The 173,850-nt window shown below is 62.5% G+C and carries 165 protein-coding genes and 1 pseudogene; 116 read left to right on the top strand and 50 right to left on the bottom strand.

Going from position 1 to position 173,850, the window contains the following annotated elements:
- Positions 1–112, top strand: a pseudogene (locus tag H6X51_RS20465) (IS110 family transposase); the annotation flags it as partial.
- A gap of 188 nt (positions 113–300) precedes the next feature.
- Positions 301–1,482, top strand: coding sequence for a Bcr/CflA family multidrug efflux MFS transporter (locus H6X51_RS06195; RefSeq protein WP_185266646.1), 1,182 nt, complete (start codon positions 301–303; stop codon positions 1,480–1,482).
- Positions 1,483–1,539: 57 nt separating this feature from the next.
- Here H6X51_RS06195 and fabB read toward each other — a convergent pair whose 3' ends face one another.
- The 6 genes from fabB to H6X51_RS06165 all read right to left on the bottom strand — a co-directional run bounded on the left by fabB (position 1,540) and on the right by H6X51_RS06165 (position 10,399).
- The gene (gene fabB, locus H6X51_RS06190; protein ID WP_185266645.1) at positions 1,540–2,757 is read right to left on the bottom strand and encodes a beta-ketoacyl-ACP synthase I; all 1,218 of its coding nucleotides are present in this window, start codon (positions 2,755–2,757) and stop codon (positions 1,540–1,542) included.
- A gap of 11 nt (positions 2,758–2,768) precedes the next feature.
- The gene (gene fabA / locus H6X51_RS06185; RefSeq protein ID WP_185266644.1) at positions 2,769–3,284 is read right to left on the bottom strand and encodes a 3-hydroxyacyl-[acyl-carrier-protein] dehydratase FabA; all 516 of its coding nucleotides are present in this window, start codon (positions 3,282–3,284) and stop codon (positions 2,769–2,771) included.
- Positions 3,285–3,671: 387 nt separating this feature from the next.
- Positions 3,672–5,240, bottom strand: coding sequence for a class I adenylate-forming enzyme family protein (locus H6X51_RS06180; RefSeq protein WP_185266643.1), 1,569 nt, complete (start codon positions 5,238–5,240; stop codon positions 3,672–3,674).
- A 125-nt stretch (positions 5,241–5,365) separates the two neighbouring features.
- On the bottom strand, positions 5,366–7,267 hold the full coding sequence (locus H6X51_RS06175; protein WP_185266642.1) for an ATP-binding protein: 1,902 nt from the start codon (positions 7,265–7,267) through the stop codon (positions 5,366–5,368).
- Positions 7,264–8,151, bottom strand: a complete 888-nt coding sequence (locus H6X51_RS06170) for a hypothetical protein (protein WP_185266641.1) — start codon at positions 8,149–8,151, stop codon at positions 7,264–7,266. The genes H6X51_RS06175 and H6X51_RS06170 overlap by 4 nt, the downstream gene beginning before the upstream one ends.
- Positions 8,152–8,212: 61 nt before the next feature.
- A complete protein-coding gene (locus H6X51_RS06165) occupies positions 8,213–10,399 on the bottom strand; it encodes a TonB-dependent receptor plug domain-containing protein (protein WP_185266640.1) in 2,187 nt (728 codons plus the stop codon).
- Positions 10,400–10,525: 126 nt separating this feature from the next.
- Between H6X51_RS06165 and H6X51_RS06160 the strand changes: the two genes are divergently transcribed.
- From H6X51_RS06160 to H6X51_RS06135, 6 genes are all read left to right on the top strand, one after another.
- On the top strand, positions 10,526–11,584 hold the full coding sequence (locus H6X51_RS06160; protein ID WP_185266639.1) for an NAD(P)H-dependent glycerol-3-phosphate dehydrogenase: 1,059 nt from the start codon (positions 10,526–10,528) through the stop codon (positions 11,582–11,584).
- Positions 11,581–12,138, top strand: a complete 558-nt coding sequence (locus tag H6X51_RS06155) for a DUF4389 domain-containing protein (RefSeq protein ID WP_185266638.1) — start codon at positions 11,581–11,583, stop codon at positions 12,136–12,138. Before H6X51_RS06160 ends, H6X51_RS06155 begins: the two co-directional genes overlap by 4 nt.
- Positions 12,135–12,608 carry a phosphohistidine phosphatase SixA gene (gene sixA, locus H6X51_RS06150; RefSeq protein ID WP_185266637.1) on the top strand — a complete coding sequence of 158 codons (474 nt, stop codon included), beginning with the start codon at positions 12,135–12,137 and terminating at the stop codon, positions 12,606–12,608. Before H6X51_RS06155 ends, sixA begins: the two co-directional genes overlap by 4 nt.
- Before the next feature lie 25 nt (positions 12,609–12,633).
- Entirely contained in the window at positions 12,634–14,301 is a 1,668-nt protein-coding gene (locus H6X51_RS06145; RefSeq protein ID WP_185266636.1) for an AMP-binding protein, read from the top strand.
- Positions 14,302–14,401: 100 nt separating this feature from the next.
- The gene (locus H6X51_RS06140) at positions 14,402–15,262 is read left to right on the top strand and encodes an alpha/beta fold hydrolase (RefSeq protein WP_185266635.1); all 861 of its coding nucleotides are present in this window, start codon (positions 14,402–14,404) and stop codon (positions 15,260–15,262) included.
- A gap of 111 nt (positions 15,263–15,373) precedes the next feature.
- Positions 15,374–16,207 (top strand): DUF4892 domain-containing protein, encoded by an 834-nt coding sequence (locus H6X51_RS06135; RefSeq protein ID WP_185266634.1) that lies wholly within the window; start codon positions 15,374–15,376, stop codon positions 16,205–16,207.
- Positions 16,208–16,385: 178 nt separating this feature from the next.
- On the opposite strand, the gene H6X51_RS06130 is transcribed toward H6X51_RS06135, so the two are convergent.
- On the bottom strand, positions 16,386–18,827 hold the full coding sequence (locus H6X51_RS06130) for a penicillin acylase family protein (RefSeq protein WP_185266633.1): 2,442 nt from the start codon (positions 18,825–18,827) through the stop codon (positions 16,386–16,388).
- A gap of 94 nt (positions 18,828–18,921) precedes the next feature.
- Here H6X51_RS06130 and H6X51_RS06125 point away from each other — a divergent pair, with 94 nt between their 5' ends.
- From H6X51_RS06125 to H6X51_RS06110, 4 genes are all read left to right on the top strand, one after another.
- Entirely contained in the window at positions 18,922–19,932 is a 1,011-nt protein-coding gene (locus H6X51_RS06125) for a patatin-like phospholipase family protein (protein WP_185266632.1), read from the top strand.
- Between the two features lie 60 nt (positions 19,933–19,992).
- A complete protein-coding gene (gene selD, locus H6X51_RS06120; RefSeq protein WP_185266631.1) occupies positions 19,993–21,030 on the top strand; it encodes a selenide, water dikinase SelD in 1,038 nt (345 codons plus the stop codon).
- Complete coding sequence (gene mnmH, locus H6X51_RS06115) at positions 21,030–22,130, top strand: tRNA 2-selenouridine(34) synthase MnmH (RefSeq protein ID WP_185266630.1); 1,101 nt, start codon at positions 21,030–21,032, stop codon at positions 22,128–22,130. Before selD ends, mnmH begins: the two co-directional genes overlap by 1 nt.
- Before the next feature lie 112 nt (positions 22,131–22,242).
- On the top strand, positions 22,243–23,004 hold the full coding sequence (locus tag H6X51_RS06110; protein ID WP_185266629.1) for an SDR family oxidoreductase: 762 nt from the start codon (positions 22,243–22,245) through the stop codon (positions 23,002–23,004).
- A gap of 104 nt (positions 23,005–23,108) precedes the next feature.
- Here the strand turns inward: H6X51_RS06110 and H6X51_RS06105 are convergent, their stop codons facing one another.
- The 3 genes from H6X51_RS06105 to H6X51_RS06095 all read right to left on the bottom strand — a co-directional run bounded on the left by H6X51_RS06105 (position 23,109) and on the right by H6X51_RS06095 (position 25,353).
- Positions 23,109–23,681: a Smr/MutS family protein gene (locus H6X51_RS06105; protein ID WP_185266628.1), complete on the bottom strand. Its 573-nt coding sequence runs from the start codon at positions 23,679–23,681 to the stop codon at positions 23,109–23,111.
- 72 nt (positions 23,682–23,753) lie between these two features.
- A complete protein-coding gene (locus tag H6X51_RS06100; RefSeq protein WP_185266627.1) occupies positions 23,754–24,530 on the bottom strand; it encodes a hypothetical protein in 777 nt (258 codons plus the stop codon).
- 55 nt (positions 24,531–24,585) lie between these two features.
- Entirely contained in the window at positions 24,586–25,353 is a 768-nt protein-coding gene (locus H6X51_RS06095; RefSeq protein ID WP_185266626.1) for a sulfite exporter TauE/SafE family protein, read from the bottom strand.
- 162 nt (positions 25,354–25,515) lie between these two features.
- On the opposite strand from H6X51_RS06095, the gene aroC reads away from it, so the two are divergent.
- From aroC to H6X51_RS06075, 4 genes are read left to right on the top strand one after another with little or no spacing between them, the layout of a single operon-like run.
- Complete coding sequence (aroC, locus tag H6X51_RS06090; protein WP_185266625.1) at positions 25,516–26,607, top strand: chorismate synthase; 1,092 nt, start codon at positions 25,516–25,518, stop codon at positions 26,605–26,607.
- Positions 26,608–26,664: 57 nt separating this feature from the next.
- Entirely contained in the window at positions 26,665–27,828 is a 1,164-nt protein-coding gene (locus H6X51_RS06085; RefSeq protein WP_185266624.1) for an MFS transporter, read from the top strand.
- Positions 27,829–27,862: 34 nt separating this feature from the next.
- A complete protein-coding gene (locus tag H6X51_RS06080; protein WP_185266658.1) occupies positions 27,863–28,048 on the top strand; it encodes a hypothetical protein in 186 nt (61 codons plus the stop codon).
- A complete protein-coding gene (locus tag H6X51_RS06075) occupies positions 28,045–28,809 on the top strand; it encodes an SDR family oxidoreductase (RefSeq protein WP_185266623.1) in 765 nt (254 codons plus the stop codon). The genes H6X51_RS06080 and H6X51_RS06075 overlap by 4 nt, the downstream gene beginning before the upstream one ends.
- A 52-nt stretch (positions 28,810–28,861) precedes the next feature.
- Here H6X51_RS06075 and H6X51_RS06070 read toward each other — a convergent pair whose 3' ends face one another.
- The gene (locus H6X51_RS06070; RefSeq protein WP_185266622.1) at positions 28,862–29,635 is read right to left on the bottom strand and encodes a ferredoxin--NADP reductase; all 774 of its coding nucleotides are present in this window, start codon (positions 29,633–29,635) and stop codon (positions 28,862–28,864) included.
- A 104-nt stretch (positions 29,636–29,739) separates the two neighbouring features.
- On the opposite strand from H6X51_RS06070, the gene H6X51_RS06065 reads away from it, so the two are divergent.
- From H6X51_RS06065 to H6X51_RS06050, 4 genes are all read left to right on the top strand, one after another.
- Positions 29,740–30,651, top strand: coding sequence for a LysR family transcriptional regulator (locus H6X51_RS06065; protein WP_185266621.1), 912 nt, complete (start codon positions 29,740–29,742; stop codon positions 30,649–30,651).
- A gap of 201 nt (positions 30,652–30,852) precedes the next feature.
- A complete protein-coding gene (locus tag H6X51_RS06060; protein WP_185266620.1) occupies positions 30,853–32,832 on the top strand; it encodes a TolB family protein in 1,980 nt (659 codons plus the stop codon).
- A gap of 108 nt (positions 32,833–32,940) precedes the next feature.
- On the top strand, positions 32,941–34,059 hold the full coding sequence (locus tag H6X51_RS06055; protein WP_328795626.1) for a phosphotransferase family protein: 1,119 nt from the start codon (positions 32,941–32,943) through the stop codon (positions 34,057–34,059).
- Between the two features lie 246 nt (positions 34,060–34,305).
- Positions 34,306–34,902 carry a TetR/AcrR family transcriptional regulator gene (locus tag H6X51_RS06050; protein ID WP_185266618.1) on the top strand — a complete coding sequence of 199 codons (597 nt, stop codon included), beginning with the start codon at positions 34,306–34,308 and terminating at the stop codon, positions 34,900–34,902.
- An 82-nt stretch (positions 34,903–34,984) separates the two neighbouring features.
- On the opposite strand, the gene H6X51_RS06045 is transcribed toward H6X51_RS06050, so the two are convergent.
- Both H6X51_RS06045 and H6X51_RS06040 read right to left on the bottom strand, forming a co-directional pair.
- Complete coding sequence (locus H6X51_RS06045) at positions 34,985–35,524, bottom strand: glycine zipper 2TM domain-containing protein (protein WP_185266617.1); 540 nt, start codon at positions 35,522–35,524, stop codon at positions 34,985–34,987.
- A gap of 86 nt (positions 35,525–35,610) precedes the next feature.
- Positions 35,611–36,507 (bottom strand): LysR family transcriptional regulator, encoded by an 897-nt coding sequence (locus H6X51_RS06040; protein ID WP_185266616.1) that lies wholly within the window; start codon positions 36,505–36,507, stop codon positions 35,611–35,613.
- Positions 36,508–36,655: 148 nt separating this feature from the next.
- On the opposite strand from H6X51_RS06040, the gene leuC reads away from it, so the two are divergent.
- From leuC to H6X51_RS05960, 16 genes are all read left to right on the top strand, one after another.
- Positions 36,656–38,089, top strand: coding sequence for a 3-isopropylmalate dehydratase large subunit (gene leuC, locus H6X51_RS06035; protein WP_185266615.1), 1,434 nt, complete (start codon positions 36,656–36,658; stop codon positions 38,087–38,089).
- The gene (gene leuD / locus H6X51_RS06030) at positions 38,086–38,733 is read left to right on the top strand and encodes a 3-isopropylmalate dehydratase small subunit (RefSeq protein ID WP_185266614.1); all 648 of its coding nucleotides are present in this window, start codon (positions 38,086–38,088) and stop codon (positions 38,731–38,733) included. Before leuC ends, leuD begins: the two co-directional genes overlap by 4 nt.
- 74 nt (positions 38,734–38,807) lie before the next feature.
- On the top strand, positions 38,808–39,890 hold the full coding sequence (leuB, locus tag H6X51_RS06025) for a 3-isopropylmalate dehydrogenase (RefSeq protein ID WP_185266613.1): 1,083 nt from the start codon (positions 38,808–38,810) through the stop codon (positions 39,888–39,890).
- Between the two features lie 78 nt (positions 39,891–39,968).
- The gene (gene asd / locus H6X51_RS06020) at positions 39,969–41,081 is read left to right on the top strand and encodes an aspartate-semialdehyde dehydrogenase (protein WP_185266612.1); all 1,113 of its coding nucleotides are present in this window, start codon (positions 39,969–39,971) and stop codon (positions 41,079–41,081) included.
- A gap of 91 nt (positions 41,082–41,172) precedes the next feature.
- Positions 41,173–42,192, top strand: a complete 1,020-nt coding sequence (locus H6X51_RS06015) for an aspartate-semialdehyde dehydrogenase (RefSeq protein ID WP_185266611.1) — start codon at positions 41,173–41,175, stop codon at positions 42,190–42,192.
- Positions 42,193–42,356: 164 nt separating this feature from the next.
- The gene (locus H6X51_RS06010; protein ID WP_185266610.1) at positions 42,357–45,113 is read left to right on the top strand and encodes a FimV family protein; all 2,757 of its coding nucleotides are present in this window, start codon (positions 42,357–42,359) and stop codon (positions 45,111–45,113) included.
- Positions 45,114–45,116: 3 nt separating this feature from the next.
- Entirely contained in the window at positions 45,117–45,971 is an 855-nt protein-coding gene (gene truA, locus H6X51_RS06005) for a tRNA pseudouridine(38-40) synthase TruA (protein ID WP_185266609.1), read from the top strand.
- Positions 45,972–46,027: 56 nt separating this feature from the next.
- A complete protein-coding gene (locus H6X51_RS06000) occupies positions 46,028–46,648 on the top strand; it encodes a phosphoribosylanthranilate isomerase (RefSeq protein ID WP_185266608.1) in 621 nt (206 codons plus the stop codon).
- Complete coding sequence (trpB, locus tag H6X51_RS05995; RefSeq protein WP_185266607.1) at positions 46,641–47,858, top strand: tryptophan synthase subunit beta; 1,218 nt, start codon at positions 46,641–46,643, stop codon at positions 47,856–47,858. The genes H6X51_RS06000 and trpB overlap by 8 nt, the downstream gene beginning before the upstream one ends.
- Before the next feature lie 10 nt (positions 47,859–47,868).
- Positions 47,869–48,672 (top strand): tryptophan synthase subunit alpha, encoded by an 804-nt coding sequence (trpA, locus tag H6X51_RS05990; protein ID WP_185266606.1) that lies wholly within the window; start codon positions 47,869–47,871, stop codon positions 48,670–48,672.
- A gap of 46 nt (positions 48,673–48,718) precedes the next feature.
- Entirely contained in the window at positions 48,719–49,645 is a 927-nt protein-coding gene (gene accD / locus H6X51_RS05985; RefSeq protein ID WP_185266605.1) for an acetyl-CoA carboxylase, carboxyltransferase subunit beta, read from the top strand.
- Positions 49,645–50,925, top strand: a complete 1,281-nt coding sequence (folC, locus tag H6X51_RS05980; protein ID WP_185266604.1) for a bifunctional tetrahydrofolate synthase/dihydrofolate synthase — start codon at positions 49,645–49,647, stop codon at positions 50,923–50,925. The genes accD and folC overlap by 1 nt, the downstream gene beginning before the upstream one ends.
- Positions 50,922–51,515 carry an SPOR domain-containing protein gene (locus tag H6X51_RS05975; RefSeq protein ID WP_185266603.1) on the top strand — a complete coding sequence of 198 codons (594 nt, stop codon included), beginning with the start codon at positions 50,922–50,924 and terminating at the stop codon, positions 51,513–51,515. Before folC ends, H6X51_RS05975 begins: the two co-directional genes overlap by 4 nt.
- Positions 51,516–51,609: 94 nt before the next feature.
- Positions 51,610–52,092 carry a CvpA family protein gene (locus H6X51_RS05970; protein WP_185266602.1) on the top strand — a complete coding sequence of 161 codons (483 nt, stop codon included), beginning with the start codon at positions 51,610–51,612 and terminating at the stop codon, positions 52,090–52,092.
- Between the two features lie 59 nt (positions 52,093–52,151).
- The gene (purF, locus tag H6X51_RS05965; RefSeq protein WP_185266601.1) at positions 52,152–53,657 is read left to right on the top strand and encodes an amidophosphoribosyltransferase; all 1,506 of its coding nucleotides are present in this window, start codon (positions 52,152–52,154) and stop codon (positions 53,655–53,657) included.
- 19 nt (positions 53,658–53,676) lie between these two features.
- Positions 53,677–54,894, top strand: a complete 1,218-nt coding sequence (locus tag H6X51_RS05960; RefSeq protein WP_185266600.1) for an O-succinylhomoserine sulfhydrylase — start codon at positions 53,677–53,679, stop codon at positions 54,892–54,894.
- Between the two features lie 15 nt (positions 54,895–54,909).
- On the opposite strand, the gene H6X51_RS05955 is transcribed toward H6X51_RS05960, so the two are convergent.
- Entirely contained in the window at positions 54,910–55,881 is a 972-nt protein-coding gene (locus tag H6X51_RS05955) for a sensor domain-containing diguanylate cyclase (protein WP_185266599.1), read from the bottom strand.
- Between the two features lie 26 nt (positions 55,882–55,907).
- Positions 55,908–56,909: a response regulator gene (locus H6X51_RS05950; RefSeq protein WP_328795625.1), complete on the bottom strand. Its 1,002-nt coding sequence runs from the start codon at positions 56,907–56,909 to the stop codon at positions 55,908–55,910.
- Positions 56,910–57,154: 245 nt separating this feature from the next.
- On the opposite strand from H6X51_RS05950, the gene H6X51_RS05945 reads away from it, so the two are divergent.
- Positions 57,155–57,439, top strand: a complete 285-nt coding sequence (locus H6X51_RS05945) for a ComEA family DNA-binding protein (RefSeq protein WP_185266598.1) — start codon at positions 57,155–57,157, stop codon at positions 57,437–57,439.
- 58 nt (positions 57,440–57,497) lie between these two features.
- Here the strand turns inward: H6X51_RS05945 and H6X51_RS05940 are convergent, their stop codons facing one another.
- Positions 57,498–58,934, bottom strand: coding sequence for a methyl-accepting chemotaxis protein (locus H6X51_RS05940; protein ID WP_185266597.1), 1,437 nt, complete (start codon positions 58,932–58,934; stop codon positions 57,498–57,500).
- Between the two features lie 226 nt (positions 58,935–59,160).
- On the opposite strand from H6X51_RS05940, the gene rnd reads away from it, so the two are divergent.
- Complete coding sequence (gene rnd / locus H6X51_RS05935) at positions 59,161–60,315, top strand: ribonuclease D (protein ID WP_185266596.1); 1,155 nt, start codon at positions 59,161–59,163, stop codon at positions 60,313–60,315.
- Entirely contained in the window at positions 60,312–60,605 is a 294-nt protein-coding gene (locus H6X51_RS05930) for a YcgL domain-containing protein (protein WP_185266595.1), read from the top strand. The genes rnd and H6X51_RS05930 overlap by 4 nt, the downstream gene beginning before the upstream one ends.
- 36 nt (positions 60,606–60,641) lie before the next feature.
- Here H6X51_RS05930 and H6X51_RS05925 read toward each other — a convergent pair whose 3' ends face one another.
- Complete coding sequence (locus tag H6X51_RS05925) at positions 60,642–61,043, bottom strand: NINE protein (RefSeq protein WP_185266594.1); 402 nt, start codon at positions 61,041–61,043, stop codon at positions 60,642–60,644.
- A 67-nt stretch (positions 61,044–61,110) separates the two neighbouring features.
- Here H6X51_RS05925 and H6X51_RS05920 point away from each other — a divergent pair, with 67 nt between their 5' ends.
- From H6X51_RS05920 to H6X51_RS05905, 4 genes are all read left to right on the top strand, one after another.
- Positions 61,111–62,469: a YcjX family protein gene (locus H6X51_RS05920; protein ID WP_185266593.1), complete on the top strand. Its 1,359-nt coding sequence runs from the start codon at positions 61,111–61,113 to the stop codon at positions 62,467–62,469.
- Positions 62,466–63,494 carry a TIGR01620 family protein gene (locus tag H6X51_RS05915; RefSeq protein ID WP_185266592.1) on the top strand — a complete coding sequence of 343 codons (1,029 nt, stop codon included), beginning with the start codon at positions 62,466–62,468 and terminating at the stop codon, positions 63,492–63,494. The genes H6X51_RS05920 and H6X51_RS05915 overlap by 4 nt, the downstream gene beginning before the upstream one ends.
- The gene (locus H6X51_RS05910; protein WP_185266591.1) at positions 63,481–64,236 is read left to right on the top strand and encodes a hypothetical protein; all 756 of its coding nucleotides are present in this window, start codon (positions 63,481–63,483) and stop codon (positions 64,234–64,236) included. The genes H6X51_RS05915 and H6X51_RS05910 overlap by 14 nt, the downstream gene beginning before the upstream one ends.
- 192 nt (positions 64,237–64,428) lie before the next feature.
- Positions 64,429–65,223, top strand: a complete 795-nt coding sequence (locus tag H6X51_RS05905; protein WP_185266590.1) for an acyl-CoA thioesterase — start codon at positions 64,429–64,431, stop codon at positions 65,221–65,223.
- Positions 65,224–65,244: 21 nt separating this feature from the next.
- Here H6X51_RS05905 and cmoB read toward each other — a convergent pair whose 3' ends face one another.
- Positions 65,245–66,216 carry a tRNA 5-methoxyuridine(34)/uridine 5-oxyacetic acid(34) synthase CmoB gene (gene cmoB, locus H6X51_RS05900; protein WP_185266589.1) on the bottom strand — a complete coding sequence of 324 codons (972 nt, stop codon included), beginning with the start codon at positions 66,214–66,216 and terminating at the stop codon, positions 65,245–65,247.
- On the bottom strand, positions 66,213–66,953 hold the full coding sequence (cmoA, locus tag H6X51_RS05895) for a carboxy-S-adenosyl-L-methionine synthase CmoA (RefSeq protein ID WP_185266588.1): 741 nt from the start codon (positions 66,951–66,953) through the stop codon (positions 66,213–66,215). Before cmoA ends, cmoB begins: the two co-directional genes overlap by 4 nt.
- Before the next feature lie 289 nt (positions 66,954–67,242).
- Between cmoA and H6X51_RS05890 the strand changes: the two genes are divergently transcribed.
- Positions 67,243–69,084 carry a type IV pilus assembly protein FimV gene (locus H6X51_RS05890; protein WP_185266587.1) on the top strand — a complete coding sequence of 614 codons (1,842 nt, stop codon included), beginning with the start codon at positions 67,243–67,245 and terminating at the stop codon, positions 69,082–69,084.
- A gap of 51 nt (positions 69,085–69,135) precedes the next feature.
- Here the strand turns inward: H6X51_RS05890 and lon are convergent, their stop codons facing one another.
- Entirely contained in the window at positions 69,136–71,535 is a 2,400-nt protein-coding gene (gene lon / locus H6X51_RS05885) for an endopeptidase La (RefSeq protein ID WP_185266586.1), read from the bottom strand.
- Positions 71,536–71,611: 76 nt separating this feature from the next.
- Positions 71,612–73,621 carry a S9 family peptidase gene (locus H6X51_RS05880; RefSeq protein ID WP_185266585.1) on the bottom strand — a complete coding sequence of 670 codons (2,010 nt, stop codon included), beginning with the start codon at positions 73,619–73,621 and terminating at the stop codon, positions 71,612–71,614.
- A gap of 66 nt (positions 73,622–73,687) precedes the next feature.
- Here H6X51_RS05880 and H6X51_RS05875 point away from each other — a divergent pair, with 66 nt between their 5' ends.
- The gene (locus H6X51_RS05875) at positions 73,688–74,053 is read left to right on the top strand and encodes a hypothetical protein (RefSeq protein ID WP_185266584.1); all 366 of its coding nucleotides are present in this window, start codon (positions 73,688–73,690) and stop codon (positions 74,051–74,053) included.
- 6 nt (positions 74,054–74,059) lie between these two features.
- Here the strand turns inward: H6X51_RS05875 and H6X51_RS20310 are convergent, their stop codons facing one another.
- The 4 genes from H6X51_RS20310 to cysK all read right to left on the bottom strand — a co-directional run bounded on the left by H6X51_RS20310 (position 74,060) and on the right by cysK (position 78,115).
- Positions 74,060–74,638, bottom strand: coding sequence for a TetR/AcrR family transcriptional regulator (locus H6X51_RS20310; protein ID WP_185266583.1), 579 nt, complete (start codon positions 74,636–74,638; stop codon positions 74,060–74,062).
- A 192-nt stretch (positions 74,639–74,830) separates the two neighbouring features.
- A complete protein-coding gene (locus tag H6X51_RS05865; protein WP_036989629.1) occupies positions 74,831–75,037 on the bottom strand; it encodes a cold-shock protein in 207 nt (68 codons plus the stop codon).
- A gap of 272 nt (positions 75,038–75,309) precedes the next feature.
- Positions 75,310–77,037, bottom strand: a complete 1,728-nt coding sequence (gene aceK, locus H6X51_RS05860; protein ID WP_185266582.1) for a bifunctional isocitrate dehydrogenase kinase/phosphatase — start codon at positions 77,035–77,037, stop codon at positions 75,310–75,312.
- A 103-nt stretch (positions 77,038–77,140) separates the two neighbouring features.
- Positions 77,141–78,115 carry a cysteine synthase A gene (cysK, locus tag H6X51_RS05855; RefSeq protein ID WP_185266581.1) on the bottom strand — a complete coding sequence of 325 codons (975 nt, stop codon included), beginning with the start codon at positions 78,113–78,115 and terminating at the stop codon, positions 77,141–77,143.
- Positions 78,116–78,216: 101 nt separating this feature from the next.
- On the opposite strand from cysK, the gene H6X51_RS05850 reads away from it, so the two are divergent.
- From H6X51_RS05850 to H6X51_RS05820, 7 genes are all read left to right on the top strand, one after another.
- On the top strand, positions 78,217–79,287 hold the full coding sequence (locus tag H6X51_RS05850; RefSeq protein ID WP_407925949.1) for a DUF748 domain-containing protein: 1,071 nt from the start codon (positions 78,217–78,219) through the stop codon (positions 79,285–79,287).
- Positions 79,288–79,411: 124 nt separating this feature from the next.
- A complete protein-coding gene (locus H6X51_RS05845; RefSeq protein WP_185266579.1) occupies positions 79,412–80,257 on the top strand; it encodes an AAA family ATPase in 846 nt (281 codons plus the stop codon).
- Positions 80,258–80,326: 69 nt separating this feature from the next.
- Entirely contained in the window at positions 80,327–81,505 is a 1,179-nt protein-coding gene (locus H6X51_RS05840; RefSeq protein ID WP_185266578.1) for a vWA domain-containing protein, read from the top strand.
- A 424-nt stretch (positions 81,506–81,929) separates the two neighbouring features.
- Positions 81,930–82,148: a DUF1653 domain-containing protein gene (locus tag H6X51_RS05835; protein WP_185266577.1), complete on the top strand. Its 219-nt coding sequence runs from the start codon at positions 81,930–81,932 to the stop codon at positions 82,146–82,148.
- A gap of 97 nt (positions 82,149–82,245) precedes the next feature.
- Positions 82,246–84,861: a type I DNA topoisomerase gene (gene topA, locus H6X51_RS05830; RefSeq protein ID WP_185266576.1), complete on the top strand. Its 2,616-nt coding sequence runs from the start codon at positions 82,246–82,248 to the stop codon at positions 84,859–84,861.
- Between the two features lie 11 nt (positions 84,862–84,872).
- Positions 84,873–85,376 (top strand): DUF6586 family protein, encoded by a 504-nt coding sequence (locus H6X51_RS05825; protein ID WP_185266575.1) that lies wholly within the window; start codon positions 84,873–84,875, stop codon positions 85,374–85,376.
- A gap of 61 nt (positions 85,377–85,437) precedes the next feature.
- Positions 85,438–85,677, top strand: coding sequence for a hypothetical protein (locus tag H6X51_RS05820; RefSeq protein WP_185266574.1), 240 nt, complete (start codon positions 85,438–85,440; stop codon positions 85,675–85,677).
- A gap of 35 nt (positions 85,678–85,712) precedes the next feature.
- On the opposite strand, the gene sulA is transcribed toward H6X51_RS05820, so the two are convergent.
- Together sulA and lexA are read right to left on the bottom strand one after the other, a co-directional pair.
- Positions 85,713–86,210: an SOS-induced cell division inhibitor SulA gene (sulA, locus tag H6X51_RS05815; protein WP_185266573.1), complete on the bottom strand. Its 498-nt coding sequence runs from the start codon at positions 86,208–86,210 to the stop codon at positions 85,713–85,715.
- Positions 86,211–86,221: 11 nt separating this feature from the next.
- Positions 86,222–86,827, bottom strand: coding sequence for a transcriptional repressor LexA (lexA, locus tag H6X51_RS05810; protein WP_185266572.1), 606 nt, complete (start codon positions 86,825–86,827; stop codon positions 86,222–86,224).
- A gap of 174 nt (positions 86,828–87,001) precedes the next feature.
- On the opposite strand from lexA, the gene H6X51_RS05805 reads away from it, so the two are divergent.
- The 3 genes from H6X51_RS05805 to nagZ all read left to right on the top strand — a co-directional run bounded on the left by H6X51_RS05805 (position 87,002) and on the right by nagZ (position 89,271).
- Complete coding sequence (locus tag H6X51_RS05805) at positions 87,002–87,682, top strand: TetR/AcrR family transcriptional regulator (protein ID WP_185266571.1); 681 nt, start codon at positions 87,002–87,004, stop codon at positions 87,680–87,682.
- Positions 87,683–87,762: 80 nt separating this feature from the next.
- Positions 87,763–88,245, top strand: coding sequence for a L,D-transpeptidase (locus H6X51_RS05800; protein WP_185266570.1), 483 nt, complete (start codon positions 87,763–87,765; stop codon positions 88,243–88,245).
- 39 nt (positions 88,246–88,284) lie between these two features.
- Entirely contained in the window at positions 88,285–89,271 is a 987-nt protein-coding gene (gene nagZ, locus H6X51_RS05795) for a beta-N-acetylhexosaminidase (RefSeq protein WP_185266656.1), read from the top strand.
- A gap of 236 nt (positions 89,272–89,507) precedes the next feature.
- Here the strand turns inward: nagZ and mfd are convergent, their stop codons facing one another.
- Positions 89,508–92,993: a transcription-repair coupling factor gene (mfd, locus tag H6X51_RS05790; protein ID WP_185266569.1), complete on the bottom strand. Its 3,486-nt coding sequence runs from the start codon at positions 92,991–92,993 to the stop codon at positions 89,508–89,510.
- A 225-nt stretch (positions 92,994–93,218) separates the two neighbouring features.
- Here mfd and H6X51_RS05785 point away from each other — a divergent pair, with 225 nt between their 5' ends.
- The 12 genes from H6X51_RS05785 (at position 93,219) to sthA (ending at position 104,636) form a co-directional block, all read left to right on the top strand.
- Positions 93,219–94,199: a TerC family protein gene (locus H6X51_RS05785; protein WP_185266568.1), complete on the top strand. Its 981-nt coding sequence runs from the start codon at positions 93,219–93,221 to the stop codon at positions 94,197–94,199.
- A gap of 122 nt (positions 94,200–94,321) precedes the next feature.
- Positions 94,322–95,761, top strand: a complete 1,440-nt coding sequence (locus H6X51_RS05780; protein WP_185266567.1) for a glyceraldehyde-3-phosphate dehydrogenase — start codon at positions 94,322–94,324, stop codon at positions 95,759–95,761.
- A 3-nt stretch (positions 95,762–95,764) separates the two neighbouring features.
- The gene (locus tag H6X51_RS05775) at positions 95,765–95,947 is read left to right on the top strand and encodes a hypothetical protein (RefSeq protein ID WP_185266566.1); all 183 of its coding nucleotides are present in this window, start codon (positions 95,765–95,767) and stop codon (positions 95,945–95,947) included.
- A gap of 127 nt (positions 95,948–96,074) precedes the next feature.
- Complete coding sequence (locus H6X51_RS05770; protein ID WP_185266565.1) at positions 96,075–97,412, top strand: Na(+)-translocating NADH-quinone reductase subunit A; 1,338 nt, start codon at positions 96,075–96,077, stop codon at positions 97,410–97,412.
- Positions 97,413–97,415: 3 nt separating this feature from the next.
- On the top strand, positions 97,416–98,627 hold the full coding sequence (locus H6X51_RS05765; RefSeq protein WP_185266564.1) for an NADH:ubiquinone reductase (Na(+)-transporting) subunit B: 1,212 nt from the start codon (positions 97,416–97,418) through the stop codon (positions 98,625–98,627).
- Positions 98,620–99,411 carry a Na(+)-translocating NADH-quinone reductase subunit C gene (locus H6X51_RS05760; RefSeq protein ID WP_185266563.1) on the top strand — a complete coding sequence of 264 codons (792 nt, stop codon included), beginning with the start codon at positions 98,620–98,622 and terminating at the stop codon, positions 99,409–99,411. Before H6X51_RS05765 ends, H6X51_RS05760 begins: the two co-directional genes overlap by 8 nt.
- Positions 99,408–100,082, top strand: a complete 675-nt coding sequence (locus tag H6X51_RS05755) for an NADH:ubiquinone reductase (Na(+)-transporting) subunit D (RefSeq protein WP_185266562.1) — start codon at positions 99,408–99,410, stop codon at positions 100,080–100,082. Before H6X51_RS05760 ends, H6X51_RS05755 begins: the two co-directional genes overlap by 4 nt.
- A complete protein-coding gene (nqrE, locus tag H6X51_RS05750) occupies positions 100,082–100,690 on the top strand; it encodes an NADH:ubiquinone reductase (Na(+)-transporting) subunit E (RefSeq protein WP_185266561.1) in 609 nt (202 codons plus the stop codon). The genes H6X51_RS05755 and nqrE overlap by 1 nt, the downstream gene beginning before the upstream one ends.
- Before the next feature lie 10 nt (positions 100,691–100,700).
- Complete coding sequence (gene nqrF, locus H6X51_RS05745; RefSeq protein ID WP_185266560.1) at positions 100,701–101,927, top strand: NADH:ubiquinone reductase (Na(+)-transporting) subunit F; 1,227 nt, start codon at positions 100,701–100,703, stop codon at positions 101,925–101,927.
- A gap of 1 nt (position 101,928) precedes the next feature.
- On the top strand, positions 101,929–102,951 hold the full coding sequence (locus H6X51_RS05740) for an FAD:protein FMN transferase (protein WP_185266559.1): 1,023 nt from the start codon (positions 101,929–101,931) through the stop codon (positions 102,949–102,951).
- A 3-nt stretch (positions 102,952–102,954) separates the two neighbouring features.
- Positions 102,955–103,188: a (Na+)-NQR maturation NqrM gene (nqrM, locus tag H6X51_RS05735; RefSeq protein ID WP_185266558.1), complete on the top strand. Its 234-nt coding sequence runs from the start codon at positions 102,955–102,957 to the stop codon at positions 103,186–103,188.
- A gap of 50 nt (positions 103,189–103,238) precedes the next feature.
- Positions 103,239–104,636: a Si-specific NAD(P)(+) transhydrogenase gene (sthA, locus tag H6X51_RS05730; protein ID WP_185266557.1), complete on the top strand. Its 1,398-nt coding sequence runs from the start codon at positions 103,239–103,241 to the stop codon at positions 104,634–104,636.
- A 21-nt stretch (positions 104,637–104,657) separates the two neighbouring features.
- On the opposite strand, the gene H6X51_RS05725 is transcribed toward sthA, so the two are convergent.
- From H6X51_RS05725 to H6X51_RS05715, 3 genes are read right to left on the bottom strand one after another with little or no spacing between them, the layout of a single operon-like run.
- Complete coding sequence (locus H6X51_RS05725) at positions 104,658–105,398, bottom strand: glycerophosphodiester phosphodiesterase (protein ID WP_185266556.1); 741 nt, start codon at positions 105,396–105,398, stop codon at positions 104,658–104,660.
- A gap of 9 nt (positions 105,399–105,407) precedes the next feature.
- Positions 105,408–105,701 (bottom strand): phosphodiesterase, encoded by a 294-nt coding sequence (locus tag H6X51_RS05720; RefSeq protein ID WP_185266555.1) that lies wholly within the window; start codon positions 105,699–105,701, stop codon positions 105,408–105,410.
- Positions 105,698–106,282, bottom strand: coding sequence for a PilZ domain-containing protein (locus H6X51_RS05715; protein WP_185266554.1), 585 nt, complete (start codon positions 106,280–106,282; stop codon positions 105,698–105,700). Before H6X51_RS05715 ends, H6X51_RS05720 begins: the two co-directional genes overlap by 4 nt.
- A 94-nt stretch (positions 106,283–106,376) precedes the next feature.
- Between H6X51_RS05715 and H6X51_RS05710 the strand changes: the two genes are divergently transcribed.
- Both H6X51_RS05710 and lolD read left to right on the top strand, forming a co-directional pair.
- Complete coding sequence (locus tag H6X51_RS05710; RefSeq protein WP_185266553.1) at positions 106,377–107,621, top strand: lipoprotein-releasing ABC transporter permease subunit; 1,245 nt, start codon at positions 106,377–106,379, stop codon at positions 107,619–107,621.
- Positions 107,614–108,300, top strand: a complete 687-nt coding sequence (lolD, locus tag H6X51_RS05705) for a lipoprotein-releasing ABC transporter ATP-binding protein LolD (RefSeq protein WP_185266552.1) — start codon at positions 107,614–107,616, stop codon at positions 108,298–108,300. The genes H6X51_RS05710 and lolD overlap by 8 nt, the downstream gene beginning before the upstream one ends.
- Positions 108,301–108,578: 278 nt before the next feature.
- Here the strand turns inward: lolD and H6X51_RS05700 are convergent, their stop codons facing one another.
- Positions 108,579–109,103 carry a DUF2062 domain-containing protein gene (locus tag H6X51_RS05700; protein WP_185266551.1) on the bottom strand — a complete coding sequence of 175 codons (525 nt, stop codon included), beginning with the start codon at positions 109,101–109,103 and terminating at the stop codon, positions 108,579–108,581.
- 100 nt (positions 109,104–109,203) lie between these two features.
- On the opposite strand from H6X51_RS05700, the gene H6X51_RS05695 reads away from it, so the two are divergent.
- The 7 genes from H6X51_RS05695 to murB are packed head-to-tail and all read left to right on the top strand — an operon-like array spanning position 109,204 to position 115,654.
- A complete protein-coding gene (locus tag H6X51_RS05695) occupies positions 109,204–111,501 on the top strand; it encodes a DNA internalization-related competence protein ComEC/Rec2 (protein ID WP_185266550.1) in 2,298 nt (765 codons plus the stop codon).
- A 27-nt stretch (positions 111,502–111,528) separates the two neighbouring features.
- The gene (locus H6X51_RS05690; protein WP_185266549.1) at positions 111,529–112,203 is read left to right on the top strand and encodes a MotA/TolQ/ExbB proton channel family protein; all 675 of its coding nucleotides are present in this window, start codon (positions 111,529–111,531) and stop codon (positions 112,201–112,203) included.
- 3 nt (positions 112,204–112,206) lie between these two features.
- Positions 112,207–112,638 (top strand): ExbD/TolR family protein, encoded by a 432-nt coding sequence (locus H6X51_RS05685; protein WP_185266548.1) that lies wholly within the window; start codon positions 112,207–112,209, stop codon positions 112,636–112,638.
- Positions 112,635–113,666 carry a tetraacyldisaccharide 4'-kinase gene (lpxK, locus tag H6X51_RS05680; protein WP_185266547.1) on the top strand — a complete coding sequence of 344 codons (1,032 nt, stop codon included), beginning with the start codon at positions 112,635–112,637 and terminating at the stop codon, positions 113,664–113,666. The genes H6X51_RS05685 and lpxK overlap by 4 nt, the downstream gene beginning before the upstream one ends.
- 13 nt (positions 113,667–113,679) lie before the next feature.
- Positions 113,680–113,865: a Trm112 family protein gene (locus H6X51_RS05675; protein WP_185266546.1), complete on the top strand. Its 186-nt coding sequence runs from the start codon at positions 113,680–113,682 to the stop codon at positions 113,863–113,865.
- Positions 113,866–113,867: 2 nt separating this feature from the next.
- On the top strand, positions 113,868–114,629 hold the full coding sequence (gene kdsB / locus H6X51_RS05670) for a 3-deoxy-manno-octulosonate cytidylyltransferase (RefSeq protein ID WP_185266545.1): 762 nt from the start codon (positions 113,868–113,870) through the stop codon (positions 114,627–114,629).
- Positions 114,629–115,654, top strand: coding sequence for a UDP-N-acetylmuramate dehydrogenase (murB, locus tag H6X51_RS05665; RefSeq protein ID WP_185266544.1), 1,026 nt, complete (start codon positions 114,629–114,631; stop codon positions 115,652–115,654). Before kdsB ends, murB begins: the two co-directional genes overlap by 1 nt.
- Before the next feature lie 88 nt (positions 115,655–115,742).
- On the opposite strand, the gene rne is transcribed toward murB, so the two are convergent.
- Entirely contained in the window at positions 115,743–118,979 is a 3,237-nt protein-coding gene (gene rne, locus H6X51_RS05660; RefSeq protein ID WP_185266543.1) for a ribonuclease E, read from the bottom strand.
- 539 nt (positions 118,980–119,518) lie between these two features.
- Between rne and rluC the strand changes: the two genes are divergently transcribed.
- From rluC to H6X51_RS05645, 3 genes are read left to right on the top strand one after another with little or no spacing between them, the layout of a single operon-like run.
- Complete coding sequence (rluC, locus tag H6X51_RS05655; protein ID WP_185266542.1) at positions 119,519–120,493, top strand: 23S rRNA pseudouridine(955/2504/2580) synthase RluC; 975 nt, start codon at positions 119,519–119,521, stop codon at positions 120,491–120,493.
- On the top strand, positions 120,480–121,172 hold the full coding sequence (locus tag H6X51_RS05650) for an HAD-IA family hydrolase (RefSeq protein ID WP_407925948.1): 693 nt from the start codon (positions 120,480–120,482) through the stop codon (positions 121,170–121,172). The genes rluC and H6X51_RS05650 overlap by 14 nt, the downstream gene beginning before the upstream one ends.
- On the top strand, positions 121,173–122,174 hold the full coding sequence (locus H6X51_RS05645; RefSeq protein ID WP_407925947.1) for a S49 family peptidase: 1,002 nt from the start codon (positions 121,173–121,175) through the stop codon (positions 122,172–122,174).
- Here the strand turns inward: H6X51_RS05645 and H6X51_RS05640 are convergent.
- Positions 122,166–122,744 (bottom strand): Maf family protein, encoded by a 579-nt coding sequence (locus H6X51_RS05640; protein ID WP_185266540.1) that lies wholly within the window; start codon positions 122,742–122,744, stop codon positions 122,166–122,168. The two genes, H6X51_RS05645 and H6X51_RS05640, sit on opposite strands and share 9 nt — an antisense overlap.
- 261 nt (positions 122,745–123,005) lie before the next feature.
- On the opposite strand from H6X51_RS05640, the gene H6X51_RS05635 reads away from it, so the two are divergent.
- The 13 genes from H6X51_RS05635 to H6X51_RS05575 all read left to right on the top strand — a co-directional run bounded on the left by H6X51_RS05635 (position 123,006) and on the right by H6X51_RS05575 (position 132,953).
- Entirely contained in the window at positions 123,006–123,392 is a 387-nt protein-coding gene (locus tag H6X51_RS05635) for a YceD family protein (RefSeq protein ID WP_185266539.1), read from the top strand.
- An 18-nt stretch (positions 123,393–123,410) separates the two neighbouring features.
- Entirely contained in the window at positions 123,411–123,593 is a 183-nt protein-coding gene (rpmF, locus tag H6X51_RS05630; RefSeq protein ID WP_090538598.1) for a 50S ribosomal protein L32, read from the top strand.
- Between the two features lie 3 nt (positions 123,594–123,596).
- Positions 123,597–124,619 carry a phosphate acyltransferase PlsX gene (plsX, locus tag H6X51_RS05625; protein ID WP_268898595.1) on the top strand — a complete coding sequence of 341 codons (1,023 nt, stop codon included), beginning with the start codon at positions 123,597–123,599 and terminating at the stop codon, positions 124,617–124,619.
- Between the two features lie 61 nt (positions 124,620–124,680).
- The gene (gene fabD, locus H6X51_RS05620; protein WP_185266538.1) at positions 124,681–125,619 is read left to right on the top strand and encodes an ACP S-malonyltransferase; all 939 of its coding nucleotides are present in this window, start codon (positions 124,681–124,683) and stop codon (positions 125,617–125,619) included.
- A 10-nt stretch (positions 125,620–125,629) separates the two neighbouring features.
- Positions 125,630–126,373, top strand: a complete 744-nt coding sequence (gene fabG / locus H6X51_RS05615; RefSeq protein WP_185266537.1) for a 3-oxoacyl-ACP reductase FabG — start codon at positions 125,630–125,632, stop codon at positions 126,371–126,373.
- A 179-nt stretch (positions 126,374–126,552) separates the two neighbouring features.
- Positions 126,553–126,789: an acyl carrier protein gene (gene acpP, locus H6X51_RS05610; protein WP_044499790.1), complete on the top strand. Its 237-nt coding sequence runs from the start codon at positions 126,553–126,555 to the stop codon at positions 126,787–126,789.
- Positions 126,790–127,006: 217 nt separating this feature from the next.
- Positions 127,007–128,245 carry a beta-ketoacyl-ACP synthase II gene (fabF, locus tag H6X51_RS05605; protein WP_185266536.1) on the top strand — a complete coding sequence of 413 codons (1,239 nt, stop codon included), beginning with the start codon at positions 127,007–127,009 and terminating at the stop codon, positions 128,243–128,245.
- An 11-nt stretch (positions 128,246–128,256) separates the two neighbouring features.
- Complete coding sequence (gene pabC / locus H6X51_RS05600) at positions 128,257–129,087, top strand: aminodeoxychorismate lyase (RefSeq protein ID WP_185266535.1); 831 nt, start codon at positions 128,257–128,259, stop codon at positions 129,085–129,087.
- 8 nt (positions 129,088–129,095) lie between these two features.
- Positions 129,096–130,163, top strand: coding sequence for an endolytic transglycosylase MltG (gene mltG, locus H6X51_RS05595; RefSeq protein ID WP_328795627.1), 1,068 nt, complete (start codon positions 129,096–129,098; stop codon positions 130,161–130,163).
- The gene (gene tmk / locus H6X51_RS05590; RefSeq protein ID WP_185266533.1) at positions 130,160–130,792 is read left to right on the top strand and encodes a dTMP kinase; all 633 of its coding nucleotides are present in this window, start codon (positions 130,160–130,162) and stop codon (positions 130,790–130,792) included. The genes mltG and tmk overlap by 4 nt, the downstream gene beginning before the upstream one ends.
- On the top strand, positions 130,785–131,780 hold the full coding sequence (locus tag H6X51_RS05585) for a DNA polymerase III subunit delta' (RefSeq protein WP_185266532.1): 996 nt from the start codon (positions 130,785–130,787) through the stop codon (positions 131,778–131,780). Before tmk ends, H6X51_RS05585 begins: the two co-directional genes overlap by 8 nt.
- A gap of 34 nt (positions 131,781–131,814) precedes the next feature.
- Positions 131,815–132,171: a PilZ domain-containing protein gene (locus H6X51_RS05580; RefSeq protein ID WP_185266531.1), complete on the top strand. Its 357-nt coding sequence runs from the start codon at positions 131,815–131,817 to the stop codon at positions 132,169–132,171.
- A 2-nt stretch (positions 132,172–132,173) separates the two neighbouring features.
- A complete protein-coding gene (locus H6X51_RS05575; protein ID WP_185266530.1) occupies positions 132,174–132,953 on the top strand; it encodes a TatD family hydrolase in 780 nt (259 codons plus the stop codon).
- Positions 132,954–132,956: 3 nt separating this feature from the next.
- On the opposite strand, the gene wrbA is transcribed toward H6X51_RS05575, so the two are convergent.
- The 3 genes from wrbA to H6X51_RS05560 all read right to left on the bottom strand — a co-directional run bounded on the left by wrbA (position 132,957) and on the right by H6X51_RS05560 (position 135,838).
- Positions 132,957–133,556, bottom strand: a complete 600-nt coding sequence (wrbA, locus tag H6X51_RS05570; protein ID WP_185266529.1) for an NAD(P)H:quinone oxidoreductase — start codon at positions 133,554–133,556, stop codon at positions 132,957–132,959.
- Between the two features lie 76 nt (positions 133,557–133,632).
- Positions 133,633–134,334: a pirin family protein gene (locus H6X51_RS05565; protein ID WP_185266528.1), complete on the bottom strand. Its 702-nt coding sequence runs from the start codon at positions 134,332–134,334 to the stop codon at positions 133,633–133,635.
- A gap of 346 nt (positions 134,335–134,680) precedes the next feature.
- On the bottom strand, positions 134,681–135,838 hold the full coding sequence (locus H6X51_RS05560) for an aminotransferase class V-fold PLP-dependent enzyme (protein WP_235991250.1): 1,158 nt from the start codon (positions 135,836–135,838) through the stop codon (positions 134,681–134,683).
- Positions 135,839–136,010: 172 nt separating this feature from the next.
- Between H6X51_RS05560 and H6X51_RS05555 the strand changes: the two genes are divergently transcribed.
- Together H6X51_RS05555 and H6X51_RS05550 are read left to right on the top strand one after the other, a co-directional pair.
- On the top strand, positions 136,011–136,649 hold the full coding sequence (locus H6X51_RS05555; RefSeq protein ID WP_185266527.1) for a TetR/AcrR family transcriptional regulator: 639 nt from the start codon (positions 136,011–136,013) through the stop codon (positions 136,647–136,649).
- A 149-nt stretch (positions 136,650–136,798) separates the two neighbouring features.
- Positions 136,799–137,734 carry an amidohydrolase family protein gene (locus H6X51_RS05550; RefSeq protein WP_185266652.1) on the top strand — a complete coding sequence of 312 codons (936 nt, stop codon included), beginning with the start codon at positions 136,799–136,801 and terminating at the stop codon, positions 137,732–137,734.
- Positions 137,735–137,782: 48 nt separating this feature from the next.
- Here H6X51_RS05550 and H6X51_RS05545 read toward each other — a convergent pair whose 3' ends face one another.
- A complete protein-coding gene (locus H6X51_RS05545) occupies positions 137,783–139,489 on the bottom strand; it encodes a carboxylesterase/lipase family protein (protein ID WP_185266526.1) in 1,707 nt (568 codons plus the stop codon).
- Positions 139,490–139,679: 190 nt separating this feature from the next.
- Here H6X51_RS05545 and H6X51_RS05540 point away from each other — a divergent pair, with 190 nt between their 5' ends.
- From H6X51_RS05540 to H6X51_RS05490, 11 genes are all read left to right on the top strand, one after another.
- Positions 139,680–140,579: a radical SAM protein gene (locus tag H6X51_RS05540; RefSeq protein WP_185266525.1), complete on the top strand. Its 900-nt coding sequence runs from the start codon at positions 139,680–139,682 to the stop codon at positions 140,577–140,579.
- Positions 140,576–141,187: a DUF4823 domain-containing protein gene (locus H6X51_RS05535; protein WP_235991248.1), complete on the top strand. Its 612-nt coding sequence runs from the start codon at positions 140,576–140,578 to the stop codon at positions 141,185–141,187. Before H6X51_RS05540 ends, H6X51_RS05535 begins: the two co-directional genes overlap by 4 nt.
- A gap of 14 nt (positions 141,188–141,201) precedes the next feature.
- The gene (locus H6X51_RS05530) at positions 141,202–141,792 is read left to right on the top strand and encodes a DUF1285 domain-containing protein (RefSeq protein ID WP_185266524.1); all 591 of its coding nucleotides are present in this window, start codon (positions 141,202–141,204) and stop codon (positions 141,790–141,792) included.
- 184 nt (positions 141,793–141,976) lie between these two features.
- Positions 141,977–144,130: an adenosylcobalamin-dependent ribonucleoside-diphosphate reductase gene (locus tag H6X51_RS05525; RefSeq protein ID WP_185266523.1), complete on the top strand. Its 2,154-nt coding sequence runs from the start codon at positions 141,977–141,979 to the stop codon at positions 144,128–144,130.
- 62 nt (positions 144,131–144,192) lie between these two features.
- A complete protein-coding gene (locus H6X51_RS05520; RefSeq protein WP_185266522.1) occupies positions 144,193–144,888 on the top strand; it encodes a TSCPD domain-containing protein in 696 nt (231 codons plus the stop codon).
- A gap of 419 nt (positions 144,889–145,307) precedes the next feature.
- Positions 145,308–145,802 (top strand): hypothetical protein, encoded by a 495-nt coding sequence (locus H6X51_RS05515; protein ID WP_185266521.1) that lies wholly within the window; start codon positions 145,308–145,310, stop codon positions 145,800–145,802.
- Positions 145,803–145,804: 2 nt separating this feature from the next.
- Complete coding sequence (locus H6X51_RS05510; RefSeq protein ID WP_221627243.1) at positions 145,805–146,371, top strand: adhesin; 567 nt, start codon at positions 145,805–145,807, stop codon at positions 146,369–146,371.
- A gap of 39 nt (positions 146,372–146,410) precedes the next feature.
- Entirely contained in the window at positions 146,411–147,211 is an 801-nt protein-coding gene (locus H6X51_RS05505) for a hypothetical protein (RefSeq protein ID WP_185266520.1), read from the top strand.
- A 53-nt stretch (positions 147,212–147,264) separates the two neighbouring features.
- Positions 147,265–147,963 (top strand): C39 family peptidase, encoded by a 699-nt coding sequence (locus H6X51_RS05500; RefSeq protein ID WP_407925946.1) that lies wholly within the window; start codon positions 147,265–147,267, stop codon positions 147,961–147,963.
- Positions 147,964–147,990: 27 nt separating this feature from the next.
- A complete protein-coding gene (locus H6X51_RS05495) occupies positions 147,991–148,728 on the top strand; it encodes a hypothetical protein (protein WP_185266519.1) in 738 nt (245 codons plus the stop codon).
- Between the two features lie 32 nt (positions 148,729–148,760).
- Positions 148,761–150,014 carry a hypothetical protein gene (locus tag H6X51_RS05490; protein ID WP_185266518.1) on the top strand — a complete coding sequence of 418 codons (1,254 nt, stop codon included), beginning with the start codon at positions 148,761–148,763 and terminating at the stop codon, positions 150,012–150,014.
- Between the two features lie 32 nt (positions 150,015–150,046).
- Here H6X51_RS05490 and H6X51_RS05485 read toward each other — a convergent pair whose 3' ends face one another.
- Positions 150,047–151,378: a sigma-54 dependent transcriptional regulator gene (locus H6X51_RS05485; protein ID WP_185266517.1), complete on the bottom strand. Its 1,332-nt coding sequence runs from the start codon at positions 151,376–151,378 to the stop codon at positions 150,047–150,049.
- Positions 151,379–151,557: 179 nt separating this feature from the next.
- On the opposite strand from H6X51_RS05485, the gene rmuC reads away from it, so the two are divergent.
- The gene (gene rmuC / locus H6X51_RS05480) at positions 151,558–153,126 is read left to right on the top strand and encodes a DNA recombination protein RmuC (RefSeq protein WP_185266516.1); all 1,569 of its coding nucleotides are present in this window, start codon (positions 151,558–151,560) and stop codon (positions 153,124–153,126) included.
- A 41-nt stretch (positions 153,127–153,167) separates the two neighbouring features.
- Here the strand turns inward: rmuC and rnk are convergent, their stop codons facing one another.
- Positions 153,168–153,575 (bottom strand): nucleoside diphosphate kinase regulator, encoded by a 408-nt coding sequence (gene rnk / locus H6X51_RS05475; protein WP_185266515.1) that lies wholly within the window; start codon positions 153,573–153,575, stop codon positions 153,168–153,170.
- Between the two features lie 220 nt (positions 153,576–153,795).
- Between rnk and H6X51_RS05470 the strand changes: the two genes are divergently transcribed.
- The 5 genes from H6X51_RS05470 (at position 153,796) to H6X51_RS05450 (ending at position 159,650) form a co-directional block, all read left to right on the top strand.
- Positions 153,796–155,148 carry a TAXI family TRAP transporter solute-binding subunit gene (locus H6X51_RS05470; protein WP_185266514.1) on the top strand — a complete coding sequence of 451 codons (1,353 nt, stop codon included), beginning with the start codon at positions 153,796–153,798 and terminating at the stop codon, positions 155,146–155,148.
- 74 nt (positions 155,149–155,222) lie between these two features.
- Positions 155,223–156,140: an AAA family ATPase gene (locus tag H6X51_RS05465; protein WP_185266513.1), complete on the top strand. Its 918-nt coding sequence runs from the start codon at positions 155,223–155,225 to the stop codon at positions 156,138–156,140.
- A 29-nt stretch (positions 156,141–156,169) separates the two neighbouring features.
- Positions 156,170–157,099 (top strand): DUF58 domain-containing protein, encoded by a 930-nt coding sequence (locus H6X51_RS05460; RefSeq protein ID WP_185266648.1) that lies wholly within the window; start codon positions 156,170–156,172, stop codon positions 157,097–157,099.
- A complete protein-coding gene (locus H6X51_RS05455) occupies positions 157,096–159,138 on the top strand; it encodes a transglutaminase TgpA family protein (protein WP_185266512.1) in 2,043 nt (680 codons plus the stop codon). The genes H6X51_RS05460 and H6X51_RS05455 overlap by 4 nt, the downstream gene beginning before the upstream one ends.
- A 44-nt stretch (positions 159,139–159,182) precedes the next feature.
- The gene (locus H6X51_RS05450) at positions 159,183–159,650 is read left to right on the top strand and encodes a DUF3429 domain-containing protein (RefSeq protein WP_185266511.1); all 468 of its coding nucleotides are present in this window, start codon (positions 159,183–159,185) and stop codon (positions 159,648–159,650) included.
- 9 nt (positions 159,651–159,659) lie between these two features.
- On the opposite strand, the gene H6X51_RS05445 is transcribed toward H6X51_RS05450, so the two are convergent.
- Complete coding sequence (locus H6X51_RS05445) at positions 159,660–160,001, bottom strand: zinc ribbon domain-containing protein YjdM (RefSeq protein WP_185266510.1); 342 nt, start codon at positions 159,999–160,001, stop codon at positions 159,660–159,662.
- A 530-nt stretch (positions 160,002–160,531) separates the two neighbouring features.
- On the opposite strand from H6X51_RS05445, the gene H6X51_RS05440 reads away from it, so the two are divergent.
- The gene (locus H6X51_RS05440; protein WP_185266509.1) at positions 160,532–162,199 is read left to right on the top strand and encodes a sodium:solute symporter family protein; all 1,668 of its coding nucleotides are present in this window, start codon (positions 160,532–160,534) and stop codon (positions 162,197–162,199) included.
- A 64-nt stretch (positions 162,200–162,263) separates the two neighbouring features.
- Positions 162,264–162,395, top strand: a complete 132-nt coding sequence (locus H6X51_RS19920) for a putative transporter small subunit (RefSeq protein ID WP_221627242.1) — start codon at positions 162,264–162,266, stop codon at positions 162,393–162,395.
- A 6-nt stretch (positions 162,396–162,401) separates the two neighbouring features.
- Here H6X51_RS19920 and H6X51_RS05435 read toward each other — a convergent pair whose 3' ends face one another.
- The 4 genes from H6X51_RS05435 to H6X51_RS05420 all read right to left on the bottom strand — a co-directional run bounded on the left by H6X51_RS05435 (position 162,402) and on the right by H6X51_RS05420 (position 168,061).
- Positions 162,402–164,594, bottom strand: coding sequence for an FUSC family protein (locus H6X51_RS05435; RefSeq protein WP_221627241.1), 2,193 nt, complete (start codon positions 164,592–164,594; stop codon positions 162,402–162,404).
- 91 nt (positions 164,595–164,685) lie between these two features.
- Entirely contained in the window at positions 164,686–166,626 is a 1,941-nt protein-coding gene (locus H6X51_RS05430) for an FUSC family protein (protein ID WP_185266507.1), read from the bottom strand.
- On the bottom strand, positions 166,623–167,075 hold the full coding sequence (locus H6X51_RS05425; protein WP_185266506.1) for a MarR family winged helix-turn-helix transcriptional regulator: 453 nt from the start codon (positions 167,073–167,075) through the stop codon (positions 166,623–166,625). The genes H6X51_RS05430 and H6X51_RS05425 overlap by 4 nt, the downstream gene beginning before the upstream one ends.
- 77 nt (positions 167,076–167,152) lie before the next feature.
- The gene (locus tag H6X51_RS05420; RefSeq protein ID WP_185266505.1) at positions 167,153–168,061 is read right to left on the bottom strand and encodes a mechanosensitive ion channel domain-containing protein; all 909 of its coding nucleotides are present in this window, start codon (positions 168,059–168,061) and stop codon (positions 167,153–167,155) included.
- Between the two features lie 374 nt (positions 168,062–168,435).
- Between H6X51_RS05420 and H6X51_RS05415 the strand changes: the two genes are divergently transcribed.
- The gene (locus H6X51_RS05415; RefSeq protein ID WP_185266504.1) at positions 168,436–169,344 is read left to right on the top strand and encodes an alpha/beta hydrolase family protein; all 909 of its coding nucleotides are present in this window, start codon (positions 168,436–168,438) and stop codon (positions 169,342–169,344) included.
- A gap of 90 nt (positions 169,345–169,434) precedes the next feature.
- On the opposite strand, the gene H6X51_RS05410 is transcribed toward H6X51_RS05415, so the two are convergent.
- The 3 genes from H6X51_RS05410 to H6X51_RS05400 form a co-directional block, all read right to left on the bottom strand.
- A complete protein-coding gene (locus tag H6X51_RS05410) occupies positions 169,435–170,154 on the bottom strand; it encodes an extensin-like domain-containing protein (protein WP_235991247.1) in 720 nt (239 codons plus the stop codon).
- 54 nt (positions 170,155–170,208) lie between these two features.
- Entirely contained in the window at positions 170,209–170,412 is a 204-nt protein-coding gene (locus H6X51_RS05405; protein ID WP_185266503.1) for a DUF3185 family protein, read from the bottom strand.
- A gap of 128 nt (positions 170,413–170,540) precedes the next feature.
- On the bottom strand, positions 170,541–171,104 hold the full coding sequence (locus tag H6X51_RS05400; RefSeq protein ID WP_185266502.1) for a sugar O-acetyltransferase: 564 nt from the start codon (positions 171,102–171,104) through the stop codon (positions 170,541–170,543).
- Between the two features lie 147 nt (positions 171,105–171,251).
- On the opposite strand from H6X51_RS05400, the gene H6X51_RS05395 reads away from it, so the two are divergent.
- Both H6X51_RS05395 and H6X51_RS05390 read left to right on the top strand, forming a co-directional pair.
- Positions 171,252–171,533 carry a hypothetical protein gene (locus tag H6X51_RS05395; protein WP_185266501.1) on the top strand — a complete coding sequence of 94 codons (282 nt, stop codon included), beginning with the start codon at positions 171,252–171,254 and terminating at the stop codon, positions 171,531–171,533.
- Positions 171,534–171,568: 35 nt separating this feature from the next.
- Positions 171,569–172,456: an AEC family transporter gene (locus H6X51_RS05390; protein ID WP_185266500.1), complete on the top strand. Its 888-nt coding sequence runs from the start codon at positions 171,569–171,571 to the stop codon at positions 172,454–172,456.
- 58 nt (positions 172,457–172,514) lie between these two features.
- Here H6X51_RS05390 and H6X51_RS05385 read toward each other — a convergent pair whose 3' ends face one another.
- Both H6X51_RS05385 and H6X51_RS05380 read right to left on the bottom strand, forming a co-directional pair.
- Complete coding sequence (locus tag H6X51_RS05385) at positions 172,515–173,009, bottom strand: PaaI family thioesterase (protein ID WP_185266499.1); 495 nt, start codon at positions 173,007–173,009, stop codon at positions 172,515–172,517.
- A 92-nt stretch (positions 173,010–173,101) separates the two neighbouring features.
- Positions 173,102–173,452 carry a thioredoxin family protein gene (locus H6X51_RS05380; RefSeq protein WP_221627245.1) on the bottom strand — a complete coding sequence of 117 codons (351 nt, stop codon included), beginning with the start codon at positions 173,450–173,452 and terminating at the stop codon, positions 173,102–173,104.
- Positions 173,453–173,850 lie beyond the last annotated feature (398 nt).

Here is a 173,850-nt window from a genome sequence, read left to right as displayed (position 1 = left end):
ACAGGGGCTGAAACCGGTTCAAGCGCTGGTTAAACTGGCGCGCAAGCTGGCACGTATTGCCTTTGCGCTGATGCAGAACCAGACAACCTACCAGCCAAAAACAGCAGAATAAGGGGTTGCCTGGAACCATAGAATCTCCCACAGCTCCGGCCTGCCAACCCTGGCATCCAGGTCGGGTATTGACAGCTCCCGAATACCAGCTATTGCGTCCCGGCTATTTTTTTGTTGCGGCGGAATCTGGCATGATGACCGATTCCGCCGGGCTCTCCTGCCGTCCGGCTTCGGCTTCGTGGATGCTACATGACCCTTCGTTTACTGCTCATCCTGGGTGGTCTGAGTGCTTTTGGTCCTTTGGCCATCGATCTCTATCTGCCTGCCTTTCCCGCCATTGCGCAGAGCTTCGCTACCGATACCGAGCATGTCCAGCTGAGCCTGTCGGCCTACTTCATCGGGCTGGCACTGGGGCAGCTGTTCTATGGTCCGGTGGCCGATCGTTTCGGACGGCGCAAGCCGCTGCTGTTCGGCATCGGCCTGTTCACCCTGGCCTCGGTGGCCTGCGCCCTGGCGCCGACCCTGGAGTGGCTGATCGCCGCGCGTTTCGCCCAGGCACTCGGCGGCTGCGCCGGCATGGTGGTCAACCGCGCCATCGTCCGTGATATGTGCACGCCGATCGAGGCGGCCAGGGCCTTCTCGCAATTGATGCTGGTGATGGGCGTGGCGCCGATCCTGGCGCCGCTGGCCGGTGGCTGGCTGATGCTATTGGGCGGTTGGGAGCTGATCTTCACCTTCCTCGCGGTATTCGCCGGCGCCTTTGGCTTCCTGGTGTTCTTCCGCCTGCCCGAGACGCTTCCTGTGGATGGGCCGCGCAGCCAGCTGTCGAGTGCGCTGGGGCGTTATGGCCGGTTGCTGAAGGAGCCGGAGTTCATGTTCCATGCACTGACCGGCGGCGTCGCCATGGCCGGCATGTTCGCCTATATCGCCGGCTCACCCTTCGTATTCATCGAGTTGTATGGCGTGCCGGTGGAACATTACGGCTGGTTCTTCGGCATGAACTCGGCGGGCTTCGTGCTGGCAGCGCAGCTCAACGGTCGGCTGCTGCGCCGTCGTACGCCGCTCAAGCTGCTCAAGAGCACCACCTTGCTGTTCATGTGCAGCACCGTGGCGCTGTCGCTGGTGGCGCTGGCCCAGCCGGCATCGCTGTGGCCGTTGCTGGTGCCGCTGTTCATCTGCATGGCGGTGCTGGCTCTGGTGCTGCCGAACTCGTCGGCCTGCGCCATGGCCGGGCATGGTCACCAGGCGGGGGTGGCCTCGGCGTTGATGGGCACCCTGCAGTTCGCCATCGCTGGGGTGGTCTCGGCCATGGTCGGGGTGCTGCATGATGGTACGGCGTTGCCGATGACCGGCATGATCACGCTGTGCGGTGTGGTATCGGCGAGCATGGCCTTGCTGGCGCGGCGGGTGTCGCAGGGCAAGCTGGCTTGAGGCAGAGGGAAGGGAAGTGACAGGCGGCGGGCAGAGCAGATCTGCCCGCCGTCAGTCTCAGGCGCCGGACCAGCGCTTGAGGATCAGAGTGGCGTTGGTGCCACCGAAGCCGAAGCTGTTGGACATCATCAGGTCGACCGCCTGGTCCAGGCGCTCGCGCAGGATCGGCAGATCGGCTGCGTTCTCGTCCAGCTCCTCAATGTTGGCCGAGGCGGCGAGGAAGTTGTCACGCATCATCAGCAGGCAGTAGATCGCTTCCTGGACCCCGGCAGCGCCCAGCGAGTGGCCGGACAGGCTCTTGGTCGAGCTGATCTTGGGTGCCTTGTCGCCGAACACTTCACGGATCGCCTTGAGCTCGGCGACATCGCCCACCGGCGTGGAGGTGCCGTGGGTGTTGAGGTAGTCGATGCTGCCTTCGACGGTGGCCAGGGCCTGCTGCATGCAGCGCACGGCGCCTTCGCCGCTCGGTGCGACCATGTCGTAGCCATCCGAGGTGGCGCCGTAACCGACCACTTCGGCGTAGATCTTCGCGCCACGGGCCAAAGCGTGCTCCAGCTCCTCGACCACTACCATGCCACCACCGCCGGCGATGACGAAGCCGTCACGCTTGGCGTCGTAGGCGCGCGAGGCCTTTTCCGGCGTGTCGTTGTACTGGGTGGACAGTGCGCCCATGGCGTCGAACAGCATGGACTGGCTCCAGTGCTCCTCTTCACCACCGCCGGCGAAGATCACGTCCTGCTTGCCCATCTGGATCTGTTCCATGGCGCTGCCGATGCAGTGGGCACTGGTGGCGCAGGCGGAGGAGATCGAGTAGTTGATGCCCTTGATCTTGAACGGCGTGGCCAGACAGGCGGAAACGGTGCTGCCCATGGTGCGCGGCACGCGGTACGGCCCGATCTTCTTCACGCCTTTCTCGCGCAGGATGTCGATCGACTCCATCTGGTTCAGCGTGGAGGCGCCACCGCTGCCGGCGATCAGGCCGGTGCGCGGGTTGCTGATCTGCTCTTCGCTCAGGCCCGAGTCGGCAATCGCCTGTTGCATGGACAGGTAGGCGAATGCTGCGGCATCGCCCATGAAACGCTTGACCTTGCGGTCGATAGCGGCGTCCAGATCGATCCTGACGCTGCCGGAGACCTGGCTGCGCAGGCCCATTTCTGCATATTCGGGGTTGTGGGTAATGCCCGACTTGCCTTCTTTCAGGCTGGCGGCCACGCTTTCCAGGTCCTGGCCGAGGCAGGAGACAATGCCCATACCGGTAATCACGACGCGACGCATAGTGATGATCCTCAGAAGCTATCAGTAGATGTGAACAGACCTACCCGCAGGCCTTCGGCGGTGTAGATCTCGCGGCCGTCAACCGCCATGGTGCCGTCGGCGATGCCCAGGGTCAGGGCGCGGTTGATGGTGCGTTTGATATGTATGGTATAGGTGACTTTCTTCGCGGTCGGCAAGACCTGGCCGAAAAACTTCACTTCGCCGGAGCCCAGTGCGCGCCCGCGCCCCTGATAGCCCAGCCAGCCGAGATGGAAACCGACCAGTTGCCACATGGCGTCTAGGCCCAGGCAACCGGGCATCACCGGGTCACCTTCGAAGTGACAGGCGAAGAACCACAGGTCGGGATGGATATCCAGTTCGGCAACGATTTCGCCCTTGCCGAAGCGGCCGCCCGTTTCGCTGATGTGGGTGATGCGGTCGATCATCAGCATGTTGGGGGCGGGCAACTGTGCGTTACCGGGGCCGAACAACTCGCCACGACTGCATTGAAGCAGTTCTTCCCGGCTATACGCATTTTGTTTTGACATTAGAAGCTCCTGCTCTTCCCCGTTCGGTGGGGCGCTATTGTATCGGCATGGCGGGGGTTGATGAACGATGTATCCGCCAGCGTAAGCTCAGACTGACCTGGGGCGGTGAAAGTCACACCCGGACAGATGAGGCGTTGAGGATACCCGCGATGCTGTTCCAGAACAAAACTTCCGCGTGAATTTTTGCTTCGCGGTTGCTGGTAGTCCGCTTCGCGCCGGGGCGGCGCTCCCACGCCATCGGGTTGTCGAGCGCCTCGGGCCGCGATCGGGCCGGGGCACGCTGGCCGGGGCACGCTGGCCGGGTCGCGCTCGACTCGACGACGCAGTGGCTCGGAGGCCGCAGGTGTAGCGCCCGAACGCGGACCGGGGCGCTACACCCCCGCAGCCTCAGTCCAGTACGCCGAACTGCTGCTGGAACTGGTCACGCAATTCACGCTTGAGGACCTTGCCGATGGCGCTGCGCGGCAGTTCGTCAGTGAGAATGACGCGGTTCAGCCGCTGGGTCTTGCCGACCTGCCCATTGAACCATTGCAAGATGTTTTCGGCAGAGGTGGCGGCGCCGGGTTTGAGGACCGCGTAACCGACCGGGGTCTCCCCCCAACTGGTGGACTGCACGCCGATGACGGTGACCTCCAGCAGGTCGGGATGCTTGCGCAGCACTTCCTCCAGATCGCTGGGATAGATGTTGAAGCCGCCGCTGATGATCATGTCCTTGCGCCGGTCCATCAGCGTGAGGAAGCCATCCTGGTCGAAGCGGCCGACGTCACCGGTACGGATGAAGCGTTTACCGGTGTGGTCATACCACTCGGCTTTGGCGGTCTTTTCCGGCTTGTTCAGGTAGCCGGTCATCATGGCTACCGAATGACCGACCACCTCGCCGATCTCGCCGGTCGGCAACTCGTTGCCATCCTCGTCGATCACCCGCATGTCATGACCGTCCAGCGGGCGGCCCACGGTGTTCAGCTTGTCGGCGAACTCGTGGGCGATCAGCATGCAGGAACCACCCCCTTCGGTCATGCCGTAGAACTCCATCAGGCCGCCGGGCCAGCGCGCCAGGATGTCGGCCTTCAGCTCGCCATGGAAGGGCGCACTGGTGCTGAATTTCATCCTGAAGCAAGACAGGTCGTACTGGTCGAAGTCGGCACGGGCCATGATCCGCTGGTACTGCACCGGCACCAGCATGGTGTGGGTGGCGTGGTGTTGCTGGGCCAGTTCCAGGTACCTCTTGGCGTCGAACTTGCTCATCAGCACCAGGGTACCGCCCAGGCCGATGGTCGGCAGGAAGGACACCAGCGTGGTGTTGGAATACAGCGGAGTGGACATCAGGGTGACGCAGTCGGGGCCGTAGCCGAACGCCAGGCCCCGTTGAATGTGCGACCAGCGCATCAGGTGGTCATGCACTATGCCTTTCGGCTCGCCGGTGGTACCCGAGGAATAGATGACGTTGAACAGGGTGTCCGGTGTCAGCGCGACCGGCGCGGGCTGGGCGTCGGCCAGCCATTGGCTGAAGCCGGCTTGCGGGCGGCTGTCATCCAGGCTCAGCAATGGTACCGGGATCTGCCCGGCGACTGCCTGCAGTGCCTGGTCCACCGCCTGATCGACGAAGAACAGCCTGGCGGCGGAATCCTTCAGCATGGTCAGCAGGCTGTCAGGCGTGGAGGAGGGCGCCAGCGGCGCGACCACCATGCCGGCGCGCAGGGCGGCGAGGAACAGGATGGCATAGGGAATCGAGTTGGCAGCGCAGATGGCAATGGCGTCGCCGGGTTGCAGGCCATCGCGCTGCAGCGCCGCGGCAGCCCGGTTGACCTGGACCTCCAGTTCGGCATAGCTGAGCTGGCGATCATCCTGAATCAGCGCCGGGTGCTCGGCCCGATGCCGGGCATGCAATGCCAGCAGCTCCGGCAGGGTGGTGAAGGGTGATTCGAGTGTTATCGGATAACTGGCTGTAACGCTCATTCCTGATGCGCCCCTGAGAATGATGATGGTGCCCCAGTGTGGCTGTTTTGATGTTGTGAATCCATGCCCGGGGCATTGCGGAATAATGGCCGATCAACCTGGTTGATGCCACGGGGCGCTGTCGCTCAGGCCCAACGCTCGAGCAACTGCTGCAATGCCTTGCGGGTTACCGGCTTGGCGAGAAAGCCCTGCATGCCGGCTGCCTCGCTCTGCTGCCGGTCTTCCTGGGAAGCGCTGGCGGTCAGGGCGATGCAGGGGTGTGGGGCGACGCGGGTGTCGGCGCAGTGGCGGGTATACCAGCGGTACACGGTGAAGCCGTCGATGTCCGGCAGCTGGATATCCATGAAGATGATAGAGAAGGCTTGCTGTGGGTCCTTCAGCAATTGCAGTGCCTGGTGCCCGTCCTCGGCCACCACCACCGATTGCGCCAGGCTGCGCAGCATGCCTTCCATGACCATCTGGTTGACCGGGTTGTCCTCCACCAGCAAGACCGGCAATGAGCCCGGGCGGATCATCGTCGGGGTGGCGAGTGGTACCTGGCTGGCGCTCTGCTCGGCCGGCTCCAGGGGAATGCTCAGGGTGAAGCAGGAGCCGGCGCCGGGTTCGCTGCTGGCGCGCAGGTCACCACCCATCCGGCGGGCGAAGTGACGGGCAATCGCCAGGCCCAGGCCGGTGCCGCCGAAGCGCCGCGAGGTGCTGCTGTCGCCCTGCTGGAAGGCATTGAACATGTGCTCCAGATGGGCGCTGTCGATGCCGATGCCGCTGTCGATTACCTGGCAGACCAGTTGCAGCAGGCCGCTGGCATCCGCATGCCAGTGTACGCGCAGGCGGATGCTGCCCTGCTCGGTGAACTTCAGTGCATTGCCCAGCAGGTTGACCAGGATCTGCCGCAGCCGGGTGGGGTCGCCCAGTACCAGGGGGGTGGATGGTTCGCCGTGCTGCTCGACGATCAGCTGCAGGCCCTTCTGTGCCGCGGCGTAATCGAAGGCGATGGCGGTGCGGCTGATCAGCGAGGCCAGGTCGAAGCGGATATGTTCCAGCTCCAGGGCGCCGCGCTCGACGCGGGACAGATCGAGGATATCGTTGATCACCTTGAGCAGGTGGTCGGTGGATTCGCTGGCGATGCGCGCGTATTCCTGCTGCTCTTCGCTCAGGTCGGTGGTTTCCAGCAATTGCAGCATGCCCATGACGCCGTTCATCGGGGTACGCAATTCATGGCTCATCATCGCCAGGAAATCGGACTTGGCCCGGCTGGCCTGCTCGGCCTGTTCGCGCGCGGCGATCAGCGCGGCCATGGCCTCGCGCTGTTGCGCCTCGGCCTGTTGCAGGGTGGCGGCCAGGTGATTGATGTTGTTCATCAATTCGCCGATCTGGCTGTCCTCATTGACCTGCAGCCGGGTTTGCAGGCGACCGTCCTGCAGCGCCTGTACCGCCTGGCTCATCTGCACCAGCGGAGTGGCCAGCGCCCGGGCCAGACGGGAGGACAGCAGCAGGGCGGCGAGCAACACCAGGGCGCCGAGTTGCAGGCTGCGCCACATGATGCTGCGCTGGCGCTCGACGAATGCCTGGAAACTGAGGCCGACTTCGACCACGCCGACCTTCTCCGTGGTGCCGTTGAGGTTGTCATCGGTGTTGAGCAGGAACAGGTCATAGTGCAGCGGCACGCGCTGGCGCAGGATCTCGGCGTTGAACATGTGCAGGTGGGTAGTCGGCGCCCGACTGGAGCGTTGCATGGCCAGCGATCTGCCATCGCGGTCGAATACCTCAATGCGCTGCACGTGGGGGATGTTCAGCGAGCTGGTGATCAGACTGTCGAGCAGCGCGCGGTTACCGGTGATCACCGCATACTCGGTGGCCGGCGCCAACTGGTCGGCGATCAGCTGGCCGGTGGTCTGCATTTCCTGGTCCAATGCCTCCAGGCGCACATGGGTGAAATAGGCGAGCAGCATGACGCCGAGCAGGGTGGCTGGCAGCAGCGCGATCATGATCAGCCGGCGATGGATGCTGCCGCGTTGCACGATATTCATGGTGATGCTTGTTCCTCTGCATGGATCCGCTGTCGCAGTTCGGCATCCCGTGGTGGTGGCAGGCCGAGCGAGCGTGCCACCTGCGGGTTGCTCAATACCGAGAAATGCGTGGGATAGCGCACCGCGCCGGGGCGCCAGTCATCCTGCAGGATTTCCTCGAGGCTGTCAGCCATGTCCTGCGCCGAACTGTAGGTGGTGCTCAGGCTGCCAGCAGCGATGAAGGGTGCCGAGGGGCCGATCAGTACGCGGTTGCGGTTATAGGCACTGAGCAGCAGCGGCTTGAGGTTGGCGGCGTTGTAGACCTGTGGATCGTCCAGCCCGATCAGCACCTCGCTGTCATCCAGCAGGCTGGTCAGGTGCCGCAGCAGATCCTGCTGGTCGGCGACCGAGCGCGCCTGCAGCTTCAGCTTCCGGCGCTGAGCCGCGGTCTGCCACAGGGATCGTTGCCACTGCTGTTGATCGCTGTGCAGCAGCCCGACGCTGTGCAGGCGGGGGATCAGCAGCTGCGCCAGTATCAGCTGGCGCTCGGGCTTGGCACTGGCCAGCAGGACCTGCACGAAGGGCGGGTGTCCGGCATGGTATTGCGGCGTCAACTGGTCGAGGGTGATGAAGGTGGCGATGGTCGGCACCGTGCTCGCCTGCTGCAGGCGCCACTCCAGCGCCTCCAGCCCCATGGTGATGACCAGGGTCGCGGCGCCGGGCTCGGGCTGTTCGCCGAGCAGCCGGACCAGCAGGGTATCCGCTGGCCGGCGCTGCTGCAGGGCGTCGACGAAGGCCAGGGTCAGCTGGGTTTCGCGCGGCTTGATCACCAGCACGATATCCGCCCAGGCGCAGCTGCTCAGCAGCCACAGCAGGGCGATGGCGCTCAGGCGCAGCGGTTGCATGGCCTGGCCCGGTTCATGAAGGGTGGCAGCATGGTGACATTCCTTGTCAGCTCGATTGGCTTCAGAAGTTTAACTCAGCGCTGAGGTAAAGGTGACTACGGCTGTCATGTAAATTTTCCGGCCAGGTCAGGGGCTCGTCGTCCAGTCGGTACTGCCAGGTCAGGGCCAGGGCCAGGCTGTTGTCCGGGCCCAGCCGCAGGCGCTTTTCGATACGGGTATCCAGGCGCTCGAAGCGATGCTCGTTCAACTGGTCGGCGCCGTAGTACATCAGGCTGGTACTGATCTCGCCCGGCCACAGGCGGAGCCAGGCGGCGCTACCCGAGTGGCGGGCGGTGAGGCGCTGGTCGTACTTGCTGGTGGCGTCGAAATCGATGCGCGCATGGGTCAGGCGCAGGCGGTCGGTGGCGCTCAGTTGCCAGTCCAGCTCGGTTTCCACGCCCTTGAAGCGAATCTGCGAGGCGTTGTTCGGCTGGAAGTTGTCGACCTTCAGCGGCTGGCTGTTCATGCCGGTGATGCGCTCATGGAAGGCGCGGACATCCAGGCGTATGCCGAGTTGATGGAAGTGGCCGTTATAGCCGATTTCCCGGGAACGCATGCGCTCCTGCTGCAGGTCGCCGGGGCCCTGTGCCCAGGCGTAGTGGGTCAGCGGGCCGGTCAGTGGCCCGCTGACGTTGCGCAGCCGGTAGCGCCAGTTGGCATGGTTCTCGTACATGTCAGGCGAACGTACTGCCTCGGCATACACCAGGCGCAGGCTGTGCTGTGGGGCCAGGAACAGGTGGCCGGCCAGGCGCGGCGAGAAGGAGTCGCCGACCAGCTTTTCATGCTCGTACATGCCACCGGCCTGGAACAGCCAGCGTTCATGGGGGCGGTATTCCAGATTGCCGAACAGCTGGCTGACGTGGTTGTCGAGGGTGCCGGAGAAGTAGCTGTCGGAGCTGACCCGATCATAGCGGTAGCTGGCGCCGCTGAGCAGGCGCAGTTGCGGTGTCAGGCGCAGCGCGTCCTGGATCTCGATGTGATAGCGGTTTTCCCGGATATTCTCGTTGATGTCCCCGCATACCGGTTGGGAGTCCCGGTGCTGGGCTACCAGGTCGCGTACCTGGTGCGCCAGTTCCTGCATGCGTGGGGTGTAGGTCTGGCCTTCCAGGCCCATGTAGGTATGGATGTAGTCATCCATGCCCAGCGCCGGTGCCGGTAGCTCCAGATAGCTCCTGACCCGGCGTGCGGCCAGCTGGCTCAGCGCATTGAGCTGGCGCAGGGCGGGGGTGAAGGCCACCGGCGAATCGCAGATGCGCCAGTCGCGCAGGCGTTCGGTGTGCTGGGCATAGGCCTGCACCTGAACCTGGTGTTCGGCGTCGAGATCCAGCTTCCACAGCCCCAGGGTGGAGAAGTCCCGCCCGCGGATATCCGCATCGGGGGCATGGGCGGTGATCGCCTGGTCCAGCGGTGAATTGCCCTTGCGGTGGTTGAAGTAGGTGCCGAATTCATAATAGCTCTGGCGGCTGGCTTCGCTGGCGGCCAGTTGCCAGTCCAGGCTCTGCCGGGGAGACAGTTGCCAGGCGTGGCGCAGATTGAAACGGCTGGCCCGCAGGCTGTCACGGTAGTCGCTGCCGCTGTCGTCGTGATCGAAGCCGTCGTCCTGCTGGCCGGACAGGCTCAGGCGCCAGCCGTGCAGCAAGGAGCCGCCGCTATGGCTGGCGTACCAGTCACGCACCCCGCGATCGCCCCCGGTGTATTTCAGCGTGGTGCCGTGCTCTGCCAGCGGCAGCCGAGTGACGATATTGACCACGCCCATCAGCGCATTGGCGCCGTAGGCGGCGGTATTCGGGCCGCGGAACACTACTATGTGGTCGATATCCTCGATCGCCAGTGCCAATTCGGCCCAGTCCACCGTAGCCAGGCCGGGCCGGTAGACCGAGCGGCCATCGACCAGCACCTGCAGGCGCCGGGCCTCGGTGACGTTGGTGCCGTGGTAGTTGACGTTGATCTGGTTGCCGCGCCGGTAGCCTATATGCATGCCGGGCACCAGGCGCAGCAGCTCGGGAATGCTGCGCGCACCGCTGGCACGGATCAGTTGCCGATCCAGTACGGTCATGCTGCCGGGTACCTCGGCGGGCGGCTGTTTCAGCCGCGTAGCGGTCAGCACCACCGGCAGTTCGAGCGGGTCGAGGCTGGCGGCGAGGACGCTGGCAGGGTACAGGCAGAGCGCTGCCAGTACGGCAGCGGAGCGCGGCGGGAGCATCGGCATGTGCGGTCAAAATCCATTTTGGGTTGTGCGCATGGTAACGGTGATACCCGGTTTTTTCATCACCGCTTCGCTGTTATTGTTCGCGGACATATACTGACGGCTGTTCATTTGTTTCAAGGAATCTGCATGACCGACCTCAAGGTCCCCGTTACCGTCCTCGGTGGCGGCAGTTTTGGCACCACCCTGGCCAACCTGCTGGCGGCCAATGGTGTGCCCGCCACGCTGTGGCTGCGCAATGAGCAGCAGGCCGCCGACATGCGCCGCCAGGGAGAGAATACCCGCTATCTGCCGGGCATCCGGCTTGACCCGCGACTGACCATCACCAGCGATCTGGCCGCTGCGCTGCAGCAGGCGGAACTGGTATTTCTGGCCATTCCCAGTGGCGCCTTTCGCAGCGTGCTGCAGCAGATCGGTCCGGGCCTGGCCGGCAAGGGCGTGATCAGCACCACCAAGGGCATCGAGCAGCCGGGCTTCCTGATGATGAGCCAGATCGTCGAGCAGGAAGTCCCCGAAGCGCGGGTGGCGGTATTGTCCGGCCCCAACCTGGCCCGCGAGATGGCCGCCGGCGCGCTCACCGCCACCGTGGTCGCCAGCGACGACGAGACCCTCAGCGCCCAGGTGCAGGCAGTGCTCGGTTGCCAGAGCCTGCGCGTGTATGCCAGCAAGGACCGCTACGGCGTCGAGCTGGGCGGTGCGCTGAAGAATGTCTATGCCATCATCTCCGGCATGGCCGCCGCCATGGGCGTGGGCGAGAACACCAAGAGCATGCTGATCACCCGCGCGCTGGCGGAAATGACCCGGTTCGCCGTGCACATGGGGGCCAATCCGCTGACCTTCCTCGGCCTGGCCGGGGTGGGTGATCTGATCGTCACCTGTACCTCGCCGATGTCACGCAACTTCCAGGTCGGCCACGCGCTGGGCAAGGGCATGACGCTGGAGCAGAGCGTGGCCCGGCTGGGGCAGGTGGCCGAGGGGGTGAACACACTCAAGGTCCTGCGCCAGAAGTCCCTGGAGGAGGGCGTGTACATGCCGCTGGTGGCCGGGTTGCATGCGATCATCTTCGAGCAGCAGCCCTTGACCGAGGTCATCGGCAAACTGATGAGTGCCGAACAGAAGCATGATGTGGAGTTTTCCGCCTTCATGTCCTGTACCGCTTTGAACAAGGAAAATGGGGAGCAGCAATGAACACATTCAAAGACAACATCACCAGCGCCGACTTCTGGCTGCGGCTGCTCTACACCCTGCTGTTCGCCCTGGCCTGGCAGGTGGTCGAGTTCCTGCTGGCGGTGATCCTGGTGCTGCAGATCGGTTTTCGCCTGTTCACCGGCGAGCCGCATGCGCGGCTGGCCGGGTTGGGCAACAGCCTGTCGCAGTACGCCTGGCAGATGGGACGCTATGTCAGTGGCGCCAGCGAAGTGAAGCCCTGGCCGTTCATCGAATGGCCCGCCGAGGATGCCGAATGGCAACCGAAGCCGGCTGAAGGCCCGGTTACCGTCGAGCCGCACACGGCCGCGCCAGTGCCGCCGGTCACACCGGTAGCGCCGGCGACCTCGGCGCCGGTGGTCGATCCGGCCGCCGCACCGCTGGTGGCTGATGCGCCGGCCCCGGCGGTTGAGCCTGAACCACCGGTTGCGCCACAGCCGGCAGACGAGCCGCAACCCGAACCGCCGATAGTGTTGCCGGCGGAGACCGATGATCCGGATGCCACGGCTGGCGATGGCAGCAGGTTGAAGCCATGAAAGTCTGGGTTCTGCGCCATGGCCAGGCCGAACCCAGCGCCGCCAGCGACCCGCAGCGGCGCCTGACCGAGACCGGCAGGCAGGAGGCGCTGCAGATGGCCCGGCGGCTCGCCGGCCAGCCGCTGGATATCATCCTGGCCAGCCCCTACGTGCGAGCCCAGCAGACCGCGGAGCTGGTGCGCCAGCAGCTGGGCATGCGCCGCAGTATTACCACGGTGGACTGGCTGACCCCCGACGATGATCCGCTGGAGGCGCTGGATCGTCTGGCCGAGCGCTCCGAGGGCAATATCCTGCTGGTCAGCCACCAGCCGCTGGTCGGCCAGCTGATCAGCCTGGCGGTGGATGGTCACCGCCAGCAGCACTACCCCATGCCCACCGCCGGACTGGCCTGCCTGGAAATGTCCATGCCGGCCGCCGGGGTGGCGCAGTTGCTCAGCCTGAGCAATCCGGCCAGCGCGTCGGGCACATAATAATAACGATCACGCGGAGTGAGGCATGGACAATCCGACAGGGGCGGCGGTCGTGCCGGTGCTGGAGGCGTTCTTCCGGCATGAACGGCAGCATCCGGACAGGATCTGGTTGATCCAGCCGCTGGCCGACGGCAGCACGCTGGAACTCAGCTGGCGGCAGGCGGCGGACCAGGCCCGGCGTTTTGCCGGGTGGCTGGTGCAGCAGAACCTGCCTGAGCGCAGCCAGGTAGCGATCATCTCGAAGAACTGCGCCCACTGGATCATCGCCGACCTGGCGATCTGGATGGCCGGGCACGTATCGGTGCCGCTGCCGCCAACCCTGCCGGCCGACGCCCTGCGGCAGATGCTCGAACACTCCGAATCGCGGGTAGTGGTGGTCGGCAAGCTGGACGACTGGCAGCAGCTGCGTCCGGGGCTGCCACCGGGGGTGCCCTGGGTCGGTTTGCCGCTGGCCGAGACCGACGAGCAACTGCTCGACTGGCAATCGGTGCAGGGCAGCGCCCCGTTGCAGCAGGCGCGGGCCTGCGACCCGGCGCAGATGGCCACCATCATGTACAGTGCCGGTGCCACTGGCCTGCCCAAGGGCTGCATGCTGAGCTTCGCCAGCATGTATTTCGCGGCGAACAGCTTCCTGCGGCTGTTCCTGACCACCGACCAGGACCGGGTTCTGTCATGGCTGCCGCTGTCCCATGTGGCCGAGCGCCAGTTCATCGAGATGCAGTCGCTGCTGTCGGGCATGACCCTGTATTTCGTCCACAGCCGCGCCACCTTCATCGACGATCTGCGCCGTGCCCGGCCGACGCTGTTCCTCGGTACGCCCTCGACCTGGCAGCAGATCCGCAAGGGAGTGATGCGTCGTACCCAGCAGCGGGTGCTGGACACCGCGCTGAAGATCCCCCTGCTGGGCAAGCGCCTGGCGAGCGGCATGCTCGAGCAACTGGGGCTGGACCAGGTGCGTTTTGCCGTGGCCAGCTGCGATGTGATGCCGGGCGAGCTGATGGACTGGTATCACCGCATCGGTGTGCGGCTGTTCGAGATCTACGGCCTGACCGAGAATTGCGGCTATTCGCATGTCGGCCGTCCGGGTCGCCTGCGCCCGGGCTGGTGCGGCCTGCCCAACCCTGGGGTCGAGTGCCGGCTGGACCCGGACCAGCAACTGCTGGTGCGCAGCCAGGCGACCATGCTCGGCTATTTCCGGGATCCGCAGAAGACCGCGCGCAAGCTCGACGAGCAGGGCTTTCTGCATACCGGTGATCGTGGCGAGATCGATCAGGAAGGCCTGCTCCGGCTCAGTGGCCGGATCAGCGATCTGTTCCATAACGCCGACGGGCGACTGATCGTGCCGCAGCCGATCGAACACCGGTTGCTGGCGCATGCCCTGGTCGAGCATGCCTGTGTGCTGGGTGAAGGGTTGGCCCAGCCGCTGGCATTGCTGGCGTTGACCGAGGAGGCCCGCGTGCTGCCCCGGCATGAGCTGGAGAAGGAGCTGGAGGTGCTGCTGCAGCAGGTCAACAGTCAGCTGCAGCGCTGGGAGCAGCTGGGCTGCCTGGTAGCGAGCAGCGATGCCTGGACCCTGGACGATGGCAGCCTCACAGCCACCATGCAGCTGCGCCGAGGTGTAATCCGGGCGCGCTACCAGGACCGTCTCGGCGACTGGTCGGTAAGGGGCACCAGCATCGTCTGGCAGGACTGAGATTGTTATATCCGTCCATTCATGGCGCGCCAGCAGCTTGTCGCCGGTCCGTGGCCTTCCTTACAGTCAACGCCTCATCCATATGCAACAGCGAAACAGCATGCGCAACAGTCATGAAATACGTTTCACCCTGCCGTCGATCGAGATCGCCGGCAAGGTCTGGGGAGAGCCTGGCGGCTTGCCGGTCATCGGCCTGCATGGCTGGCTGGATAACGCGGCGACCTTCGATCTGATCGGACCGCAGCTGAGCAATGTTCATCTGGTGGCGCTGGACCTGCCCGGTCATGGCCTGTCCGATCACCTGCCGGCCGGTGGCTACAGCCTCTGGCAGCAGGCGGCGACCGTGCTGCAGGTGGCCAACGACCTGGGCTGGAAGCGTTTCGCCCTGCTCGGTCATTCGATGGGTGGAATCATCAGTTGCATCCTTTCCGGCACATTGCCGCAGCGGCTGATCGGTGCGGCAATGATCGATGGCCTGCTGCCGGTCACCGGCGAAGCGCAGGACGCGCCACGGCAGATGGCGCGTTTCTTCGAAGCCAGCCAGGCGCTGGCCGGCAAGCGCAAGCCGGTCTATGACAGTGCGGCCAAGGCGGTCAGCGCCAGGGTGCTGGGCGGTACCTCGAGCATCTCACGCGATGCGGCGGCCATGCTGGTCGAGCGCGGGTTGATGCCGGAGCAGGGTGGCTGGACCTGGCGTACCGACCCGCAACTGATGCTGCCCTCGCCGGTGCGCCTGACCTTCGAACACGCCATCGCCTTCGCCGAGGCGATCAGTACGCCGACCTGCCTGGTGCTGGCCAGCCAGGGTGTGATGGCCAGGCATCCGCAGCTGCTGGAGCGGATCGACCGCTTCGGGCACATCCAGACCCACCGGGTGGAAGGGGGCCATCACCTGCATCTGGAGGAGCCGGCGCCAATCGTTGCAACAATTATCGACAGCTTTTTCCAAACCCTTGCTTGACCCAGCGCGGCGGCTGGGCAAGGCTGGGGCTATATCCGGATGAGCCGGAGTCTGCCTACAGTCAGAGGTCCTGCCGAACCAGCGCCGGCGGGCTGTCGTTAAGGAGTATCGATGGATTTGCACAAGAACCGCCTGAACCTGCTGCGTCCCGCCCTGCTGGCGCTGGGGTTGCTTGCCGCCCCGCTGGCCAGTGCCGCGGCCAACCTGGCCATAGAGCCATTCCCACGGGCCGAGGTGGCCCGAGAGCAGGTACAGCAGGATGCGGAACACAGCGTGGTGATCGGCAATATCCGGCGCATCAACAACCAGGTGCGCGCCGAGCGTGAAGTGCAGGCGGTGGGGGAGCTGGTGCGCATCTCCTGGCGTATTCCCGAGGGGCATGGTGCCAGGGAGGCGATGGCGCATGCGGTGAATCAGTTGCAGCAGCATCCGCACACCACGCTGTTCTTCTGTGAAGGCCGCGAATGTGGCAGCAGCAGCCTGTGGGCCAACCAGGTGTTGGGCTATTCACGGCTCTACGGCCCGGAAGAGAACCAGCTGTACCTGGCCCTGCGGCTGGATGACCAGCCGCAACGCTTCATCAGCCTGTACGCGATCACCCGTGGCAATCAGCGGGTCTACCTGCATCTGGATCAACTGACCCCGGCGCAACCGGTGACTGAGGTGCTGTATCCGACACCGGCGACGCTGGGCAAGATCCTGCATGCCGAAGGCGAGCTGTTGCTACCGGCGGTGGTACCGGAGGATAGCGAGGACGCTACCAGCAACGCCTGGATCGACCTGACCGCGCGTATGCTACGCTCGGACAACCGCCTGCGCATCCAGGTCGATGGCGCCCAGGCGCCGGCCTTCGTGCAGCAACTGCAGGAGCGCGGTATCGCCCAGCAGCGCCTGGAGATCGGTGAGCCGCTGCCGGAGACGGGTGTGCGGCTGGAAAAGCGCTGAGCAGTATTATCGCCAGGTTATCCGCACCGCCGCCATCGCCCCGAGGCGGGGCTCCTACAGGTGGGCTGTGTGTTTGTGGTAGGAGCGGCGCCCCGCCGCGATAGCGTCATCGCCCCGGGGTGGGGCTTTCATCGGGAGTGGGATCGGGCGCTACGCCTGCAGGAAGTCAGCTTATAACTTACCTGCGCCGCCCCGGTCGCAGGGTCAACTGGTCGGGCAGGGCGCGGATGCCCAGCCAGTCGAACAGCTGGGCGCGGTAGTTGCCCTGGGCGAACAGCTGCGCCTGGTCGTCATAGTGCGGATCGAAGGGGTTGCCGGACTGGCCCAGCGGGTTGATACCCAGGGTCATGGCCGGGTCGGCCAGGTCCACCAGGCGCCGGGTCGAGGGGCCGGCGATCACTTCATAGCGCGGGCCTCCACGGTTGAACACCATGTTGTTCAGGCTGCCGTTGGTGCCGGTGATCGCGACCTTGGCGCTGTTCAGGCGCCAGGCGAAGGGAATCCTGTCCGCCAGCGGGTGCTTGTGCTGCAGGCTGGCGAGTTTCTGCCAGGTCCAGTTCTCCGGGTCGGCACCCAGTTCATCGCTCAGTGCCTCTATGCTGTGAATCCAGGCCTGCTCGATGGCCGACTGGCGGCCATCCATGATCGGTTGCTGGCGGTTGTCCCACCATGGTGAGGCGGGCTTCCAGAACAGGCTGTCGAGGGTCTTGCGGGCCATGAAGGTGTCGCGGAAGTGCGTATAGTGATCGCCCAGCTCGTCGGCGAACAGCGTCTGCATCAGGTTGTCCTCCCAGCGCTGGAACAGTGCCGCCCCGGTACTGTCGGGAGTGAAGCGGCCATCCCACTCGGCGAGAATCTGCCGGGCGCGCTCGGCTGATGAGCGCAGGGTCTCGGGCAGTAGGGCACTGTCGAACAGCGGCAGCGCATCCTGGACCATCGACACCGCGCGGGGGCGGTGGCTGTCCAGCTGCATGGCCTTGAAGATCGAGAAGTCGAAGTTGTCCCTGCCGGCCAGCAGCGTGGCGAGCTGCTCGGCGCGTTCGCCGGGGGCGTAGTAGCCGGGCAGGGTACGGCGCGGGCTGTCACCGGGATAGGGGTTGTTGGTGCTGTAGATATAACCTTCACGCGGATTGATCAGCCGGGGGTTGGAGGCGAAGGGCTGGTAGCCGAGGAAGTCATCGCGGCGGTTGCTGCCATCGAGCAGGGTGAAGCTGTTGTTGCTGTTGGGCCAGCGCTTGAGCCGGCCGGTGGCCCACATGGCGATGTTGTCATCCACATCCGCGTAGATGACGTTCAGGCCCGGCGACCAGTGCAGCGCGGCGGCGGCCTCGAACTCGGCCATGCTGGTGGCCCTGGCGTAGCGGTAGAAGGCCTCGGTGGAGTCGCTACCGGGGGTAAGGAAGGTCCAGAACAGGCTGACCGGCTGGGTCGGCGGGGTATCCGCGTCGGTGGCGGCGGTGACCAGGTGATCATTGATGATCGGCCCGTGGCGCGAGCTGCGCAGGCGGATCAGGCGATCCTCCTGGTTGCGTACCTTGATCACTTCCTCGTGTATGGTCAGGTTCTGCCAGCGATCACCGACCCGTACCTGGTTCGGGTTGTCAGGGTTCGGCCGTTCGCGGTAGAAGTCGATTTCATCGTTCATCAGCATGGTCAGGCCCCAGGCGTGATGCGCGGTATGGCCCAGCAGCGGAAACGGCAACCCGGCGAGAAAATGTCCGTAGACCTCGTGTTCGGGAGTGCGGATATGCGCCTCGTACCATACTGCCGGCACGGAGAAACCGATATGCGGGTCGTTGGCCAGCAACGGGCGACCGCTGGCGCTCAGTGCGCCCTTGACCACCCAGGCGTTGCTGCCGTGGAACTGCCCGGCGGGCAGCTGTGCCTGTATCTCGGTGAGTTGCTCCAGCAGGGGTTGCAGCAGGCTCACGCTGGTCGGTGGTGCGTTGATGCTGCGTGGCGAGGCGTCCGGTGCGCCAGGCACCAGGTCCTGGGCATGGCGTTCACCCAGCGTGCCGCGCACATGGTCGACCAGGGCGTCGGTGCGGAACGCCTCGGCGAAGGAATAGGCCATGTAGCCCATCACGTGGGCGATATCTTCCAGTGCGAAATAGTCCGGCCGGGTCAGCAGCAGGCGGTACTCCACCGGGGTGCGGCCCTGGTCGATGTACTGGTTGATGCCGTCCTGATAGGCTTTGATCAGCTGCACATGCGGCTGCTGCGCATTCTCCTCCAGGTAGGTCGCATACTGCCTGGCGTAACGGCTGATGCCCAGGGTGCGAAAGAACTTGTCGGTGGCATAGCTTTCCTGGCCGAACAGTTCGGATAACCGGCCACCGCCGATACGTCGCACGATATCCATCTGGAACAGTCGGTCCTGGGCATGCAGGTAGCCGAGCGCACGGTAGGCATCCGCATCGTTCTGCGCGTCGATATGCGGCACGCCCCAGGCATCGAAGTACACTGCCACTTCCTGCTGCAGGCCATTCAGGCGCAGAGTGCCGCTGCGCTGGGCTTCGGCGCTATGCAGCAGCCAATGGCCGAGGGCGGCCAGGGCAACGGCGATGATGAGCAGGGCAGCGAGAATTTTCAGGCGAAAGAGGGTGCGACGCTGGATCACGGTTGGCCTTGTAGCAGAGAATGGTGATTGAACCGGGGCATCATGCTGAGAGAGCGGTCCGGCGTCAATCGGCATTCAATACGGAGAGGTGAAAATGACGCAAAGCGTGGCGCTGGTGCTGGGTAGCGGCGGAGCCAGGGGCTATGCCCACATCGGTGTGATCGAGGAAATCGAACGGCGTGGCTATTCCATCGAATGCATCGCCGGTTGCTCGATGGGCGCGGTGGTCGGCGGGATCTATGCCGCCGGGGGACTGCAGGCGTATCGCGACTGGGTATCGGGGCTGGCCTATCTGGATGTACTGCGCCTGCTGGATTTCGGTTTCGGCAATCTGGGCGCGATTCGCGGCGAGCGCATCTTCGGCCGTATCCGCGAGATTCTCGGTGAGGTGAATATCGAGGACCTGCGCATTCCCTTCACCGCCGTGGCCACCGACCTGACCAACCAGCAGGAGGTCTGGTTCCAGCAGGGCAGCCTGCATGAGGCGATGCGGGCCTCGGCGGCGATTCCCAGTCTGTTCTCGCCGGTGCGCCAGGGCAGTCGGGTGCTGGTCGACGGTGGGCTGCTCAACCCCTTGCCGATCATTCCGGTGGTGTCGGCGCATTGTGACCTGATCATGGCGGTCAATCTCAATGCCAACCACAGCAACGGCTATGTGTTGCCGGTGATCCCGCGACCGGCGCCGATCCGTCATCAATTGGAGCAATGGATGGAATCGTTGCGACTGCGCAACCTGCTCAGCTGGCATGACTCAGAAGAGGAAGAAGAGGGCGATAAGCAGCGCAAGCTGGATTACATGACCGAAGAACTGTCACCGGCCGAGGCGGCCGCAAATCGCCAGGAGGACGAGGAGCAGCCGGTGAGCACGGATATCCAGGTTGGCCCAGCGAGCATGCTGGAACTGGTCAACCTGTCCTTCGAGACCATGCAGGCGTCATTGACCAAGTACAAGATCGCCGGTTATCCGCCGGATGTGGTGTTCGATGTACCCAAGCGCCTGTGCCGGTTCTTCGAATTCCAGCGCGCGCCTGAGCTGATCGAGCTGGGGCGCATGGTGGCCAGCGATACCCTCGATCGGTTCGAGGGGCGTCGTCGGCATCACTGACCAGCGCAGGGCGTATCGGCCTGTTAGAATGCCGGGCTGAGTTTCAACCCGGAGACAGACATGGCCGATGCAGTGCGTTTGACCGAATACAGCCACGGTGCAGGCTGCGGTTGCAAGATTTCCCCCAAGGTGCTGGACCAGATCCTCGCCAGCAGCCAGCCGATGCCCGAGTATCCGCAGTTGTGGGTCGGCAATGGCAGTCGCGACGATGCGGCGGTATTCGGCCTGGATGACGAGCGCGGCATCGTCAGTACCACCGACTTCTTCATGCCGATTGTCGATGACGCCTACGATTTCGGGCGCATCGCTGCGACCAATGCCATCAGCGATATCTACGCCATGGGTGGTACACCATTGATGGCCATCGCCATTCTCGGCTGGCCGGTGAATGTGCTGCCGGCATCGGTGGCTGCCGAGGTCATGGCCGGTGCCCGTGCGGTCTGTGCCGAGGCCGGCATGCCGCTGGCCGGTGGTCACTCGATCGATGCGCCGGAGCCGATCTTCGGCCTGGCGGTGACCGGCCAGGTCATGCGCCGCCAGCTCAAGCGCAATGATACCGCGCGCCCCGGGGCGCGCCTGTACCTGACCAAGCCGCTGGGCATCGGCATCCTCACCACTGCGGAAAAGCACAAGAAGCTGCGCCCCGAGGACGCCGGCGTGGCGCGTGACCTGATGTGCCAGCTCAACCGTATCGGTGCACGCTTCGCGCAGTTGGAGGCGGTGCAGGCGATGACCGATGTCACCGGCTTCGGCCTGCTCGGCCACCTGGCGGAAATGGCTGAGGGATCGGGTGTGCTGGCGCGCATACAGGAGGCGGCGGTACCGCGCCTGGCGGGTGTCGAGCACTACCTGGACGCCGGTTGCGTGCCGGGAGGTACCGGTCGCAATTTTGCCAGCTATGGCCACAAGCTGGCCGAGATGCCGGCGCAGTGGCGCGACCTGTTGTGCGACCCGCAGACCAGCGGTGGCCTGCTGGTGGCGGTCGATCCGGTCGGTGAGCAGCAGTTCCTCGCCATCGCCGCCGAGCAGGGCCTGCAGCTGCAGCCGATCGGTGAGTTGCTGGAGCATCGCGGCGGTGCCTGGGTCGAGGTGCGCTGATGCGGGCGGACACCGACGACTACCGCAGTCTGTTCCTGAGCGATGTGCCGATGATGGATGCGCGCGCGCCGATCGAGTTCGCCAAGGGGGCCTTCCCGCACAGCATCAACCTGCCGCTGATGGATGACGAGGAGCGGCGTCGGGTCGGCACCTGTTACAAGCAGCACGGCCAGGCCGCAGCCATCGCCCTCGGCCACCGGCTGGTCAGCGGTGCGTTGAAGGAGGCGCGCATCGAAGCCTGGAAGGCCTTCGCCGAGGCCAATCCGCAGGGTTATCTGTACTGCTTCCGCGGTGGCCTGCGTTCGCAACTGGTGCAGCAGTGGCTGGCCGAGGCCGGCGTCCGGTATCCGCGGGTGATCGGCGGCTACAAGGCCATGCGCCGTTTTCTCATCGATAGCCTGGATGAGGCGGTGCGTGACTGCCCGCTGATACTGGTGGCCGGGATGACCGGGACCGGCAAGACCGAGGTCATCAACGCCCTGGACAACGGCGTGGACCTGGAGGGTTGGGCCCATCACCGGGGCTCCAGCTTCGGCCGCCATGCCACGCCGCAGCCCGCCCAGATCGACTTCGAGAACCGTCTGGCGATAGATGTGCTCAGGCGGCGTGCCCGCGGAGCGAGCCAACTGGTGCTGGAGGATGAAGGGCGTATGGTCGGCAGTTGCTCGGTTCCCCTGGAAATGTACAACGCGATGCGCACTGCGCCGCTGGTCTGGCTGGAAGACCCACTGGACAACCGGGTCACGCGCATCCTCGGCGACTATGTGATCGATATGCGCGAGGAGTTCGCTGCACTCCATCCGGATGACCCGCAGGCAGCCTTCACTGCCTTCTCGGAGTACCTGCTCGGCAGCCTGCAGCGTATCTACAAGCGCCTTGGCGGCGAGCGTCATCAGGAACTACACGGACTGATGAGCGAGGCCCTGGATATCCAGCAGCGCACCGGTGAGGTGACGGCGCACCGCGCCTGGATCGAGGGATTGCTGACCCACTACTACGATCCGATGTATGCCTATCAGCGCCAGAGCAAGGAAGCGCGGGTGGTGTTCAGCGGCGACCAGCAGGCGGTCATCGACTGGCTGCGGCATAAGCGAATGTAATGATGTGTGAATAACGGCCCTGACTATGCTGGAGTCATGGCTGCAGCGCTTGCTAGGCTCCGGGCTTTCGAGGCGGAATGGACCGCCTCTGTCCAGGTGAAGGAGAGCAGGCATGGCCAATGATTTTTCCGGCAAGGTGGTGCTGGTGACCGGCGCGGCAGCAGGGATCGGCGAAGCGACGGCGCAGGCTTTCGCGGCGGCGGGCGCCCGCCTGATTGTCTCCGATGTGGATGCCGACCGTGGCGAGGCGGTCGCCAGCGCCATACGGGCTGCGGGTGGCGATGCGCTGTTCCTCGCCTGCGATGTGGCCGATAGCGCCCAGGTCAAGGCGCTGATCGAGCGGATCGAGGCCGAGCATGGCCGTCTGGACTGTGCCTTCAACAATGCCGGTATCGATATCGAGCAGGGCAGGTTGGCTGACGGTGACGAAGAGGTGTTCGATCGCATCATGGATGTCAACGTCAAGGGCGTATGGCAATGCATGCGGTTCGAGATCCCGCTGATGCTGAAGAATGGTGGGGGCGCCATCGTCAACACCGCCTCGGTCGCAGCGCTGGGTGCGGCGCCGAACATGAGCATCTACAGTGCCAGCAAGCATGCCGTGCTCGGGCTGACCCGTTCGGCGGCGGTGGGTTACGGCAAGCAGGGCGTGCGTATCAACGCAGTCTGCCCCGGTGTCATCGATACTGATATGTTCCGCCGCGCCGTGGCGGGTGATCCGCGCAAGGCCGCCAGCGCTGTCGCCATCCACCCGGTAGGGCGGGTCGGGATGGTCGAGGAAGTCGCCGCTGCGGTGCTGTACCTGTGCTCGGAGGCTGCATCCTTCACCACCGGAGTTGCCCTGCCGGTCGATGGCGGCAAGACCGCGTACTGACACTGCATATACCCGGGTTGTCGCGCACCTGCGCGACGACAGGGTTGAGTGGGTGCGACCTTGCCGGCGTAGCGCAGGCGCGCTACCCCCCCTGGGGAGAGGCCTTAGTCGTCCCGGCCTTCGAGCATGTCCCGGCGCAGCAGTACATAGACCGAGCCAGTACCGCCGTGGCGCGGCAGGCAGGAGGTGAAGCCCAGTACCTTGGGGTGCTGGCGCAACCAGGTGTTGACGTGGCTCTTGAGAATCGGTGTGCGCCCGTCCTTGCGCTGCGCCTTGCCATGGGTGACACGCACGCAACGCACCTCGATGCGCGTCGCCTCGGCGATGAACTCCCATAGCAGTTCGCGGGCCTTGTCCACGCTCATGCCGTGCAGGTCGATGCTGCCGTCGAAGGCGATCTGCCCGGCCTTCAACTTGCGCAGCTGGCCTTCCTGCACGCCATTGGCGGCCCAGGCCAGTTCTTCCTCGGGCAGCACGTCGATGACGAACTGATCGGACAGGCCATCGACCCGCAGCTGGTTCTGGGTTTGCGTCGCACGCTGGCGCCGGGCCTGCAACTGCGCGCGGTCGCTGCGCGGTTTGCCGGTATCGGCGCGGTCATGGGTGATCGGCTTGGCACCCTTGGTTGCCTGGCGGAACAGTTCCAGGTCGTCCGGGTCGTTGCTGTCCTGGGTCATGGCTGGATGTTGAGTGTGGTGGAACAGGCGGGCAGTTTACCAGCACTGGCGGTTAATCCCCAGCGAACTGGCTCAGCGCAGCACCACCCAGAGCAGCATCAGCGCCTGGAAGATCGAGAATACGATCAGGCAGCCGATGGCGAAGCGGTGACCTATGTCGTTACGCTTGTATTCATCCAGTGTGGCCTGCAGGGTGGTCAGTTGCGCCAGCTGCTGGCGATTCAGGGTTTCCTGGTCGCGCAACTGGTGCAGGATCTCGCCGACATGCAAGCGCTGCACCCGCTCGGTGTTCCAACTGGCGATCAGGTTGCTGACCCGGTTGGCCTGGGCCTTGCCCTCGCTGCGGGCGTCGTCGTTGTAGCTGAGGTGGAAGCCGGCGCGCTTGAGCAGGCGCTCGCGTATCTGCCGGGCTTCCTCGCTGGGTACTTCGCTGGCATGCAGCATGACCGGAGTCACTGAGTAGTCGGCACAGTGGCGCTGTGCCCAGTCGATCAACTGGGCCAGCATGAAGCCGGCCACGCCGCGCTGGGGCGGAAAGATCCGTAGTCCCTGCAGCGGGCCGAAGCGTATGCGCTGATGCTTGTGGTCGACCAGCAACTCCATGACGTTGGTGTCCGGCGGGACGCTTTCATCCTCGATCCGCAACTGCAGGCGCAGCAGCTCCAGGCTGGCCACCCGCTCATGGGTGACGGCGATCTGCGCCAGGCGTTCGCCATGCAGCATCAGCCGGCCCTTGTATACCGGCTTGAGCTGAATCCAGTAGAGTTCCGATGGCCGCGCATGGGCGAACGGGTCCCGCGGCGGCGGGGCCTGTTCTGGTGCTGCGCTGTGAGGTTGCTCTTCGCTCATCGGGTGGTCCTTGCTGAATACCCCGTTATCGGCCGCTTGCCGCCGTTCTTGAATATTACCAGCTTTGCAGCGCCTGCCAGATCAGGCGTAGAGCAAGAACTGTCAGCAGGGCATTGAATATCAGGGTGAAGCGGCTGTCGCTCATGCGCCTGAGCAGCCGCAGACCCAGCCAGGTGCCGACAGCACCGGCGGCGATCATCAGCAGCATCAGGCCCAGCCAGTCGGCGAAGACGAAGCCCGCAGCGCCATATACGATCGCCTTGGGCGCATGCTGCAGGCACATGGCGCTGGCGAAGGTGGCCACCGTGGAGAAGCGCTCGCCCCGTTGCTGCTGCTTGACGAAGGCTGCTACCAGCGGCCCGGTGGCACCGACGAACAGGCTGACGAAGGTGGTGGCCGTGGCGGCCAGCAGGGTGCCGGTCGGGCCGGTGGCGAGACGCGGGATCGGCGGGCCCCAGCACAGCAGCAGGATGAAGGCGGCAATGCTCAGCTGCACCAGCGACAGCGGCAGGTCGACCAGAAACAGGCTGCCGAGCCAGGCGCCGAGCAGGGCCCCGGGGGCGAACCAGGCGATCAGGCGCAGGTTGATATGGCGCAGGGTCATGGCCGCGCGGCCGGCATTGGAGCCCAGCTGGACCATGCCGTGCACCGGAATGATGGCTGCCGGCGGCATGACGATGGCCATGATCGCCAGCAACAGCACGCCGCCGCCGATGCCCAGCGAGGCGGTAACCGCTGAGGTCAGCGCGGATGCTGCCACCAGCGCCGCGGCGGTCAGCGGTGGCAGGGCGGCGGGCAGCAGAAGATCCAGTAGTGCCTGCATTGCTGTGCTCCTTGGGGTGTGTCGGCATTTCCTGTCGCGGCATTCTAAAGTAATGGACGGTGTCTGGCTCGCGCCATGGCCGCAGTGGGCCGGGGTGCTGTCACCGGTGCCGGTCGGGCGTTATACTGCTGGCTTTCCCGTAACTGACATTGGATGGCACGCATGGCCGGAAATACCCTTGGCACCCTGTTTACCGTCACCACCGCCGGCGAGAGCCATGGTCCGGCCCTGGTCGCCATCGTCGATGGGTGCCCGCCCGGGCTGGAACTGTCCGCCGCCGATCTGCAGCTCGATCTGGACCGGCGCAAGCCCGGCACCAGCCGGCACACCACCCAGCGCCAGGAGCCGGACGAGGTGGAGATTCTCTCCGGGGTGTTCGAGGGGCGCACCACCGGTTGCCCGATCGGCCTGCTGATCCGCAATACCGACCAGAAGTCCAAGGACTACTCGGCGATCAAGGACCTGTTCCGCCCGGCGCATGCCGACTACAGCTACCACCACAAGTACGGCATCCGCGACTACCGCGGTGGCGGACGTTCCTCGGCCCGGGAAACCGCCATGCGCGTGGCCGCCGGGGCGATCGCCCGCAAGTACCTGGCCAGCCAGGGCATCAGTGTGCGCGGCTACATGAGCCAGTTGGGGCCGATCGAGATTCCCTTCAGGAACTGGGAGGCGGTCGGCCAGAACGCCTTCTTCAGCCCTGACCCGGACAAGGTGCCGGAGCTGGAGGCCTATATGGACCAGCTGCGTCGCGATCAGGATTCGGTAGGCGCGAAGATCACCGTGGTCGCCGAGGGTGTGCCGCCGGGGCTGGGCGAGCCGATCTTCGATCGCCTGGACGCCGAGCTCGCCTATGCGCTGATGAGCATCAACGCGGTCAAGGGGGTGGAGATCGGCGACGGTTTCGCCGCGGTCGGCCAGCGCGGTACCGAGCACCGGGACGAGCTGACCCCCGAGGGTTTCCTGAGCAACCATGCCGGCGGCGTACTGGGTGGTATTTCCTCCGGCCAGCCGATCATCGCGCACCTGGCGCTGAAACCGACCTCCAGCATCACCACGCCGGGCCGTTCCATCGATGTCGATGGCAATCCGGTCGAGGTGGTGACCAAGGGGCGGCACGATCCCTGTGTCGGTATCCGCGCCACGCCGATTGCCGAGGCCATGATGGCGCTGGTACTGATGGACCACCTGCTGCGCCATCGCGCACAGAATGCCGAGGTACATGTCACCACTCCGGTGCTGGGACAGCTGTGAGCTCCAGGCTTCAGGCTGCATGAGAGGTGACTGCTTGCAGCTGGCAGCTTGCGGCTAATGGCTAGGCTGCCTTACTGGCGCCTGTCGGGCTTCTATTTCTGTTATTTCGCGCTGCTCGGCGGGGTAGCGCCGTTCCTGTCGCTGTATTTCCATCACCTGGGCTTTTCCGCGGCACGGATCGGCGAGCTGGTGGCCATTCCCATGCTGATGCGTTGCCTGGCGCCCAACCTCTGGGGCTGGCTGGGCGACCGCAGTGGGCAGCGGCTGTTGATCGAGCGGCTCGGGGCCTTGCTCACCGCGCTGACCTTCAGCGCCATTCTCTGGCGCCAGGATTATCTGTGGCTGGCCGTGATCATGGCCCTGCACAGCTTCTTCTGGCATGCCGTGCTGCCGCAGTTCGAAACCATCACCCTGGGGCACCTGGGCGCGCAGTCTGCGCGCTACAGCCAGATCCGCCTGTGGGGCTCGGTGGGCTTCATCGTCACCGTGGTGGTGCTGGGGCTGTTGCTGGACAGCTATAGCCCGGACATCTACCCGCAGGTCATGCTCGCCATCATGCTGGGGATCTTCTGTTGCAGTCTGTTGGTGCCGCCGGCGCCGCTGGCCGCCTCGCGCCCCGGGCTGGTGCCCAGCGTCGGCTTCCTCGACCAGTTGCGGCGCCCCGGGGTGCCGGTGTTCTTCCTCTGCGTGGCCTTGATGCAGCTGTCCCACGGCCCGTACTACACCTTCCTGACCCTGCATCTGGAGGCATTGGGCTACGGGCGGGGGCTGATCGGCGCGATGTGGGCGCTGGGCGTGGTGGCGGAGATCATTCTGTTCATGCTGATGAGTCGCCTGCTGCAGCGCTTCTCACTCAAGCAGTTGCTGATCGCCAGCTTCCTGCTGGCGGCGGTGCGCTGGTTGTTGCTGGGGTTGCAGGCGGACAACCTGGCATGGCTGACGCTGGCCCAGCTGATGCATGCGGCGACCTTCGGCTGCTTCCATGTGGTGGCGGTGCATTTCGTCCAGCGCAGTTTCGGTGAACGCCAACAGGGGCAGGGCCAGGCGTTATATGCCACCCTGGCCGGTTGTGGCGGTGCCCTGGGCGCCCTGTACTCCGGCTACAGCTGGAATTCCCTGGGTGCCGGCTGGACCTTTGCCCTGGCCAGTCTGGCGGCGGCGCTGGCCGCGCTGCTGCTGTGGTGGTGGATGCAGGAGCCCGCGGCGGAACCGGCGCATTGATGGTCTATAGTGGGGGAGCAGCGGAGGTGAGTGGATGAACAGCAATTTCATTATCGTGATGGCCGGCATTGCGTTGCTGCTGCTGGCCTTGAGTGCGATCAGCAGCATCGCCCAGAGTGGTGCAGCCCGCGGCGCCAAGGCCCGCTGGATGGTCCTGGTGGTATTGCTACCACTGCTCGGCTGGGCCATCTGGCTGGGCAAGGGGCCGAAGCGCGCATGAACGAACCGCATGAACTACGAGTGGCGCTGGTGACCGGCGCGGCGCGCGGCATAGGCAAGGGCATCGCCGCCAGCCTGCTGCGCGCCGGCTGGTCGGTGGTGCTGGGGGATGTGGACGAAGCCGAGGGTCTGCTTGCCGCGGAGGAGCTGGCACGCCTGGGCACGGTCGAGTTCGTGCCGCTGGATGTGGCCGATGAGGCCAGTGTGCAGGCGGCGCTGGAGCAGATCGAGGGCGACTTCGGGCGGCTCGATGGCGTAGTGAACAATGCTGGGCTGGCCGATCCGGACAACGGTCCGCTGGAGCAGTTGAGCCTGGAGGCCTGGAACCGCCGGCTGGCAGTGAACCTGACCGGGGCCTTCCTGGTGTCCCGGCAATGCATCGGCCTGCTGCGCGACAGCGGCGGGGCCATCGTCAACATCGCCTCGACCCGGGCGCTGCAATCGGAACCGCATACCGAGGCCTATGCCGCGAGCAAGGGCGGCCTAGTGGCGCTGACCCATGCCATGGCGGTCAGCCTGGGGCCGGAGGTCCGGGTCAATGCGGTGAGCCCCGGCTGGATCGATACCCGCTCCGAAGCATTGCAGGCCAGCGACCCGCTGAGTCAGGTCGATCACGAGCAGCACGCCGTGGGCCGGGTAGGGCAACCGGAGGATATCGGTGAGCTGGTGGCATTCCTGCTGAGTCCGGCGGCAGCCTTCATCACCGGCCAGAACCTGATCGCCGATGGTGGCATGAGCCGGCAGATGATCTATCGGGAATAGTGGGGAAAGCGGGTCGGCAACTACTGTTACCGACCCGGGAGGCGGGGGAGCCTTATTTCTCGACGAAGGCGCGCTCGATGGCGTAGTGCGCCTGGATACCCTGGCGCGATTCCTCGAAACCCCAATCATCCAGGATGGCGGTCAGGTCCTTGAGCATGGCCGGGCTGCCACACAGCATGAAGCGATCGTCTTCCAGGTTCGGCTTGGGCAGGCCGATATCCTCGAACAGCTTGCCGCTGGTCATCAGGTCGGACAGGCGGCCCTCGTTGCGGTAGGGCTCGCGGGTCACGGTCGGGTAGTAGATCAGTTGCTCGCGCACCTGCTCGCCGAAGTACTCGTGGTTCGGCAGGTCCTCGGTGATCAGCTTCTGGTAGGCCAGTTCACGTACCCAGCGGCAGCCGTGGGTGAGGATGACCTTGTCGAAGCGTTCGTAGGTTTCCGGGTCCTGGATGATGCTGATGAAGGGCGCCAGGCCGGTACCGGTGCTGAGCAGGTACAGGTTGCGGCCGGACAGCACGTTGTCCAATACCAGGGTGCCGGTGGGCTTGCTGCTGACGATGATGTTGTCGCCTTCCTTGATGTGCTGCAGGCGCGAGGTCAGCGGGCCATCCGGCACCTTGATGCTGTAGAACTCCATGGTGTCTTCGTAGTTCGGACTGGCGATACTGTAGGCGCGCATCAGCGGGCGACCTTCGACTTCCAGGCCGATCATGATGAAATGACCGTTCTTGAAGCGCAGACCCGGGTCGCGGGTGGTCTTGAAGCTGAACAGGGTGTCGGTCCAGTGATGGACGCTGAGAACACGCTCGGTGTTGAATTTGGACATCTATTCCCTCCAGTCGGGATCCTCGAAATTGCGGCTATTCTACTGCTTGGCTAATCTACCGGTTAAGTGATTTATTTTTATTTGTATATCCGGGAAAACCGATAATGAAATATACCCTGCGTCAGCTTGAAGTGTTTCTCGCCGCTGCCTTCCATGAGAACCTGACCCGCGCCGCAGAGAGCCTGGCGATGTCGCAGTCGGCGGTGAGCAGTGCCCTGCGCGATCTGGAGGGGCAGTTCAACGTGCAACTGTTCGACCGGGTCGGCAAGCGCCTGCAGCTCAACGAGCTGGGCAGGAACATTCGACCCAAGGCCCAGGCCCTGCTGGAGCAGGCCCGTGGCCTGGAAGCGGCATTGGCGGGGCACGAGGAAGCCGGCCATCTGCGGGTCGGGGCGACCATGAGCGTGGGCAACTATATTGCCGTCGGCATCATGACCCGCTACATGCTGGAGCAGCCCGGCGCACGGGTCGAGCTGGAGGTGGCCAATACATCGAGCATCGTGCGCAAGCTGGCCAACTTCGAACTGGACCTGGGGCTGGTCGAAGGCGAGACCCGCCATCCCGACCTGAAGATGCTGTATTGGCGGGATGATGAGCTGGTGGTGTTCTGCGCGCCGGATCACGAGCTGGCGGGCAAGCCCTGGCTGACCGATGAGGACCTGGTGCAGGCGGAGTGGATAGTGCGCGAACAGGGCTCGGGCACCCGGCAGAATTTCGAGTGGGCGCTGCACGGCCTGTTACCGCAGCTCAACATCAAGCTGGAATTGCAGCATACCGAGGCGATCAAGCGCGCGGTGGAGGCCGGCCTGGGGGTTGGCTGCCTGTCGGCGATCACCCTGGGCGATGCCTTCCGCCGCGGGACCCTGGTACCGCTGCCGGTTCCGCACCGCGACTTCACGCGCGGGCTGTACTTCGTGCGGCATCGCAACAAGTTCATCAGCGCGGGAATGCGTCGGTGGTTGGAGTTGTGTCGGGAAGAGGATACGGTCGGCTCCGATGATAGAGGTGTTTCCTAAGGGTAGGTATTCCTACAGACGATAAGCGTCGAAACGCTGTGCCTCTGCTATCTGCGCAGTGTACGCCAGGGTAGCGGTAACCACGACCGTATTGTTCATAGGGTTTGCGCACGCAATTTATATTGCGGGTGCCATAATAATGGTTTATTGTGGGCGCCGTAATAACTCTTATATGTTTTGAATAATGATCAGGAGAAAGTTATGCGCACCCCTATTCTCAAGTCGGCAGCATCCACCGCACTGCTGTGTTCTCTGCTTGGCCTGTCTGGCTGTCTGAGCAGTGGTGGTTCCGGTTCCAAGTCCGGTAATGATGAGGTCGATCCGGATGCCCCCTTTGCGTTTCAGCCTATTCTCCTGGAGAAGATGGACTTGCCTCCAGGTTTTGGCCCGGCGGGAAATGCCGTTTTTCTTCCGGATGGTGAGCATGTGGTAGCTCAAGCGATGCAAGGGAGCACCCCCCATCTGATTCTTGGTAACGTCGAAACTGGCGAGACCGAATGTGTGACCTGTACTGCCACTGCGGAAGGTGAGGTGTTCCAAGGGGTAGGGTTAGTAAACCCTTTTCCCGACGGCAAACGGTTGCTATTTGGCCTGACTAACAGGGTATTTGAATGCGCTCCCAGCTTGATTGATTGCCAGGCATATAAAATTCTCCCATATGAGCTTCCCTTTCCTGACAACGCGCCTGTGCCGTACATAGGCGCACAGATGAAACTCGCTCCAGATGGTGAGCATGTAGGCTATTCCAATGTAACTATTGATGGCCTTCTGGAAATGGTGGTCGGCAAGCTGGTTCGTCAAGACGATAAATATATTGTTGAGGACCTTCGTGTAATCAATCCTCCGGGACCTTTTTCGTTAGATGATCCCAGTATCGAAAGATGGTCGGAGGGTGCTGCACTGTATGAGTTGAAAACCTTTACCCGAGGCGGGGCAGCAGCAGTCTACGTTCAGGCCGGTGGAGCCAATGCGTTCAATCCAGATATCTGGGAGGTTGATCTGAAAACGGGGGAGCGTACCCGTTTGACAGCTCATCCGGACTGGGATGAAGACATGGCCATGACGCCGGATGGCGAGCTGCTCAATGTCTGGAGTAGTCGAGGCTACGATGTATACACATGGGCCGGTGGCTTGTTTCCCTTCCGCAGCTTTATCGATGCGGCTGCAGCGGTTTCAATGACTTCCAGGCTGACCAACTCCCCCGGTAACCTGTACTGTGCCGGGCCGCAGTGGCTACTGCCTGCAACAGGTGACGAGGGGGGCAGTTTATCTGGACAGCCAATCATCAACCTGAAGTATGACGATGCTCGGGTAACAGTGAATGTGCTTGGGGCGCCCACATGGAGTCGTGATAGCAATAGGCTTGCTCTCACAGTGGTTGGTCCCGGTGGTGGCGTCTACGGAGGCGAGGCACCGTCTTTCCTGTTGTTTGCTCATCTGCCTGCCAAAGAGGCTGGCGAGCCCTTGCCCGTAGTCGAAACCGTCGTTGGAGACTGGGCTCCCAGGCCTGGAGAGTACAAGTCATCATTCAGTTATAGCGGTACGGTTACGCTGGATGGCCCTGGTGGTGGGACAGTGACTGTCACTTATAGCCCTTCTGGTATAGGTGGACCCCTACAAGGAAAGTGGACGCAAGTTTATGAAAATTACTCAGAAGATGGTGAGTCTTTCATAAACGGAGCAATGAGTGTGGATCACCGAAAGCCATTTTTTGGTGAGCTGCAATATGTCGCTGATTTGACCATGACGGGCAAGAACACTGGCTATCTGAATCTGGATGTTACCGTCAGTAATCCGGGAGATGATACCCGAGTCTCGGTTGGCAGTTCCGTAGTCAACTATAACGGCACCACCGTTACCGGTTTGCCTATTTGGATGGACGATGACAGTGGTTACTGTCCTGAGCAGCAAACGCCCACCTTGCCCCAGCTGGATGCGCAGTTGAAGTCGCTTGGCGGTGGCGAGTATGAGGTCAAGGTAACTGCCAGTATTGGCAGAATGGGGCAGGATCAGACTGAAGTTTCCACCTCGCCTGTACGGCATGCTCTCATCTCCGGTAGTGGTGTTGAGGTGTATACCGATGGGTATGGGGTGGCCAGATTCAAGGCTGCTGCAGGAACTCAGCTTGATGTAACCGCCGGCGATACGCTTGCGCCGACAAAGGTAAGCATTGGAGGGTAGGGCATAGCTTGGCTATCCGGGCAATGCAGAGCCCACTGCATCGCCCGGGCACTTTTTTGTTCTCCTGGATGGCACTTGATTCAAGGATGTCTTCAAGCCGCCTGTTGTATGTTAAGGCTAGAAGTTATGCATGTTAAGAGTAATAACCTTGCGGAAGAATATTTCCATGTGACCCATGAAAGGAGTGCTCAGCCTCCTGCTGAGTGGCGTTTAAATCTCCCTCTTATTGACTCATTGATAAAGACTGCTAGATCCTGTGTCAAAGGGAGACCTTGTGTCAGGCAATTGCTGGGTGGGGTCTCTCGCTTGACCTACTTGATAAGCTACCCATCCGAACATGATTTTGTCGTAAAGATTTCTTTGGATCAGCCCCAGGCACATGGGGATCATGGCTTGCGTCGTGAGTACGTTGTTCTAGAGCAACTACAGTCACTGCTGCAGTGCTCCCCGACGCCTGTTGCCTATCATGACAGCAGCTGCGAGCCAGCATTGCTGATTATGGAGCGCTGCCCTGGCCAGTCTCTTCTTGATGAGGCGCAAAATGTGTTGCCGCTTGATGCAGCCGGTGCGCGCTCACTCAGCAAACAATTTATTGACCAGTTGATAGCGCTGCATGGCCTGGATCCTGCGCCGTTCCTTGCCAAGGGTATTGGGCGTCCGAATAGTTATCTGATGCGGCAGTTGGAGTACTGGGAAAAGCAGTATGAAAGCGCTGAAGTCAAAGAGGCAGCTTCCTGGAATGAAGTCCTGCAGTGGCTTGCCGATAACATACCCCAGACTACAGAGTCGCCTACGATAGTACATAACGATTTCAGACTGGATAATCTCCTGGTACATAGTGATCGTCCTGCGGAGATCACCGCCATACTGGATTGGGAGATGGCGACGGTGGGTGACCCCTTACTTGATCTGGGGGTGATGCTGGCGTACTGGATTGAGCAACGGGATCCCGCCAAGTGGCAGAATGTCCGGTGGCAGCCCAGCCATCTTCCAGGGATGTTGAGTAGACAGGACATTGTTGAACGCTATGCGCAAGGTAGCGGGAGATGTACGAAAAGTGTGGTGTTTTATTATGTGCTGGGCCTCTTCAGAAAGGCTTGCATAACTAGAAACCTGTACTTGCGAAGAGAGGCTCCTGGCGAGGCGGAAACGCGCCGATTCATTTTTCTGAATGGGATACTGAGAGAGATGGCTGAGCTCTCTATATCCCGGGGGAGCATATGGTGATTTGTTGTATTTTGATCAGATAGCGAGCAGGTCTGGATTTTTGCAATCAGTTGCATGCTTCGTGATGATCTGGGCTGCTGGATTCAGACTTGCTGGTAGGCCCATAATAAACGGCATTGCTTTTAGACTACGCGGATACAATGCTGAGATGAGAGCTATCTCCTGCGCGCTGGGGTGGCCAGAGATGGTGCTGGAGTGGATGGAGGCTTGTGTTGGCGAGCCTCAATATGAACCAGGGGAGGATAGATGGACAAGAAGAGCGCTGCGACGCGTAGACTCTCGCCAGAGGCCAGGAAAGCGCAAATTCTGAAGACCGCCAGGCGCATCCTTTCGCAATCAGGACTGAACGGGTTTTCACTGGAGGCTGTGGCGCGGGAAGCAGGAGTAGCCGCTACGTTGCCTCGCTACTATTTTGGCAGCACAGATGATTTGCTGAGAGCGGCTACTCAAGACATCATGGGTGAGGTGGAGAAGGTACTTCTGGGAAATGGCTCAAAAGAGCCCATGCGCAATCGTTTTTCTTCTTATCTGCAGATAATGAAAGACGCCCCTTGGGGGCATGAGGTCTGGATGCGTGCCTCCGAGCTGCATGCTGACCTGGATTCACTGGTTCAGTCGAGTCGTAGGCATATGGTGGAGTCCATGTATGGGCGGCCCTGGAGTGAGCTTGACCTGTTGGAGCGCTTGGATGGTCGGGGGCGCATCGGCTATATCGAAGCTGTGGTTTCTCAGTGGATTGAGCAAGGAATGGGAGATGTTGAACTGGTTGCGGACATTCTGACGGGCGCAGCACACCTATTAGACAAGAGGCGCGATCAAACCGCTGGCCCGGCAGACAGATAATCAGTATCTCTGTAGGGCTGTTCTATATTGATCTGCTGCCCTGCGGAAGAGGAGGGCAGCATAAGCTTTCAATATCGCCATTTCAGTTGGTAGCACTCAATACCAGTTCACCATCCTGCAGCGGAATTTTCTCCCCGGGGTGGCGATCCATCCTGACGCTGCCGGTACGCTCGCCGATGCTGTAGTCCACCTGGTAACCGACGACCTTCTCCTTGCTGTCGTACACGGTTTCACAGCGCTGTTCGGTGGTGGTGTAGGTATTGTTCTGCTGCATGCGTTCCTGGGTCTTGTTACCGGCATAGCCGCCAGCGGCCGCACCGGCTACCGTGGCGATCTTCTTGCCCGAGCCGCCGCCGACCTGGTTGCCCAGCACACCGCCAATCACCGCGCCAGCCACGCTGCCGAGCACCTGGTGCTGGTCCTGCACCGGTTTCTGGCGGGTCACGGCAACCTGCTGACATACTTCACGGGGAATGCGCTCGTTTTCCTTGAGCTCGACAACGTTGAGCACCTCGGCATGGGTCGGTGTCTTGTCGGACAGTGCATTGTATCCGGCAATGGCTCCGCCGGCAGTGGCCACGACGGCGCCGATGACGATACCTGACAACATTGACTTGTTCATGGTGATTCCCTGACTTCCTGATGACGATTGATCTGCTGCGGCGACCCGCAAGTGGTAATGCTGAGACCACGCCCCGGCGGGCAAGTTCAGTCTTTCATTGCCCTGGCCTGGCTGGCTGCCTCGTCCTGCAGCAGCGCGATCAGCGCCTGGCCGGCATTGGACAGGGTGCGCCCGCTGTGGTGGATGCAGCCCAGTTCGCGCACCAGTCGGGTATGCGGAATGTCCAGCACGCGCACCTGCGCATCGACCATGGTCCGTGGCAACACGCTCCAGGCCAGGCCGATGGACACCAGCATCTTGATGGTCTCCATATAGTTGGTGCTCATGCTCACCTGCGGGGTGACGCGGTGCTGCTCGAACAGCTGATTGACCACCCGGTGGGTGAAGGTGGTGGTCCCGGGAAACACTGCCGGATAGGCCGCCAGCCGCTGCAGGGGCACGCGGGGCATGCCGGCCAGCGGATGTTCCGGGGCGACCACGAACTCCAGCGGATCATCCCAGATATGCGTGGCCACGATCGGTGGTTGCACATCGGGTGCCAGGGTGATCACCGCCAGTTCGATCTCGCCGTGCAGCACCTTCTCATAGGCCACCTCGGAGTCGAGGAACTCGATATCCAGCACCACGCCGGGGTAGGCCTTGGTGAAGCGGCGCAGTATCGGCGGCAGGCGGTGCAGGCCGATATGATGACTGGTTGCCAGGCGCAGGCGTCCCTGGATGGTGGCCGACAGATTGCCGAGTGCCCGGCGGGTATCGTTCAGGGCGTTGATGATGAGTTCGGCGCGAGGCTTGAGCGCACGTCCCGCCTCGGTCAGGTCGACGTGCTTGCCGATGCGGTCGAACAGGCGCACATTGAGCTGTTGTTCCAGTGTGGCGATGCGCTTGCTCACCGCCGGCTGGGTCAGATGCAGCTGTTCCGCGGCGCGGGAGAAGGAACCGGTGGCCGCCACGGCGAGAAAGGCATCGAGATTGGCTGTATCCATGATGGATTCCTGTTGGTTATCCAATGCATGAATATAATGAATTTGTTTTATTGCTGGCCAGCTCTTACCATCGAGTCGTGATCAAAAGAAGCTGCCCACCGGCATGGCGCCGGGATGGATGGCCAATAGCCCGATTCAGGAGACAAGCATGTCCGCCAAGACGCTCTACGACAAGCTCTGGGATAGTCATCTCGTCAAGCAACGGGACGATGGTTCGGCCCTGTTGTATATCGACCGTCATCTGTTGCATGAAGTGACCTCGCCGCAGGCCTTCGAAGGTCTGCGCCTGGCTGGCCGCCAGCCCTGGCGCATCGACGCCAACCTGGCTACGCCGGACCACAACGTGCCGACCGATAACCGCGCCGCAGGCGTCGCGGGTATTGAGGACCAGGTCTCGAAGCTGCAGGTCACTACGTTGGATGACAACTGTCGCGACTTCGGCATCCTGGAATTCAAGATGACCGACCGGCGCCAGGGTATCGTGCATGTGGTCGGGCCGGAGCAGGGCGCGACCCTGCCGGGCATGACCATCGTCTGCGGTGACTCGCACACCGCTACCCATGGCGCTTTCGGTGCATTGGCCCATGGCATCGGCACCTCCGAGGTCGAACACGTACTGGCGACCCAGTGCCTGGTGGCCAAGAAGATGAAGAACATGCTGGTCAAGGTCGAGGGTGAACTCGGGTTTGGCGTCACCGCCAAGGACATAGTGCTGGCGGTGATCGGCAAGATCGGTACGGCCGGCGGCAATGGCCATGCCATCGAGTTTGCCGGTTCGGCGATTCGCAGTCTGTCGATGGAAGGGCGCATGACCGTCTGCAACATGGCCATCGAGGCCGGTGCCCGCGTCGGCCTGGTGGCCTGCGACGAGAAGACCATCGCCTACGTCAAGGACCGCCCCTACGCGCCCAAGGGCGAGGACTGGGACAAGGCCGTTGCCGCCTGGCAGGATCTGGTCTCCGATGCCGATGCCCGGTTCGATACCGTGGTCGAACTGGATGCCGCGCAGATCAAGCCGCAAGTGTCCTGGGGAACCTCGCCGGAAATGGTGGCGGCGGTGGATGCCAACGTACCTGATCCGCAGCAGCAGGCCGACGCGGTCAAGCGCAGTGGTTACCAGCGTGCCTTGCAATACATGGGCCTCGAAGCCAACCAGCCGATCACCTCGATTGCCCTGGACCGGGTATTCATCGGTTCCTGCACCAACTCGCGGATCGAAGACCTGCGCGCTGCGGCAGCCGTGGCCAAGGGCCGCAAGGTTGCCTCCACTATCAAGCAGGCGATGGTGGTACCGGGTTCCGGGCTGGTCAAGGAGCAGGCCGAGCGCGAAGGGCTGGACCTGATCTTCAAGGCAGCCGGTTTCGAATGGCGCGACCCGGGTTGCTCCATGTGCCTGGCGATGAACCCGGATCGGCTGCAGCCGGGCGAGCATTGTGCCTCGACCTCCAACCGCAACTTCGAGGGGCGGCAGGGCAATGGCGGGCGTACCCACCTGGTCAGCCCGGCCATGGCGGCGGCGGCGGCGATCGCCGGTCATTTCGTGGATGTACGTGAGATGCTTGCAGAGGAGGCGACAGCATGAAGGCCTTTACCAAACACACCGGCCTGGTAGCACCGCTGGATCGGGCCAATGTGGATACCGATCAGATCATTCCCAAGCAGTTCCTCAAGTCGATCAAGCGTACCGGCTTTGGCCCGAACCTGTTCGATGAATGGCGCTACCTGGATGAGGGTTATCCCGGCCAGGACAACAGCAATCGTCCGCTGAACCCCGACTTCGTGCTCAACCAGCCGCGTTACCAGGGTGCCAGCGTGCTGCTGGCGCGGGAGAACTTCGGTTGTGGTTCCAGCCGTGAACACGCGCCCTGGGCCTTGGATGAGTACGGTTTCCGTGCCGTGCTGGCACCGAGCTTTGCGGATATTTTCTTCAATAACAGCTTCAAGAATGGTTTGTTACCTATTGTTTTGGTTGAAGAAGATATCGATGAGCTGTTCAAGCAGGCTGAAGCGCAGGAAGGTTACCAGTTGACCGTCGACCTTCAGGCGCAGACCGTTACCCGTCCCGATGGCAAGAGCTATGGCTTCGAGATCGACGAGTTCCGCAAGCACTGCCTGCTCAACGGCCTCGACGATATCGGCCTGACCCTGCAGGACGCCGACGCGGTTCGTGCGTTCGAGGAAAAGCACCGCCAGGCCCAGCCGTGGCTGTTTGACGCCATCAAATAAACCAGCTGTCAGCGGCAAGCTATCAGCAGGCTTTGATGTTGCTTGCGCTTGAGGCTTTTTTCACAGGAAAAGACATGAGCAAGAAAATTCTGGTTCTCCCGGGCGATGGAATCGGTCCGGAAATCGTTGCCGAGGCAGTCAAGGTGCTGGAGTTGGCCAGCGACAAGTATGATCTGGGTGTCGAGTTGAGCTACGACGACCTGGGTGGTGCAGCCTATGATCGTTACGGCACGCCGCTGGCCGACGAGACCCTGGAGCGGGCGCGTCAGGTCGATGCCATCCTGCTCGGCGCGGTGGGTGGTCCCAAGTGGGACACCATCGACCCGGCGCTGCGGCCCGAGCGCGGTCTGCTGAAGATCCGCTCGCAGCTGGGGCTGTTCGGCAACCTGCGTCCGGCACTGCTGTATCCGCAACTGGCCGAGGCCTCCACGCTCAAGCCCGAGGTGGTGTCCGGGCTGGATATCCTCATCGTCCGTGAGCTGACCGGTGGCATCTACTTCGGCCAGCCGCGTGAGCGCCGTGTGCTGGACAATGGCGAGCGCCAGGCCTACGACACGCTGCCCTACAGCGAGAGCGAGATTCGCCGCATCGCCACCGTCGGTTTCGACATGGCCCGCCTGCGCGGCAAGAAGCTGTGCTCGGTGGACAAGGCCAACGTGCTGGCTTCCAGCCAGTTGTGGCGGGAAGTGGTGGAAGAGGTGGCCAGGGACTATCCGGACGTCGAGCTGTCGCATATGTACGTCGACAATGCCGCCATGCAGCTGGTGCGGGCGCCCAAGCAGTTCGACGTGATCGTCACCGACAACATGTTCGGCGATATCCTGTCAGACCAGGCCTCCATGCTTACCGGCTCCATCGGCATGCTGCCGTCGGCTTCGCTGAACGAGCAGAACAAGGGTATGTACGAGCCCTGCCATGGCAGTGCGCCGGACATCGCGGGGCAGGGCATCGCCAACCCGCTGGCGACCATCCTGTCGGTCTCCATGATGCTGCGCTACAGCTTCGCCGAGGCTACTGCGGCTGATGCCATCGAGCAGGCCGTCAGTCAGGTGCTGGATCAGGGCCTGCGCACCGGTGATATCATGGCTGCAGGTTGCCGTCAGGTCAGCACCCGGGAAATGGGTGACGCCGTGGTAGCGGCACTGAAAAACCTGTAATCTGTCGTATTGCTTATTTGTACCCGGCGCTGCCGGGTACATTTGTCGAGAATTTTCACCCCATGGGGGTCTGCAGTTATGAAACAAGTTGGTTTGATCGGCTGGCGGGGCATGGTGGGTTCGGTGCTCATGCAACGTATGCGTGAAGAGAATGACTTTGCTTCCATTGATCCGGTTTTCTTCACCACCTCCAACGTGGGTGGCACCGGTCCCGATATCGGCAAGGATATTCCCGCGCTGAAGGATGCTTACGACCTTGAAGCCCTCAAGCCGATGGATGTCATCATTACCTGCCAGGGCGGCGACTACACCCATGAGGTCTATCCCAAGCTGCGTGCCGAAGGCTGGAAAGGCTACTGGATCGACGCCGCCTCGGCGCTGCGCATGGAAGATGAAGCGGTCATCGTGCTGGACCCGGTCAACCGCCGGAATATCGACCAGGCGGTGCGTGATGGCATCAAGACCTTCGTCGGTGGCAACTGCACCGTCAGCCTGATGCTGATGGGGCTCGGTGGGCTGTTCGAGAACGGCCTGGTCGAATGGATGACCGCCATGACCTACCAGGCGGCCAGTGGCGCCGGTGCGCAGAACATGCGCGAGCTGATCACCCAGATGGGCAGCATTCACGGCGCGGTGGCCGATCAGTTGGCCGATCCGGCCAGTGCCATCCTGGATATCGATCGCCAGGTGGCGGCGACCCTGCGTGACGACGGCTTCCCGGCCGAGAACTTCGGCGTGCCGCTGGCTGGCAGCCTGATCCCGTGGATCGACAAGCAACTGCCCAATGGCCAGAGCCGCGAAGAGTGGAAGGCCCAGGCCGAGACCAACAAGATCATCGGTCGCAGCGGTCGTCCGATCCCGGTCGATGGTATCTGCGTGCGGATCGGCGCGATGCGCTGCCACAGCCAGGCGCTGACCATCAAGCTGAACAAGGATGTCCCGCTGGCGGATATCGAGGCCATGCTGGACGCGCACAATCCCTGGTCCAAGGTAGTGCCGAACGAGAAGGAAGCCAGTGTCCGTGACCTGACTCCGACCGCCGTGACCGGAACCCTGAAGGTGCCGGTGGGGCGCCTGCGCAAGCTCAACATGGGCTCGCAGTACCTGTCGGCCTTCACCGTCGGCGACCAGCTGTTGTGGGGCGCGGCTGAGCCGCTGCGCCGCATGCTGCGGATCCTGCTCGAGGGTTGAGTCGTTTCGGCTGGTGAGGTAATGGGGCATCCCTGCCTGGCGGGGATGCCCCTTGTTTTTTGTGGATTCGGATTCGATTGGAAAATGCCCTATGAGCAAGACCCGTGATGTAGCGTTGGTGGGAGTGAGTGGCCTGGCAGGGGAAACACTGCTCAATGTGCTGGATGAGCAGGAGTTCGCCTTCGGGCAGATCCATCTGCTGGATACCGAGGAGCGTGCCGGTGGGCGGCCGATGCTCAAGGGGCAGAGCCAGCGGGTGGAAGTGCTGGAACGCTTCGACTTTTCCCGGGTCGCCCTGGTGCTGTTCGCCGATGCGCAGCTGGCTGCCGCCTGGGCGCAGCCCGCCGTGGATGCCGGTTGCCTGGTGGTGGATGCCTGTGGCGCGTTCCGGCATGAGGCGGATGTACCGCTGGTGGTCGCCGAGGTCAATCCGCAGGCGCTGGATGGTGTGGGCGTACGCGGCATCGTCGCCTGTCCCGATGCCCAGGTGGTACAGACCCTGGTCGCCTTGCAGCCGCTGATCGGCGAGGCCGGCCTGCAGTCGGTGACGGTGGCGACCTACCAATCGATGTCGACCCAGGGTAATGATGAAGTCGAGGGCCTGGCGCTGCAGACCGGCCGCCTGCTCAATGGCCAGCCGGCGGAGAAGGGTACGTTCGACAAGCAGGCGGCGTTCAACCTGATTCCGCGTATCGGTGAGGCCGATGAGGATGGCAGCAGTACGGTGGAGCGGCAGCTTGCCGACGATGTCCGCCGTATCCTCGAATTGCCGCAATTACCGGTATCGGCTACCTGCGTGCTGGTGCCGACCTTTTTCGGCAGCGCCCAGGTGATGCAGATTCGTACCCGTGATCCACTGACGGCCAAGCGTGCCGCGACCCTGCTGCGCAAGGCCTCCGGCGTCAAGCTGCTCGACAAGCCCGCCGCCGGCGGCTATCCGACGCCGGTCAGCGATGCTACCGGCAGCGACCAGGTCTGGGTGGGGCGCTTGCGCCAGGATTCTTTCGATCCGCTCAGTATCAGCATGTGGGTGGTGTCTGATAATCTTCGAAAAGGTGTCGCACTTAACAGTCTGGCTGTCGCTGAGTTATTGATAAAAGACCATTTGTAATCGATACTTGCTGCTGATTTGTAACAGGCAGTTCAGGTATTGGCCGGGTAAGCATTGATTTTGCGCCCGACCGATTTCAGGTTGCCGGTTGCCGGGCTCAGGCCGGTAGTGCGGTGATGGGGTTCATGGACGCGTGTAAACGATAAAAGCAAAGGATCTTCGCTATGGTTCGCAAACTGGTTTTGGCTGTCGCCGCAGCTAGTGCCCTGATGTCATCCAATATGGTCCAGGCGCTGGGGGTTGGGGAAATCAACCTGCGGTCGGCGCTGAATCAGCCGCTGGATGCCGAAATTGAGCTGCTGCAGGTCCGCGATCTGACCAGTAGTGAAATTCGTTCGGTACTGGCCTCGGCCGATGATTTCGGCAGGGCTGGCATCGACCGCTCGTTCTTTCTGACCGACCTGACCTTCACTCCCATGGTCAGGCCGGACGGCAAGGCCTTCATCAAGGTCACCTCCAGTCGCCCGGTCAAGGAACCCTACCTGAATTTCCTGATGGAAGTGCGCTGGCCTTCGGGCCGGGTACTGCGCGAGTTCACGCTGTTGCTGGACCCGCCGCTGTACCAGCCGACCCCAATCACCGCCAGCGCCGCGGCAGCGCCACCGGCCTCGACCACCTCAGGTACCTTGAACCGACCCACCGCTTCGGCACCTGCGCCGGCGCCGTCTGCCAGCGCGCCGGTTCAGCGCGCCGCGCCAGCAGCCCCGGCGGCCGCCGCGAGGGATGGACAATGGCAAACCAATCGCGCCGATACCCTGTGGGGTATCGCGCTGCAGACCCGGCCGCAGGGTGCCAGCGTGCACCAGACCATGCTGGCCATTCAGGACCTGAACCCCAATGCTTTCATCGGCAACAATATCAATAACCTCAAGGCCGGCCAGACCCTGACCCTGCCGACTGCCGAGCAGGCCGCCGTGCGCAGCCGTGCCGAGGCGGTAGCGCAGGTCGGCAGCCAGACGGCTGCCTGGCAGAACCGCCAGCCAGCCGCCGAGCCGGCACCGCGGCAGCTGGATGCGCGGGAGCGCAGCGTTGCCGGTGATGCCCCTGCGCAAACCCGCAACGGCGATTCCCTGCGCCTGGTGGCTGGCACGGACGAGGCCAGTGACAACAATACCGACGCTGCCGATGGTCAGAATGGCGGCCTGCGCGATGCGCTGGATCGGACCAAGGAGCAACTGGATTCAGCCGAGCGCGAGAAGGCCGAGCTGAATGAGCGCATGGCGGATATCCAGGGCCAGCTGGAGACGCTGCAACGCCTGCTGGAGCTGAAGGATGCCCAGCTGGCGGCGCTGCAGCAGGAGTTGAGCGGCAATAATGACGAGCTGCCCGATATCCTGCCGGTGCCGGAGGAGAAACCGGCGGCCGACGAGACCATCGCGCTGGACCTGCTGGAGCAGCCGCTGGAAACCGACGGCCTGCCGGGCGAGGATGTTGCGGCCGGGTCCGACGCGGAGAGGGACGAAGGGAATGAAGACGCTGCCGACAACGACGAACAGCTTGCCGTAGTGCCTGCCGTCGCGCCGGCCAGCGAGGTACCGCCGCCTTCCTCGAATGGCGGTCCGGCACCGGTGGAGCCGACGCCGGCCGCGCCGGCTGTCGTGCAGCCTGCTGAGAGCAGCTCGCCTGAGGCATTGCTGCAGCGCTTCATGCAGAACCAGAGCCTGTTGCTGGGTACCGGGGCGGTAGCACTGCTGGTGCTGTTGCTGATCCTGATGGCCATCGCGCGACGCAATGCCCGCCGCGAAGCTGAAGTGATGGACAATTTCATGGCCCAGCCGGTGGCTGATACGGCTGCCGATGAAAGCGATGACTTCAACGTGGCGCTGCAACAGGATGGTATGGATATCGACCGCGATCCGCTGACCGAGGCCGATGCGTTGATCGCCTATGGCAAGCTGGATGAGGCGGCCGAGGTGTTGCGCTCGGCTATCGAGCTGGAGCCGCAGCGTACCGATCTGCGCCTGAAAATGATGGAGATCGAGGCGCTGCGGGAAAACCCGCAAGGCTATGCCGAGCAGGCGCAGGCGCTGCGCAGCCTTGGTGTTGACGGCGCTGCGGTGGAAATGATGCATGCCCGCTATCCATTGATGGCCGCCGGCCTGATGACCGGTGCCGCCTTGCTGGATATCGGTGAGGCTGCCGAGGACGCCGAGGAAGATGAATTGGAAGAGCTGTCCGACGCCGATGTCGTCGCTGACAGCATGGAGCAGCCGGTGCTGCCGGATACCGAGATCGAGGAGTTCGATTTCAACGACTTCGGCCTGGAGGAGGAAACCGCGGCTTCCCTGGCTGACAATGGCAATGTCGAAGACGAACTGGGCTTCGATCTGGATTTCGACCTGGACGAGGAGCTGCCTGCACCTGCTGCGGAGCTTCTGGAAGAGACTTTCGATATGCCAGAGCCAGAGCCAGAGCCAGAGCCGGAATCGCCGGCGCTGGCCGAGGCATCGACCGATGACTTCGACCTGGCCCTGGATGACGAGTTGCAGGCGGACAACCTGCTTGCCGAGTTCGAGGCGATGGGTCTGGCGGATGCCGAAGAGCAGGGTGCCGCCAACGATGCCGCGGTCGAGACGCTGGCAGGGGATGACAGCTTCACCCTGACCGATGATGACCTGGCCGGTTTCGAGGCGCAGCTGCAATCGGCCATGCAGGCCGAGCAGGGCGTCGAGCAGGAGGATGCCGTGCCTGCCGGCTTTGCCACCACCGCCAATGAGGACCAGATGAGCGCCGATGGCCTGGATGAAGATTTCGACTTCCTGTCCGATACCGATGAATGTGCCACCAAGCTCGACCTGGCCCGCGCCTACATCGATATGGGCGACGAGGAGGGCGCGCGTGATATCCTTGCCGAAGTGGTCGAGGAAGGGAGTCAACAACAGCAGCAGGACGCTCGCGAAATGATGGAGCAACTTGGCTGATACATGAGTAGTACGAATGAAGATGCGGCCGCCCCCGGGGCGGCCGCTGTTGTTTCACGGGTGGCTGCCTGCCTCGAATACAGCGGCACGGCCTATCGCGGCTGGCAACGCCAGCAGCCAGGGGTGCGCAGCATCCAGGAAGAGGTGGAGAAGGCGCTGTCGCGGGTGGCTAATCATCCTGTCCAGCTGTTCTGTGCCGGGCGTACGGACGCCGGAGTGCACGCCGCCTGCCAGATCATTCATTTCGACAGCACGGCCCGGCGTTCGCCGGACAACTGGTTCCATGGGGCCAATGCCAATCTGCCGCACGACATCAGTCTGGTCTGGGCCAAGCCGGTGGGCATGGACTTTCATGCGCGCTTTTCAGCAATGGCCCGGCGCTATCGTTATGTGATCTACAACGATCCGGTGCGTCCGGCCCAGCTCAATCGCGAGGTGACCTGGAACTACCGGCCACTGGATGTGGAACGCATGCAGGAGGCGGCACAGGTACTGGTCGGGGAGCATGACTTCACCTCCTACCGGGCCACGGCCTGCCAGGCCAAGTCGCCGGTCAAGACCATTCACCATCTCAGGTTGATCCGTTTCGGCAAGTTCATCGTGCTGGATATCCGAGCCAATGCCTTCCTGCATCACATGGTGCGCAATATCGCCGGCGTGCTGATGCAGATCGGTTGTGGCGAGCGGCCGATCGAGTGGGCGGGGGAGATATTGCATGCGCGTAATCGCCACACCGGTGGCTTGACCGCGCCGGCGTTCGGCCTGTACCTGGTGGATGTGACCTACGCCGATCACTTCGAGTTGCCGCAGCGCTACATGGGGCCGCATTTTCTCGCGCCGCTCAATGAGCTGGACTGACGCCGCGCAGCCCGATCTGCTACTATCGTCTGCTTTGATTATTCAAGGTATCCAGCTTGTCCATGGCGCGCGTCAAAATCTGTGGCATCACCCGCATCGAGGATGCACTGGCGGCTGCGCGTGCCGGGGCTGATGCTATCGGCCTGGTGTTCCATGCCGCCAGCCCACGGGCGGTGAGCATCGAGCAGGCCAGGGCCATTGTGCAGGCGTTGCCGCCTTTCGTTACCAGCGTCGGGTTGTTCGTGGATGCCAGCGAAGAGCGCATCCGCCAAGTGCTGGAGCAGGTGCCGCTGGACATGCTGCAATTCCATGGCGATGAGCCGGATGCCTTCTGCCAGCGGTTCGCACGCCCCTATCTGAAAGCCGTGCGAGTGCGTGCCGGGGACGACCTGGACGTGCTGGCAAGCCGCTGGCCGGGTGCTCAGGGCATCCTGCTGGACAGCTACAAGCCCGGCGTGCCGGGTGGTACCGGAGAGACTTTCGACTGGTCCATGATTCCTGCCCAACGCAGCTGGACGCTGATTCTGGCCGGTGGCCTGCAGGCGGACAATGTCCGCCAGGCCATCGACCTCACGGCGCCCTGGGCGGTGGACGTCAGTGGTGGTGTCGAGGCCGCCAGGGGGATCAAGGATATCGCCAAAATCAACGCTTTTATTCAAGAGGTGAAGCGTGTCTGATTCAAATTCCATTGATTACACCAGCGTGCCCGATCAGCACGGTCACTTCGGTCCCTACGGTGGCCGCTTCGTCTCCGAGACGCTGATGGATGCACTCGATGAGCTGGAGGCGTTGTACAACAAGCTGTCCGGGGAGCCGGAATTCCAGGCCGAGTTCGATCGCGACCTGGCGCACTATGTCGGTCGCCCCTCGCCGCTGTACTTTGCCGAGCGCCTGAGCGCCAGGATCGGTGGTGCGCAGATCTGGCTCAAGCGCGAGGACCTGAATCACACTGGTGCGCACAAGGTCAACAACACCATCGGCCAGGCGCTGCTGGCCAAGCACATGGGCAAGCCGCGGGTCATCGCCGAGACTGGTGCCGGCCAGCACGGTGTGGCCACGGCTACGGTGGCTGCACGTCTGGGCCTGAAGTGCCAGGTGTACATGGGCGCCGAGGACGTCAAGCGCCAGGCGCTGAACGTCTATCGCATGAAGCTGCTCGGTGCCGAGGTGATTCCGGTGACCTCAGGCTCGAAGACCCTCAAGGATGCGATGAACGAGGCGATGCGCGACTGGGTGACCAATATCGACGACACCTTCTACATCATCGGTACCGTGGCTGGCCCGCACCCGTACCCGCAGCTGGTGCGTGACTTCCAGTGCGTGATCGGCCGCGAGGCCCGGGAACAGTGCCTGGCGCAGGCCGGTCGCCTGCCCGATGCACTGGTGGCCTGTGTCGGCGGTGGTTCCAATGCCATCGGCCTGTTCCATCCGTTCCTGGAGGACCAGGATGTTGCCATGTATGGTGTCGAGGCCGGTGGTGACGGTGTGGAGACCGGGCGTCACGCGGCGCCGCTGGCTGCCGGCCAGCCGGGCGTGCTGCATGGCAATCGCACCTATCTGATGGCCGACGAGAATGGCCAGATCATCGAGACCCACTCGGTGTCCGCCGGCCTGGATTACCCCGGTGTCGGGCCGGAGCACAGCTGGCTGAAGGATATCGGTCGGGTCAACTATGTGGATGCTACCGATACCGAAGCCCTGGCGGCGTTCCGTGAGCTGACCCGTATCGAAGGCATCATGCCGGCGCTGGAGTCCAGCCATGCGGTGGCCTATGCGATGAAGCTGGCGGCGACCATGCGTCCGGACCAGATCATCGTGGTGAACCTGTCCGGTCGTGGTGACAAGGACATCCATACCGTCGCCGGCATCGATGGCATCAGCATTTAAAGGATCAGACATGAGCCGAATTGAACAATGTTTCGCCGCGCTGCGTGCCGAAGGCCGCAAGGCATTGATTCCCTATGTCACCGCCGGTGACCCGAGCCCGGAGATGATGCTGCCGTTGATGCACGAGCTGGTCGAGGCCGGTGTCGATGTGATCGAGCTGGGTGTGCCGTTTTCCGATCCGATGGCCGACGGCCCGGTGATCCAGCTGGCGATGGAACGGGCCCTGGCGCACAACGTCAGCCTGCGCGATGTGCTGGATATGGTGCGCGCGTTCCGCACCACCAACCAGACCACCCCGGTGGTGCTGATGGGCTATCTGAACCCGATCGAGAAGATGGGCTACGAGGTATTCGCCGAGCAGGCGGCGCAGGCCGGTGTCGACGGCGTGCTGACCGTGGACCTGCCGCCGGAAGAGGCCGAGCAGGTGGCTCCGCTGTTCCGCCGGCACGGCCTTGACTGCATCTTCCTGCTGGCACCGACCACTACCCTGGAGCGTGCGCGCAGAATCTGTGAGCATGCCAGTGGCTATGTCTACTATGTTTCATTGAAAGGTGTGACCGGATCGGCTGCTCTGAACGTCACCGAGGTAGCAGAAAAACTGGAACAGCTGCGCAGCGTCACCGATCTGCCGATCGGTGTCGGTTTCGGGATTCGTGATGGCGCCTCTGCCGCTGCGATTGCCGGCGTGGCCGATGGAGTGGTGGTCGGCTCCGTGCTGGTCAACCAGATTGCCGCCAATGTCGGTGATCTCGAACAGGCCCGTGCCGGCATCACCGCGGTCATTCGCGATATGCGGGCAGCCATGGATCGCTGAGCGATCGGACATATTGGTCAAAGCAGACAACAGATAAGGATTGGCAATGAGCAACTGGCTGGTGGATAAACTGATTCCTTCCATCGTGCGTTCCGAGGCGCAGAAGAGCAGTGTACCCGAAGGATTGTGGCGCAAGTGCCCCTCCTGCGACGCGGTGCTGTACCGTCCCGAGTTGGAAAAAAATCTGGATGTCTGCCCCAAATGCAGCCATCACCTGCGCATCAATGCGCGCCGTCGCCTGGACATCTTCCTGGACGCCGATGGCCGCAGCGAGATCGCCGCTGAACTGGAGCCGGTCGACAAGCTCAAGTTCCGCGACACCAAGAAATACAAGGATCGCCTGACTGCGGCACAGAAGGAAACCGGTGAGAAGGATGCGCTGGTAGTGATGCAGGGCTATCTCAAGGGTATGCCGCTGGTGGCCAGTGCCTTCGAGTTCAACTTCATGGGCGGCTCCATGGGCAGTGTGGTGGGTGCGCGCTTCGTGCGCGGCGCCGAAGTTGCCCTGCGCGAGCGCATTCCCTATGTGTGCTTTCCCGCGTCCGGTGGTGCACGCATGCAGGAAGCGCTGTTCTCGCTGATGCAGATGGCCAAGACCAGTGCGGTGCTGGCACGCCTGAAGGAAGAGGGCATCCCTTTCATCTCGGTGATGACCGATCCGGTATACGGTGGTGTCTCGGCCAGTCTGGCGATGCTGGGTGATCTCAACGTGGCCGAGCCCAATGCGCTGATCGGTTTCGCCGGCCCGCGGGTGATCGAGCAGACCGTGCGTGAGAAGCTGCCGGCCGGTTTCCAGCGCAGTGAGTTCCTGCTGGAGCACGGCGCCCTGGACATGATCATTCCGCGCGCGGAAATGCGTGACCGTCTGGCCTCTATCCTGGCCATGCTGACCAGCCAGCCGTCGCCGGTTGTCAGCGACATGGGTGACCTGGATGTGCCGGGCGCAGCCGAGGAACTGGCTGGCCAGCCCTGATGCGTGACCTGGACCTGGCCGCCTGGTTGCGGCTGCTCGAAGGGCTGCATCCGGCGGAAATCGACATGGGCCTGGGGCGGGTCGCCGAAGTGGCTTCGCGCCTGGCCATCACCACGCCCGCGCCGCTGGTTTTCACCGTCACCGGAACCAATGGCAAGGGTTCGACCTGCGCCGCCCTGGACAGCCTGCTGCGCCAGTCCGGGCGGCGCAGCGGCTGTTACTCTTCACCGCACCTGGTGCACTACAACGAACGCGTCACCATCGATGGCCAGCCGGTCAGCGATGCTGACCTGTGCCAGGCGTTCGCCGCCATAGATCAGGCCCGGGCGGAGATTTCCCTGACCTACTTCGAGTTCGGTACGCTGGCCGCCTTATGGCTGTTCCAGCGTGCCGGACTGGATGCGGTGGTGCTGGAGGTTGGGCTGGGTGGACGCCTGGACGCGGTGAATATCGTCGACGCCGATGTGGCGGTGGTCACCAGCATTGGCCTGGACCACAGCGATTACCTGGGTGATTCACGCGACTCGGTGGGCTACGAGAAGGCTGGCATCCTGCGCCACGGGCGCCCGCTGGTATGCTCGGAAACCGATCTGCCACCACGCTTTGTCGGGCAGGTACGGCGGCTCGAGGTCGGCATGCTGCAGCGCGGCCGGGACTATGCTTGGCAACCGGCTGCACAGGGCGCATGGCGATTGTTCGGCAACGATGGTCGCCAGCGTCGGGACATCGAGTTGCCGCCGGTGCGTTTGCCGCGGGACAACCTGTGTTCGGCGCTGCAGGCATTCTGGGCAGCTGGCCTGGACATGCCCGATGATCAGATCCGCACTGCCCTGGTGGCCGCGTTCGTGCCGGGGCGCCTGGACCAGCGGCTGGTGCAGTGGAAGGGGCAGGCGCGCAGGCTGCTGCTGGATGTCGGGCACAATCCGCAGGCGGCAGCCTTTCTGGCCGCGCACCTGCAGGCCGAGCCGGGTCGCCGGCATGCGGTATTCGGCCTGCTGTCGGACAAGGATCTGCCGGGTATCGTGCAGCCGCTGCAGGGCCATTTCCAGTCCTGGGCGGTAGCACCGCTGCCGAGCCCGCGCAGCCGCGATGCCGAGTCCCTTGCCCGGGAGCTGGGCGCCGCTGGTGAGCAGGCCCGTGCCTGCAGCTCCATAGGTGAGGCTATCGCTCAGCAGCTGGATGATACTCCCGGTGACGCGGAAATCGTTATTTTCGGGTCGTTTTTCTGTGTCTCTGAGGCCATACTCTGGCTGAATGCTCAAACCAGCGGAGACAAATGATGGACGAAGGCCTCAAGCAGCGCATCATTGGTGCCTTGGTGCTGGTGGTGGCGGCGGTGATATTCCTGCCGATGCTGCTATCCGGACAGGACGAGACCGTACAGGTCGAAGTGGAGGTGCCCGCCATGCCGGTGCCGTCCGAGGGTGAGATTGTCGCGGCGCTGCCGCCGACGCTTCCCGAGCCGGCAGTGGTGCCGGAGATTCCGCCGCCCGCGGTGGAGGACGATGTGCCCCCGGCCGTGGTCAGCGCACCCGTTGCGCCACCGGCCAGCGAGCCTGTCACCAGGCCGCCGGCAGCCGAGCCGGCACCGACGACCAGCGAGCCGGCGCCCGCGACCGGCGGCTGGGTGATCCAACTGGCCAGCTTCTCCAGTACCGAGAATGCCGAGAGCTTCCGCAAGACTCTGGCAGACCAGGGCTACAACGCCTATACACGCTCGGCGCAGTCGGGCGGCAAGACCATAGTGCGCGTCTATGTCGGCCCCCTGGCCAACCGCGATGGCGCTACCCGGGTGCGTGACGAGCTGGAACGGCGGCACAAGAGCAAGGGGCTGGTGGTGGCCCATGACGACAGTACCGGGGCGCGTTGAGCTATACGGCATGGATGCCATTAGCGCAGATTGCCTGTTTCGATGTGGTACTTGCCTCTGGTAGAATACGCTTTTCGTTATTGGGTGCCTGACCGTGACACTAGCCGGCGTTGACTGGGCGATAATCGCTGTAATTGCCGTCTCCGCTCTGATCAGTCTGACCCGGGGCTTTGTCAAGGAAGCGCTGTCGCTGCTGACCTGGGTTATCGCCGGGCTGGTGGCCTGGCTGTTCGGTGGCGCGCTGGCGGATCTGCTGGTCGACTACATCGACACACCATCCATTCGTGTCATTACGGCTTGCGCCATTCTGTTTGTGCTGACCCTGATTCTCGGTGGTCTGATCAACTATCTGATCGGGCAACTGGTCCTGGTGACCGGGCTGACCGGTACCGACCGTTTTCTGGGTATGGTTTTCGGTGCGGCGCGTGGTGCGCTGCTGGTGGTCGTGGCCGTCGGCCTGCTGAGCCTGGCTCCGGTGGAGGCAGACACCTGGTGGCGCGAATCGACGCTTATTCCTCATTTTCTCCTTGTGGCGGATTGGTCAAAGAATCTCATTCTCGGGCTCTTCGGTCGCTGATGCCGGTGCGTTCCACCGCTGCCGGTGTTTTCCATTTCAACGAAAGAAGGTGATTAGCCATGTGTGGCATTGTTGGCATAGTAGGCAAGTCGAACGTCAATCAGGCGCTCTATGATGCCTTGACCGTCCTGCAGCATCGCGGCCAGGACGCCGCCGGCATCGTGACCTGCGATAATGACCGTCTGTTTCTGCGCAAGGACAATGGCCTGGTGCGGGATGTCTTTCATCAGCGCCATATGCAGCGGCTGGTTGGCAACATGGGCCTGGGCCACGTTCGCTACCCGACCGCCGGCTCGTCGACCTCGGCCGAAGCACAGCCCTTCTATGTGAACTCGCCCTACGGCATCACTCTTGCGCACAACGGCAACCTGACCAATGTCGAGCAACTGTCCAAGGAGATCTACGAGTCGGACCTGCGTCACATCAACACCAACTCCGATTCGGAAGTGCTGCTCAACGTATTCGCCCATGAGCTGGCCGGCGAAGGCAAGCTCAAGCCAACCGAGGAAGACATCTTCAAGGCCGTACGCGCGGTGCACAAGCGCTGCCGTGGCGGCTATGCGGCACTGGCCATGGTCACCGGCCATGGCATCGTCGGTTTCCGCGATCCCAACGGCATCCGCCCGATCGTCTATGGCAAGCGTGACACCGAGAGTGGCGTCGAGTACATGATCGCCTCGGAAAGCGTCGCGCTGGACGTGCTGGGGTTCGAGACCATCCGCGACCTGGCCCCCGGCGAAGCGGTGTTCATCACCGTGGACGGCGAACTCTTCACCCGCCAGTGCGCCGACAATCCCAAGTACGCACCATGCATTTTCGAGCACGTCTACCTGGCGCGCCCGGATTCCATGATTGATGGCATCCTGGTGTACAAGGCGCGCCTGCGCATGGGCGAGAAGCTGGCGGAGAAGATCCTGCGTGAGCGCCCCGAGCATGGCATCGACGTGGTCATTCCGATTCCGGATACCAGCCGTACCTCGGCGGTCGAGCTGGCCAACCGACTGGGCGTGAAGTTCCGCGAGGGCTTCGTCAAGAATCGCTACATCGGCCGTACCTTCATCATGCCCGGCCAGGCCGCACGCAAGAAGTCGGTGCGCCAGAAGCTCAATGCCATCGAACTGGAGTTCCGCGGCAAGAACGTGCTGCTGGTAGATGACTCGATCGTGCGCGGCACCACCTGCCGGCAGATCATCCAGATGGCCCGCGAGGCCGGAGCGAAGAATGTCTATTTCTGCTCGGCGGCGCCAGCGGTTCGCTACCCCAACGTCTATGGCATCGACATGCCCTCGGCCCACGAGTTGATCGCGCATAACCGCAGCACCGATGAGGTGGCCGAGCTGATCGGTGCCGACTGGCTGATCTACCAGGATCTGGATGACCTGGTCGAGGCGGTACGCGAGGGCAACCCGGCGATCTCCGAATTCGACTGCTCGGTCTTCGACGGCGAGTACGTGACCGGTGATATCAACGAGGCGTACCTGGGCCGGATCGAGCAATCGCGCAACGACGCAGCCAAGGCGCTGACCAATGTCGACAACGCGGTCATCGGCCTGCACAACAACTGATTGGCCCGGGGAGGCGCACATGACATCCGAATGGCAAGCGGGGCGGCTGGACAGCGATCTGGACGAGGCGGGATTCGATACCCTGGCGGTACGTGCCGGCCAGCAGCGCGGACCTGAGGGCGAGCACGGCGAAGCGCTGTTCCTCACCTCCAGCTACGTATTCCGCAGTGCCGGCGATGCCGCCGCCTGCTTTGCTGGCGAGCGCGCCGGCAATGTCTATTCCCGCTATATGAACCCGACCGTGCGTACCTTCGAGCAGCGTATTGCTGCCCTGGAGAATGCCGAGCAGGCGGTGGCCACGGCGTCCGGCATGGCGGCCATCCTGGCCACGGTGATGAGCCTGTGCAGCGCCGGGGATCACATCCTGGTATCGCGCAGCGTATTCGGCGCTACGGTCAGCCTGTTCGACAAGTACTTCCAGCGCTTCGGGGTCGAGGTGGACTATGTCACCCTGGCCGACCTGGAGCAGTGGCGAGCGGCCTGCAAGCCGAACACCCGGCTGTTCTTCGTCGAGTCGCCTTCCAACCCGCTGGCCGAACTGGTGGATATCCGCGGCCTGGCCGCTGTGGCCCGGGAGCAGGGCGCGCTGCTGGCGGTGGATAACTGTTTCTGTACCCCGGCGCTGCAGAAGCCGCTGGACCTGGGAGCGGATATCGTCATCCACTCGGCCACCAAGTACATCGACGGCCAGGGCCGTTGCCTGGGTGGGGTGGTGGCTGGCCGCAAGGAACACATGCAGGAGGTGGTTGGCTTCCTGCGTACCGCCGGGCCGAGTCTGAGTCCATTCAACGCCTGGGTATTCCTCAAGGGGCTGGAGACGTTGCGCCTGCGCATGGCGGCGCACTGTGCGGCAGCGCTGCAATTGGCCGAATGGCTGGAACAGCAGCCGCAGGTCGAGCGGGTCTACTACGCCGGCTTGCCCAGCCACCCGCAGCACGAGCTGGCGAAGGCGCAGCAGTCGGCCTTTGGTGCGGTGGTCAGTTTCGAGGTGGCTGGTGGTCGTGAGGCAGCATGGCGTTTCATCGATGCCACCCGCCTGCTCTCCATCACCGCCAACCTGGGTGACGCCAAGAGCACCATCACGCACCCGGCCAGTACCACCCATGGCCGCCTGAGCGCGGAAACCCGAGAAGCGGCGGGCATTCGCGAAGGGCTGATTCGCCTGGCGGTCGGTCTGGAGGAGGTCGCCGACCTGCGTGCCGATCTGCAGCGCGGACTGGATGCCGCTCGCGGCTGAGTAGGCCCTGGGGAGCTAGCTGATTCGCTCCCCGGCTTCACTCAGCGTGATGCGGTTGCGGCCTCCGGCCTTGGCTTGATACAGGGCGCGGTCGGCTTCCTCGATCAGCATGGGATAGCCCGGCATATCTGCTCGCAGGCAGGCCACGCCGACACTGATGGTGCACGACAGCGTCTGCCCCTCATGGTCGATCCTCAACCGCTCGATACCACTGCGCAGGCGCTCGGCGAACTGGCCGGCGCCCTGCAGGCCGGTATCGGGCAGCAGCACGACGAACTCCTCACCGCCGTAGCGGCCTGCATAATCGGTTTCACGGGCCATCTGCCGGGTTATTTCGGCGACGCGGCGGATGACCTCATCACCGGCCCGGTGACCGTGGGTGTCGTTCAGGCACTTGAAATGATCGATATCGAACATCACCAGGCTGGCCGGACTGCTGTAACGGGTATGCCGGGCGAATTCGTGTTCCAGGCAGCTTTCCCAGTGACGCCGGTTGAGCAGGCCGGTCAGGCCGTCGCGCAGTGCCAGCTCCTGCAACTGGGTATTGGCCGTTTCCAGTTGCAGCTTGTTGATCGCCACGTTGGTCACATCGTAGATGATCAGGCAGACGTGGTCGGAGCTGGAACTGACCGTGCGCAGGGGCAGGATGGTGACATTCTGGTACATCTCGTCGGCCTGCCCGGTGATCGGCTGATAACTCTGGAAGCGCACCAGCCAGGGGCGCTGTTCCCAGATGGTGAAGGCCCGGGTACCGAGCAGCAGGGCGGTCTCGACCTTGTGGGTGAACCAGGTGCGGTCGATCTCCGGGAACAGCTCGAGCAGTGATTGTTGGGCGACCTGGCTGGCGGGCTTGCCGGAGTGATTCTCCATGAAGCTGTTCCAGACCTGGACCCGATAGTCCCGGTCCAGTACCACCACACCGACATCAATGCTCTGGACCACATCCAGCAGCCAGTGCAGTTCGCTGATATCAAACAGGTTGGACATGGTGGCTCATCGTCTCGCGCAGGGTGTCAGTTGATCAGCAGCTCGATCCGCTGCTGCAGCTTGGGCACCGAATCCTCGGTGAACAGCAGCATCAGGTCGAACTGGATGTCGTGGTTTTCCAGGGCATAGCTGATCTCCACCGCCAGGGTCCGCTTCCAGCGCGGGCGATTGAGGCGGATCAGCTCATCGATCGTGCAGTGCTGCCCGAGTACCAGTGGATGCCCCTGGGACAATTGCATGTCCAGCTGTTCGGACAAGCCATTGAGGCAGGCACCGATGATGATGGTCGCCAGGTCCAGCTGCAGCTCCAGGCGCGAACTGCTGTCCAGTCGATTGTTCAGCAGGCTGGCCACATCGCTGATTTCGGAGTCGTGGAAGATCAGCAGGGCTTCCCCGGCGATGCCACTGCCGATATAACCCTGGCAGATTGCCGAAACACGCTGGTTGCCCTGGGCATCGGCCAGTGCCATCTGCAACTCGCCGACTTCGAGGATATTGACGTTGGGTATCGGCAGGCGAATGAACACATCCAGCACCCGCCCCAGCAGCTCGGCGGCGCGGCCCATGGCAATGTTCGCCACTTCGCGGAGCGCATCGCGGAAGTTGACCGACGGCAGCTTGTGCGGCGGTGACAGGGCACCCGTGGAGGCCGGCGGCCGCATCCGGTTCAGGCCGAGCAGGGCGGCTTCCAGCTTCTGCGGGTCCACCGGTTTCTTGATGAAACTGTGCGCACCCAGGGCCTTGGCCCGGCGTATGGCTTCTTCCTGGACGTCGCCGGAGACCACGATGACATCGGCCTGGAGGCCTTCTTCGCGCAGGCGTGCGAGCAGGCCGAAGCCGTCCAGTTCAGGCATGGTCAGATCAAGCAGGACTATCTGGCCACGGCCAGCGCGAATCGCCTCCAGCCCGGCCAGGCCGTTGTCGGCCTGGCTGATCTGGAATGGCCAGTGGGCGGGCAGGCAGCGAATCAGCTGCTTGCGAGCCATGTTCGAGTCGTCGCATACCAGCAGCGGTATGGCATCCTCCACAGACTATCCTCTTGGTATCCCTGCCTGAAGGCATAATGACACCAGGTGAGGCAATATGCCACCTTGATTGGATGACAGTTGCCCTGATTGTGAGACATTTTTCACATATCCGACATTCTCGGCTTTCGTTGCCTTGAGCTTGTCGCTAGCTTGAACATCGCCGCAGGGAAGCGCGTTGTCAGTCGATTTGGTTGAGGTTTTCTCCCTTGATGTGCGGTGCATCCAATTCAACGAGGAGAGAAACCATGAAAACCATCATTGCTGCTGTAGTGCTCAGTCTGTCCGCCTGGCTCGCCATGCCGGTGTTTGCCGAGACGACCGCCGAGCCCCTGGTCACAGTGAATATCAATGACGCCAGCGCCGCGGAAATCGCCGAAACGCTGAAGGGCATCGGGTTGGCCAAGGCCGAGGCAATCGTCGCCTGGCGACAGGACAACGGTTCGTTCGAGTCGGTCGAGCAACTGCAGGTGGTCAAGGGGATAGGCCCGGCGACCATTGAAAGAAACCGCGAGCGTATCATCCTGGAGTAAACATCCTGGGGGGGTAGCGCCCCTGCGCTACGCCTGCGATACCTGCAGCCCCCTCATTTCATGTCTTCAGACGACCGACGGCCGCATTGAGCTGGTGTGCCAGTGCGGCAAGCTGCTCGCTGGTGGTAGCGCTCTGCACTGTCTGCATCACGGTTTGTTCAGTGACGTCACGGATCTGAATGACACTCTGGGTGATGGCTTCGGCGGCCACACTCTGCTGTTCCACCGCTGAGGCAATCTCGCTGTTGCCATTGCTGATCTGACTGACCGAGGTAGTGATGTCGGTCAGCGAATGCCCCGCCTGTTCCACCTGCTCGACCGATTCATGGGTCAGCCGCGCGCTGTCCTGCATGTCCGCCACCGCATCATGGGTGCCGCCCTGCAGCGCCTCGATCATGCGCTGGATCTCATCGGTGGAGTTCTGCACCCGCTGTGCCAGCGCGCGCACCTCATCGGCGACCACGGCGAAGCCGCGACCCGATTCGCCGGCCCGCGCCGCCTCGATGGCAGCATTGAGCGCCAGCAGGTTGGTCTGCTCGGCGATGTCGCGGATCACCCGGACCACACCGCTGATTTCCTGGCTGTGGCCTTCCAGTGTCTGCATATGCCGCGTGCAGCGTTCGATGCTGGCGGCCAGACCGGTAATGGTCTGGCTGACGCGTACCACCTGATCGCGACCTTCGCGGGCCAGGGCATCCGCCTGGCTCGACTGATCGCGGGTCACTGCGGTGTTACCGGCGATGTCCTGAACCGTGGCGCTCATCTCGTTGACCGCAGCAGCGACCATATCGGTCTCGCCCTGCTGGGTCACCATACCGTCCTTGACCCCGCTCATCAGCCGGGCCATTTCATCGGTACCCTGTTCCAGCTGGCTGGCGGCCAGGCGCACGGTGCCCACCACCTCCTGCTGGGCACTCTGCATGGCATTGAACGCCTGGGCCATGGCACCGACTTCGTCACGGGAGCCCACCTTGGCGCGCAGGGTCAGGTCACCGGTCTCCTGGACGGTGAGCATGACATCGCGCAGGGCGCGGATATTGCGGGTGATGAAGGAAATCAACAATTGGGAAACGGCCAGCACGCCGAGCATCAGCACCAGCACCACCAGCGCATACAGCGGGGCCCGCTCAAGCAGCAAGGCCAGGTACTGCTGTCGTTCCACCGCCAGTAAGCGGGGCTGGCCTTCACTCTGCAGCGACCAGGCACCGGTCAGCTCGTCGGCAGCGGCAATACCCAGTTCGCTTGCCGGAATCCAACGTGCAGAGCCGGTTGCCTGGCTGCCGGCGGAGGTCGAGGTCAGCCAGCGTAGCCCGGACGGAGCAGCACTGGTGGAGGAGAGCTGGATCATGTCCCGCGCCAGGTCCTGGCGTACCAGATGGATACGGTCCTGCTCCACCCAGAGAGCGACCAATACCAGCAATATGGTGCTGACAAAGGTGACGCTGTTGACAGCCCAGAACTTGTACTTGAGCTGCAGATGCTGAAAAAACTCCATGTGGGCTCCTAGTGTCGCGACCGTGCAGATTATATGTCCTCTGGCTCTGTATCGGTTGACAGCCGTCAATCTTGACCCTGTTTGATGAAATACCTGTGGCGCTGTGCCATGCCGATAAAAAACGGCGGTCGTGCACATTGGGCGAAAGTTGCAGCCCGCGGCACAAAGCTGCTCGGTTATACTTCGCCTTGGGGGCTGCCAGGCCCAGTTAAGGAACCGATATTTTATGACGCCAACCGAGGCTCAACCTCTCATCATCGATCAGAACTCCGTTCTGGCGGACTGTTGTCGCCAATGGCTGCAGTTACCCTTCGTTGCGGTGGACACCGAGTTCGTCCGTACCGAAACCTTCTTTCCCATCGCCGGTCTGATCCAGGTCGGTGATGGTGAGCGCGCCTTCCTGATCGATCCGCTGACCATCACCGACTGGTCGCCGCTGGTGGCGCTGCTGCAGAGCCCGGACGTGGTCAAGGTGCTGCACGCCTGCAGCGAGGATCTGGAAGTGTTCCAGCACCTGTGTGGCGCATTGCCGGCGCCACTGTTCGATACGCAACTGGCGGCTGCCTACCTGGGTATGGATTTCTCCATGTCCTATTCACGGCTGGTGAACGATCTGCTGGGTATCGAGTTGCCCAAGGAGGAGACCCGTTCCGACTGGTTGCAACGCCCGCTCAGTACCCGGCAATTGCAATATGCCGCCGATGATACCGTGCATCTGGCGCAGATCTACCAACTGCTGGCACCGCGCATTGCCGCGGCAGGCAAGACCGAATGGCTGCTGGAGGACACCGCCGAGCTGGTAGCCTCGGCCCATGTGATGGTGGAGCCGGAGCAGGCCTATCGCCGGGTCAAGCAGGCCTGGCGGCTCAAGCCGGCCGAACTGGCCATCCTGCAGGTGCTGTGTGAGTGGCGCGAGCGTGCGGCACGGCAGCGGGATGTGGCGCGCAATCGCCTGGTGCGCGAAGCCACCCTGTGCCCGCTGGCGCAGCGTCAGCCCGACTCGCTGCAGACCCTGGCGCGCCTGGATGACATGCACCCGCGCACCGTGCGCCAGGATGGCCAGGCGATACTCGACCTGATCCGCCAGGGCCAGGCGGTACCGCCGGCGCAGTGGCCGCAGCCAATGCCGGAACCGCTGCCGGCCGACGCCAACCGATTGCTCAAGACCCTGCGCAAGGTCGGGCAGCGGCACGCCGAGCGCCTGGGCATGGCCAGCGAACTCATGCTGCGCAAGAAGGTGCTCGAAGCCATGGTCCGCACCGGCTATCCCTGCGGCCCCTACCGCCTGCCGGAGGAGCTGACCGGCTGGCGGCGCGAACTGATGGGTGAGGAACTGCTGGCGCTGGCCAACCAGTTCTCCAGCAAGGAGGTCTCCGCATGAAGGTGTTGTGCTCGATCTACCGCAGCCCACGCAAGCCGGGCATGTATCTGTACGTACCGCGGGAAAAGGGCGTCAGCGACGTGCCGGAAGCATTGCTGAAACTCTTCGGCAAGCCCGAACATGCCATGGACATGGTGCTGACCGAGCAGCGCAAGCTGGCCAGGGAGGACATCCTGCAGGTGCTGGACAACCTGAAGAACCAGGGTTACCACCTGCAGATGCCACCACAACAGGAAGACTGGATCGTGCATCTGCCGGATGAGCTGTTGACGCGCAACGATCCGGTTTGATGTACGGGGGTTACCGTGGGGCGCTGCAGCCCCCGGTTACCAGGCCTTCTCCATGTTCTTCACCGAGATCTGCTCGTTGAGCGTCCAGTAGTCGTACAGCACGCCGAGCAGGAACAGCCCGCCGGTGAAGAAGTAGATGATCGCGGTGATCCACTTGCCCATGTACAGGCGGTGAGCGCCGAATATGCCGAGGAAGGTCAGCAGGATCCAGGTCAGGTTGAAGTTGATCCGTCCGCTGCGAAAGCGCTGGTCGGCCTGCCTGTCCATGGACGGGATCAGGAACAGGTCGACGATCCAGCCGATGAAGAACAGGCCGAGGGTGAAGAAGTACAGGGTGCCGGTCCAGGGCTTGCCGTAATAGAAGCGATGGGCGCCCATGAAGCCAAAAATCCACAGCAGGTAGCCTATCGCCTTGCTGTGTGTGTCTGCGTATGCCATTGGATATCCTCTGTCCCGGTTGTGCAATACTGCCCATAGACCATGAATGACCTCAGGAGTGCCCTGCATGGCAGGAATTAAAAACCCGCAGTGGTTCGCCCAACTGCGGCAGCAGGCGGTGAGCCTGGGTACCCAGCAGCTACGGGTCGGGGTAACCGGGCTCAGCCGGGCGGGCAAGACCACCTTCATCACCGGCTTGATCAATCAGCTCGAGAACCATCAACGCGGCCTGTTGGCGCGACGGGCGCCCTTCGACCGGCTGGAGGCGGTGCGCTGGCAGCGTGACGGTGTCGAGCAGCCGTTCGCCTATCTGCAGGCGCTGGAGGCGCTGGCGGGGGAGCCGGCGCGCTGGCCGGACTCCACCCGGGATCTGTCGCGGGTGGTCATTGATCTGCGCTTTCGCCAGACCGGTCTGCTGAAACGGGTTCAGCAGAGCCGCTCGCTGCGCATCGAAATACTCGACTACCCGGGCGAATGGCTGCTCGACCTGCCATTGCTGGAGCTGGATTACGGCCAATGGTGCGAACAGATGCGCGCCTGGCTGGATGCCGAGCCGCGGCGCAGCATTGCCGGGCCGCTGCGCGACGAACTGGCGTCGATCGACCCGCTGGCGCCGCAGGATGCGCAGCAACTGCAGCGCCTGACGGCCGCCTGGACCGAATTCCTGCAGCGCAGCCGCCATGAGGCGGGGCTGTCGCGCAACCAGCCCGGGCGCTTCCTGTTGCCTGGCAGTGGGATTGCCGCCGAGATGCTGTTGTTCGTACCACTGCTGGCGGCCAACCGCCACACCAAGGGTGAGGCGGGCAGTTGGTGGAGTCAGTGCGAGGCGCGCTTTCGCTATTACCGGGACTACGTGGCCAAGGGCTTCTACGATGAGCACTTCAGCCGCTTGGACCGGCAGATACTACTGGTCGACATGCTGGCGCCGATGGATGCCGGGCAGGCCGCGCTGGCGGACCTGAAGGCGGCGCTGGAGTCAGTGCTGCAGAGCTTCCGGCATGGCCGCAACACATTGTTGAGCCGCTTCTGGCAACCGCGCATCAGCCGCCTGGCGGTCTGCGCCACCAAGGTCGACCAGGTGGCGCCGGCCCAGCAGCGGGCGGTGCAGCAGTGTCTCGAGGACCTGCTGACCGACAGCCTGTCCGAGGTACGTCATGGCGGCGTCCAGGTCCGGGGGTTTCCGCTATCTGCGGTACGGGCGACGCGGCAGGAGGGTGACGCGCTGGTTGCCGGATTGCAGGGGCAGAGTGGTTGGGTGCGCTACCAACCAGGCGGCATACCCGAGCACCTGCCGCTGGACCTGCAGGTCAGCGGCCCGGAGCTGCTGGACCTGCGCCCGCCGGCCGGGCTGCATCGTAACGAGCCGTTCCCGCATTACCGTATGGACGAGCTGATCGGCTGGATGGTGGAGGGCCATGCGCTATGAGTGAGCAGCACAAGACACGCATCCTGGAAACCCTGAGCGAGTCGCCGGGCGAGGACGAACTGCAGCGTACCCGCATCCTCGGCCAGGCCACGCTCAGCGGCCGTGAGCAGGCTGTGACCGCCGAGCTGCCCGAGCCAGGGCTGCTCAATGCACCGCCGCGCAGCCGCTGGCCGAGCCGCCTGGGCAAGCTGCTGCTGGCAGTGGTGCTCGGCACAGCAGCATATGAGTGGGGGCAGTGGACGCTGGCGGCCTGGAACTGGCAGCCGGTGGCCGGGACCCTGGCCGGTCTGCTCGGGCTGGCGCTGGCCGGTACCGGGCTCAAGGCCTGGGTGGATATCCGCCGGCAGCGTGCGCGTCTGACCGATCTTGAGCAACTGCGACTGGAGATGCAGGCGGCGCTGGCCGATCCGCGTGAGCGTCTGGCGGTGGATTGGCTGGAGCGACTGCAGGCGCTGTATCAGGACACTCCGCTGGCGGCGCGACTGCATGCCGCCTGTGCCGATCTGGATGTATCACATAGCGCCGAGGAGGTCAGCCGGCGGCTGAACCTGTTGTTCTATCAGCCGCTGGATTTGCAGGCACGGCGTCTGTTGCAGCGCGACGCGGTAGGCACCGGCCTGCTGGTGGCGACCAGCCCCTGGGTAAGCGTCGACCTGCTGCTGGTGGTGTGGCGCAATATCCGCATGATGCAGCGTATCGCCGTATGCTATGGATTGCCGATCAGCCAGTTGAGCAGTTGGCGGCTGGCCCGGCATGTGTTGCGCAATATCGCCCTGGCCGGAGGAACGGAAATGGCCATAGGCGCACTCAGCGACAGTCTGTTGTCCGGGGTACTGGAGAAACTGGCGGCGCGGGTCGGGCAGGGGGTGGGCGTAGGGCTGTACAGTGCGCGCCTCGGGCATTTCACCCTGGACCTGTGCCGCGCGGTGCCGCTTGCCAACCGGGAGGTGCTGGCGGAGGACAATCGCGGCATCATCCAGGGCATCAGGGAACGCTTGGGTGGGGTAGCGGATGGCCGGGTATAAATCGCGCCGGCGCTGGCAGCTGGAGCGCTGGTTCAACGGACGCAAGGACAAGCTGCAGGAGCACTGGCTGGCGCTGCGCGAGCAATTGCTGCCGGCCGGTTGGGCGGCGCGCTGCCAGCGTACAGGGCAACTGGCCGAGGGCAATGCCAGCCGCTGGCAGCCACAGCCTGGCTCCAGCACCGCAGAACTGGTCCTGCTGCTGCAGGATTTACCGCTGCAGCAACGCCAGTTGCTTGGCAGCCTGCTGGACGCTCCAGCGGCAGGAGCGTTGACTCTGGCCGAGGCGGTGGAGCGCCAGCAACTGGATTGGCGCCAGCGTCTGGACCCGCTGCACAGCCACCACGAATACGCTGCCCAGCTGGAAATCCTCGCCCGGTTGCTGGAGTTGCAACCGGCTGCCCGCAGCGCCTATCTGGACAACGAGCGCAAGATCTTTCCGGCTATCGATGCGCTGTTGTTCGAGTCTCTGCCGATGCGCCTGCGTACCGACATGGCCAACCTGCATGCGCCGGGCGCTGGTGCCTGCCTGCTCTGGTGGCAGCAACGGTTGCTGGCTCGTGCGGGTGTTCCGGGCTTCGACCTGGCCGGCTTGGGCGAGGATGACTGGCCGGATATCCCTCCGGGCTGGTTTGCCCTGGGCTGGATCTGCGGCCTGCGCCGTAATGCTGTTCGCATGACACCGCCACCTTTCTCCTCACCGTCATCCTTCGCGCAGGCGAAGGATCCAGGATGTGCCGGTTGACTCGGAGTGGTCGGTGGATCCTTCGCCTGCGCGAAGGATGACGAGGTCAGAGCGATCCCGTATTGTTTCAGGCGCCGGGACCGGACGGAGGTGGCATGACCAACTATTCATCGCCATGATGCGTTGGCGCCGGGGTTGTCTGGCCCGGTGGATACCATATGATGGCAACATCCTGATTTACGAGACAATTCCATGACTTTTGCTGACCTTCTCGCTGCCCTTGCCGATTCTGCTGACAACAGCATTACCCTGCCCGCCGACTGGGCTCAGGGGCGCGCCGGCTACGGTGGCCTGGTGGCGGCCCTGGTATATGAGGGAATGCGGGCCAAGGCCGGGCCGGAGCGTCCGGTACGCTCGTTGGCGATCACCTTCGTCGGGCCGGTGGCAACCGAGCTGGAAATGCAGGTCGAGGCCCGGGTGCTGCGCCAGGGCAAGGCGGTGACCCAGATGCTGGGCATGGCCACGCAGAACGGTGAGGTGATGTGCGTGGTGCAGGGCAGTTTTGGCGCTGCGCGTGAATCCGTGGTGGCGGTGGATGCCGAACCGGCACCGGTGATCAAGGCGCCCGAGGAGTGCACCCAGGTCCCCTATATCGAAGGGCTGTTCCCGATCTTCCTGCAGCATTTCGAAACCCGCTGGGGTATCGGTGACTTACCCTTCAGCAACAGCCGTAAACGGGAAATGGGTGGCTGGATGCGCTTCGCCGGGGATGAGGGCGAGATCCATGAGGGACATATCCTGGGATTGGTGGACGTCTGGCCGCCGGCGATCCTGCCGCACCTGCAGCGGCGGGCGCCGGCCAGTTCGCTGACCTGGACCATCGAGTTCATCCAGCCGCAGCCCGTGGTGGCCAATACTGGCTGGCTGAAATACCGCGCCGAGGTCGAGTACGCCCGCGACGGCTACGGCCATACCTCGGCGATGATCTGGAACCAGGACGATCAGTTGCTGGCCATCAGTCGGCAGACCGTCACCGTATTCGGCTGAGCCCCCGCAACTTTCCGTGACTCAGGGGCGCGTCGCCAGCAGGGTGGCGCGCAGCGGCGCCGGATAACCTTCACAGGTCAGCGCCGGATTGTCCGCATCGAGAAACTCCGGCAGGGACTGGAAACGCATCCATTCGGTACTGCGTTGTTCCTGCACGCTGGTGCGGTTCAGATCGACACAGCGTACATCAGCATAGCCGCAGCGCCGCAGGAAGCGCTCGAGCATGGCCACCGAGGGCAGGAACCAGACGTTGCGCATCTGTGCATAACGGTCCTCGGGGATCAGGCATTGTTGCTCATCACCCTCGATCACCAGGGTCTCCAGCACCAGTTGGCCGCCGGGGCGCAGGCAGGCCTTCAGCTGCAGCAGGTGGTCCAGTGGTGCGCGGCGGTGGTACAGCACGCCCATGGAAAACACGCAATCAAAGCCGGCGCTGGGTTCGGGCAGGTCCTCCAGGGTAAAGGGCAACTGCCATACCGGCGCCTCTGGCAAATAGCGACGGATGGCTTCGAACTGGGTCAGGAACAGCAGGTTCGGGTCCACGCCGATGACCAGCTGGGCGCCGTCCTGCCACATGCGCCACATGTGATAGCCGTTGCCGCAACCCACATCCAGTATCCGCTTGCCGGCGAGGTCGAGGTGCGGTGCGACCCGCTGCCACTTCCAGTCGGAACGCCACTCGGTATCGATATGCACGCCGAACAGCTCGAACGGTCCCTTGCGCCAGGGATGCAGGCCCTGCAGTGCCGCCAGCAGCTGCTGCTGTTGCTGGCTGTCCAGCTCGTCGGGCTGGCCGATACGCACGCCAGCGTGCAGGTCGATCAAGCCGGGCCGGCAATCGGGCAGTTGTTCCAGGCAGGCCTGCCAGCGGGGCAGGTCGCCATGCCGGCGGGCCTGCTCGAGGCGCTGCTGCAGCGCGAGCGGCAGGTCATCCAGCCAGTGCTCCAGGGGGGTGCCGTTCAGGGTCTGATAGAGAGGGGTATAGTCGATCACGCGTGGGCCATTATCGAGCCGAAGTTGAAGCACTGGAACCAGTTGTAGGCCTGGCTGAAGCCGGCGGCCTGCAGGCGTTCGAGGTGTGCCTGGGGCGTATCCAGCAGCATGATGTTCTCGATGGCGCTGCGCTTCTGGGCGATTTCCAGGTCGCTGTAGCCATTGGCGCGCTTGAAGGCCCAATGCACCTGCTCCAGATGATGTTGCACGGCCGGCTCGGTGAAACGGAACTTTTCCGAGAGGATCAGCACGCCGCCGGGCAGTAGCGCCTGACGGATGCTGCTCAGCAGTTTCAGTCGACGCTCCGGGGCAATGAATTGCAGGGTGAAGTTCATCACCACCACCGAGCAGGGTTGCAGCTCCAGTTCGAGGATATCGCCATGCACGACACTGGCCGGCACCAGCTCCTCGATCATCGAATCCTGAGCGCTGAGATACTCCTGGCAGCGTTGGGTCATGGCCTCGGCATTGTCCACCGCGATGATCCGGCAACCTTCGCTGCGCAGATGCCGGCGCATGGACTGGGTCGCTGCGCCCAGTGAGCAGCCCAGATCGTAGATCAGCGTATTCGGCTGGGCATACTGGGCAGCGATCACGCCGATGTTCTCCACGATGGTCGGGTAGCCCGGAATCGAACGCTTGATCATGTCGGGAAACACCCGCGCCACGTTGTGATCGAAAACGAAGTCGCTTACCTGCGGCAGCGGTGCTGCGAACAGCTTGTCTACATCGGTCATGGGAGGTCCGGCTGAGTCGGCAAAGTCGTCATTTTACATCAATGCAGTGGGTTTTAGGGTCAGCCGCGTTCGCCTGGTGGGGCTACCGCTTGTCAATAAAATGACCTTATTTCCATTTTTCCAGGAAGTTCGTGATTTCTTTGACGATAATATGCCGGGTCGGTATTCGCATTGCCGAATGTGGTGGCATAATAATGGCTTGATGCAGGCTGTCCTGCGCTCAAGCCCGCAGTCATCAACCAATACAAGGAAGGCTGAAATGGACGTCCATCGGCAGATAATCGCGGGAATGACTTCTCTTGCAGTCCTCTATGCAGGCGTCAGTCATGCGCTGGGGCTCGGCGAGTTGCAGCTGGAGTCGGCGCTGCACCAGCCGCTCAGGGCGACCATCAGTCTGAACGGGGCGCAAGGGCTGCAGCCCGGCGACGTGCGTATCTCCCTGGCGGATGCCGAGGCGTTTTCCCGGGTCGGTATCGAGCGTCCTCATTTTCTCACTGACCTGCGCTTCACGCCGGTGATGCTTGGTCAGCAACTGGCGGTGCGGGTGGAATCCAACCGGCCGGTCAACGAGCCTTACCTCAACTTCCTGGTCCAGCTGCATCGCCCCGGCGGTCTGTTGCTGCGTGAGTACACACTGCTGCTGGACCCGCCCCTGTACCAGCCGACACCGATCATGGAGGCGACGGTCCTGCCGCAGCCGGTGGCGGTGCCCGTGGTGGCCACGCCTGCGCCGTCGCCGCGCGTCCAGCCAAGCCTGCCGGCGTTGCAGCCGCAGGTGGGAGCCGGTCAGTACCAGACCGCCAGCGGCGACAGCCTGTGGTCGATCGCCTCGGCAACCCGACCTGACGAGTCGGTAGCGGTGCGCACGCAGATGCTGGCCATCCGCGCGCTCAATCCGGATGCCTTCGTCGATGGCGATATGGATCGCCTGCGTACCGGCCGGACGCTGATCCTGCCTACCGTAGAGCAGGTCGGTGGCTCACCCGCCAGCGTTGCCGGCAGCACTCCCGTGGCCCCCGTCAGTACTGGCCGCGAGGTACTGCCGGCTGTCGCCGCGCCGTTACCGGCTCACGCGGGGCAATCCGATCGCCTGCGCATCGAGGAGCCTGCCTTGCAGGCCGCGGCACTGGAAAACGAGGAACTGAAGAACCGCCTGGGCGTGCTGGAGTCGCGTTTCAACGTCTTGCTGGCGGAGCTGGATACCCGCGACCGGCAGATCGCCAGCCTGCAGGCGGAGCTGGATGTCATGCGCCGGGCGCGGGATGCCCAGCTTGCTGCCGTACCGGCCGTGGTGCAGGCGGATGAAGCTACTCGTTTCTCCAGCGCCTCGGCGCAGGCGGGCGTGCTGCTGCCGGATGCCGACGGCCCGGCAGTACCGGGTGCCGTCGAGGCGCAGCAGCCATCGGCGGAGCTGGCACCGCCCGCCGTCGAGCCGCAGCCGTCCATCATGAACTGGTGGCCGGCCCTGCTGGCCCTGCTGGTACTCATTGCCGGGACCATCATCCTGCGGCTGCGCCGCGGCCCGGAGCCCGAGCCGGTGGTAGCGCTCCGCAGCCCGACGCCCGAACCGGTGGCCATGCCCGGCAGCAAGACCGCGGACCCGCTGGAAGGCGTCGAGCTGTACATCACCTATGGCCGGCTGGTCGAGGCGCGGGACCTGCTGGACAAGGCGATCAATGCCGAGCCGCAGCGTGTCGACCTGCGCCAGCGCCAACTGGCAGTGCTGGCTGAGCTGGGAGATGCCACAGCCTTCGCTGAGCAGGAAGCGCTGGTGCTGGAAATGGGCGGCGACCGGGCTCGCGTCGATCAGTTGAAGGCGCGCTTCCCGCAGATGGAACAGCAGCGTCCCCGGCAGTCGGGCCCGGTCGAGCCGCTGCAGGAAGCGCCAGCGGCGCTGCTGGACGAGAGTGCCGATAGCGTTGCGCTGGACCTGGACAGTTTCGAGCTGGATGCGGACTGGGACTTGATCGATCAGCTGGATGTCGATAATCCCAAGCCCCAGGTGGCGGAACAGGTGGCGCTGTCGGAGCCGTTCGAAAGCAACCTCAAGGACTTCCCCGAGGTCGGGGAGCTGGACGAAGGCTTTGCCGATCATTTCGCACCGGCATCGAACCCCGGCAGCAACAGCTGACAGGCGGCAGGGTAGTGCAGCAAGGGCGGCCCGCGGGCCGCCCTTGTGCATTCAGGTGAATAGCACCTTGGCCACGTCAGCGTAGCGCGCGGCAAAGTGGATGGTCATGCCCTGCTTCAGATAGTCTGGCAACTCCTCGTAGTCGCCACGGTTGGCCTCCGGCAGGATCAACTCGAAGATCGACTGACGCCGGGCGGCAATCACCTTCTCGCGGATGCCACCCACCGGCAGGACCTGGCCGGTCAGGGTGATCTCGCCGGTCATTGCCACGTCCTGTTTCGGTGCCTGGTTGCGCGCCAGCGACAGCAGCGCGCTGGCCATGGTCACGCCGGCGCTGGGACCGTCCTTGGGCGTGGCCCCCTCGGGCACGTGCATGTGTACGAAGGCCTCGTCGAAGAACGTCGGATCGGCCTTGAACTCCTTGAGGTGGGCGCAGATGTAGCTGTAGGCGATCTCCGCCGACTCCTTCATCACCTCGCCGAGCTTGCCGGTGAGCTTGAAGCCGCGATTGAGGGTATGCACCCGGTTGACCTCGATCGGCAGGGTCGCCCCACCCATCGATGTCCAGGCCAGGCCGGTGATCACGCCGACACCCTTGAGCGTCTTCTCGGTGCGGAACGCCGGTGTGCCGAGCAGCTCGCGCAGGTTCTCCGGCTTGATACTCAGCTTCTGGTCCGGCTCCTGCAGCAGTTTCATCACCGACTTGCGTACCAGCTTGGCCAGTTGCTTCTCCAGGTTGCGCACTCCGGCCTCGCGGGCATAGCCCTCGATCACCTGGCGCAGGGCGCGGTCGGTGATGCGCAGCTGGCTCTTGCGCAGGCCGGCGCGTTCGAGTTGACGCGGCCATAGATGGTGCTTGGCGATGGCGAGCTTTTCCTCGGCGATATAGCCGGACAGACGGATCACGTCCATGCGGTCGAGCAGCGGGCCGGGAATGCTGTCCAGAGTGTTGGCGGTACAGATGAACAGGACCTTGGACAGATCCAGGCGCAGGTCCAGGTAGTGATCGAGGAACTGGCTGTTCTGCTCCGGGTCCAGGGTTTCCAGCAGGGCCGACGCCGGATCGCCCTGGTGACTGCTGCCGAGCTTGTCGATCTCGTCGAGCATGATCACCGGGTTCATCACCTTGACCTCCTTGAAGGCCTGGACGAACTTGCCCGGCATGGCGCCGATATAGGTGCGGCGGTGGCCCTTGATCTCGGCCTCGTCGCGCATACCGCCAACGCTGAAGCGGAAGAACGGGCGGCCCAGGCTCTCGGCGATGGAGTGGCCGATACTGGTCTTGCCCACGCCCGGCGGGCCGACCAGCAGGATGATCGAACCGCCGACCGAGCCCTTGAAGGTACCCAGGGCGAGGAACTCCAGGATGCGCTGCTTGACGTCATCCAGGCCGTCGTGATCGCGGTCGAGAATACGCCGGGCACGCTGAATGTCGAGCTTGTCGTCATGGGTCAGGCCCCAGGGCATCGCCGTGGCCCAGTCCAGGTAATTGCGGGTGACGGCATACTCGGGCGAGCCGGTCTCGAGAATCGACAGTTTGTTCAGCTCTTCCTCGATCTTGTTCTGCGCCGCCTCGGGCAGTTGCTTGCCCTCCAGGCGTTCGCGGAACTGTTCGATATCGGCGGTGCGATCGTCCTTGGACAGGCCCAGCTCCTTCTGGATGACCTTCAGCTGCTCCTTGAGGAAGAACTTGCGCTGTTGTTCGCTGATGGTGCGATTGACTTCGGCGCTGATCTCACCCTGCAGGCGGGCCACGTCGATCTCCTGCTTGAGCAACACCAGCACCTTCTGCATGCGTCGCAACACCGGGATGGTGTCCAGCACATCCTGCAGTTCGCTGCCCTTGGCGGAAGTCAGGGCGGCGGCGAAATCCGACAGCGGGGAAGGCTGGTTCGGGTTGAAGCGGTTCAGGTAGTTCTTCAGTTCCTCGCTGTACAGCGGGTTGAGGGGCAGCAGCTCCTTGATCGAATTGATCAGTGCCATGGCGTAGGCGCGCACCTCGTCCCGCTCATCGGCGGGGGAGTCGGGATACTCGACCTCCACCAGGTACGGTGGCTTGCGGCTCAGCCAGTGGGTGATGCGGACCCGGGTCAGCCCCTGGGCGATGAACTGGATCTTGCCGTCTTCCTTCACCGCCTGGTGGATCTTCACCGCGCAGCCGGTCTTGGGCAGCTGTGCCGGGTCCAGTTCGCCGCTGGCCGGCAAGGGGGTATCCACCCAGAACAGCGACAGGGCGTGATGCGGGGTATTGGCGACCCGCTCGATGGTTTCCGACCATGGTTGCTCGTTGACCACCACCGGCATGACCTGGGCGGGGAAGAACGGGCGGTTGTTGATCGGCAGAAGGTACAGCTTGTCCGGCAGCCGCTGGCTGGGAAGCACCAGTCCGGTTCCCGGTTGGCCGTCCCGGTCCTGTTCGATGTAGTCCGGCACGGCGTCGTGATCAGTCATGAAGCACCCTTAGTGTGAACTGTAGTCTCTACCAAGGTGGTGCCTGTTGGCGGTTATTTCAATGGGCACCCCATGGCTAGTGTTTGCCGATGACCGCCAGCAGGAAGCTGTACTCCTCGGCCAGCTCCTTCATCGACTGGTAGCGACCGCTGGCGCCGCCGTGCCCGGCGCTCATCTGGGTGCGCAACAGCAGGGGGCGGTCATCGGTCTTGCTATGGCGCAACTTGGCGACCCACTTGGCCGCTTCCCAGTACTGCACACGCATGTCATGGTAGCCACTGGTCACGAACATCGCCGGGTAGGCCTGCTCGCGCACCTGCTCGTAGGGCGCATAGCTGCGGATGCGTTCGGCCACCTCCGGCTCGTTCGGGTCGCCCCATTCCTCGTACTCGCCGATGGTCAGCGGCAGCGACGGGTTGTTCATGGTGTTCCATACATCGACGAAGGGCACGTCGGCCACCGCGGCGGCGAACAGTTCGGGTCGCTGGTTGATGACGTTGCCGATCAGCAGGCCACCGGCACTGCCGCCGGCAATCACCAGTCTGGTGCTGTCGGTATACTGGTTGTCGATCAGGTGTTCGGCGCAGCTGATGAAGTCATCGAAGGTATTGGTCTTGTGCTGCAGCTTGCCCTGCTGGTACCAGGCCTCGCCCATGTCCGCGCCGCCGCGCACATGGGCAATGGCGAATACCCAGCCACGGTCGAGCAGTGACAGCCGGGCATGGGAGAACCAGGGGTCCATGCTGGCGCCGTAGGCGCCGTAGCCATACAGGTAGAGCGGGGCGGGAGCGGCCAGGGCTGTCGTTCGTCCGACCAGGCTGATGGGGATGCGTGTGCCATCCGCTGCGGTGGCCCACTCGCGGCGCACTTCGTAGTCCTCGGGGTCGAAGTGGCCCTCGACCGGGGTCTGCTTGAGGATGGTCTGGGTGCCGCTGGCCAACTGCAGCGCACGCACCTGGGCCGGGCGATTGAGCGACTCGTAGCGCAGGCGGATCGATTCGCTGGTGTATTCCTCACCGCCTTGCACATGCAGGCTGTAGACCGCATCGGGCATGCTCACCTGGTAAGCCTCGCCATCGAGCGGGTGCACTTCCAGGCGGGTCAGGCCTGCATCGCGGTAGTGCAGCAGCAGACCATGCTGCTGCACGCTGAAATGTTCCAGGGTGCGCTGCGGGTCGACATCGATCAGGAGTTCCCAGTGCGGCCGCAGTGGGTGGCAGGGATCGGTGCGGTACAGGGCAAAGTTCTCGCCACGGTCGTTGCTGCGGATCAGCAGGCCGTGTGGACCGTGATCGACATGATATTCATGGCCGTTGCAGCGGCGGCTGAGCAGTTGCCAGTCCGCCGCCGGCTGGTCGGCCGGAACCACGCGCACCTCGCTGGTGTTCTTGCTGTCGCTGGCCAGGATCAGCCACTGTTCCGAACTGCTGCGGTAGGCATGCAGATAGAAACGCTGGTCGGCCTCGTGGTAGACACGTACCGGTGGCGTGCCCAGCTGCAGGCGCCAGAGCGTGGCCGGGCGCGAGGCTTCGTCCATGCTGATGGCGAACAGGGTGACGCTGTCATTGGCCCAGACCAGGCTGCCGTCGGCCTGGTCCAGCGGCAATTCGCTGATATTGCCGCTGGCCAGGTGCTTGAGGTACAGGCAGTACACTTCGTCACCCTGGCGGTCGAGACTGTAGGCCAGCCATTGATGGTCCGGGCTGACCGCGAAGTCGCCGAGCTGCAGGAAGCCGTCGCCGGCCAGCTCGTTCATGTCCAGCAGCAGTTCTTCGTGTGCGGTGTCGGTTTCCAGGCTGCCGTCCTGCGGACGTGGGCAGCGATAGGAGCGTGGATACTCGGCACCGGCTTCGGTGCGCTGATAATAGAGCCAGGCTCCCCATACCGCGGGCAGCGACAGGTCTGTCTCGCGTATGCGTCCGCGAATTTCCTCGAACAGGCGTGCCCGCTGGTCATTGTGCGTGCTCAGCCATTGCTCGGTATGGCTGTTCTCGGCATTCAGATGACTGATCACTTCGTCGCGGTCGCGCTGCTCCAGCCAGGCATAGGGGTCAGGCGTCGCATCACGGCGAGTTGATAGGGGCATGGCTGTAGGACTCCCGGGACAAAAAAGTTATTATAGCCGCTCGTTCATTGGCAACCGGTTAACAGCATGTTCAACGAGGCGGAATACCAGACAGTGTGGATGATCTACCTTGCCGCTGCGGCCTGTTGCTGGTTGGTCTGGACACAGTTGACCCGCTGGATCGGATGGTGGTTCATTCGCGAGCCGCTGTGGCTGGTGATGGCGGTGATCCTGTTCACCCCGGCGCGGATCGATCCGCTGGAGCCCTGGCTGGCGCCGGCGGCAATCGGCTGGGCCCTGGATACGTTGCTGGACACCGGGGACAACGGTGCCAAGCTGCTCGGTGAGCTGACACTGGTGATGGCGTTGACCGCCCTGGCCTATATCGGTTTTGCCTGCCTGCGCCTGGGCTGGCGGCACTGGCGGAGCAGCCGCAGCGGCTCCGCGACCTGAGCGTTTCTACTCTTCGTTCTTCTGCTCGTACATGATGCGCGCCAGGCGCATGATCTGCTCCTGGAACTCGGTCCGCTGGCTGTCGGTCATCGGGCAGATGCCGACCTGCTCGAACAGGCGGTAGCCACGCACCGAAAAGAACAGCACGGCGGCCTGGGCCAGACCCAGCGGTGATTTCTCGAGAATGTCGAACAGCCCCTGGACGTCGTCCGAGGTGGTCTGCAGCAGTGCCGGGTTGCTCGCCGCGGCGGCGAAGATCGCCGAGTCGAGGTTCTTCTCCTCGGTGGATTCGCTCATGTTGCTCAGCAGCAGGGCCTTGAGTTCGCGCATGGGCTCATCGGGCAGAACACTCTCATAGGCACCCCAGCGTACCCGGAAGCGTTCCAGGCGGTGTTCGATCATCGCCGTCAGCAGGGCTTCACGGTCGGGGAACAGGGTGCTCAGGGTGGCCTCATCGACGCCGGTGCGTTCGCTGAGCGTGGCGAAGGTCAGCTGTGAGGCGCCGAGTTCGCTGACGATGGCTTCCGCGGCGCGGAACAGGCTCAAGTGAAGTGAATTGGTCTGTTTCTGGTTGGTGCTGTCCACTGCGAGAACCTCTTGATCTGGACGTCTGGATAGAGGTTGCGAACAGAATGGCTTGGGAATAGGTCTGTCGCCCTCGGGTCATTGCAGCATAGGGTACGATGTCGGGGCGGTGCAGGCGAGTGATTTTTGGTTGGGGCAGGGCATAAACAAGAAAACCCGGCCAAGGCCGGGTTTTCTGTTCAGAAATCGGGATTAGCCGATGATCTGAATGTTCGCAGCTTGCTTGCCCTTAGGACCAGTAGTGATGTCGAAAGACACCTTCTGGTTCTCGGCAAGGGATTTGAAGCCCTGAACCTTGATCTCGGAGAAGTGGGCGAACAGATCGTCACCGCCGCCGTCCGGAGTAATGAAGCCGAAGCCTTTGGTGTCGTTGAACCACTTAACTGTACCAGTTGCCATTTCAGATAATTCCTATCAAATTGAAATACTTGAGCAATGCTCAATTAAAGCGTGGGAATCAAAGATTGCGAGAATGACAAACTTACGTACTGAAAGTGCGCTTGCAGCCTACTACTCTATCTCTTGAAAACCTACGCGCCCACTTTGCCCCGGAAGATCGACCAAGTCAAGTTATTACTTTTATCGACGTCGGCACAAAACGAACGAAATTCAGTATACGTCAGTTTGCGGAAATAGCACGCCTTTCGTCGGATAAATTTGCAGTACCGTTTTCAGCCCTCGACCGCCTTGTCCTGCAGGCGATGATAGGGGTAGACATCGATCACCTTGCCGTCGCGAATCTGCTGTTGCAGGCCTTTCCAGTAATCGGCATCGAACAGCTCGCCATGCATCCGGGCGAACATTCTGCGCTGGCCTATATCGGCGAACAGGAACACCGGAAATTCCTCGGGGAACACGTCGTTCGGGCCGACCGAATACCAGGGTTCGGAAGCCATCTCCTGTTCCGGATACATGGGCTCGGGGATATGGCGGAAGTTGACTTCGGTCAGGTAGCTGATCTCGTCGTAGTCATAGAACACCACCCGGCCATGACGGGTAACCCCGAAGTTCTTCAGCAGCATGTCGCCGGGGAAGATGTTGGCTGCCGCCAGTTGCTTGATCGCCAGGCCGTAGTCCATCAATGCCTCGCGGGTCTGCGACTCGCTGGCGGTCTCAAGGTAGATGTTCAACGGGGTCATGCGCCGCTCGGTCCAGCATTGACGAATCAGTACGGTGTCGCCCTGCAGCTCGACCATGGATGGTGCGACCTCGAGCAGTTCCTGCAGGCATTCGGGCTCGAAGCTGTCGCGGGCGAAGCGGAAATCGGCAAAATCCTGGGTATCGGCCATGCGCCCGACGCGGTCGTGGCGTTTTACCAGTCGGTATTTCTCGATCACCGTTGCCCGGTTGACGTGCTTGGATGGTGAGAATTTGTCCTTGATGATCTTGAACACGGTATTGAACCCCGGCAGGGTGAATACCGTCATGACCATGCCGCGCACCCCGGCGGCCATGACGAACCTGTCCTCGGGGTTGCGTGCCATATAATCGATCAGGGCGCGGTAGAACTCGGACTTGCCCTGCTTGTAGAAGCCCAGGGCGGTGTAGAGTTCGGCAATCTGCTTGCTGGGCAGCAGGCGCTTGAGAAAGCCGATCATCTCCGCCGGTACGGCAACATCGACCATGAAGTAGGAGCGGGTGAAGGAAAAGATGATGGACACTTCCGACTCATCGATGATCAGCGTGTCGACACTGATACCTTCATTGTCCTTGTGCACCAGGGCCAGTACGAAGGGCCACTGCTCGCCCTGGCTCAGCACCCGGCCTACCAGGTAGGCACCCTTGTTGCGATAGAACACCGGCTGGATCAGTTCCACGGTCAGGCCGTGATCCAGTTGTGCCCAGTCTGGCAACCCCTGTCGCAGACAGTCGACAATCAACTGGCAGTCGCGCTCGAAATCTGCCCAGGGTACGTCGAAGGCGTATTCATCGAGGATCTGCCGGGCCAGGCTGGTCAGGCAGCCACCGGAAATGAAGCCGCGGGTCAGCTGCACCCGCGAAGGCTTGCGTACCGGTGGGCGTGTACTGTGCACGAACATGGTGCGATCACTGATCTGATCGTGCCGATGCATCTTGAAGAACACCGAGTTGAACCAGGTTTCCGCCAGTTCGTCGTCAAAACGGTCTTCGATCAGTTCTATATATGCATGCTTGATCGCGGGCCAACGGTCGGCGTCGAGAATATCACTGCAGCGCGGGTCGGCTGAGAGCCTGGTCTTGGTTTCGTAGACGCGCTCGTCATACAGGTTGATGCGGGCGGTGGAGGCTTCCTGTATTTCGGTCCACTGGGCCTGTTCGAACCGGGCGCGACCGCCCTGGGTCAGATCCCGGAATGTCGTACGGTAGTCTTCAAAGGCATCCAGCAGGCATCGGGCAACGTGCGCGGCAGTATCGGGCATGGGGGCAACCTGTAGCGTATCGGGTGTGCTCAGGATAGCCAGTCAGAGAGAATGACGGAAGTGCCAGTACCGACCATGCGGGACGGTACTGGCGGTTGGGTCCTCAGGGAACCAGCTCCTGCTCGGTGAACAGGTCGCTGAACAGCATGCTGGACAGGTAGCGCTCGCCGGAGTCGGGCAGGATCACGACGATGGTGCGGTTCTGCATTTCCGGCTCCTCGGCGATGCGCACCGCGGCGGCCATGGCGGCGCCGGAGGAGATGCCGCAGAGGATGCCTTCCTCGCGCATGATGCGCAGTGCCATGTCCTTGGCTTCCTCATCGGTGGTCTGCTCCACCCGGTCGACCAGGCTCAGGTCCAGGTTGCCGGGGATGAAGCCGGCGCCGATACCCTGGATCTTGTGCGGCGCCGGTTTCAGTTCCTCGCCAGCCAGCGCCTGGGAAATCACCGGCGACAACACCGGCTCCACTGCCACCACGGTGATTGGCTTGCCACAGGTGTGCTTGATGTAGCGCGACACCCCGGTCAGGGTACCGCCGGTACCAACGCCCGAAACCAGCACATCCACGCTGCCATCGGTGTCGTTCCAGATTTCCGGGCCTGTGGTCTTCTCGTGGATCTCCGGGTTGGCCGGGTTCTCGAACTGCTGCAGCAGTATGTGCGTGTCGGGAGCGCTCTGGGTGATCTCCTGGGCTTTCTCGATCGCGCCTTTCATACCCTTGGCCGGCTCGGTCAGCACCAGCTCGGCGCCCAGCGCCTTGAGTACCTTGCGCCGCTCCAGGCTCATGGAGGCGGGCATGGTCAGAATTAGCCGGTAACCACGGGCGGCGGCGACGAATGCCAGGCCGATGCCGGTATTGCCGGAGGTCGGCTCCACTATGGTCATGCCTTCCTTCAGCAGGCCCCGGGATTCGGCGTTCCAGATCATGCTGGCACCGATGCGGCACTTGACCGAGTGCGAGGGGTTGCGTCCTTCGACCTTGGCCAGGATGGTGACTCCCTGCGGCCCGAGGCGGTTGATCCGGACCAGCGGCGTATTGCCAATGGACTGCGAATAATCTGCGAAAACATGACTCATTGTTGGCTCCTTGTAATCTGCCTGCGGGGAACCAGCCTATGCCCGGCGCAGGGGGGCGTCAATCGGTGGAACTACCACGCAGCGGGTCAGTCCTTTTAAATATGAACAAGACGATGCGACTTTCCCTGCTGGTGGCAGCGGTATTGGCTCTGCTGCTGATCATACTGCACCTGATGCTGCCCTGGTTGGTGCGCGAGTACCTCAACGACAAGCTCGCCGACATGGGCGACTACCGTGGCCATATAGAAGACGTGGACATGACCTGGTGGAATGGCGCCTACCGGATCAACGGCCTGGAGATCACCAAGACCGACGGGGAAGTCCAGGTGCCTTTTCTCAGCGTACCGAGCATGGACATCGCCATCCGCATGCGCGCGCTATGGAAGGAAGGCGTGTTGATCGGTGTGGTCGATATCCACCAGCCGGAGCTCAATTTCGTCGACGGCAATACCCGGGAACAGAAGCAGACCGGTGAAGGCGTGGACTGGCGTGCGCAGCTGGAGGACATGGTGCCGGTGCGCCTGAACCAGGTGAACATCCACCAGGGCACGGTATCCTTTCGCAACTTCTCCAGCGATCCCCCGGTCAACATCAGTGCCAGCGCCATCGAGATGACCATACGCAACCTGACCAACGCGCCGGACGCCCAGGGCCAGCGCAGCGCCAGCATGAACGGCACCGCGGACTTTCTCGGCCATGCGCCGATCGAGGCCAATGCCCACTTCGACCCGTTGGGCCGGGTGGATGATGCCGACCTGCAGTTCCGCATGCTTGGCCTGGACCTGACGCGCATCAACGACTTCGCCTCGGCCTACGGCAAGTTCGATTTCCGAGCGGGGGCAGGGGACCTGACCCTGGAGCTGGAAGTGCGCGAGCGGCAACTGGATGGCTATATCAAGCCGCTACTGCGTGACGTGGACGTGTTCGACCTGGATCAGGATATCCGCAACGAGGACAAGGGATTCTTCCGCGGCTTGTGGGAGGCGATCGTACATGGTGGTCAGGAAGTGCTGCAGAACCAGCGCAAGGACCAGTTCGCCACCCGTATAGAACTCTCCGGCAGTCTGGACAATGCGGAAATGAGCGCTTTCCAGGCTTTCATCGCGATCCTGCGCAATGCCTTTGTCGAGGCATTCACGCCCCGCTTCGAGCGTGCACTGGAAGAAGAGTGAATTTGCCATTCACTGACTGAATCTTGCCCATGCGTTTACACCCATTCGGGGCGCAAGCTATAGTCCGGGGCTGTCCATTGGTTTGAATACCCGGCCGGTCCGGGTCTGGCTCAAGGAATTCCCCATGAAGTTCGAAGGTACCCAGTCGTACGTCGCCACAGACGACCTCAAGCTTGCGGTAAACGCCGCCATTACCCTGGAGCGCCCCCTGCTGATCAAGGGCGAGCCGGGCACCGGCAAGACCATGCTGGCCGAGCAGCTGGCCGAGTCCATGGGCGCCAAGCTCATCACCTGGCATATCAAGTCCACCACCAAGGCCCATCAGGGGCTGTACGAATATGATGCGGTCAGCCGCCTGCGCGACTCCCAGCTGGGCGTGGACAAGGTGCACGACGTGCGCAACTACATCAAGAAGGGCAAGCTGTGGGAGGCGTTCGAGTCCGAGGAACGCGCCATCCTGCTGATCGATGAGATCGACAAGGCCGACATCGAGTTCCCCAACGATCTGCTGCAGGAGCTCGACAAGATGGAGTTCTACGTCTACGAGACCAATGAGACCATCAAGGCCAGGCAGCGCCCGATCATCATCATCACCTCCAACAACGAGAAGGAACTGCCCGACGCCTTCCTGCGCCGTTGCTTCTTCCACTACATTGCCTTCCCCGATCGCGAGACCATGCAGCGTATCGTCGATGTGCATTACCCGGGCATCAAGAAGGAATTGCTGAGCGAGGCGATGGACATTTTCTTTGACGTGCGCAAGGTGCCTGGCCTGAAGAAGAAGCCATCCACTTCCGAACTGGTCGACTGGCTGAAACTGCTGATGGCCGACGACATCCCCGAAGCGGTATTGCGTGATCGCGACCCAACCAAGGCGATTCCGCCGCTGTATGGCGCGCTGGTGAAGAACGAGCAGGATGTGCAGTTGCTGGAGCGCCTGGCGTTCATGACTCGGCGGCAGAATCGCTGAACCCGCTCCCCCTCTCCCCAGCCCTCTCCCGCAAGGGGAGAGGGAGCATCAGAGTTCCGAGAGGCAATAATGTTACTCAATCTATTCAATGAGATGCGCGCGGCCAAGGTGCCGGTGTCGGTGCGTGAGCTGCTGGATCTGATCAATGCGCTGAAGAACCATGTGGTATTCGCCGACATGGACGAGTTCTATTACCTGGCGCGTACGGTGATGGTCAAGGACGAGCGTCATTTCGACAAGTTCGATCGCGCCTTCAGCGCCTATTTCAATGGTCTGCAGGATCTCAACGAGCTGCTCGAGGCGCTGATTCCCGAGGATTGGCTGCGCAAGGAGTTCGAGCGCCTGCTGACCGACGAGGAGCGCGAGCAGATCAAGTCGCTCGGCGGGCTGGACAAGCTGATCGAGGAGTTCAAGAAGCGCCTTGAGGAACAGAAGGAACGGCATGCCGGTGGCAATAAATGGATCGGCACCGGCGGCACCAGTCCCTTCGGCTCCGGCGGCTACAACCCGATGGGCATTCGCGTCGGTGATGCCGGCAAACGCCAGGGGCGGGCGGCCAAGGTCTGGGAGCAGCGCGAGTACAAGAACCTGGATGACCAGGTGGAACTGGGCACGCGCAACATCAAGGTAGCGCTGCGCCGCCTGCGCAAGTTCGCCCGCACCGGTGCTGCCGAGGAGCTGGATATCGACGGTACCATCGATCACACTGCACGTGATGGCGGGCTGCTGAACATCCAGATGCGCCCGGAGCGGCGCAACGCGGTGAAGCTGCTGCTGTTGTTCGATATCGGCGGTTCGATGGATGCGCACATCAAGGTTTGCGAGGAACTGTTCTCGGCCTGCCGTACCGAGTTCAAGCACCTGGAGTACTTCTACTTCCACAACTGCCTCTACGAGTCGGTATGGAAGGACAACATGCGCCGTACCAACGAGCGCATCCCGACCATGGACCTGCTGCACAAGTACGGTGCGGACTATAAGGTGGTGATCGTCGGCGACGCGGCCATGGCGCCCTACGAGATCACCCAGCCCGGCGGTAGCGTGGAGCACTGGAACGAAGAAGCCGGTCACGTCTGGATCACCCGCCTGCGGGAGAAATTCCCCAAGATGATCTGGATCAACCCATACCCGAAGGACGCCTGGGGCTACACCACCTCGACGCGGATCATCCAGGATCTGATGGAAGATCATATGTATCCGTTGACGCTGGAAGGGTTGGAGCAGGGGATGCGGTATCTGAGCAAGTAGGTTGTTGGGTAGTGTCGACTTTCTGAGGGGCCAGCGCTGCTGTTGGCTTGTTGCTGATGGTCTGAGTGGCCGCATTTGCCGGTCGGGCCATGCAGACACGCCGCAAGTACGTCCATGTAGGCTCGCGGTTGTCATCCATGACAACCGACGGTCTGCCTGCCCCGACCGGCAAGCGCTGCTGGGTACGTCGGTGTGGCGGAGGGGCAACCTGTGATATGCACAGACTCTTTGGCGGAGTTTGGCGGCTGGCTCTGGTGGACCGTTTGATGGCAGGGATGCCATCAACGAGCCTACAGGGACGTACTTGCGGCGTGTCCACCAGAGCCAGCCGACAAGCTCCGACCTTGCACTGAACCTGCAGCCACCAGCCATCAGCTATCAACATGCCACCATGAATAACACCAGCATCAGCAGAGAAAACCCTATGCCACTGAAACCCGGCCGCTATCGCCACTATAAAGGCAAGGACTACCAGGTCATTGATATTGCACGCCATTCTGAAACCGGAGAGCGCCTGGTGGTCTATCGTACCCTGTACGGCGAGTACGACCTCTGGGTGCGTCCGCTGGAAATGTTCACCGGGAATGTGGAGGTGGAGGGCAAAACACATCCGCGCTTTACCTTTATCAGCGAAGACGTGTAGGCTCTGGCCCTCCGGACTGCCCGCCACTTCGAGCAGCAGCCGAGCCCCTTTGCCCACAGGGCAAACTGGATTTTTTGATTGAGGAATACCTTTACCCATGGGAAAAGCACTGGTCATTGTGGAGTCACCAGCCAAGGCCAAGACAATCAACAAGTATCTTGGCAATGACTTCGTGGTGAAGTCGAGTATCGGACACATCCGCGATCTGCCCACCAGCGGCAGCAGCAAGACCGAGAGTAAACCCAAGGGGCGCAAGGCCGCATCGGCGCCGGAAGTGGATAAGCAGACCAAGGCCAGGATACAACTGGTCAACCGTATGGGCGTCGATCCGGAGAACGGCTGGAAGGCGCACTACGAGATCCTGCCCGGCAAGGAAAAGGTCATCGACGAACTGCGTCGCCTGGCCCGGGAAGCCGACACCATCTACCTGGCAACGGACTTGGACCGCGAAGGGGAGGCCATTGCCTGGCACCTGCGCGAATCCATCGGTGGCGACGACAGCCGCTATCGTCGGGTGGTGTTCAACGAAATCACCAAGAAAGCCATCCAGGACGCCTTCTCCGAGCCGGGCGAGCTGGACATGAACCGGGTCAACGCCCAGCAGGCCCGCCGCTTCCTGGACCGGGTGGTGGGCTACATGGTCTCGCCGCTGCTGTGGCAGAAGATCGCCCGTGGATTGTCCGCCGGTCGTGTGCAGTCGGTGGCGGTCAAGCTGATCGTGGATCGCGAGCGCGAGATCCGTGCCTTCATTCCCGAAGAGTTCTGGGAAGTGCACGCCAACCTGACCACGCCCAAAAGCGAAGCGGTGCGCTTCGAAGTGGTCAAGGAAAACGGCGAGACCTTCCGTCCGCTGAACAAGCAGCAGACCGACCAGGCGCTGGCCAAACTGCAGGGCGCGACCTACCAGGTGGTCAAGCGTGATGCCCGGCCGACCAGCACCAAGCCCGGTGCCCCCTTCATCACCTCCACGCTGCAGCAGGCAGCGAGCACGCGCCTGGGCTTCAGCGTGAAGAAGACCATGATGATGGCCCAGCGCTTGTACGAAGCGGGCTACATCACCTACATGCGGACCGACTCGACCAACCTGTCGGCCGATGCCGTGAGCATGGCCCGCGGCTACATCGAGAAGAACTTCGGTAGCCAGTACCTGCCTGATTCGCCGAATGTCTACGGCAGCAAGGCCAATGCCCAGGAGGCGCACGAAGCCATTCGCCCCTCGGATGTGAAGCTCAAGGCCACTGAACTCAAGGGTATGGAGCGCGATGCCGAGCGCCTGTACGAGCTGATCTGGCGTCAGTTCGTGGCCTGCCAGATGCCGCCGGCGCGCTACCTGTCCACCACCATCAGCGTACAGGCGGGTGACTTCGAGCTGCGCGCCCGTGGTCGCATCCTGCAGTTTGATGGTTACACCAAGGTGCTGCCGCCGCTGGGCAAGGGTGGTGAGGACGAGGTGCTGCCCGACATGCAGGTCGAGCAGATTCTCGACCTGGTCAAGCTCGACCCGAAACAGCATTTCACCAAGCCGCCGGCGCGTTATTCCGAAGCCAGCCTGGTCAAGGAGCTGGAAAAGCGCGGCATTGGCCGGCCGTCGACCTACGCTTCGATCATCTCCACCATCCAGGAGCGCGGCTATGTCGCCCTGAACAATCGGCGCTTCTATGCCGAGAAGATGGGCGACATCGTTACCGAGCGGCTCAACGAAAGCTTTCCCAACCTGATGGACTACAGCTTCACCGCGCGCATGGAAGAGTCGCTGGATGACGTGGCCCAGGGAGAGACCCTCTGGAAGGAGGTGCTGGACAAGTTCTATGCCGATTTCAGGAAGAAGCTCGAGGCTGCCGGGGCAACGGCGGAGGGGCAGGGTATGCGCGCCAATCAACCGACCCTGACGGATATCCCCTGTGTCGAATGCGGTCGTCCGATGATGATCCGCACCGCCTCCACCGGGGTGTTCCTGGGTTGCTCGGGTTATGCGCTGCCACCGAAGGAGCGCTGCAAGGCCACGGTGAACCTGGTGCCCGGTAACGAGGTGGCGGCAGATGACGAAGAGGGCGAGTCCCGCATATTGCGGGCCAAGCGTCGCTGCCCGATCTGCTCGACGGCCATGGACAGCTATCTGGTCGACGAGCGTCGCAAGCTGCATGTGTGTGGTAACAACCCCGATTGCAGTGGCTTCGAAGTGGAAGAGGGGCAGTTCAAGATCAAGGGCTATGATGGTCCGGTGATCGAATGCGACAAGTGTGGCAGCGAGATGCAACTCAAGACCGGTCGCTTCGGCAAGTACTTCGGTTGCACCAACAGTGCCTGCAAGAATACCCGCAAGCTGCTGCGAAGCGGCGAGGCGGCGCCGCCGAAGATGGACCCGGTACTGATGCCGGAGTTGCGCTGCGAAAAGGTCGATGACGTCTACGTGCTGCGTGATGGTGCCTCGGGCCTGTTCCTTGCCGCCAGCCAGTTCCCGAAGAACCGCGAGACCCGAGCGCCGCTGGTCAAGGAACTGTTGCCCCACGCCGAGGCGATCGATCCCAAGTACCATTTCCTGCTGAGTGCGCCGGTGGCTGATCCTGACGGTAATCCGACGGTGGTACGCTATAGCCGCAAGAGCAAGGAGCAGTACGTGCAGAGCGAGATCGACGGCAAGCCCAGCGGCTGGCGTGCTTTCCATGACGGCAAGAACTGGGTGGTGGACGACGGGCGCAAGGGCAAGCGCTGAGCGGAGGCGATATGGCGAATGAAGTGTACACCCGCACCAATCAGGCGCTGTCATTTGCCCGCCTGGCCCTGGCTTCCTGGGAGGCTGCGGCTGGTGACTCGGGGATGGGCGCGCTCACCCAGGCGCGCTATCACCGGGAGCACGTGATATTCCATGCCTACCGTACCGTTCTTGCGTTGATTCACGAGGTGGCCGAAGGTTATCGCTGGCCGCTGCTGGATGTGCGCAGCGTCGAGCAGGTGCTCGACAGTGACGTTGCCGAGCGTTTCCCCGGGCCGGAGCTGGGCGAGCTGGTGCAATTGGCGGCGAATCCGCAGAGCTGGCTGGCCGGGCTGCTGCGGGCCTGGCAGCAATTGCTGGCGCCCGCTGCCGGTGCCGCATCAGTGGCTGGCAGCGAGCTGATCGCCACTACCGCGGTCAGCGCGGCGCAGTGGGAGATCGACGAGGCGCAGACGGCACTGGACGCACTGGCTGCGCAGGTAGAGCGTTATCGTCAGGCGATGCAGGAGTGGTGAAGGTCGGGTTTGACGTGGTTGCTGTGGTACACTACGCGGCTTGACTGACAGGAGACGCCACATGCCTTCACCCTTTCTCGAGATCATTGAGCTTGCCGATGGCACGGTTGCCTTGCGCCGTCCGGATGAGCAGGGCAAGCCGCTGTTGACCATCGAGTTCTCCGAGGAAGCCAGGGATTTTCTGCAGGGCAACTATGTCGAGGTGGCCAAGGCCATGATCGGTGCCGGCATGCAGATGGCCGGGCAGATCATGGAAGAAGACCCCGATCTGGAGCTGGATCAGCAGCGCGTGCTGCACTGATGCAGTCGGGCGTTCGCCCGACTGTTCCGCTTTGTTCAACTGTTGCTTGCATTCCCCATGCGAACGTTCAAGCTGGCGCAATGCCCGGCCTGTGCTGCCCTGTCCAGCTGTTGGCTGGTACGCGAAGAGGAGGGCAGCCAACTGACCACGGTGTGGCTGTAACCCAGCTCGAGTATTTCGCAGCAGAGTTTCAGTGCATCCATGCCGTGCTTGGGGCGGATGATGAGTATGCGCTGGGGGTCCAGGCCGGAGGCACGCAGCCACTTCTGGCTGACCGGCAGCGGCGGATCGATCAGGCTCAGCCAGCCGGGTGTATTGGCCTGGCTCAGGTCCCGCAACACCGGTGCCAGCCACTGCAGGCATTGCCGAGGTGCGCCGTTCAGGCTGATTTCACTGAATCCGACATGCTCGTCCGGCATCGACTCCGGCACACTGGCCGAGGCCAGTCGCCGCATGCCCAGACGGGAAGACATCAGGGCCTGATGCAACAGGTCGGGTTGCACCGCTGAACCTTCGTTTCGCGCATACTGCATGGCGTACTCCTTCAGTGGCGTATCACGCCAACGCTCAAGCCTTCGATAATCAGTTCCTGCTCGCCCAGATCGATTTCGATGGGGGCGAACTCGGGGTTTTCGGCGATCAGCGATACCTTGCGTCCCTGTTTGTGGAAACGCTTGACGGTGACCTCGTCGTCGATCCGGGCCACCACCACCTGGCCATTGCGGGCTTCGCTGGTGCGATGCACGGCCAGCAGGTCGCCATCGAGAATGCCGATATCCTTCATGCTCATGCCGCGTACGCGCAGCAGGTAGTCGGCACGAGGGCTGAAGAACGCCGGATCGATCTTGCAGTGATTCTCGATGTTCTCCAGTGCCAGGATGGGCGCGCCGGCGGCGACCTGGCCGATCACCGGCAGGCTGTCATCGGGCGTGTCCTCGTCTGCCGGCAGGCGAATGCCGCGTGAGGCGCCGGGAATCATCTCGATGGCTCCCTTGCGCGCCAGGGCCTTGAGATGGTCCTCGGCGGCATTGGGCGAACGGAAACCCAGCTCCCTGGCGATATCCACGCGGGTAGGCGGATAGCCATTGCTGCTCATGTATTCCCTGATGAAGGAAAGTACCTGCTGTTGCCGTGCCGTGAGTTTCTGCATTCTTGTCTGCCTGTGTTTTTATACAGTGACTGTGATTATATACAGCTTGTGCCCAAGGGCAAGCCCGGCGCTGCATATTTGCAGCGCAGCCGGAGTGTGGTAAAACGTCGGAGTTGACAGCAAGTCTGTTTGAAACGTATGTTTCAAACATGTGTTTTTCTCCTGGAGTGGTCTGTGGCACAGTCTGAAACAGTTGAGCGCATTCTGGATGCTGCAGAGCAGTTATTTGCCGAAAAGGGTTTCGCTGAAACTTCGCTGCGGCTGATTACCAGCAAGGCGGGCGTCAACCTGGCGGCGGTGAATTATCACTTCGGTTCGAAGAAGTCGCTGATCCAGGCGGTATTCACCCGCTTTCTCAATCCCTTCGTCAGCAGCCTGGAGCAGGAGCTGGAGCGCAACGAACAGGCCGGCAATCCCGAGCAGACGCTGGAGCAATTGCTGGAGATGCTGGTGCGCCTGGTGCTGGCGGTCAAACCGCGCAGTGGTAATGACCTTTCCACCTTCATGCGTTTGCTCGGGCTGGCGTTCAGCCAGAGCCAGGGGCACCTGCGCAAATACCTCGCCGAGGTCTATGGCAAGGTATTCAAGCGCTACATGGAACTGGTGCTGCGCAGCTCGCCCGAGCTGCCGCCGGACGTGTTGTTCTGGCGGGTGCACTTCATGCTCGGCAGCGCGGCGTTCACCCTGTCGAGCATGAAGGCATTGAAGGCCATCGCCGAAGCCGAGCACGGTGAGCGCGCCGGTACCGAGGAGGTGCTGCGGCAGATGGTGCCCTTCCTGGCAGCCGGCATGCGCGCCGGCACCCTCGCCGTGGATACCGACAGGCATGCCCAGGAAGCCCTGCAGGTACTGTAGCAGGCGGTGATTGCATCTTGCCGGGACTTACCTCCGGTCCCGGTATCCGCTATCGTGTGGCCTTTGCGGCGGAGACGAGCATGCAGCTGGATCTGATCCACATTTCCCTTGAGCGGCAACAGCTTACCGGTTTCAGTGCCGGTCGGCCGGTGCGCACCTGGCCGATTTCCACCGCGAAGAACGGTCCCGGCGAGCTGAACGGCAGTGGCTGCACTCCCCGTGGACGCCATCGGGTACGCGCGCGTATCGGCGATGGTCAGCCGCTGGCAGCGGTATTCATCGGCCGGCGCCCGACCGGTGAATTGTGGACGCCTGAGCTGGCTGCGGCCAACCCCCAGCGGGACTGGATTCTGACCCGCATCCTGTGGCTCTGTGGTGAGCAGCCCGGGATCAATCGTGGTGGCGATCGCGATTCGCAGCGCCGCTATATCTATCTGCATGGTACCGGCGACGATCAGCCGATGGGTATTCCCCTGTCCCACGGCTGTATCCGTCTGCGCAATGCCGACATGCTGGCCCTCTTTGACATGACCCCGGCCGGTTGCGCCGTGGTCATCGAGTAATCTGACGCAGGAGCATATTCTTTGACCCAAGGCACATTGATGCTGGATCTGGCGGGTACCTGGTTGACCCCGGAAGACCGCCAGTTGTTGAGGCAACCCGAAGTCGGCGGCATCATCCTGTTCGCCCGCAATACCGAATCTCCGGCCCAGGTGCGTGAGCTGATACGCAGTATCCGTGCGTTGCGCCCGGAAATGCTGATCGCCATCGACCAGGAGGGCGGTCGCGTACAGCGCCTGCGTCGAGAGGTGCTGCGTCTACCCGCGCTGGGCCGGATTGCCGGCTGTGGCGCCAAAAATGTCATTGCAGTTGCCGAAGCGGCCGCCTGGCTGATGGCCACGGAGATGCTCGCCTGCGGTATCGATATCAGCTTCGCGCCGGTGCTGGACCTGGATCATGGCCGCAGCCAGGTGATCGGTGATCGCTCCCTGGGCGCCGATCCGCAGCAGGTGGCGCTTCTGGGTCGGGCCTATATCGAGGGTCTGCACCAGGCTGGCATGGCCGCCACCGGCAAGCACTTTCCCGGCCACGGCTGGGCCGAGGCGGACTCGCACACCGACCTGCCCGTGGACGAGCGCAGCGAGGCGAGCATCCGTGATACCGACCTGAAACCCTTCGCCGCACTGGCGCCACTGCTGGACGGCATCATGCCGGCGCATGTGGTCTATCCTGCGGTGGACAGTCTGCCGGCAGGCTTCTCGCAGCGCTGGTTGCAGGACATCCTGCGCGCGGAGCTGGGCTTCGACGGCGCCATCTTCAGTGACGACCTGACCATGGCTGGAGCCCACGCCGTGGGCGATATCACCCGCCGGGTGGATGCGGCGCTGGCCTCGGGCTGCGACATGCTGCTGGTGTGCAACGACCGCGCAGCGGCCGAGCAGGCATTGCAGCATGTTCAGCACATCGGCATGCAGCCATCGCTACGGGCGCAGCGCCTGCTCGCGCGGCGCGTGGTGGGTACCGACTACAAGGCTCAGCCGCGCTGGCGGCAGTCGGTCGAGGTGCTGCAGGGCGCGGGGCTTCTGTAACGGGAAGGGCAAGGGGGCTGGGTCTTTTGTTGGTTCCTGCGAGGAACCGGTTGGCCGGCAGGGCTGTGCCGACACGCCGTGAATACATCCCTGTAGGCTCGCTGCCGCCATCCCTGGCGGCAGACGGTCGGCCCAGCCCTGCCGGCCAACCGGTTCTGAAGGCTTCAAGGCTGCTGATGGTTTTAAAACCTCAGCGGCACTAATGCTTGCGCAAAGGACACTCGGAGCCTGCAGTTTTATGGACGCCTTCCTTTGCCATTGGGAGCAGCCGGCACCTGCTGCAGCCGTTCGATCAGCGCCTCGACCGTATTCAGGCGCAAGCCGTGGGTGCCCATCGGCGCACTGAAACGCAATATGCTGCCGCCCTCCAGGCGATAGCGCTGCGGGCTGTCCTGGATCAACCTGATCAGCACCAGCGGGTCGATGCTGGTATCGGCGGCGAACTCGATCTTTCCGTGTTCCGGGCCGGTGTCGATCTTGCTGATGCCCAAAGGCGCGCAGCGCAGTTTCAACGAGGTCACCCGGAACAAGTTCTTCACTGGCTCCGGCAGCAGGCCGAAGCGGTCGATCATCTCCACCTGCAGGTCCTTCAGCTCCTCATCATCCCTGGCATTGGCAATGCGCTTGTACAGCGTCAGGCGTGCATGCACGTCCTGCAGGTAATCATCGGGAATCAGCGCCGGCAGGCGCAGGTTGATATCCGGACCGCCACTCAGCGGGTTCTCCAGTTCCGGCTCCTTGCCCTGCTGGATGGCCTTGATCGCCCGTTCCAGCATCTCCATGTACAGGCTGAAGCCGACCGCCTGGATCTGGCCGCTCTGGCCCTCGCCGAGCAACTCGCCGGCGCCGCGGATTTCCAGGTCGTGGGTGGCCAGGGTGAAGCCGGCCCCCAGGTCCTGAGCGGCGGCGATCGCCTCCAGGCGCTTTTCCGCATCGCCGGTCAGCTTGCGTCCGGCCGGGGTCAGCAGATAGGCGTAGGCCTGGTGGTGGCTGCGACCGACCCGGCCGCGCAACTGGTGCAGCTGGGCCAGGCCGAATTTGTCGGCGCGCTCGATGATGATGGTGTTGGCGCTGGGCACGTCGATACCGGTCTCGATGATGGTCGAGGTCACCAGGATATTGAAGCGGCGATGATAGAAATCGCGCATCACCTGTTCCAGCGCCCGTTCGGGCATCTGGCCGTGGCTGATGCCGATGCGCGCCTCGGGCACCAGCTCGGCCAGGTCGGCGGCGCACTTCTCGATGGTTTCCACCTCGTTGTGCAGGAAGTACACTTGGCCGCCACGCAGCAGCTCGCGCAGGATCGCCTCCTTGATCACCGCCGGCTGCTGCTGCATGACGAAGGTCTTCACCGACAGCCGACGCGCCGGTGGCGTGGCGATGATCGACAGGTCGCGCATGCCGGTCATGGCCATGTTCAGCGTCCGTGGAATCGGCGTGGCGGTCAGGTTGAGGATGTCGACCTCGCTGCGCAGTGCCTTGAGGCGTTCCTTCTGGCGGACCCCGAAGCGGTGTTCCTCGTCGATGATCACCAGGCCGAGGTCCTGGAACTGCACATCGCCCTGCAGCAGCTTGTGGGTGCCGATCATGATGTCGACCTTGCCCTCGGCCAGCTCCTGGGTCGCGGACTTGATTTCCTTGGCCGACTTGAAGCGCGACATTACCTCGACCTTCACCGGCCAATCGGCAAAGCGGTCCTTGAAGCTGTTGTAGTGCTGCTGGGCGAGCAGGGTGGTGGGTACCAGCACCGCAACCTGCTTGCCGCTATGCACCGCGACGAAGGCGGCGCGCATGGCTACCTCGGTCTTGCCGAAACCGACGTCGCCGCAAACCAGACGGTCCATCGGTTGCGCGCTGGTCATGTCCTTGAGCACCGCATCGATGGCCGCCTGCTGGTCGGCGGTCTCCTCGAACGGGAAGGCCTCGGCGAAGGTCTGGTAGTCCTGGTCCGGGTCGTTGAAGCTGTAGCCCTTGCGTGCCGCGCGGCGGGCGTAGACGTCGAGCAGTTCCGCGGCGACGTCGCGGACCTTTTCCGCGGCCTTGCGCCGGGCCTTCTGCCACTGCTCCGAGCCGAGCCGGTGCAGCGGTGCATGGTCGTCATCGGCGCCGGAGTAGCGGGCGATCATGTGCAGGTTGGCGACCGGCACGTACAGCGTGGCCTGCTCGGCGTACTCGAGCTTGAGAAACTCCGCCTGCTGGCCTTCCACGCTCAGGTTGACCAGTCCGTGATAGCGACCCACACCATGCTCGATATGCACCACCGGCGCACCTTCGCGCAGCTCGGTCAGGTTGCGGATGATGGTGTCGCCCAGGTCCGTGGTCTTGCCGCGCCGGCGGCGCTGCATCACGCGCTGGCCGAACAGCTGGCTTTCGGCGATCAGGGCGATGGCCGGGTCGTTGCTCAGCAGGCCCTGGTCCACCGGGGCGATGGTGATGGCGCAGCGGGTGTCGCTGTCGACGAAGGCGTTCCAGCTGTCCACCGGTTCGGGCTTCAGTGGTACCCGGGCCAGCAGCTCCAGTAGGGACTCGCGGCGCCCGGCGGTCTCGGCGACGAACAGGGTGCGGCCCTGGAAACCATCGAGGAAGTGTTCCAGCTGCTGCAGCGGGCGTTCCTGTTTGTTGTCCAGCGGCAGTTCCGGCGGTGGGCTGCAATCGTAGTTGATCACGCCGGCAGCGGCGGGCAGGGGGGTATCGTGACAGATTACCCGCGGATAGCGCTTGATCAGCGAGAAGCATTCCTCAACCGGCAGAAACAGCTCGGCCGGTGACAGCAGCGGCCGGGTCGGGTCGATGCCGTGCTCCTCGAAACGGTTGCGTACGTCGTTCCAGAACTGACTGGCGCTGTCCTCGATGCCGGGCAGGCTGAACAGCTGGGTGTTGTCCGGCAGGTAGTCGAACAGGGTACCGAGTTCCTCGAAGAACAGCGGCAGGTAATACTCGATGCCCGGTGGTACCAGCCCATCGCTGAGATCCTGGTAGATCGGGCAGCGCCGGTGATCGACCTCGAAGCGCTCGCGAAAGCGGGCACGGAAGCCGGTCAGGGCGCTCTTGTCCAGCGGCAGCTCGCGTGCCGGCAGCAGGTGGATGTTGTCGACCTTGTCGATCGAGCGCTGGGTTTCCGGGTCGAAGGTGCGCAGGGTTTCGATCTCTTCATCGAACAGGTCGATGCGATAAGGCAGGCGCGAACCGGTGGGGAACAGGTCGAGCAGGGCGCCGCGCACCGCATAGTCGCCATGTTCGTATACGGTATCGACGCAGCGATAGCCGGCTGCGTCCAGGTTCTGCCGCATGCGGTCGATATCCAGCCGCTGGCCGACCTCCAGCATCAATACCGAGCCACCGAGAAAGGAGCGTGGCGGGATGCGGTGCAGCAGGGTGATCATCGGCACCACGAGAATGCCATGCTCGACCTGGGGCAGGCGAAACAGCGTCTGCAGACGCTGGGAGATGATGTCCTGGTGTGGCGAGAAGCGGTCGTAGGGCAGGGTCTCCCAGTCCGGGAAGCTGGTTACCGGCAGCTGCGGGGCAAAAAACCGCAGCTCCTGCTCCAGTTGGTCGGCCATGGCCGTGTCGCGGGTGATGACCAGGCTCAGGCCAGGATGCTGCAGCGCCGCTTCGGCGATGGCCAGGGCGCGGGCCGCCGCCGGCAGGTTGCCCCAGGCGGTCTTGTTGCCAAGGCCTTTGTGCTGCGGTGCGGTGAACAGAATGGAAGTATCGGACATGCGGTTGGGCTTATCTTGTGGCGCAAAACGCACAGTTTAACCCTTAGCAGGGGGCCGTGTTGTGATTGCCGATGTTTTTATCGGACCTTGCGGGGGTTGCGCTTGTCAGAGTATCGAGGCAGCTATATCATGATTGCCGCGTGACGCCGGGCCCCTCTGGCGGTGGTTGGTCCCACCGTGATGTCGGAGTCATAAGTTGATTCTTAACTTTGACCGGAGGGCCCCATGGAGCCGCTGATCTCTTTTTTGACCACCCCCTTTCTCGGAACCGCCGCCTGGCAGTGGTTCGCCTTCCTGACCATCGTTCTCGCCATTCTCGCCTTCGACCTGGGTGTGCTGCACCGCAAGGATCATGAAATCGAGGTGCGCGAGAGTCTGCTGTTGTACAGCGGTTATTTCACCGTGGGTATCCTGTTCGGTGTCTGGGTCTGGTTCGACAGAGGGTCGGCCAGTGCGCTGGAGTTCTATACCGGCTTCCTGATCGAGCAGTCGTTGTCGATGGACAACGTGTTCGTCATGGCGATGATTCTCAGCTTCTTCGGCATTCCCCGGCTGTATCAGCACCGGGTGCTGTTCTGGGGCATTCTCGGGGTGATAGTGCTGCGGGCGATCATGATCGGCCTGGGAGCGGCGCTGGTGCAGGAGTTCGAGTGGATTCTCTATCTGTTCGGGGTGTTCCTGCTGTTCTCCGGGGTCAAGATGTTCCTCAGCAAGGGTGAGGAGGAGCACAAGGATCTGTCGCAGAATCGCATGGTCGGCTTTATCCGTCGGCATTTCCGTGTGACCGATGATCTGCATGGCTCGCATTTCTTCGTCCGCCTGCCGGACAAGACCGGCAAGGTGGTGCTGTTCGCCACGCCGCTGTTCCTGGCCCTGGTGCTGATCGAACTGGCCGACCTGGTGTTCGCCGTGGATAGCGTGCCGGCGATCTTCGCCATCACTCAGGACCCGTTCATTGTTTATACATCAAACATTTTCGCCATCCTCGGGCTGCGTTCGCTGTATTTTGCCCTGGCCGCGCTGATGCATCGCTTCGTCTACCTGAAGTACGCCCTGTCGCTGGTGCTGATCTTCATCGGTTGCAAGATCCTGGCGCACGGTCTGGGTATCCATATCCATGCTGGCATTTCGCTGGGAGTGACCTTCGGTCTGCTGGCCGGTGGCGTGCTGCTGTCCTTGTACAGTACGCGCAAATCCGCCGCCTGACGCGGGGCTGACGGAGTCCGGGTCTGTGGCCGGACTCCGTTAGCCATCGGATGATTGCCTACCAGGGCCACTCGCCGCATAATAACGGCCCTCTTAGTTCCCAAGACCTGGAAGGAAAAACTGTGACTCAAGCCCAATACGAGCAATGTCTGGATAACTGGACCGATCGCGAAGCGACTGCCGAAGCGATGATCCCGTTGATTGGACGTCTGTACCGTGAACACAATGTGGTCACCTCCATCTATGGCCGTGGTCTGGTCAATCGCTCCGTCATCAGCCTGCTCAAATCCCACCGCTTTGCCCGCCAGATCGATGACAACGAGTTGTCGGTGCACGATACCTATCCGGTAATCAAGGCTCTGGTCGATCTGGACCTGGGGCCGGCGTCGATCGACCTGGCGCGTCTGGTGGTCAAGTTCCAGAAGGAAGGCGGGAACGATCTCGATGCCTTCCTGCGCAGGGAGCTGGCCAGCGTCATCGGCCACAAGGGCGAGAAGCGTCAGGGGCGCGATGTGGTGCTCTACGGCTTCGGCCGTATCGGTCGTCTGCTGGCGCGCATCCTGGTCGAGAAGGCCGGCGCCGGTGATGGTCTGCGCCTGCGTGCGGTGGTGGTCCGCAAGGGGGCTGAGAACGACCTGTCCAAGCGCGCCAGCCTGCTGCGCCGCGATTCGGTTCATGGTTCCTTCCAGGGCACCATCACCATCGACGAGGAAAACAACACGCTGACCGCCAACGGCAACCAGATCCAGTTCATCTATGCCAGCGATCCGACCAGCGTCGACTACACCGCCTACGGTATCCAGGACGCCATCCTGGTGGACAACACCGGCGTCTGGCGTGACGAAGCCGGCCTGTCCCAGCACCTGAAGTGCCCGGGTGTGAGCCAGGTGGTGCTGACCGCGCCGGGCAAGGGCAACCTGAAGAATATCGTGCATGGCATCAACCATGCGTGGATCACCCCGGAAGACAAGATCGTCTCGGCTGCCTCCTGTACCACCAACGCCATCGTGCCGGTGCTCAAGGCGATCAATGACAAGTTCGGCATCCTCAATGGTCACGTGGAGACGGTGCATTCCTACACCAACGACCAGAACCTGATCGACAACTTCCACAAGGGCAATCGTCGTGGCCGCAGTGCTGCGCTGAATATGGTCATCACCGAGACCGGGGCAGCCAAAGCGGTAGCCAAGGCGCTGCCGGAGCTGGCCGGCAAGCTGAGCGGTAATGCGATTCGCGTGCCCACGCCGAACGTCTCCATGGCGATTCTGAACCTGAATCTGGAGAAGTCGACCAATCGCGAGGAAGTGAACGACTACCTGCGCCACATGGCGTTGCACTCCGAGCTGCACAAGCAGATCGACTTCACCAACAGCCAGGAAGTGGTGTCGACCGATTTCGTCGGTTCGCGTCACGCTGGCGTGGTGGATGCCGAGGCGACCATCTGCAACGACAATCGGGTCATCCTCTACGTCTGGTATGACAACGAGTTCGGTTACAGCTGCCAGGTCGTGCGTATCCTGGAAGACATGGCGGACGTCAACCCGCCGGCCTTCCCGGCGTAACATGTGGTAATCAAAAAAGGCGCTTCGGCGCCTTTTTTGTGGCTGCCGATCCTGCGCTGGCAACGGCTCTGCAATGCGCTTGCTGACGCTGCAGGGGATTCTCTGGTGCTGCGACACTATGCCACGGAAAAACCTGAAAAAGACTGCGGCCGAGTAGCTTTAAAAGGCCATGATCTTTATACTTGACGGGATTTTTCGATCGGGGTCGTGGCTGCATCGTCTGATTTTTTCCTGTTAAGTTCAGCGGAGCCAATTTGCGCTCTGTGCATCGCCATTGCCCTTCACAAATTCCATATGTGATTAGGCTATTCGTATGATAAAGATCAAACGGGGCTTGGATCTGCCAATCACCGGCTCACCTGAACAGCGCATCGAGGACGCACGTCCGGTCAGAAGCGTTGCGGTCATAGGTTTCGATTACCACGGTATGAAGCCTACGATGGAGGTGCAGGTCGGTGACCGGGTGCAGGCAGGGCAGATCCTGTTCAGTGACAAGAAAACCCCCGGTGTGCTTTATACCGCTCCCGCCAGTGGCGTGGTCAGCGCCATCAACCGCGGCGAGAAGCGGGTTCTGCAGTCGGTGGTGATCGATGTCGAAGGCAACGACTCCATCGACTTCGGCAGCCATGCCGTCGATACCCTGGGCAGCCTGGATGGGCAACTGGTACGCGACAAGCTGATCCGCTCCGGTCTGTGGACCGCCCTGCGTACCAGGCCCTACAGCAAGGTGCCGGCAGTGGATGCCACTCCCTCGTCGATCTTCGTTACAGCAATCGATACGCACCCATTGTCGGCCGACCCGGCGGTGGTGCTGCAGGAATGTGCCGCCGACTTCGAAAATGGACTGAAGGTGCTGTCGTGCCTGTCCGGTATCTGGCTGTGCAAGGCCGAGGGTTCGGCAGTTCCCGGGGAGAATATTCCCGGGGTGCGCAGCGAAAGCTTCGCCGGGCCGCATCCGGCCGGTCTGGTGGGTACCCATATACACATGCTGGACCCGGTCAGCGAGAGCCGCCAGGTGTGGCACATCAATTACCAGGATGTTGTCGCGGTGGGCAGGCTGTTCACCAGCGGTCATCTGTCGACCGAACGCGTGATCGCCCTCGGTGGTCCGCAGGTCGAGCGGCCGCGCCTGTTGCGTACCGTCGTCGGTGCCAACCTGGCCGAGCTGACCGCAGGGGAAATGAAGCCGGGTAACAATCGCATCATTTCCGGCTCCGTACTGGGTGGTCGCCTGGCGCGGGGCGCTACTGAGTTCCTCGGGCGCTATCACCTGCAGGTCTCGGTGCTGCTCGAAGGTACCCAGCGCGAAATGCTGCATTACCTGCGTGCCGGTGTCGACAAGCACTCCATCCTGAATATCTTCATCTCCAAACTGTCGCCCTCCAGGTTGTTCAACTTCACCACCAGCACCAATGGCAGCGCCCGCGCCATGGTTCCGGTCGGCAACTACGAAGAGATCATGCCGCTGGATATCCTGCCTACCCAACTGCTGCGTTCGCTGATCGTCGGCGATACCGACATGGCGCAGAAACTGGGTTGTCTGGAACTGGATGAAGAGGATCTGGCGCTGTGCAGCTACGTGTGTGCCGGCAAATACGAATACGGCCCGATCCTGCGTGACAATCTCACGCACATCGAGAAGGAGGGTTGACCAATGGGGCTGCGCAGTTTACTTGACAAGGTCGAGCACCATTTCGAGAAGGGCGGCAGGTACGAGAAGTGGTATGCCCTGTACGAGGCGCTCGACACCTTTCTGTACAAACCGGCCAGTGTGACCAGGACCACCGCGCATGTGCGTGACGGCATCGACCTCAAGCGCATGATGATCACCGTCTGGTTGTGTACCTTCCCGGCGATGTTCTTCGGTATGTGGAACGTCGGCTACCAGGCCAACAGCGTATTCGCGGCCAACCCGGAACTGCTGGCCGCCCAGGATGGCTGGCGCTTCGCGATCATCGGCATGCTCGCCGGCTTCGATCCGGGCAGCATCTGGGACAACATCATTCACGGTGCTACCTGGTTCGTACCCATCTACGCGGTGACTTTCATCGTCGGTGGCTTCTGGGAGGTATTGTTCGCGACCGTGCGCAAGCACGAGGTCAACGAGGGTTTCTTCGTCACCTCGGTGTTGTTCGCGCTGATACTGCCGCCAAGCATTCCGCTCTGGCAGGTGGCCATAGGTATCAGCTTCGGTGTGGTGATCGGCAAGGAAATCTTCGGCGGTACTGGTAAAAACTTCCTCAACCCCGCGTTGACCGGACGTGCTTTTCTGTTCTTTGCCTATCCGGCACAGATTTCAGGTGACAGTGTCTGGACTGCCGTGGATGGCTTCTCCGGTGCGACCACTCTGAGCATGATCGGTGCGGGCGGTATGGATGCGGTGATCAACGGTGGGCTGAGCTGGATGGATGCCTTCATCGGCACCATGCAGGGTTCCATCGGTGAAACCAGTACCCTGGCCATCTTCATCGGCGGTGCGGTGTTGCTGATGACCAAGATCGCCTCCTGGCGCATCGTTGCCGGGGTCATGATCGGCATGATCGCGTTGAGCAGCCTGTTCAACGTCATTGGCTCGGAGACCAATCCGATGTTCTCCATGCCCTGGTACTGGCACATGGTCACCGGTGGCTTCGCCTTCGGCATGATCTTCATGGCCACCGATCCAGTGTCGGCATCGATGACCAATCTCGGCAAGTGGATCTTCGGCGGGCTGATCGGGGTCATGGTGGTGCTGATCCGGGTGGTCAACCCGGCATTCCCGGAGGGCATGATGCTGGCCATCCTGTTCGCCAACCTGTGTGCGCCCCTGATCGACCATTTCATCATCCAGGCTAATATCAAGCGGAGGCTGGCACGTCATGTCTAGTCAGAAAGAATCCACCGTCCGCACGCTGGTAGTCGCGCTGCTGGTGTGCCTGGTCTGTTCCGTGTTTGTCGCGGGTGCGGCGGTTGCGTTGCGCCCGACCCAGGTCGAGAACGCACTGCTGGACAAACAGCGCAATATCCTCGCCATCGCCGGCCTGGGGGATGCCTCGATGTCCGGTGCGCAGGTCAAGGCGTTGTTCGACGAGCGCATCGTCGCTCGGCTGGTCGACCTGGAAAGCGGCCGCTTCAGCGATGCTTACGATGCTGAAACCTTCGATCCGGCAGCCGCTGCCAAGGATCCGGCGCTGTCGCGGAACCTGTCCGGTGCCGAGGATATCGCCTCGATCAATCGTCGCGAGAACTACAGCGTGGCGTATATCGTCGAGGGCGAGGACCAGCAGATGGAAACCCTGATCCTGCCGGTTCGTGGCTACGGCCTGTGGTCTACGCTGCACGGGTTTCTCGCCCTGCGCGCCGACCTGAATACCGTGCAGGGCTTCGGCTTCTATCAGCATGCTGAAACCCCCGGACTGGGTGGCGAGGTTGATAATCCGAACTGGCGTGGCCAGTGGCCCGGCAAGCAGATATTCAACGAAGACGGCCGGCCGGTCATCCGCATACTCAAGGGGAGTGTCGAACCCGGCAACCCGAATGCCCAGCACCAGGTCGACGGGCTGGCGGGTGCCACGCTGACAGTCAACGGGGTCAACCGTCTGCTGGAATACTGGCTGGGCGAGAATGGCTTCGGTCCCTTCATCGATAACCTGCGCGCAGGGGAGGCTTGAGCATGTCACAGCCTACAATCAGACAGGTCCTGCTGGACCCGATCTTCAATAACAACCCCATCGGCCTGCAGATCCTCGGGATCTGCTCGGCGCTGGCGGTTACCTCGAACCTGAACACCGCCCTGGTGATGAGTATCGCACTGACCCTGGTGTGCGGCTTTTCCAGCATGTTCATCTCGCTGATCCGCAGCCAGATTCCCAGTGCGATCCGCATGATCGTCCAGGTGGTGATCATCGCCTCGCTGGTAATCGTGGTAGACCAGGTGCTCAAGGCCTATGCCTATGCGCTGAGCAAGCAGCTGTCGGTATTCGTCGGCCTGATCATCACCAACTGTATCGTGATGGGGCGTGCCGAGGGTTTCGCCATGCAGAACCCGCCGGTACTGTCGTTCTTCGATGGCATCGGCAACGGTCTGGGCTACAGTGCCATGCTGATCGGCCTGGGTATCGTGCGTGAGCTGTTCGGTGCCGGGACGCTGATGGGCTACGAGATCATCCCCTCTGTCAACAATGGTGGCTGGTATCAGCCCAACGGCATGCTGCTGTTGCCACCATCGGCGTTCTTCCTGATCGGTCTGTTCATCTGGGCGATACGTAGCTGGAAGACCGAGCAGGTGGAGAAAGCGGACTTCAAGATGGCGCCGCAGGTATCCAACAAGGAGGCCTATTGATGGAACACTATATCAGTCTGTTCGTGAAGGCCGTATTCGTCGAGAACATGGCCCTGGCGTTCTTCCTCGGCATGTGTACCTTCCTGGCTATCTCGAAGAAGGTCGAGACGGCACTCATGCTCGGGATCGCCGTGGTGGTGGTTCAGGTGGTTACCGTTCCGGCCAACAATCTGCTGTATACCTACCTGCTGCGGGACGGCGCCCTGAGCTGGGCCGGCCTGCCGGATGTCGACCTGAGCTTCCTTGGTCTGCTGTGCTATATCGGCCTGATCGCCGCACTGGTGCAGATCATGGAGATGGTCATGGATAAATATATCCCTGCACTGTACGGCGCCCTCGGGATCTTCCTGCCGCTGATCACCGTGAACTGCGCCATCATGGGTGGCACCCTGTTCATGGTCGAGCGGGACTACAACTTCAGCGAAAGCGTGGTGTATGGGGTTGGCTCCGGGTTCTCCTGGGCGCTGGCGATCGTGCTGCTGGCAGCTATCCGCGAGAAGCTCAAGTACAGTGATGTGCCCGAGGGGCTGCGTGGGTTGGGTATAACCTTCATCACTGTCGGTTTGATGTCGCTGGGCTTTATGTCCTTCTCTGGCGTGCAACTGTAAGGGAGTGGACATGTCGATTCTTGATTTATTGCTGCCCATCGCGATGTTCACCGGCATCGTGCTGGTGCTGGTGGTGATTATTCTGCTGGCGCGCATGCGGCTGGTGTCCAGCGGTGATGTGAATATTGAAATCAATGGTGAAAGAACCATTACCGTACCGGCAGGTGGCAAGTTGCTGGGCACCCTGGCGGATAATGGCATCTTCCTGTCCTCCGCCTGTGGTGGCGGTGGCACCTGCGCCCAGTGCAAGTGCGTTGTGGAGAGCGGCGGTGGCGAGATGCTGGCCACCGAGGAGAGCCACTTCAACAAGCGTGAAGCCCGTGAGGGCTGGCGCCTGTCCTGTCAGACCCCGGTCAAGCAGGACATGAAGATCGAGGTTCCCGAGGAGGTATTCGGGGTCAAGAAATGGGAGTGCGTGGTCGAGTCCAACCCCAACGTGGCGACCTTCATCAAGGAGCTGACCCTGCGCCTGCCGGAAGGCGAGAACGTCGACTTCCGTGCTGGTGGCTATGTGCAGCTGGAGTGCCCACCCCACACGTTGCACTACAAGGATTTCGATATCCAGCCCGAATTCCATCCTGATTGGGACAAGTTCGATATCTGGCGTTATGTGTCCAAGGTCGATGAATCGGTTATCCGTGCTTATTCCATGGCCAACTACCCGGAAGAGAAGGGTATCGTCAAGTTCAATATCCGCGTGGCGACGCCACCGCCCGGGCAGGATCACATCCCGCCGGGCATCATGTCTTCCTATGTCTTCAGTCTGAAGCCGGGCGACAAGATCACTGTGTATGGGCCTTTCGGCGAATTCTTCGCCAAGGATACCGATGCGGAAATGGTGTTCATCGGTGGTGGCGCAGGTATGGCGCCGATGCGTTCGCATATCATGGACCAGCTGCTGCGTCTCAAGAGCACGCGCAAGATGTCCTTCTGGTATGGCGCTCGCTCGCTGCGCGAAGCCTTCTATGTCGATGAATACGACAAGCTGGCTGCCGAACACGAGAACTTCGAGTGGCACCTGGCGTTGTCGGATGCACTGCCCGAGGACAACTGGGAAGGCCCCACCGGTTTCATCCACAACGTGCTGTATGAGAACTATCTGAAGGACCATCCGGCACCGGAGGACTGCGAGTTCTACATGTGCGGGCCGCCGATGATGAACGCTTCGGTGATCAAGATGCTCGAGGACCTGGGGGTGGAGCCCGAGAACATCCTGCTCGATGACTTCGGCGGTTGATATGTTGCATCGCCTTGTCCGGCCCGTCTGTGCTGCTGCCCTGGCAGCAGCCCTGACGGGCTGTTTCAATTCTGCCGAGCCGGTTGCCGAAATAACCGGCTTGACCATGGGCAGCACCTATTCGATCAAGTGGGTGGGTAGGGAAGGTACGCCACCCGCGGCCGAGGTACAGGCCACGGTAGAACAGTTGCTGGAAGATTTCGAAAGTGTCGCTTCCACCTGGCGTCCGGACTCGGACCTGTCGCGCTTCAATGCGGCACCGGCAGGTACCTGCCAGGACATGCCGGAACCCATTCTCGATCTGGTCGTACTGGCGCAGCAGCTGCATCAGCACAGTGACGGCAGCTTCGACCTGACCCTGGAGCCACTGATGCGGCTGTGGGGCTTTCATGGGGCTGGCGAGCCGCGGCAGTTGCCTGAACCCGGGCAGTTGGCTGAGGCCATGGCGCGTACCGGCCATGAACATCTGCATATCCGCGGCCAGCAACTGTGCAAGGACAACCAGCTGGAGCTGGATGTCAGCGGCATTGCCGCCGGCTATATGGTCGACGAAGTAGCCGAACGTCTGATAGCCATGGGCATCAAAGACTATATGGTAGAGCTTACCGGCGAGCTGAAGGCAGACGGTGAGAAGCCGGGTGGTAGTCCCTGGCGCATCGCCGTGGAAGAACCGCGGGATGAAAGTCGGGTGGCCCAGCTGGTGTTGCCGCTGCGTGGCTATGGTGTGTCCACCTCTGGTGACTATCGCAACTATTTCGAGCATGAGGGTCAGCGTTATTCGCATACCTTCGATCCGGTCAGCGGCAAGCCGGTGATGCATGATCTGGCTGCGGTGACGGTGCTCCACGAGTCCGCTGCCTGGGCCGACGGGCTTTCCACCACCTTGTTGGTGATGGGTTCGGAGCGTGGTTGGGAATATGCGCTGGAACATGATCTTCCGGCGCTGTTCGTCATTCGTCAGGGGGACGGCTTCGTATCGCGCAGCACACCCCGATTCATCGCCCTGCAAGAGGGCAAGGAGTAAAGCATGCTTTGGCTCGTGACTTTTTCAGTGATGCTGCTGTGCGTCGCTGGCATGGCGGTTGGTGTCATGGCCGGCCGCAAGCCGATCGCCGGCTCCTGTGGCGGTATCGGTGCTGCAGGTGTGGATGCCAGCTGCACTCTGTGCGGCGGCAACCCGAACAAATGCGAGGAATCGAAACAGGGGACTGGTTCGACGGCAACACAGACGCTGGGCTACGACGCTACTCGCAAGGAGTGAGGCGCAGGCCGCGCAGGAATCATTTGAGGATTGCTACAGGACCGAATTGAATGGCTGTTTACAATTATGATGTGGTAGTGCTGGGCGCAGGCCCGGCGGGAGAGGGCGCTGCGGTCAATGCAGCGAAACTCGGGCGCAGGGTCGCAGTGGTCGAGGAGCGGAACGTGGTGGGCGGCAATTGCGTTCACCTGGGTACCATCCCATCCAAGGCGCTGCGTTATTCGGTCAAACAGATCATTCAGTTCAACACCAATCCGATCTTCCGCGCGGTTGGCGAGCCGCGGGACTTTTCCTTCCCGGATGTGCTCACCAGCGCGGAGAAGGTGATTTCGCGTCAGGTACGCTCGCGTAACAGTTATTATGCACGTAACCGCATCGATCTATTTTTCGGCAAAGGCAGCTTTGCCGATGCGCACACCATCGAGTTGGTCAACACCGAAGGTGCGGTGGATCGTCTGGTGGCCCAGGAAATCATCATCGCCACCGGTTCGCGGCCGTACCGCCCGGCGGATATCGACTTCAACCACCCGCGCATCTACGACAGTGATACCATCCTGCAGCTGAATCATACGCCCCGCACCCTGATCATCTATGGGGCAGGGGTAATCGGTTGCGAATATGCATCTATCTTCTGCGGGCTGGGGGTCAAGGTCGACCTGATTCACAACCGCGACCGGCTATTGAGCTTTCTCGATGATGAGATCTCCGATGCGCTGAGCTACCACCTGCGCAACAATACGGTGCTCATCCGCAATAATGAGGAATACGACAAGATCGAAGGGCTGAACGGTAGCGGTGTGGTGCTGCACCTGAAATCCGGCAAGAAGATCCGCGCCGATGCGCTGCTCTGGTGCAATGGGCGTTCGGGTAATACCGACGGCCTGGGGTTGGAGAATATCGGCCTGACTGCCAATAGTCGCGGCCAGGTAACGGTGGATGAGAACTACCGTACCGAGGTGCCCAATGTCTACGCCGCTGGTGACGTCATAGGCTGGCCGAGCCTGGCCAGCGCGGCGTTCGACCAGGGGCGGTCGGCAGCAGGCAATATCATCGAGAATGACAGCTGGCGCTTTGTCGACGATGTGCCGACAGGTATCTACACCATTCCCGAGATCAGTTCGCTGGGCAAGACCGAACGCGAACTGACCAGCGAGAAGGTGCCCTATGAGATCGGCCAGGCGTTCTTCAAGAACACCGCCCGGGCGCAGATCAGCGGCGAGCCGGTAGGTATGCTGAAAATCCTGTTTCACCGCGAGACCCTGCAGGTGCTGGGCATCCATTGTTTCGGTGACCAGGCGTCGGAAATCGTGCATATCGGCCAGGCGATCATGAACCAGAAAGGTGAGGCCAATACCATCAAGTATTTCGTCAACACCACCTTCAACTACCCGACCATGGCCGAGGCCTACCGGGTCGCGGCGCTGGACGGCCTCGGCCGGCTGTTCTGATGTCTCCTTTGCCCGGTACGGTCACTCGACCGAGCCGGGCGTCTCCTCCTGCAACACGGTGACAGCCAACTGCGGCACATCGGTAATCAGGCTGTCGACTCCCATCTCGCACAACTGCAGCATCAACTGCGGTTCGTTCACCGTCCACACCGAGACGTGCAGGCCATGGCGGTGGGCCTGGGCGATGCGCGCCGGTGTGCACAGCTTCCAGTTCAGCACCAGGAAGCGGCAGTTATAGCGCAGCGCACTCTTGACCGGGTCCAGCAGCCCGTACTCCTCGACCAATCCGGTCGGCAGCCTGCAGCCGCTGTCGCGGGCATGGCGCAGCAGGGCACGGCTGGCCGAGGTGATCACCACCTTGTCCGCGAGGTCGTAGGTGTCGACCAGCCGGGTAATGGCATCGATCACCCGACGGGACTGCGCCGCCGACCCGCTCTTGACTTCCAGCTGGTAGTGCTCGAATTCCGGGCAGGCCTGGAACAGCTGTTCCAGGCTGGGAATCGGGCAGGGTTCCGGCCAGCCGGCCAGGCCGAGACGGGCATCGATGCGCATCAGGTCAGCGGCGCGCTGGGCGGCAACCTTGCCCTTGATGCCGGTGGTGCGCTTGAGGGTCGGGTCATGGATGACCATCAACTGATGGTCGGAGGACAGATGCAGGTCCAGCTCCACCCGGGTGACACCTGCCTGCAGCGCCTTGCGGAAGCTGGGCAGGGTGTTTTCCGGGGCTTCGCCGCGGGCACCGCGATGGCCGTAGATGAGCATGTGGGGTCTTCAGTTACCTGAGGGAATGTGCTGGCGCACGCTATGGATCACCTTGTCGTGCTCGAAGTAGACGCTGAAGCCGGGGTAGTCCCAGCGGCTGATCGGCGGCTGGCCGACCGCCGGGTGACGGGTGCTCGGCTGGCCATGGCGCTGCTGTACGCTCTGGGTGCTGGCGCCGCGCTGCGGCAGTTCCAGCTGTTGCGCGGCAGCCTGTTGACCCAGGGGGATGGCCAGGGTATCGGCCTGTACCGCGGTGGTAGCAAACAGGGTGGTGACCAGGGCCAGGGGCAGAAGGTGGTTCATGTCGATGTCCTTTCGTTATGTTTCGTGGCACGGATTTCCTGTGCCTGTTTCTGCACGATATGCCGGGCCAGCAGCTGGCGCTGGGCATCGTTGCACTGGGCGAAGCTTACCTGTATCAGATAGCGGCCGGAAGCGGCATCCCGGACGCAGTCGGCAATCTGGACATTTGCCGCTAGCCCGATGGGGTCCGGCAGCAGCAGGCGCAGGGCGATCCACTCGCCCACCGGCAACGGCTGCTGGGCGCTGAAAGTCAGGCCGGCCTCGCTGAGCGTCACTGGCTGTGGTGCGCCCATGTCTTCGACCAGCTGCAGCGACAGCGCCCGGCCGATCAGGTCGACACGCTTGTTGAGGATCTTCAGATAGGCAGCCAGCCCGCGATCATGTTCGCCTATCTGGCGCAACAGATGCTGGGATTCGTGGTCCAACAGGTGCAATTCGCCGAGCAGGCCGAACAGCGGGGATGGTTCCGGTTGGGGCGGCTGCCGGGCGGGTGATACAGCGATCAACCGATAATCCAGGGCCAACCGGTCCTGGATCTGGAAGTAACCCGCGTGAACCCCATCGAGATTGTTGGTTTGCATGTTTCAGGCCCGTTTACCGAAACCGGTTTCAGTGTAACATGTCAGCCCGAACTGCCATTCATCGGGACCTTTCCCATCAGGTAACTGGTATTCCATGTTCAGACCCTTACCGTTTTTCATCGGGTTGCGCTATACGCGCGCCAAACGTCGTAACCACTTCATATCCTTTATTTCACTCATCTCCATGCTTGGGCTGACCCTCGGGGTGCTGGTGATGATCCTGGTGTTGTCGGTGATGAACGGTTTCGACCGTGAACTGCGCACCCGTATCCTCGGCATGGTGCCGCATGCCAGCATCAACGGCTACCAGCCGATCGAGGACTGGCGCAGCCTGGCCAGCCAGTTGGAAGCTGATCCCCAGGTGGTTGCCGCCGCCCCGTTCATCCAGATGCAGGGGATGCTGACGCATAACGGTAGTGTAGCCCCGGTGCTGGTCAGTGGCATCATTCCCGAGGCTGAGGCGCGGGTATCGATCATCGACCAGCACATGCAGGCCGGAACCCTCGACGATCTGAAGGAGGGTGAGTTCGGAATCATCATCGGCGAGCTGATCGCCAAGCGTTTCAATGTCCAGGTGGGCGACAAGCTGACTTTTGTCATGCCCGAGGCGTCGGTTACCCCGGCGGGGGTGTTCCCGCGGCTCAAGCGCTTCCATGTGACCGGTGTGTTCAAGGTCGGCGCCGAGCTGGACGCCTCCATGGCGCTGATTCACGCCGCCGATGCCGCCCGCCTGAGCCGCTGGGAGCCGGGCCAGGTGCAGGGGGTGCGGCTGCGGCTGGTCGATCTGTTCCAGGCGCCGCAGGTGGCCTGGAATCTGGTATCGCAGCTGCCGGGCGATTATTACGCGCAGGACTGGACGCGCAGCCACGGTAACCTGTTCGCCGCGATCCGCATGGAGAAGACCATGATCGGCCTGTTGCTGCTGCTGATCGTGGCTGTGGCGGCATTCAATATCATTTCCACCCTGGTCATGGTGGTCACCGACAAGAAGGCGGATATCGCCATCCTGCGCACGCTGGGGGCTTCGCCGGGCACCATCATGGGTGTCTTCATGGTCCAGGGCTCGGTCATCGGTGTGGTGGGCACCCTGGCCGGCGGTATTCTCGGGGTGCTGGCGGCGCTCAATGTGTCGGCGCTGGTGGCGGGGCTGGAGAAATTGCTGGGCACCCAGTTCCTCAGTTCCGACGTGTATTTCATCAGCTATCTGCCGTCCCAGTTGATCTGGACGGATGTCGTGATCATCTGCACTGCTGCGTTGGGCATGAGCTTCCTGGCGACGCTCTATCCGGCCTGGCGTGCATCCCGTACCGAGCCGGCGGAGGCCTTGCGTTATGACTGAAGCAGTACTGGAATGCCGGAAACTGAGCAAATGCTACGCGGTAGGGCCACAAAGCCTGCAGGTGCTGGATGGGGTCGACCTGCTGCTGCAGGCCGGCGAGCGGGTCGCCATTGTTGGCAGTTCGGGCTCGGGCAAGACCACCTTGCTGAACATGCTCGGCGGTCTGGATACCCCGACCACGGGTGAGGTCTGGCTGGCAGGGCGGCAGATGTCAGCACTCAAGGAGTCCGAGCGTGGCCAGTTGCGCAACAGCGATCTTGGCTTCGTCTACCAGTTCCACCACCTGCTTGCCGAGTTCACCGCGCTGGAGAATGTATGCATGCCTCTGCTGATCGGAGCAACGCCGATCGACCAGGCTCGTGAGCGGGGTATGGCGATGCTCGAGCGGGTCGGCCTGTCGGCCCGGGCCGGCCACAAGCCGGCCGAGCTGTCCGGGGGGGAGCGCCAGCGGGTGGCGATCGCCCGGGCGCTGATCAACGAGCCGGCTTGCGTACTGCTGGATGAACCGACCGGCAACCTCGACCAGCACACCGCCCGCAGCGTGCAGCAACTGATGCTGGAACTCAGCCAGCGGTTGCATACCGCCTTTCTGGTAGTCACCCACGATCTGGCGCTGGCGGCGCAGATGGATCGGGTGTTGACCCTGGATGAGGGGCGGCTGGTGGCGCAGCCGCGCTGAGGTCATTAGTAGGGTGTATCGCTCTCAACCAGGTTGGCTGTCAGGTCCTGCAAGGAGTAGGTTGGTAGGCAGGGCCGTGCCGACACGCCGTGAATACATCCCTGTAGGCTCGCTGCCGCCATCCCTGGCGGCAGACGGTCGGCCCAACCCTGCCTACCAACCTGCTCCGGAACCTTCCAAGCTGCTGATGGTTTAAGCCCACAGCCACACCAATGCTTGCACCTTTGTGCCGGGAGCAGACTATGGGGTTATCCAGGTGCAGCTGAACAGTATGACGCTCAAGACTGACGACGGCGTCGCATTTTGCGGCGCTTCCAGTTGCGTGCTACCCAGAAACGCCAATACAACAGGGTGCCGAAGTAGCCGATGGCCGCGGCGATGATGGCGGACACCAGTGATCCGGCCAGCATCGGTTGCCAGATATGCTGGAGTTCAGCCGTCAGCCAGGTGATCGACAGTTCCAGCGGCATGCTGCGCTCCGGGGCGCCCAGCAGCAGGGTGCCGAGCTTGTACTGCATGAAGAATACCGGCGGCATGGTGATCGGATTGGTCAGCCATACCAGGCTCACCGAGATCGGCAGATTGGCTTTGACAAGCACGGCGAGGAAGGCGGCGAGCAGCATCTGCATGGGGATCGGCAGCAGGGCGGCGAACAGACCGCAGGCCATGGCCCGGGCCACGCTGTGCCGGGTCAGGTGCCAGAGGTTGGGGTCATGCAGCACCGTACCCATGAAACGCAGCGATTTGCTGTTCCTGATTCGTTCCGGAGTGGGCATGTAGCGCTTGAGTAGCTGACGTGGCATCGCGGGCTGATCGGTAGGCGGGCTAAAGGACGATTATGCGCCTAATGACTACTCCCGGCCACCATCAGCGGCACAATGAAAATAACTGGATATCTTGCACATGGTTGTGCCGCTGTTTCTGACCGCGTTGATTGCCGGCATGTTGCTGCCGCTGGGTTGGAGCAGTCTGCCGCCGCTCTGGATGATTGCGCTGTCACTGGGCCTGGCATTGGCGCTGTGGCGCATTCGCCGGTTGCGCTGGCTGTTGCCGTTGACTGTGGGGTTGCTGTGGGCCTGCCTGTTTCATCAGCGCCTGCTGGATCAGCGCTTGCCACCGGAGTTCGATGGGGTTCGGGTGCAACTGCTGGCCCAGGTCAAGGGCTTGCCCGAACCGACCGAGAGTGGTTGGCGCTTCGATCTGGACCAAGTGCGGTTGGCCGACAGTGGACAGCCGCTGCCGCCAGTGCGAGCGCACTGGTTCGGCGGCCAGCCGCTCAACCCGGGTGAACTCTGGCGCTTCGAGATGACCCTGCGGCGCCCGGCGGGCATGGCCAATCCCGGCGGTTTCGATTACGAGGCCTGGTTATACGCGCAGGGTATTGGTGCGCTGGGCAGCGTACGCAGTGGGCAACGGCTCGACGAGACACAGCCGGGGCTGGGGATCGCCGCCCTGCGCAGCCAGATTCGCCGGCAGCTGGAGCTGGTGCTGGCGGATCAGCCCGGTGGTAACCGGCTGACTGCATTGGTGGTTGGCGACAAGAGTGTTCTCGCGCGTGATGACTGGCAGGTGCTGCAGGCTACCGGCACCAGCCACCTGATGGTCATTTCCGGACTGCATGTGGGTATGCTGGCGGCAGCGGTATTCGGTCTGGTGACCTTGCTGGGGCGTTGCGGCATCCTGATATGGCCCTGGCCTCGGTTGTGGCTGGCGATGCCGCTGGTGATCGTGGTCGCTGCCCTGTATGCATTGCTGGCAGGCTTCGATGTGCCGGTGCAACGGGCCTTACTAATGATCACCCTGGGGCTGCTGATCCAGTTGCTGTATCGCCAGCCGGGCTTGTGGACCTTCTGGCTGGTGGCCTTCGCTGCCGTGGTGGCGTTCAATCCAGCGGCGCCGCTGCGCGCCGGCTTCTGGTTGTCGTTCATCGCGGTCGGCCTGCTGCTGTATGGCATGGGCGCCCGGTTGGGTATGGCCAATCTCTGGTGGAAGTGGGGGCGTGCCCAGTGGCTGGTGTTCGTCGGCCTCTGGCCCTGGCTGCTGCTATGGTGCATGCCGGGAAGCCTGAGTTCACCACTGGCCAATATGCTGGCGATTCCCTGGGTCAGCCTGCTGGTGGTGCCGATGGCCTTACTGGGTACCCTGCTGCAGCTGTTGTTCGACTTCCCGTGGTTGGTCAGGGCGGCGGCCGTATCGCTGAACTGGCTGTTCGAGGGGCTCTCGTGGGTGGCGCAATGGCGTGAGGCCGAGCGCCTGGCGTTTCCCGGCTGGACCGGCTTCCTGCTGGGGTTGGTCGGAGTCGGCGCACTGTTGAGTCCGTTGGCACGCCTGCTGTGGCTGCCGGGGTTGGCCTGCGTTCTGGTCCTGTTGTTGCCAGCACAGCCACGCCCGGAGGCCGGCCAGCTGTGGGTTACCGTGCTGGACGTGGGGCAGGGGCTGTCGGTGCTGGTGCAGACACAGCATCATGACCTGCTGTACGACACCGGTGCGCGCTTTGCCAGTGGCTTTGACCTGGGCGAGGCGGTGGTGCATCCGGCGCTGCTGGCGTTGGGGGTGCGCAAGCTGGACATGCTGTTGCTCAGCCATGCCGACAATGACCACGCTGGCGGCGCAGCTTTCATTACCGCCAATCTGCCGGTCCGGCGCACGCTGGCTGGACAATCTGCCGCACTCGACCCCTTGCTCCGGGCGCGGGCGTGCATTCCCGGTGAGCACTGGAGCTGGGATGCGGTACGCTTCGAAGTTCTGCACAGCCCACCTCCGCCGGCATCGGCCAACGAGCAGTCCTGCGTGCTACGGGTGGTGGTGGGCGAAAGCGCCGTGCTGTTGCCCGGAGATGTTGGGATTCGAGGCGAATACCAGATGTTGGAGCGACCGCTGGCTGCCGATCTGCTGCTGGCGCCCCATCATGGCAGCCGCAGCTCGTCATCCTACGCCTTCATCCGTGCGGTCAGTCCGCGTTGGGTGGTGTTCAGTGCTGGCCGGCACAGCCAATACGGTCATCCGCATCCCCGGGTTGTGGAACGTTACCGCGAATTGGGGGCCGAACCAGTTTATACTGCCACCGCCGGAGCGATACGCTTTGTCCTGGACGACACAGGGAAGGCCCGCCGGGAATGGTCCTGGCGTGAGCGTGCACAACGCTTCTGGCATGCGGATCGAGTTGTGGGCCGGTTGGCTGAACATGCCTCCGAGCCCTAGAATAGACAAATTTCGGAGGGAACGCCTGTGTGGGAACTGATCAAAGCCGGCGGTTGGCTGATGTTGCCGATCGTATTGTCCTCGGTGGTGGCTGCGGCCATCGTGCTGGAGCGCCTGTGGACGCTGCGCAGTAACCGTGTTGCGCCGGCCAACCTGGTGGGCCAGGCCTGGCGCTGGATCAAGGACGGGCAGCTCGATGCCAGCCGGCTGAAAGCCCTGCGTGCCGATTCCCCGCTGGGCGAGGTCCTGGCGGCCGGCCTGGCCAATACCCATCATGGTCGGGAGATCATGAAGGAATGCATCCAGGAGGCGGCGACCAAGGTCATCCATGGGCTGGAGCGTTATCTCAGTACCCTGGGTACCATCGCTGCGGTATCCCCGCTGCTTGGACTGCTGGGTACCGTGATCGGCATGATCGACGTGTTCACCGCGGTGATGATGCAGGGGACCGGCAACACCGCTGTGCTGGCCGGTGGCATCTCCAAGGCGCTGATCACTACCGCGGCGGGCCTGACCGTGGCGATTCCTGCGCTGTTCTTCCACCGCTTCCTGTCGCGCCGGGTAGACGAGCTGGTGGTGGCCATGGAACAGGAGGCGACCAAGCTGGTGGAAGTGGTGCAGGGTCAGCGTGAAGCCGACTTCAACGGTAGCGCCCCGTCAGCCACGGACAAACGCCCCGTCAGCCTGGCGAAAGGGAATTGATCGATGAACTTTCGACGCAGGACACGGGTCGAGACCGATATCAACCTGACGCCGCTGATCGACGTGGTATTCCTGCTGCTGATCTTCTTCATGGTGTCGACCACCTTCACCCGGGAAACCCAGTTGAAAGTCGACCTGCCGGAATCCGTTTCCGGCGAGCGGGCCGATAACACCGATCCGCAGCAGATCGAAGTGCTGATTTCCGCTACCGGCGAGGTGGCGATCAATGGCAATGTGCTGATCAGTCCGAGCCTGGATACCCTGAAGGCGGCCCTGGCCCGCGAATCGGGTGGCAATCACAGCCTGCCAGTGGTGATCACCGCTGATGCCAGGACACCACATCAATCGGTCATCACCGCCATGGATGCCGCTGGCCAGCAGGGCTTCACCCACCTGCGGCTGACCACCAGCGAGCCGGAAAACCCGGCGCCATGAAACGGCTCTCCCTCGAGAGGTTCATGCTGCGTGCCTGGTACGAACGGCATGGCTGGCTGATCCTGCTGCGGCCTCTGTCGCAGCTGTATCAGAGGGTCGCCATGGGTCGCCGGCAACGCTATCTGGACAGCCCGGCAAGCCGTTGGCAACCGCCGGTACCGCTGATCGTGGTGGGCAATATCACCCTGGGCGGCACCGGCAAGACGCCGATGGTCCTCTGGCTGGTGGAACACTTGCGTAGCCGTGGGCTGCGCGTGGGTGTCATCAGTCGCGGCTATGGCGCCAAGCCACCTTCCTGGCCATGGCGTATCCGTCCCACCGAGGACGGTCCGGAGCAGGTGGGCGACGAGCCGCTGCTGATCGCCAGCCGCTGCCAGGTGCCGGTGGTGATCGACCCTGACCGCGCCAGGGCCGGGCGCTATCTGCTGGAGCACGCCCCGGTGGATGTGATTGTCAGTGACGACGGCCTGCAACACTACCGCATGGGGCGCACCCTGGAGGTGGTGATGATCGATCATGCACGCGGGCTGGGCAATGCCCGTTGCCTGCCCGAGGGGCCGCTGCGCGAGCCGGCCAGTCGCCTGGCCTCGGTGGATCTGCAGGTGCGTACCGGCGCCGCTGTCGATGCCGATGGCGCCTTCGCCATGCGGCTGCAGGCAACCGAACTGGTCAATCTGAAGACCGGTGAGCGCATCAGCCCGGCGCAGTGGAAAGCGCCACCCCGGGTGCAGGCGGTGGCGGGTATCGGTAACCCCGAGCGCTTTTGCAAGACCCTGGAGAATCACGGCTTCCTGCCGGAAATCCATGCCTTTGCCGATCATGCCCAGTACAATGCCGACAGCTTCGCCGAGTTCGATCATGGCGAGCCACTGATCATGACCGAGAAGGACGCGGTCAAATGCGCTGGCTTCGCGCGTGACAACTGGTGGTACCTGAGTGTAGATGCCCAACTGAGCGCCGCCTTCATCACGGCGCTGCATGCGAGACTGGACCGCCATCTGCCGTCCAGCCGGAAAACCTCCCCCTGATCGGAGTCTGACGATGGATCCCAAATTGCTCGATATCCTGGCCTGCCCCCTGTGCAAGGGCCCGCTGGTACAGAATCAGGACAAGACCGAACTGTGGTGCCGGGCCGATGGCCTGGCCTTCCCGGTGCGCGACGGCATCCCGGTGATGCTGGAGAACGAGGCGCGCGCCCTCGACGCCGACGAGAGGCTGGATCACTGACCATGTTCCACGTCATCATTCCTGCTCGTTACGCCTCCACCCGGCTGCCGGGCAAGCCGTTGCAGGACATCGCCGGCAAGCCGATGATCCGGCACGTCTGGGAGCAGGCCCAAAAGAGCGGCGCTGCTTCGGTAACCATCGCCACCGACGATCCACGTATCGTCGAGGCCTGCCGCGGCTTCGGCGCGGATGCGCTGATGACCCGTGCCGATCACCCCTCGGGTACCGATCGCCTGCAGGAGGTTGTCAGCCAGCTGGGACTGGATGCCGAGGCGCATGTGGTCAATGTGCAGGGCGACGAGCCGATGATCCCGCCGGCGCTGATCGATCAGGTGGCGAGTAACCTGCGGGCCTTTCCCGCTGCCAGCATCGCCACCCTGGCCGAGCCGTTGCAGGGTGTCGATACCCTGTTCAACCCTAACGCGGTCAAGCTGGTCACCGATCACCAGGGGTTTGCCCTGTATTTCAGTCGCGCGCCGATGCCCTGGTGCCGGGATGCCTTTGCGCAGGGGCGTCCGAGCGAGCTGCCGCAGGATATCCCGTTTCGCCGCCATATCGGCCTGTATGCCTATAAGGTCGGCTTCCTGCATGACTATGTGCGCTGGCCCGCCAGTCCGCTGGAAATCGCCGAGTCGCTCGAGCAACTGCGCGCACTCTGGTTCGGCTGCCGTATCCATGTGGCCGATGCCTGCGAAATGCCGCCGCCAGGGGTGGATACGCCGGAAGACCTGGAGCGGGTGCGTCAATTGCTGGCCTCACGCTGATGGGGTTGGCGGTTGTTTCCCAGGCGGACCTGGGGCTGCTCAATACCTTCGGCATCAGTGAGCATGCCGAGCGGCTGGTAGCGGTCGAGAGCGACGGGCAACTGCGCGATGCCCTGGCTCTGGCCCGGCAGCACGACTGGCCGGTAACCCTGCTCGGTGGCGGTAGCAACATGGTACTGGCCGGACCGGTGCCGGGTCTGACCGTGGCCATGCGCAGCCGCGGCCGGCGGGTGCTGGAGCGCAGCGCCGATAGCGTGCTCATCGAGGCGGAGGCGGGGGAGAACTGGCATCAACTGGTGGGCTGGACCCTCGACCATGGTTTCCACGGGCTGGAAAATCTGTCGCTGATCCCCGGTACCCTGGGCGCCGCGCCGGTACAGAATATCGGCGCCTACGGGGTCGAGCTGTGCGAGGTGTTCGACAGCCTGGAGGCGCTGGACCGCGGCAGCGGCCAGCTCTGCCGGCTGGACCGCAGCGCCTGTCGCTTCGCCTACCGCGACAGTCTGTTCAAGCAGCAGCCAGGGCGCTTCGTCATTCTGCGGGTGCGTCTGCGTCTGGGCACGTGCCCACAACCGCGGCTGGACTATGCGCCGCTGGCAGCGGCCTGGCAGGCCACCGGTCTGCGGCGCCCTGACAGCCGGGTGATCAGCGAACTGGTATGTCGTATTCGCCGTTCCAAACTGCCGGACCCGGTACAGCTGGGCAATGCCGGTAGCTTCTTCAAGAATCCGCTGCTGCCAGCCGGGCAGGCGCGAGCGCTGCTGCTGCGCTGGCCAGCCATGCCGCATTATCCGCAGGCTGATGGCAGTATCAAGCTCGCCGCCGGTTGGCTGATCGAACAGGCCGGCTGGAAGGGGCATTGTCAGGGCAGGGTAGGAGTCCACCGGGAGCAGGCGTTAGTGCTGGTCAACTACGGCGGTGCCCGTGGTGCTGAGGTGATGACGCTGGCGCGGGCTATCCAGCAGGATGTGGCGGAGAAGTTCGGCGTCGAGCTGGAGATGGAGCCGCAACTGATCGGCGGTTGATTCCGGCGCCCTGGTAGCGTTGCTCAAGGCCATGAACGACAAAGGGGATGCCAATCGGCATCCCCTTTGTCGTTATTGCGGTTAACGATCAGCTTCTGGGAGTCTGCTCGTCATCTTCCTGCTGCTCCACCACGCTGGTGCCCGGATGCTCAGGGATGTCCGCCTGCTCACCGGTATTGACCACTTCCTCAGCTTCATCCGCTGCCGGGCTTGGCTCGGCCTGGGCCTGCTCGATGGTCTCGATGACCTCCTGGGCCTCGGCCATGGCCTCACTCACCGACTCGGCCGGCGCTGCCGCCTGCTCGATGGGCTGTTGCGTATCGGCTGCTGCAGCGGCCGGGGCCTCGGGCTCGGCTTGCGCCTCGGCCTGGGCTTGCTCGGCTTGCTGCTCGGCCAGGCGCTTGGCTTCCAGACGACGCTTGCGGATTTCACGCGGGTCGTTGAACGCGCGGCCGCTCTCGGTCAGAGCTGGAATGGCCTTCTGCTCTGGTTCGGCAGCCGGTGCCTCGACCTCGACTTCCGGGGTCTGCTCGGTGGCAACCTGTTCTGCTACCGGGGCAGGGGCCTGGGCCGCTTCCTCTGGCTGGGCAGGAGCCTGCTCTGCAGCCGGTGCGCTGTCCGTGTCCGCGACGGCTTGCGCCTCGGGCTGCTCGGCAGCGACTGGCTCGGCCTCGGCCTGGGGCTCGGCAGCTGGTTCTGCGGATGCACTGGCTGCTGCCGGCGGTGCAAGCGGCTCGCTAGCCTCTTCGCGCTGCGACTGGTTGAAGGCCTCGACGGCACTCTCGATCGATTGCTCGATATCCGACACCGCCTGGTTCAGGGCTTGCTCGACCGGCTGCTTGACCTCTTCCAGGGGCTCGGCAACGACAGGCGCTGCCGCTTCCACGGCCGGCTCGTTGATCATCTCCGACGGTGCATTGCCTTCACTGGCAGCAACCGCCTGGGTGGCTGCAACTGCCACACTGGCCGGAATGATTACCTCGGCTGCAGTGCTGTCCTGGCGAGCCGGTTTGGCGGTATCCGCCGCTTCGGCTGCGTTGTCTGCCTGGGCGCTGATATCGCCGGCGTTGTCGTCCTGGGTCGCACTGCGGCTGCGACGGTTGTTGCGACGACGCTGACTGTTGCGCGACCGGCGCTTGGGACGATCCTCTTCCGAGGTGCCTTCGCTGTCGGCCTGCTCCAGGTTCAGGTCGGTCAGTTCTTCGTCCTGTGCTACGGCCGGTTCCGCCTGGCGTGGCGCACGGCGTTCCTGACGACCGCTGTCTTCGGTCTGCACTGCACGCTCTGTGCTTTCAGTGCTGGCGCTGCTGCTACGGCGACGACGACGGCTGGTGGTGCCGCCCTCGGTCTTGCTGGCTGCTGCTGTGCTGGCCTGGCTGGATTGGGCTTCGGCTGCCGGTTCGGCGCTCTTGCGCTCGTTGCGCTGGGCCTGGGGACGCTCGCTGCGTTCGCCGCTGCGCTCCCCACGCTCACCACTGCGCTCACCGCGCTCGGGGCGCTGACGACGGTTACGGTTGGGACGACGTTCGCCGCCGCGGCCGGCATCGCGGGTGGTCTTCTGCGCGCTGCTGGTGGCTGGCTGCTGCTCGGCCGCCTCGGCCTGGCTGCTGTCGCTGGAGAACATGCCCACCAGGGACTTGATCAGCGATTTGATCAGACCCGGCTGGGATTCCTGGATAGCCTTGGTTGCCGCAACGACAGGCGCCGGGGCGGGTGCCGGGGCAGGGCGGGACGGAGCAATGCTCTTGACCGCTGCTTCCTGGCGCACGATGGCACGGGTCTGGCTGACCTGGACCGGCTCCTCGTGTTCGACATCGGCACTCATGGTGTAGCTGGATTCGCTGTTCAGTACCGCTTCCTGGTCATCGCGCAGGCGCTGGACTTCGAAGTGGGGCGTATCCATGTGCGCGTTTGGCAATACCAGCAGGCGAACCTGGGTGCGCGCCTCGGTCTTGGCCAGCACGTCGCGCTTTTCGTTGAGCAGGAAGGTGGCGATGGAAACCGGCACGTGGGCGCGCACCTCGGCGGTACGATCCTTGAGTGCTTCCTCCTCGATCAGGCGCAGTACCGACAGCGACAGCGACTCGACGTCACGAATGGTGCCGCGGCCATTACAGCGCGGGCAGACGATGCCGCTGGTCTCGCCCAGCGAGGGACGCAGGCGCTGGCGGGACATTTCCAGCAGGCCGAAGCGGGAAATACGACCCACCTGGACCCGGGCACGGTCGGCTTCGAGGCTCTCGCGTACACGCTCTTCTACGGCGCGTTGGTTCTTCGCCGGGGTCATGTCGATGAAGTCGATGACGATCAGGCCGCCGATGTCGCGCAGGCGCAGTTGGCGGGCGATTTCCTCGGCCGCCTCCAGGTTGGTCTGCAGCGCGGTTTCCTCGATATCACCACCCTTGGTGGCACGCGCCGAGTTGATGTCGATGGAGACCAGTGCCTCGGTATGGTCGATCACGATGGAGCCGCCGGAGGGCAGTTTCACCTGGCGGTCGAAGGCGGTCTCGATCTGGCTTTCGATCTGGAAACGGTTGAACAGCGGTACGCTGTCTTCGTACAGCTTGACCTTGCTCGCGTACTGCGGCATGACCTGGCTGATGAAGTTGAGTGCTTCTTCCTTGACCGTCTCATTGTCGATCAGTACCTCGCCGATGTCCTGGCGCAGGTAGTCGCGGATGGCGCGGATGATGACGTTGCTTTCCTGGTAGATCAGGAAGGTACCGTTGCGCTCGCTGGAGGCACTCTTGATCGCTTCCCACAGCTGCAGCAGGTAATCCAGATCCCACTGCAGTTCCTCGGCGCTGCGGCCCAGGCCGGCGGTACGCACGATCATGCCCATGTCGGCAGGGACGTTGAGGCTGTTCAGGGCTTCACGCAGCTCGTTGCGCTCCTCACCCTCGATACGGCGGGAGATGCCACCGGCGCGGGGGTTGTTCGGCATCAGTACCAGGTAGCGACCGGCCAGGCTGATGAAGGTGGTCAGGGCAGCGCCCTTGTTGCCGCGCTCTTCCTTGTCGACCTGGACGATGACTTCCTGGCCTTCCTTGAGTACTTCCTTGATGTTGACCCGGCCTTCAGGCTGCTTGGTGAAGTATTCGCGGGAGATTTCCTTCAGCGGCAGAAAGCCGTGGCGTTCGGAGCCGAAGTCGACGAAGGCGGCCTCGAGGCTGGGTTCGATGCGAGTGATGCGACCCTTGTAGATGTTGGATTTCTTCTGCTCGCGCGCGCCTGATTCGATGTCCAGGTCATACAGCCGTTGGCCGTCTACCAGCGCTACGCGCAACTCTTCGGGCTGAGTTGCGTTGATCAGCATTCTTTTCATGAAGTACCGTTGTGTTTCCAGTGCTTCCCGGAACACGAGTACGGCACCTGATTCTTCCGTTAGGTGTCAGGCGTGTTTCTGCTTGGGCCAACCTTGCCCTTGTTCAGAGTTCACATTGCTGTTGCCGTTGGGCAGCTGCAGTTCAGTCTGTCTATGGCGAGTACAGAGAAACTTTACTTTTAGGGAGGAATCAGCCGGACTGGGGACGGGGACACGGTCAATGCAAATGTCAACGCTCGTCACATCATCCTGAAGCTGTGCATCTCCACCTAATCACTTTCCCATCTGAATCGGGTGCCGCTCGTCGCCTTCCGCGGAGCGGGTTAATATTCTGCCGGCCTGTGGCCTACAGCATGTTTTCTCGAGATTCGCCGGCATTGCTATTAGTGGCCTGACGAAGGCTCTACATCAATATTTCTGGGAGGGGTGCGGTAATCGGATCGACTACCAAGGCCTCCTGCTGCCTTTTGCGCAGCTCGTCGGACTATAGCAGCATTATTCAAGTGCTTCAATTGAATGAAAAAATGTATGATGCGCCCATGAAAACCGACCAATCCGTTATCTCTTCCAGCGTGCAGACCGACCTGATTTCCGAGGGTCAGGCTGGTCAGCGCATCGATAATTATCTGCTGACACGGCTCAAAGGCGCGCCCCGGACGCTTATCTACCGCATCCTGCGCAAGGGCGAGGTGCGGGTGAACAAGGGTCGCATCAAGCCCGAGTACCGCTTGAAGGCGGGCGACAGCATTCGCATACCGCCGGTACGCCTGCCTGAGGCGGACGCGCCGGCACTGGTTGGGCAGGGTATCCTGAATGCGCTGGAACAAAGCATCCTGTATGAGGACAAAGGCCTGATCGTGGTCAACAAACCCGCCGGCCTGGCCGTGCATGGCGGTAGCGGGCTGAATTTCGGCGTGATCGAGGCGATGCGCCAGCTGCGCCCGAGCGAGGCGCAGCAGCTGGAGCTGGTGCACCGCCTGGACCGGGATACCTCCGGCTGTCTGATGATCGCCAAGAAGCGCAGCATGCTGCGGCATCTGCATGCCGAGTTGCGCGGCGATGGCCCGGGCAAGGGCGTGGACAAGTGCTACCTGGCGCTGGTGCGTGGGCGCTGGCCGTCGCAGGTGAAGAAGGTGCACGCGCCGCTGTTGAAGAACAACCTGCGCTCGGGTGAGCGCATGGTGGAGGTCAATCCCGAGGGTAAGGAGTCGCTGACCGAGTTTCGCGTGGTGCAGCGTTTCGGTGATTTCGCCACCCTGGTCGAGGCGCGACCCATTACCGGCCGCACCCACCAGATTCGTGTCCATGCCCGTCACGCTGGTCATCCGATTGCCGGAGATGCCAAGTACGGAGATGATGAGTTTTCCAGAGTTATTCGAGAAAAAGGCGGTAAGCGGTTGTTTCTGCATGCAGTATCTTTGAGTGCGCAGCTGCCCGACGGTGAGCGCCTGCAGGTTCGCGCCGAGCCCGGGAATGTCTGGGACATGACGCTGCGCCAGCTTGAAAAGGAGTGACATGAATACCCTGATCTTCGACTGGGATGGCACCCTGGCCGACTCCATCAACAATATAGTGACCGCCATGCAGCGCGCGGCGGTGGATGTGGGCCTGCCGGCCCGCTCGGTACGAGAGGTGCGCGACATCATCGGCCTGGCACTGCCGGATGCGGTTGCCGTGCTGTATCCCGAACTGGACGAGCCGCTGCTGGCGAGGCGATTGATCGAGGCCTATGCCGACAACTACCTGGCGCTTGAGCGCGAGCCCTCGCCGCTGTTCGAGGGGGTGCACGTTGCGCTTGAGGCGCTGCGTGCCCAGGGGTTTCGCCTTGCCGTGGCAACCGGCAAGGGCCGCAGGGGGCTGGATCGCATGCTCGCCTCCCACGATCTGGAAAACTATTTCGATGTCACCCGCTGTGCGGATGAGACCGCCGGCAAGCCGAACCCGCGGATGATCGAGGAGATTCTCGATGAGCTGTGCGTGACCCCGGCCGATGCCTGCATGGTCGGTGACAGCGAGTTTGACATCATGATGGGGCACAATGCCGGGGTGCGCCCGGTGGCGGTTACCTACGGTGCCATGACCCATGAGCAGCTGCTGCGCTGCCGGCCAGTGCATTGCGTGGACTCCTTCGATGAATTTCATGGGTGGGTATTGCCCCAGTTTCGGACCAGCCAGATGATAGAGGTGCAATAAATGCAACAGGACCAATGGACCGACGGGCCGATGATCGAGCGTAGCCAGGCCAAGGCGCAGAAGGAAGATCGCAAGGCCTGGGAGCTGCTTGAGAAATCGCTGCTGGCATCGGTGCAGGAACAGCGGCGTTCGCGGCGCTGGGGGATCTTCTTCAAGAGCCTGACCTTCCTCTATCTGCTGGGCGCGCTGTTCCTGTTCTCGCCGTTCGCCGGTCTCGAAGGCACCGCGGCCACAGGCAAACCGCACACCGCGCTGATCGAGGTGCGTGGCACCATTGCCGATCGCCAGGAAGCCAGTGCGGACAACCTGGTTACCAGTCTGCGCCGAGCCTTCAAGGATGAGCAGACCCAGGCGGTGGTACTGCGTATCAACAGCCCCGGTGGCAGTCCGGTGCAGGCAGGTTATGTGTATGACGAGATCAAGCGCCTGCGCACGCTGCATCCGGATACCAGGCTGTATGCGGTGATTGCCGATATCGGCGCCTCCGGTGCCTACTACATTGCCGCTGCGGCCGATGAAATCTATGCCGACAAGGCCAGTCTGGTCGGTTCGATCGGTGTGACCGCGGCCGGGTTCGGTTTTGTCGAGACCCTGGACAAGCTGGGGGTGGAGCGGCGCACCTATACCGCAGGTGAGCACAAGGCGTTCCTCGATCCGTTCCAGCCCGAGCGTGCGGATGAGCGGGCTTTCTGGCAGACGGTGCTGGAGACGACCCACCAGCAGTTCATCGACCAGGTCAGGCAGGGGCGGGGAGAACGCCTGAAGGAGCATCCCGACCTGTTCAGTGGCTTGGTATGGTCGGGTGAGCAGGCGCTGGAGCTGGGATTGGTCGATGGCCTGTCGAGTGCCTCGGCGGTGGCTCGCGAGGTGGTCGGTACCGAGGAACTGGTCGACTTCACTTATCGCGAATCACCCTTCCAACGCTTTTCTCGGCAGCTGGGCACCAGCATCGGCAATAGTCTGGCGACCCACCTCGGCCTGGCCGCCCCGGCGTTACGGTAACGGCACGCCTTCCTGGCGCAGCATCTCGCACAGCCTGATCAGCGGTAGCCCGATCAGGCTGTTCGGGTCATCGCCGCGCAACGCGCGAAACAGGGTTATGCCCAGTCCTTCCATCTTGAAGCTGCCGGCGCAGTCATAGGGCTGTTCGCGCAGCAGGTAGCGCTCGATGCTGTCCTCGTCCAGTTCGCGAAAACTGACATGGAATGGTTCGCTGGCCAGCTGGTAGGCACCGGTACGGCTGTTGAGCAGGCACAGCGAGGTGGTGAATTCGACGGTGCGGCCGCTACAGCGCCGTAGCTGCTGTCGTGCAGCTGCATGGTTGCCGGGTTTGCTCACAGGTTGCCCGTCCAGCAGCACTACCTGGTCGGAGCCGATGATCAGGTGGTCGGTGAATCTGCCTGCCAGCGCCTGTGCCTTGCCCAGCGCCAGGCGCCGGGTCAGCTCGCGGGCGGTTTCGTCGGTGTGGGGCGACTCGTCGATATCCGGTGCGGCGCAGTCGAAGGCCAGCCCTAGGCGTTCGAGCAGGACACGGCGGTAGGGGGAGCTGGAGGCGAGAACCAGACCGGGCATTTTGCTGTCCTTTATATAAGTGGTTGATCGGGATTCTATCCCGGCTGCGGCATGCCGTGGCGAAGATAGGGTTTTTCCGCAAATAGTTTTGACAGCGGCACCCTTGGTGCCTAGAATTGCGCGCTTATGTCTGGACCCATACCTGCACACATAGAGCCGCGTCGGCTGGTTGACCGTGGAATCGTCCTGAAAGGGATCGTACCCACCGCCAAGATGCCCCGCCTCAGCGCCTTGCTTGACGCTCCTGCTGGAGATGTCCAGGTGGAGCTGTCCTTTGCGCGGGACGAGCAGGGCGTCAGTGCCATGCACGGGCATTACCGGGTCGAGGTCGCGCAGATCTGTCAGCGCTGCCTGGAACAGGTGGTGCTGGCACTGGATGCCGAATGTGATGTGGGATTTGTGGCAAGTGACGAGGCGGCGAAAAACCTGCCCCGGCACTATGAACCGGTTATTGTGGATGAAGAGGCGCTCGATCTGCATGCGTTGATCGAGGATGAACTGCTGCTGGCACTGCCGGCGGTTCCGATGCATCCGATGGGAACATGTCAGCACCCGCCAGGCTATCAGCCTGATACGGCGGAGCCTGAGGAAGAAGCTGAAAAGCCCAACCCCTTTAGTGTGCTGGCCAAGTTGAAACGCGATACCTGAGCTTAGGAGCTTAAAGTCATGGCTGTACAGCAGAACAAAAAGTCTCGTTCCGCACGTGGCATGCGTCGTTCGCATGACGCACTGACCGGCGCGGCACTGTCCGTAGATCAAACTACCGGCGAGACTCATCTTCGTCACCACGTGTCCCCGGATGGCTTCTATCGTGGCCGTCAGGTGGTCAACAAGGACAACGACGAATAAGTCTTGTCCACGTCAGTCCGCTTAGCGATTGATGTGATGGGCGGGGACTTCGGTCCCCGCTGCATTATCCCCGCTGTTGCCCGCTGCCTCCAGCAGATTCCCGGGTTCAAGGTCATTCTGGTCGGTTCTCCCGAGCCCATGACTAGCCTCTGCGCCGAACATCCCATGCCTGGCGATCGTGTCAGCTTCGTTCATACTTCCGAAACCATTCTTGCCGATGATCTGCCTGCCAGCGTGCTGCGCAGCAAGCGCGATGCGTCCATGCGCGTGGCTATCGAGCAGGTGCGCGACGGTCATGCCGACGGCTGTCTCAGCGCTGGCAATACCGGGGCACTGATGGTGCTGGCCAAGACCCTGCTGGGTACGGTGGAAGGTATCCAGCGGCCGGCGATCATGGCGGCGTTGCCGGTGGCTGGCAAGTTCTGCCATGTGCTGGACCTGGGTGCCAATGTCGACTGCAGTGCGCGCCAGTTGTTCGAGTTCGCGGTGATGGGCTCCGAGGCGGTGTCTGAGCTGACCGGTATCGAACGGCCCCGGGTCGGCCTGCTGAATATCGGCAGTGAGATCAACAAGGGCTCGTTGCGGGTGCGTGAGGTGTCCGAGCTACTGCGTGACAGTCGCTCGTTGAACTACATTGGCCATATAGAAGGTAACGAGCTGTTCCATGATCGGGCCGATGTGGTGGTCTGTGACGGCTTTGTCGGCAACGTGGTGCTCAAGGCCAGTGAAGGCCTGGCGGATTACATGCAGGACGAGATGCGTCGGGCATTGGCCAGCAATCTGCTGCTGCGGTTGATGGCGCCATTGCTGCGCCGCGCACTCAAGCCCATGGGGCGACGACTGGATCCGCACCAGTACAATGGCGTCAGTCTGCTGGGGTTGCGGGGAGTGGTGGTCAAGAGCCATGGCAATGCCGGCCAGCACGCCTTCGAGGTGGCTATCAGGCAGGCAGTGCGTGCCTGCGAGTCGGATATGCCGCAGCGCATTGCCGCCCGGCTGGCGCGTTGCCGGGACGAACTGTTGTGACCTGCATGACTGCCTGGTCATCCTAGACGGAATTATTTCATTGATAAATGAGGAAAGCTGCATGACTCAAACCCTCGCATTCGTATTTCCCGGGCAGGGCTCCCAGGCGATCGGCATGCTCGCCGGGCTGGCCGAACAGCACAGCCTGATCGGCGAGACCTTTGCCGAGGCCGCCGATGCGCTTGGATACGATCTATGGCAGCTGTGCCAGAATGGGCCGGAAGCTGAGCTGAACCGGACTGATCGCACCCAGCCGGCGATCCTGGCTGCTTCCGTTGCTCTATGGCGCCTGTGGGTGGCCAATTCCGCCGCGCGTCCGGCATTTGTCGCTGGTCACAGCCTGGGGGAGTACTCCGCTCTGGTCGCCGCCGGGGTGATTGGTTTCGCCGAGGCGCTGCGCCTGGTCGAGCGCCGCGGGCAGCTGATGCAGCAGGCGGTGCCGGAAGGTGAGGGTGCCATGGCGGCGATCCTGGGGCTGAGCGATGAGCAGATCATCCAGCTGTGTGGCGAGGCGGCGCAGGGCGAGGTGGTCAGTGCGGTGAACTTCAATGCTCCCGGGCAGGTGGTCATCGCCGGTCAGGCGGCCGCGGTGCAGCGTGCCATCGACGCCTGCAAGGCGGCTGGGGCCAAGCGTGCAATCGGTCTGCCGGTCAGCGTGCCGTCGCACTGCGCGCTGATGCAGCCGGCGGCCGAGCAACTGGCTCGGGACTTCGCCGAACTGAGCTGGCAGGCGCCGCAGATCACCCTGGTGCAGAACGTCAGCGCCCGCCCGGCGGCGGATCTGGATGCGCTGCGCCAGCAGCTGGTCGAGCAGCTGTACAGTCCGGTGCGCTGGGTCGAGAGTATCGAGTACATGGCTGCGCAGGGCGTTACCGACCTGATCGAATGTGGCCCCGGCAAGGTGTTGTCGGGCCTGAACAAGCGCTGCGCCAAAGGTGTTGCGACTCACAACCTGGACAGTGTGGACGGCTTTGCCGCAGCTCTGGCCCAGTTTGCCTAAGGAGATCGATATGAGTCTGGAAGGAAAGGTGGCGCTGGTTACCGGTGCCAGTCGCGGAATCGGGCAGGCCATCGCCCATGCCCTGGCAGCCCAGGGCGCCATCGTGGTCGGTACCGCCACCAGTGATGCGGGTGCGGCCTCGATTGCCGAAAAGCTGTCTGCGGCGGGCTGCCAGGGTACCGGCATGAAGCTGGATGTACGTGACCCGGCCTCGGTGAGCGAGGTGCTGGAGCGCATTGCCAGCGAGTATGCTGCACCGGCGATTCTGGTCAATAATGCCGGTATCACCGCCGATAACCTGCTTATGCGCATGAAAGACGATGAGTGGGACGATGTCATCAGCACCAACCTGGGCTCGGTCTACCGTTTGTCCAAGGCCGTGCTGCGCGGTATGACCAAGGCCCGCTGGGGGCGTATCATCTGCATCAGTTCGGTGGTCGCCGGCATGGGCAATGGCGGGCAATCCAACTATGCTGCCGCCAAGGCCGGCATGGAAGGCTTCGCCCGGGCACTGGCCCGCGAGGTGGGTTCCCGCGGTATCACCGTCAATGCGGTGGCGCCCGGGTTCATCGATACCGACATGACCCGCGCACTGAATGACAACCAGCGGTCGGTCATGCTCGAACAGATTCCGCTGGGGCGCCTCGGCCAGGCCGAGGAAATTGCCGCAGTGGTGGCGTTTCTTGCCGGTGAGCCGGCTGGATATATCACCGGGGCAACCATTCCGGTGAATGGCGGTATGTTCATGGGTTAAACTCCGGCACCTTAGGGTTGCCAATGGAGTTTGACTGGTTGAGAAGCGACCCGGTGCGAGCTGTCTGGGCCGGGCCGTTTCAGCACAGAAGCATTTCCAGCTTGAAAACTCGGGAATTCTTTCTATAAACTACCCGCAGTCCGGCTTTCGGAACTGCAAATTAGGAGTGAGAACAAGGTATGAGTACCATCGAAGAGCGCGTCAAGAAAATTGTTGCCGAACAACTCGGCGTCAAAGAAGAAGAAGTAACCAACAGTGCTTCCTTTGTTGAAGATCTTGGCGCTGACTCCCTGGACACCGTTGAGCTGGTGATGGCTCTCGAAGAAGAATTCGAGACCGAGATTCCGGATGAAGAAGCCGAGAAGATCACCACCGTGCAAGAAGCAATCAACTACGTGAACGCGCATCAGAAGTAATCACGCAGTCTGCTTGCAGGTCGAAAGAAGCCGCAGTCCTGGTATCGGAACTGCGGCTTTTTTTATGGCCTGCCATTCCCCGACTGTCATCCCGTGGGTGCCCTGCACTCCGGTGGAAACAAGGGGTGACGGTTGTCGGAGCATCATTCAGTTGCCGCGCCGGCCCTTTATGCGGACAATAGCCCGCTGTCAGAAGAGTTGAATTAAGGAGTCTCCTTTGTCGCGTAGACGCGTCGTGGTAACCGGCCTGGGTATGTTGAGCCCGCTCGGCAATACGGTTGAAAGCAGCTGGCAGGCAGCTTTGGCAGGCAAAAGCGGCATCGCCCCCATTGAACATATGGACGTGAGCGCCTTCAGCACTCGCTTCGGTGGTTCGATCCGCGGTTTCGAGATCGAGCCGTACATGACCGCCAAGGAGGCGCGCAAGCTGGATCTGTTCATCCAGTACGGTATCGCGGCCTGCATGCAGGCGCTGAACGAGTCGGGCCTGGAAATCAGCGATGCCAACCGCGACCGCATCGGCGTGTCCATGGGGTCGGGTATCGGCGGGCTGACCAATATCGAGCATAACCACGAATTGCTGCTCAACAGCGGTCCGCGGCGCATCTCCCCGTTCTTCGTACCCGGTTCGATCGTCAACATGGTCGCCGGCTACCTGTCGATCCAGTACGGACTGCGTGGTCCGAACTATGCCCTGACCACGGCCTGCACCACGGGCACGCACAGCATCGGCATGGCGGCGCGCAACATCGCCTACGGCGAAGCGGACGTGATGATCGCCGGTGGTTCGGAAATGGCCACCAGCGGCCTGGGCCTGGGTGGCTTCAGTGCTGCCCGCGCGCTGTCGACGCGCAATGACGAGCCGCAGAAGGCCAGTCGTCCCTGGGACAGTGAGCGCGATGGTTTCGTACTGTCGGATGGCGCCGGCGCCATGGTGCTGGAAGAGTACGAGCACGCCAAGGCGCGTGGCGCGCATATCCATGCCGAGCTGATCGGTTTCGGCATGAGTGGCGACGGTTACCACATGACCGCACCACCGGAAGATGGCCGCGGAGCGGCGATGTGCATGGGCAATGCCCTGCGTGACGCCGGTATCGATGTAGAACAGGTGGGTTACATCAATGCCCACGGCACCTCGACCCTGGCCGGCGATCTGGCCGAGACCCGCGCGGTGGAAAGTGTCTTCGGTGAGCATGCCCGCTCGTTGGCGATGAGTTCGACCAAATCCATGACCGGCCACCTGCTCGGTGCCGCCGGTGCAGTCGAGGCGATCTTCAGTGTGCTGGCCCTGCGCGACCAGGCGGCACCGCCGACCATCAACCTGGACAACCCGGGTGAAGGCTGCAATCTCGACTACGTCGCCCATGAGGCGCAGTCGCGCAAGCTGGATGTGGCCGTATCCAACTCCTTCGGCTTCGGTGGCACCAACGGCAGCCTGGTGTTTCGCCGACTCTGATGGATAGCCGGATGGCCACCCCGACCGACACCAACTGCCTGGTCAATGGTATGCCAGGTAGCCTGGTCTCGGTTCGGGATCGCGGCCTGGCCTACGGTGACGGGTTGTTCGAAACCATACGGGTAAGTGCTGGGGTTGCGCCGCTGCTGGATCTGCATTTTCAGCGCCTGGCGCAGGGTGCGACAGTGCTGCGCCTGCCGCTGGACCTGCAGTTGCTGCGTGACGAGGTCACTGCCTGCGCTGTGCAGATCGGCAGCGGACTGCTCAAGCTGACCATTACCCGTGGCGAATCCCAGCGCGGTTACGCCATGCCGTCGCAGTCAGCGCCGACCCGCATCCTGCAATCCTCGCCGCTGCCCGACTATCCGCCGCACAATGCCGAGCAGGGCATCGTCCTGTATCCCTGTGCCACGCGCCTGGGTTATCAGCCGCTGCTGGCCGGCCTCAAGCATCTCAATCGGCTGGAGCAGGTGCTGGCGCGCAGCGAATGGCAGGATGCCGGACATGCCGAAGGGCTGGTGTGCGATCTGGCCGGTCACCCGGTCGAGTGCACCATGAGCAATCTGTTCATTCGGCTCGACGATGCCTGGGTCACGCCAGTGCTCGATCGATGTGGCGTACGTGGTGTGATGCGTGATTACCTGATGCAGCAGCTGGCCGGCCGGGGAGACCCGGTTGTCGAGCGCCGGATCGATCTCGACGAGCTGTTGGCGGCCCGGGAGGTATTCTGTTGCAACAGCGTGTTCGGCGTCTGGCCGATCGTGGGGTTGGACGGACATCGCTGGCCGGTCGGCCCGCATACGCGGCTCGCGCAAACCCTGGCAAAGCAGGTCTTTAGTTGAAGTCTTTTATCAAATTTGTAAGCTTACTTATTGTTTTTATGTCGGTTCTCGTTATCGGGGCTGGCGCGTGGGGCTATTTCACCCTGCAGGCGACATTGAACCAGCCGCTGCAGATCGAGGTTGCCGACACCCTGGATGTACCGCCAGGCAGCACGCCGGCACGGGTGCTCAGTGGCCTGGAGAGCCGCGGTGTTATCCAGCGTGCCGGCTGGATCAGGCGCTACTGGCAATGGCAGATGCCTGACACCGTGCTGCACACCGGCGAATACCGGCTCGAACCCGGCATGACCGTCCTCCGGCTGCTGGATGTGCTGCAGCGTGGGGAAGTGGTGCAGCGCAGCATCACCCTGGTGGAGGGCTGGAATTTCAGCCAGTTCCGCGATGCCCTGGCCCGGGCCGAACGCCTGGAACAGACCTTGCCGCGGGAGTGGAGCAACGATCAGGTGGCAGCCGAGCTGGCGTTGGCCGAGGGTCACCCGGAGGGACTGTTCTTCCCCGATACCTATCTGTATACCCTGGGCATGAGCGACCGGGATATTCTCAAGCGCGCCCATGAACGCATGCAGCGGGTGCTGGCCGAAGCCTGGGAGCAGCGTGCCGAAGGGTTGCCGATCAACAGCCCCTACGAAGCGCTGATCCTGGCCTCGATCATCGAGAAGGAGACCGGGGTGCCGCACGAGCGCGGCGAGATCGCGGGGGTGTTCACCCGTCGTCTGCACAAGGGCATGCGCCTGCAGACCGACCCGACGGTGATCTACGGCATGGGCGAAAGCTGGCAGGGCAATATCCGCCGCAGCGACCTGCGCCAGGCGACGCCGTACAATACCTACACCATCGACGGCCTGCCGCCGACGCCGATTGCCATGCCCGGGCGCGACTCGCTGCTGGCGGCGGTCAATCCGACGCCAGGCAAGACGCTGTTCTTCGTTGCCCGCGGCGACGGCTCCCATGTGTTTTCCGAGACCTTGCAGCAGCACAACCGGGCGGTGCGCCATTACCAGATTCTGCGGCGGGCACCCAACTATCGTTCCAGCCCGCCACCGGCGGTGCCAGTAGACAGCGAGGCTGCCGAATGAGCGGACTGTTCATCACCTTCGAAGGCCCGGAAGGCGCCGGCAAATCGACCAACCTCAAGGTGTTCGCCCAGGCCCTGGCGGAGCGCGGCTGTGCACCGCTGATCACCCGCGAGCCCGGCGGCACTCCGGTGGCCGAGCGTATCCGCGATGTGCTGCTGAGCATGCACGAGGAGCCCATGCACGCCGATGCCGAGCTGCTGCTGATGTTCGCTGCCCGTGCCCAGCATCTGAACAGCCTGATCCGCCCGGCGCTGGCGCAGGGCAGGGTGGTCATCAGTGACCGTTTCACCGATGCCACCTATGCCTACCAGGGCGGCGGGCGCGGCATCGATCCGCAGCGTATCGCGGTGCTGGAGGACTGGGTGCAGGGCGATCTGCGCCCGGACATGGTCATCGTGTTCGATGTGCCGGTGGAGCTGGGCATGGCCCGGGCCCGGGCCCGCAGTGAACTGGACCGCTTCGAGCAGGAGCAGCAGCGCTTCTTCGAAAGCGTCAGGGAGACCTACCTGCAGCGCGCCGCAGCCGACCCGCAGCGCTACCGGGTGATCGATGCCAGTGGCGATCTGGATCAGGTGCGCCAGGCCATGCAGCCGCTGATCGACGAAGTACTGGAGCGCAGCCATGGCTGAGCCGGCGGTATTGCCCTGTCCCTGGCATCTGCCGGTGTGGGATGGACTGACCGCCCGGACCCGGCATGCGCACGCCTACCTGTTCGGTGGCCTGCCGGGTGTCGGCAAGCGCCTGTTCGCCGAGGCTTTCGCCGCCAGCCTGCTGTGCCTGCAGCCGGATGCCGGACGTGCCTGCGGCCATTGTCGCAGTTGTCAGTTACGCCAGGCCGGCAGCCATCCGGACCGGCTGGTGGTCGAGCCGGAGGAGCAGGGCAAGGCCATTCGCATCGACGCCGTTCGGCGACTGGCGGACTTCATGGGGCAGACGGCGCAGCAGGGCGGGCGCAAGGTGATCATCCTGCACCCGGCCGAGGCGATGAACCTGAACGCGGCCAACGCGCTGCTCAAGTCGCTGGAGGAGCCCTCGGCGGAGACCTATCTGCTGCTGGTCAGCGATCAGCCCAGCCGGCTGCTGCCGACCATCCGCAGTCGTTGCCGGGTACAGGCACTACCGACACCGAGTTATGAGCAGGCCATGGGCTGGCTGGCTGAGCACCTGCCGCAGCTGGACGCAGGGCAACACGCCGCCCTGCTGCTGATGGCCGGTGGCGCACCGCTGCGGGCGCTGGCACTGCATGAGATGGACGCCGCCAGCCTGCGCGAACAGGTGGTAGAGGGCGTCAAGGCGCTGCTGAAGAACCAGCAGTCGGCCTCGCAACTGGCCGAGCGTTGGCCGAACCTGCCGCTGGAGCTGCTGGCCGACTGGTTCTGCGACTGGACGCTGGATCTGCTGCGGCTGAAGACCGGCGCCTGTGACACGCCGGCCAATGCCGATATGGACAAGGTGCTGCCCTGGATGGCGCGGCAGGTACAGGTGCCGGCGCTGCTGGACTGGCAGAGCTGGTTGCTGGAGCACCGCGGCATGCTGCTGGGCAAGGCCAACCTGAATCGGGTGTTGTTCATCGAGACATTGCTGATCCGCTGGCAACAGCTGATGGAAAGACGCTAACCTGAATCCGCCGAGTACACACAAGGACCACGTTATGAACACCGCGACTGCGCCAGGACCCCGCAACGGCATTCTGTCACTGACCATCAAGGACAAGTCGGTGCTGTATGCCGCCTATATGCCTTTCGTCAAGCATGGTGGGATGTTCATCCCCACCAACAAGTCCTACCGATTGGGTGATGAAGTGTTCATCCTGCTCAATCTGATGGAAGAGCCGGAAAAGATCCCGGTGGCCGGCAAGGTCATCTGGATCACGCCCAGGGGCGCGCAGGGCAACCGCGCAGCGGGTATCGGTGTGCAGTTCAGTGATCAGGACAACACCGCCCGCAGCAAGATCGAAACCTACCTGGCCGGCGCGCTCAAGTCCGACCGCCCGACCCATACCATGTGACCATGCTGATAGATTCCCATTGCCATCTCGACCGCCTCGACCTCGCTGCCCATGACGGCAGCCTTGACAACGCCCTGGACGCCGCCCGTGCCAGAGGGGTAGGCAAGTTCCTGTGTATCGGCGTGGATGCGGCCAATGCTCCGGTGGTCAAGCAACTGGCCGAGCGCTACCCGGATGTGTGGTGCAGCGTGGGTATCCACCCGCTGGACCTGAGTCGCAACCAGGCCACCGACCTTGCCTGGCTGCTGCAGGCGCTGGATCATCCTCGGGTAGTGGCGATCGGTGAGACCGGGCTGGATTATCACTACCAGCCGGACATGGCCGAGGCGCAGCAGGAATCGTTCCGCTGCCATCTGCAGGCGGCACGCCAGACCGGCAAGCCGGTGATCATCCATACCCGCGAAGCCCGCGCCGATACCCTGCAGCTGTTGCGTGAGGCCGATCTGCCGCAGGCCGGGGTGTTGCACTGCTTTACCGAGGACTGGGACATGGCTCGGGCCGCCCTGGACATGGGCTACTACATTTCCCTGTCCGGCATCGTCACCTTCCGCAATGCCGAGGCGCTTCGCGAGGTGGCCCGGCGGGTGCCTGCAGACCGCCTGCTGGTGGAAACCGACTCACCCTACCTGGCGCCGGTACCGCACCGCGGCAAGCCGAACGAGCCGCAGTTCGTCCGTGAAGTGGCGGCGGCGCTGGCCGAGGTGCGTGGCGAGTCGGAGCAGACCCTGTGGGAGAACACCACGGCCAACTTCCACCGGCTGTTCCCCCTGGCCGCCAACTGACCCTCAGCTCTTGAGCTTGCTGGCGATCTTCGCCACATGCTCGCCCTGATGGCGGGCGATGCCCAGCTCGCGCTCGTCGGGCTGACGTGAGCCGTCACCACCGGCGATGGTCGAGGCGCCGTAGGGCGTACCGCCACCTACCTGGGATACATCGAACAGCGCCGGGGTGGTATAGCCGATCGGTACTATCACCATGCCGTGGTGCGCCAGGGTGGTCCAGGTCGAGGTGATGGTCATCTCCTGGCCGCCACCGGTACCGGTGGAGGTGAACACACTGGCGACCTTGCCGGCCAGCGCACCCTTGGCCCACAACCCGCCGGTCTGGTCGAGGAAGTTGCGCATCTGTCCGGACATGTTGCCGAAACGGGTCGGCGTGCCGAAGATGATGGCGTCATAGTCGGCCAGTTCGGCCGGACTGGCTATGGCGGCCGCCTGTTCGGTCTTGCCGCCCGCCGCGGCAAACGCCTCGGCATTCATGGTTTCCGGAACGCGCTTGATGGTGACATCGACCCCAGCGACCTTGCCTGCGCCTTCGGCGACAGCCTGGGCCATGGTCTCGATATGACCGTACATGGAATGATAGAGCACAAGCAGTTTGACCATTGCAGTCTTCCTCTGTGTTGGTGAGCGCCGGCTTTGGCGTTCACATGGGGTTATAGCAGTGTAGGACACGGCCGCCTCAGGCGACGTCCACCAGCACCACTTCGCTATCCTCGCTGGTGGTCACCCGCAGCCGCTGCTCATCGCGGATGGCCAGGCCGTCGCCGGCATGGGCCACCACGCCGTTGACTTCGACCCGCCCCTTGGCGGGTACCAGGTACAGCTTGCGTCCGGGGGCGATGTGGTATTCGGCAACCTGCCCGCTGTTCAGCGTGGCAGCAGCCAGCCGGGCGTTGGCGCGTATCCGCAGGGCATCCTCGTCATCACCGGCCATACCGCTGGCCAGGGTGATGAAGCTCCCGGCACGCTCGGCGTTGGGGAATTGCCGGGTGCCCCAGGATGGCGGCAGACCTTTCTCATCGGGCAGGATCCATATCTGGAAAATGCGGGTTTCCTCGTCCTCCAGGTTGTATTCACTATGGGTGATACCGGTACCGGCGCTCATCACCTGAATATCGCCGGCTACCGTGCGGCCTTTGTTGCCCAGGTTGTCGGCATGGCTGATCGCTCCGCTGCGAACATAGGTAATGATCTCCATGTCCCGGTGCGGGTGCGGTGGAAACCCGGAGTGGGGGGCGATGATGTCATCGTTCCACACCCGCAGGTGACCCCAGTGCATGCGCTTGGGATCATGGTATTCGGCGAACGAGAAATGGTGGCGAGCATCCAGCCAGCCGTGCTGTGCTGCGCCCAGTTGGGCGTAGGGACGTAATTCGATCATGGTTTCTCCCTCACATTCAGGTTGTTCACCACCGATGCGGTGGGAACCGATGACAAACATGATCAATCAGATTTGTTGGGATAAAAAGCGCATAATTTGCGATTTATGCATCTATTAATTCGATGTTTTTGGGTTTGCCGGCCCATAAAAAAACCCGAACTCCGGGGGAAGAAATTCGGGTCAAGACCATTAGGAGTGATACAGAAACGGGCGGAGCCCGTTTCTGTCAGGCCCGACACTTGGGGGGAGATGCCGAGACCTGATGTGCTAAGTATTGCCGGTTTTAGCCGCATTTCCAGCCGCAAATGGTTTCTGGTTAAACTCATTTGGAATAACTTGCGCGAGCTTATCGTGACCGGTTGTAGTGCTGCAGGGCATTGCGCAGGATGGCCAGAGCATTGTCGAGTACCTGCTGGGAAGTGTAGAAGTGCGGAGACCAGCGAATCCCGCCTCCACGCTCGGCGCAGACGATGCCGCCGTCCTTCAGTTGCTGGAACAGCCAGGCGTTGGGGCAGCCGCTGATGGTAAAGGTAACGATGCCGGCGCGGCGCTCCGGTGCGCTGGGGCTGAGGATGCGTGCCCCGGGGATGCTGGAGATCGATTGCAACAGGTAGGCGGTACGTTGTTGCAGCGCTTCCTGGATGCGCTGGATGCCGACTTCCAGTAACAGCTCTAGACTGGCGGACAGGGCGTGCTGCGCCAGGGTATTCGGACTGCCTGGCTCGAAGCGTCGCGCGGTGCTGGCCGGGGTCCAGTCCTCCCGATCGTAGTCGCCCATGGCTTCGACCATGTGCCAGCCGAACTGGGTTAGCTTGAGGCGATCGCGTGCCTCGCGCCGGCAATAGAATACGCCGAGCCCTTCCGGGCCGAGCAGCCATTTGTGCCCGTCGGCCATGGCGAAGTCGCAGTCGATGGCCTGCACATCGAAGGGCAGGGCGCCCAACGACTGGATGGCGTCCACGCAGAACAGGATATTGCGTTCGCGGCAGGCGCGGCCGAGGCGCTCCAGGTCCATGCGCAGGCCGCTGGCATACTGCACCGAGCTGATGCTGAGCAGGCGGGTAGCCGGACCCATCGCGGCGATCAATGCCGCTTCCGGGTCGCTGGCGTCCAGGTTCACCTGGCGTACCGTGACGCCACGCCCCTCCAGGGCCTGCCAGGGAATGCGGTTTGAGGGAAACTCCTGATCGCTGATCAGTACCTCGTCACCTTCCGTCCAGTCCAGGCCCATGGCTACCAGCGACAGCGCCTCGGAGGTATTCTTCACCAGCGCGATATCACCCTTGCCCGGTGCGTTGAGCAGGCTCTGGAGTTGCCCGCGCAGCCGATGCTCCAGTTGGATCCAACGGGGATAGTCACGTGCGCCCTGATGGATGTTTTCCCGGGCGAAAGCACTCACCGCGTCCGCTGCGCGCTTTGGCCAGGGTGCTACGGCGGCGTGGTTCAGATAACAGATGGTCGGGTCGTGGGGAAACTCGTCATCCCACATGGCGTCGTGGAGCATGCTCAGGTCCTGTCCGGGTCGATGTTGATATTGATGATAGCGTGGCTGCGGGCAAAGGACAGGGAATGCTGATTGTGTGATGAATTTCCGGTCATATTGGTACCAGAAGTGTGCAAGCGGTCATGAAGTTGGCATAATGCGCTCTAACCGTCACGCTCATGCAGGTAGGCAAATGCAGAAAGAATCACGCAAGATCCGGGAGTTTCGTCGCCGGGAACAGGAAATTCTGGCAGCGGCATTGCGCCTGTTCCTTGAGCAGGGAGAGGACAGCGTCACGGTCGAGATGATCGCCGATGAAGTCGGCATCGGCAAGGGCACCATCTACAAGCATTTCAAATCCAAGGCCGAGATCTATCTTCGCCTGATGCTCGACTATGAGCGCGATCTGGCCGAACTGCTGCACTCGGAAACCATCGAAAAGGACCGCGAGGCTTTGTCGCGGGAATACTTCGCCTTCCGCATGAGTGACCCCGAGCGCTATCGTCTGTTCGACCGCCTGGAAGAGAAGGTGGTCAAGGCCAACCAGATGCCGGAACTGGTGGAGCAATTGCACGGGATTCGTGCGTCCAACTTCAATCACCTGACCGGGGTCATCCAGCAACGCATCGATGAAGGCAAGCTGGAGGATGTCCCTGCCTACTTCCATTACTGCGCGGCCTGGGCGCTGGTTCACGGTGCCATGTCCATGTACCACTCGCCATTCTGGCAGGAGTTCATCGAGGACAAGGAAGGCTATATGCAGTTCCTGATGGATATCGGCGTACGCATGGGTAACCGTTCCAAGCGCCGACGGGAGGGCGACCCGGTCTGAGCTGAACTTTGCCGGTCGCCGTCAGGTCTACCGGGGCGACCGATCCACACAGGAGTTGCCCCATCTTGCAGACAATCCGTTCAGTCCTGGGCATCGTCGCTGCGCTGTGCGCGCTGACGGTCCAGGCACGCGACTACAGCTATACCGACATGCACCTGCACTACGTCGATTTCTTCCAGGAAACCGATGGCATGGCCGCGCTGCTGGAACAGATGGATGCGCATTCCATCGAGCACGTGATGATCAGTGGCGTGCCGGTAGCCAAGAAGTGGCATGAGAACGAGCCGCGGCGACCGCGCTACTATGCTGGCGACGACGCCAGTGTGTACTGGTTCAGCGCCACCGACAATATAGTCGCGCACGCCCTGGAACAGCTCGATCCAGAACAGCGCAAGCGCTTTCATCCATTTCTGTCCGGCTTCAACCCCAATGACAAGAATGCCGATGAGCATCTACGCCGCATGCTGGAGATGTATCCGGGCATGTGGCAGGGCATCGGCGAGGTGTTTACCCGCCACGACGACCTGACCGCACTGACCGCCGGCGATACGCCCAGGGCCAACAGCGAGGCCATGGACCATATCTACTTCCTGGCCGCCGAGCATGACCTGCCGGTGCTGATCCACAGCAACATCACCTCCAAGCGCGAGCGCAATCCGCTGTACCTGCCGGAGCTGGAGGAGTCGCTGCGCGACCATCCGCAGGTGCGTTTCATCTGGGCGCATGCCGGTACCAGCATGGAGATTCACCGCCACCAGGAGAAGCTGGAGTTCCTGTTTACCGAGGTCGAGCGGATGCTGGGGTTGTATCCGAACCTGTATATCGACCTGTCCTGGACCATGCGCGAACCCTACCTGCTGGATGCGCAGGGCCAGCCGGACCCGCAGTGGCTGCAACTGGTCGAACGCTTCCCCGATCGTTTCATGATCGGCTCGGACGTGGTGGGGCGCTTCAGGAATCTCGGTGAGCAGATGCGCAGCTTCGATGTGTTCCTCGATGCCTTGCCGGAAGCGGTAGCGCACAAGGTAGCAAGCAGCAATTTTCTGGCGATATTGCCGAAGCAGAAAGTGGCGGAAGCTGATTGAAGTGCCCCGCTAACGGCGCCGGTATGTTCCGGCGCCGTTGGTTGGGTATCACAGTAGCGGTGGGTTGAGTGTTGGGTTTGCCCAGTAGGCACAGCGGTGATAGTCATTGAAGGCCGTAGCAGGCTCGGTTTGCGGTTGCGGCAGATCGAGACGCAGGGCCTGGCTTGCTGTAGAGAACGTGGGCCAACTGGGGCTAGCTCCGTCTGTGGCATTCGGATCGCCGTGCTTGGCGAAATTAGTCCAGTATTCCACCATGTATCCGGCCAGGCGATCGACATCTTCCTCCGAGCCGGCATAGCGCTGGCGCATGGTGTCCGCCGAATACAGGATGTAGGGAATTTCACCGGCGTGGGTGGCACCGAATGGGAAGCTGATCGGGATATTGCCTACTGGGGTAGGGATTTGCGGCGGCACCATGGTCCATGGGGCATTCTCGTCAGTGAACCAGTAATTGTAGGTATCCACACCCTGTCGCGAAAACAGTCCAGCATGCAGACGGCTGCTGCAGGCGAACATATAGTCGGTCCAGATGGCCGAGAGGGCCAGGGACAGTGGGCTTGACTGCCCAGCGAATTCGCTAAGGTAGTGAGTGGCGACAGCGTCACCGTTGATACCGAAGGGAGCCAGCAGTGCTTGCACACGGGCTCGATATTCGGTTTCACCGCCAGCCTCCAGCGGCACCATGCCTCCGCCTAACTCATCGAGGGCGACGAAGAGAGTGCCTTCATCCTGATTGCTGCCAATCATGATGCTCAGCTCGGAATCGAACTCACCGGCACTTAGTGCCTCGGCAATCGACACCGGAAGCAGATCACCAGCCGGGTCTACCGTGGGTACGGACTGTTCTCCGCCCTGAATGGCGAGAATTTGCTCCACGCTGAGCTCATTGACGCACTCACGGACTGAGTCGAAATCTGCACAGGGCGTGGACAGCAATGCGGATGCAGCCGGATGCGCGTACGCCTTGGGCATTTGACCTGAGGCGTAGGAGCCACTCTGGATGATGGCCTTGTTGAAGAGTTTCTCTTCCTGGGCACGGGGCGACACTATATGGCTGAGCACGCTGTGACCACCTGCCGACTCGCCGAACAGCGTGACATTGTCAGGATTGCCGCCAAAACCGGCGATGTTGTTCTTCACCCAGCGTAACGCCTGCTGTTGGTCCATCAAACCGAAGTTGCCACCGTCGTGCTCCAGTCCCGGGTGTGCCATGAAACCCAGAAGGCCCAGGCGATAGTTGAGCGTAACGACAATCACGCCTTGCTCTACCAGACGGGTAGGGTCATATTCACCGCCGCCATTTCCCAGTATGAAGGCGCCGCCATGCACCCAGACCATGACTGGCAGATCTTCGCCCTCAGCCGGAGCGTAGACATTCAGGTACAGGCAATCTTCGTTACCGGTGACGGCGCCAGTGGTTACATTGGTCTGTGGACATTCGCTGGAAAACGCCTCACTCAGTTGCTGAACACCCTCGAGTTTTACTGCGGCTACCGTAGGTGCCAAGCGCAGATTTCCTACCGGTGGCTCGGCATAAGGAATTCCCCGGAAGACTCTCAGACCGTTCAGTTCTATGCCTCGAAACTCCCCGGTAGCGGTATCGATCTGTAACGGATCCGCGGGTGTTTGTGGCTCTGAAGTAGAAGAACTACTCCCGCCACCACCTGACAGGCAGCCACTGAGGCTGACGGCCAGAACCAGGGTGGCAAGTGACGAGAGCACGAAACGCTGGGAGGTAATGGGGCTTTTCTGCATTGTTATTATCCGTATGATGATCCAGCCGACGGCACTGGCAAAGTGCCTTGTGTTGGTAGGCAAACCTTAAAAGAATTGCCCGGCACGCGCTAAACCCATACGGGTGATGAGGGGCAGGGCGCAATGCAGGCGAGCACCTTGCCCTGGCTATCCGGTAAACTGCATGCCGGACTTTCATATGGAGCGATTCATGTCAGCCCTGGCCAGCTTTCCCATCGACTACATCGAACCGGTGTTCCGGCCACCGAGCGAGGCGCATTCGCTGATTCTGCCGGTGACCAACGGTTGTTCGTGGAACCAGTGCACCTTCTGCGACATGTATACCGCACCGCAGAAGAAGTTTCGGGCACGGGACGAGCAGCAGGTGCTCGAGGAGATCCGTCGCAGCGGGGAGCAACTGATTGTGCAGCGGGTGTTTCTCGCCGATGGCGATGCCATGGTGCTGCCGACCCACCGCCTGTTGCGTATCCTGGAAGCGATACGCGAGCATATGCCCGAGGTGCAGCGGGTCACCTCCTACTGCCTGCCGCGCAACCTGCGGCGCAAGTCGGTGGATGATCTGCGGCAGCTGCGCGAGGCGGGACTGCGAATGCTGTATGTCGGCGCCGAATCGGGCGACGACCAGGTACTGCAGCGGGTGAACAAGGGGGAGACCTTCGATTCCACGGCCGAGGCATTGCTCAAGGCCAGGGAGGCTGGGTTGCAGACCTCGGTGATGATTCTCAACGGCCTGGGCGGGCATTCCCTGTCCGAGCAGCATGCGGCGAATTCGGCAAGGCTGATGAACCTGACCCAGCCCGATTACCTGTCCACCCTGGTGGTCAGCTTTCCCCATGGCCTGGAGCGTTACCAGGCACGCTTTACGGACTTCCAGCCGCTGGATCAGGCCGGTCTGTTTCGCGAGACAGAGCAGCTGCTTTCGGCGCTGGAGCTGGACAATACGGTGTTTCGCAGCGATCACGCGTCCAATTATCTGGTGCTCAAGGGCGTCCTGGGCGCTGACAAGCCACGCCTGCTGGCGCAGGTCCGCGAGGCCATCGAACAACCCGAGCAAGCCGGGCTGCGCCCGGAATGGATGCGTGGACTATGAAGCTGACCGCAATGATTCCCGGGCTGATGACGATGCTGGCATTGCTGCTGCTCAGTGCCTGCACCCCATCGCAGATGCGTGACGAGGGGCGCTACTACCTGAGCGACGCCGGGTTGCTGGACAACTACCGGATCAAGCGCAGTGGCAACTGGCGGTTGCAGGCCGACTCGCACCTGTATATCGCCCAGAGCCACTTCGTCCCGGTCGGACACACCTATGCCAGGCCGAACATCCTCGCCGAAGAAGCCTTCGCCGCAGCGGTACAGGTGTTTCCCATGGTGCAGCGGGCCGAGCAGCCGCTGGGCTTGGATCAGGCGTTGACCCGCACCCGCGAACAGGGGCTGGATTATCTGCTGTATACCCGCTTCGCCAGCGCGCAGAGCAGCGCCGGCCCGCAACAGGGCGAGCAGACCGCCCAGGACGGGCATGTCGGGCGGGACCGCGTGGTACTGCAGTTGCTGCTGATGGAGGCTGCCACCGAGCGGGTCATCGACTTCGTCACCATCGAGAGTCGCACCGGCTTCCTGGCCTTCTACAAGTCGCGCCCGGAGGATCTGCTGCGGGAACCGATGCAGGACTATACCCGTCAACTGTTGGGCAGGCCCTGAGTACGGAGAATTTCATGGACAATCGACAACCACCAGCGCAATCGCTGCTGCAAAGCCTTCCGCAATCGGCCAGCGGGGATGCCCGTGAGCCAGCCCCGGTGCACCTGTGGCAGCCGCCGTTCAGCGGTGAGCTGGACATGCATATCGCCCGCGACGGCACCTGGTACTACCAGGGTGGGCCGATTACCCGCAAGGCGCTGGCACAGCTGTTCTCCGGCATCCTGCGGCTGGACGAGGATGGTCGCTACTACCTGGTGACGCCGGTCGAGCGCTGGGCCATTAAAGTCGACGATGTGCCCTTTGTCGCGGTGCGCCTGGAGGTGGAGGGGCAGGGGAAGGAGCAGCGACTGGCCTTCTTCACCAGTCTCGAACACCGGGTCGTGGCGGGCGAGGAACATCCGATCAGGGTCGAGGTGGATGCGCAGACTCGGCAGCCTTCACCCTATGTGCTGCTGCGCACCAACCTGCAGGCGCTGATTCATCGCAATGTGTTCTATCAGTTGGCTGATCTGGCCATCGAGCAGGAAGTCGATGGGGTGCAGCGTACCGGTGTCTGGAGCGCCGGCATGTTCTTCCCGATAGATGGCCTGGACGCTGGAGCCTGACGGTGCCAGGAGCGGCGAGAGGCAAGATGTCGCAGACGCAAGACAATACAGTCTGCGCGGTTGATATTTACCATATATGGGCATAGCATCATCTCCACGCACAACAGGTAGTGATTCCCTGACGGGGTAGATGGGCTTGACCATCGGCAGCTCCGGCGCGGAAGCACGCTTTCAGGAGAAGATGATGAGTCAATCAGCCAAAGTGCAGCGTTTGCATGATGTGGTCACCAACATTCCCATGCAGCCTGCCTCGGAAGATATCTGGGACAGCAAATATCGACTCAAGACCAAGGATGGCGTGGCCATCGACCAGACCGTTGATGAGACCTATCAGCGCGTCGCCCGCGCGCTGGCGCAGGTCGAGGCCCCGGAGCTGCGTGAAACCTGGTACGAGCGCTTTCTCTGGGCCCTGCGCCATGGTGCCATTCCGGCCGGGCGTATCACCTCCAATGCCGGCGCGCTGGAGCACAAGCCCGCCACCTCGACCATCAATTGCACGGTATCGGCGACCATTGGCGACTCCATGGACGATATCCTGGCCAAGCTGCACGAGGCCGGGCTGACGCTCAAGGCCGGTTGCGGCATCGGTTACGAATTCTCCACCCTGCGTCCGCGCGGCGCCTATGTCTCCGGTGCTGGCGCCTATACGTCCGGCCCGCTGTCGTTCATGGATATCTACGACAAGATGTGCTTCACCGTGTCCTCGGCCGGTGGCCGGCGTGGCGCACAGATGGCCACCTTCGATATCGGCCATCCGGATGTGGCGGATTTCATCCGCGCCAAGCGCGAAGGTGGTCGCCTGCGCCAGTTCAACCTGTCGCTGTTGATCACCGAGGAGTTCATGGCCGCGGTGGAGTCCGACAGCGAGTGGAAACTGGCGTTTCCGCTGAGCCAGGCTGAGGCGGAGGTGGACAATATCGATGTCAACGACGCCGGCCAGGTGATCTGGCGCGAATGGCCGAGCAGTGAAGGTTATGTCACTCGCGAGGATGGGCTGGTCGCCTGTCGTATATTCCGTACCATGAAGGCGCGGCGCATCTGGGACATGATCATGACGTCCACCTACGACTTCGCCGAACCGGGGTTCATCCTCATCGACCGGGTCAACCAGATGAACAACAACTGGTTCTGCGAGGAAATCCGCGCCACCAACCCCTGCGGCGAGCAGCCTCTACCGCCCTATGGTGCCTGTCTGCTGGGCTCGATCAACCTGACGCTGTTCGTACGCGAGCCCTTCACCGATAACGCCCGTTTCGACTGGGACGAGTATCGCAAGGTGGTGGACATCTTCACCCGTATGCTCGACAACGTGGTTGAGATCAACGGCCTGCCGCTGGAGCAGCAGCGCAACGAGATCTTCCGCAAGCGTCGCCATGGCATGGGCTTTCTCGGCCTGGGCTCGGCCATGACCATGCTGCGCATGCAGTACGGTGATGCGCAGTCACTGGAGTTCACCGAGCGGGTCTCCCGGGAAATGGCCCTGCAGGGCTGGCGCACCGGTTTGCAACTGGCTGAGGAAAAGGGGCCTGCGCCGATCATGGAGGAGGAGTTCACCATCACCGGCGCGATGCTGGCCAAGCGCCCGGAAATGAAAAAAGACGGCTTCAAAGTGGGGCAGAAGGTCAAGGGCAAGGTGCTCTGGGCCCGGTACAGTCGCTATATGCAACAGGTCGCCGGGGAAGATGCCGAACTGGTTGCCGCGCTGGCGGAGAAGGGTGCGCGCTTCACCCATCACAGCTCCATCGCACCCACCGGCACCATTTCCCTGTCGCTGGCCAACAACGCTTCCAATGGCATCGAACCGAGCTTCGCCCATCACTACTTCCGCAACGTGATCCGCGAAGGCAAGAAGTCCAAGGAAAAGGTCGATGTGTTCAGCTTCGAGCTGCTCGCCTACCGCGCGTTCGTCGACCCGCAGGCATTGCCCGATATGGAAGCGGCGTCGCGCAACCTGCCGGACTACTTCATTGCCGCCGATGACGTCACCCCGACCCAGCATGTGGATGTGCAGGCCGCGGCGCAGAAGTGGATCGACTCGTCGATCTCCAAGACCGCCAACGTGCCGACCGACTATCCCTACGAGGACTTCAAGGACATCTACCTGTATGCCTATCACAAGGGACTGAAAGGTTGCACTACCTTCCGCTTCAACCCCGAGGCATTCCAGGGTGTGCTGGTGAAGGAACAGGACCTGGCCAATACCACCTACCGTTTCACCCTGGCGGACGGCAGCGTTGTCGAAGCCAGGGGCGGTGATGAAATCGAGTATGACGGCGAAACGCATAGCGCAGCCAACCTGTACGATGCGCTTAAGGAAGGCTATTACGGCAAGTTCTGAGCACGCACCGGGCTGAAGACAATGACACGGCCCCGCCATGCAGCGGGGCGAGGATGATGGATATGGCACTCAAGATAGACAGCAAGATCGTCGACTATGCGGTGGTCAAGCCGGACGAGCCGGCCAAGGCGCCGGAAGCTCCTGCACCCACCTATGTCGAGATGCATGAAAAACTCAAGCGCCCGGAACATCTGGAAGGCTCGACCTACAAGATCAAGACGCCGACCTCCGAGCACGCGATCTACGTCACCATCAATGATGTGGTGCTCAACCCCGGCAGCGATCATGAGATCCGCCGGCCCTTCGAGATCTTCATCAACTCGAAGAACATGGAGCACTACCAGTGGATCTCGGCGCTGACGCTGATCATTTCCGCGGTGTTCCGCAAGGGTGGCGACTGCACCTTCCTGGTCGAGGAGCTGAACAGCGTATTCGACCCCAAGGGCGGCTACATGAAGCGTGGCGGCCGCTGGATGCCGTCGCTGGTGGCGGAAATCGGTGACGTACTGGAGCGCCATCTCAAGCATATCGGCCTGATCAAGAATGAGATGGATGAGCACCAGCGCGCCTACCTGGAGCAGAAGCGCGCCGAGTTCAATAGCGTCACGGCGCCGAACCAGGCCGCTGCCGATTGTGATGACAGTACCGAGACCTATCCGTCCGGCGCTCAGCTGTGCGGCAAGTGCCACACCAAGGCCGCGGTACAGATGGATGGTTGCCTGACCTGCCTGGCCTGTGGCGACAGCAAGTGCGGCTGACATGATTCACCCGCTGCATCGGCGGTGCCGGTGCAGCGTCACGTCTGACTTGTTCCCGTCCCGTTTTCCCCGGTTGCCGGCTCTTCTCCAGGGCGTATTCTCCGCCTTTTATCATTTCTGAGACACTGCAAGCACTCGAAGTCATTGATTCTGCAGTGCTCACCCTGTGCATTCTCATTTCTGAGACAGGGATCAGGCCCCGGCCTCCCTCGGCTTTCCCCAGCAAACCCCGATGTTCCGTGGGGTAGCGCGCCCGGCTCGGTTCGGAGCCAGCATGCCAGGTGTAACAGGTCTGAAACACCGTCAGTACCGCTGAGTCATGTTTTTATCCTAACGCAATGAAAATCAAAGTGTTTTTTGTTGTGGCATGGGCGTTGCTCTGTATCGATGCAAGCGGATGCAACTGATACAGCCACCACATGGACACGACAATGGGCAGCTATCACTCCTCTCTGGTTACACCACTGCTGGTCTGCATCGCAGGCTTGATCATCTGTGTGCTGACCCAGGTTCAGGCGCAGGCCGCCGGTGGTGACATCATCATTTCCCGTGAAGTACAACCCAGGGCCGCTGCACGCCAGGAACTGGTACCCGATCCCAACCCGAATGTGGTCAATCCCGACAAGTCCACCCAGATCAGGAACTCCCTGCGTGGCGGAACCGGGCCACTGGAAATCTCCGATAGCGATTTCGCCGGTGTGACCAGTGGCACCAGCCTGGGGAATGGTGTGCAGATATTTTCCCAGTCGGCCGATCAATCGCCAGCTGCCCATATGCCGGGCCGAGGTGGCCTGGGCATCACGGGCAACAGCGCCGGTGGTGGCGGGGCAACGGGTGCCACCGGGCGGGTCGCAGGGGATGTCAATCGTAGTGTGCAGCAGGGGCTGCGCCCCTTGCAGAACCTGGGGAAATGATCATGCCTGTGTATTACCTGCTCGCCCTGGGTTGCCTGCTGTCCAGCCTGGCTGTAGCCAGTGACAGCAGCGCGCTGATCGACGCCAGCGGTAGCGGCTACCAGGGCAATCTGATGCTCAACCAGGCGGCGGGGGAGGCGCACCAGCAGGCCAATGCCCGCGCCATCTCGCCGGGCAGCATGCCTGGAGTGAGGGTTGAGCAACATCGGGAAGAACTGCCAGCGGCTCATATTCCTTCGACCATGCAGGCCAGCATCAGCGGTGATGCATTCAGTGGTGGCAGCGGTGTGCTGGGCATCAACCAGAGCGCCGGCGCTGCCAATCAACAGATCAATGGCTTTCGCCTGGGTGCCGGTGTGCGCCCCGAAAGCCTGGACGACAGCAGCCTGGCGCAAAGCGCTGCGCGGTCGTCATTCAGTTCAGCTGCAGAATCACGTCAGACAGGTGATCGTCGGGTCGATATCGATGACCAGGCATTCATCGACAGTCGCGGTGTGGTTCAGCTGAATCAGGCTGCCGGGGTTGGCAACCGCATGGTCAACAACCTCGGCATCCGAATTCTGGAGTAGTACACCCAAATGAAAGAAAGCCACACAAGGAATCAGGTCATGAATACCAAGCATAAGATTACAGCGATCGCCTTTGTTGTTGCAGCATCTCTTTCCATGGGGGCCATGGCCAAAGGTGGTGGCGGCCCCAACCCGAACCCGACTCCGACTCCGCCCCAGCAGGGTTGGTCGAGCGCCAGCGTGTCTGACGCGCAGATCAGTCTGTACAACTCGGTGGACAACCTCGGTACCGAGAATAATGCCGCGGTCAACAGCTCGCTGGATGGAGGCAGCGGTAACGCCGGTGTGAACGTGGTTGCCGGTGATACCAACCAGCAGGCCAACGCGTTGGCCATCTCGACCGCCGATGCTGATGCCAACTTCGTTTTCGGTACCGAGGCCAGCGTTGGTGTGCTGCAGGTGAATGCTGGCAACCAGCTGCTCAATCAGGATGTCACCAACAATGCATCGGTTGACAGCGTCGCCAATGGCTACTCCGGTAACCTGGGTCTGAACGTTGCTGCCGGCGCCTTCAACCAGCAGAAAAACGATGCGGCGATTGCCAACGCCTCGGAAGCACACTATGCCGACGCCTCCATCGAGGTTCTGCAGGTTGCTGTGGGCGGTTCCACCATCAACGGTGTGGATGTCGACTCCCTCGGTGCGGTGGCCACTGGCTGGAAGCCAGGCCCGAAACCCACTCCAACCCCCTCCAGGAACCTGGATGTGGAAAACAACGCAAGCATGGTCAGCTCGCTTAATGGCTTCTCCGGTAATGCCGGGGTGAACATTGCTGCGGGTGGTGCCAACCAGCAGAGCAACACCCTGGCCATCGCGTCAGGCTGTACTGGCTGCCCGTAAGGGTTGCGGGCCCGGGGGCAACCCCGGGCTCTTGCCGATGCGAGCACGCACTCATGAAACAGATCCTGCCTTGGCTGATGCTGATCAGCACGCTGATGCTACTGGGCCCGCTGAATGTTCAGGCCAGCCCCAAACCGCTGGCGATTCTGCCGGGTGGTGGGGTGGTGTTCAAACCCCTGCAGAGCATGCGCGAGCGACGCTTTGCCAATCTGGTGCAGCAACGGACCGATTTCAGTTGTGGCGCTGCCGCCATGGCTACGCTGCTGAACGAAGCCTACGGCTGGGATTTCAGTGAGGAACAGGTGATCGAAGGCATGCTGGCTGGCGCCGATCCGCAGCTGGTTCAGCAAATGGGCTTTTCCATGCTGGACATGAAGCGCTATGCCGAGACCCTGGGGCTGAGGGCGCGAGGCTACCGTCTGCAACCGGCGCAACTGACAGAAGTGAAGGTGCCGGCCATCGTGCTGCTGGATGTGCGTGGCTACAAGCATTTTGTGGTGATGCAGGTAAGCAGTGACAACTGGGTCTATATCGGTGACCCGGTACTCGGACACAAGAAAATGCCCATTGAAGAATTCACCCTGGGCTGGAACGGCATCGTGTTCGCGGTGATCGGCCCCGGCTACAACCGCGAGAATGCGCTCCTGACGCCGCCGGAGCCACTGACTGCCAGACATCGACTGGACAGGTTCAGCCCAGTCAAGGATGCCGAGTTGATGGAGTTTGGTTTTCTGCAGAGCGACTTTTTCTGAGAACAACGCAATTGCGGGAGAAAGGCCATGAAAAACCTTGCGTCGCTTACGGCTCTGCTACTCATGTTCAGTCTTCCCGCCCATGCGGCCAACCCCTTCCGCGCTGCAGAACTCAGTGATGCCGAGCTGGGCGACCTGCGCGGCCGCTACGTGATGCCGGGTCGCATCATCCATTTTGGCGTGACCATGAGCACTGTCTGGGAAAACGGCGCCGGGCAGAGCGTCGGTGCAGCAGTGACGTTCGAAATGAATGGCAAGGCCCAACCCAGCCTGCATATCACCGACCTGTCCAGCCAGTCACAGGCCGATGGCAGCACGGTGATGCCGGGTACCGGCCTGGTACTCGGTGGCGCCGGCCTGACCGATGTGCAGGGCATCTCGCAGAGTGTGCGCAGTGCCGGGGATTTCAATGATGGCCTGAACAACCTGGAGATCATTGTCTCCCGTGGCGATGGACAGATGGCACCGTCCACGGCTTCAACTCCCTGGAGTGGTAGCACCCGTTTCGTCAACGAGGTGGGCAAGGTGCTGGTCGATCGCCAGGGTGGCGGATTGAAGATTCTGCTGGATGCGGGCACCCAGGGGGCGGCGCTGCAGCAGATCGGCAATGGCAATGTGGTGCAGCAGGCCAACTTCACCGGGGACCTCAATAGCGTACGCAACCTGACGACGCTGAGTGTCGGGCTCAGGGATCTGCCCCTTGGGCAGGACTTTGCCCACTGTACCCTGGAACAACTACGCGCGTTGCGCCCAATTGGGTTCTGAACAACCCGTCATTACTACAAGGAAGATGGACCATGCGCAGATCAGCAGGATGGGTGCTGTTGTTGGCACTGGGTAGCAGTGTCCCGGTTATCGCCCAGACCAGTGAGGAAGAAGCGTTGCGCCGTGAGGTGGAAGTACTACGGCAACGTTACGAGGCGCAGCAGAATGCATTGATGATTCTGGAACAGCGTCTGCGACAGCTGGAGGGCAGCAGTAGCGCTGCCCCACCGGCACAACGGCCGGCCCCTGTTCGCCAGGTTGCCAGCAATGCGCCTGCCGGCTCAGGGGCTGGGGCCGGTTATGGACAGTCGCTGCGCGATGAAGCGGAGCCGGCACCCAGTGTCGAGGCACTGTATCAGGAGGCCAGTGGCTTCTTCGGCGGTGGACGCTTCAGTATCGAGCCTGGCTTCACCTACAGTCATTACGATACGCGGCAGCTGTTTCTCAACGGCTTCCTGGCGCTGGATGCCATCTTCCTGGGTAACCTGGGCGTGGATGAAATCAACGCCGACACCTTCACCTTCGACCTGACGGCGCGCTACAACTGGCGCCAGCGCTGGCAGTTCGATGTGAACGTACCCTTCGTCTACCGGGAAACAACCTATCAATCGGCGGGTGCAGGGGGGGCGAGTACCTCCTACAGCGAGGCGACCGTGACCGGGGATCCAGACATAGGTGATGTCAGCTTCGGGGTGTCCTACAAGTTTCTCGACGAAGGCATATCCCGACCGGACGCGGTGGTCAGCCTGCGGATAAAAGCCCCCACCGGCCGGCATCCCTATGGCATCAAGCTGCAGCGCCAGGCGGACAACGACAACCTGAATGTTCCTGAAACCCTGCCTACCGGTAACGGAGTCTGGTCGGCTACCGCAGGCCTGGCGGTAGTGAAAACCATGGACCCGGCGGTGGTGTTTGCCAACCTGGCCTACACGCACAATTTCGACCGGGATTTCAGTGACATCAGCCCGCAGGAGGGCGTGCGAGTGCCGGGTACGGTGAACCTGGGTGATTACTTCCAGTTCGGGCTGGGGATGGCCTTTGCCCTGAACGAGCGGATGAGCATGTCCATGTCGTTCTCCGAGCTGATCAGCCGGCATAGCCGGATCAGGTATGAGGGTGGTGGCTGGCAAACGGTCAACGGCAGTGACGCCAATGCAGCCTATTTCAATATCGGCATGACCTGGGCGATCAGTGACAAGCTGACCATGGTGCCCAACCTGTCCATGGGTCTGACCCCGGATGCACCGGATTTCAGTGTCAGCCTGAAGTTTCCGTATTACTTCTAGCGGAGTCGCTGTTGGCACCGGATCAGCTAAATTCAGCGGATCTGGTGCTTGCGCAACAGGCGATAAAGGGTCGGGCGGGAAATCTTCAGTTGCCGGGCAACCTGGAGCATATTGTCCGGATAATGACCCAGCGCCACGCTGAGAGCTTCACGCTCGGCGCGCAGCAGGCTGGTCTCCAGGCTCTCGATGCGAGCCGCACCGACTGCTACCGGCTGGCTCAGCCCCAGATCCGCCGCCTCTATTTCCCGGCCATCGGCCAGCACCATGCCCCGGCGTACCCGGTTGGCCAGCTCGCGGGCATTGCCGGGCCAGTTGTGGCTCAGCATGGCGCTGATGGCTTCGGTACTGAAACTGCGTGGCCGGCGACCGATCTCGGCCATGTACAGCCGGGCGAAATGCATGGCCATCGGCGCGATGTCGGCGTGGCGTTCACGCAATGGCGTGGTGCGCACCTCCAGTACATTGAGCCGGTAGTAGAGGTCCTCGCGGAAACGCCCCTCGCGGATGGCCGCCTCCAGATCGACATGGGTTGCGGCCAGCACCCGTACATCCACCTCGATGGTGCTGTTGCCACCCACCCGCTCGATCTGCATCTCCTGCAGAAAACGCAGCAGATTGGCCTGCAGCTCCGCCGGCAAATCGCCGATTTCATCGAGGAACAGGGTGCCGCCATGGGCTGACTCGATACGACCGATCTTGCGTTGATGAGCTCCGGTGAAGGCGCCCTTTTCATGGCCGAACAGCTCGGACTGGATCAACTGCTCGGGGATGGCACCGCAGTTGACCGCGACGAAAGGCGCCTCCTGGCGCCGGGATTGAGCATGCAGGGCGCGGGCGATCAGCTCCTTGCCCGAGCCGCTTTCGCCACGGATCATCACCGGTGAGTCGGTGGGCGCGACCCGGGCTATCAGCTTGCGCAGGGCCCGGGCCTGATCGCTGTCGCCGAACAGGAACTCCTCCTCCGGCCCGCTGCGCTGCTGCTGGCGCTGAAGATGAGCCATGCCGCAGGCGCGACCGAGGGCGATATGGGTGCGACTCTGGTCGAAGGGTAGGGTGTGATAGTCGAGGAACCATTCGGCGATGAACTGGCCGACACCAGGCTGGCCGAGCAGCTCCTGGGGTACTGCCGCCACCCACTGGATGCCGGTCCGGCTGATCAGTACCTTGACCTTCTTCAGGTTGGCGATATGGCTCGGGTGCAGTCGCAGCATGCCCAAGTCACAGGTCGGACGTCCGACGTCATCCAGCGCCGCGCTGTGCACCTCCCAGCCAGCGCTGCCCAGATGGGCGCGCAATGCGGCGCACTCGTCACAGGGGTCGACCAGCAGCAGGCGGCGAGGTGGGATAGGAGAGACATCCAGCATGAGAGTCCTTGCTCAATGAGCTGTCTGCAATATCTATGTAACCTAGCAGAAACACGCCGGGCTGCAACGTCTGCACCCCACCATCGGGTGATGCCGCGTATCCGGCCGGCACATTCGGACCAACGGTTACATAATGGACCTGACGTGGGGATAATACCGGCAAGCCAAAGGAGACACCCATGCCCCTGAATGAAGCACGCTTTCTGTTACCCCTGCTCAGCCTGGCATTGTTCGGCGGCTGGATGCTCACTGGCTGGATACTGCTGCGCCGGGAGGCGCTGCTGAGGCATCGGCTCGATGAGCTGACCGTGCAGTATCAGCAGCAACAACTGCAGGCGCATGAGCAACTGGCTGGCCAGCTCAGCATGGAAACCCGCATCGAACACCTGCAGCAGGCACTGGAGCGCAGCACCACCGAACAGGCAGCCCTGAATACGCGGCTGGCCGACAGCGAGCGCCAGTGCCATGAATGGCAGCGCCGCGCCGAACGTTTCCAAACCCTGGCGCAGGAGCAACTGCGCCAGCGCGAACAGCTGCAAGCCGAACGCCAGACCCTGGAGCAACGTCTGCACCAGTTGCAGCAGACACATGAGCAGCTACGGGTGGAGCACTCGACCGTGCAGGCGACCCTGGAGCAGCGCCAGCAGCACTTCGATGAGCAGCAGCAATTGCTCAAGGACAGCCGCGAACAGCTCAAGCTGGAGTTCGAGCAATTGGCCGGGCGCATCTTCGAGGCCAAGGGTCAGACCTTCACTCAGACCAGCCAGCAATCGCTGGATGCGTTGCTCAAGCCGTTTCGCGAGCAGATCGAACAGTTCCGCAGCAAGGTCGAGGACATCCATCACAAGGACACCCAGCAGCAGGCGGCACTGGCCCAGGAACTGTTGCAGCTCAAGCAACTGAACCAGCAGATCACCCAGGAGGCCCATGACCTGAGTACCGCGCTGCGCGGCCAGAAGAAGACCCAGGGCAACTGGGGTGAGCTGATACTGGAGAACGTACTGGAGCGCTCCGGGCTGCGCGCCGATGTCGACTTTCGCCGCGAGGTCAGCATGACCAGCGCCGAGGGCCAGCGCCAGCGTCCGGACGCGCTGGTCTACCTGCCCCAGGGCAAGCACCTGATTATCGATGCCAAGGTCTCGCTGAATGCCTACACCCGTTACATCAACAGCGAAGACGACAGCGAGCGCCGGCTGGCGCTGGCCGAGCACGTGCAGGCATTCGGACAGCGCATCCGCGAACTCTCCGAACGTAACTATTTCGAACTGCCGGGGCTGAACGCGCCGGAGATGGTGTTCATGTTCGTGCCCATAGAGTCGGCCTTCGTCGAGGCGCTCAAGGCCGATGAAACCCTGTTCCAGAAAGCTATCGAGCAGAATGTGCTGGTGGCCACGCCGACCACGCTGCTGACCAGCCTGAATATCGTGCGCCAGCTGTGGCGCTTCGAGGACCAGAACCGCCACACCGCCGAGCTGGCCGAACGTGCTGCACGGGTGCATGACAAGCTGCGTACCTTCCTCGGCAGCATGGAAAGCATCGGCAGCAGCTTGGACAAGGCCAGCGAGGCCTACCACAGAGCCTGTGCTCAGCTGGTCAGTGGGCGTGGCAACCTGGTCAAGCAGGTCAATGATTTCAAGGAGTTGGGTGTATCTGTTAAAGCGGAGTTGGGGGATGGCTGGACCGATCGTGCCGAGCTTGAGCTCGGCCACGACGCGTCCGCGGATACTGCAGATACACTGGAAACCTGAGGGTAATACGTGAGGAGGAAGGCCCGGCTAAGCGCCGGGCTTTACAGGTGGAAGTCGCCGCTGGCTTCCGGCTGGTATTCGATGTCGATGATCTTGAGCTTCAGCGGACGACCATTGGGGCCGGTCCAGTCGATGCTCTGGCCTTTCTTCAGGCCGAGCAGGGCAATGCCCACCGGAGCCAGTACCGAGATGGTGCCTTCCTTGCCGGCGTTGTCGGGGTATACCAGCGTCAATACCAGTTCGCGACCGCTGGTCTCATCCACGAAGCGCACCTTGGAGTTCATGGTGACCACATCCGGATCAACGCGCTTGTGACTCACGACCTTGGCGCGCAGCATCTCGTTCTCGAGTGCCTCCAGCAGGTCGATCGGCCCGTCCAGGGTATTCAACACCTCGTCCAGGCGTTGAACATCCAGACGGGTGAGCACGATAGAGGGTGATTTGCTCATGGCGAACAGCATTACTCCTTGTCGAAACAATAAAAAATAAAAAAAACGGTAGTTGGGAAATACATGTAAGGAAGCCGACAGAACACCGGCATAGGTAGACAGTACCAGAATGTAATCTTCTTGCAAGATCCCCCCGCTATTTGGCCGCTATGCCGGCTGGCATGGTCCCGCTGAGCCGGGCCGTTTAGACTACTCTGGTGGAAGACAGGGAGATTGACGCATGCATGTGGTGAAACAGGTGGCGCTGTTCGTTCGTACCAACCTCTGGATAGTGCCGCTGGCGCTGTTGCTGGCCTGGGCATTGTTCCGTTTTCTCGATCCGGCACCGCCACGCACCCTGGTCATGACCACCGGCGGCCAGAGCGGTGGCTATCATCATTTCGCGCTGGCGCTGCAGGAGCGTCTGGCCGAAGAGGGGTTGACCCTGGAGCTGCGTACCAGCAGTGGCTCGGTGGACAATCTGGAACGGCTCAGCGACGGCACCGGTGCGGTGCAACTGGGGTTGATCCAGAGTGGCACCACCAGCCTGGTCGAGCCGCAGCGGCTGAAAGGTCTGGAGTCGCTGGGGGCCATCTACCATGAGCCGCTGTGGCTGTTCCAGCGCCGTGATGCGGGTATCTCCCGTCTCAGCGACCTGCAGGGGCGGGCAGTCTCGGTGGGCAGCGTCGGCAGTGGTACCTGGGCGGTGGTGCGCAGCGTATTCAATCAACTGGACGAGCAGGCCGGTACGCAGGACCTGGCCGACGGCAACTGGCAGCAGCTGTCGGGCAGCGCCTCGGCCAGGGCGCTGCATGCCGGTGAGCTGGAGGCGGCGTTCTTCGTGCTGCCGGTGGACAATGACATGGTCCGCGAACTGCTGGCCGACCCGGATCTTGAGCTGGTCAACCTGAGCCAGACCGAGGCGCTGGCGGCCCGCCTGCCGTTCCTGGAAGAACTGAGCGTGCCCGCCGGGCTGTTCGACCTGCAGCGCAACATCCCGGCCGAGCGCACCGAGCTGCTGTCGCCGGTGGCCACCCTGGTGGTCAATGACGCCTTCCATCCGGCATTGGCTTCGCTGGTACTGCAGGCAACCAGCGACGTGCTGCGTCAGGGCAGCCTGCTCGATCCGCCGGGCAGCTTTCCGGCTGCGACGCCCATGGAGCTGGAACTCAGCGCCGAAGCCGCCTATTACCATGAGCGCGGGGTGCCTTTCCTGCAGCGTTACCTGCCGTTCTGGATCGCTTCCATCGTTGACCGCTACGTGGTGCTGCTGATCCCCTTCATCGCCATCATGCTGCCGCTGCTGAAGAGCATGGGCCCGCTGTATGCCTGGCGCATGCGGGCCCGGGTCTATCGCTGGTACGCGCACCTGCGACGGGTGGACAAGCTGATCCACAACGGTGGCATCCATCAGGTGCTGGAACATGAGATCGAGGCCCTGCTGACCCTGGAGGACGAGCTGACGCAGGTCGATGTGCCGTTGTCCTACGCCCATGAGCTGTACAGCCTGCACCTGCATGTCAGCTACATGATCAGCCGGTTGCGGCAGATGCAGGAGGAGGACGATGCCGGGACGGATGTGCCAGCTTTGTGACCGCGCATTGCGCCGGGGTTTGCAGTACGCCGGCTGAGCCATACTATGCGCTAACGGGCAGACAAGAGGTGGACATGAGGGACGTGTTGAAACAGGCAACGGATGCGATCAACCAGGTGCTGCTGGGCAAGCAGCAGGCGGTCAGGCTGGCGGTCGCCTGCATCCTGGCCAAGGGGCACCTGCTGATCGAGGATCTGCCAGGCATGGGCAAGACCACCCTGTCCCAGGCGCTGGCCCGGGTCATGGGCCTGAGTTACCAACGGATCCAGTTCACCAGCGACCTGCTGCCCGGCGATATCCTCGGCACCTCGGTGTTCGATCGCAATACCGGTGCCTTCGTATTCCACCCGGGGCCGATCTTTGCCGAACTGGTGCTGGCCGACGAGATCAACCGCGCCACGCCCAAGAGCCAGAGCGCGTTACTGGAGGCCATGGAAGAGGGCCAGGTCACCGTGGATGGCGCCACCCGGCCGCTGCCAGAGCCGTTCTTCGTCATCGCCACGCAGAACCCGGCGTCGCAGGGCGGCACCTTTTCCCTGCCGGAATCCCAGCTGGATCGCTTTCTGATGCGCCTGTCGCTGGGTTACCCGGCGCCGGCGGCGGAAAAGGTGCTGTTGCAGGGCGATACCGGGCGTGCCCGTCTGGATACCCTGGCACCGGTGTTGAGCCGCGCGCAACTGCAGGCGTTGCAGGCCCAGGTGCCGCAGATCACCGCCAGCGAGGCGATCATCGACTATATCCTGCGGCTGGTGACCCGCACCCGGGAAAGTCATCTGTGCGCCTGGGGCCTGTCGCCGCGTGCCAGCCTGGGTTTGCTGGCGGCGGCACGGGCCTGGGCCATGCTGGAGAACCGTGGCTACGTGATCCCCGAGGATGTGCAGGCGGTACTGCCGGCGGTGGTTGGGCATCGCCTGCGCGCCAGCGATGATCCGGCCGGGCACGGTGGCGGCAGCCTGGCGCAGCGTTTGCTGAACGAGGTGTCGGCGGTTTGATCAGCCGTATCGGCGGGCAGGGCAGCGCCATGTTCCAGCGCTGGCTGAAAAGGCGCATCCCGCCAGCCAGCCAGGTGCGCCTGGATCACCGGCGCATCTTCATCATGCCGACCCGTGCCGGGATGGGGTTGCTGCTGCTACTGGTGATCATGCTGATTGGTGCCATCAATTACCAGAACAGCCTGGTCTATGCCGTGGTGTTCCTGCTCGGCAGCCTGTTCTGGGTCGGGCTGCACCATACCTATCGCAATCTTGCCGGTCTCGAACTGCAGGCCAACGGTAGCCTGCCGGTGTTCGCCGGCGAGGAGGCTCCGTTGAACCTGACCCTGTTGTCCGAACGTCGTGAGCACCAGGCCATGGTGTTGTCCTGGCCGTCCAGCCTGCCGCGCCAGGTGGATGTCGAGCCGCGCCTCAGCACGCCATTGTCGCTGTACTACCCAACTGCGCAGCGTGGCTGGCTGCGCCCCGGCCGGCTGCGAGTGGAAACGCGTTATCCGCTGGGCTGGTTCGTTGCCTGGAGCCTGGTGGATCTGGACTGGCAGGTGCTGGTCTACCCCCGGCCGCTGAACCTGCCGCTGCCGGGGTTGGCCGCCGGTGGTGTCGGCGAGGGCGAGCAATTGCTGGCCGAAGGCGTGGACGATTTCCAGGGCCTGCGCAGTTACCAGCCGGGTGATTCGAAAAGGCGCCTGGACTGGCGGGCCTGGTCGCGTGGCCAGGGGTTGCACAGCAAAGTGTTCGCCGAACCCCGGCACACCAGCCAGTGGTTGACGCTGGCGCAGGCGCCGGGGCAATCCCTGGAACAGCAACTGAGCTGCCTGACCGGCTGGGTGCTGCAACTGGAGCAGCGGCGCCAACCCTACGGCCTGGAACTGCCGGGCAAGCGTATCGGTCCGGCGCTGGGTGAGGCGCACCGCGACGCCTGCCTGCGGGCGCTGGCTTTGCATGGGGTGGCGGGATGAGCGGGCATGCGCTGATTCCGCGGAACAGCCTGGTCTGGCTGCTGACCGCGCAGATAGTGGCGCTGATGCCACACCTGCCGCGCCTGCCGCTGTGGGTGGCGGGATTGTGGCTGGGCTGCGCGATCTGGCGCGTACAGATCCAGCGCATGCGCTGGGGGTATCCGGGGTTGCCGGTGCGCATGCTGGCGCTGGCGGCGGTGACCCTGGGCGTATACCTGGCGCAGGGAACGCTTATCGGGCTGGACGCGGCGGTGATGCTGTTGCTGATGCTGTTCATGCTCAAGCTGCTGGAGATGCGCAAACCGCGTGATGCGCTGGTGGTCATCTACCTAGGGTTGTTCATCGTCGCCACCGCCTTTCTGTTCGACCAGAGCATAGCGCTGGCGCTGTTCCAGTGCTTCTCGCTGCTGGTGCTGGTGGCGGCGCTGGTCGGCCTGCAGCAGACGCCGGGTCGCAATGATCCGGCGCGGGCCATGCGCACCGGTGGCATACTGCTGCTGCAGGCGGTGCCGCTGATGCTGGTGCTGTTCGTACTGTTCCCGCGCATGGGGCCGCTGTGGGCGGTCAACACGCCCGGGCAGCAGGCACGTACCGGTCTGGCGGAAAGCATGGCACCGGCGGATGTGGCGGAGCTGGCACGTTCCGCTGAGCTGGCCTTTCGCGTTGCCTTCGATGGTGCAGTGCCAGCGCAGCCGCAGCTGTACTGGCGGGCGATGACCCTCACAAGCTTCGATGGCCGCCGCTGGAGCCAGTCGCCGCTCGCTTCGGGCAGCATGCCGCGTAACTGGGTGCCGCAGGGCGAGCCATACCGCTACCAGGTGATCACCAGCGCGAGTCACCAACCCTGGGTATTCAGCCTGCGCGGGGCCAGTAGCGATGACGAGCGGCTGCTGCTGAACCGGGACTTCATTCTGCAGGCGCGTCGGCCGCTGAGCCAGGGCATGGCCTACCGGGCCACGTCCTATCCGGACAGCCTGCTGGAGCCGCAGGAGTTGGAGCCGTTGCAACGCCAGCTGAGCCTGCAATTGCCCGAGGGCATGGACCCGCGCAGCCGCGCCTTCGCCGATGAGCTGCGGCAGCAGCACCCGGACGATGCCGAGTTACTGCAGGCACTGCTGAGCCACTTCAACCGCGAGCCATTCCATTACACCTTGCGTCCGGCGCCGCTGGGCCGGCACAGCAATGACGAGTTCCTGTTCGACAGTCGCCGCGGCTTCTGCGCCCATTTTGCCGGCGCCATGACCTTCGTCCTGCGCGCCGCTGGTATCCCGGCGCGGGTGGTGGCCGGCTATCAGGGTGGGGAAGTCAACCCGCGGGGCAACTATGTGCTGGTGCACCAGTTCGATGCCCATGCCTGGGTCGAGGCCTGGCTGCCGGGGCAGGGCTGGATCTCGGTCGACCCGACCTTCCAGGTGGCGCCCGAGCGCATCGAGCAGGGGTTGCAGGAGGCGTTGCAGGGGGAGGGCAGCTTCCTCGAGGGTTCGCCGCTGACGGCGGTGCGTTATCGCAATATCGGCTGGCTGAACAACGCGCGGCTGTTCTGGGACGACCTGAACTACCAGTGGCAGTTGCGCGTGCTGGGCTATCAGAGCGACCGGCAGACCGAGTTCTTCCGCCGCTGGCTGGGCTCCGCCGACTGGCAGCGGATCGGCCTGGTATCGCTGGTGATAATCTTGCTGTGCATGCTGCCGATGGCCTGGTGGATACTGCGTCCGGCACGCCGGCAGCTGAACCGGCAAGGCCGAGCCTGGCTCAAGCTCAACCGCCGCCTGGCGCGACTGCAACTGCAGGCTGCGACCGGCGAGGGGCCGCGTGCCTGGGAGCAGCGGCTGCTGCTGGCCCTGCCTGGGCAGCGAGTGGAAATCAGCCGCTTTTTCGACGAATATGTGCGCCTGGCCTACGCGAGCAGGCAACCAGGCGGTGGCGGCTCGCCACAACTGGAGCGCAGATTGTGTGCGCTACTGCGGGCCTTGCCGCGCAGCAGGCCACCCCGGCCAATCACCCTGGCGGGCTTGCCTGATGGTGAATCGGGGCGGTAATGTGGGCGGATTCATTCACCACTGAACAATAATCGGGAGCCTCGATGCATCCTTTCAACGCCACACGCCCACCGGCACTGGCTGTCGGGCTTACCTTTGCCGGGCTGGCTCCCTTCGTCACTGGCGCGTTGGGCATGTGGCTGACCCCGGAAGCCTGGCGCGAGTGGGTAATGGAGGAGTTCCTGGCCTTTGCCGCGGTGATTCTGGCCTTCATGGGGGCCATTCACTGGGGGCTGGCTATGCGTGCCGATGAGGCCAGTGACCGGGCGCCGATGCAATTGGGACTGTCGGTGATTCCACCGCTGTTGGGTTGGTTCGCCCTGAGCCTGCCGATCAACTTCGCCATCCCGGTGTTCTTCTTCGCCTTCGCGGCACTGTATTTTGCCGACATATGGGCGGTAAAGCATGGCCTGGCGCCGGCCTGGTACACCAGCCTGCGCCGGCCGATCAGCCTGGTGATCATCGCCTCGATGCTGGTCGCCTGGAGCGCGACGCTGGTGCTGGCGTACTAGGGTCTGGCTTCAGCTCTTCTTGACGAACTCGGACTTGAGCTTCATCGCGCCGATGCCATCGATCTTGCAGTCGATATCGTGGTCGCCATCGACCAGGCGGATATTCTTGACCTTGGTGCCGACCTTGACCACGGAGGAGGAGCCCTTGATCTTCAGGTCCTTGATCACGGTGACGGAGTCGCCATCCTGCAGCAGGTTGCCATGGGCGTCCTTGATGACGCGTTCGTCGGATGCTGTGTCCGCTGCGCTGTCCTGCGGCCATTCATGGGCGCATTCGGGACAGACGTACAGGGAGCCGTCTTCGTAGGTATATTCGGAATTGCAGGACGGACAGTTGGGCAACGTGCTCATGATGTCACCTATAACAAAGTCAATGACTCGCCAGCCCGGTACGGGCTGATCGGAAGGGCCCGGACCATAGCACTTCAGGCCTCCATTGTCCATTTCAGAGCCGATGTCTCGGGCCTTCAGCGCCCATGTCCAGTGCCTCTGGCCGGCCTTGGTAACAGGATATGTTGAAGAAAATCCATTAGAGCTGTAAGCTTGTGCGTCAGATTTTTCCCATTTCAGGAGACGTGTGTAAAGCCAGTCATATCAATGGACAGCAGTGGCGTCGGAGAATAAATACATGTTCATGTTCAACCATCTTAATCACGAGTTCAGTTCCCTTATCTGTATCAAGGCTGTAATCCGCAATCACGCCGCCTATAAAGGCTACCCCTAGCACTCTCGCAGTTACCCGCTTTTCCAAACTTCCATAGCGGTCGCTGAATATGCGCAGGCATTGCGCGTAACGGCACAGTCATATTCCTGTTTTGCGGCCTGGCCTCCCGGTTATTGGCGTGGTCGACAGCGTCCGCAGATATTCATGAGGTTATGCAGTGAACTCCGAGTTGTTTCAATTTTCCACGGCAACGGTACTGCTGTTGCTGTTTGCTTTTTATGGTGGCACCTACTGGCTCTCCAGGATGATCAGGCACGACGGCGACGATGCCGACGGTTTCATGGTCTCCAACCGCCGTATCGGCCTGGGCATGGGTGCGGCGAGCATGACCGCGACCTGGGTCTGGGCCGCGTCCTTCTATGCCGCAGCCACCTCCGGCTATACCTACGGTGTGTCCGGCCCGTTGCATTATGGCTTCTGGGGCGCGTTGATGATCCTGTTCATCTACCCCTTCGGGCGGCGTTTCCGTGAGCTGGCACCCAATGCGCATACCCTTGGTGAGCTGATCCACGCCCGGCATGGTGCATCCAGCCAGTTGATCCTGGCTTTCTCCAACATCCTCGGCAGTGTCATCAGTCTGATGGTCAACCTGACCGCCGCCGGTGCGCTGGTCTCGGTGCTGTCGCCGCTGTCGTTCCAGGCGGGGATCATCATTGCCGGGGTAGGGGTACTCAGTTACACCCTGTATTCCGGCTTCCGCGCCTCGGTATTCACCGATTTCGCCCAGCTGGTGGCGATGATGGCGATCGCCGTGGTGATCATTCCCGCGGTGCTGTTCGCCATGGGCGGGCCGTCGGTGATGGTCGACAACCTGTCGAACCTGAGTGCTGAGCAGGCCAATCTGTTTTCCCGCGAGGCATTCCTGCACCAGGGCGCGCCCTATTTCGTCGCGGTGCTGGCCTATGCCATCGGTAACCAGACCATTTCCCAGCGCCTGTTCGCAGTGGACGAGTCACACATCAAACCGACCTTCATCACTGCCACCATCAGCTATGGTGCCATTGTCATCGGCCTGGGGATGATCGGCCTGATGGCGCTGACCATGGGTGTGGAGCCGATGGATGGCAACATGAACAACCTGATTCCACAGATGGTGTCCAGCTACCTGCCACCAGTCTTCATCGGGCTGTTCTTCATCCTGGTGATCGGCTCGCTGTCCTCTACCGCCGATTCCGACCTGTCGGCGCTGTCGGCCATCATGATGGCCGACGTGTACGGCAAGAACATCGCCAGGAACAAGGCCGACCCGCGGAAGATGCTGCTGATCGGTCGCATGACCATGATCACCGCGACGGTGATCGGCATCATCTTCGCCAGTTTCTCGCTGGATATCCTGGTCATGCTGGTGTTCGTCGGCGCGCTGTGGGGGGCCATCGTGTTCCCGGTCATCGCCAGCTGTTTCTGGAACCGGGTGACCAACGCGGCCTTTACCTGGTCGGTGATCGTCGCCTTGCTGGTGTTCTGCGTGGTGCGCTTCGAGCTGCTGCCGATGACCGGCATGCTGGCGGTCGGCTTCGAACTGCTGGCCTCGGTTGGCGCTGGTGTGGTGGGCGGGCTGATGATCTTCGGCTTCTTCGGCAAACGTCTGGGCGTTATCGCCTTCTTCATCGCCACCGCCGTCATTGCCTGGATTGGCGTTGGCCAACTGCGGGAATTCACCGTGCTGCTGTCTTCGCTCACCGCCTACGGGGTGAGCACCCTGGTGTGCATCGCTATCAGCCTGGCCAGCAAGGAGCGCTTCGACTTCAACACCATCCAGCAGCGCGTGGTCGACTACAACGCGCCGGCGGACGACGAGCTGGATGCCCCGGTGACTGCCCATTGAGGGCTCGGCTGAGCATCCCCGGCGATGGGGCTGCTCGCTCTTTTCACAGTAACGGAGAATGATCATGCAAACGCTTATCTATGGTTCCTACATCCTGGTCTGGCCTGCCATCACCTTGGGCATGCTGGGGATGATCAGCTACAGGGTGCTGCGCGACTACCGGGAGGCCAAGCGCACCAATACCGACATGGTGTGAATCCTGTCAAACCGGGTCCGGGGAGCTGTCAGGCTCCCCGCCAGGTTGTTGTAGTGCTGCGCTGGCATCGGCCCTGATGCATTCGGCCAGGCCGCAGGCCAGATCCAGCCTGCGCAGTATCCACGGCTTCAGATCGTAGACGAAGGGGTCGGTAAAGGCCGCTTCCTCGTCCCATGTCACCATCGCCAGCGGACTGCTGCTGTCTTCCGCCGCCCCGGCACTCAAGGCGCCATCGATCTTGCCGGCGGCAATCTGCAGTGTTTCCTGAATATCCCCCTGATCCTGGTGCCGGCGCATCAGCAGCATGGTCTTGACCGTACTCAGCTGGGCGAGCAGTTGATAACCATGGGTCAGCAGGTTCTCCAGCGGCTCCAGCGCCGGGCGTACCGCCCGGGGCTCGGACAACGAGCGGCGCGTCGCCTGGACCAGCGCCGACAGGCTGTCGTAAGCCTCCTTGCGCGCCAGTCGCCACTCCAGCTCGGGTTCATCGTCCACCGCCGTCAGTTGCCCCAGGCTCAGTGCCACCCGGGCGTGTCGCGCCTGGGCCTGCAGCGTGCGCTGCACCAGCGAAGGGATCTGGCTGCGCTCCCAGGAAGGCAGCACATAGCTGAATGCCCAGGCGATGCCCACGCCGATCAAGGTGTCGGCGATACGCTCCAGGGCGTTGAACACGGGGGCGTCGACGATGCTGATCAGGTGCGCCTGCACCAGGCTCAGCACGGTGGCCGCCACGACGGTGATCAGGTAACGCTTGATGGCGAAGGCGTGGGAGATCGCCTGGGCGATGGGCACTATCACCAGCAACGCCAGTGTCGGTGCCTGGGTAGACAGGATGGCGCCGGCCAGCAGGCAGCCGACGATGGTGCCGGCGACCCGGCTGTTGCGTCGCTCCAGGGTCTGCGACAGGCTGCCACGCAGTACCACCACTATGGTCACCAGGATCCAGTAGCCATGCGTGGCCCAGGGTAGCGCCAGCGACAGCAGATAGCCGGTGCCAATCGCCAGCGCCGCGCGTATGGCGTGGCGCAATGGCGGGGCATCCCAGCGCCACAGCACCTGCAGCGGTCGGGTTGACCAACTGGTCGGGCTGACGAACAGCTGCCAGGCGCGGCGGACCGCTGCCAGGTCCGGCTCGACCTTGCCCCGGGCCAGTCGATTCAGGCGCAGGATCTCGTCATTGACATTGCCGACTCGGTTGGTCAGGCCGCGCAGCAGGGTGGCGATCGAGGGGGTATTGCCGGCCGTCCAGTTGGTGCTGGCCAGTGGCAGGCGGTTCAGCTCGGCCAGGGCCGGTCGCAGGTCGACCAGCCGCGCCGGCCGGATGCCCCGCAACAGGGCATCGGCCTGGCGGTCCAGTTCGTCGGCCATCTGGTCGATCACCTTGTGCATTTCGGTGAGCACCGGCGCCGACTCGGGGAGGGATTTGACCAGGTCCAGGTCCAGTTCGCTGGCCAGCAGATGGTCGCGTATCTCCAGCACGTTGATCAGCATCGCCGCCAGTTGCTGCCGGCGCGGGGTGCGCGGCGATTCCAGCAGCAGGTCGCGTGCCGCCTGCAGTTGGTCGGCCAGGGCAGCCTGCTGTTGCATCAGTTCGCCAATCAGCGGGGTGTCGGTGGTCGGATCGAAGCGGTCGGCCTGGGTGCGCATCAGGCGGCTCAGCGACAGCATGGACTGGGCCAGCATCTGCGCCCGATAGCGACGGTTGAGCAGGATGTTGGAGAGCGTGGCAAAGACCAGGTAGCTCAGCGAGCCCATGGCGAAATACAGGCAGGTGGTCAGCAGGCCGCCGCTGTTCAGGTGCTGCGGCACGGCCATGGAGAAGGTCATGGCGAACATGATCGAGATGACGATCGGCAGGCCGCGCTGGCCCCAGGCGCCGGCGAGGAAGGCGAAGAAGGTGGCCGGTACCAACAGCAGGCCGAGATACAGTGGCTGATCATGCAGCGCCTGGACGCCTGCGAACAACGGCAGGCCCAGCAATGCCGCCGGCAGCAGGCTGAGGAACTTGCCGCGGCGCGGCATGGCATGGTCCGGCGGTACGCAGACGATGGCGCCGACCGCCGCCACCGAGGCGGCGAACTGACCCAGCAGCAGATAGGCACTGCCGGAGATCAACATCAATCCCAGGCCAGCGGACACCCCGGTGGTAACGTAGGAACTCAGTAATACCCGCAATGCATCGGCAAACCGCCCGCTCATATCTCGCCCCATTGTTGTCCACTGGTCAGACTCAAGCATAGACGGGACAACGAAGCGGCGAGACACAGGCGGGCGAGAATGTCTGGCGTCCCTATGAGACTGACATGCCATTGCTGAAGAACGCCGCATTGGCATCCAGGCTGCGCGCCGCATTCTCCATATTCCAGGCCGCCGGATGATCGCGGCGTGATAGCTGGCTGGCGAGCTGTCGCAGGCTGCGCGCCGCTGCCTGTGGTTGTCGGCGCACCCGCTGCAGGCGTTGCAGGCACAGGCGTGCCCGACGCCGTACGCTCTCGGGCTGGCGTTGATCTTCGGTGATGCCATGCAGTTGCACTATGGCATTGCCCACCGCGAGCACCGCCAGACTACCGCTGGCCGCCGGTTGCAGTGACTCGCCGCTGCGACTTACGCTCTGCATCAGCTTCAGCAGGCGGTGATACAGGCGCGTGCGCCATACCGCCTGCCGCTGGCGAGGCGGCGCCCGTTCGGCCATGGCGGTCAGTTCGCCGAGCATCATATCGGTCAGGTGCAGTCGCCGCCGGCGTGCATCGGCCGGCCACACGGTCTTGAAGGTGATGTAGGCCAGCAGGGGCCCGGCCACCACGGCCAGGGCCAGATTCAGCGATTGGCTGAAGCTCGGGCTGAGTGGGTAGACCGGGTGCGACAGCAATAGCAGCACCATCACATAGTCCATCGAGCCAAGTGTGGTGCGCTGGTGCGCGACCACCGGCACCACCAGCAGTACAAAGGGCATCAGGGTGGCCAGCAGTTGCCATTCGGCAGCGACCAGCGGCCACACCAGCCAATGACAGGCCAGCGCCGCGACGGCACCGAGCAACTGCCAGATGAAAATGTGCCCCATGATATGGGAGGGGGTCTCGAAGGTGGAAAACAGGGTGATCATCACCGACACGCCGAGCATCACGTAGGCACCTGCGCTCCAGCCGGTGACCACCCAGGCCGCACCTATCAGCAACAGCAGGCCGGTGGCGCGTAGCGCGGCGTGTCGGGCACCGATCCAGTCCCGGTGCAGTACCACGCGGTTGCGCACCTGGGCTGGACCAGGGTCGCTGCCTTCCACACTGAAATATTCGCGCTGGCTGTCGAGCAACTGGCGCAGCGTATCGGCGGTGACCTGGTCATCCGCACTCAGGACCAGCGCAGTTTCCAGGGCAGGGAGCACTTCCTGCGCGGGTGCATTGACCAACAGCGCCTGTGCCGCGCGCTCCAGCGCTGCCGTCATGGCTTGGTGTGGTGGCAGGTTACGCGAACTCCTGATCCAGTACACACAGCCGACCTGAGCCTGCACCAGTGCTCGCAGCGCCCGCACATGGCGGTGGCTGCGCAGCGAGCCGGCGGCGTGGGTGTCGAACAGTTGCTCGGTCATGGCGATGTCTTGCAGCAGTCGTTGCGACAGCTGAGCACGAGGAGTGCTGTCGGTGCCGGCAAAACGCGCCGCCATGGCCTGGAGAACCTGCGCCGTGCTGCGGCGCACCCGCCCCGATAGAGTGTCCTCGGCGCTGCGTGGGGTGAACAGCAGGCCCACCAGCAGCCCCACCAGGATACCGGTGAGCACGGTAAGCAGACGATCGGTGCCGAGCAGGAATATCTGCCCCGCCGGCTGCTGGGTATTGAGCAGGGCGACCATGGTCGCCGAGTAGCCGGACAGCAGCGTACCGTAGGCCACCAACCCGCTGAGCAGATTGCCGACACCCACGCACAGGCCGATCCATAGCGACAGGCCGATCACCATGAGCGCAAGGTTGTCACCAGTGAACAGCACCAGCAATACCCCGAACAGCGTGCCGACCAGGGTACCCAGGGCGCGGAACAGGCTTTTCTCCACCAGCATGCCGCGTACCGGCTGGGATACCGCCCAGACGGTCATGGCTGACCACTGCGGATGCTCCAGCCCGATCAGCCAGGCCAGGGCCAGGCAGGAGGCGAGGGCGGTGCGTCCGGCAAAGCCCAGACGCGGCACATCGAAGCCAAGCTGCGTCAGCCTGCCAGCGAGGGCGCTCGGCTTGCTCATGGGCGAGGCTCCCCGAGCGAGCCGATACGCTGCTGGATGATCTCGAAGGCCTCGAGCATGACCGCCAGTTGTTCATCGGTCAGGTCCTGCAGCATCTGCTGCTCGATCGTGCGCAGGTGACGGCGAATATCGCGCACTGCGCGCCGCCCGGCGTCGGTGAGCATCACCAGCTTGATGCGGCGGTCGCCCGGATCGGGGTGACGCTGGATATGGCCGCGCTGTTCCAGGGTGTCCAGCAGTCGGACCAGGCTGGAGCCGTCGATGCCGACCAGTGAGGCCAGCTCTTTCTGGCTGACGCCATCGCCGGACTCATCCAGGTGGATCAGTGGTGACCAACTGATATCGGCCAGGCCGACGGCGGCCATGTTCTGGTCGATGGTGCGTCGCCACAGCCGGGAAAGCATGGAGAAGCGGATACCGAAGCGATTGCGTGGGGATGATGGGTGCATGGCAAATGATTTGAATTCAATCTAATTGATCGAAATCATAGCATCCCGCTGCATCCTGTTCCAGCCCCCCCGGGGTGTCAGTCCCCGGCGGCGTCAGGTACGGCGTTCGGGGTTGTCTTGCCCACCGCCTGCTCGCGGCTGCGCGGCGAGAAGTCGTTTTCGGTGAACACTTCACCGAGAATCGCCTGCTCGATGAAGTTGCGCTCGCCGACCTTGACCGGCAGGCGCACGGTCAGATGAATCTCGCCGGCGACCGGTACCTGGATGGTTACCCGCGGCTCGACCGAGGGCATCATCAGCCCACGCTGGTTGCCGATCTTGCTCATGTAGCGCCGCACCAGCTCCAGATACGGCTGACAATGACGGTTGGCCGAATCCAGCAGGGCGGTTTGCGCCGCCTGCCAGTTGTCTTCCCGCTTGAAGGGCACGGTGAACACATGGAAGTCGTAATGGGTGGTGAAGCTCTCATTGACCACGGGTTCGGAAACGAACAACGCATTGGGGATGACGATGCGCCGTCCAGTGCGCTGGTGCAGATGCTTGCCGGGGCCGACCTCGAGGATAGTGGTGGCCAGCAGGGTCTGGTCGATCACATCGCCGCGCAGATCCTTGATCTGGATGCGATCGCCGAGCACGAAGGAGCGCGAGCCACTCTTGAGAATCGAACCGGTGAAACACAGGATCAGTTCCTTGGTTGCGACCACGAAGGCTACCGCGATGGCGACGATGGACAGGGCCAGGGTGCGCAGCTCCTCACCCCAGATCATTACCAGGCCGAGCAGCATCAGTAGCAGGAAGCCATTACGCGAGTTGACCAGCCACTTGCCGCGCAACTCCGGTGACTGCACTGTGCGCTGAATGAAACGCGTGGTCAGGGCGCGCAGGATGAAGATCACCACGATCAGGATGAGCGTACTTGCCAGCAGGCTCAGCACGGCATCGGAAATCACGAAATTGTCCGGTAGCCAGTCCACATTCTCAAACATGTTTTTCCCCTGTGATCAATCAGTTGGAATGATCTGCTGTCCTCGGGCTGACGTCAATCGGTAGCAGGCCGGCCGACTGTCCCGTGGAGGGGCGGGCGCAGGGAAGTGCAGTGAACAATATTGGGGTGCCATTAACTCGAAAGTGTTATTTCAAGTCATCAAGTTGTGGATGTTTATTTCCGGTAATTCGTTTTTTCAGTTGGATATATAACTGAGCGACGGATTTGATTCACCCGTTCGGGTGGACTTTTAGTTTGCCTGTTGACCTTGTTCTATATAAACAAAATACTCCGGCGCTGTCGGTAAAGTCGTGCCGAACAGAGACTGTGCGATCTGCAAGTTGACAATAAAACCAACAATGTTCTGGAGTAACAATGATAAATAAAACTCTATCCAATTCGCTGCTGTCCATGCTGGCAGCGGGAGCCCTGCTGTTATCCACTTCGGTCATGGCGACCAACCCGCCAGTGGATGAACCTGTCGATCCGGGTGATGCCTACGCCCGCGGACCGGACCCGACCGTGGCCTTGCTCGAGGCCTCCAGCGGTCCCTACAGTACCCGCACCAGCCGGGTCTCCAGTCTGGTCAGTGGCTTTGGAGGCGGGACCATTCACTACCCGACCGGCACTACTGGTACCATGGCCGCCATCGTGGTGATTCCCGGGTTCGTCTCGGCGGAGTCCTCCATCGATTGGTGGGGTCCGAAGCTGGCATCGCATGGCTTCGTGGTGCTGACCATCGATACCTACACCGGCTTCGACCAGCCGCCGAGCCGTGCCCGCCAGATCAATAATGCGCTGGATTACCTGGTGGAGCAGAACTCGCGCAGGACCAGCCCGGTCAACGGCATGATCGATACTGATCGACTGGGTGTTATCGGTTGGTCCATGGGTGGCGGTGGCACATTGCGTGTAGCCAGCCAGGGGCGGATCAAGGCCGCCATCCCGCTGGCACCCTGGGATACCACCAATGCCCGCGGCGTCCAGGCTCCGACACTGATCTTCGCCTGTCAGGCGGATGTCATCGCGCCAGTGGCCGTGCATGCCTCTCCCTTCTATAACCAGTTGCCCAACGATATCGAAAAGGCCTATGTCGAGATCAGTGGCGGAACGCACTACTGTGCCAACGGTGGAGGTCTGAACAACGATGTACTTAGCCGCCTGGGTGTATCCTGGATGAAGCGCTTCCTGGATAACGACACTCGTTACAGTCAGTTCCTCTGTGGTCCGAACCACACTGGCGACCGGAGGATTTCCGAATACCGTGGTAACTGCCCTTATTGATCGGGGGAGTAGATAGAAACAAGCCGGCTCCAGTGATGGAGTCGGCCTTGATAGTTTGAGCTGACAATATTTTTGCTGACGGTCCTTGTCTCAACGACAGAATCCGAAGCCGCTGGCGTCGAAGTGAAAGTGGTTTTCATGCGGTTGGTTGTAATCCGGGCCGAGTACGGTGCCGAAATAGCGACAGGCAGCCTGGTGGGTTTCCTTGAGAAAGGCCGACTTGTCCTGTGCCTGCTCGTCACTCCAGTGCCTGAGTACCGAGACCTGCTGTCCGTTCGCGAAGCGAAAGCCGGCTACATCGAAGGCATTGGCGGTGGCATGCTGGCTGCGGCGCGCTCCCTCGCGGTGGTAGATATTGCGACAGGCAAAACTGCCGAGGTGATCGATCCGCGTCAGCTCGCTGCCCATATGCTGTTGCGCCAGGGGCTGCAGTTGCTGGCGCTCGAACATGACCCAGGCCACGGCGAGCGGGCAGGTGACGGTGAAGGTGGAACTGAAGCTCACCCCACTGCGCCGCACGCGCACCACATTGCTCAGTGGACAGCCAGCGACTGGGGTGTAGTCATCCAGTGCCAGGTAGTCAATGGCACCCTCGGGCGCTGTCTCCAGCACCAGCAGGCATTGCTGCGGGTCGTCCTTGAGTTGCGACAGCTTCCATTTGCTGACCAGTGTCATCGGATGTTCGATGGACAACGGCTGCCACGGATGCCATTCGGGGGGGATGTGCTCCCAAGGCCTGCCCAGAACCACCGCAGCGATGATCGCCAACAGCAACAGCCATTTCATGACTCGGATAAGGGCGGTCTTCAACAGGCCTCCTTACTGGGTCCTGGGGGGGTACAGGTTGGCGCCGCCGCGGCGCGATCACTTTTTCAACAAGGCCATGAATATGCCGGCCACTGCGGCTGCCGCGCCGATAATCAGGAACCACATGGTGCTGTCGGTGAAGCGCCCAGTGAAGGTTTCGACCACCTGGTCGCCGACCGATTGCGATGATTGCCAGCCGAAGTACAGCAGAATCAGACCCACCACCAGCAGCACTATGCCTATCAACTTGTTGTTTCCCATGATGCTTCTCCTGGATCTTGAACTCACCCAGCTTCAGACTCGCTGCGTTGTAAAAAGTGCACTGGTTCGTATTGACGGACCCGCCGCTCATGCTGATTGCTCGTGGGGAATTTCCAGCAGCTGTTGTGTTATTGCTGCACGATTGAGCGGACGATGCGGCCAGGGTTGCCGACGACCAGTACATCCGCCGGTACGTCTTTCACAATTACGCTGCCGGCACCGATGACCGAGCGTGGGCCGATGCTTACGCCAGCGCAGATGATGGCTCCGCCACCGACCCATACGTCATCGCCGATGGTCACCGGCCTGGCGTATTCGAGTCCGCTGCGCCGCTGTGCGGCCTCCATCGGGTGCAGCGGGGTATATATCTGTACCGCCGGGCCGAACAGTACGTTGTCGCCGATACTGACCCGGGCCACATCGAGAATGATGCAGTTGGCATTGAAATAGACATTGCGGCCCAGTTGGATATTCCAGCCGTAATCACAGAAGAAGGGCGGGGTGACGTAGACATTGGTCGGTGCACCGAACAATTGGCCTTGCAGCGCCGCGCGCTCGCTGTCAGGCGCCGTTGGGGCAAGGCAATTCAGCGCCTGGGTCAGCTCGCGGGCGCGCAATCGGTCCGCTACCAGCTCAGGATCCTGTCCGTTGTACAGCTCGCCCGCCAACATCTTGCTCTTCTCGCTTGGCATGCCGTTTCTCCACTCCGAGGTTATGAAAATTCAGACCGGGGCAGAGTGCCAAAGTGCAGGGTAAAGCACACTACGCCGGGCGGCCCCAAACCAGCGCGATTCTGTTATGGTTGCCATCCGCTCACTTGCTGCAGTATGAAGATCCGCATGGCTTCTGTTGAACCGATTCACTTCGCGGGTGTTGACACCCTCAGTCTGCGTCAACTCGACGAGCTCAATGGTCTGCCCAAGGGCAGCAGCTTCCGCTGGTTCAAGGCGTGCGAGGGCGAACTGGTCGAAGGCCTGGACTACTTTCATCTGCCGGCCGACGGGCATCAGGCGTTTATCGATCAACTGCGTTCCGCCGGGCAGATCTACGCCAGTACTCGCCACCTGCTGTTGTTGACCCGTAGGGGTTACGAGCACCTGCGGGCGCGCTCGTTGGGCTGATCCCGAGTTTTCCGTCTTACCCAGAAGGATTCCGCATGCTTGTCGAACTGTTTGCAGTCATGGCACCTGTCCTCATCGTGGCAGGGATCGGCTACGGCTGGGCGCGTTCCGGCCAGGCTTATCCCACCGAGTTCGTTACCCGTCTGGTACTCAATATCAGTACCCCTTGCCTGGTGCTTTCCACGCTCAGCCGGGCTGAGGTGGATCTGCAGGTGTTCGGCCAGATGGCGGCGGCTTGCGTCGTGATATGCGCGATCATGGCGCTGATAGGCTGGGTGCTGAGTCGCGTTATCGGCTCCGATCCCAAGGTGCTGGTCCCGGCCTACATGTTCCCCAATACCGGCAATATGGGCTTGCCGATCAGTCTGTACGCCTTCGGCGAGCCGGGGCTGGCGTTGGCGGTGGCATTCTTTGTGGTGCTGTCGGTGGGGCACTTCACTGTCGGCATGATGCTGTCCGGGGCAGTGCAGTCCTGGCGGCGTCTGCTGCTCAATCCGGTGATTGTCAGCCTCGGCGTGGCCCTGGCGGTACTGCTGCTCGATCTGCAGCTGCCACGCTGGATCGCCAACACCGTCGATCTGCTCGGCAGTCTGAGCATCCCGATGATGTTGCTGACCCTTGGCGTCTCGCTGGCGACCATCCGCCTGCAGCAGGTCGGACGCGGCATGTGGCTGGGAGGCTTGCGCATTCTCTGCGGCGCCGCTATCGGCTGGGCTATTGCCCTGGCCCTGGATCTGCCACCGCTGGCCCAGGGTGTTCTGGTGATGCAGTCGGCAATGCCGGTAGCGGTATTCAACTACCTGTTCGCGGTCAAGGCCGGCCGCTCACCGGAAACCGTCGCCAGCCTGGTCATCTGCTCGACACTGTTGTCGTTCCTGCTCATACCAGTGCTGCTGCTCTGGTGGCTGCCCGTCGCGGGCTGATCCCCAAGAGGTCAGGTATCAGCTCGATGAGTAGCCAGCAGACCCTCACACTCCCGAATCATTCCTCGCGCCCATGCGCCTGGTCGGCCAGCTTGCTGGCATCCACCCGCACGAAGGTCGAATCACCGATCGCGGTCAGCACGTCGCCGGCATATATCTCGCAGATGATACGGCTCTTGCGCCCCAGCGGACCTTCGACCCGGGCTCGCAGGGTCAGCTCCACGCCCATCGGGGTCGGCTTGATGTACTTGAGGCCCAGCTCACCGGTTACGCAGTTGACCGCCGTCGGGTCGTTGCCGGCCGCCTGTTCGGCGCGCAAGTGGTAGGCCATCGCCGTCCAGTTGGAGTGGCAATCGACCAACATTGCCAACAGCCCGCCATACACCAGGTCCGGCCAGCCGCAATACTTGGCCTCGGGCAGGTGCCTGGCGACTACATGCACGCCATCGGTGTCCCAGTAACTCTTGATATGCAATCCGTGTGGATTGCTGCCGCCACAGCCATAGCAAACGCCGTGGGGCGCGAGAAGGTCCTGCAGTGCGCTTTCTGTCATGGTATGCCTTGTTCTTGTGTCATGGATCAAGACTGCCAGTCTGCCCCCGATCCTCTGGAAAGGCTATGCCAGAGCGGAATTATCAGTGCAGCCTATGATGGTCCATGACCAGGCCGGGATCCCTGGCCAGCGAGTCTATTCATGGCGTCCCGGATTGGCTGCAGCTCTACCGGTCGCACCAGTCGTTCCACTTCTTCGCCATCGCGCATAAAAATCAACGTCGGCCACAGCTTGACCCGAAACGACCGACCGAGGGGGCGCCCGGGACCATCTTCTATCTTGAGGTGCCGTAGCTGAGGGTGTTCGTCGAAGGCTTTCTCCAGATGCGGTTGTGCCGCCTGGCAATGGCCACACCAGTCGGTGCCGAATTCGATGACAGTCGTGCCTTGCAGCGCGTCGACCTCATCCCGTGATGGTGCCTGATCCGTATAAACCTTCTGCATTGCCATATTGCCTCCTGAGCAGGTCTGTCAGTATGGGAAAACCGTACCATACGCCTTTCGACTCTGGCTGAGCATGCCTGTGCGTAAAATGTCTGGTGGTCGCTTGGCAATTCGCCCTGTCATGGGGTGGTCGGGCAGGGTGGTGCCGCTCGTCTGATACAGGTGCCAAAGGGTCGATCAACCAAGGTTGCGACTGGCAATCCGGATGGAAACCAACTATTTTGATTCGAGGCGTTGACAGGGCTTTGTAGTCCTGTAGAATGCGCCTCCCTGGCCCGGAACGGCAAGATGGTTTCAGGTCGGATCTTCAGGTGGTGAGAATGCAGATTGCCTCACAAAAACACTTGACAGATCAGAAGGTTGGCGTAGAATGCGCGGCCTTGGTTGAGCAGAGACTG

The organism is Halopseudomonas xiamenensis, assembly GCF_014219065.1.
GTDB classification, from domain to species: domain Bacteria; phylum Pseudomonadota; class Gammaproteobacteria; order Pseudomonadales; family Pseudomonadaceae; genus Halopseudomonas; species Halopseudomonas xiamenensis.
Note: the sequence above shows the minus strand (reverse complement) of the source record. Positions and strands in the feature narration are given on the sequence as shown.

What these genes read in the sequence shown, in the direction of transcription:
- H6X51_RS05560 (WP_235991250.1), bottom strand. Translation starts at nt 135,838, where the DNA reads ATGCTCCACGACGCCATGTGGGATGACGAGTTTCCCCACGACCCGACC.
- H6X51_RS06175 (WP_185266642.1), bottom strand. Translation starts at nt 7,267, where the DNA reads ATGAATATCGTGCAACGCGGCAGCATCCATCGCCGGCTGATCATGATC.
- H6X51_RS05940 (WP_185266597.1), bottom strand. Translation starts at nt 58,934, where the DNA reads ATGGAGTTTTTTCAGCATCTGCAGCTCAAGTACAAGTTCTGGGCTGTC.
- H6X51_RS05765 (WP_185266564.1), top strand. Translation starts at nt 97,416, where the DNA reads ATGGGGCTGCGCAGTTTACTTGACAAGGTCGAGCACCATTTCGAGAAG.
- H6X51_RS05515 (WP_185266521.1), top strand. Translation starts at nt 145,308, where the DNA reads ATGGACACGACAATGGGCAGCTATCACTCCTCTCTGGTTACACCACTG.
- H6X51_RS06100 (WP_185266627.1), bottom strand. Translation starts at nt 24,530, where the DNA reads ATGAGCGAAGAGCAACCTCACAGCGCAGCACCAGAACAGGCCCCGCCG.
- H6X51_RS05385 (WP_185266499.1), bottom strand. Translation starts at nt 173,009, where the DNA reads ATGACAGAAAGCGCACTGCAGGACCTTCTCGCGCCCCACGGCGTTTGC.
- cmoA (WP_185266588.1), bottom strand. Translation starts at nt 66,953, where the DNA reads ATGACCGATGTAGACAAGCTGTTCGCAGCACCGCTGCCGCAGGTAAGC.
- H6X51_RS05470 (WP_185266514.1), top strand. Translation starts at nt 153,796, where the DNA reads ATGCATGTGGTGAAACAGGTGGCGCTGTTCGTTCGTACCAACCTCTGG.
- nqrE (WP_185266561.1), top strand. Translation starts at nt 100,082, where the DNA reads ATGGAACACTATATCAGTCTGTTCGTGAAGGCCGTATTCGTCGAGAAC.
- H6X51_RS05955 (WP_185266599.1), bottom strand. Translation starts at nt 55,881, where the DNA reads ATGTCCAACCTGTTTGATATCAGCGAACTGCACTGGCTGCTGGATGTG.
- H6X51_RS05430 (WP_185266507.1), bottom strand. Translation starts at nt 166,626, where the DNA reads ATGAGCAAGCCGAGCGCCCTCGCTGGCAGGCTGACGCAGCTTGGCTTC.
- leuD (WP_185266614.1), top strand. Translation starts at nt 38,086, where the DNA reads ATGAAGGCCTTTACCAAACACACCGGCCTGGTAGCACCGCTGGATCGG.
- H6X51_RS06155 (WP_185266638.1), top strand. Translation starts at nt 11,581, where the DNA reads ATGAACACATTCAAAGACAACATCACCAGCGCCGACTTCTGGCTGCGG.
- H6X51_RS05455 (WP_185266512.1), top strand. Translation starts at nt 157,096, where the DNA reads ATGAGCGGGCATGCGCTGATTCCGCGGAACAGCCTGGTCTGGCTGCTG.
- H6X51_RS06065 (WP_185266621.1), top strand. Translation starts at nt 29,740, where the DNA reads ATGAAATATACCCTGCGTCAGCTTGAAGTGTTTCTCGCCGCTGCCTTC.
- H6X51_RS05725 (WP_185266556.1), bottom strand. Translation starts at nt 105,398, where the DNA reads ATGCTCATCTACGGCCATCGCGGTGCCCGCGGCGAAGCCCCGGAAAAC.
- H6X51_RS05390 (WP_185266500.1), top strand. Translation starts at nt 171,569, where the DNA reads ATGCTTGTCGAACTGTTTGCAGTCATGGCACCTGTCCTCATCGTGGCA.
- topA (WP_185266576.1), top strand. Translation starts at nt 82,246, where the DNA reads ATGGGAAAAGCACTGGTCATTGTGGAGTCACCAGCCAAGGCCAAGACA.
- H6X51_RS05760 (WP_185266563.1), top strand. Translation starts at nt 98,620, where the DNA reads ATGTCTAGTCAGAAAGAATCCACCGTCCGCACGCTGGTAGTCGCGCTG.
- fabG (WP_185266537.1), top strand. Translation starts at nt 125,630, where the DNA reads ATGAGTCTGGAAGGAAAGGTGGCGCTGGTTACCGGTGCCAGTCGCGGA.
- H6X51_RS05505 (WP_185266520.1), top strand. Translation starts at nt 146,411, where the DNA reads ATGAATACCAAGCATAAGATTACAGCGATCGCCTTTGTTGTTGCAGCA.
- H6X51_RS06165 (WP_185266640.1), bottom strand. Translation starts at nt 10,399, where the DNA reads ATGCCGATGCTCCCGCCGCGCTCCGCTGCCGTACTGGCAGCGCTCTGC.
- H6X51_RS06070 (WP_185266622.1), bottom strand. Translation starts at nt 29,635, where the DNA reads ATGTCCAAATTCAACACCGAGCGTGTTCTCAGCGTCCATCACTGGACC.
- H6X51_RS05520 (WP_185266522.1), top strand. Translation starts at nt 144,193, where the DNA reads ATGGCACTCAAGATAGACAGCAAGATCGTCGACTATGCGGTGGTCAAG.
- H6X51_RS05550 (WP_185266652.1), top strand. Translation starts at nt 136,799, where the DNA reads ATGCACCTGCACTACGTCGATTTCTTCCAGGAAACCGATGGCATGGCC.
- sthA (WP_185266557.1), top strand. Translation starts at nt 103,239, where the DNA reads ATGGCTGTTTACAATTATGATGTGGTAGTGCTGGGCGCAGGCCCGGCG.
- trpA (WP_185266606.1), top strand. Translation starts at nt 47,869, where the DNA reads ATGAGCCGAATTGAACAATGTTTCGCCGCGCTGCGTGCCGAAGGCCGC.
- H6X51_RS06160 (WP_185266639.1), top strand. Translation starts at nt 10,526, where the DNA reads ATGACCGACCTCAAGGTCCCCGTTACCGTCCTCGGTGGCGGCAGTTTT.
- H6X51_RS06015 (WP_185266611.1), top strand. Translation starts at nt 41,173, where the DNA reads ATGAGCAAGACCCGTGATGTAGCGTTGGTGGGAGTGAGTGGCCTGGCA.
- H6X51_RS05845 (WP_185266579.1), top strand. Translation starts at nt 79,412, where the DNA reads ATGAAGTTCGAAGGTACCCAGTCGTACGTCGCCACAGACGACCTCAAG.
- H6X51_RS05960 (WP_185266600.1), top strand. Translation starts at nt 53,677, where the DNA reads ATGACATCCGAATGGCAAGCGGGGCGGCTGGACAGCGATCTGGACGAG.
- lolD (WP_185266552.1), top strand. Translation starts at nt 107,614, where the DNA reads ATGACTGAAGCAGTACTGGAATGCCGGAAACTGAGCAAATGCTACGCG.
- H6X51_RS05880 (WP_185266585.1), bottom strand. Translation starts at nt 73,621, where the DNA reads ATGCCCCTATCAACTCGCCGTGATGCGACGCCTGACCCCTATGCCTGG.
- asd (WP_185266612.1), top strand. Translation starts at nt 39,969, where the DNA reads ATGAAACAAGTTGGTTTGATCGGCTGGCGGGGCATGGTGGGTTCGGTG.
- H6X51_RS05715 (WP_185266554.1), bottom strand. Translation starts at nt 106,282, where the DNA reads ATGCAAACCAACAATCTCGATGGGGTTCACGCGGGTTACTTCCAGATC.
- rne (WP_185266543.1), bottom strand. Translation starts at nt 118,979, where the DNA reads ATGAAAAGAATGCTGATCAACGCAACTCAGCCCGAAGAGTTGCGCGTA.
- sixA (WP_185266637.1), top strand. Translation starts at nt 12,135, where the DNA reads ATGAAAGTCTGGGTTCTGCGCCATGGCCAGGCCGAACCCAGCGCCGCC.
- lexA (WP_185266572.1), bottom strand. Translation starts at nt 86,827, where the DNA reads ATGCAGAAACTCACGGCACGGCAACAGCAGGTACTTTCCTTCATCAGG.
- H6X51_RS05840 (WP_185266578.1), top strand. Translation starts at nt 80,327, where the DNA reads ATGTTACTCAATCTATTCAATGAGATGCGCGCGGCCAAGGTGCCGGTG.
- H6X51_RS05485 (WP_185266517.1), bottom strand. Translation starts at nt 151,378, where the DNA reads ATGCTGGATGTCTCTCCTATCCCACCTCGCCGCCTGCTGCTGGTCGAC.
- aroC (WP_185266625.1), top strand. Translation starts at nt 25,516, where the DNA reads ATGGCCGGAAATACCCTTGGCACCCTGTTTACCGTCACCACCGCCGGC.
- H6X51_RS05405 (WP_185266503.1), bottom strand. Translation starts at nt 170,412, where the DNA reads ATGGGAAACAACAAGTTGATAGGCATAGTGCTGCTGGTGGTGGGTCTG.
- H6X51_RS05945 (WP_185266598.1), top strand. Translation starts at nt 57,155, where the DNA reads ATGAAAACCATCATTGCTGCTGTAGTGCTCAGTCTGTCCGCCTGGCTC.
- tmk (WP_185266533.1), top strand. Translation starts at nt 130,160, where the DNA reads ATGAGCGGACTGTTCATCACCTTCGAAGGCCCGGAAGGCGCCGGCAAA.
- H6X51_RS05675 (WP_185266546.1), top strand. Translation starts at nt 113,680, where the DNA reads ATGGATCCCAAATTGCTCGATATCCTGGCCTGCCCCCTGTGCAAGGGC.
- H6X51_RS05740 (WP_185266559.1), top strand. Translation starts at nt 101,929, where the DNA reads ATGTTGCATCGCCTTGTCCGGCCCGTCTGTGCTGCTGCCCTGGCAGCA.
- H6X51_RS06095 (WP_185266626.1), bottom strand. Translation starts at nt 25,353, where the DNA reads ATGCAGGCACTACTGGATCTTCTGCTGCCCGCCGCCCTGCCACCGCTG.
- pabC (WP_185266535.1), top strand. Translation starts at nt 128,257, where the DNA reads ATGGCCACCCCGACCGACACCAACTGCCTGGTCAATGGTATGCCAGGT.
- H6X51_RS05395 (WP_185266501.1), top strand. Translation starts at nt 171,252, where the DNA reads ATGGCTTCTGTTGAACCGATTCACTTCGCGGGTGTTGACACCCTCAGT.
- H6X51_RS05510 (WP_221627243.1), top strand. Translation starts at nt 145,805, where the DNA reads ATGCCTGTGTATTACCTGCTCGCCCTGGGTTGCCTGCTGTCCAGCCTG.
- H6X51_RS06050 (WP_185266618.1), top strand. Translation starts at nt 34,306, where the DNA reads ATGGACAAGAAGAGCGCTGCGACGCGTAGACTCTCGCCAGAGGCCAGG.
- rluC (WP_185266542.1), top strand. Translation starts at nt 119,519, where the DNA reads ATGAAAACCGACCAATCCGTTATCTCTTCCAGCGTGCAGACCGACCTG.
- H6X51_RS05925 (WP_185266594.1), bottom strand. Translation starts at nt 61,043, where the DNA reads ATGGCATACGCAGACACACACAGCAAGGCGATAGGCTACCTGCTGTGG.
- H6X51_RS05975 (WP_185266603.1), top strand. Translation starts at nt 50,922, where the DNA reads ATGATGGACGAAGGCCTCAAGCAGCGCATCATTGGTGCCTTGGTGCTG.
- mnmH (WP_185266630.1), top strand. Translation starts at nt 21,030, where the DNA reads ATGCGGGCGGACACCGACGACTACCGCAGTCTGTTCCTGAGCGATGTG.
- H6X51_RS06085 (WP_185266624.1), top strand. Translation starts at nt 26,665, where the DNA reads ATGGCTAGGCTGCCTTACTGGCGCCTGTCGGGCTTCTATTTCTGTTAT.
- wrbA (WP_185266529.1), bottom strand. Translation starts at nt 133,556, where the DNA reads ATGGTCAAACTGCTTGTGCTCTATCATTCCATGTACGGTCATATCGAG.
- H6X51_RS05865 (WP_036989629.1), bottom strand. Translation starts at nt 75,037, where the DNA reads ATGGCAACTGGTACAGTTAAGTGGTTCAACGACACCAAAGGCTTCGGC.
- rpmF (WP_090538598.1), top strand. Translation starts at nt 123,411, where the DNA reads ATGGCTGTACAGCAGAACAAAAAGTCTCGTTCCGCACGTGGCATGCGT.
- H6X51_RS05450 (WP_185266511.1), top strand. Translation starts at nt 159,183, where the DNA reads ATGCATCCTTTCAACGCCACACGCCCACCGGCACTGGCTGTCGGGCTT.
- H6X51_RS06145 (WP_185266636.1), top strand. Translation starts at nt 12,634, where the DNA reads ATGGACAATCCGACAGGGGCGGCGGTCGTGCCGGTGCTGGAGGCGTTC.
- H6X51_RS06180 (WP_185266643.1), bottom strand. Translation starts at nt 5,240, where the DNA reads ATGAGCGTTACAGCCAGTTATCCGATAACACTCGAATCACCCTTCACC.
- H6X51_RS05930 (WP_185266595.1), top strand. Translation starts at nt 60,312, where the DNA reads ATGAAGGTGTTGTGCTCGATCTACCGCAGCCCACGCAAGCCGGGCATG.
- H6X51_RS05415 (WP_185266504.1), top strand. Translation starts at nt 168,436, where the DNA reads ATGATAAATAAAACTCTATCCAATTCGCTGCTGTCCATGCTGGCAGCG.
- H6X51_RS05465 (WP_185266513.1), top strand. Translation starts at nt 155,223, where the DNA reads ATGAGGGACGTGTTGAAACAGGCAACGGATGCGATCAACCAGGTGCTG.
- H6X51_RS06125 (WP_185266632.1), top strand. Translation starts at nt 18,922, where the DNA reads ATGACGCAAAGCGTGGCGCTGGTGCTGGGTAGCGGCGGAGCCAGGGGC.
- H6X51_RS05640 (WP_185266540.1), bottom strand. Translation starts at nt 122,744, where the DNA reads ATGCCCGGTCTGGTTCTCGCCTCCAGCTCCCCCTACCGCCGTGTCCTG.
- sulA (WP_185266573.1), bottom strand. Translation starts at nt 86,210, where the DNA reads ATGCAGTATGCGCGAAACGAAGGTTCAGCGGTGCAACCCGACCTGTTG.
- H6X51_RS05825 (WP_185266575.1), top strand. Translation starts at nt 84,873, where the DNA reads ATGGCGAATGAAGTGTACACCCGCACCAATCAGGCGCTGTCATTTGCC.
- H6X51_RS05490 (WP_185266518.1), top strand. Translation starts at nt 148,761, where the DNA reads ATGCGCAGATCAGCAGGATGGGTGCTGTTGTTGGCACTGGGTAGCAGT.
- H6X51_RS05835 (WP_185266577.1), top strand. Translation starts at nt 81,930, where the DNA reads ATGCCACTGAAACCCGGCCGCTATCGCCACTATAAAGGCAAGGACTAC.
- rmuC (WP_185266516.1), top strand. Translation starts at nt 151,558, where the DNA reads ATGCCCCTGAATGAAGCACGCTTTCTGTTACCCCTGCTCAGCCTGGCA.
- mfd (WP_185266569.1), bottom strand. Translation starts at nt 92,993, where the DNA reads ATGTCCGATACTTCCATTCTGTTCACCGCACCGCAGCACAAAGGCCTT.
- H6X51_RS05445 (WP_185266510.1), bottom strand. Translation starts at nt 160,001, where the DNA reads ATGAGCACGTTGCCCAACTGTCCGTCCTGCAATTCCGAATATACCTAC.
- H6X51_RS05800 (WP_185266570.1), top strand. Translation starts at nt 87,763, where the DNA reads ATGCAGCTGGATCTGATCCACATTTCCCTTGAGCGGCAACAGCTTACC.
- aceK (WP_185266582.1), bottom strand. Translation starts at nt 77,037, where the DNA reads ATGCCCGATACTGCCGCGCACGTTGCCCGATGCCTGCTGGATGCCTTT.
- H6X51_RS06195 (WP_185266646.1), top strand. Translation starts at nt 301, where the DNA reads ATGACCCTTCGTTTACTGCTCATCCTGGGTGGTCTGAGTGCTTTTGGT.
- H6X51_RS05495 (WP_185266519.1), top strand. Translation starts at nt 147,991, where the DNA reads ATGAAAAACCTTGCGTCGCTTACGGCTCTGCTACTCATGTTCAGTCTT.
- H6X51_RS05425 (WP_185266506.1), bottom strand. Translation starts at nt 167,075, where the DNA reads ATGCACCCATCATCCCCACGCAATCGCTTCGGTATCCGCTTCTCCATG.
- H6X51_RS05460 (WP_185266648.1), top strand. Translation starts at nt 156,170, where the DNA reads ATGTTCCAGCGCTGGCTGAAAAGGCGCATCCCGCCAGCCAGCCAGGTG.
- H6X51_RS05710 (WP_185266553.1), top strand. Translation starts at nt 106,377, where the DNA reads ATGTTCAGACCCTTACCGTTTTTCATCGGGTTGCGCTATACGCGCGCC.
- H6X51_RS06080 (WP_185266658.1), top strand. Translation starts at nt 27,863, where the DNA reads ATGAACAGCAATTTCATTATCGTGATGGCCGGCATTGCGTTGCTGCTG.
- H6X51_RS05700 (WP_185266551.1), bottom strand. Translation starts at nt 109,103, where the DNA reads ATGCCACGTCAGCTACTCAAGCGCTACATGCCCACTCCGGAACGAATC.
- H6X51_RS05420 (WP_185266505.1), bottom strand. Translation starts at nt 168,061, where the DNA reads ATGTTTGAGAATGTGGACTGGCTACCGGACAATTTCGTGATTTCCGAT.
- H6X51_RS05720 (WP_185266555.1), bottom strand. Translation starts at nt 105,701, where the DNA reads ATGAACCACCTTCTGCCCCTGGCCCTGGTCACCACCCTGTTTGCTACC.
- lpxK (WP_185266547.1), top strand. Translation starts at nt 112,635, where the DNA reads ATGAAACGGCTCTCCCTCGAGAGGTTCATGCTGCGTGCCTGGTACGAA.
- H6X51_RS05580 (WP_185266531.1), top strand. Translation starts at nt 131,815, where the DNA reads ATGAACACCGCGACTGCGCCAGGACCCCGCAACGGCATTCTGTCACTG.
- H6X51_RS06135 (WP_185266634.1), top strand. Translation starts at nt 15,374, where the DNA reads ATGGATTTGCACAAGAACCGCCTGAACCTGCTGCGTCCCGCCCTGCTG.
- kdsB (WP_185266545.1), top strand. Translation starts at nt 113,868, where the DNA reads ATGTTCCACGTCATCATTCCTGCTCGTTACGCCTCCACCCGGCTGCCG.
- accD (WP_185266605.1), top strand. Translation starts at nt 48,719, where the DNA reads ATGAGCAACTGGCTGGTGGATAAACTGATTCCTTCCATCGTGCGTTCC.
- H6X51_RS05820 (WP_185266574.1), top strand. Translation starts at nt 85,438, where the DNA reads ATGCCTTCACCCTTTCTCGAGATCATTGAGCTTGCCGATGGCACGGTT.
- H6X51_RS05915 (WP_185266592.1), top strand. Translation starts at nt 62,466, where the DNA reads ATGAGTGAGCAGCACAAGACACGCATCCTGGAAACCCTGAGCGAGTCG.
- rnd (WP_185266596.1), top strand. Translation starts at nt 59,161, where the DNA reads ATGACGCCAACCGAGGCTCAACCTCTCATCATCGATCAGAACTCCGTT.
- H6X51_RS05875 (WP_185266584.1), top strand. Translation starts at nt 73,688, where the DNA reads ATGTTCAACGAGGCGGAATACCAGACAGTGTGGATGATCTACCTTGCC.
- fabB (WP_185266645.1), bottom strand. Translation starts at nt 2,757, where the DNA reads ATGCGTCGCGTCGTGATTACCGGTATGGGCATTGTCTCCTGCCTCGGC.
- H6X51_RS05890 (WP_185266587.1), top strand. Translation starts at nt 67,243, where the DNA reads ATGACTTCTCTTGCAGTCCTCTATGCAGGCGTCAGTCATGCGCTGGGG.
- H6X51_RS06110 (WP_185266629.1), top strand. Translation starts at nt 22,243, where the DNA reads ATGGCCAATGATTTTTCCGGCAAGGTGGTGCTGGTGACCGGCGCGGCA.
- H6X51_RS05535 (WP_235991248.1), top strand. Translation starts at nt 140,576, where the DNA reads ATGAAGCTGACCGCAATGATTCCCGGGCTGATGACGATGCTGGCATTG.
- H6X51_RS05565 (WP_185266528.1), bottom strand. Translation starts at nt 134,334, where the DNA reads ATGATCGAATTACGTCCCTACGCCCAACTGGGCGCAGCACAGCACGGC.
- leuB (WP_185266613.1), top strand. Translation starts at nt 38,808, where the DNA reads ATGAGCAAGAAAATTCTGGTTCTCCCGGGCGATGGAATCGGTCCGGAA.
- H6X51_RS05920 (WP_185266593.1), top strand. Translation starts at nt 61,111, where the DNA reads ATGGCAGGAATTAAAAACCCGCAGTGGTTCGCCCAACTGCGGCAGCAG.
- H6X51_RS05545 (WP_185266526.1), bottom strand. Translation starts at nt 139,489, where the DNA reads ATGCAGAAAAGCCCCATTACCTCCCAGCGTTTCGTGCTCTCGTCACTT.
- H6X51_RS06170 (WP_185266641.1), bottom strand. Translation starts at nt 8,151, where the DNA reads ATGCAACCGCTGCGCCTGAGCGCCATCGCCCTGCTGTGGCTGCTGAGC.
- H6X51_RS05525 (WP_185266523.1), top strand. Translation starts at nt 141,977, where the DNA reads ATGAGTCAATCAGCCAAAGTGCAGCGTTTGCATGATGTGGTCACCAAC.
- H6X51_RS06140 (WP_185266635.1), top strand. Translation starts at nt 14,402, where the DNA reads ATGCGCAACAGTCATGAAATACGTTTCACCCTGCCGTCGATCGAGATC.
- H6X51_RS05910 (WP_185266591.1), top strand. Translation starts at nt 63,481, where the DNA reads ATGGCCGGGTATAAATCGCGCCGGCGCTGGCAGCTGGAGCGCTGGTTC.
- H6X51_RS06060 (WP_185266620.1), top strand. Translation starts at nt 30,853, where the DNA reads ATGCGCACCCCTATTCTCAAGTCGGCAGCATCCACCGCACTGCTGTGT.
- H6X51_RS05770 (WP_185266565.1), top strand. Translation starts at nt 96,075, where the DNA reads ATGATAAAGATCAAACGGGGCTTGGATCTGCCAATCACCGGCTCACCT.
- H6X51_RS05785 (WP_185266568.1), top strand. Translation starts at nt 93,219, where the DNA reads ATGGAGCCGCTGATCTCTTTTTTGACCACCCCCTTTCTCGGAACCGCC.
- H6X51_RS05850 (WP_407925949.1), top strand. Translation starts at nt 78,217, where the DNA reads ATGAACAAGACGATGCGACTTTCCCTGCTGGTGGCAGCGGTATTGGCT.
- rnk (WP_185266515.1), bottom strand. Translation starts at nt 153,575, where the DNA reads ATGAGCAAATCACCCTCTATCGTGCTCACCCGTCTGGATGTTCAACGC.
- H6X51_RS06010 (WP_185266610.1), top strand. Translation starts at nt 42,357, where the DNA reads ATGGTTCGCAAACTGGTTTTGGCTGTCGCCGCAGCTAGTGCCCTGATG.
- H6X51_RS05555 (WP_185266527.1), top strand. Translation starts at nt 136,011, where the DNA reads ATGCAGAAAGAATCACGCAAGATCCGGGAGTTTCGTCGCCGGGAACAG.
- purF (WP_185266601.1), top strand. Translation starts at nt 52,152, where the DNA reads ATGTGTGGCATTGTTGGCATAGTAGGCAAGTCGAACGTCAATCAGGCG.
- nqrM (WP_185266558.1), top strand. Translation starts at nt 102,955, where the DNA reads ATGCTTTGGCTCGTGACTTTTTCAGTGATGCTGCTGTGCGTCGCTGGC.
- fabD (WP_185266538.1), top strand. Translation starts at nt 124,681, where the DNA reads ATGACTCAAACCCTCGCATTCGTATTTCCCGGGCAGGGCTCCCAGGCG.
- H6X51_RS05435 (WP_221627241.1), bottom strand. Translation starts at nt 164,594, where the DNA reads ATGAGCGGGCGGTTTGCCGATGCATTGCGGGTATTACTGAGTTCCTAC.
- folC (WP_185266604.1), top strand. Translation starts at nt 49,645, where the DNA reads ATGCGTGACCTGGACCTGGCCGCCTGGTTGCGGCTGCTCGAAGGGCTG.
- H6X51_RS05695 (WP_185266550.1), top strand. Translation starts at nt 109,204, where the DNA reads ATGGTTGTGCCGCTGTTTCTGACCGCGTTGATTGCCGGCATGTTGCTG.
- H6X51_RS05905 (WP_185266590.1), top strand. Translation starts at nt 64,429, where the DNA reads ATGACTTTTGCTGACCTTCTCGCTGCCCTTGCCGATTCTGCTGACAAC.
- lon (WP_185266586.1), bottom strand. Translation starts at nt 71,535, where the DNA reads ATGACTGATCACGACGCCGTGCCGGACTACATCGAACAGGACCGGGAC.
- H6X51_RS05585 (WP_185266532.1), top strand. Translation starts at nt 130,785, where the DNA reads ATGGCTGAGCCGGCGGTATTGCCCTGTCCCTGGCATCTGCCGGTGTGG.
- nqrF (WP_185266560.1), top strand. Translation starts at nt 100,701, where the DNA reads ATGTCGATTCTTGATTTATTGCTGCCCATCGCGATGTTCACCGGCATC.
- H6X51_RS05685 (WP_185266548.1), top strand. Translation starts at nt 112,207, where the DNA reads ATGAACTTTCGACGCAGGACACGGGTCGAGACCGATATCAACCTGACG.
- H6X51_RS05380 (WP_221627245.1), bottom strand. Translation starts at nt 173,452, where the DNA reads ATGCAGAAGGTTTATACGGATCAGGCACCATCACGGGATGAGGTCGAC.
- H6X51_RS06105 (WP_185266628.1), bottom strand. Translation starts at nt 23,681, where the DNA reads ATGACCCAGGACAGCAACGACCCGGACGACCTGGAACTGTTCCGCCAG.
- H6X51_RS06055 (WP_328795626.1), top strand. Translation starts at nt 32,941, where the DNA reads ATGTTAAGGCTAGAAGTTATGCATGTTAAGAGTAATAACCTTGCGGAA.
- H6X51_RS19920 (WP_221627242.1), top strand. Translation starts at nt 162,264, where the DNA reads ATGCAAACGCTTATCTATGGTTCCTACATCCTGGTCTGGCCTGCCATC.
- H6X51_RS05540 (WP_185266525.1), top strand. Translation starts at nt 139,680, where the DNA reads ATGTCAGCCCTGGCCAGCTTTCCCATCGACTACATCGAACCGGTGTTC.
- nagZ (WP_185266656.1), top strand. Translation starts at nt 88,285, where the DNA reads ATGCTGGATCTGGCGGGTACCTGGTTGACCCCGGAAGACCGCCAGTTG.
- H6X51_RS06045 (WP_185266617.1), bottom strand. Translation starts at nt 35,524, where the DNA reads ATGAACAAGTCAATGTTGTCAGGTATCGTCATCGGCGCCGTCGTGGCC.
- cysK (WP_185266581.1), bottom strand. Translation starts at nt 78,115, where the DNA reads ATGAGTCATGTTTTCGCAGATTATTCGCAGTCCATTGGCAATACGCCG.
- selD (WP_185266631.1), top strand. Translation starts at nt 19,993, where the DNA reads ATGGCCGATGCAGTGCGTTTGACCGAATACAGCCACGGTGCAGGCTGC.
- H6X51_RS05645 (WP_407925947.1), top strand. Translation starts at nt 121,173, where the DNA reads ATGCAACAGGACCAATGGACCGACGGGCCGATGATCGAGCGTAGCCAG.
- H6X51_RS05530 (WP_185266524.1), top strand. Translation starts at nt 141,202, where the DNA reads ATGGACAATCGACAACCACCAGCGCAATCGCTGCTGCAAAGCCTTCCG.
- H6X51_RS05575 (WP_185266530.1), top strand. Translation starts at nt 132,174, where the DNA reads ATGCTGATAGATTCCCATTGCCATCTCGACCGCCTCGACCTCGCTGCC.
- acpP (WP_044499790.1), top strand. Translation starts at nt 126,553, where the DNA reads ATGAGTACCATCGAAGAGCGCGTCAAGAAAATTGTTGCCGAACAACTC.
- leuC (WP_185266615.1), top strand. Translation starts at nt 36,656, where the DNA reads ATGTCCGCCAAGACGCTCTACGACAAGCTCTGGGATAGTCATCTCGTC.
- H6X51_RS05400 (WP_185266502.1), bottom strand. Translation starts at nt 171,104, where the DNA reads ATGCCAAGCGAGAAGAGCAAGATGTTGGCGGGCGAGCTGTACAACGGA.
- H6X51_RS05500 (WP_407925946.1), top strand. Translation starts at nt 147,265, where the DNA reads ATGAAACAGATCCTGCCTTGGCTGATGCTGATCAGCACGCTGATGCTA.
- murB (WP_185266544.1), top strand. Translation starts at nt 114,629, where the DNA reads ATGGGGTTGGCGGTTGTTTCCCAGGCGGACCTGGGGCTGCTCAATACC.
- fabA (WP_185266644.1), bottom strand. Translation starts at nt 3,284, where the DNA reads ATGTCAAAACAAAATGCGTATAGCCGGGAAGAACTGCTTCAATGCAGT.
- H6X51_RS06075 (WP_185266623.1), top strand. Translation starts at nt 28,045, where the DNA reads ATGAACGAACCGCATGAACTACGAGTGGCGCTGGTGACCGGCGCGGCG.
- H6X51_RS06040 (WP_185266616.1), bottom strand. Translation starts at nt 36,507, where the DNA reads ATGGATACAGCCAATCTCGATGCCTTTCTCGCCGTGGCGGCCACCGGT.
- truA (WP_185266609.1), top strand. Translation starts at nt 45,117, where the DNA reads ATGAGTAGTACGAATGAAGATGCGGCCGCCCCCGGGGCGGCCGCTGTT.